The following is a 230686-nucleotide window of genomic DNA, read 5'->3' on the forward strand; positions in this document are numbered from 1 at the left end:
GGGAAGAGATTTCGAGGGCCAATTGGGCGAGAATGGGGATGGGGATAACTTGACTGAGAATATTCCGGTGCTCATTGACACATCAAACCTGAGCGCGGGTTCAAGCTTTATCTCTCTTGTGGCAGGAAGCTTCCACACCTGCGGGCTCGCCAGCGACGGAAAGGCCTATTGTTGGGGAAGGGATTTCGAGGGCCAATTGGGCGAGAATGGGGATGGGGATAACTTGACTGAGAATATTCCGGTGCTCATTGACACATCAAACCTGAGCGCGGGCTCAAGCTTTATCTCTCTTGTGGCAGGAAATTTCCACACCTGCGGGCTCGCCAGCGACGGAAAGGCCTATTGCTGGGGAAGGGATTTCGAAGGCCAATTGGGCGAGAATGGGGGATGGGGATAATTTAGACGAGAATATTCCGGTGCTCGTTGACACATCAAACCTGAGCGCGGGCTCAAGCTATCTCTCTTGTGGCAGGAGTGGACCACACCTGCGGGCTCGCCAGCGACGGAAAGGCCTATTGTTGGGGGGCGGATACCTACGGTAAATTGGGCGAGAATGGGGATGGGGATAATTTAGACGAGAATATTCCGGTGCTCGTTGACACATCAAACCTGAGCGCGGGCTCAAGCTTTATCTCCCTGACGGCAGGAATGGGCCACACCTGCGGGCTCGCCAGCGACGGAAAGGCCTATTGTTGGGGGTGGGATTCCGATGGCCAATTGGGCGAGAATGGGGATGGGGATAATTTAGACGAGAATATTCCGGTGCTCGTTGACACATCAAACCTGAGCGCGGGCTCAAGCTTTATCTCCCTGACGGCAGGAATGGGCCACACCTGCGGGCTCGCCAGCGACGGAAAGGCCTATTGTTGGGGAAGGGATTTCGAGGGCCAATTGGGCGAGAATGGGGATGGGGATAATTTAGATGAGAATACTCCGGCCCTCGTTGACACATCAATCCTGAGCGCAGGCTCAAGCTTTATCTCTCTTGTGGCAGGAAATTACCACACCTGCGGGCTCGCCAGCGACGGAAAGGCCTATTGTTGGGGGTGGGATTCCGATGGCCAATTGGGCGAGGATGGGGATGGGGATAATTTAGACGAGAATATTCCGGTACTCGTTGACACATCAAACCTGAGCGCGGGCTCAAGCTTTATCTCTCTTGTGGCAGGAGTGGACCACACCTGCGGGCTCGCCAGCGATGGAAAGGCTTATTGTTGGGGATCAGATTCCTTTGGCCAATTGGGCGAGAACGGGGATGGGGATAATTTAGACGAGAATATTCCGGTGCTCGTTGACACATCAAACCTGAGCGCAGGCTCAAGCTTTATCTCTCTTGTGGCAGGAAATTACCACACCTGCGGGCTCGCCAGCGACGGAAAGGCTTATTGTTGGGGATCAGATTCCTTTGGCCAATTGGGCGAGAACGGGGATGGGGATAATTTAGACGAGAATACTCCGGCCCTCGTTGACACATCAATCCTGAGCGCGGGTTCAAGCTTTATCTCTCTTGTGACAGGAAGCTACCACACCTGCGGGCTCGCCAGCGACGGCAAGGCCTATTGTTGGGGAAGGGATTCCGAGGGCCAATTGGGCGAGAATGGGGATGGGGATAACTTGACTGAGAATATTCCGGTGCTCGTTGACACATCAAACCTGAGCGCGGGCTCAAGCTTTATCTCCCTGACGGCAGGAAGCTACCACACCGGCGGGCTCGCCAGCGACAGAAAGGCCTATTGTTGGGGAAGGGATTTCGAGGGCCAATTGGGCGAGAATGGGGATGGGGATAATTTAGACGAGAATATTCCGGTACTCGTTGACACATCAAACCTGAGCGCGGGCTCAAGCTTTATCTCTCTTGTGGCAGGAAATTACCACACCTGCGGGCTCGCCAGCGACGGAAAGGCTTATTGTTGGGGGTGGGATTTCGATGGCCAATTGGGGGAGAATGGGGATGGGGATAATTTAGACGAGAATATTCCGGTGCTCGTTGACACATCAATCCTGAGCGCAGGCTCAAGCTTTATCTCTCTTGTGGCAGGAAATTACCACACCTGCGGGCTCGCCAGCGACGGAAAGGCCTATTGTTGGGGAAGGGATTTCGGGGGCCAATTGGGCGAGGATGGGGATGGGGATAATTTAGACGAGAATATTCCGGTACTCGTTGACACATCAAACCTGAGCGCGGGCTCAAGCTTTATCTCTCTTATGGCAGGAGTGGACCACACCTGCGGGCTCGCCAGCGACGGCAAAGCCTATTGTTGGGGACGGGATTCCGAGGGCCAATTGGGCGAGAATGGGGATGGGGATAATTTAGACGAGAATATTCCTGTCGAAGTTGATAGCTCAGTACTTACATCCAATTAAATCATTGTTAGGTCCCGAAGACCTCCGGAAAATTTTCGCTCGCAAGGTAAAGAAGGAAAGACAAAAATCACTCAAGAAAGATGGGCTCCATAATAGTCTGATGGTTATGATAATCCACATATAGGTCAATATGGTTTCCTTAAGCCTTTTGGGATCTTTCGTTGTAGGCCAGGTTTTACGGATGAGGCGATTGAGGATTCTCGTCAGAGCAAGGGGCTTGAGCTTATCAAAATTCTTCTGATTTTTGATCCTCGACCAATGGGAAAGAAAACGAAACTTTCGAACGACCTGAGAAAGGATCCGAAGTTCAGATCCTTTCTCAGGTCGCTCGAAAATTTTTTAATTTAATACTGCGGTTGGCCCGCAAAGCCATTGGTGAATCTGTTGTATCCAAGACACAAGGAACTGGCTGAAATAAGTCTCAGGATTTCAGGATCGAGTTCGGCTTGGTGCAGTGCTCACAACGGGAGCGCTGCTGCCGGACGCATGTTTGAAGATCCTGGACTCCTGAGATTCAGTTCAGCCAGGCACCCTTGGAGTTTGGAACAACAAACAAGATAGCCAGTTGATGTCTAACAAGAGGGTCGCTCTAAGCTGCCCGGCTTGAGAATACGCAGAAAAAATGAGTAGCACCAAGTCAATATAGCTCCCATCCAAAAGAATACTGCCAAATGCAAAGATGATTACCCGCGCCTTCTCGGCCATACAAACCAAATGAAACGCGAAAAACCAAGGACAGTCCCATCAGTAAGACCAAGCCCCAAAGAACTGGGGTTTTTAGTTCCAATTCAATGGGATAGGCCCCGTGGGCCAAAGTCACCCGAGTTGCAACCGAAAAAGTGAGAAGAGAAAAACAACCAATAAATAGGAAATGAAGCCAAGTGATCTGCAGGTCCGGGCGCAGCCAACAAAGAAAAAATGAGAGAGGAATGGATGTCGCTACAATTCGCACCCCATATTTAAGGGGTGAGGGGCGCTCTGATCGACGATAAATCCTCCAGATAAATATCAGATAAGATAGAGAAAGAATAAAAAGCCCCAGATAAGCCCATTCGAATCCTAATCCAGCCAAAAACAGAAACAAGACCATCAGAATTCCAGATAAATGAAACAAAGGAGTCTTGAAGGGATTCTTTGAATTCTCAAACTCAGATGGCAGACCCGACAAAAAGGAAAAAAAACGCGTTCCTATTCCCAATATAAGAAGGAGAATAGGGCCCACGTAATAACAGAGAATCCCTAGAGAAGAATCACCAAATGCATAAGAATAACACCCCACCAGCGCCACTAAAAAAGCCAAGCCAATGTGAGAAAAAAAAATGGGCGGCCTCACTCGGCTTTTATAAAGCCTGCGGCCCCCATAAAAAGCCAGGAATAAGACCAACAGAGCACCAGTCATGAAAAACCACTTTGGATCAATAAACCAAGCTAGAAAAATCTGGACTAAAATAAGTCCCACCGAAAGAAGGATTTCCCACCATGATGCGGATTCAGTCCCGGACATTCGAGGAACTGCAGTCATGAGAAACCCAACTATAAAACTCCAAAGAAAGCCCCCCGCCAAAGTTCGAGAATGAATCAAAACAATTGGGGCCGAAAACAAGATATCTTGAAAAAGCCAAACACCAGCCCCAAATAAAGCGCACAAGACTCCCAGTGGAAAAAAAATTTGGTAGGGGGCTTGGTATTTCATTTCCAACTCCTCTTTTTTTTGCCAGGCTCAAACTACCTGACTTTCATACCTCAATCGAACCGTGCGCACAAGCCTCCGATGTCCAACGGCTGCGACCTTCGCAGGATGGGTAGGCAAAATAGTCCTCATACTAAGGTGACGAAGGAAAAAGTTTCCGACCGACTTACGAATTGAGTTGCCCAACTCTTGATAAAGAGTCTTCATAAAATAACTCAGCGTAGATACAATTGAGGTCATGTGGCTTAGTAAAGGAATGGAACATATTCACCCAGCAACCTACAAAAAGCGGGGAACGTTTTTTATTGATCGTGAGTTCCAACTGAAGTACGTGCTCATCGTATTGGCCTCAGGAGTTCTCGGGGCAACCGTTAACTTAATTCCCATCTATTTCTTTCTGGAACAGAACTATCGAATTTTTTATGACCTGGCCTTTCTTAGCGCTCCAGAACTCATTGATCAAATGGGTCGAGAGCGAATTTGGCTTCAACTTTTTTGTCTGAGTTCTTTCCTTTCAACGGCGGTATTTTTTAGTTTCGTCGCGTTCAGTTTAACGTCAAGAGTGCTCGGTCCCCTTAAAGTGATGCGAAACCATTTGAAACAGATCACTCGAGGGAATTGGCGTCTAAATCCTATCAAGGTTCGGGAAACCGACGAATTTCAGGATCTCATAGAAGCCTACAACTACTTCTATTCAAGCTATCGTACCATGCTACAAAAAGATCTAGATCGCCTCAAAAGGTTCAACATCGAGGCCAGCAATCGCGATGCCTATATGGCGTGGAGCCAAATGGTTGAAGAAAAATCCAGCCAGCTTCACCAACCCCACGACTACCCTCTTCCAAAACCAATCACCTTGACCGGCGCAAAGAGCGCTGAACCTCGCGATTCGCGTCGCGCGTCTTAAGCGATTCGCGTTTGTCGTGCCTCTTTTTTCCACGGGCCAAGGCCAATTCAACTTTTGCCTTGCCCTGCTTAAAATAGATCTTCAGGGGTATACATGTCAGACCTTTTTCCTGAATGGCTGCCGCGACTCTGTCTAACTCAGACCTATTCAGAAGCAATTTCCGCAATCTCTCAGGATGATGATTGTTATAACTGCTGGGTTTGTAAACAGGAATATGTGCGTTCTGCAAAAAGGCCTCACTCCCCTGAAATGACACGTAGGAGTCCTTCAAGGTGCATTTTCCTCCTCGCAAAGACTTCACTTCACTCCCCATGAGCACAAGACCTGCCTCCATCGTTTCGAGAACTTCATAATCAAAGCGAGCCTTTCGGTTATCGGCTACAAGCTTTATTCCGTTCACTTTCTGCATTTCACTTTTCCCATCTCGATATACAAATTCCAAAACTGCAAAGGACTCAATTCTTCCGCCCGAGCCAATCGACCGACTCCCAACCTCTCGCCCAGCAAAACCGCATCCTCTGATTTCATACCATACTTCTGATATTCGATATTTAAGTTCTTCCAAATCACTTTGCGTCGATAAGAAAATGCCGTCTTCACAAAATTCAGAAAGGACTGACTATTCGCTACCTCAGACGGATTACCAAAAGCATCCTTGCGATTGAACTTCAGCACCTGACTGGCTATTTTAGGAGACGGAAAAAAACACCTTGGCCCCGCATTGCACACGGAAGTAATCTCCCAGAACGTCTGAGACATAACTGAAAGCATTCCATAATTTTTATTCCGAGGAGAGGCTGTGATACGTTGAGCGACTTCTTTCTGAAACATCAAAATCATTGTTTTTAACTCTGGCGGGCCAAGACACCTGTCAATAACCAAGGAAGAAGAAATTTGATAGGGCAGATTGCTCACCAAAATTGTCCTTGGAGAAAGAGTCAGCGAGTCCCACTCAATTTGCAAGGCATCTCCTTCAATCATTTTTTGGCCACGCTCGCGCCAAAAATCCGCGAATTGACGATCAAGCTCTATCAATACCAATGGCCTATCCATTTTGCAGAGCGATTCAGTCAAGGATCCCAAGCCAGGACCGACCTCGATGATCAGCTCCCCTGGAGATGCTTTGACCGCAGCAATTATCTTAGCGACAACTTGTTCGTCGATAAGAAAATTCTGACCCAGAGACCTTTTTGGAGTCGCAGCATTTGACTCCAAGCGAGACAATATCAAGGATTTTAGATTCATCATGTATCAACCGAATGGATAAAATCATCGGGGAGCGACCTTGGGCAGGGCCCTATGTCATCACTTGCCCGCTCCCCCCTGTTAAGACGCAGTATTCCCGGATAACCAATCATTGCGGCATTGTCGGTACAATAACGGAGAGGAGGTACAACAACAAAAATTTTTCGTTTGCAACCCCATTCTTGGGCCGCCTGTCGTAACCGGGAATTCGCGCTGACCCCTCCCGAAATAAGAACACGATCAACGCCTGTTTTCTGAACTGCTCTTTCTAGTTTGGCCAACAAGACATCCACAATAGCTTCCTGATAGGATGCGCAGATCGAATGAATATTCGCCTTGCGGTCAGAGGCATCCATCTTTAGCCACTGATTTTGTGCAGATGTCTTTAATCCTGAGAAGCTAAAATTAAGGTGAGATTCATTTATCATTGCTCGAGGAAATGCAAACACAGAGGAATCCCCCAACTTTGCAAGTCGATCGACCTGAACTCCACCCGGAAAGCCCAGCCCTGCCATCTTTGCAAACTTATCAAATGCCTCCCCCGCTGCGTCATCTAAGGTTTGCCCGAGTACGTGGTATTCTCCAAGACCCTTAACTAAAATCAAATGGGTATGCCCTCCCGAAATGATTAGTCCAATGAAAGGAAAAACAAGTCCTCCGGGGGCCGGCGTCTGAGAGTCACTTAAGAGTCCGGCCCAGAGGTGTCCCTCCAAATGGTTCACCGTCACCAAAGGCAAGTTCCGAGCTAGGGCTAAAGACTTTGCTGTCACAAGTCCTACCAACAAGGATCCTACAAGACCCGGCCGCGAGGTCACGGCCAAACCATCGATATCCGTCCAACTTCGTCCCGCTTTTGCGAGTGTTGCGTCTACGAGGGGAAGAATACTAAGAGTGTGATTTCTAGAAGCAATCTCAGGAACAACCCCTCCAAAGGGCTCGTGGGCCAAATCTTGATTGGCAGAGCATACGGCTTCAACCCAACCATTCTGCATGACAATTGCAACCGATGTGTCATCGCAGCTAGTTTCAAGAGCCAACACCCGCTCGAACTGAGCTTTCATCATACAAATCAATTAGCACACAGACAACGGAAAGGCGAGAGATTCAGGGACTCGCTCGCAGTCCCCCACCGGCCCCACAAATAGGCCTCAAAGAACTATTTGATCGACTTGAGAAGAGACTTGGCCTGAACGGCTTCCTTCGCCTTGGGAAATTTTTCAACAACCTCTTCAAAGAATGGCTTGGCGTCACTGTTCATTCCAAGTTCTTTAAAACACACACCAATCTTAAAGGTCGCCGAAGCATAGTTCTTTCCCTTGGGATTTCCCTCCCGATATTTTTGAAAACTCACAATAGCAGTTTTCCATTCCTTCTTGGTAAAGGCCTCATCAGCAGCTTTGTAAGTCCCCTTTTCAACAGCCTTAAGATTTGAAGCTGCTGAAGAGGATGCGACCTCTCGCTCTCGTCTCATTTGTTCGAGGTCTTGACTGAACTGCTGAGATCGTGCTTCCAAAGAACGCAGAGCTTCTTCGAATATTTTAAAGCGCTCCTCGGTCTTTAATCTCTCAACATCGCGAGCTTTCATCACTTCCTGATGCTGAGTATTTGCCTCATTCAGCTGGTGTTCTAAATTCTCAACCTTGCCATTGATCACACGAAACTGCGTCTCGTAATCCTGAAATCGCAATTCATCGCGAGCCGCAGTCTGCTGCAAAGTAGAAAGTTGGGTTTTCATTTCCTTTTTTTGATCAGCCTCTTGCATTAAATCCGATCGAGTTCTCAGACAACCAAAAAGGAACACGAGCAACGCAGAAAATGTAACAAGAAGTTTCCCGTGCCTCATGGACCTCCATCTCCTGTTTGAAACAACCTCAACCGAGTCGCATTTTCAGCTTTTTCAGCAAAGATTCTCGCCTTTTCAAAATTCTCCCTGGCATCAACATAATCAGACTCTTGGAAGGACTTCTCTCCCTTGCGGTAGAACTCCTCAGCCTTGTGCCAAAATCCAGAAGCATAGCGAGCCGCTTCTTTGTCACGAGCGGCCTCCATGGCCGCCCTCGCGATCGTGTATTCGGAAATTGGTGGCCGAGAGGCACAACTCCAGCCACAAAAAAGGAGTGGAGAAAATATAAAAAACTTAAGTAACTTCATCACCTATCCCCGCCGTAGGGATTCTCCGACTTCAATTATTCTGGGAGAGGAACAAAGTTAGCGCGGCGATTCTTGGCGTGATCCTCTTCAGTATCGCCCATTGCCAATAATTTTTCCTTACCATAACTAATAATTGTCATCCGCTTGGCATCAATCCCCAAGCTCACCAAATAATTCTTAACTGCCTTGGCTCTTCTTTCACCCAAAGACAAGTTGTACTCGATAGAGCCCCTTGAGTCACAATGACCCTCGATTTGAATTGATAATTTCGGACTATTCTTAATCCACTGAACGTTAGAAGAAAGAGATTTTCGCGCCACAGTGGTCAAGGTCGCCTGGTCGTAATCAAAATGAACGCTGTTAAGACCTGCAATTTTACCACTGTCACTTCCCGTAGGATCAAAGGACATCCCTTCTGAAGAAACATTTGGATCGGCAGCCACATCACCTACTTGAGATGTATCTTCTTTTTTCTTAGAGCTTCCACATGACATCGTGAATATCATGGCTGTGGATACGAATAATAGCGCGAGAAACCTAGACATATGAACACTCCTTATTTTTGGAAGCCCCCATTCTAGGAATTGTGCTCAGAAAGTCAATTTAAACGAGAATCCACAGTCAATTACACTTGACGCCATTCAATAAGATTTTTCCGGCGGGCAAACGGAATCAGACTTTTTTTGCAAATTCTACTTTGTCTGAAGATCGGACCCAATCGGGCTTCTATGAGAATTTAAGCACTCAATTCGGCGACACGAGAATTGCTCTGCCAAGGAAAGCATCGAACTGGCTCAGCTGAGTCTCACCGAACTTCACCCATGGAGGATTTTAATATGAACAGTATCAATAGCGTCATTCTGACCGGCTACCTTGGCACCGACCCAGAAGTCAGAGAAAGCCAGAGCGGCTACTCTTACATTCACCTCAATCTAGCAACTCATCAGTCGCGTCGCAAAGGGGCCGACAAGGAATGGGAAACGCAAACACATTGGCACCGAATACTGGTCTTCGGCAATCTAGCAGATCGCTGTCGACTCCAACTTCGGCGTGGCTCCCCCGTTGCAGTCGAGGGAAGCCTGAGTTCGATGGAAATGAAAAACTCATCAGGCCAAAGTTACCGACAGGTCACAATTCTTGCTAATAAACTGAGTTTTATGTTTTCAAAGCAAAATCAAGATAATAATTGCACCGAGGAAGACCTAGAGTTCAGCGCAAGTCCACCTGAATTGGCAGGAGATCCGACACCTCTTTCTTGACTTTTCTCCCCCCACAGGAAATGATTATGATGTGCTGCATCTATTATGGCAGAGTGATGACTTCCTCCGGGGGAAAGATGGACAAGTTACAGTGGATTCGGGATCTAATTTCAGCTGAGCGGCAAATGGAAGAGTCTGGGATTGTTGACTTTTCGGCTGGATTTGATCCCGCGCAGGACGTCTCATTAACAACAATTGAATTTATGAATGATCTCAAGGCCTCGTTTGTTGAAAGTGCCTCAGCTTTCAATCAGCTCAAAGGATCCTCTATTGGACTCGTGAAAATCTATGGGATTTCAAAAACACAGGCCGACTTTATGCTCTTCCGAAATGGGTATAAACTCATTTTTTCAATTCGAAAACCTGGTCTCATTGGTGTTCGCTTCAATCAGATCGGTGCTAGTTTTTTACCCGGCCAAAATCCTGATGAAAATTTAGGGAAAGAAGATCTATTAAAAGGAGCATGGGGAGCTTTCGGAGAACTCAAATGGACTTACAACGACCAGGTAATTAATCTCGATTTCTTGGTCAGATACTATTTGAGCCGATTTATCCGAGAGAGCTCTAAATAGATTTAGATCGAAACGTCAATGTGTTGCCCTTGATTCTCAGCGAGACGAAAAGCATAAGGGCTGACGGCTGTTACGATCAAGTCTATAACACTGCCGCATTCTAAAATTTTTTGAGTTTGATTGCAAACACGAATCAAGTCACCTTGGAAACTAACAACCATAAAGCCATCGTCTTGAATTTCTAAAATGCGTCCTTTGACATAATCTCCTGCTTTCAAATGAGAAAGAGTCAGTTTCACAGAAATTATCTCGACGGATCGTTCGAATCTATGCGGGGAAATTCCACTCTTCTGATCACTTTTTCCTCCTTTTTTAACACAAAAGGGATGGGCTTATGGCCTGCAGGTGACCCTTGTACTGATTCGGGCATTATGATCTCCAATTCGGAATCAATCGCCGGAGAATCAACCGCTCCAGATTTCTTTGCATCCTGACAATCATCTGTGGCAGGAAGGAAGACTGGATCCAGCTTCTGCTCCTGGTCTCTAGCGCTCTCTTTAAACGCAATTCCACGGTCGTGCAGCATTTCGGTGGCCTTGCCAATGATTTTCTCAGTCAAACTGCGAGCAGACTCCACCACGGGATGGGGCTCAGTTCGAGACTGCGCCACCTGCTGCTCCTCATAGTCTCGACAGGCTTGCCGAAATTCATCTCCCAACTTTTTTAAAGAAGAATAATCTCCCTCGGGAATATCGAAGGCACGCCCCAGATCTTTCTCTCGAAATTCAAAATCCTCAGCCGACTCTTTGAATACAAATGCATCACGGCTATCAGTACCTGTGAATTGGCCTCCAACAGCTTCATCATTGGCACCCGACTGCTTGGCCCACTCCGGTAGAGCGCTAGAATCAAACATTAAAGTGTCTCTATTGACCTTTGCAATAAATTCTATCTCACCGATAGGCAAATCCACCATTTGAGAAATCTCAGCAACTGTCCTTCCTTCGTGAGCAAGCTGAGCCGCCTTGATATACTTAATCGTATTTTGCCTTTCAATAATTTCCTCATGCGGGATTTTGTCTTGGAATATCTCCGCAACTTCTCGGCTTCTCTGCATTGATTGGTCTATCATCTGAAGCTGCTTTTGAAATTCCTCAATTTTCGTCTGAACTTGCCGAACCTTCTGTTCCAAAAGAGCAGTCAATTGCCCAACCTGCAACTCTGTGCGATCCGAAAGATCTTCAAGGACCGCGATTTTGCTCTGCAGCAATTGAAGCCCGCGGCTGAGTCGAGGATCATCTTGCGGTGGCTGCTTAAGTTTTACCCAAAGAACATAAACTCCCACGGCCAAAACCAGATCGACCAAACCTTGAAGCCAGTCCATCCCATCCATCAGTCACCCTCCCCTCAAAATGACTCTAGAACCAGAACTTAGCAGCAAACATAAAATTAAGGGCACTGAATCCCTTTAATGTATTCCCGGAATAGGACGAGGATTCAATAGAAATCCAACTTCCCTCGACTCCAAGAGATACACTCTCGTTCAGAAATTTATCATAACCAAAGACTACCCCATAATGAGTGGGGCTCGTATTGAAAGTGGGTCCCACTTTCAACTTTGTGGTCCCTACTCGAACCCCAACGAAGGCCCCATCGGCAACACCTTCAAAATGAAAAGACCCCTCGATACCAAAAAGACCATAATTGATATCGGTCTGAAGCCCACCCACATCTTCCGACTTAGCAGAATTAAGATAATAAGCGCCGACGCCAAGTTCCCCATCAAGTCTCGTGCCTCCTACCAATCCAAAAGCAACACGGGAACTGGTGTTCTCATAACTTGGAACACTAATGCCGCCAATGGCGCCAAGATAACCTCTGGCCTGCGCAAATGCAGACATTCCAGGCCCTGAAACAAAAAACAAAGCACCCATCGACACAAAACAAGAAATTAAGCTTCTCAACACACACCCCCTGTTGCCGTCTTCTTTTCTTATCATTCAAGTCTATCCAAAAAGGACTCTATTCTCATGAGAGCCTTGCCCAGTCTGTCCTCATTGAGCGCAAAACTCAACCTCAAGAATCCGGGGGCCCCAAATTCAACACCAGGCACAACCGCTACTAACTCTTCCTCCAAAAGGACTTTTGCAATGTCCGAACAGCCCGCAAGGCATTTGCCTTTAAATCCCCTTCCGCAAATCTTACCAAAATCGGGCCAAATATAAAAGGCCCCTTGAGGCCTTTCAACTACGATGTCCTTCATTTTTGACAATCTGTCGAAAACAAAATCTCGACGAGCATGAAGCTTTTTGAGAAACGGCTTTAAACTTTCGCTTCCAGAACGCAAAGCCTCAAGGGCAGCAATCTGGGTAAAAGGACTTGCGCAACTGACCGATTGGCTCTGAAGATTTGTCATCGCCTTTATAATCTCATGTGGGCCCAAGGCCCAGCCCAATCGCCACCCCGTCATGGCATATGTTTTAGAAACTCCATTGACCACCAGAATTCTATCCACAAGGTCTGGGGCCACATGCAAGAGATGAGGAGCGACGGATTCACCTGTAAAAACAAGTCGATTGTAAATGTCATCGCTGAGAACGACGACCTCTCTGTGGGCCCTCAGCACCTCGGCAATGGCCCGCAACTCGTCGCGAGTATAAATCACTCCCGTCGGGTTGCTTGGAGAATTGAGAATCAACATTTTTGTCCGAGAACTCAAACTTCGAGCTAAAATCTCAGGCGTGAGTTTAAACCCTTCCTTTGCTCCACAATTTGCAATGACCGGGAGACCTCCTGCCAATTCTACCATCGTGGGATAGCTCACCCAGTACGGTGAGGGGATGACAACTTCATCACCCGGGTTAATCAGACACTGGAGCGCACTATAGATCACAAATTTTGCTCCGGCTGTAACAGTCACTTGCTTCGGGTCATAGTGAACCCCTAAATCTAAGACGGTCTGTTGGCAAATAGCCGCACGTAACTCGGGCGTCCCTTCAGCAGGACCGTACTTTGTTTGCCCTGCCTGAATTGCCTCTATTCCTGCCTTTTTTATGAGATCAAAGGTGTCCCAGTCCGGCTCACCCACGGTGAGAGAATAGACATCAAGACCTTGATTTTTTAACTCCTTCGCTTTGGCAGCGAGAGCGAGTGTGGGTGACGATTTTAGATTTTCAACACGTTTTGAGAGCATTTAACAACCCTTTATTTAAATTTATAAATTACGAAATTATTTATTCCTAATGCAAGTTCTTAGCGCCTCAACAACTGGCTCAGGCACCAAATCCTGGAGAGAACCCCCGTTAATGGCAACCTCTTTCACCATGCGTGAGGACACATAATTGTATTCAGGGCGCGTGAACACAATCATCGTTTCAATTTCAGGGGCCAATTTATGATTCATATTTGCCATTGCCAATTCATACTCATAATCAGAAACCGCCCGGAGACCACGAACAATAACCTGAGCTCCAATCTGACGAACAAAGTCAATTGTCAGACCCGAATAACATTCAATTTTTAACTTCGGAGAGGGCGCCAAACAATCCGCTATCATATTGACCCGCTGAGTTCCGCTGAAAAAATATTGCTTCTGCTCGGCCTGAGCAACAAGGACAATGACCTCATCATAAAGGGGCAATATACGCTGAATAATGTCCAAATGGCCAAACGTAATCGGGTCGAAACTTCCAGGATATACGGCGCGAATCATCAATCACCTCGCCCACCATCAGAGTCGCTCTCCGACAGGACAAAGAACGACAACAACTTATCACCAAAACTACGCCTGTCCAAGAGAATATAGGGGGGATAGCTATCTTCAATTTGTTCATGCTGACCAGATTCAATGACGACTGTCCCACCCTCCCTCAACAGGGACGACCCCGAGATCGCCTCCATTACCTCATGGGCGATCTGCTCCGTAAACGGTGGGTCTGCGAGAATAAGATCAAAAGGGGTGCCCCGCCAGCGCTTGATAAATCGAGATACATCCTCCTTGACGACCTGGACTTGAGAACTTCCAGTGAGTCCCAAAAGATCTAGATTTTTTTTCAAAATACTCAGACTTTTGGCACTCAATTCCACAAAAGTCACAGATGCCGCACCGCGCGAGAGCGCCTCAATTCCCAAATTCCCGGTTCCAGCAAATAGATCTAGGACCTGAGCTTCAGAAACCTCATGAATCAACTTATTAAATAAGCTCTCCTTGACTCTGTCTGTCGTCGGCCGAATATGAGGGGCATGAAAGGAAACCAAATTCCTTCCCTTAAATTTTCCAGAGATAACTCTCATCGTCGATTTACCTATTTCATCGACACAAGCCCTCGGCTGCAGAAAATATCGCAAAGATATCTTCAAATGGCTTGGCTACAAACATGTCCGCACCGAGGGATTTGGCCGTTTCCAGGTTATAATCCCCAGAGTAGGCAGAAATCAAGACAACCTTGGCTCCGTGGCCCGTTCCCATTTCCTTGAGTAGCTGAGGACCACTTATTCCCGGCATCAGCACATCCACAAACACCAAGTCTGGGTGCTCGGACTGCCATACTTTGCGCCCCTCGGCCCCGTTGGAGGCCTCAAAAACGGTGTGTCCCCTCAATTGCCCCACTCGCCCGAGGGCCCTGCGCAACAAAGGCTCATCATCAATGACAAGGATTCTCATTGAGAATCACCCGCAAATGGCAGGCGAATAACAAATTCGGTGCCCTCCTTCGAATTACTTTTATTCAAAAAAATCTTGCCCCCAAATCCTTCGACCACTCTCTGGCTAATACTCAATCCAAGTCCCGTTCCCTTACCTGCTTCCTTGGTAGTAAAGAAGGGATCAAAAATGGAATGCTGAATATCGACCGGGATTCCTTTTCCTGAGTCCCGTACAAGAAGGTCGATGTAATCCTGACCATTGACCGAGGAGTGATGGGTCGAAATAGTTAGAGTCCCCCCGTCTCCCATGGCCTGACAAGCATTGTTAACGATATTAAATATGACCTGTTGCAAAAGCTGAGGTTCCGCTCTCACATTTGTACTTTCTGTCGTCAGGTCAACCTCTCTGAAAAATGGAATCATTGCCGTTTTGAGCAAAGGCAAAGTTTTCTCAATCATCTCATTCAGACTGATCAAATAATTCGAAGAATCTCTCCTATCGCTCGAGAATTCAAGAAGGTTGAAAATTATCGCCTGGCACCGTGAGGCGGCCTTTTCAACCTCAACCAAATCATTGTAGAGACTGCCTCTCTCCTTGCGATCATGAAGCAATATCTGTGCAGTTGCACGAATGCCTGCAAGTGGATTATTTAATTCGTGAGCAATGTGGCCCGCCAGGTATCCTATCGCATCCATTTTCTCAACTTGGGCCACACGTGATTGAAGTGCCTGAGATTTTGTTACGTCTAAATAGTAATTCACAAAGGTGGGAGGACTTTCTCTTTCCATCAGGCGAATCGGATAAGAGTGGACTTCGAACAATCGATCTTGCCTCCTGACCTGAGAAATAACTGGTTGAGATTTTTCTAGCGCTTCTGGGAGCGGACACCCCGCGCATTTGCCCTCTGAACCATTGAAACCCATGTGGCACTTTCCAGCTCTTTCTTGTCTAAAAAATGTTTTGTTTGCACGCAAAACATTGAAATTTGCGTCCATAATTGCAATTGGCTCTTCAATGCAATCAAATGATTCCTCCCACAAGCGGCTCGTCTTTCGTAGATCTTGCTCAAGAACGATTCTATCCAAAGCAATGCTAACTGCCGGCATTCTTTGCGATATAAATTTCAAAAAAGTTTCAAGATCTGGGCCCGCAAGTGAATTCTCAAAGAAAACCACCGCCTTTGTTCGGGGCTCATTTGATTCTACCCCTTTTTTAACCGAAGGTATCGGTATTGCCAATACAGGACCAAACGGTCTGGAACAGAGATTTGCGAGGTAAAGACTGTCAGATTTTTCATTTATGCGCGGCTTCAAATCATCAGCCCAGAAATTCTGAATAGATCGGATTTTAATTTTACCACCTTGAATAAAGAACAGAGTGCATAAGCCGTCAGGGAAGGAACACACCAAGACCGGATCCTGGACTTGGTGAAATTGCTTGGTTTCTTGCTTGAGAACTTCAATGAGTTCCTCAATTGCAACTAGGCCGGCTAAATTCTTTACAAAACGAATAAGTCTCCTCATTTCAGTTTTTTGCAGATCGGATTTTGATTTTGATTTCTTCCACTCATCATCTCTATTTGCCAGAGAGCAGAGCAGGTCGGTGTTAATTCTTTCAAGCTTCTGGTTCTGAATTTTCAAATCGCTCAGATAATGTGATGTGGATCGAGCTCTTCTCCGAGAGTTGCATGCTACCGCCAGCTCCGCGCTGATATCTTGAACGCCGCTTGCCCCGTCAAAAGCTGCAAAAATACCAATTTCGTTAACTGCAGTTAAAAGCCCCGTCTCGGCCTTCTCATCGAATAAAACAATAAAAGGGAGATCAAGGTTACGAAGACGCAACTGACTCAACTGAGTTTGCCATCCAGGATGAGTCGTATCTCTCAAATCAAACAGGACGACGCCAAACTTATCCAAATTTAGAGGGCCACAGGATTCAAAACTGGCGACCATTTCGATCATTATTGGTTTTGGGTAAAAACTCAATTTTGACATCACAGCTGATGCTAACTCTGAGCCGGGCCCAACCCAAAGAACCAAGTCAAAGTGCAAGGCCAATTCTTCTGACAAATTCATCATAGCTATTCACTAACTACTTCAATTTCAAGGCTGGATCCGCCAAGCTGCTCTTGTCAGAGCCTCGAACAGGATTGCCGAGGTATTCGGAATTGGACGCCTTTGAACTAAAACTCACGTCCAATAGACCAACCAGCTCCAGCCATTGCCCAAGGGAATTGCTCAACTCATATTCCAAAATATCGGCCAATGCGACAAAATCCTTGTTCTCATAAGCCGAACAAAGATCTCTTAACACATTGGTAAAGGCCAATTCTGCACGCCTCCAAAGATCCTCAGAAACCTTCACATGAGCCCAATTTCCACAACTCTTCTTAACCAAAAATAGCCAATCACTCAGCCACCTGCACGAGTCTAAAACTTTCAAACACAGGCGATGGGCCTCGTCGTTGTTTCCCTGCTGAAATCGTTCTGCCACAAGAATAGCCGACTCTCTCACCCGAGGAAGATACTCAGAAACCGAGCGTAGGGTTTCGGCTAGAAGGTCTTGGGGGCGTTGTGATTTTATTTCTATCGATTCCAAATTTTCAACCCTCTCAGAAGCAAAGCGAATTTCGTCCTTTCCATCCATAAACATCCCGTTCACTCGGATCTCACAAATGACCTCTCCCCTGTGCCAGAAATACCCTTCGATAACCTTGATCACGTCAGATAGAGAACCCAAATCTCCAAATTCCGCGTCGATCTGCTCAGCTGTCCAAGTTGTCTTCTGCATGAGCCCCCTCCCGACCGTGGTATGTAGTTCCTTCTCCAGCCGTATATAAGCTTGCCACTAATTTTAAAGATTCAAAGACCTGACGCGTCCGCAAAGCGAGGAACTCTATATTTCCAGGACCAATCCGAAGTTTTTCGGTCTCAAACCAAGAAATAAGTGGGTCTAGCTCGGGAACCATTCTCCTGATGCCCGCTATCAAAATATCGGTTTGATTCAATATCTCAGCAGCAGCCACACGCACGCCCTCGTTCCTGAGAGTCAGAGTTTGGGAAATGGCAAGATCTGCTAATTCAGAAAGGCGGTATAGGCCGTGCAGAACCAACTCATTTGGCACTGGAGGAAAGTTTTCTTTCATATACAGGGCGCGAATAAATTCCCACTCGAATTCGTTAGGAGGGACATAATTCTCAGTTGCATAGTGAACAGGGCTCTCCTCGGTGGCTATCGCTATTTCACTTTTTGCAACATGCCCTCTGAGATGGGCCAATATTTCCTCAATGACAAGCCGAACATTATCTACTTGAGGACGATTGACAATCATTACCCTCGAACCGGATTTCAGAGGACCTGTTTCCCAAAAATTTACGATTGGAAAGCTAAGGTTAAAACATGCCACATCAGCGAGCCCTGACATCTGAATGACGACACTATCACCCCCAATCACAAGACTCGAATAGTGAAGACAAGGAAACAACTCAATCAACTGCGTTCTTCCGACCAGGCTGTGAATACGAGAGGAATTACATTTATCTAACACACGATTCGAAACCAAATAATCCTCTGCACCTCCAACGAGAATCAAATGGCCGAACCAATTGTCCAGCAAACCGCTCGCGACTTTCGCCCACTGGGACCAACTGAGCGTCTTTCTCGGATCACTGGCTGAAATGTGAAGAATGACATAATCAACTTCCGTTGGAATCCCATAGCAATCAAATATTCGATTCTTTTCTTCCAGGCTCTTCTGGTCGGGTTTAAGGGCCCAATCTTGCTCAATCAACTCAACTTCGGCGACGGACGCAAATATTTCGCTGAGGTGGGCGCGGTTGCTCTTGCCAACACCTACCTGAGCGTAAAAATAGGCACTGGGGTCATCGGGTATTGCCAAATATCCGTCCGCAGTTCGCGTATACCCTCTCACCTCAGTGTTGACCTGAGAAATTGTGCTCACGAGGTAGCTCGAAAATGGAGAAAAACTCAAATTGATGATTCGATCAAAATGATAATCTCTAAGAGAATCTGTCCATTGCGAGATGCGCTCAAATGCCTTCTGATGATCATTATTCAAACCAAATATTGGTTCAAGAATATCTGCAGAATTCATTTGATGGATTTTGCAATCAACTCCGATCCCCTCGATGGCTAACGCAAATCGCTTGCGAACCAATAAATGAATCTCCGCTCCGGGAATTTGCCTCCGAATTGCCCTTACGATAGGCCAACACTGATAGATATCACCGAGCCGTGCTAGCTGAACGACGAGTATTTTCATGTTTTAACTGCTCCTTGATCAGCTCCTCTAGCAATCGAATCTTTTTCATTTCACTCGTATAACCTTGCGTTTCAACAATTTTGCAGGCTGATTCCTCTAATTTTTTGAGAGCTTGCCTCAGATCCTTGACCCCTTCGTTCATATCATGGCTCCTTGTTCAGTTTGCATGCTGCGAACTATTCTTAAACGAATCTCCGACCTCACCTTTAGGTCCTCAACTAAGCTACAAATACGGCGCAAAACGCTCAGATTCACCAACCCCGCTTCTTGAAAGCCATTCATCGATCGAAGATAGGACAGCAACAAACCAGCGCCCCCATCCACATCAGCCTTTTTAGCTAACTCCTCGATTAAGTCGCTAAATGCGTTATTTTTGTCGCCACACCTACTGAGCATTTGAGCTTTTTCAAATACACACCGACTCCATGTCTCGAATGAAAGCGCGTCCTTTTCAATCTTAGAAAGAATGAAATTCAACTGCTCTTTATCAAAGAACGATGGATCTTTAGCCATCGAAAGCAATAGCCTTCGACCTTCGCTGCCAAACTCTCCGATCTTCTTTTGATGCTCTCTCTCCAGCATGAGTTTCCAGGTAGATTTCTCCAGGACTTTTCGCACCATCAACTCTTGTGCATGAGAACACAGAGGGGTCGCTACCCAATAGCCCGTTTCAACAAATCCTGTCTTATAAATCCGGACATCCTCGCGATATTCGTGTGCGAGCAAGCGAAGGGAGCCTTCGGATCCCTCTATGATTTGGTTAGCCACTGAAGCAACTAAAACCGGAGTCAGCCTGTCCCCGCAGCGATGGCTAGAGTGAAGGCACGGACCTCTTTGTGGACAGGGAGCACAGGGCTCAAGGGATTGTAAAATCACATTTCCGGCTCGGTACACTCCCGTCCTTCTGAAATCACTACTCCCAACGCTTAACTCAAGAGTTGGACAGCCCGCCAATCCAGCCAAATGCTTTATACTCGTATCTCCAGTTAAGAGCAATTCTGCCCTCTTAAGTAGACTAAATGCTCCAGAAATCGAACACAGGGCGAGGCGACTATTTAGTTTCCTTATTTCACATTCTGCGCTCAGCTGCAGAAGCAAATCTCGTTCAAAAGGTGCCCCCAATATTAAGATGCGTGAATGCGGCTGTAGTAATTTGAGCGAACACAATGTCTCTATCCAATATTTCTCGCTCCAATTTTTTTTTGCATCGCTAGTCAAAGTTTGAACAAGAACGAGAGGCCCATTGCCCCTGGGAATCAGATTTTCCGCTTCTCGCAGGCCATCCTCGGTTTCACGCAAAGTTAATTCATTTATTGGTCTCACCCCAGCACCGTAGGAAAACATGTCACTGTAATGAAACGGTTCCAGGTCTTCCTCTCCAGCACAATCATTGAGATGGCTGAACCAGGAGGAGCCATATAGCCCCATGCCATTTCGATCAATCCTTAGACCAATCTTATCTCGGGCATGAATGGCTGAGCACAACCATCCGCTCAATCGGTTTTGTGTCACGTTGATCAGGAGATCAAAGAATTCCTTATTGAGATTGTCCACCATAGCGCCAAGTTTATGAAATGAGTCAAAAAGTGAATGATCATAGTCGCCAAGTCCCAATTGAAGGCTGGACCGGTCAAAATAGTGCCAACGAACAAAATCAACCAGTGGCACCAAAGATGAAACCTCAGAGTTTACCAATAAATGAATATCAGCCCCTGGGTGAGCCTGACGCAGGCCATGCAGCATTGGAAGAGCCATCAGGACATCGCCAATTCTAAGAAGACTAACCACAAGTATTTTCATTTGATTAACTCTCGCAATGCTCGCATCAGAAAAAAATCGAGATCCGGAACAAGTCCCAATTCATTGCCACTAAGTCGATCGAATACCTTCCAGTCGATCGAATCCTCCTGTGATCGCAAAGAAAATTTTGGACTCAATTTTGAAAAGCCAGGCACCAATCCTATTTGATATCTCAATCCCTCACTTGTTCGGCCAAGAAGAATTCCTCTCATTCGCTCGTACCAGAGAGGATTGATCGCAACGCTCGGAAGATGAGTCAAAATTCTAAACTGACCCCCTACTATCTTGCGCAGATCAATATTCTTGAATATCGATGTCGTCTCCTCCGATTTCAAAATCGGCACTTCAAAGAGTTCAATGGGAAACTGCTGCTGAGCAAATTGAATACAACGCGGATGAGCCTCAAATACGGCTAGTCTAAGGTTAGGATGTTTTCTGCGGATAGCGGCAATGTGATAACCCGCGCCCAATCCGAGTACGATCACTCCAATTCCAGCAGTCAAGATCTGGTGATGCCCCTCTATCCATCTATTGCCCTCTTTTACCGGATCAATCTGTGAACAGAGCAATCTTTCGCAAACTCTCAGAATGGGGTCTCCCGATTTGGAATAGGTTTCATCCATGGGATGGATCAACCCCCCTCAGATGCAAACTTAAGCCCTGTTCAATTTGTTTCTTGAGCTTCAGGCCATCACTAGAATGCGGATCTAAAGTGAGAAACCTCTCAATTTCAAGATCTGCCTGATTCAATCTTCCCAACCAATAGAGAAACTGCGCTAAAACAAGGCTCTTCTTTGCGTCTCGATCGTTCAATTGAAGATAGGATTCTAAACGCGGGACAGCTCTCGCGATTTGATTGTCCTTTGTCGCCCAATCGGCAATGAGTTCCAAAGCAATTTCGTTTCTTGGATTTAGGTCCAAAGCTCTCTCGACATTTCCCCAGGATAAATTGAGATCGCCGAACTGCCGATGAACCAAGGCCAAGCCAAGCCAGGCGCGATCATTTTCGGAGTTCTCGTGAACCGCCGCTCGAAACCTCACGGCCGCCCGATCCAACTGACCTCTCTGAATTTCTAGGGATCCATAATTCACCAAGAGTACATCGGAATTAGGATTGAGGGCAAAAGCACGATTGTAATACTCTTCGGCTCCATCACGATCTCCATTCCGAAGAGCCAAGTTGCCAAGGCTCTTGAAGGCTTCAAAAAGCTCCAGTTCTGTGTGGGTGTGCCATTCCAAACCCAAGAGAAAATGGTTTGTGGCCTCATCATCCTGACATATTTTATAGTAAGCGGCTGCCAATCTAAAATGCACATCTCCTGACTCGCAAATTCTGAGCAATTCTGAATAACAACGGATAGCGTCGTCTATCTGTCCTTCGGCTACTAGGCTATCTCCCATCAAACGAATCGCGAGTGGGTGTCGTGAATTTTGCCCTAGCACTCTGCGAAGAAGCGATCTCCCCAAGGAGTGCTCTCCTGCCTCGATCAATACAATTGCATTTTGTAGAATCTCAGCATGGGTTGCGGAGGCCGGTGATTTCATCGCCTCACTCCCGAACTTTTCGCTCCCCAAGCTGGCCTGAGTACGAGTGGAACACAAAGAAGGACCCACATTCTTTAAATTCAACAAGGATTCAAGGGATTCTGAACGTACTTCAACAGTGTCAATGATAGGCATAATCCACCCTCTCAAAAGGAGAAAGCAACTACAATGCCAGCCTCAAAAGGGAATGAAGAGGGAGCCGATAAAAATATAAGACAGAATTTTGACGGGCAAAATGCATGAGTCGGAATTTTGACATGCCCTGCTTCACTTGAGCTGGATCTGGATCTGGATCTGGAGCTGGAGCTGGAGCTGGAGCTGGAGCTAAAGTCCAGCCGCAATGGGGCTCACCGCAATTTCATAATTCTAGATCTTTTCATCCAAATGAATATCACTGATTCCTGAATGATAGCCCTTCATGGCCTTTCGGGCAGATTTCACCGAACAAAGTTCCTTGATAATCATCGACTTTGTTGCCTCTATAACAGATAGAATGTGCAAATCTTGGGCTAGAATTTTCGCCACCAGGTCATTCTTGAGTGTCAAACATTCAAGGACTGATTTTCGGTTCGCGTTAGTAATCTCTTCGTAATTCAAAACATTGCTATTTGAATCTTCGATTTTCTTATCGATTTTTTGAATCATATTCAGAATTGACTCGCGTCCCTGATAAAAATTGTCAAGATTATCAAAATTACCTCCATCGAAATTGACAATTTCTGCCGCATTTAGATCGAAGAATAATTGAAGGCAGTTGTTCTTATTCTCCAGCAAACCGACTATATCCGTCATATCCACCCTCCTGGTCGACTTTTATCTCACTTGCTCTTCTTTTTTAATTTTTTCAATTGCCTGCGTCCAACCTTCATACAAAGTAGTTAATACTCTCAATGCATTCTCAAGGTGCTCGACCTTGCCGTGCACGTTCGCTTGAGTCAGCTGATCCGTAATAAACATATAGAGTTGTTCCAAATTTGCAGCCAAATCCCCACCTACCTCATGATTTAGGGTGGAGTTGAGCTCGATCACAATATCGAAGGCCCTGCCAATATTTTCCCCTCGTCCAGCAATATCTTTTCTCTCCATCGCAAGTTGGGCGCGCTTGATATATTTTATCGCTCCTTCGTACATCATCAGGAGAAGTTTTTCTCTACTTGCGCTCTCTACAGAAGTTTTCTTGTACTGCTGATATCCGCTTTTCATAACTTTTATTACCCTCTGACCTTTTATTGGTCTGACCTTTCCTTCAGGATATTCTCACTGCTCTTTCAACGTATCGGTGTTTCAAAATGAATGTTAACGTCTCTTCGCTATCCCGGACCTACTTTTCCTCCACCACCAATGGCCGCTAACTGTCCTCCCTGAGACTTCAGTCGTGACATTGTCTCTTCCAAGGCAGAAAATTTCCTTCGCAGGCTGGCTTCCTTTCTTTCCATCATTTTTTCTTTATTTGAAATGTTGTCATCTATTCGCCGAATATTACCTTGTAGCGAACTCTTACGAAGGGCGAGAGGACCAAAGGCTGAATTATTTATTGTGGCCAGCGTGCTTTTCAAGCTAGGAATAAAGCCCACGTTGAACCCATCCCCAGCGAAAAACATCTGTACTCCGCCCGGATCCTTTGCAAGGACGGCGTTGAACTTCTCCTGATCAAAATCGACCGTGCCGTTGCGATTAAATGCAATTCCAAGCTGATTAAGTCGCGTGATCGAAGAAGGTATTCCGTACTGAGGATCCTGCAAGAGTCGGCGAAGCCGAGTCTCTATTCCCCTCAACATCCCGTCTCCGCCCAAGGTTTGGGTCGTATCCGTTTTCTCGTCCATTCGATTTTGTCCCTGAATAAAACTGAGAACTTCATTGATAGATTTGACAAACTGGTCGACTTTTCCTGCAACTACCTGCTGGTCTTCCTTGACTGTAACGTTCACCTGGCGACCGGGCGCTGCTTGCTTAATATCCAAGGTCACTCCGGGAATGATATCGGTGACCGTATTGCTGTTGATTGCAAATTCAAATCCATCGACTTTGATGAGTCCGTTGCGTGCTTCTCTTTGGCTATCGAAATAGAGATCTAAATCTCCATCTAAAAAATACAAAGTGGGATATTGGATTTGATTATCTCCTCCAACTGAATCACCAGAAATCATCAGCTTAAACGGACGGTCCGGATCATTTCGATCATTGACAACGGTCGCCCTCACTCCAACTCCAGAGGAATTAATTGCCGCGGCCGCTCCTTCAAGAGTGTTGTTAGTCCCATTTATATAGACTTCCTTGCTCCCATCTGGAGTTTCGAACTTGAAATAGCCAATACCTAACTCTGTGTGATTTTTATCGGGAAATCCATTTGTGACGGCTGAAGCTTTCTGAGCGAGTTCCACCACTTCAATATTCCAACTCCCCGAAACACTTGCGCTTGGGTCAACGGCTCCTTGTACGATATTTGGATCGCCTGATTGAACTTTAATATCATTGAAGCCCTTTGTGGAAGCCAGCGTTCCGATTGAATCTCTCACTTTGCCCAGGCGTGATTCTAAGTCCGCAACAAGTTTAAGACGTGTTTCTTCTTTTGTCTTTTTACCTTGAAGAACCTTTATAGGTTGCCTCTCCACTTCGATCAGTTGATCAACCAGATTTGGGGGCAATCCACTTGCCATTCCACCAAAAGTAATTGCGGGCACCCGAGTCCTCCTGACAATGGTGAGATGATGTCTTTTTTGATTATGACCCAAAATTGGAGTTTCTTATGAGTCAATAAAATGGCTTGGACCAATATTCTTAAAATTGATCAACCTAATGTCACATTGCCTTGTCAAGAATATGACCGGTCTTCTTCTCTTGATTTTTCAGGACATGCCAAAGATCCAATTCGGTCAAACGTCGTACAACCTCGCCGGTTGGCCCCTCGACTAAAACAATCGAACAGGCCTCTTTCGTTACAATTCTAAGATTCAGGGAACTTGCCTTTACGCCAGATAATTCCTTTAGAATCTCAACCGCTTTGGCCACCTCTTCTGGAGTCAATGGCCTTTGCGGATGACCATCGTTTCGTTCTTGTTTTCCATTTGGCTCGCGATCACCCGCTTCGTGAGAAGCCACCTCTTGTTTGGCTCCTAACTTCGCCCGTGATGCTAGCCCCGGAATGAGCGGAAGAATGGACTTAATGTTCATGCTTCCTTAATCGGGCAAATCACGAAAAAACATTATTTTGAACTGCGATTCTAGCCCTCAGTTCTAGGTCAAAAGTACCCCAGGGGGATCCCCCTGGGTAGGTTTGGCACCGAAGGAACAAAAGGAGTCTAAGTTCCTTCTAGTCTCACAAATTCCTATTGATTTATCAAACGCAATGCCGCCGCTGGTGTTTGATTGGCCTGTGCGAGTACCCCTATTGAGGCGCTCAACAAAATATTGTTTCTGGCCAACTCCGCTGATGATTGAGCTACGTCAGTATCTCTAATTCGAGAATTCGCGGCAGAAAAATTCTCGATTGCAACTCCCAGATTTTCGGCTGTGGAGATCAAGCGGTTTTGTATAGCTCCCAATGTGGCCCGATATCCGTTGACCTGGCGCTGAGATCCTTCCAGTATGTCAAGTGCCTCGCGTGCTCCATCTTTGGACGAAAAATCAAATCCATCTACGCCCAATTCAGGAGTGGTTGCGACTTGAGCACTGGAGTCAAAATTTATTCGATCCTGAAAATCATTATTTCCAATATCTACTTGAAACGAAAATTCCTGTCCCGATCCATCTAACAAACGAGTCTGTCCAAATCTTGTCGATTCAGCAATTCGTTGCATCTCAGACTTTAACTGCTGAACTTCCTTATCAATAAAGCCCCTTTCAGTATCCCCACAGTGTCCGACGAAGCCTGGACCCCTAGTTCTCTCATGCGAGTGAGAATATTGCTGACCTCCGCCAGTCCCCCTTCAGCGACCTGCACCATTGAGATTCCATCATTGGCATTGCGCTGAGATTGAGTGTATCCCCGAATGGTTGATTTCAGAGTTTCACTGATAGACAAACCGGCGGCATCATCTGCAGCTTTGGTGATCCTGCTGCCGCTCGCCAGCTGAGTGAAGCTTTTCTCCAGACTTCGTTGGCTACGAGCCAAAGTGTTTTGCGCCGCAATGGACGATATATTGGTACTTACTGTTAAGGACATAATGCCCTCCTTTTGTTAAGTAAAAATCCTTCTCTCCGTTGGGACGGCCTCACCTACAAGGCACTATCTCAAGCGTGGCCATCCTTTGGCCTGGGTTGAACACATTGGAGCAGAGAACCTTTTCTCACCCGTCCTTCAAACGAAAATGGTGTCCGCAGTCACTCAGACAACATCTCCTCAAACGGGTTCGACTTTGGTACTGCTGCTTGCTTACTCAACCTTTCGGCTAGGTCTAGCTGCACTTGAGTCGAGTCTAGTCAAACTGGACCTTTGTCCACAGAAAACTAGACTTTTGTCATGGTCAAGCTCGACTATTGTCAGATGAAAATCAATTTTTCATCGACCAAGCCTAGACCTTCGTCAAGAAATACCGAGGCTCTTGCTTGGGCGATACGGACTTTGGAACAGAACGCGAGAACAATTTGAATGCCAGCGAAATTCCGCTAGATCTTCACAAGAACAGAGGTAAGGCTGACACAAATTTGACAGGTCTGAAGTTAATTTGAATGCGAGCTGATCCAATTTAATGTAAGAAGAGCCAGGCGGAGGGAGCAGTGATCAAAAATCCATCCTGGGGGGGCCACCATTGATTGAGCCAGACATACCAGGAGGCAAAATGTATTGTCCTCATTCAGTTAATATTGGGGGACCCGTTTTGGGATTAATTCGGTATGTATATTACTTTTCTCTCTTCTAGAGCCAATCAAGCATGCTGTGAACTCGTTAGGTTAATATCTTTATCCATTCTTTTTTCTTTGTCGTTTTTTTTCCCTCTTAAACACGCAACTGGTATGCCCAATTTTTCAAGCGCAGAACCAATTGGCGATAAACTGGTGGTCACTTGCAACATAACGAAATCCATTTTCTATGAAGCCGGAGGCTCAACGGTTTCCGCGATTCGAAAATCGATAGAAATTCATTTCGAAGATGACAACAGATTTATCCTCGATGACGAAATCACCAATGACGGTGAAACGAAGGAGACCATCTCAAGGAGTTTGATCCAAATGGAATATAAGGCGATAGACAAAGCTCCTTCAGCCAGAAAAGGTATTCTTATTGCCTATCTTAATGGAGGATATCTGGGTGAATTTGAGGTTTCCCGATCACGTTTTCATACGGGAATGATTGAACGAGATACCTCCTATCAGTCTCCTCATTCAATTTTTAGCCGAATGGCCACAAGCTTGTACGGTCCGAAGGTGCAGGCAAATCTCAAATTGCATTGCTTCTAGAAACATCAAAATAGGTTTTGCGATGATTTTGTGTTCAGCAGGGTAAAAATGACAGCCCGAGAAGTCGATCGCACTCTCTTTCCCATCCATATGAGATACCTGAGACAGCCTTGCGAATGGCACTCTAAGTGCATCTTACCCGTGCGTCCTTCACACCAAGGACAAGTTGGCAGGACATTGAAATCCAGAAGGAGCCTTGAATCGCATGAGCGAAATCCATTTTGTGCTGAAAAATAATCTGAAAAAATTGAAGATAGTAATAGGTCGCCATATGGCACATGGTCTTGCCATCGTCATTACCACACATCAGGTGTTCGCTTTTGCGGATCCCCGGTCGAGCGCAACGGAGCAATTAAGATACCGATTGAATATCGCTTGTCGCGTGACGAAATCCATATGGCATGAATCGGGGGGAATGACTGTTTCGTTCCTACAAAAATCATTTGAAATTGATCCTGATACTCCTGAACGATTCACTCTTGATGACGAGGAGTTAAGAGATGAAAGCAACAGCAAGACGATCCTCAATTACCTTTTTGAATTGGAATACCTGCCATCTCAAGGCGATACTAGGACAAAGGACGGAGTTCTTATTTTGTATTTGAATGCCGAATATTTCGGAGAATTTAAATTTGCCCGCTCCCGGTTTGAAAAAGGAAGCTTTGAGCAAGATGTTTCCGCCCATTTTCCTGGATCAATTCTGAGACGGGTCGCCTCGGGGATTCTTGGACCGAAGGTAAAGATAAAATTCAAAGTGGAATGTGATTCAGCATATGCAAGCTGGAAAAAGAAAGTCATGTGAGAACTGGTGACCCACCATTAAAAATACCCCGGGGCTTGTGGGAGGGCCCCAGGGCGGGCTTAAGAGTAGCTTCGTCTGTGGGCTACTACTCCGTAAACCTTGGAATCTCTTTTCAAAACTCTATTTTCAATTGAGCAACTTAAGTGCAGATGCTCCATTTTGATTAGCAGCCGCGAGAACAGAAACAGAGGCGGCTTGAAGAACCTGTGCCGAGGCCAACTCAGCAGATTCAAATGCCACATCGGCATCCCTAATTCGTGATTTTGCTGCGGATAAGTTCTCATTTTGAATATCCAAATTGGAAGTTGTAATCTGCAAGCGGCTTTGGACCGCGCCAAAATCAGCTCTCAAATTTCCGAGTTTGACTATTGCTTGGTCAACAGCTTCCAATGTAGATCGAGCCGAATCCTTGTCCTCGACTGAAATTCCATCGATTCCCAATGTCGAAGCCGTCGCATCCGCAGAGATTTTGTATCGAATAATATTTTCCTCACCGGAGAATGGGCCCACGTGATATTCCAATTCTTCGCCGGACCCATCCAGCAAGGTCTTATTTCCAAATCGAGTTGATTTTGCAATCCTGTCGGATTCATCAACCATTTGTTGAGCCTCTTGATTGAGAAAACTTCTCTCTACTTCTGAGACAGTGTCAGAAGCTGCCTGTACGCCTAATTCACGTAAACGAATGAGAATATTGTTAATCTCATTGAGACCGCCCTCACTGACTTGAATCAATGAGCCGGCATTGTAGGCGTTGTTGCGAGCCATCTTTATGCCCGCGAGCTGACCACGAATATTTTCCGAAATTGCCAAACCGGCCGCATCGTCAGCGGCGGTGACGATGCGACTGCCTGAGGCCAATGCTTGCTCAGCGTGCTCCATTCGATTTTGCTGCTTCGTCAGCTGCCTCTGTGCGCTGATTGAAGCGATGTTTGTATGAATCCTTAAGCCCATTTTGTACCTCCCAAAAACCTTGTGGCACCATCCTGTTTAGGCCCCACTTCGCACACAGATTCTCCGGGTTATAAAGAATCCCCTGGCCCCACGGCCAGACGCGTAAAGGTGGCAATCATTGCCTTGGTTGTTAATATTCAGTTTTTAAATTTGGAGGTTTGCAGAAAGGTCAGGACCGATGGCCCCTTCCTTTCTGACTCTCGATAAGCCTTCTACTCAGTGACTGCTGAAACAGAAGTCCATCAAGCGTGCTCCAACGTGTTCAGGAAGCTTCTCGGCTTTGGTCTAGGAAGCTTTAGGCCTTTGGTCTAGGTTTTCTATGTCTTGCTGCGTCTTGTGCTTGAAATCAGAGGAGCGAATCTTCGAAAAAAAATTTGAAAGATTTTCTATTCGGCTATTTTTATCTGACGACTCACTGCATTAGGCGCTGTCCCGCCTTCCGATGTCCTTGCTTCCATCACTGCTCGATGAGGTACAACGCAGAGCACATCCGACTCGAAGAGGGGGGAGAACTGGCGAAATGTCTTTAAATCCAATGCCTCGATTGGTTGATCAGTTAAGGCACAATGCATTACAATTTTGCCAACCACCTCATGAGCCTGACGAAAGGGTAAGCCCTTCTTCGCAAGGTAATCGGCAAGGTCGGTCGCATTGGAGGTATCACCCAATAAACTCTTTGCCATTTTCTCTGGATGAAATTTTGCGTTTTCGAGCATCAAAACAAACATGCGCGTCGATCCCCGAAGGATATCCAGAGATTTGAAAACGAGTTCCTTATCCTCTTGAAAATCACGGTTATAACTCAGGGGCACTGCCTTCATTAATGTGAGGGCCGCCATCAACTGACCAAAAACAACCCCCGTTCGCCCTCGAATGAGCTCTGCCACATCTGGATTCTTTTTGTTAGGCATGATGGAACTGCCCGTGGTCACGCTGTCGTCAAGAGTCAAAAATCCAAACTCTGGTGTCGACCATAAAATGAATTCTTCGGCCAAACGAGAGAAATGAGTCATGGTGATAGAAGCGATGGACAATAACTCCAAAACGAAATCTCTGTCTCCGACGGTATCAAGACTATTTTCGGTGACCCCATCAAATTGCAATTCTTTGGCTACCATCCGCCTATCAATTGAAAATCCTGTTCCAGCCAGAGCGGCAACTCCAAGGGGACATTTATTGAGCCGCTTCTTAAAATCGATGAGCCTCTCTCCATCTCTATGGAACATCCAAAAATAGGCCATCAGATGATGAGCCAAACTGACTGGCTGCGCATGCTGGGTGTGAGTCAAACCGGGGAGCAAGGTATTGAGATGATTTTTTGCATTATTTTTCAAGACCTCGCGCAGGGCCCGCAATTCATCTAACCATTCAGTGACCGCTACCCGCAGATAAAGCTTGGTACTCAGTAAAACCTGATCGTTTCGACTGCGTGCTGTATGAAGCTTACCTGCCACCTCTCCGATTTCTTCGGCAAGAAGTCTTTCTACTTCCGAATGGACATCCTCAGCCTCAGACTGAAACTTGCACTCGCCTGAGGAAAGCTTGGCTGCAACCGAATCAAGACCACGCACAATCAGCTCAGAATCGGGCAGGCTAATGATTCCACATTTTCCCAACATTCGAGCATGGGCCTGACTCCCCTGAATATCGTATGGCCAAAGACGTTGATCTATGGCGATGGAACTCGTAAAGGCCAGAACTTCTTGATGCATCTCCTTACCAAACCTTCCGCCCCACAACTTCGCCATTACGTGTTCGCCCTCTTAAGTTGATAATACATGCGTGATTGCATGCCAAAATTCTTGACCTGCCCCGTACTCTCATTCTGATCAAAAGTCGAAGAATCAAAACTCGCTAGATCTTCATTGTAAAGCGCCCATTTGGATTCACGACCAATGACCTGAGCCACCCCTTTGAATAACTTCAATTGCACAAGCCCATTCACTCTCAGCTGTGTCTGATCAATGAATGCTTCGAGATTTTCCTTTAATGGGTCCCACCAAAGACCTTCATAGGCCATTCGACTCCATTCTTGGTCAACCAAGGACTTAAATCGAATTTCCTCTCTTGTAAGAACTAGATTTTCTAATGCCCTATGAGCTTTGAGAAGAATGGTTGCCGCAGGACACTCGTAATTTTCCCTTACCTTCAAGCCTAACATACGATCTTCCATAATATCGATGCGGCCAATCCCATGAGCACCAGCAAGCCGATTCAACTGAACAACCATTTGTGCTGGACTCAGACTCTTACCATTGAATTCTACTGGAACTCCCTTTTCAAATTTGAGAGTGATCGATTCCGGCACAGATAGAGCTTTCTCTGGACTCAACGTCCACTGATAGATCTCCTCAGGAGGAACAAAATTCGGTTCCTCCAGGCGTCCGCCCTCGATTGATCTTCCCCAGAGATTCTCGTCAATTGACCAGATCTTGTCTAAACTCTGTTGAATTGGAATATTTCGCTTTTTCGCATAATCGATTTCCCAACTCCGAGTCATATTCCTTTCTCGAATAGGCGCGTGAATGACGGCCTCAGGAATCATCGCCCGTATTGCAAATTCAATACGGAACTGATCGTTCCCTTTGCCAGTACATCCATGAGCAAAGGAGGTCGCATTTAACTGGCGTGCAATCTCAGCAGCTTTTGCCCCAATCACAGGACGAGCAATTGAAGTGCTCATCGGATATCCCTGATAATCCCCATTGGCTTGGAGCGCCTTAAAACAGTAATCTTTGGCAAATTCCTCTTTTGCATCAACGGTGTAATGCTCAGTTCCCAAGGCTTTTGCCTTGTCCTGCGCCTGATCCAGGTCAGACTGTGGTTGTCCCACATCAACAGTCACTGTCACAATTCGCTCGTAACCATATTCTTCCCGCATTAACGGAATACAAATAGATGTGTCCAATCCCCCAGAATATACCAACACAACAGTCTTTGACATAAGTCGCCTTTCTCGCATTCTCATCGAATTCTCATTGCATTTGTTGTCTGCCCCACCGAAGGAACTGACACAAAACCCACACTCAGCTGACAGGACATAAAAGATAAACCCGAATGCCGTCAACTTGAAGTGCATAAATTTCCATTTTTTTATTTTTTTTGAAATTTAGCTGGATATTTTAGCATAATTATGCAACTAATTGCATAATTATGCGTATGCCGGTTTGTGGACATTTGCAATAAGCCAGTTGAAAGGGAATCTAACCAGGTGACAAATCTACTTCGTAAGGACAGGTCCCTCTCGCGAGTCGCAATCCTTGGCGCCCGCGGATACTCCGGGCTGGAGGTTACGCGAATTTGCATGCGCCATCCATCAATGAAGCTTGAATTCGTGAGTGCCAGCTCCCATTTTGAATTGAGTAGCTATCTGAAGCCTCCTCCTGGACGCGCTCTCCCTCCCTGTTTAGAAAATCCTCATTTCGAAGATATCGATGTTGTATTTATGGCCACTCCCCACCAAGCTTCTTGGAGTCTGGCTGCTTCGGCACTCGAACAGGGAGCCCATGTCATAGACCTCTCTGGAGCCTTTCGGCTCAAGGACTTACCAAATAAATCAAATAGGGACATCTACCGTCATTGGTACGGAGAGGCTCCTGATTCGGTTCAAATGGCCAATCAGGCCACCTATGGTTTGGTGCCATTTAATGAAATAAAAAGCACAGGTCTCGTCGCTAATCCCGGATGCTATGCGACCTCCATTCTCATGGCGCTCATCCCTCTCCTGAGGGATGAACTCATCGAACCTGGTCAGATTGTCATAGATGCGAAGTCGGGAACTACAGGCGCTGGACGTAAAATTGAAGAATTGCTTTCCTTTTCAGAAGTTTCGGAGGAATGCCTTCCATATAAAGTCGGTATCCACCAGCACCAGCCTGAAATTATCCAGGCCATCAAGTCTCTTTCAGGAGCAGAAGTTGATCTGACAATGAATACCCATTTGCTCAATGTCCGCCGTGGAATTATCTCGAGCCTCTATTTGAGGCCCACACTTCGATGTAAGGACCAAATCCTGTGCCAAAAAATCGATGGGGCCTATGCAAAGCATTTTGGGAATTATCCACTTGTCCGCTGGGGTCACATCAAGTCTCAACCTCATCTTCTCCGCTTGAAGTCGGTTGTAGGCTCTGCCTTTACCCACCTCGGATATGAAGTCATCGATGGAAAAATATTTTTATTCTCGCTCTTGGATAACTTACTCAAGGGAGCAGCTAGCCAGGCCGTAGAGAATTTTAATTTCCTTTATGATCTCCCGCTCGACAGTGGTTTAGATCATCTGGAGGCTCTCACATGACCTTAGGTGCAGGAATCTATCGCACGTCGCTCCCAAAAGGCTTTTTCTCAAGCGGTATCAACAGTGGGGTGCGACGATATCGACCCGACATTGGATTAATTTACTCTGAATTGCCTTGTCAAACCAGTGGAGTTTTTACGCTCAATGAATGCAAAGCAGCCCCCGTTCTCTATTCTCAAGCTTTGCTACCCTCCCAGACAATTCGGGCTATCTTTACGAATAGTGGCCAAGCCAACGCCGCGACGGGCGAAGTCGGAGAAAAGAATAATTTAATGATGGTCCAGGAAGTGGCAAAGGCCCTAAAGATTTCAACTCAAGACGTGCTGGTCGCCTCAACTGGTGTGATCGGCCAACAGGTCGATATCGATAAAATTTTACCCGCCATTCCAGAATTGGTACATCGATTGGGAGAAGCGGCAGAGCCTTTTGCCTTGGCAATTCTCACTACAGATCTTGTTCCCAAAACGGCTTCGTTAAAAATTGAACTCAGCGGAGGAACAGTAGAAATTGCTGGAATCAGCAAGGGATCCGGTATGATTCATCCCAATATGGCCACTATGTTGGGGTACTTGCTCACGGATGCCAAGTTGAGCCAAGAGCAAGTAACGCGGTTTTTAAAAGAGTCCGCTGATGAAAGCTTTAATATGATATCGGTGGATGGCGACAGTTCGACCAATGATTGCGTATTCATGATGGCAAATGGATCGAGCGGAGTGACGATCAGTTCCCTGATTGATGAGGAACGATTCTTTAGCGGTCTCAAACGAGTGGCAACAACCCTGGCCCAGGCCATCGCGACAGATGGAGAGGGAGCCACAAAGTTAATAGAAGTTCAGATAACCGGTGCTTCGAATCTAGCTCTGTGTCGCAAGGCAGCTCGTGGCGTGGTCGTAAGCCCCTTGGTAAAAACGGCAATTCATGGGGAAGATCCAAACTGGGGAAGAATTTTAGCACGACTCGGCGCTGAAGGCATTCCTGGCCCTCTCCTCAATAAAATGGATCTTTACATTCAGGATGTAAAACTGTTTGCGGGCGGTGCCCCCGCAATCTTTGAAAAATCTGAGGTAAAGGCACTGATGAAGGCCTCAAAAATCAGAATATCAATATCTTTGCATGGCGGCGAATTTGAGGCAACGGCCTGGGGTTGTGATCTTTCTAAACGTTATGTTGATATCAACACGGAGTATTCATGAGTGAGGTGAGTTCGGTTATTGATACGCTAAAATATGTAAAGAAATTTACTGGAAAAACCTTGCTCATCAAAATCGGAGGATCGGCTTTGGAAAAGCCGGAACTCGTTCGATCCGTTTGTCGTGATTTGATTGCAATAAAATCGGTTGGAGTATCTGTCATTCTTGTTCACGGCGGAGGACCGTCAATCAATGAAGAGCTGACCCGACGGGGAATCAAGTGGGAGTTCATTGAGGGTCTCAGAGTTACCACTCCAGAGATGATGGATATCATTGAAACAGTATTGGTCGGAAAAATGAATCGTCGAATCGTGCGCCAGTTGAGTGCCAATGGTCTCGCCGCCGTTGGCTTTTCTGGGGCCGACCACAACACTCTCCTTTGTCGCCAATTGAATCCACAACTTGGTCGCGTGGGAAAAATTGAGAAGGTAAATACAGAGCTGATTCAGTCCGTCCTTAAAAATCCCGTACTCAAAACTATTCCTGTTATCGCTCCCATTGGCATCGGCCGAAAGGGAGAGGCCTTTAATGTGAACGCCGATTGGGCCGCCAGCTATTTGGCTTCGGCCTTGGGAGTTTCGAAACTCATCTTTCTCACTGATCAAAATGGTATTTTGGACACAGATGGCAAGCTTCTACCTGAACTTGATGCGGGAGAATTGGAAATTCTTATCGAGAAAAAAGTGGTCACAGGCGGGATGCTGGCCAAAACTCAAACAATTATTCATTCCCTCAATCAGAAGGTTTCAGCGGTTCATATTCTCAATGCTCAGAGGCCACATGCGCTGATTGAAGAACTTTTTACCGAGAGGGGTGTGGGAACCATCTGTCGACTGCGGAGTCGCACCACTCGATTGAAAGAAGAGGTTTCTCATGTCTAAGGTTCGCTATTTTTTAACCGGTGAGGAATATTCTCCTCAGCAGCTGAATGAACTTGTTCAACATGCCATTCGTCTCAAACGAACTCGAAACACAGAGAGAACGACCACTCTTGCCAATAAAAGCGTCGCACTTATCTTTGATAAGCCGAGCCTTCGGACTCGGGTGAGTTTTTCAGTTGCCGTCAGCGAGCTTGGCGGCAATCCGATAGAAATTGTTTCCACCTCTCGAAAAAGTGAAGAACCTGAAGATACAATTCGCGTTTTGGGCGGCTTCGTGCATGCCGTTATGTTGAGAACTTTCGAACACCGAACTTTGGAAAGAATGGTTCAACACTCAACGATTCCTGTCATTAATGGGCTTTCTGACACCCACCATCCCTGTCAGGGACTGGCCGATGTTATGACTCTCATCGAAAGATATGGAGATCTGAGGGGGCGAAAGATCGCGTGGCTGGGAGATGGAAATAATGTTCTCAACAGTTTGTTACTGATTGCGCCGGCCTTTGGCGCAGATGTTTTTTATGCTTGCCCAGACGGGTACGGACCTAATTCCTTTATCGTGAAAAGCGCCCTTGAGCTGGCAAAAAATAACAATTGTCATGTCTATGGCGACATCGACCCCTTGCCCGCAATGCAAGATGCCGATGCGGTTTACACAGATGTCTGGACAAGTATGGGATTTGAGGGAGAAGAACTAGAAAGAGAACGAATTTTCTCTCCCTTTCAATTGAACAGCGAGCTTTACGGTTACGCAAAGAATACGGCCGCTATCATGCACTGTATGCCCATGGTCAGAGGAAAGGAAATCACGGACGAAATGATCACACACCCAAATTCTGTCATTTTCCAGCAGAGCCAAAACCGTTTGCACGTACAGAAAGCTCTCCTCATGGATCTCTGCCGAGACCTTAGTGAATACCCTGAGAATCCCTCTCACTTTAAATCAGATGTTTCTGAGGATTTGAATCATGGGAAAAACTAAGTCTCGATCCAAATCTGATTCCCGATTGTTAGCGCTGCGAAAAATTCTCTTCAAGGGCGTACTGACAACCCAGGAGGATTTGAGAAACCAGCTTGAAAGCGAAGGCTTCTTGACGACCCAAGCCACGGTTTCCAGAGATCTCAGGCGATTAGGCGCTGTGAAAATGCTGGATGATCAGGGCCATACAGTCTACCGACTGATCTCTTCCGAATCTCCACCAGCCCTTGCTGAAACCGTCAAGAGCGCCTTGCAAGGTCTTGTCGTTGAAATGAAACACAATGGTTCCTTGATCGTTATTCGCACAGAGCCTGGGTCGGCTTCACTGATTGCTCGTGAACTCGACATCCACCGGCCTGCTGACATTTTAGGAACGATTGCCGGTGACGACACCGTTTTTGTGGCTCCACCACACATCAAGAATTTGGATCGAGTTTTCTCGGCGCTAAAAAAATTTTTGGCCGGTGAATGAAAAGGGCCGCCTTGATTGTCCCACTGACCTCAAGACGGCCGCCGCTAATTGGCTGCGCGAACTGCCCGCCCTCGATTGTCTTTTTTTAAATTACTTATACAGTCTTTTATTTTCTAGGTGGGTATCAACCTCAACACACGCTGAGAATCGGAATTCGCCTGTGCCAGCACGGAAGTGCCCATGTCTTGCAGAATTTGGGAACTCGCCAATTTGGTGACTTCGTCAGCGACGTCTACGTCCATTATCAAGGATCGCGCCTGTTCCATGTTTTCTGTTTGGGCTGCTAGGGCATCAATCGTGTATTGAAATCGACTCTGAGCTGCTCCAAATGAACTCCGGGCCCCCGCAATACTGAGCAATGCCGAATCCAAGGTACTCAGTGTGTCAACCGCCTCACTTTGTGATTCTATTGAAGACCCTTTGATACCCACGCTGTCCGCCGTGGTATCAGCGTCTAAAGAAAATTCCACTCTATTTTCAGGCCCGCTAAAGGGCCCAACTTGAAATTCAAATTGCTGTCCGGTACCAGTTAAGAGCTGCTTGTTTCCAAAGCGTGCGGACTGAGCAATGCGGTCAAACTCCGCTGTGAGCTGCTGAAATTCTTTGTTCAAAAAGCCACGTTCTGCCTCTCCCACTGTGTCGCTGGCCGAATACACAGAGAGTTCGCGAAGCCTGATCAAAATATTATTTTGTTCATTGAGACTACCCTCAGCCGTTTGAATCATGGCAACGGCGCTTTCAGCATTGAACTTGGCCTGTCGAAGGCCGCTGATCTGTCCACGCAGATTTTCACCGATAGCGAACCCAGCGGCGTCGTCACCAGCTTGGACAATGCGTCTGCCAGATGCCAGCGAGCGCAAAGATTTTTCTGTTTGAAGCTGATTCTTATGTAAATATCTCTGAGCAGTTAACGAGGCCACGGCCGACCCAATTCGAAACGACATAAAAGCACCCTCCCCGCGATGACCTCCTCCCACAAAGGTCCCGAGCGGTGCCCACAGACGGTTCTATTTCAGCAGTCACTCTTTTTATCGGCGCTATGCGTTATAACTTAAAGTTTTTTTATGTTATGCGTTAAATAGTTATTTTTAAGCAGCTTTATCAAAATGGAAGCCCTTCAACTGAAGATCCTCTTCCACTGTTTTTGATTTCTCATAAAGAAAAATCATACAATTTCTTGCTGTCTTGATAGATGGCGGACGCGATTTTTTTCCGGCATTTGTGCGGCCGCTTTCTTCCAAACCCTCCCCCAACCCTGCGAATTCCGTGGGAATCTCTGTTTCCTCTCCGACTGAAAAATCATCAACTTCCAGGCCCTTTTCCTTTTCCTTTTCCTTTTCCTTTTCCTTTTTGAGAAATTTGAGAAAGCGCTCCAAGCCCTCACGGGTATCACTATCATCTGGCGCCTCACCCACTTCCTGATCCATTCCGCTCGGGTGGGCTCCTCCGGCCTTGGCCTTCTCCAGCCGAATGCGTCGCGACTCAAGCTCATGATCAAGCTTGTCATCATCTGACACAATCACCATGGGACCCAGACTCGCAATTTGCACAATACCATCCTCACTTAGTCCATATTACTCGGCGCGTTACATTGAATGAATTAGCACAATGCATTAAATCGCTTAAAAATGAGAAAGAAAGGCTGGCATGGGAAGAAAGGCATGTTTTAACATGAGAAGATTTTTTCCACGATGCCTTGAAATCAATCAATTTATTGGGAGGTACTGCGATGAAGAAAAAACATTTGCTTGGCCTTTGTACTTGTTTACTGGCGAGTCTTAATTTAGCGACGCTCATTGGTTGCGCGGATGCGGGCAAAAACACGGGAGTTGGAGCCGCAGTTGGAGCCGCTGCAGGTGCGGCAGTCGGAGCTGTGATTGGCCATCAGTCTGGGAATAGAAACAAAGGAGCCTTGGTCGGGGCCGCTTTGGGCGGTGCGATCGGTGGTGCCCATGGACACAAGCTCGACAAGCAGGCCAAGGAATTAGAAAAGGTCGCTGAGACAAAGCGAACTGAGCAAGGAATTCTGACCAAATTAAAGGGCGATATTTTATTTCCTTCTGGATCGGCAGAGTTAAAGGCGGGAGCCTTAGAGAATGTAGCCAAGATTTCAGATATTCTGAGAAAGTACCCAGAAAACCGAATCACGGTCGTTGGCCACACCGATAGCACAGGCAGAAAACAAACCAATGCCATCCTCTCCGAACAGAGGGCCCAAGCAGTAAAAATCCAAATGGCAAAAAGTGGAGTGCCCGATAACTCGATAACTGTTTCTGGGATGGGAGACTCCCAACCAGTCGCTCCGAACACCAGCGATGTTGGCAGAGCTCAAAATCGAAGGGTTGAACTCATTATCACCATGCCCGAAGAGCCGGCTCAAAAGTAGCTTACAGAAGGACGTGATCATAAATCAATGCGATAAAGGCCACTTTACTGGTGGCCTTTATCGCATTGCTCGATACAGATCGATATCTCAATCTCTGCCAACTCATTTTTTTGGTCGTCAAATTCCCTTTCTAGTGTTTAGCCAAAATTGTCGCCAGGCCCAATTTTCAAAATAAAAACTTCTTTTGTTGAGTCATAACTATTCAAGTAGACTTGCTTTTTTTATTTTCGGTCATGGCTTCAATTTTGCTCAAGGACAAAGACAAGTTCTCTTGAAAGCTTATGCTTTGAGAGATTCAAATAGTCTGAGTAGATGAAAGGAAAATATATATGAAACAGTTCCTAGCAATCTTATTGGTAGCCTCCTCTTCCGTTCAATCCTATGCTTGCCTGTCAACACCAGTACAACTGGGGTGGTCAGAAATTTTTAGAGAAACAAGCTTTGCCCTTGACACAAACAAGGTCACATTGAAGACGGGGAGCGCTAGAGATCAATTTGCATTTGATGAAGAGAGAAGAACTTGGACATATAGATCGGGCGGAGAATCCATAGATCTCCCAGCTGGTTATGAGGGAGATGTGAGCGTTAGGGGGCGCACGATCTCGCGTGTAAACATCGGACACAACGGAAGACTCGTGTTTAAACCGGCATCAGGAAATCCGGGAAATGCGCTCACGAATAGGTGTTGCGACGTGGTCGTGGTACCTCTTGAAGGCAGGAGGTCATTGCAAATGACATTCAACAAAAATGGAACTCAACTCACTCAAGTTAGGGGACCATCAGGTATGGTTAAGGGTTTGGAACTATCAACTCAGGGCGACGGATCCTCTCAAATCTTGGAAGTTAGCAATCCGGCCAACCAGGGCACATATCAGGCTTCGTGCGGCAAAGTAGAGCGAATTGAAACTTCGACGGGTTATCATCAGCCCAATAGAAAACAGATGTCAGTGTCTGGCGGCGGCTTCCAATAAAAAGAAAGCAACCCGCTTAAAAAGAGAAAAAAGGCATCTGTTGCAAATACTTTATTCGGATGACCAGTATGTGTACGTTTTCATTGGCCATATAAAAAGCTAGACTCGTTTTATTTGCCCGTTCTTTGCACTCCCCTTGTTCAAACAGAGGGGAGTCACATGGCTTATTTTCAATACAACATTTTTGTCACAATTGCGGGTTTCTCATCTTATTTGGCCTTTTCAGTTTGTGGTCCCTACCATTTTGCGCAGGCACAAAGCGCATCCAACACGCAATGTGTGAATGCTCTCAATGAAGCAAAGGAAACCTGCGAGCATAGCCCTGAGGTACAAATAACGTATCCGAGTCCCAGTGATGGACTGGCTGTGATGTCTGAGAGTCAAATTAGCAATGCCATTATCAATGAAGCGAGGTTCGCTGCAAAGGCCAAGGAATGCGATAAAGCCATAAACATTTGCGAATCTCAATGCCCTCAAGCAAGTAACCTGGTGGAGGGTTTGGAGACCGCGACAACGGCCCCTCTTCCGGCACAGAATCTATTTGTCGAGAAACTCTCAGTAGCTACTACGAAGCTTATTTGGCAGAATCTGAACGTTACAGATCGGAAATACAACGATTCCAGGCGATAAAAGACGCAGCTTCCGCGCCCCCCCCAACTCCCACTCCGTCTCCCGATCGATCTCCAACAAGTGATACGAATGAAACACAAAATCCCCCCCAGAGAATTTGGGGATTTGGAAATTTCTAATCAGGCCCAAGCAGGACCATTTAAAAAACCGCAAGTAGGGACGACACCGTTCCTCTTAAATTTATAGAACTAGAGATGTTTTTCAATAAATTGAGCACATCTCCCCCGAAGTTGGGATGGAGCAAGGCTTCGCTTTCCTGGAAGTTCTAAGACCTCAAGCTTTTGAGCAATAATTTCAACCGACTCTTTGAGTGCTTCGCGATAGGCCTCCCGACTTGAAAAATCAACATCCAGGCCTTTCTCGGCAAACTCGCGGTGAAGAAAGTCTGCCCAAACAAATTCCTGGAAGGAAACGCCCGTCTTTTTAAATGCTTTCAATTTTTTCAACATCCAGGCCAAACTTCTAAAAGGATCATCATTTAGGTCGCCAATAAATCGAGGAATTTCATGGGGATGAATAGAATTACGGTCTCTATCACGGAGGTGGATCCAGCCGTTCTGCTTAAATAAATTCCAGATTTCATCTTCTGAGAGTTCAAGAAAAGCCTCGTCAAAATAAACAATCACTTTTGCCTCTTGTTTACCCAACAGATAGAGAATTCGGGCCATGTGATGACCATCAATCACACGTAAATCCTCATCAGAAACCGCTATCACTCGAAGTGGTTTGGATTCTATCCATTCAGAAAGTTCCCGTGAGTCGAGGACTTTCCTCACGGCTGGATCCGTAGGCAACAGTTCCCTATATGTTTCATAGTCAAGACCAAATGGACCCAAAAACTCGTTGAGACGTATTTCTATCTCCTTCGATCCGATGACTTGCTGACAAGCACGAAGATTTGACAAGGCCTCTGCTCGGCAGTCCACAATGGCAGGCTGAGCAAGGACCCTCGTCCCAAATAACGTCAAAACAACCCAATAAATCACTAGTCGCAAACAACAATCCCTTAACAATGGACGATTCAATGGCGTTGGATGAATTAGCTCGATAAGATCCCGGTTTCAATGCCCCATGAAAAAAACTGACAATAAAATAACAAAAAGATTTGATCTTCGACGAAAACAGCTGCATCCCAAAAATGCCAACCAAACCATCTCATTTTGATCCAAAAACAAGCTTTCTCCCCGACATAAGTCTTTAAGGTTTCTTCCTATTCCACCGATAGGACATGTGTCACCTCGGCTCGCTCAGAAAGGAGCAAATGGCTCGTCTCAAAAAAAGTGCCTTCATAATGATTATGCTTATGGGCGTTTCAATTGGTGCTAACAATATGACTCGCTACGAGCGTGGCCAAAAACCTCTCGCCGATCGCGGCGAGTATTGCGAATGGATCGGCCTCGGCGAGCGCGCAAATTCAGAATCACCAAAATACGTCCCTCACACAAGCGAAAGTGTTTTTTATCCTACCTTGGCAGACCAGACCTATGACCGCCTTTGGTCACTCAGCCAAAAACTAAAGGCCTATCGCTCACGACAGGTAAAGTTTGATTACCTACCACGCCCCGTGCTGAATGTCGTGCAGGAGATTCAGGCTCAAAAGACGGCCAAACTCAATCAAGTGAATAAGCTTCTCGAGTTCGTCAACAGCGAGAAATCAAACATTAAAAGTTCTCTCCGTCGCGACGACGGCGAACGAGACTACCAGATTTGGAAATTGGACCATGAATTGCCTGACCAGTTCGCACGTCTTGAAGCTGAAAAAATCGGCCTTGAGACTCTCCTTCAAAACTACGACCAACTGCGCTTTAACGATGAGGAGGCATTTCAACTCTTTCTTCAAACTTATTCGGCAGATCCAGAAGCGCTCGAATCAAGTACTCCGTACCTGGCTGTAGAGATCAACTTGAAAAGAGGTTTTTTTTCCCAACAATTGGATGTCTATCCTATCTGGATTGAGGGGCAAAAACGCACAAGGGCCTCCAGCGAACCCTACTTTTCTTTGAGCCAGTCAATGGTCCCTGAGGATTTTGCGACCAGCTTGGCCGCAGGCAAACTACCTGCTATTTACCAGAGCTACATTCACCTCATCGCGCAACCACCAACAGATACTCCGAACTCGCCCATCCTATTGCGCCATCCAGCATCGCTGAGAGGAGATCCTATCGCCAGATTTGAAATTTTGGATAAAAATCGTTTGATCGTTAAAGGAACCCCTTATTCAAATCGCCTTCCCATGAGGTCCGAACCTAACGCAGATTGGCTGAATCAAAGGTTTACTAGCGCCTCAAACTTTGCAATTGACGGTGTTCTAGATCTGGGATGCATCCAAAATTCGCATTGGGCGAAGCGCCTTGTAAACGAGACCGACCAACTGCTAAATAATCCTCAGTTAACTTCTGAATTTCAATTTCAGAAAGTGGACGAACGTAATTTGCGCACTCTCGCAATTCTAAAAGGTTTAAACTCTGAGCAAGATTTGCGCCTCACCAAAAACCTTGGTCCTTTTTGGGAAAGCTTTTTTCACTAGATAAAATCAGACTCTGCATTTCTTCGGGAGTTTCAATTTCCCCTATAGCCACTCGAAAAGATCTCTCCCAGCTCCCACGCAAGAGCGCAAGAGCTTCGTGGCGGAGGCGTTGTGGGTTAAGCCGAGAATTATGAGTATTTCTTCCTTTTCCTAAAAGCTGGAGTCCCTCTGCCAATTCAAAAGTACCTCTTCTTTCGGTGGCAACCGTCTTGTACAGACGTTGACCCTCTTTTTTGCCCCCTTTTTCATCAAAATAAAACTGAATTTCTTGAGCGAGATTGTCAGCTCCAGGGCGATCGGCCTTGTTTATGACAAAAACGTCTGCAATCTCCATCAAGCCAGCCTTCATCGCCTGTACCGAATCTCCTGATTCTGGCACCAGAACAAGACTCACTATATCCGCCACATGAAGAATATCAAATTCAGTTTGCCCCACTCCAACCGTCTCAACGAGCACAACATCAAAACCCCACAAATCATAAGCCCGCAACATGAGATAAGAAGAGGCGCAAAGCCCACCTAGACTTCCACGAGTGCCCAATGACCGAATAAACACTCCCTCATCATTGAAGTGTTCTGAATATCTGATCCTGTCACCCAGAATGGCCCCACCAGAAAAAGGACTCGAAGGATCCACGGCCAAAACCCCAACTGTGCTTCCTAGCCTTCTCCACTCTCGAATCAGCTCTGCCACAAGAGTGGATTTTCCTGCACCCGGTGGACCAGTTATTCCGACTCTCAATGCCGTAGTTGGAGGCCTCAATAGTTGAGGATTAGAGAGAGACCGGGAGCCTGTCTGCTCAAGAATTGTCAAAAGCCTCGCCAAGTCGCGAAACTTACGGTTTTTTGCCATGCCCACCAGGGAACGAATTTGGTCACACATTGAGATCCTTCTTCGGCGTTGATAACTCTACGGAAAGCTTAAGGTTTCTGGATCCTTAAGTAAAGCCGTCTCATTTCTACACACTCCGATTCTAAGGAGCCTTGATGTGATACAAAAAACTTCATTTATTTCAATATGTTACAACAGTCACCTGATTGGCACTCTTTCTGCGTTATCAAAATCAGGAGAAGTTGAATTATGCGCAATTTTCTAAATCCCTACCTCATCATCAGTTTGTTAGTTGCAGGTACATTTTTTGAGCTTCTCAAGTCGGCAAAATTGAAAAATAGACCAGATACGGCAGAAATCCAGGGGCTGACCGATTTGGATTTGCAACCTTACAGTCGTCAGAGGTTTCCTGAAGACAATCTAAAGCGACAAAAGCCCCTCCAATTGACACAATTTCAGGGTGATGGAGTTCAAAAGAACAATCGATTCGAAGGCCAGCCTGACTTGAATGAAAAGCCTGTCCAGACCGCAGAGGGGAATAATTCTCAAGGCACCACCAACGAACAAAAAAACATCGCCAAGCTCAATGAACTGGCCAAAAAGGCAACGGCCGACATCGAAAAGAAGAAAAAAGCCGCTGATGCGATCAAGGCAAAAAACAAGAAAAACAAAGAGGCCGCTGACAAAGAAAATAAGGAAAAGGCCTTGAAACAAATAGAGACCGGCCATGATTCAGATCGCAACGATCACACTGACGAAACTGATCCAAACGAGTCAACCGGAGGGCTTGATGCAAACACACAAAAAAATCAGCCCATTCTCCCTGAGTCACCTGAAAAGGAAAAGGCAGAAGTTCCAGGGGTCGAGGAATGGATTCGACGTGTGCTGAATCAACCAAGCCTCGAAGAAACAACCAACCTAATTAATTACCGAAATAGCAACCTCATTAGTCCTGAGGTGTTCTATACCGTCGTCAACCTCATGCTGGAAGATTCTCGGTTGCGTATGCGTGAACTGGGTGTTCACGCTGTCAATGCCACCCCTGGTTATCGCAGCTTTGTTATCCTGGCTCAGTTTTTACAGGATGAATCTCACGGCTCAAGCGTGCGTAGCTCAGCCAACCAAGCCTTTGATCGCTATGCCCAGTTTCCTTACCTTCCGGTCATAGAATCTGTTGTGCGCTCACAAGAAGCCACTCCCGTGCGCGAAAAAGCGATCAATCTGGTCGTCAATTCCGCCAATCTCAATTTGAACAAAAAAAGCACGCCCTCCCCCGCTGAACTATCCGAACAGAAAAACAAGAATCCGATGGTAAAGCGATATTCCGATCTTCTGGCGGGCCTTGAACTCCTATTGACCAAATCAGCAGAGCCCCCCCAGATCAGAGCTGCGTTGCAAAATGCAGTGGATGAACTAAAAAAGCTACTCGCACCAGTCGGAACATGATTATTGTCACACGGAACTTGGACTTTTTCCTTCATTAGCCCATAATGGGCCCAATGTATAAGAAAGAAATTTTACTGATTCCGCTCAGCTTTTTTTTTGGCCTCAAAGCGATGGCTTTGGATCTGCCCACAGGACTGAACCACGAAAACAGAGTTGAAGTTATTCGTTTGGTTGGACTGGGTACAAGCAGTAAAATTCTATCTAACCCTTTCCCTCTTGGAGGCTATCCGGGACTTGAAATAGGGCTCAGTTTAGAACTTGTCAATGTGGCAGATCTTTCACGCCTTGGCGACGGCACAAATAAGGATGAAAGAGAGTTTCGTGTTCCAAGCATCTCCATTGGAAAAGGCCTTTACAAAAGTGTCGACATCTTCTTTCATTTCGTGCCTTTCAGCGAAGATAGCAAAATGAGCGAATATGGCGGATTAGCGAGGTGGTCCTTCTACCAAGCTCGCTTTCTTCCTATCAACCTTTCACTCCTCCTGCACGGAAACATTTTTAATATGAGCGATTCCCTCGTCACAGAAACAATTGGATCTGAATTAATTGCTGGAATCAGCGTCAACAGTTTTTCTCTCTATTTTGGAGGCGGATTTCTCTCGAGTTCAGCCCAATTCACGGCTCAGGGTCCCGACGGTGTCGTGGTCTCAACCGATCCTGCAACTTCTCGAGGAACAGTCGAAGAACTCGTTAGAGAGGGTCACAGCGTTGTTGGAATAACTCTTCATCTCTTTGATCTTTTTCTTGCTGCACAAATCGATCGCTACCGTGAGCCTGTGTACAGCCTTAAACTGGGCCTTCGCTTGTAAAAGTTCAGAGTTCCTCTCAACCCAGCTGTAAAATTTTTTCCATTATAGAGCTGGTCGATCGCCCCGAAACAAATTGCAGAGTACGCACCTCGCCTCCTCGCTTCAAGACGGTCTCGGCTCCCACGATTCTTTCAATGGGCCAATCACCACCTTTGACCAAAATATCAGGACGCACGGCCTCAATCAGGCGCAAAGGTGTTTCTTCTGAAAAAATAATCACGTAATCAACGCAGGCTAGGGCCGCGAGAATTTCACCCCGGTCCAGCTCATTTTGTATGGGTCGCGATTCCCCCTTCAAGTTTCTTACGCTCATATCCGAATTGAGACCCAAAACCAATATATCTCCGAGGGACTTGGCCTCCTGCAAATAACGGATATGGCCGACATGGAGGAGATCAAAACAACCGTTTGTAAATCCCACCTTCTTTTTGTTTCTCAACTGAGAGAGTTCGCGTAATAAGGCCGCTTCCTCTAATATCTTTCCCATGACAGATCACTTCCCAATTAGTGGCGGTGATAAAGTTGCAGCCCTGAGAGTCGTGCCGTCAAATCACGATGAAAAAGCAGGGATAGCAGCGGAAGCACAACCAATCCTGAAATTACAATCAAAAAACTGCGCCAAGCAACAAGCAAGGGATAAAGACCCGAACGGTGTTGTCGATCATCACCCATCTGAAAATCAAAAGTCCATTCACCTAGGGTTCGTCCGAAGAAACTTCGCGACACAACGACGTACATTTGCATGATCGCGACAAACAAGACACTCAGACTCATCTGCGTCGCTCCGTCGCTGCGCATGTTAAAAGCCACAGATAGAACCTCAACCTGCGTGACTGATAACAAGCTCACTAAAAATACCAAACTCAAGGCGACAACCACAGTGAAATCAAGAATTATTGAAGGAAGAGAGATGGCCGCCGGCCGCAAAACCCCGCCCTTCGCATCGTGCGCGCCTCTTCGCACTCCCGTCTGAACCTGCTCCGTAACTCTGACACTTGGAGAGATTGGTAAATTACCCGTGACCACCGGTCGACTGGGCGCTTTTCTCGATGCGGGATTGGGGGTGGTAGGAGACGGTGCGGGCGATTGAGGCTCAATGTCCGGCTTCGTAGAAAAAATATCGTGCGCGGGATAACGCGGAAGGGTAGATGATATTTCTACCTTATTTCGCGTTACAAGGGGCCCTAGGCCGGCAGTTTGAGCCGCTTTATTCATGTACTCGTCACCAAGATTGAGGCTGGACACCAATTGATCCATCGCTTCGCGCGCCTTAGCTGGACGCGCGAGCTCCTCTCTTTGACCCTGGCTGTTACCCTGGTCAAAAAATGATTCAGGAGGAACTGATGGCATTGATTTCTTTAAATTGTCCTGAGAAATACCAGTCTTCAAGACCTTCTCTCCCAAACGAACAGCCTTCTTATGAAAACCCAAGCCTTCGGTTAGCGGCTTGATCTGAAAATCATCTATTTCTTCGGACATTCCATTATTCCCTTCCAACTCACTTCATCAAATCCCATTCATACTTTAAAATGCTGATCAAAGCCAAGCAAGCCGTTTCCACTCGGAGAACTTGACTACCCAAAGTTGTTGGGTACATCCCGTAGGATTGAAACAATTCGATCTCGGCAAGTGAATACCCTCCCTCGCTGCCAACAAAGATCCAAATTTCATCTGTGACTTGAGTTCTCAGAGGCACAAGAACCTGACGCACATGCTGTGGAGCCGTTCCCTCAAAAGGGAATAATCCTAGGGCTCCGCCTCTTTTGCTATAATCGCACAATAATTCTTTGAGTGAGACGGGAGCATCCACGGCCATCAAATCCCCGCGCCCGCTCTGCTGGGTCGCCCCTAGAACAATCTTCTCCCATCGCTTCGACCTGCTCCTGATGCGATCATCAACATTCCTTACAAAACTATATTCAGAAACGAAAGGATGAATTTCGTAGACTCCCAACTCCACCGCCTTTTCTACGATCGCATCCATAACCTGAAATCTAGGAATCGAAATGGCGAGATGAATGTGAGGCCTTGCGAGAGGAGCTATGGCGCGCTCTTGAAGAATTTTCGCCCAGGCCGATTTTCCTTTCACTTTTGTGACCTCTACCAGATAAGCCGCACCTCCTGAGGTCAGCATTTCAAACTTAGATCCGACCCCCTGACGGCAAACGACTATCACATGATGAAAGACCTCTCCATGCAGATGGATCTCATGATCTATGAGGTCTTTTAAATCAAACCAGTAGCGTCTCACTGCAAAACCCGAGAGAGGTGAAACCCCACCCACTCATCCCTTTCCAATCGGGCCCTCTGAATAAAATGATACTCTTCCCATTCAAATTCACGAACAAATTCATGTTCGCGTTCCAAAAGAATCCCACTCAAAATAAGATCTCCTCCGATGGCCACGCGATCCATGAGTGCCCCGCGAAGATCGACCAGGACTCCATCGATAATGTTGGCTACGAGAACATCGAAGCTTCCAGGTACGTCCTCGATTTGTTCATCGTATATTTTGATTGTATCAATCTTGTTTAGTTTGATATTTTCGCTGGCCACAGAGCGCGCCTGAACGTCGATTTCGGTTGCTCCAACACGCTTTGCTCCCCACAACGCCGATGCCATCGCCAAAATGCCAGTCCCTGTGCCCACGTCCAGTACAGTTTTTCCATCAAGGTTGATGTTTGCTAAAAAACAGGCAGCCAACTGGGTGGTCGCGTGGGTACCAGTTCCGAAGGCCATGCCTGGATCGAGTAATATTTTTTTTATAGCCTCTGGAGGGGGTTGACTCCAGCTTGGCACAATCCAAATATCTCCGGCCAAGCAAAAAGGCTCAAAACCTTTCTTCCACTCTTCTAGCCAATCCTTTTCCACTTCCTCTCGAATTTTCAAGGTCAGGTTTGGAAACCGCCGAGTTATTTCCGATAAAAGATTCTTGTCCGGTGCCAAAGGAAAATAAACCTCAAGATCATGATAAGCCGTTGATACTGTTTCGGGTTCAAAGCGAAGAGATTCTTGCCGAAATTGCAGATTTTCACTGACGCCACTGGCGCCAGATGAAAAGCACAAATCCGTAAGAACATCTTCTTCACTGGTCAAAACCCCTTTAAGCTCTAAAATGAAATAGGAGATCACACCGTAGTCCTCACCAAATTTTTCTGGCGAAGAGTACCAAAAACTTGGGGCTCTGAAAACACAAAGAACGCCTAATTAGGGCAGTTGCGCCTCTTCCGAAACGCTTGGAGCCGCTGGCTCAGCAGGCTGGGCCGCTGCGGGCACTTTGTTCACTGCCATTCTGGGTTCTTTGACAGGATTGACTTGCGGCTCCCTCGCCGAAACCTTGTCCGTTTCTGATGTCGGTGCGCGAATCCCCTTTTCCGCTCGCGCAGAGGTCAAATCGACCTCATCACCAACCATAAGATAGTTTTCATCTAAAATGGGAAGATTCTTACGATCAAACAGGGCATGCTCGCGAGCCACACTCACTCCCTTTTGCACGAACAAAACTTTGACTTCTCCCACGGGGATAACCAGTTCACCCGGACTCTTGTTTTGGTAAGCATCATAAAGGCCAATCTGGCGCATGACGGTCACGATCATTCCTGGCTTTAAGCCCTTTTCGGTTCCACCATTTAAGTAAAAATCCTTCTCCGTGACTTCACCATTGGTCATTGCCAATCGTCGGCGCACCTCAAAGATTGAGAGGGCCATCGAAGTGGCCGGATAAACCGCCGTAAAGAGGAGAACTATGGCTAAGAAAAATTTCAATTTTTTCAAAGATCCAATGAATGGATCTCGACCATCCTTGATAGCTGAACTCATAGGCGACTCCCTCCTTGGGAATTGCGCCGCCCTCCTAGCAGAATGTTATTACCGTCCTGGTTACCCAATTGTTCGGGGACTGTGCTCGAAAACTTAAAGGCCCCGGATACATTCAGGACAAAAAGCCCGCTCGCTACTTCTCAGGCTTCCGGCTGAAGGACAGACTTCGGATCAGGCAAGCGCACGGCCACGCCCCAATCAAGTGCCTGGCTCTTTATTGAAAGCGAAGGATTCTGATAGACTCGCTGCTGGAGCTTCGCAAAAATTGGCTCTTTAATTGCCAAAGTACTGTCTTGCATGACCGATTGACGTCCAATCCGCGCGGCCACATTTATAATCAGAGGTGCCTTCAGGTTAGCTGTCATTTGAGTAGGATCCTCTGGTATTGTTATAATCGCAAAACTTCTCGTCCCTTCCGTCGACTTGAGCTGTAAAACTTCCAAATCGTACTTAGACAGTCTGTAAACATAATTACTGACAAAAAGCTCTGGCTCCAGAACTGGAAAAGCCAGACCTGGCTCTTCACAACTTTGCAGCCAAGCAAATATTTCATCATTAGGGTCGTCCAAAAGGACAAATTTACGGTAATCATTAAAGCCCAAAAGGCCTTCAGGAAAATCAATGACGTCTTGTTCGGTTATTTCAACGATACCAAACCTAGAGGTTTGAATCCTCATAATCAGCCCCCCTGATATTGTTGAGGATGCCCACAAAAATAAGACACGGCAAGACAAAAGCCGACCGAAAAAGAGCAAAGTCTTTTTGTTGATCATTATCCTAATCAAAAATTAAACAATGCGTTATTTCTGTGGAGTAAGATCTAGGGTTTTAGAAGTTTTGCAACGGCACGCGTACTGTCCGATGTCGCAGTCGATGACTCCTGATTTTGATCTTGTATGGCTTGATAGACTTCTTCTCTGTGAATTTTTGTGTCTTTGGGTGCTTCGATCCCAAGTCGCACTTGCTTGCCTTTGATCTGAACGACGCGGATTTTGATATGATCATCTATCGCAATGCATTCGCCTAATTTTCGAGTCAGAACCAACATGGGTCAGTCTCCTTCAACATCCTGGTCAAAGCTTCGAGGGTTTTCGGTAATCCTTCACCCATCAATGACCTCTACGGTAGAAATCAATCGAAACCTTAGCTATTATTTCTAGGGATGAAAGTCAAGATAGGCCGGTTCCCTCAGATTCTCACTTGAAAGAATAACAGCCCATTTGAAATATAATGGGGTAATTCCTCCTTATATCAACAGGAAATTCGCTGCTAACTTGGATCATCTGTTCCGATTCAAAAATTAATGAATTCTTATTATTGGCCTTCGCCCATGGATTCGGCCAATGAACTTATCTCAGAAAATCCAATAAGGACGGTTGAATCAACTTTCCGCTTGTGGCGAGGGTCGCCTTGAGGGTGCTCTCCGCTTTGTTGATATCGCTCACAACTTCAAAGGTGTCGGCATCTTCCATTTGGGAGATGAACGCATTGCTATCAACCTTGGATTTCTGCAAAGTCTCCATTGCAGAATTCAAAGTCATCACACGCGAGCCAACCTGCGATCGAGCCATCACAACTTGAGAAGTCGCTGCGTCCAAATATTCAAGGGCGTCCTGAACTGCCCCCTTGTCATTTGCTCTCAGGGCCGTAGTGAGACCAGATACGACAGCAAAAAGATTCACCCCTGAGATTGATTTAACGGGTTCCTTTTGCTTATCGCTTTGATAGGTCCCACCACGACCAGAAGATGGTTCACGTTGGTACAGTGCGGATTCAGAATCTGTCTTCTTCGGCTCCGATTTTATTTCCTGAGATTGACCCTGCTCAACAAATTCTTCGATCGTTCGAGCCTGTTGAGTCGTTCCATGAGTGATCCCATCTTTTGACAATCCCTCTCCTAAGAAAACTTTTGCCCCGGGAATATTCATGGCCAAAAATGAACCCTTATCCACATGAATCATCATTTCGCCGCTGTCGCCGCTATAGAATCCATTGATATCAAAGGGAGAGGTTGTCGTCTTAAAACCAGAGAAAATAAAACGATCACCGTGTTGGCGATTGCCGATTTGAACAATTTGATTGTAAATCTGCTCAATCTCCGTGGCAACGACATCACGAGAAAGCTCGTTTGACCCGGCATCACCCGCCTGGCTCAATGCCAATTCTTTGGCGCGTATCAATTGATCGGTCAATTCACCCAATGATTGATCTGTTATTTCAAGAAATGATCGAGCGAAATCGAGGTTTTTTATATATTGTTTCGTACCGGAAAGTTCGACTCGAGAACCCAACACTCGTGCTGCCGCCACTGGGTCGTCACTTGGTTTAGTCACCCGCTTTTGGGTGGCTGCTTGATTCTGAAGTTGGGACATCTCCGATCGGTTTTTTGCGAGATTACTGTTCACCTGTTCAAAACTCATCTTGTCAGCAATTCGCATGACTCATTATCCACTCGCTTTAAAGGCGTTTTAGGTTTAGAACCGTGTCCATCATTTCGTCCGCAGTTCGGATCAGCCGAGCCGAGGCATCGAATGATTTCTGAAATTCAATCATCTTTGCAGTTTCTTCATCGAGACTCACTCCGCTGATACTCTCCCTGATGTTCTTGAGCTGCTTGACAATATCTTTCTGAGACTCGTGCTCAGAATTCGCTCGAGCCATCTGCACTCCCAGTTCACCTACCACCGAGCTATAAAAATTATCAAGACTGTCAACCCCTCCGAAAACTGGCTTGTATTGTAGCGAAGAGAGCACATTTGCAATTCGATTGTCTCCAGGCGCATCAGGTTGCGCACCCGCTGCAATCCTCCCCACATCTTGCAAGACCGATTCAGATACTCGGATATTTTTTGCAGCCTCTTGCTCAGAGTTTGGCAGTTCAAAAAATATCTGTCCCTTTTCGTTGTAACGGTCATATCCCTGAAGGTGAGCTTTGTTCACTTCCTCAGCCAAGGTGTAAGCCATGTGATCCATGTTCTTTAGCAATCCGTTGGCGACTTTATCCCGAACATCAAGCAATCCACCTATCTTTCCACCAATCAATTGTTTGGTCACATTGACTGGGGTTCCCGTTTCTGTTGGCCGATAAAAAATATCGATATTGCCTTCCCTCTTGCCCTCACGACCAGGTGTTGAGGCGACAAAAAATTCACGATAACTATTTCCAGACACGAGAACAGCGCTATTTCCCGCCGTGATAGCCATTTGTCCATCTTCACCCTCAGCATATCGAATATTAACGAGCCCACTTAACTTCTTAATTAAGAGATCGCGTCGATCTCTCTCATCATTTGCGGACACCTCATTTAATTCCACCATTTGAATCTTATCGCTAAGATCGGCAATTTCCTTGGTGAGGCCATTTATTTCAACAACGTGAGAAGCTATCTGAAAATCGATGTCCTTTTGGATGTTTGTGATTTGATCATGAACTCGCGAAAAATCCTTTGTTAAAAAATCAGCCGATTCTTTCACCAAGGTGCGTGCTGCCAATCCCTCAGGATTATTTGAAAGCTCACGAAAGGAATTAAAAAACTCCGCCATGAACTTATTTAATCCTTTGTTGACTTGTTCATTATACACCTGCTCTACACGTGCCAAGGACTCCATTCGGCCCTCGGCAAACCCTAAAGTGTTTCCTTGCTTCTCGACCTGTCGCTCGAGATAGGGGTTGTTTGTCCTGGTGACGGACGTGGCTCTCGCCCCCATTCCGATTCTGAGCTTTCCATTCCCAATGGGAACATTGGACTGCACCTCAACCCGCTGGCGAGAGTAGCCTTCTGTGGATTTATTTGCGACGTTATGGGAGACTGTTTGCAACGCCGTCTGACTGTTCATCAGAGAGCGCTTGCCCACATCCATCATCCCCCAGATTCGTGACATCCTGTCCTGCCTCTCCGGAGCTGCCCATCCTAAGCAGCTGAATCATTCATGATCAATAATCAATCACTCAAAAAACGTCACTAGGCCTCACGACTGACCAACTGGCCTGATTGAGCCGGCTGATCCAGTATCTGACCCTTTGCTTGGTAAACAGGCTTCTCTGTCAGAGTATCTCGAATCGCTTTCATGGCCCCAGTGATCTTCTCCAAAGCTGAATTAACCAGCGCTTCGTTTTGCTTATTGTATTCCTGAACACGCTTTAACAAAAGCTCCAGAACCGAGTGCAAATTTCTCAAGCGATCTTCGACTTCTCCTCCGAAATGAACGGCCAACTCGTTCAGACGAGGATTCTCAACCAAGAGTCCTGCGGCTGCTGCCAATTCGGCAACATATCTCACCCGCAAACTCTCCAAAGCCCTGAGCTTGAGCAAAATGGCCTCTTTTGTTTTGTTGTTCTCATTTAAATCATCCAGATTGGCAGAAACCAATATTTCCTTTTCACGACGAACCGTATCCAAAAGGGAGCGATAGATTTTGACTTGATCTTCTAAATTGAAGATCAATTTATCATAGGACTGTTTCGTGCCCAAATTCACAAATCCCCCACCCCTTCAATCGAAGCTTAGTCCGGAAAATTTAAATGTTCATCAACCAAGCGATCTGCAATAGCCGCGGAATCCGTCTTGTATTTGCCTTCGTCGATGAGTTGTTGCAATTTTGCCACTCTCGCCTCGTCGACTGTTTGACGACCTGCAATCTCTTTGGCCTTTTGAAATGCTTGGGCCCGATCCGACACATTCACTCTGACTGAATCCGACAGCTCACTCACACCTGCCCGATCTTTGCCTTTCTCAGTCCCATCTGTGCCCTTCTCCTTGGCCGTCCCTATATTCTGAATGTTTGGACCCGTGGAACTATTGGTGACTTTCATTTTGCCTCCAACGCAAGACTATTCCGTTCATTGTACCACAATGAGACGAAATGCCGCAACGGAAAGGCCCTTCGACTCTTTCCATAGTAATAATAACTTGTTTGCATTTTTCCAATTTACGCTCCATTAATTACATTTTTGGTCACTGTCCAGGCCATGGCCTCGCTGCCAGCCTCCATGAGACCGACCTTTTGCCCTGCCTCAAGCTCTTTGCCCACCAATGAGGGGCTATTGTAACCAATGAAGTTCAAAATTGATTCCACTCCCTCGCCATGATCTATTCTGCTCACGCATCTCCCCCCAGGAGACCGAAAGGATTGCAACAGTCTCCCAGACCAAGGGCTAGTCACGTCCCTCTCTCTTCCAATTGGCTGATTTGGCGAATACTGCAGAATGAGAGAAGCACTCTTTTCCCCTTTGGATATAGCCCTCGTCGACTCCTGATCTGGCACGCCAATCGGTTTGGCAGAGCTCGGAAGTGACAAAGGCCCTCGGGGCGCAGGTAAATTTGAATCTCTTCCAAGCACCTGTTCTTTTAGCTGATTAAATATCATGTCTGTCAGACCGATCCCACCCTTCTCTTTCCAGGCATCAACGTACTGTTCGTCAAGTTGGTCTCGATAGACTCTTTGAGCAAAACTGCCTGGCAGTATTCCTTCTCCTTCAGGAACGGTTTTCCGCATCGCCTTGAATATCTCGTTCAGAAAGTGGCGCTCATACATCTGAGCCGCCTCTCGCAACTTGGCCTCTTGCTCTGCTTTCGGCCTTATATCTTGAACTGGATGCATTTGATGCAAGCCAATTGGTGCGGTCATGATTTCACCCGCTTCCCAAGCTTTTCAAAAAAATGCTTGAAGAAAAAATGAAAAAGGGAAGATGAGTCAGAAAAGGTCGTGCATCCTGCACTCTTCGTAGCAAACTCGGTACATGGCCAATCTTTGGCTGGTACTGAATCTCTGTTCCTGCTTCCTGCGCGAAACTGGAGTCTCTTGAACCTTCCTTGGCTTACGCTCTCTAACTCACCCACCCCCTGAGACCAACAACACATCCATGTGTTGATTGCCTCACGTATGATTTTAGCTTTAATGTTCGATTCCTTAAAATCTTTTTTCATAGAATTTCCAAATCGCCCTGTAAGGCACCAGCCGATTTGATGCTCTGGAGAATCGTGATCAGGTCTTTAGGAGAGATACCCATGCGATTTAAAATTTTCGCCAAGTCTCCAACACTTGGAGCCTCTTCCAGGATCATGATTCGGTCTGCTTCTTTCCCTTTTTGACTATCGTTCCCGACCTTAATCGATAGATCTCCATGGCTAATTGCAATTTTTGAAATCCGGACCTCATGACCAATCACGACCGTTCCTGTCTTCTCGTTGACCACGACCTTAGCTCGGGTATCTGGCGAAATATCAAGAGTTTCTATCATCGCGAGAAGCTCCACTCCACGTCCCTCGTAGGTGGAAGGCGAAATAACATCAATCGTGCCGGCATCCAAAGCTGACGAATATTTTCCTGCAAGTTCCATATTTATCTTCTGAGAAACGCGTGCTGCAGTGGTAAAATCCGGGTTGTGCAGAGTCAAACGAAACAGTTTTCGACCCGAAAATTGCTCACCCACATCTCTCTCGATTATCGCACCGTTTGGAATTCTTCCTACGGTCTCATGAACTCCCCCCTGAGCACTTCCTATTAAAACAGCTCCCTGCGCGACAGCATATATTTGTTGATCAGCAGCTCTCAAAGGCGATTGAACCAAAGTACCACCGCGCAAGCTGGAGGCATCTCCGACCGCACTGACCGTGATATCGAGTTGATTTCCAGCGCGCGAAAATGGAGGAAGATTCGCTGTCATAATGACTGCGGCCACATTCTTTGATCCTCCCTCTTTTCCTGTCAATTTCATTCCCAGATGATCCAACATCCGTTGTAAGCTCTTGTCAGTGTACTCGGATTTACTATCGCCAGTTCCATTCAGGCCGACGACCAACCCATACCCAACAAGCTGATTGCTGCGAACACCCCGAATATTCGCAATGTCTTTCAAACGTGCCGCCTGAGCACTCAAGGCGCAAGCAATGATGACGATCAGCAGTTGGACGAAAAAAAAGATTTTCATTCGTCCTTCCTTTTTACGCTCATAATATCGTATTTTGAATCAAGTAACTTGGTGGAGCTTATTCCCTCATCAGAGAAATCTTCGGCTCGCACCACCCCCGTGACAATTACCTTGTATTCTCTTTGGCCAATCATAAACGGCTGGGTTCCTCGCACCCGATAGTTGCCATCTATCAGGCGCTCGGTGATTCGAGTTGGAACTGTTTGGACGGGAAAAGCTTCATTGCTCGGACTCGGCTCTGGTTTGCTCGCCTCGGCACCTTTCGCTGCAGATTCTTGATCTCCTGCTTTAGAGGCCACCGGTGGCGCAGCCGCTCCTCCTGGGGCGCTTCCGGACGGAGCGCGCGGAGAAGTCGGTGGTGGAGTATTTTTTTGCTCCATCTTTGCAAGTAGTTTACGTATCACGTTCACTTTTGTTTGCAATTGGTCGCGCGGCTCACCATCAACTTTCACAGGCAAGGAATCTCCAATCATTCGAATGATATTCTGCGAAAAAAGATACGACCCCTGCCCCTCCATAACCCAGAGAGAACCGGCCCGATTATCCAACTGAGCTTCTTCAGATAGAGATTGTTTTGTGGTTCGACGATATTGTCGGCGGGTCGGATTGGCCATCGTCGAGTTGTCGGAAAATTTTGTATAGCTTGGTTTCTGCATCTCGTCTTGCTCCAGCAAGTCGCGTCCATTGAGAAAGCTCTTTAGTTTTTTTCCAAAGCCAGCGCATCCCGTAAGGATCAGACACAAACAAAAAAGAGACGCCACCTGGAGAGATCTCATTTTAGGAGGACCTCGCCCTTCGCCTTTGCTATCCCAGACATTGGCTGTTTATTTGCGCCCATCCGCAAAAGAATAACATCACCAATAAAGCCCTCATTTTCAGCGCGGGCCATCGTTGTGACTTCCATTTTTCCCTCTTGGGCCGTCACCTTGACCCAGTCCCCTCGAGCCACGGCCTTATCTCTGAGTAAGTCATGTTCAAAAAGAACTTGCCCTATGGACTTTGTCAGGCGAACTTTTCGCCCCAGAACACTCTCTTCGCTCAAAACAAAATCTCGCGCGAAGGTGACATCACGATACTCAGTTTTAATGTGGTCTGCCGTGATCGTCTCTCCGAAGGACAATCCTCTTGTAACAATTTGCACCTGTTTGAATAGACGTGCGACTCCGTTAACCCAATATCGAACTCTTTCGGGCACAATTCCGCTCTTGTTTTCAAATTGGATCGCTGCGCTGAATGAACCCTTAGGCAAGTCAGGAACTCCGACAAATTGCCATCCAGCAGCCAAATTTACCAAATCAGACAATCGGGGCAGATTCAATTCATGGATTTCAATTCGACAATTTGGACATTGACTCTTCCATTGATTGAGAAGGGCCTCACGAACCTCAAAATCAGTGAGCGTCCGTCCAGGATTGAGAACTTCAATTTCAGAGGGAATAACGAAATTGTATTTCTCGGACAAATGAGGGTTCTGTCTGTGCACCTGCCGAATAAGAGAGGAAATAAGAAGGTTAGAAAGCTGACGGGTCTCTTTTTCTTTGGGAGAATTGCCAATGGCATATTTCTTAAAAACTGAGGCAAGGCTTCGACCTCCATCGTCATTTGGCAACAGATGGGCTAGGGTAAGCTGAGAATCGTCTCGGCGAACAATCTTTGATCTGATGCGAATCGATTCTTTGGCTTCGGCCGAAATTCTCACGAGAGCCATTGTAAATAATAAGAGCCAAATCACGTAACCCAAACATCACCTCAGGTTATTCATATATTGAAGCATTTGATCCGAGGCTTGAACGACCTTCGAACTTGTTTCGTAAGCTCTTTGAGCAGTTATCATATTGACCATTTCATCAACTATATTCACGTTACTGGTCTCAACCTGTCCCTGCGCTAAAACGCCTAGACCGTTTTGTCCAGGAGAGCCTTGCTGAGGTAAACCACTTGCATTACTCGGGAAGAAGAGATTGCGCCCAATGCTCTTGAGGCCCGCAGGATTGACAAAATTGACCAACTGAATCTGACCAATATTCTGGGGTACTGTGTTGGTTCCCAGTATAATCTGCACAGTTCCATCCGGATTGATTTCAACACCAGAAGCATCAGGAGGAATCGTAATTTCTGGCTGCAGGGCATTTCCGTTCTGATCCATCAAACGGCCATCAGGACCCTTTTTGAAAGCACCATTGCGAGTGTATCCAATTTGTCCATCCGGCATCTGGAGGGGAAAAAATCCCGAACCTTGGATTTCTACGTCAAAGGGAGCTCGCGTCACTTTTGTGGATCCCTGTTCAAAGTCTTTCTGAATGGCTGCCGTTTTCACTCCCAAACCTACTTGAACTCCCGTTGGCGTGACTGAATTGGCCCCCGTCTGAGCCCCTGGCTCTCGAATGGTTTGGTACATTAAATCTTCAAATTCAGCGCGCGCCTTTTTAAATCCCGTCGTCGAAACGTTTGCCAGATTATTCGCGATAGTATCCATATTCGTTTGCTGAGCTTGCATTCCGGTCGCCGCGGTATTCAGAGCCTTTAGCATACAATCAACCTACCGAGTTAAGAAGTACGAGGAATTTCATTCACTAACTTTGAATCCATTTGATCAAAAGCCTTGATGGCCTGCTGAGTACTTTCAAATGCCCGTGACGTCGCAACCATATCTGTCATTTCTTCCACGATGTTCACATTGCTGCTCTCAACAAAGCCCTGATGTATTTTTGGACTTAAGGTTCTCTGGAGTTGTTGGTTAAAGTTTGGCTTAAGCCCGTAAAAGGAACTCCCTGTCTTGACCAGTCCATCTCGATTTGCAACGTCCACGAGCGAGAGTTCTCCTACCAGCTGCCCATTCGCGAATACCTGGCCCTCGTAAGAAACGGTGATGTTTCTCCGTCCTTCGACATTGATGGCACGCTGAGACGGATCTTGAGTCCCCGCCGCAAGTACGGGAAACCCCTCCTTTGTGACCATGCGTCCCTCGCCGTCAACAGTGAAAGATCCATTGCGGGTCAATTTCACCCCTTCTGGAGTGAGAACTTCAAAAAATCCCTGTCCCTCAAGTGCCAAATCAAGAATGTTTCCCGTTTGTTTCAAAGATCCCTGAGCAAAATCAGTATAAGATCCCGCAGCGTTCACATAACCGCGATCACCGCCTTGCATGTCATAAAAGCTTTGAATGGAAGCGGGAATCTTTGGAACCTGAATCACTTCCGGAAGCTTTTCATAAGCACTCAGATATTCATTAAATACCTGGCGATCCTTTTTGAAAGAAGTTGTGTTGGAGTTAGCAATATTATTAGCGAGAGTGTCCAATCGAGATGATTGGGCCATTGCTCCGCTCAATGCCGTGTAAATACCCTTACTACTCATATCGCTGCGCCCCCTCCCTCAACCTTGAGCAAGTCTCATGCCACGGTGTGCCCTCTGTGACCTAAGCCCAGAGAATCTTTAATTGAACTGGCTCCATTTTTCTTCGTTCTCGATTGAGTTATGAAATGATTGGGTTGATAGTTAACAGCAGGTGTCGGATTTGTGTTTTTAAATTGTCATTCTTTTGACGGTGAGGGCGATTGTCTGACACACAACTTCGGTCTGGATCAGAAGTTGTGTGTTTTCAACGCACCCGATACAATGGAGGAAGAAATAACCACTTCTAAATTGAATAGGATCTTTTCTCTGAAGTATATAATCTTGTCTTTTATTGCGATTGGAATGAAATCGGCGTCTTTCGTCCATGCTATGCCATCGAAGAGTCAAACAGCGATTTCTCCGTTAAAACTACTCGAGCCTGGCGTTTCTAAAACGATCAGTCCAAAAATCGACATACCCAAATATGATATCCCGATTACCTACAACAGCAAAGTTCGCTATTGGGTCAATTACTTTCAAGGCGAGGGGCGCAATTGGTTTAAGCTGCGAATGGAGAGATCGTATCGGTATCTCCCCTTGATGCAGGCACATATGGCTGATCGAGGCATTCCCGAAGATCTTGCGTTTGTTTGCATGATCGAAAGTGGATTTTCACCACATGCAACGAGTGAAGCCGATGCCGTGGGCTACTGGCAATTTATCAAACCGACCGCCAGTCGATATGGTCTCAGGATCAACTGGTGGATTGATGAACGCCGTGATTTCACAAAGAGCTCGCGTGCAGCTGCTGCTTATCTGAGTGATCTCTATAAAATGTTTAACTCTTGGTATCTGACAGCAGCAGCTTACAACATGGGAGAAGGAAGGCTGAAGCGACTTATTGCTCAATACAGGACCGACAATTTTTGGGTCCTTTCGAAGAAGCGAAATTTCCCCGATGAAACTCGGGATTACATACCCAAGTTAATTGCAGCTATGTTGATAGCTAAAAATCCACAGCTCTATGGTTTTCGTGAGATTCAGCCCATGTCTCCGTATTCCTATGAGTACTTCTCCGTGCCGGGGGGGACCGATCTGTTCCAGCTGGCAAAGTTTATTGGAGTAAAGAAGGAAGACCTGAGAATAATTAATCCGGAACTCGTTCATGGTTTTATTCCAAGTTTTGTTAGCAATCACCGAATCCGCATACCTAAAGGAACTACCACCCACGTATCTGAATATGTGCGAGGGCAACTTCAAAAAAATCTCTAATCCTTCTCTTTGCTAAGCCTATGAGTAGTGATAAATTCAGCAATCTTCATCGAAACTTGGACTATTCATGAGCCTCATTGTACAAAAATATGGCGGAAGCAGTTTAAAAACACCCGAGGCCATTCGGAATGTAGCCAAGCGAATCGCTCAGTTACGCCAGTCAGGAAAGAAAGTTATTGTGGTAGTGAGTGCTATGGGATCAGCCACTGATGACTTATTGGATTTCGCATATCTCGTCAGCTCCAGACCCAACCGCCGCGAGCTCGACATGCTGCTCACCACAGGAGAGAGGGTGAGCATGGCACTGATGAGCATGGCCCTTCATGATCTCGGATGTAGTTCCATCAGCCTGACGGGCAGTCAGGCCGGCGTGTTCACTGATTCTTCTCACAGCAATGCTCGAATATGCGACGTCAAACCCATTCGAGTCGCCGAAAATCTGGCTCAAGGCAAAGTGGTCGTCTTGGCTGGTTTTCAGGGAGTAAACCCAATAAACAAAGAAATCACAACACTTGGTCGCGGCGGTTCAGACACAACAGCCGTAGCAATGGCAGCTCATTTTCAGGCCCAAAGATGTGAGATGCTAAAGGATGTCGAAGGAATATATTCGGCAGATCCAAAAATTATTAGTGGAGCGATTCGCTATTCTAAATTTCCAATTTTAGCTCTCGAAGAATCTTGTTTTTGGGGATCTAAGATCCTTCACTACCGAAGCGTTGAACTGGCCCGCATCTTGAACGTGCCTCTTTACGTAGGAAGTTCTGTTAACCCTGACAAAGGAACTATTGTCCTCAACAAAGACAAGGACTCTGCGATGTACGAAGAATCCAAACCCCTCGCCGTTAATGTTCTCAATGAAGTTCACCATTTGGCTGTCAACTGCGGTCATCCCGACGAAGGACTTGCTTATCTCGAGAAAATTCTCACAGACAATCAGTTGGCTTGGCCGCAGATTTTGGCCAGCGTCTATGAGCACGGCGAGTGGCGGGCAATGATTGCATCAAGCGAAGAACAAATAAAGGCCTTGAAAAGCGCCCTCCAGGGCACAGAGATTCGATGTATAAAGGAAACTCTCTGCGGAGTCACGCTGACCTGCCAAGGAAGTTATTCGTCTGACTTGCCAAAAAAGATCATGGCCTGCCTCAAAAAAGCCGAGATTTTTCCGCATAAGTCACTTCACACGGGAAATAGTATTTCGGTTTTTGTCTCTCCTGAATTTCGTGACAGCACAGTTCAGGCCCTTCACCAACTCATTTAGAATGCTCAGTTACTTAGGGCCAGGTTTTGTCAAAAATCATATCTCGGAATATTCAAACGAAGTACGATAAGAAAGTGCAATATATTTTCATTCAAATGAGAACTGTTTTACGAATTCTCTCGAAGACCGCTAGAATTCTGTTTTTTGTTGGATCAATAGCCTTTAGTCCAGTGGGACGAGCTCAATTCAATGATCAAGAAAATTCTGAGGAAACAGTTCGGCAGCCTCCCACTCCGAGTGAAACGACGAGCACTGAAACTCAGCAATGTGAGAATTGCGACAAACCGGGCCTTCCTCCGATAAACTTATATGCTCAACCGCTCCCAGAAATAAAGCCGATCATTAACAGCCCCCAACTTGATCAGCGTTGTTTTTCTCAGGATGGCAACTCTCTCCGCCAACAAAGCGGATTTAACGCAATTTTGGCCCGCGCGAGGGGACGTGGACATGGCAAGCCCTGCATCAGAGAAATGAAAAGCATTGCCTGCAACGAGTCCCCTTGGAAAGATCTCGACCTAAATCAGCGGTTCAATCGGTTGATTTCGCTGGGGAAAGTCCACGCCGAAAAATATGGACTCGATGTCAGGGCCATGCCCTGTATCGCTGCAGCTGAAACTCTCACACTAGAGCCGCTGATTAAAGTTTACGGTGCTTGCTACAATGACCTCTCCACTGCCCAAGGTTTGGGGCAAATGACTCGTTCCACTTTAAAATCTTATGTTCTAAGTGGGGGAGTCGGGCTTAGACCATTCAAGAGTACAATACCCCCGTTCAACGCCCCTCCATATTCAAGTCGAACCGTAGGGTCAGCGGAGAAACTTTTTGACGCGATGGCGACCAGCGTTGATTTACAAATGGAGATCATGGCTTACACCCTGCGGGAGAAAAAGCGAAAATCCTCAGATTACAAAATGTTTTATCGCTACCATGGAGTTTCATCCGCCTATGCAACAGCAAACAACAAGTGTATGATTTGCCTCAGGGATCGCCTGACTAAAGACGGGCAGTCAGTGGGGAAAGGCGATCCTGTCGAATGTTTAAGCCATGTTGCTCGGGGGAATCGTGGATTCTACGGCAGGGCCAATAAGCAAATTTTCCGGGCATCTAAAATGGATAGAGAAACCTGCAACAAAATGAGATCAAAGGGCTACAAGCCAATGTGTGGGGCAAGATAAATCAGAGATGGAGTTTTTTATGGAAATTCAACTAAAACGGTCCTTTGAGTCATCACTATCTGTTTTTATTTCCATCTCTTGTTTTGTTTTTTTAAGCTGTTCCTCCCCTTCTGCTGAAAAAGATCATCCTCAGCCTGGTGAACCTCACTTTAAAGAAGCCGGGGCAGACAACAATTCAAAATCAGATTTTTCTGGAGCGCAGCCCTCTTCTCTCCAAGCATCGGAGGAAGTTCAGCGCTCACCGAGTGCGGTAGAGAGCGCAACCGACATTGAGAAAATCGGTGAAATTCAATTTAATGGGGGACATTGGATCGCCGAATCTCGCTACTTTTCCGAGCGAGGTGAGAGTACGATAACGGTCAAGAACCTCGAAAATCAGAAGGAAATGAGCATTCTTGATTACGTTCAAAAGGAAGACCGACTTGTAGATGGCAAGGGAGAACTCGTCTTGATCTCCGATACTCGCTTTACAAGTCCCATCCTTATCACTCTCTGGATCAGGGGAATTGGTCTGGGGGTTCTACGTATTTTTGATCCAGGCGCATCCTCCCAACCTATCTTTGAATGCGCATCAGGAGCCGAAATAATAGTTTATGAAAATAAAAAAGATCACATCTTTTTTTCATTTCAAGACCCAGATGCAAAGATCATTGCTTTTTCTGAAGAAGAACCACCAACGATCTCCTTTGATTGGCCACTCAAGAAGGGGAGTAAATCTCCTAAAGGATGCAAGTCAATTCCACCTATTAAAAATAATATAGGATCAGAAAAATAGGTTCTAAAATTAATCCTCCTGAGACTTCCTTTTACGTGGCTTCGATTTCTCTTCATCAGTCTCACGATTAACATCAATAGTTTTCTCTCCGACAGGGGACTGGCTGGATGAATTTGTTCGGGTGATTCCATAGGCTTCAAGCAACTGATGGCGAAGATCTTTCATGAGGGGCTGATTCTCTTTCAAATAAACCTTGGCTGCATCACGTCCCTGACCCAAGCGATCGCCTTTATAACTGTACCAGGCACCAGCTTTATCAATTAGTTCCTTCTTCACAGCCAAATCCAAAAGATCTCCCTCTTCAGATATCCCCTCACCATACATCAAATCAAACTCAACCTTAGCAAAGGGTGGGGCCATTTTATTCTTAACAACTTTGACGGCCGTGCGGTTACCGATCACATCCTCACCGTTCTTAATCGAACCAATACGACGAACATCAAGACGAACAGAAGCATAAAACTTCAGAGCATTCCCACCAGTTGTTGTCTCCGGATTACCAAACATAACTCCTATCTTCATGCGAATTTGATTAATGAAAATCACCAGAGTCTGACTGCGACTGATCGCCCCCGTCAACTTACGCAGAGCCTGAGACATGAGACGTGCCTGTAGACCCATGTGACTGTCGCCCATTTCGCCCTCAATTTCAGCACGAGGCGTCAAAGCCGCTACCGAGTCTATCACGAGAACATCAACAGCCCCTGAACGCACCAATGTTTCGACAATTTCAAGAGCCTGTTCGCCCGTATCGGGTTGAGAAATCAGCATATCCTCAACCTTCACTCCCAATTTTCGAGCATAGGAAACATCCAGAGCATGCTCAGCATCAACAAAGGCCACTGTTCCCCCAGCCTTCTGGGCCTGAGCGATGGTTGAAAGGGCTAAAGTTGTTTTGCCAGAAGATTCTGGTCCATAAATTTCAATGATGCGTCCTCGGGGTAACCCGCCAATACCTAAAGCAATATCAAGACTCAAAGAGCCCGTGCTAAATACAGGAACGTCAGCATATAGACTGCGATCACCACCAAGTTTCATGATGGAGCCCTTGCCAAATTGTTTTTCAATCGAACTGATCGCCAGCTCAAGAGCCTTAGATTTGTCACTACCTGTTTGCAAACTAGACATGGGGAGAACTCCTATCTCATATTTTTGTTGGGGCTAATTATTCAAACTCGTCAGCAAGAGTTCCAATCCGTAAGAAGCCGATTGAAACTGAATTTCCGTTCTATCTTTTCCGTCAAAATGTCTTTGCTCCACCCTTTCAATCCCCGGACCACACAAGGCGAAGCAAACAAATCCCAGCGGCTTTTCTTTCGTGCCGCCTGTCGGACCAGCCACACCTGTAATACTCAAAGCCCAATCTACTTCCAACACCTTTCGAGCCCCTTTTGCCATGCACAACGCAACAGGAAGATTCACCTCACCTAAACACTGAAGAATATGACGCGGAACGCCCAACACTTTCTCCTTAATTCTGCCCGAATAGCTAATAATGGATCCCCTAAAAAAAGAAGACACGCCAGCTTGAGAGGTGACCCAAGACGAAAGTAGGCCCCCCGTACAGCTCTCAGCGAAGCCCAGAGTTCTTCCCTGGCTTTCAAACCAAGATTTCAGTTCTCTTACCTGAATTTCAATTTCTAAAAAATCAGACGCAAAGCGCCAGTTGTTCTCTTTTTTATTCATAAGACTAACTGCACACCCAACCAACTTGTTTTGACGTAGATAATCTGAAGGACAACATTGGCCATTATTCCTGCTAGTAAATCATCTGCCACCACTCCTAAACCACCTTTTACTCTCTGATCCAAGACCGAAATCGGAAATGGCTTAATGGCATCAAGTGCACGAAACAGAACAAACCCAATCACAAAACTTTGCCACGTCAAGGGCAACCAGGTCATCGCCACGGCAAACCCCACCACTTCATCGATGACAATTTCCTGAGGATCAGAAGTTCCGAATAAATTCTCATACACCTGAGCAACGATGACAGCGATCAGGGCCAAAATACCAACGCTGGCCATATAAAAATATTCACCACCCAAAGCCAAGAGCGGAACTAAGGGCACAGCTGCTAAGGTTCCCACTGTTCCCGGAGCCACTGGTGCTCTTCCCAAACCTCCAACCGTGGCAACCCAGACGACCCAATGCTTCGAATTTGGAACTGATTCTTGGTCCTGCATAAGTGGCACATCATTGAAGCGATTTAATGTCGTGTCAAACAAGAAAGTTCGGTCCTTTTTACAGACGAAGGTGGGAAGACTTACATATTTGGCAGCACCAGACTTCGATTTCCATCAGCTTCACTCTATACTCAAAGAAAAGGCCATTTGAACGTGCAATTGCCGAAATTCTCAAATAATTGAAGGGTAAGGATACATCATGGCGAACATTGGACTCGATGAAATTTTACGAATGGCAATGAAAAAAGGAGCCAGCGACGTCCATCTGAAGGCCGGACTGATGCCGGTTATTCGTCGCCATGGGATTCTCCGCCCACTTGCGGGCGATCTAGGCCAGCTCAGCGGAGAAGAAATTGACGCTATGGCAAACAAGATCATGGATGCCAGAACCCAAGAAACCTTCGAAAAAATGCACGAAGTCGACTTCGGTTACGGGATTTCAGGTCTTGGACGTTTTCGTATAAACGCCTTCAAGCAGCGTGGGACCACTCGAATGGTGATCCGAAATATTCCTCACAACATCCCTTCATTTCAGGAATTAAATCTTCCTCCGGTCGTCGAAGAGATTGCCAGCTATGAAAGAGGACTCGTTCTCGTAACGGGTGTGACGGGATCTGGTAAATCATCGACCTTGGCGGCCATGATAGACCACATCAATCGGACAAAAAACAAACATATTCTGACAATCGAAGACCCGATCGAATTCCTCATCCGAGATCGAAAGTCCATCATTACCCAACGCGAATTGGGTATTGACGCTATTGGATATTCTAATGCACTCAGAGCAGCACTCCGTCAGGATCCTGACGTGATTCTTATTGGCGAAATGCGCGACAAGGAGTCCATCGAAATCGCTCTGTTAGCTGCGGAAACAGGTCATCTTGTGCTGTCTAGTCTTCATACCTTGGATGGAAGAGAGACCGTGAACCGCATTATCGGAGCTTTTGAAGCCAATCATCAACACCAAGTGAGGCTTCAGCTCGCAGGAGTCCTCAAGGCCGTCATCAGCCAACGCCTGGCGCGTAAAAAAGATAAATCTGGTTTTGTTCCGGCTGTCGAGATCATGATCAACAACGCTCGCGTTCGAGAAATGATTGAAGATCGAGATAAAACCAAAAACATCATCGTCGCCATCGAGGAAGGAATGGTTCCCTGGGGAATGCAATCCTATGATCAAAGCCTCTTGAGGTTATTGGGATCTGACATTATAACGTTTGAGGAGGCTCTTGCGTTGTCATCAAACCCAGAGGATTTTCGCATGCGCTGCAGTGGTGTCGACGCCTTGGACGGAAAGAAGTGGACATCAGGCGCCGTCGATCAAAAAGTCACAGATGACTGGCATGGACTTTCTGAAGTGGAGATAGAAACCCCACCGGAATTTAAAAAACGGCAGAAACAAAAAAGGAAAGGTGATTCCGAAAGTGACGACGAGGACAAGGAATAAAAAAATTGACTCTTCGGACAACCTTGCCCTTGCGGTGGCCAAACTCGCTCAGCTCTTGAGCCAACGTGATCACAGCGAAAAAGAACTCAAACAAAAGCTAGCTGTTCATTTTCAAATTGAAACTATTGAGAAGGCCATCGAACGTGCAAAAAGCAATCGTTGGCTTGCGAAAGAAAATGAACTTGCTGAGAAAGTGGCCCAAAACCTTGGCCGTAAGAAGAAAGGTCAACTGTACATCCAGAATTACCTGCGACGAAAAGGACTTCCTCAGGTAGTCTTCGATAAGGATCAGGAAGTGACCAACGCCCGGAATCTTCTTGTGCGCAAGTTTGGCAGCGAAATAGATTTTGAAACAAAACAACGTGCCTATCGCTTCTTGGCCCATCGAGGCTTTGAAGATTACATTATTAGGGAAGTGCTCTATGAAAAGTCGTGATGTCCGCTCTACCTTTATCAATTATTTTAAGAAGCAGCACCACCAACCAGTCAACTCGTCGCGTTTGATTCCAGAAAATGATCCCACGCTTCTGTTCACTAATGCCGGGATGAACCAATTCAAGAATGTTTTTCTAGGTCTTGAATCCCGCGAATATAAGCGCGCTGTCTCCTCACAAAAATGTGTTCGCGCTGGAGGAAAGCACAATGACTTAGAAAATGTCGGCCAAACCGCTCGTCACCACACTTTTTTTGAAATGTTAGGTAATTTCTCTTTCGGAGACTATTTCAAAAAGGAAGCGATCCATTACGCGTGGGATTTGGTCACTCAAGAATTTGGTCTCCCCAAGGATAGGCTCTATATTTCTGTCTTTGAAAAGGACGAAGAGGCCGCCCAGATTTGGCATCAACAAGAGGGAGTGCCAAAAGATCGAATTTATCGATTTTCTGAAAAGGACAATTTCTGGAGAATGGGCAATAGCGGGCCTTGTGGCCCCTGTTCTGAAATCTTCTATGACTTGGGTCCTGAAGTTGGTGGAGATCCTCTTCAAAATGTGATGGGAGGAGACGGCGACAGATTCGTAGAATTTTGGAATCTCGTATTCATGCAATTCAACGAAAGCGAAAATGGCGTTCAGACACCTTTACCCAACCCCTCAATTGATACGGGAGCCGGCCTCGAAAGGCTGGCAATGATTCTCCAAGGTGAAATCAGCAACTACCATACTGACGCCTTTCAGGATCTCATCGCTGTGGCCATGAAAATTTCAGGGCACGAATATTTAAAATCGATGAAAAACATCAGAGACAAAGACAAACCTGGCTTAGAAGCGATCAATGTCGCCTTTCGGGTCGTTGCTGACCACGCTCGAGCTGCCGCATTTTTGATTGCTGACGGTGTTTTGCCATCTAACGAAGGACGAGGTTACGTTTTGAGAAGAATTCTTCGTCGAGGTATTCGATTTGCGCAAAAGTTAACTGAAAAGGATAGTCTCATGGTCCCCGTGGTCGAGCAGGTGATCAGTCAAATGGTCGACATCTACCCTGACCTTTCTGCTCAGAAAAAATTGATTTTAACAACCATGAATGACGAGGAATCCCGATTTCTCAATACTCTGTCTCAAGGGACCCACTTACTTGATCAGGCGATTCAGAATCTTATCAGCCGAGGCCAAAAGGTTATCGATGGCGATCTCGTTTTTAAACTTTATGATACCTTTGGCTTTCCTTCCGATCTCACTCGCCTTATTGCCTCTGAACGTGGCATTCAAGTTGACGAAGTAGAATTTGAGCGAAGGATGGAAGCCGCCCGGCAAACAGCCAGAGCCTCGTGGAAGGGCCATAGCTTGAGTGGAGACCAGGCCCATCGTATCAAGGAGACCCAAGCCTTGCTTCGTGACATGGGACCAACAAATTTTGTCGGCTACCAGGGGGTTACTCAGGCATCTGGGACTGTCCTTCTGGTCTCGGATGGCAAAGATTCCAAGAACCATCTCAGAGTCAATGATTTGGGAATGATCGCTTGTGATTCCACCTGTTTTTACGCTGAGAGCGGCGGTCAGGCTGGAGACGTGGGTCGGATTGTCGGGCCTGGCGGCCAGGCCGAAGTTCTCGATACAACCAAACTAAACGACATCCACCTTCATCACATTAGAGTTGTGGACGGCGTTATCAACAAAGGAGATCTTGTCCATCAAATTGTTCTGAGCGCTGAACGCCTGAGCACCGCTTCCAATCACTCAGCGACACACCTCTTGCATGCGGCTTTGAAGCGGATTTTAGGAAGTCACGTAAACCAAGCCGGGTCACATGTTCAACCAGGACGGCTCCGTTTTGATTTCACGCACAACAGACCATTGAGTGAAGCAGAGCTCCTCAATATCGAAAATCTTGTTAATGATGAAATCGGCTCTGCCAGAAATATTACGACAACAGTCATGACGGCGGACGAAGCCAAAAATTCAGGTGCCGTCGCTCTGTTTGGTGAGAAATACGGCGACAAGGTGAGAGTTGTGAAGATGGGAGACTTTTCGATGGAACTGTGCGGAGGAACCCATGTTGAAAATACAGCTATCATTCGGCTCTTCAAGATTGTTTCGGAAGGAAGTGTCAGTTCGGGTGTTCGTCGAATCGAGGCAATAACTGGAGAAATGGCCAGTCGCTTCCTCCTGAAACACACGCGTGAAAACGTAAAAGCACGTCAACTGGCAGGGTTAAGCGAAAATTGGACCCAATACCTGGAAGAGGAGATCTCAACACAACAAAAATTAGACGATTGGATCGAGAAACAAAAGTTGGAAATCAAATCTCTTCAGAGACAGATTGCCCATTTAAGGGGAAATCAAATCAACATAGACGATTTCGTGTCAGCCGCAGTTCCATTTGAATTTCACGGCAAATCAGGAAGACTTATTTTGGCAGACATCCCACTGGATGATCGAAAAATTCTCAGCGACATCGGAGATAAATTGCGTGACCAAATTCAATCAGGAGTCATTGTCATCGTGGGTCAGGGAGAGCAGAACCACCCCATCTTGGTATCGGTAACCAAAGACCTGGTAGGTCCCATCAATGCCGGTGCTATTTTAAAGGAAATTTCGCAGGAAATGGCTGGCAAAGGAGGAGGACGGGCTGACTTTGCTCAAGGTGCTGGGACTGATCGGAGTGGTCTCCCGAACGCATTTGATAAAGCCCGAAGCCTTGTGGGTCTCCGTCAAACAATATAAATATCAAAAAAAACCGAATCAGTTTTTAACTGATTCGGTTTTAAAATCTCAATTCAAATAAAAGGACTCCGGGTTAAAACCTGCTAGAAACTACCCGAAACTGTCTGCTTAAGACCGCAATTGTATTCGAAAGTAAAGAATATAGTCCCATGACGACCTCCGAAAACACTCGAATCTCCATTGAACGTCGCGGAGTGATCGCTCTCGTTGTAAGACCATCCATTATTAATGATAGAAGTATTTCCTCTCCCACCACAAGACCCAGGAATGTTTGCGCCAATTAATTCATTGTACTCAAAACATCCTTTCAAGACGCCGACCGAAGGAGGTGGCACATTATTCACTCTCAAACCAGCGTTCGAGACAGAAGTATTTGGGTATCCAATCGTGAAAGAAGCCGTAAGTTTTGTCTCTCCTGGGGCCTGGACAACCGCTGTGAAAGTACCAGGGCACCATCCCACTTGGTAGGGCCTAATCTCATACTTCCAATTGAATCTGTTATTGCCTGTTGAACCTGTCGAAACCCAGTCTTGCATGCGCGAAAGATTTGGAGTGCAGGAGCCAGACCCTGGGGTTAAACACCACATTGTCGTATCTGGAAGATTTGAGGCCGATCCGGTAACGCCCGCACTGTAACTTCCACTGAAAAAAGAAAGACCCGTGACAGTCGGAGTTCCACTACCCAGAGAAAACGGCTTTGATCCAAGCTCAGGATTTGTCTGACCCTGAAGATCGATTCCGTAGGCTCTGATCGTGTGCTGCTGATTGTTTCGATAACTGTCAGGCACTCTGAATTCAAAGCCATGATTGCCGGCAATTCCAAAGGCCGAGTTCACATCACTTCGAGGTTTGTCAGCCTTGCTGGCTCCTGCGAAAACACCGTCAATATAATAGTGGACGTCAATACTTGTGGCAGGGCTATTCGGATCATAGCTCCAACCCATCAGCACACCATTCACATTCAAGACATCGACATTTCCTCGAGGCGCTTCGTTATTGCTTCCAGATTGAACGCAAGCCGCTCTCGCTGAATCAGGTTGAAAACCCGTGTTGCATGTCTTCACTCGACAAACCCCACCCACCCACTGCTGAGTGGAGGCATTGCAAGTTTGATCCTCGATTTGCCCGGTGCCATTGGCGATACCACAGCTCGCACCCTTTGCAGCTGGATCACACTGACTGCCACTGCTACTCAATTCAGACTTGTAAAGTTCCTTCACCCCAGCGGCATCCAAACCGCTCATGGGAACAGTTCGTTCAATTTTTTGGCCATTGCGACTGCGAATTGTGTCATTGCCGTTTTTAGAGAAAAACTTTACACCGTAATGCATAACAGATGTGAAGTCATAGGCTCCGAGAATAACTCCAGGAAGAATGTCAAACTGGCTCTTGTACTCTTCAGTGATGTTATCATACAAAATCTCGACATAGGTGTCACGATCGGTTCTCGATTGCTCGTGCCATAAGCCAATGGCGTGGAGAAGTTCGTGAACGGTCGCTGCCAACCCGCAGCCTCCCGCTCCCGCTTGCACAAATACCGATTGAGCGCCTCCCTGCCGTCCAACATAGGATCCGCAAGTATTCGCCTGATCTGATTTTACAAATTCAAGGTAATCGGTCTCGTTTGTTCTTTCGACAAACCTAATTCCAGTATTGCTCGTAATAGCTTGCATGGCAGATTTAAGACCATCAGTTGCTGCTGAAACAGCAGACGTTATCACATAAGGCACAATCCCCGTCGTCCAGAGTCTTCCTCCTTCGACGGCAAAGGCAAATGACTGCGATCCGCTAAATTCAGAAAAATCAAGAACGCCGGTTGTGGCAGAAGGAAGCACAAAATTAAGGGGTTTCACGCCCAGTTTGTCTATTCTTCCCAAGATAATATCATCTTCAAAAAGAGCGTAGCCATTGAGATTTCTAAAGGGCAATTCCTTTTCATAGATATTCTGGTCTTGAAAAAATCTTGCCAAAACAGTGCCGCGAGTGCCGTTCTCCGATAGTTTCAAGGACGTTGTATCGAGTTTTCCGCAGCCGGAGATTATAGATATAAAAGCTAAGCTCACTGTCAGACTTAATCTTCTAAAAGACCTGATAAGGCTTAATTTATTCAAAAGGAATCCCTCCCTGATTTTGTCACTATACTAATGCAACTGAGTGTCCAAATTGAAAAACTTTGATTTCAGCAACTTAGCTGTTCACGGTTGACTCGATTTTAAACACCTGTCAGAAAAACTTGGACAGTTGTCTCATAATGAGTCTCAAAAAATCGACTGTTCTTGCCGACACATTAAATATGACAAATACGATCACGATAAAGTTTGTCCGACTTCTCCTGCGGCGGTTAGACTTCGAAACCAAGATCAGCGCAATGATCGCCGTTTGCCTTGTCTTATTTTGGAATTCCTCAACCAGCGCCCAACTCAAAACATCTGACCTGGGCAACCAGCCTGTTTCTGAAGTGAACGTGTCTCCAACCCAGCAGTCCGGAATACAAGAAGCGCAGATCAGCCCCGAAGAATACAAGCGCCTCATGAAAGAGCTTGAAGCAGCTAAGAAACTCATAGAAGAGCGAAATATTGCACTTGATAAATTGATGAAGGAATAAGAAATTCCCCGTGAAATTAACACGCGCTCTGCTCTTCTTTATCTTTATATTCACTGCTGAACTCGGTAGCTCATTTGAAATTCCAGATTTGAAAGTCGGCTCAGGATCACTCTTTGAACTGAAACTGTCGTCAGGAGTTGCCCAAATTGCAATAACTGTGGCCAGTCGTAGTTCGTCAGATGTTGCCCTTGAATTCTATTTCAAAGATCAGTCCTTTACTGGAGTTGAGATGTGGCAACGTTTTCACGTGCAGCCAAACGGGAAGAAACTCACTTTGTCACAAGGCTATGTTCTCATGCCCCAACTTGGGGAAGACCCATTCATTTTGACTGACGAGTACCTAAAAGGCTTTGACGGCGCTCAAATCTCGACATTCATGTTTGAATCAGCCGATGAATTGCGCCAGTCAAAAGTGGGAATAGAGAAAATAACTGTGCCTGCCGGAACTGTCGAGGCCACTCACTATCGAATCATCGATCGCGATCAAACAGTTGATTTCTGGACCCATGAAAGTGCAAAGCCAATTGGCATCGTAAAAATGATATCAAAGGGAAAGTCGCTCAAACACAACTATTCAATAGAGCTCAAAACCCTAATGACAAATTCTGCACCAAAAATAGACACCAAAAAGGCCCGCCCGCTAACCAAAGAAGCCAAAGAATTTTTGCCCAAACCCGGAACCAGCCTGATGATGGATTGATCATGAAAAATCAAATCGGTCAGTCTAAAAAACAAACTTAGTTCTGTTCAGCCATCAAACAAAGACACTCGAAGAGTACGTCCACCCCAGCCAGGCAGGTGATTTCGGAACTATCGTATTGCGGAGACACTTCAACTAAATCCGCCCCAACAAGCCGCTTTATTTTTAGCGCCCGAAGTATGCGCTGAGTTTCATAAGAAGTAAGACCACCGACAACTGGGGTCCCCGTTCCCGGAGCATAAGCAGGATCCAAACAGTCAATATCGAAACTGATATAAGTCGGAGATGAGTCAAAAACCGGAAGCCGATTCAAAAAAGTGTCTAGAGACTCTTTCCTGATATCGTCCACGGTGACAATATTCATCTTATGCTTTGTCACAAAGCTGAGATCACTTTCGTTGGCCAGCGGACCTCGAATTCCTAAATGCAAAGACCTGCTCACATCAATAAGACCCTCTTCGATAGCGTGACGAACAAAAGAGCCATGGTGGTACTCGCAATCCCAGGCAGCCGGATAGGTATCCAAGTGAGCATCGAAATGAATCAAAGCTATTTTTTCACCTGCGTTCCTTCTCACAACTCTGAGAAGAGGCAAAGTGATTGAGTGATCTCCTCCAACAGCTATAAATCGCTTTTTTCCTCCGACCAACGAACTGAAATAGTCTTCAATTTTATGATAGGTCTGCTTTTGGTCGATGGGGACTGTTGGGCAATCGCCGACATCAGCGACACGCAATCGATCAAACACATTCAAGGATCGAGACCAATTAAATCCCCTTCCCAGTGAGGACGCCTCCCGAATGCGCGATGGCGCGAATCGACTTCCTGGCCTATATGACACGCCGCCATCGTATGGAACTCCCACCATCGCCACATCAAAATCTTCGGAAGGAGAAACAACTGGCAGCCTAAAAAACGTCTTAATTCCAGAGAATCGTGGTTGTTCTCGTCCGCTCATCGGTTTAAAATCCATAGCTAAAATACTCCCCTTTGGCGACCTACCCACCACTCAATAGAACCATCTTTTGTTTTTCCGAGTCCAAACTTTTCCCTGTTATCATTTTGCATATCATGCTTTGTCAATTTTGGCCTTCGTTTTTGCACCACCTCACGAACCCTTCCGGTCCATTCGACTCCATTTAACTCATAGACAAGCCAAACCAAATCCTGAATCTCAGCTTCACCTTTGGAAGAAGTCAAAAATTCAAATTCAATTAGCCAATGCCCCCCCAGCTCACGAAGTTCAACCCTCTCCCAACGAGTTCCTGGCTCCCTGATAGGAAGATCTTGGACACTTTTCCAAACCCCATTAGAAATCGTAATGCGATCAAATGTGAGTGAGATTTTATAGGATCCCTTCGAGAGGTCACAATTGAGGCGTGACAAGGCCCGCAAGCCACATTTCGCCCCGTGTTTATCAAACTCCTTTGCCGCCAGACCCCGGGTCAATAACACGAAAGCAAGAAAAATCAAAATTCTCTCAAGAAAATGCATTCTTTCATTTTCCCACAATTAAGTTCATTTGCCAAATCGCGGAGACCTTTGAATTATTTCAAAAGCTATCGTATGACAGCTATGACACTTGCACAACAGATTGAAACATAGGGCAGTATTACATTGGATAAAAAAAATCGTAACTCACTTTGGACTTGGTATCAAAAGAACCATCGTCCTCTCCCCTGGCGGAAAACGTCTGATCCTTATCTTATTTGGCTCAGCGAGACCATGCTGCAGCAAACGACCGTTGAGGCCGTGCTACCTTACTATGAGAAATTTCTGAAATTGTTTCCCAGCATAGAACTCCTGGCCAAAGCCACACAAAATGAGGTGCTCGCTGCTTGGGCCGGCCTAGGCTACTACTCGCGCGCGCGGAACTTGCACAATGCTGCCCAGACTCTCGTCGAGCTCGGGTATTTTCCAAAAACTCATCAAGAATTGCTCAAACTTCCCGGGTTTGGACCTTATACTGCGCGGGCTGTGAGCAGCATCGCCTTTGGCGAACCTGTGGGAGTCGTAGATGGCAATGTCATTCGGGTCCTGAGCAGATTTCATGCGGCCGACCTCGAGTGGTGGAAGCCGCAAGATCGAAAGCAATACCAGACCTGGGCTGATAAGGTCGTTTTGGACCATCCCCCAGGAGACATGAACCAGGCACTCATGGACCTCGGATCTGCAATCTGCACCCCGAGCCAGACCTTTTGCCGTGTTTGTCCTCTGATTTCTGGGTGCAAGTCATTTAAGTCCGAGACTCAACTCAAGTTTCCGCGAAAAAGACCTCAGCGCTCACGCGAGATATGGTACTGGCAACCGAAAATCTGGGTTGCCAACGAGAAGGTACAAATGGTCATCAACCAAGGGCAACTCCCCTTTTTGAAAAATCAATGGATCTTTCCCGGACCAGCAAAAAAACGAAAAAGCAGACCAGTGCGTTTCTTGTTCCGACACAGCATCACCCACCACGATATCTTTGTCTTGCCTCGATTGATAAAGGGGAAAGCAAGACCTTCAGATGGAGAATGGGCCTCGATTAAAAAGCTAGCCGAATGGAATCCGTCTTCTTTGATTAAAAAGACGCTCGATGCGTCCGATAAAGATTGGTAAATGAAAACGTGAGATTCAGGGATAAAATTTTGCGCTTATATCAACAAACTGGAATTTGGTTTTTATTTTCTACTTTCTTCATTTTATTTTCCTGCCAAAACTTGCAAAAGAAAAATTCACAGCAAAGCATTCCTCAGAATTCTGGTCCTTTGCCCCCTTCGGGAGCAAACCAAAGCCAACCGCGGCCGCCTTCGAACTACCAGCCCTCGACCGCGCAGCAATTGACAACGGAAGGAGAGAATTGGAATGGATCTTTTTCACCCGATGGAAGAAAGATCATTTTTCTCAGTGAAAAGCGAATTGGTCATTCGCAGAGCCAGGTCTATGAATTAAACTTATCTCTCTCTCGTCAACGACGTGTTACTTTTCATGATGGAGATGACGCCAGCCCTCATTTTGATTCATCAGGCAGATATATTCTTTACTCCAGCACAACGGATGAAATCAAAGAAGATCCTGTGTTTATTCAAAAATCTTTGTCTGAACTGAGCTCTCCTCCCCCACCAAGACCGTGGCGTCGAATTCGGCTTCTCGCTCCCTTGTTCCTCTGTTTGATGCTCCCCTTGAAATCTATCGAAGTACAAATTTTGGAAATCAGATCGAGCGTCTGACGACTTCAAAAAACTATGATTCTGAGGGCAGCTATCACCCCTCTCACCCAAGCATATTATTCACATCTCTGCGCAGTGGTCAGGCCAGGCTCCACCTTATGAATACAGATGGAAAATCGGTGCGAACCCTTTCCAGGCTGAATTTCATTGAAACAGAAGGGCAATTTCACCCCTCAGGTCATCAGATTGTCTTTGTCAGATATGCCCCCGACATGAAGTCTTCTCAACTCATCAGCTTAGATATAAAGAAGGGAGAAGAATTCGCTTTGACAGATGGAGCTGGAGTCCATTTGTCCCCTAGGTGGCATCCTGATGGGCAAAGAATTGTATTTTCCTCCAACGGAGACGATGAAAATAATTTTGAACTGTATTCAATCAACAGGGACGGCTCTTGCCGACAGCGCTTGACCTACTCCCTTGGAGACGATTCTCTCCCCGCATTTGGTCCTGACGGCAAATCAATTGTCTTCTCAAGCACCAGGACAGGAACAAAACAGCTTTATCTCATGGATTTTCGTCCACCATCGACTTGCCCAACTTCAGGTCAGTGAGTTATCCTACCTGAGATGATTCAATGGCTATGCAAGCATCTTTTTTTAATTTGCTTCTTGATGGGTCGTTCCGCTCTAGCGGCACCCATCCCAGTCACTTCCAGTTCCTTTGTTATTTCGAATCAGATAGGAAAATATATTTCTGAGCGTGGATTCTCAATCCATGCCGAAAAAACAGATTGGATTCATTCTGCTTCCCCTCCTGATAATCCTAACATTGCCGCTCTCTACCGTTCAAAAACGACTCATAAGGGAGTTCAAGCAGGTCTTACCATTCGCGTCGACGATCTCCAAATCAAGCAGTCACTAAAAAATTATGTCAAACAATGGCTGAAAGACTACCCACGCTTTGGCTTTGATATACTCAATTCAAAGCCAATCCGAATCAACAACCAACGCGCCTTTTTGCTCGACATGATCAATCGCCAGACTTCCAGACAACTGAGACAAGTTGTTTTTTTGAAAAACAAGACTGCAGTGATTCTCACCTGTCGAGACCACCGCGAATCATTCAAGAGCGCACTCTCAACCTGCAACGAAATAATTTCCAACTTTCGCTGGGACAGTTAGGAACATTTCCCTGTTAACCCTTCAATATTTAAGGCGATTCTAAGAAAGAATGCCCGAGTTTCCTGATGGAGTTGATTTCTCACTAGTGATGGGATAGGGGTAGCCCACCTTTACTGTATCCCAGGAGATAACATTTCCCGTGTTGGGATTATTAATTCCGTATGCCTTGAGCATATCGATCAAAAGATCCGAAATTGGACGAAGGGAATTCACGCTTCCCACTTCCTGTCCCCACTTAAACCCAGTCCCTCTACCGGCAATCAAAATGGGAGTATTGACGTTGACGTGTCCCAAAGCACAGTCACTCCCCGCATAAATGATCGTTTCATCGAGAAGACCTGCATCTTTGAATTTTCGAATAGCATAGCCAATCGTATCGACGTGGCCTTGTATAATACTGTGATATCTATTATCGCATTCTGCACCAGTGTGAACATGATAGGAATCGGCATCTCCTCTTCCAATATTACTGACTGATGTGTCCATTGTAATCGTACTGGTTCGAACCAAATCACATTGATGCGCGATAACATGTAGATCAATGGATTTTCGTAAAAACATATTGCAACTATTTATATCGGCTAAGTTGGCCGTGACAGACCCAAAACTGCCAAGTGCGCTACAGGTTTTTGCAACGTTGCTATCAATATACTTTTCAATTTCACGAATCTGCGTAAGGTATTCATCCAGTTTTATAGAGTCACCTGAATTTACGGATGCTTTTATCGTACTTAAATCACTTTTTACAAAATCTAACACGCTTTTCTTACGAGCGACTTCTTTCTGACTATTAGCCGCGGCTTCGCTACTGATGATAAAGATCTTATCAAACATAGCCCTCATATTCACTATGGGAAGAATAGGTTTCGTAGAACTTGCCCAGCTAATGGTCTTTCCGCTGTCGCCATGCACAAAGCCCAGCCCACCGTCTTCGAGAGTGACTCCAGTAACCAAAGAATGTAGCGGAACACCAGAATTATCTGCTTTGACTTTATCAGCTATCAATTGATCTATTGACTTGGCGTTTTGTGGTGCGCTGAGAAGAAGTTGCTTATTTTGGATAGAATAGCCAGTGGTCAACATAGAATATCCATTTCCATGTGTTGTATCTGAACCATCGTATCCTCCGGCAACATCTCCGCCACCGAAACCTCGAGGAATGATCAGATTAGAACGAATATCAGAAAGAGTTCTCAGGTAGCCACCCACATCAAAGTGCCAATTACCCTTACTTCCCTTATCTCCTGCAGCTCCTTGGGGCCAAGCCATAGCAACAAATCTCTTTCTCATTCCAAGGGATTGACCATATGCGAGTGTTGAACCGAGGACTGAAATCGACTCCAAATAAGGAAGCCACAGCATCGCACCAACACCCCTCATGAAAGTTCTTCTTGCTATTTTAGTCATCAGGTCCACTCCCCCAATATCAATTACTGCCTTTTCATTGTAAACTGTGGAGACGATACAAGCGACTCGATGAGATCTCTCAAAGGCATCTCTTCGCTCGCTCCAGCCACCACATCAGCGACCAAACAATTACTGCTCTTATAAAAATCCATCTGACTAGCGAAAGAATTAATTTGTCTAACGAAGCAACTTTTGAACTCAAGTGAATTTCGCAATATTTGCATCATCCCACGGTGATCAACATAAGTTTGCCCAAGGAGTTCACCGCTCGCATCAACAGCATTGCCGTCTGAATAATACTCGCGAAACCCCCCAAAGCCATTGTATTTCTCCAACGCAATCCCAAATCCATCTATATACTGGTGGCAGCTCAAGCAAGCAGGATTTGATCGGTGATACTCAATCATACCCCGGACTGATCCAATACCCTTGTCTTTCAGCTCCTGCTCGATTTTCTCGATCTCTTCGATCGTGGACTGAGATATGTTTGGAAGTTTTTGACATATAAATCGCTGCTGAATTAAAGATCCACGACCAACGTAAAGCTTTTTTTCACTCTCTTTGAATGTCTTCATAAAAATAAGAGGATGGGTCAACAGCCCTGTGTATTCGTTTGACTGAACAGGCACAAGAGTCTGACCTTTCGTCCCTGATAGATTAAATTTGTTGGCGATAGAATCATTGGCAAATACGACTCCTGACTCTATCAGAGCTCCAATTGGCAGATTATTAGAAAGGACATATTCAAAAAATAATATTTCTGAATCATAGATTTCTCTTTTTGTTATATCATTGAATTTGCTTTCGTTTGACGACTGATAAGTTCCTTTGAATCCCAAAAACTGCGAGAGAAATTGAAAACTAAATCGCCTGAGATAATTGGGATTAGACAGTATTCTTCTCACATGCTGAATTCGAACCCCGGAATCTTGAATACGCCCGGACTGAATGTCTTTGGCCAATAAATCATCTGGAAGCGAAGACAAGAGAAAATAGCTAAATTTCTTTCCCAATTCTAGAGAGGTCATGAGGTTCTGAGAATCATTATTGAGAAACTTAATATGAAAACTCAAGCCTGAAAAAAGAGCCCATAGCGCGTCTTCAGTAGACTGATTGAAATCGGCATCGCGCAGAATTGAGCCCGAGAATACACTGAGCAATTTTACTTTAATTGAAGCAATCTCCGATTCAGGATAAATTTTATTAAGAGCTCTTTCAAGAAATTTATCCAACTTTGCTTTTGCACAAATCTCATCAACGCAATCACGGTTTATTTGCAAGGTCAGGATTCTTGAAAAAATTTTTGCGATTTCCATTTTAGATTCAACGAAATCAGGGGAGATGGATATTTTGGTATGGCTATCAAAACCATTTTCAGCTGTAGGAAGAGGTGCCTTTGACGTTGTTTGAAATATTTCATTCAACTCAGTCTCAGAAAGAGATCGTGATAAAAGATCCTCAAGAGTATATGCATATTGATAGGGTGTCAGTGACGACATTTCGTACAGGGAAACTTCAGCCTTTCGATCTTCACATTGAATTTTGCGGTCATTTTTAGTTTTTTCGCCAAATATCTTTGAGTTGAATCCTGAGCCACAACCATTTCCAACGAGGACACTAATGAATGCAATGCCTACCCCTAATGCAGAAAATCGAACCCATTTTGACTGAAATCCAAAATGTTCCATATTGACCCATTAAAGTTGCAAAAAAAGGACCAGCTTTACAATATTTTATATGAAGTGGCGCTCTGTGTGGATGCGGGATCTTGGACATTTAGCTCTGCATATCTTGTGGTCGTATGATGTATCAGTCATCGAAAAGAACGAACAGACTCTATCCACTTGAGCATGGGATAGTCGGTATGTCACAAATAGAGACTCCCACGAGATCAGGAACCGCCAAATATCTTTTTGAAAAAACCAGAAACCTTTTTCCCAAGAGAATCTTTTGCCACCACTTGCTGATTTGTGGCCCGACGCGCAGGTGCACTTGCTCCTCGTCCCTGCTGCCCATGAACCTTGCGGGGACCGCTGCCGCCCTGAGTTCCCCTACCTTGTTGAGCGCGCTGATTCGACCTTTGATCTTGAGCTTGCCCCTGATTATTTTGGTGGCGGCGCTTGTCAGCACCAGGACCATGTCGACGTGAACCGTCATTTCTGTTTCTACCGGCTGCATCTCCTGCCTGGTCTCCCGCCTGCTGAACACGCTCTCTGTCGCCTGAAGCATGACGCCCCCTCGACCGATCACGATGGGACTCAGTTCCTCCCGATGCAGCAAGAGAGGACGACGCTGTCGCAGACGATGACTCCGCCTCATTTCGAGGCCTATAAGCTGCGCTTGCCCCTGCAGACCTTGCGGGTCGACGTTGCTGGCCACTGCTGCCACCACGGGACCCGTGCTTATTTTCTCCCCTTGGGGACCGCGCTTCATTGCCCGTCCTTCCGCGGCCTTGCGGCGAAGCCCCTTCCTGTCGATCGCTTCCCTCATCATTCCTATTTTGGTTGTCGTCAAATTTTCGCTTGGACCCGCCTCGATCCGGGCGTCGAGGTCCTCGACTCTCCCGCGGACCGCCTCCCGGTGCCTTCCTATCAAACGGCTTCATTCTTGGCGGATAAGGAGACAGCTCTCTCTCCAAAGGAAAAGGTGAAAATTCAGAAACTAGAAATTGATCGTCAAGCCAGGACATCTCAACTTTGTGACCCAAATAATCCTCTATCCGGCGAAGGGCATCCAAGTCTCGATCGCCAACAAAGCTAAACGCCAATCCCTTCGCTCCGGCCCGGCCCGTTCGGCCAATCCGGTGAACATAGTTTTCAGGATCATCTGGAAGGTCGAAATTTACGACAATATCGACTCCGAGGACGTCCAAACCACGCGCCGCAAGGTCGGTGGCAACCAAAATATTTCTTTCGTTATCGCTTTTAAATTGAGCCATCACCCGATTTCGCTGAGCTTGAGTCATCAAGCTTGAAATCCCAACTGCCGGAATACCATTCCGATTTAAAAACTGAGTGATCCTCTCTACGTTGCGCTTAAAATTGCTAAACACAATTGCCTGACGAGGGACTTCCTTCTTTAGAATAGACAAAAGAAATCGGGGTTTGTCTTCCAAGCCAACGTGAAAAATAACATCATCAACATTCTCGGCCTTTGGTTGATCTTTGCTGACATTAATCTCCACTGGCTCTGAACCAAACTCATAACACACATTGAGAACATCAAAATTAAGAGTCGCACTAAAGACCAGCAACTGGCGGTCTCTGGGGATACGATTTAAGACATATTTCATGTCTTCCTTGAAACCCATATCAAACATGCGATCGGCTTCATCAAAAACCACAGCTCGAACCTGGCGCAAATCAACGACGTGTTCTTTATAGAGGTCAATCAGTCGTCCAGGTGTTGCCACCACAAATTCAACGCCGTGACTGATCGCCTTCTTTTGCTTGTCGTAGGCCATACCACCATAGATGGCCGTACCTCGCAGACCCGATTCAGAACCGAATAATTGCACAGTCTCGTAAACTTGCTCGGCCAATTCACGGGTCGGCACCAGGACCAACACGTAATTCGTTTTTTGCCAATCAACAAAGGCCCTCTTTTCGATTGGCAATAAAGGTGAATCACCGTTGTTTTCGGTCTCACTTTTATTTGGTTCCGATGGCTTTCCTGCCGCACCCAATTCGGAGCGGATCTGTGCTTCAACGGCCTCGTCCCCATGAAGAGCCTTGCCGGCATTTTCAATATCACGCGCGCGCAGAATTCGCTCCATCAATGGTAAAACGAAAGCAGCGGTCTTGCCGGTGCCGGTCTGAGCCAGACCCGCAACGTCCTTGCCTTCAATGATAACCGGGATTGCCAATTCCTGAACAGGAGTACATTCAATGTAATTTTGCTTTTGAATCGCCGCCACAAGGGTCGGATGAAGATCTAATTCTGAGAATTTCACTAACAGGACTTCCTCGTCTCTGACTCATATCGTCAATGTTTATGTGGCACTAGTATACGAAGGTCGTGGTATTTGTCAAAGCACATGGCATATTCAAGCGGATTTATCTTGAATAAAAAAATCCTTGAGAGCCTGAATAAACAGAGTTGGCTGGTCAAAATGCACCCAATGCCCCGCCCCGTCTATTTCCACACCACTGATGAGAGGACTGCTTTCTAAGACTCGCCGGAAGGTCTCTCTGGAAAGGTCCTCGCTCTGACTCCCTCGAATCCAGAGAGTCGGAGTTCGCAAGGCTCGAACCTGATCCCACCTCTCATAGGCTCTCCCTTCCCTGATACTCCCTAGAATCGCTTTTCTCGAAAAACGCCAGTCAGCCGTCCCGTCCTGTTTTGCTTCGATGTTTGTGTAAAAGTACTGAGAAAGCACCTCTCCCCTTTTTCCCTCCCCAATGATCTGAGGAAACTCTTGATCAAAAAAAACCTTGGCCGCTTTCTTATCCCGAAATGGGGTGGGAATCGAATTCAAGTAAAATTCAATCTTTTCAACTGCTTCTGGAGGCGAATCGGGGCCAATGTCCTCGATAACTAGCTTTTTAACGCGACTCGCAAAAGAGTGGGCAAATTGGAGAGCATTCCTCCCGCCCAAAGAATGGCCCACCAGATAAATTCCTTCTTTCCATCCCAGTTCATCAAGGATCAATTGCAAATCTCGGGCATAGGCCTCAGGAGAAAATCCAAAATCAGGATGAAAGGATTTCCCATGGCCTCTTTGGTCAAAAACTAAAACATTGTATTGAGTCTCAAAAGCCGGAACGATTTTTCTCCAATTGGCGGCAGATCCCATTAAACCGTGCAAAAAAATGAGTTTGGGTGCGGAATCGGGCCCCGAAATTCGATAATGGAAATTTGCTAAATGACCCATGTCCTTCCCTTCCTGTTTGACCCATCGTGCAAGTCGCGTCATTATGGCCACCGATGGAAGTTACTCAAAAGCCTTGTTTGCATCAAGAGTGGATTGATCGTGATGCCCTAGATATTGTCAGGTTACTCCAAGACCGGGGGTTTACCACCTACCTGGTGGGCGGTTGCGTCCGAGATTTGCTTCTCAATAAGCAACCGAAGGATTATGACATTGCCACAGATGCGCGACCTGGCGATGTTAAGCGCCAGATTCGCAATGCCTTTATCATTGGCAAACGCTTTCGGTTGGTCCTTGTCAAGAGAGGGGAACAACAATTTGAAGTGGCCACATTCCGCCGAGATTTAAAAACAGATGAAGTCCTTCCCGATCATATTGAAAGTGGCGACAATCTTTTTGGATCCCCCGAAGAAGATGCCAATCGTCGGGACTTCACGATCAATGGACTCATGTACGATCCGGTCAGCAATAAATTGCTGGATTTTTGTGGTGGCCTCGGTGACCTTAAAAACCAGACAATTCGAACGATTGGGGAACCGAATCGAAGATTTAAAGAAGATCCAATAAGAATTCTCAGGGGCATCCGCCTCGCTCATCTCATTCGATTTAACATTGACCCTGAAGTGCGGGAAGCCATTCAATCCAATGCCGCCTCTTTGGTAGACACCGCTCTCCCTCGTCGTCGTGAAGAGATTCTAAAATATCTTCGTATCGCCGATCCAGCGCAGCCCTTCCTGGAATCTTACGACCTTGGAGTTCTCAAGCATATATCTCCACACTTACATGAGGTCTTTTCCCACAAAGAAAGTGCCGATCTTTTTTGTCATTACCTGAGTCACATACATGATAAGCCAATCGACCAATCTGATCCCGTTCAGTTATTTGGAGCCCTTGTCCAAGCTTATTACCGAGCCACAATAAACCCAGATCCAAATCGAACGATCAGTACCAACCAAATACTTGAAAACCCCGATATGATCAGTTTCATGCGTGGCGAGATCGGCATGTTTAAGCAAGAACAAGCCATGGTTGCAAAAGCCCTTCACATGCAGTCTATTCTTCGAAAAAGGGCGGATTTTGAACGTCGTGGCGAGCGACGCCAAATGGCCGTTCTGCAAACCGAGGCCTTCCACCTGGCGCTCCAGTTTTCTTCCCGAGAATACTCTCTATCAGGGGAGGATTGGCTTTACTGGGCCCAAAACTTCGAAAGATCACGGGATAAAATAGGAGAAGCACAAATTAAAAGTCGACGCAACAGATGGCGAAGCAACCGAAGGCGAACCGAGCGGAAGCCCCAGGAACTTTAAATCTATCTGCCTCGAAACAAATTTAAAGAAGGAAATTTTTTATGGGTTTTTCATTTCTGCACTTGCTCGTTATAGTTCTTATTCTCGTGGTTCTTTTTGGACCAAATAAGATTCCAAAAATTGGAAAATCCTTGGGCGAAGGTGTTCGCAGTTTTAAGAAAGCTCTTTCTGAGGAACCCGAAATTGATGTTACTGCATCCATAAAAAATCATCAAGTCGAAGAGAATCACGGCTCAGATTATTCTCAAGAACAAGATAGATCTGACTCTGCTCCTTCCAAGAAGGAAAAAACAACCTCAAATAAAAGCTAAGCCTGAGAGGGATCAACGAGCTGTTTTGCCAGATCTAACACCTCTTCGGCCCTGATCACATTCAGACATCTCCTGTCGAAGGGACAGCTGCGATTTTGATTACATGGCCGGCAAGAAAACTCGCGCTCAACTGACCTGACTCCAAAGCCCGTGCTCAAGCTCAAGGGCGCATATTCTCTCGGTAAGGTAGGTCCATAGACTCCCAAACATGGGACTCCCAAAGCGGCCGCCAAATGCATAGGACCGCTATCAGGGCCAATAAATAGCTCTGCCTTGGGCAATATTGCCTTCAATTCAAAAATGCTAAACGGCAGATAGGCGGTCTGGCCGTCTGCTTTTTTTTTGAGTGCCTCAAGAGCAGCAGAGGAAGTACCTAACAGTAACACCCACCTATTTTTCTTTGTTAGACCCGCAATAATTTGTAAGACGAGAGCTTCTGGCAAGGACCGAATCGGATTTGAAGCTTCGACATGAACGACCACCATTCCGCTTCGATCTCTCCCATGGTGACCAAACCATTCGCTCAATTCTGTATTCAAGGGAATTGCGGAGAGACCCGGATTTTTGTTTGGGTCGCAACCCAAATGTTGAGCGATGGGACGATAGTCTTTTACAATATGACCATAAGAATTTTTTGGGAACTGTCGTGTATAAATGTTTGAATATTTAAAGCGCCGAATCCAATTTTGATATCGACCAATTTTTTCTCTCGACTTTATTTTTTTTACCAAAGCTCGGCTCACCGATGAGGAATCAAGATCAATCACTCTTTCATATTGAGAATCCAAGCTTGTTTCGTCGACCTCTGTGATATTGTTCTCTCCAAAAAAAAGTCCACGAAAAGATTTTCTCAAGAAAATATCAACGGGGCCCTGGAGTGCCGCCCCAGTGACCACAGAAGCCGCAGAAACAACATCGCCCAGATTGGCCGTGTGGATAAATAATGTCCGGCCCTGTGACTTCATCAAATTTCCAAAGCCGCTTGCACGATCGCCTTGGCGTCCATTCCGTGCTTCTGATAAAGTTGGCCGGCTTGATAGGCACTCTGCCCGAAGCCGCCTCGAACTCCGATTGATTTGAGCTTCAATTCAATCCCTCGCAAAAGAAGAGCCTGAGCTAGAATAGCTCCCATGCCTCCCACCAATTGGTGATCTTCAACCGTAATCAAGCGTCCTTCACTCAAACGAAGACAATCCGCAAACAAAGCGAGATCCGGCTTATTCAAGCAAGAGGGATTAACCACCGAACTCCTGATTCCCAGTGCTTCGAGCTCTTTGGCCGCCTTCAGGGCCTGAGAAAGCAAAGAGCCGCCCGGACAAATTGGAACCAGCTTTTTTGACGCCGGTGATTTTTCGCTTTCATGAATGAATTGGCCCTGTCCCAAACGATAAGAAGTGGGCTCCAAGCCATAGTTCAACGGAAAGTTTTCGCGTCCCAAAAAGAAGAGAGTCGAAGGGGGAACCTCTCCCGCCTTTCTCATCCCAACAAAGCGATCAATGGCCTGAGCCACCAAGGCCTCCGCTTCGTCGCTGCAGGTGAGCGCATAGCACTCCACATCCGGAATTGACGCGGTCATCGAAAGCCAACTCAATGCCTGATGAGAAGCCCCATCAGCGGCATCCTGAAATCCCGTGTGAGAAAAAAAAGCTATCACGGGGGCCTGGGACAAAGAAGCCATCGTCAACGGCAAGGCTCCTTTCGTCACTCCAAACTGCGCAAAGGTGTCGACAACCGGAATAAAGCCCTCTTTCGAGAGACCCGCGGCCATACTGATCATATTGGACTCGGCAACTCCCACATCTTGAGTGCATTCTGGAAAGGCCTTCTGAAATTCACGAACCCCAGTTGAACCTGCGAGATCTGAAGAAATTGAAAAAAGAGGAAGCCCCTCTTTTCGCTTTTTGATGAGAGCTTGACTGACGCCCTTTTGAATCTTTTCGCTCGGGACAGCAGACGAATTGGAGACAGCAGACTTTTTATCTTTTTGTTGCTGAACCATTTCTTCGGCCCATTCTAAAAATTCCTCCGGAACTTTGGCTCCACTGTAAATCTCCTCAATGAAGGCCTTCAGATCCTTCGCCTCCGTCAAAGGAAACCCATGCCCTCCGCTCGAACTCTCCTCCACTTTTTTGACTCCATAGCCTTTGATTGTCTTTGCGATAATCGCAATCGGCTGCTGAGGATGGCTCTCGGCTGTTTGCATAGCTTCTTCGAGGAGACTCACACATTTCTGAAGATTGTGAGGATCTGCTAGGCGAAAGACCTTCCAACCCAATTCGTTCAGCGAATCAAAAGTCGGCTGCATGCTAAAAGAATCGGCATCGATTCGACCCGTCAGTTTCGTGTTGTTATCGCTGATCACCAAAACAAAGGGGGCCATTTTCCCAATTTTAGCTAGTCCCGGAATCGCAGCCAAAGCCTCTCGCGCCTCACCCTCCATGCAAGCGCCATCGGATATCGCAGCAAAAGTTAAGCGTCGCCTCCCTGCCAGGCAATCCGCATAGGCCAAGCCTTGCGCCTGAGGCAGACTGGACCCCAAAGGTCCATTGGAAAGATAAACTCCCTCCGGAAAGAGATGAGACTCTCCATGGCCCGTCAACTGACTCTCGATCGAGCGAAATCCCTTGAGCTTGTCAAGACTGAGGCCCGCAAAACTGTAATTGGCCTTGAGGGCATAGATCCCATTCTCACAGTGTCCTGCATCATTGATGATGTGGGCTACTTCATGCCAGGGAACCCCGGTCTTCCGAGAGCGATGAAAGACAAGACCGTAAACGGCCCCCATCAATTCAGCGAAGGCCGAAGGTCCTCCAAAATGGCTGGCGGCCCCTCCCAACACAGCCTGCATGTCCATCAGTGAAACCAGGGCACGGGTCGAACGCGGATCCACCATTTCGACTTTTTCGCCACTCTTGAGACTGATTTCAATTGGCCATTGAGGGGTTCGCTGTGGAGTTGGAGCCAGAAGGTTCTTGAGAGGAATAGGGATCAACTTCGCTTGAGACATGAATTCGCCTTTGGTTTTAAATTAAAATAAGTATCAATGAAACAGGGACACACCACCGGATCATTCAGAATTGCAGATTTTTAATAGACAATTCTCAGGTAAGAATCCAGCTATTTACCAATTATAGCTTTCTGGGATACCGTTTAACACGTAATGTTATTATTTCTCCCTTGAGCCTTGAGATCGCGGCCTCTAATCTGATCCAGATGAATATACAAAAAATGCCGAAAGTTGATCTTCACCGTCACCTCGAGTTGAGCATTCGTCACTCGACTCTCCGAGAGCTTGCCCCGCACAGCGGAATCAAGATCCCCAGTGATCAAGTTTTTGCCGAGCGCTTTTTGATCACGGAACCCATGACCAATCTGGGTGCCGTTCTAAATAAATTTTTGGATACGCAGGTCCTATTAAAATCTCCTGAGGTTCTTGAGAGAATCACCTATGAATGTTGCTTCGACGCTTTTCATGTCGAAGGAATCCGTATTCTTGAGTTGCGCTACTCCCCCACCTTTGTTCGCCAGGGCCACGAAGACATGTCGTTTCAGGACATTCACGATGCCATTGTAAAGGGAATGAATCGGGCCACGAAGGAACTCCCCATGGCCGTTGGGTTGATTTGTATTATCCAAAGAATTTTGCCAGTCAAAGAAGCTGAACTTGTCACTCAATTTGCCATCGAAAACAAAGACAGCTTTGTCGGACTCGATCTGGCTGACAATGAAGAAGGTTTTGATTCAAAACCTTTCTCTCCCTTTTTTCGTTTGGCCGCAAGGGCGGGCCTCGGTATCACGGTTCACAGTGGTGAGGCCAATCTTCCAAAGGCCCCCCGTTATGTGAAGGAAGCCATCGAGCACCTGGGCGCGAAACGAATTGGCCATGGAGTTCAGGTTTATCGCGACCCAGAAATAATGGAATATCTCTCTCGAAATCGAATTCCCCTCGAACTTTGTCCAACCTCGAATTGGCTCACTCAAGCCGTTCCTTCTCTGGCTGAACATCCCATCCGAAAAATAATGGAAGCTGGAGTTTTAACGACAATCAATACCGATGACCCAGGGATTTTTAATATTGACCTCGTTCACGAATATCAAACTCTTCTCACTCATCACCTCTTTACAAAGGCGGAGTTTGACCGATGCAATGATATTGCCGCACAGGCGAGCTTTATCACTCAAGAAAAAAAGCAAAAGGTCTGGCCTCGTCCAATTGCCAAAAATTAATTTAACAGGTGGACAATCTGTCACATGACTGTGACTTTTTTGCCTAATTAGGCCCCCTCATAGCTAGACCTTTGTTTGACGCCTCTTTTCTTTGTACGAAATCAGTTGATGACTGACAAAAGATGAATAACCCTGATCCGGCGATCCAGATATTAAAAACGGGTTTTTACCCTTACGTTATAAAAAGGAGACTTTGGTATGAAATCTCTCACAGCAACACTTGCGGCTTTGGGTTTGACCCTTGCTGCTCATGCAACAACCGACATCAAATCCGAGTACTTTTATCAAGCCGCTCCCGACGCGAATATTCTGACTCCTGGACTGAATTACAACAGCAATTCTATTAAAGTAAGCGGCACCAAGACCGACACAACGGGCCAAAATCTCAACTTGGCTTACGAACGTGGGCTCACTGAAATGTACGCCGTCGGCGCCAATCTCGGCTACACGACCAGCAAAACCGAACAGGGGACTTCTGAGACCGACACCAAGGGACTCCAAGACATTCAGATCTTTGCAAAGGGCCGCTATTCCTTCGTCGAGGGAAGCAGCATGAACTACGGAGCAGAACTCTATTTCAGTCCAAGTGAAAAACAAAAAGATACTGCAAATAAAGAGAACGACGCCATGTCTGGCGGAAACTCTCTTCGCCCTTGGGTTGGTTATCAGTGGCTGATGGGCTCTCATGTGCTTGGAACCAAACTGTCCACTGATTTTCTGCTAGGCGAAAGATCAGTGAAAAACAAAACAGCAACAACAACAACAACAACTAAATCCAAAGGCGGCGAAGAGACAAAATTGGCCATCTTCTATGAAATCCCTCACGAAATGGGAGCTGTCGGTTTTGAGGCTTTTTACTCGGCGACTGCTGAGACAAAAACTGGCTCTACAGAAGGAAATGACGGCGCCAACATGATGGGTCTCGGAGTTTACAGCCCCTATCATTTCTCTGAAGCTGCCACTGTCATTGGCGTTCTCAAATGGTCACAATTGGCCAGCAGCAGTATTGGTGGTGTAGACATTGATTCAAGTTCTATTCTTTCACTCAATGTTGCCGGTCGATTCATGTTCTAGTGAGATCTTTTTCGCTTTAAAGCGAAAACAAAAAAGGCGGCTCAAAAGGCCGCCTTTTTTTTGCCTTTAATACAGCTTTTTGTCTTTAATAAATCTCCAGCTTGCAAGCCTTCGGTGAATTTGTTGTTTCAAACTCTAAGGCCGCCTTGCTGAACCAAACAAGCCACAAACCCCCTCAAACCAACCTCCCCTTCTCAACCCTCACAACCACCGCATCCATCGCTTGAATGTCCTCTTTATCATGGGTAATCAATAAACTTGGAACTTTGAATTCACCGATCACTCTCTTCACAAGCTCGCGGGCTTCTGCCCTGAGGTCTGTATCTAAGGCCGAAAAGGGTTCATCTAAAAATAAAAATCGAGGGCGCCCCGCCAAGGCCCGGGCAATGGCAACTCGCTGTTGCTCACCTCCCGAAAGAAGCTGAGCCTTTCGCCGCCAACAGCTTTCGAGACTCAAAGAATTTTTCAAGTGCTCCAGATCTTGAGCCCTCTCTGCTTTTGGAATTTTTCTCGCCTCTTGCGAGAATTGGACATTTTGTTCTGCTGTCATATGAGGAAAGAGATCATAGGACTGAAAGACCACTCCCAGTCTCTTGGCCGACATAGAAAGTTGGGCCAAATCAAGGTCTCCAAATATCCAACGCAATCCAGGACAGGGTTCAAGACCGATCATCAGTCGAAAGATCGAAGTTTTGCCGGCCCCTGAGGGCCCCCAAAGAGCGGTGATTCCTTGATCAGAAATCTTCCATTCAGGAATATCAACTTGAAAATTTCCGTAATCACGAAAAAGATTCTGTACGACAGACACGGCCCAAGCCTCCAAACCCCAATAAACAGCTCATTCCGACAACAAGTAAAATTGAATTGAGAGCTGTAGCCAAATCCAAATGATAGGAAGTCATATAGCCCTTAATGGCAAGAGCCAAAGTCGTATTATTTTCGACGACCAAGGAGGAGAGTGCATAATCACCACAGGCCCAAAGCGAACTCATTCCAGCCAGCCACCAAAACTGCCGACAAATCTGAGGAAAAACAATTTTGTCAAAAATGGCCCACCACCCAGATCCTCCCAATCGAGCCACAATCACTTGGTTTTGAATGGCAACGAGAAGTCCTCTTGCCAGCATTCGATATAAAGAAGGCACCACAAGGATCGCCAAACCACAGATCAGAGAAAGATGAACACCAGGCCAGCTATCGACACCCAAAAGCAAGAAGGCAAACCCTGTCAGCACTGTACTTGGCGCCGTGTAGCCAACCAAAAAACGATCCAAGCCAGGGTGGGGACCCAAACCCGCGACCAATATGAGAAGAAGAAACACCACGAGTCCTGTTCCAATTCCGACGATCAAGGTTCCGCTCAAGAGACTGGGCAACTCCGTTAAGAGTACTGGCGAATTCAAGAGATAACCCCAGCCACGGACGAATCCAAAAAACTGACCCACAACTAAAAAGAAGCTCACAAAAAAAGGGATTCCAAAAAGAAAAGGAACACGCAAGCCTGTCAGATTGGGCTGACGACTGATTGTTCCTGTTAAATTTTGCCTCACCCCAAACGAGAAAAGAAATAAAATAAATATCTGTAAAAGTCCTAACAAGACGGACTGAGACCAGTTTCCACTCAAACGAATTTTTTCGTAAATCAATACTTCAAGCGTAACCCCCTCTGAACTGCCGAGAATCAGAGGAATCGAGAAGCTCGCAAAATAAAGTGTGAACAGATAAAACGAGAAAGAGACAAGATCGGCTCGCAAATAAGAGAAAACTCCGCTCTGAACCATCTTCCACCGCGAGGCCCCCTCAATCCAACTCAACTCGATCATAGGGCCTAGCTTCGATTCAATCACTCGAGCTAAGACAACTGAAGTCAGGCCGAGATTCATCAAAATATTGACGCTCACAATTCCCCACAACCCAAATGGTTCAAAGTGAAAAAATGAAGCCATATTCAAGTATGGCAAAATCACAAATAGAGGAGGAAGAAGGCTGGGAAGAAGAGCGAATACTTCCGAAGCAGAGCGCAACTTCCCTTGGGAGAAAGAGATAAGCCCCAATGCCCCACCCGCTCCTAAGATCATTGTAAACAAAGAACTGAGAAATGCTTGAATCGTCGTAAATGAAAGAGACTCCAGCAATTCGGTGTGATCAGGCCAATCCCAAGATTTTGAAAATCCAGTGATGACAAGAACCGGAAAAACGAGAAAAAGTCCCAGTGCCGCGCGCAAAAGAGATCGAAGGTCACAAAAGCCTGAGAGCCTAGCGTTCACTCCAGGTCCTCATTTCTTGACCCTCGCTTTTAAAGTGTCCACAAACTTTTTTGCCCAATTGGTCTCGCTCTTGTCGTAGGCCTCGTAGGAGTCCCACGAAATCAGTGGGTACTGAGCCATCTCAGCAAATGGGCTAGAATCTTTCACTCCAGTCACAACCGGCAGCATAAAGTTCTTTTCCATCAAGATTCGCTGCGATGCGGGTTCAAGTAGGAATTGAATAAATTGCTTTGCTTCCCCGCAGGTCACACAGTGAATGGGAATTCCCGCCAACTCCACTTCGAAGGGGTGGGGCTCATTGAAGACAGCCGCCTTATAGCTCTCATCCTTTTCAACTAAACGATGATAAAAAGGCGAGGTCGCGTAAGTAAAAGTCAGCTTCGCATTCTTACTTCGAAAGAGACCGTAGGAAACGCTCCAACTCGGACTCAAAGGAAGCAAGGCGTGTTTGAGCCAATCTATGCGCGAGTTTGAAAATTGCCCCGCCTCCTTGTCCCAAGCCCAAAACGATAAATAATTGCCCGGCGTGCTAAAACGAGGGTCTTGCCCTGAAATTGATCGCTTGAATTCAGGACGCGGCAAGTCCTCCCAGGATCTCGGAGGAGTGACCTCGCCCTCGCGATACACAAAGGTCATTGGAGCCCAATTGTACGGAACAAATTTATAACGATTGGCCGCAGCTACACCGCCAAAAAAATTCAACTCCGGAACCATAGAAACTTTTGGTGGATAAGCCCAATCCTGCCAATTGAGTTCTCGTTGTGCTTTGCCATGGTGAAGCAGGCTAATTCCCAAAACCAAATCTATTTGCTTCTCAGACACTGATTTTAGGCGCTCTACCATAAGGGCCGAATCACCCCCATCGACGAATTCAACATCACAAGGAAATCTCTTTTCGTACTCAGCCTTCAAGAGAGGCCCAGGCCCAGTTGGTACAAAAAAAGAAGAATACGTCATCACTCTCAGAACAGTGCGATGGACCACAGGGTCTTCGGCTCGGCGAGCGACCCCATAGAGAACCCAGCCCAAGAGGCCCAATCCGACAACGACAATACTTATTGAAAGAAAAAAAGATGATATTCGTTTCACTGAAACAAGACCTCGACAAAGTTCATAGACTTACCACCAAATACCGCGCTGACGCTTATAGAAAAAATAATCCATTCCCATACAGCGCCCCGCACCCACCCACCACATCATCATGAATATCGCCAAAAAAAGACGGTGCAGATCGCTAACAAAAGGACCTGTCTGATAAAAGAGATTGGCCGTGAGAAAAATTCCCAGAAGGGCTGTGGGCCTGACAAAAAAGCCAATAATAAAACAAATCCCTATTGCAAATTCGCAGTAGGTCACCAAATAAGCAAAAATCTTCCAATTGGGCACAACAATCGATTCCAAAACATCCTTATACCACTCAGGGGCCTGGCTCACTGGCAGCCATTCATCGATGGATCGACTGAGTATGGGTTGCACGAGAAAATCCCCATCGAAATGCTCCATGGCACGATTAAAAAAATAATAACCCGTATAGACTCTTAAAAAAGCCACGGGCAACATATGCCCTACGTACTTCATGCTCTCAAAAAATGAAACTATCATAGCGGTCATCTTCCCCCATCGGAGTGAGACGTGTCAATTGCGCCTTCATAACCGACGCGGGCAAAGTTCAAACAGGAGACATTTTTCACAATTTGGCTTTCGGGCTCGACAAACCCTCCGCCCATGCCAAATCAACCAATGGGGCAGCAAAATCCAATATTCTTGAGGAACAAGTTTCATTAGTTCCCGTTCAATTTTTTCCGCCTCCTGAGCTGAAACCAATCCCAATCGGTTTGCAAGGCGAGTCACATGGGTATCAACCACAATTCCCGAAGTAATTCCGAACGCATTGCCCAGAACAACATTTGCCGTCTTTCTTCCAACTCCTGGAAGTCTGACCAATTTTTCCATGTCCCGAGGGGCCTTTCCTCCAAAATCCTGAATCAAAAGCTGACAGCAATTCTGAATATTTCGGGCCTTATTTCGAAAAAAACCCGTGGGTCGAATATCTTGCTCAAGCTCCGTCAGTTCTGCAACAGCAAAATCCTGTGGAAAAGGATATTTAACAAATAACTTTTTCGTCACCTGATTGACTCGCTCATCTGTGCATTGAGCACTGAGAATGGTTGCTATCAACAGTTGCTCTGGATTCTCATGATCGAGAGCACAATGAGCATCAGGATAATATCGCATGAACAATTGGATGATATCGTTCATACGCAGACGCCTTTTCTCTTGAGACTCAAGTCTTGATCCTCTCCTGACACTGCCTTTCGATTTGAGCTTCCTCTTCATTTTCTTGTCTCCAGTTGAGATGGGTTAATTGTCGCCTCGTCCGAAGTCAAGGTTTGCCTCTCTCCCCAAGTCCGGATTTCAACTGATTTGTACAGTCGCCAACGGGTCACAGCTACAATGGAATGGGAGGAAAGAATCATGGAAGGACCACGGCCCCCACAGTCTACCGAGTTCAATGAAATTCTTGACTTCCTTAACTACAATCTTCGACCCAAAGCCACTTGGTCTATCAGTCAAGAATATCCAACCGCCTTGAACTCAGAAAATATGAACAACATTAGAATTATCAAGGCGGAGGGAAAGATTGCGGCCCATGCCGTTGTCCAATACAGCATCACAAAAACTGTCGCAGGGCTTTTCAAAGTCGGTGCCATTGGAAGCGTCGTCACAGATCCCGAATTTCGAAACCAAGGATTAAGCAAACAAGTAATCAATGAATGTGCAGAATCTGCCCGCCAAAATGGTTGCGACTTTGCTGTCCTATGGACAAATCTCTACGAACTTTACCGAAAGCTGGGTTTTGAACTCGGTGGGACAGAACTTGCTCTCATCATTGAAAAGAACTTCGAACCACCCCAAAACAATTTGCGATTCATGGACACTCTTCGAGTCGCACCTGAGGCTCTTCTCAGATTGTACGCCCAGCACACCATGGGAGCCGTTCGAGTCGCCGATGATTTTCGCCGCTATCTCAACATCCCCAATACCCATCTCTACACTGCATGGGATGAGAACAACACTCTAAAAGCCTATGCCGTTGAGGGAAAGGGAGCGGACCTTATTGGATACATTCACGAATGGGGTGGGGGTGTTTCAAGCCTTCTCCCCTGTTGGCTCACATTAGAAAAGTAAAATCCTCAAGTATCACTCTCATATGCTCTCAAACAGCCGAGAATCTCTGCCGACAGCTGCAAGCATATGGGGCCCTCTGCAATCGGGGTTTTCTTGGGATGTTCCGGATTCTCAATGCCAAAAATATGAGTTTCAAATTGCGCCGATATGCCCGTCAGCTCGGTCATGACGATTGGATCTTTGACTTCAAAGAGGGAGCCTACTACCTCGGCACAAGCAATAAACTTTTTAGGACTGAAAGCGAACAAGACATTATCAAACTTCTCTTTGGCCCCCTCAAAGCCTCTGAGCTTGAGGGATTTGACAAGTCCACAGCCGAAATGATCGAGGAAGTATTGCCTCTTCCGTTCTGGATTTGGGGATGGGACTCCGTTTGATTTTTCATGAAACAACCACAAAAAGTTTTCGCGGATATGCCATGATTCAGATGATTTCAGCGCTCATGATGATAGGTCTGATCATCTGGCTGACCTCCTGCACGAAAGATCCTGAGGAAAAGAAGTCCGAACTGGGCCCCGCCGCAAGCGTCGAACAAGTGAATAAAGCCTTAACAGATGCTATGGGCGGACGCTTCCCACTGGAGACAAGGGTGGGAGATCAAGCCCTTTATGAAATCAATCAAAGAATAGAAACTAACGACGTGGTTAAGCTGAAAGATATTCTCACCGAAGTCAAAGCACGCGAAGAAAGTGAACATTTTATTTTGTACCGACTCGATGAAATTTCCTTGACCTATGAAGGAGATCAAACGAGCACCCTGCGAAAAGAAATCGAATGGAGAATCGCAAAGCTTCATCTCCCCGAAATGCCCTCTGCAGGAATATCTCCCGTCCCTCATTTTCCTCGGCTGTTGTCTCTTGTAAATTCAAATGCTGACAAGGCTCCTCCAGTCACTTTTCACAATCTCAAGATCTCTTCCGATGTTCGCCCTGTGCCGTCGGCTGTGGCAGCGGATTCCCAGTGTCGCGGTCTGAATCCCTGCCAACTCAAGGTGACCGAGGTTTCATTTGATTTTGTGGAGTGGCCCTCTCCAACCGACTGGAGGACAACCCAATATCGTTACATCTATTCTTCTGATACGCCTTACCCAGCCCACTTGATTTTACTTTGTGTCAAACAATTGGTGGACACAGCCTCCCGGGACTATTTTGTCTCGCAGTGCCAAATACTAAAAGATTTTCTAGCGGGACCGAAAACTCCCTAAACTGGCCAACTTGATTGTTGGCCAGTTTAAAGAAAGCTTGCTCCTCCTCCCAATTTGGATCAGATTATGTCCAGAATCAGAACCCTTTACCGGAGTGATTTCTCGTGAAAAAAATTGCTGTGATACTCGCTGGTTGTGGATCAAAAGATGGAGCTGAAATCACTGAGGCTGTGAGCACACTGATCACCCTCAGTGAACTCAAAGTAAAATTTGACATCTTCGCCCCTAATGTCGAGATCAGTGCCACCAATCACCTCAATGGTGCCATCACAAAGGAAACCCGCAATGTCCTCGTTGAAGCGGCCCGCATCGCTCGCGGACAAATCAAAGACCTCGTTCACTTGAAGGCTGATGAATACGATGGAGTGGTTTTTCCCGGAGGCTTTGGAGTCGCTCGCAGCCTCTGCACTTGGGGCAAAGATGGAGCTAACTGTGAAGTACTTCCCGATGTCAAAAGAGTGATCGAAGAATTCTACTCTCAGGCAAAACCGATCTGCGCTATTTGTATTGCTCCAGCTCTCATTGCAAGGGTCTTAGGGCATTACGGAATTAACCTGACTCTCGGACAAGATTCCGAGGCCTCTCTTGAAGTCACTAAGACAGGCGCCATCCATGTCAAATGTGCAGCAAATGACTACGTGAGTGATCGCGAATCAAAAATTATCACGACGCCGGCCTATATGTGCGATACCAATCCCTTCGAGGTTTACACTGGAATCCGAAAAGCTCTGCATGAAATGGTAGAAATGGCTTAGACCTAATTCAAGATCCCGATTGCGAGGGCCATACCAAATCAAAAAGTAAACGCAGCGCCCACCTGTCTGCTTCTGGAATTGAGGAGAAGGCTTGTTCCGATTCATATACCAGCTTGAGCGATTTTGTAAAAGCAGCCTCCACTTGTATCAGTTTCTCATTTCTCGCAGAGCGGAGTCGATGGGCGTTTGAAATTCTCACTTCTTGATCAGTTCGCGCCCACCGGTATCCAATTTTAATCCGATCAAACTGCAAATAGGGAAAAACCATCCATGCATTGATTTCATTTTCTGGACCACTCGCTTGTCGCTGACTCATTCTCCAAGCTTCGCTCAGAATACCAAATCTCAGTTTGTAGGCTTGGAAGTACTCGGAACTCTGAAATTCAAAACCAAAGCCATCTGCTTCGAGAGCATCATGAAGGGCCAAATCATGACCAAAGTGGGTCAAAAACAACTCGACGCCATCTGACTTCTCACGGACCGAGATTTCACAGGGACGCCGCTTCGCCTCCATGTCTCGTTCATCATCACCAAGGCCCGCCCCCTGCCCACTGTAACAGCCCGCGGTCAAATAGGGATACGGATCACCGAAAGGCCTCCACTCAAAACTGACTCCCAAATCGAGTGGCTTTGAGCCAGGGTAGAGATGTTTATAGTAACTGGGTTTAGAAAAAAATAGGTCCTGTCTTTCATTTAGCCAACCCACGGGCATCATGAGCTGGCCGACTCTTCCCTCCACGGTTCCCTCTTCCTGAAAAAGCTCAATAAAAACTTGCCCCAATAGGAGATCTGTGTCTGATCCGGTTTGTTGAATCGAAGCTTCCATGAAATAGCTGATCAAAGAACCCGAGTGCCCCTTTAAGGCCAGAGACACATTATCAAGTCTTGTCTCCCGAGAGGGCTCCGGACGCAGAAGGCGACTTTCGGTATTCCTCATTTCCAAATGAGAGAGAAGTGACATTTTGTCTTTCCCTCGTTGTGGCATGCCTCTGCCCCTTCTGATTTCGTCGCTGCCATCCCTTTCCTTGCCGAGTCTACCTTCACTTTCTATTTTTGGGTCCTGATGTTCGCGCGCAAGCTCATTGAGGTTTAAAGAGCTGGAGGAGGCCTCATCTCCAGCAGAACCTGCAGCTGACCCTCCAGCCGAATCCCAAAGGCTTAACCCGAAAAATACCACCAGTAGTCTAATCCACATAGGGAGCCTCTCTCCGAGCCGCAAGGATTTCAACCTGATAGAATCTCAACCCCCACAAAAGCCCCCGCCCATGCGAAAAAAAAGGAGGATCAAGATCAGCACTCGTCAAGATTGCGTTCTTTGCTTTGACTTGTGGCAAGTGGTTCCAAAAATATCCATCCTGTGTGACCCAATCAAGCCAAACATAAAACTCAACTCTGCCGGAAACTCCGTTGTGAATTTCCAGACGCAAGTGAATGATCCCTGAACGTTCCGGTTCAACCGAACCTTCATTTTTCTCCTTCCCTCTATGAATCTCGACAAAGCCCAAAGATCTCTCCAAGAAGCCTGGCGTAGACACCCAGAACTCTAAATTATTCTTATTCTTCAAAATCCTCAACTCGACTCCGTCTCCGCTTTTGATATCTGTTGTGTGAGAGACCAGCTTCAATTCTGAATTCGCCTCCAAAAGCCGAAAGGACAAGACATAGTGTTCAGAGGAGTTAATCCCAGAGAGAGTATTCAAAAACTGAATTTTACCAGTTCCTATCAAATTCAAACTCGATTGTTTGACTTGACCTGGATCAACGACTCGATAAGGCTCGATGGGGTTCGTTTCCTTTCCTCTCAGTCGACCACACGAACAAAGAAAGGCAGCTAGACTGAGAGAAAGACAAACGAAAGAATTTTTCATTGCGGGGGTGGAATAAAAATGCATGATGGGCTCACCTACTTGGATGATTTTCTCCGATTAAAAAGATCTATCGGCCTTTGCTCCTTCAAATCTCGGAGATAAATATCCCCAAATTGGCTCAATTTTTCATAAGACCATGGATCTAACATTTGGGCCGCCAAGTGAAGTGAAGAACGTCCCTCTTTGTTCTGATGGTTCACATAGTCAGAGGTGGTCACGAACCATTGGCGCATGCGAGTTTTTCTCTCTATGAAAAAAAGGAGAAACTCTTTGTCATTTTCGGACAATTGATTTTGCATGGAATCCATCGACAGAAATAGAGTCTGCATAGCAATATTACCTTGGTCGTCCTCCAGGTCGTAATCGATCCATTCACAACTTCCTATAGCTCTCAGAATCTCCAAGTCCTTCCTTTTGGCAGCGTAGTGAAGTACGGTTTGCCCCCTGCTGTCTCGTCGATTAAACACTTGATCTAGGCCCACTCCAAAACCACCCACGTAGGTTTGAATTCCGCGCCAAGTTCTGGAACCAAAATAGGAGATCATTCCTCCCAAATAAGACTCCGACTCACCTTTTCCAGAAGAATTGCAATATCTCTCCGCGGCCCAGAGCAAAACGTCCACGCGGCCGTCTCGTGCGGCTGTATGAAGAAAGCTCCGCCGTTCATTGTCTTCAAGAAGTGTAAATTGAAAAAATGGAACCTCCATCACTCCACGGTAATACTCATTTTCAAGAGCCTCTATCACACGACGATCAGTGGCCACATGAAGAGCTCTTTGACCGTCCTGGTTAATCAAATCTACGTCTGAAAATTCGTAGTCAGTAAAACGGCCCAAACTTTCATAATACCTCTGAGCGACCCTCTGAATTATCTCGGCATAGCCATTGGCCGCTGCCATAAATATATATCCCTCTTGGCGATCATTCACAGCCTTGATTTCTCCCAATGGAATGTTCTCAACCAAAAAATAGGCAATTGCTGACTCCCTCAGTTGAAGCGCAACCCCGAGAGGAAAGTTAGCTCCCCTGTTATTAGGTACTTCCAATAACCGAGGAGACTGATTGACAATCGCTTTGACCTGCTCCAAATCGCCTCGGTAGATAGCCCTGAAGAGTTCATTTGGTGCTAAATCCTGTTGATCAACAACGGCGAGTCTCTCCAAACGCTCAGTTCCCGTCATCTGAGTCCCATTTTCATTTCTCGACTGAGGACCACAATTGACGAGCAGTAAAAAAAGAGGAATCGTTTGCCAAAATTTCACTTCACACCCTCTTTTTTTGATTTTTGAGATTTTTCCTTTTACCATTTTTCCATGTTCCAATGCTCCCAGGTTCTTGTTCGGCTGCGAGCTCACCGATTATTATTCCCATTCCCATTCCCATTCCCATGCCCTAGCACGCTAAGAGACGGGCAGGCAAACATTGATCCTCAATGAAAACCAGCTGCACACGAAATGAATGGGAACTGAATGGGCAATAGATAGAAACTGAATCTGTTTCGACCTTAAGGCAAATTTTACCTGACTTTAAATCTTTCTTTAATCCTCTCATCAAACAACTTGCCCTAACTCACAAAATGGCGGTAAGTCGGTTCTTCGTCATTTGAGGACCTTCAAAACAATAGGGAAAGCTATAGAGAAGTGAAAGCATATCCGCACATCATGGGTCTGGGTCGTAGAATTTTGATCTCTTCTTTAATCTCTGCTTTTTTTAACTGTCTTCTATCAGTTCAAAGTTCACTTGCTCACGAGGAACACGAGACTTCAGATACATTTAATGTCCAGGCCATTGTCGAACTCTACCAGCTCAGCGCAAGTTTAAGTCCTAAGATTATGGATGAGACTTATAGCAATAACAAATCTGAGGCCTACTTGACCCTTGGAAGTGAGCGAATCCATCTCAACTCTCATTTCTGGCAACTTGTGCGTAAATGGGTCCGCATTTATCAGACTGAGCTCGCCCGCGATTGCGTGCAATGCGAATTTGCCAGTGAAGAAGAGCTCCTTCGGGAGGCCGAAGACATTGTTGCCAGAGGTTTTTTTCAAACAAAAATTGTTAATCCTTTGAGCCGCAGTCTCGGACAAGTCGCTAAATCAACAGCAGAAATTGGAGCTCAATTTGGAACGATAGCACTCCTTGCTAAGGTGACAAGCGAAGTCGCTGAAACCGTGGCCTCCAAACTCGTTGGGGGGGCTGGCGTCCATATTGTCTGCACAGCAATTGATGCTATTATACTTTTCTGGACCCGGCATTTGCAGGTGGCCTATAGAATCCCCTCCTGGTCAAATCGTTTGGGAACAGGCTCAGCTCAAACCGCTTGGAGATATTGGTTTGCGTCCCAAGCTGTAAAAAGAGCTCAGAAAAAAGTCTCCTTTGAGTTTGGTCCTTTTGAATTGGACGAAGAGGGAATAAGAATATTGGATGCCGAGGGCTCCAACCGCTGGTGGGGTTTTATTGGAAAAAGCAAACGTCGAATTTGGTTGGAATATCTTAAAAACAAAGCAGAGCCTCTCGCAAAAGAAATATCTGAGATCGATTCTCAACTCACCGAAGAGCCCGGAAACCAAAACTTGCTAAAGAGAAAGAGACTATTATCTCTCCGTCTGCAAAAAATGTCATCTCTTGACCGTCGAGTTTATCTTGGTCTGAGAAAAAAGAGGCTTCTGTTTCTTAGAGCAAGACAAAGAGGGCATTCCACCTTTTTGAGAAGTGAATCTGGCATAGATCCGGCATTGAATCATCAAATGCTGTGGATCATTGCCGTCCAAGAGGGACTCCTTCATCGAGGGATGATCAATCAAGAATCTTCTACTGCCCAAAGCGATACCTCTTTGACCCGATTATCTGTATCATCTGGATCAAGAGTCTCAAAAAATCAAGTCGTCGAGGGTCTCGCCGAAGAGTATTCAATGGGTTCTCGCCCCTCTGAGATCGGAGAGAGTACTCTAGAACGTGAAAACAGAAAGAATTTAATCCAGGGACTGCTGACTGACGTTGAAACAATCTTTGACCCCTCCCTTCCTGCTGCTCAGAGATATATGCATACTCTGATTATTGAGCAAACTCTGGTTGGATTTATGTATCAAATGGTCAAGTGGCAAATGGACCAACAAGAACCGGACAGAGAAAAGAATTGGCTGGGACAGGTTAGGGAAATGTCCAGTTTGCTGACTCGTGGAGGAAGATTGGTGAGATACATCTATGAGTACACCGATTTTTTAAGAGTTTCCTCCGCAACAAAAAATTCCCTCTTCCTTTCTCGGAATAAATACGAGGCAATGGAGACACTTTTGAGAATATTTCGCCATCTGGATAAGCTTGGCTCTGTTCTTCAGGAGAATTCTACTCTCGCTGACAAACTCTCAGAACTGAAAGTAGCTAATCATCAACTTTTTACTTACGCCCCCTGGGCCGAAAAAAAGACGGTCTATTCATGGATTCCATTTTTAAGGCCAAAGCTACGCTGCGAAGATCTTTGGAGGACTTCTCTATGACTTTCTGCTCAAAGCTGAGAATCTTGCCCTCTCTTGCATTCGCAAAGCTCGTCTGTTCTCTCCCGATTTATTTTCTGATTTCCTTGAGCGCCAGTGCCCATAACCATAGCCATGACCATCATGACCATCATGACCACGCCAAGCTTCAAAAGCATTTTCGGCCAGAGTCACAACATCACAACTGCCGAGGACATTTGACTCAAGTGCCGATGACACTTTCTCCCAAAGAAGCCTGGACAAAAAGTCGAGGTCACCTGCCGAAATATCTCAGCCTGCGTTGGGAGACTGTCATGGATAAACTGAAAATCGAATTGGACGGGCATGTTAAGTCAACCGCCAGAGATGAGGTTGATGCCCTCCATTCCCATACCGAGCAGGCTGGTCACCCACACGAACACACCGATTCTCAAAACACTGTGGCGGCCCTGATATTGGATCGATACCCCCAAGCAATTGTAAAAGTTGAATCAATGAGGAAAATTCTGTTTGAAAGTTCAGGCTCCCAACGAAATCAGATAGCTTCGGATCAGGCCTATTTAACGAAGATCTTCGCAACGGTATGGGCAAGCCTCACCGTCCACACTCATGAGATCCTGACGGCAAGCAAATCCAAAAAGACTGACTTTCCGAGATACTTTAAGATTCTTAAAACCATAACTGAATTTGACGAAACCGCCCCGGTCTTTTCATTTTATAAAATAAAGCGTGCTATTGAGGGAAGATTTTCAATTCAAGAATACATCGATTGCCTCTAATGGATTGCCGATTATCGATACCGCTGCAGGGCCATTTTATGGCTCGAGCTGTTCCAAAGATTTTCAAATATCTTTGTTTCTTTTGAAGGGGTCCACTGCCGCAGACCGAGCAGGGATTCTTCAGGCCACTGGATAACTGAGTTTAGCCATTTCATTCCCTGCTCACAAAGTCTCTCATCAAGAACAATCTGATGTATAAGACCTAGATTTTTTGCCTCCTCACTGCAAACAGATCTCGCCTCCAATGCCAGTTTTAAAGTAATTCCGCGATTAATTTTCTCACTCCAGCGAGTCCCTCCTCCCCAACCAAAGCTAAGACCTATCCTTCTCTGCCAAAATCCGAAATAGGCCTGTGGTGATGAAATCACATGATCAAATGTGCTCAATAGCTCTAAACCTCCGCCGAAGCAGTCTCCACTGACAAGCGCAACCTTTGGTTGATCAAGCTCAGAAAATATCTTCAATGCTCTTCGAATTCGCCGATTTGCTAAAATTCCCTCGCTTTTCTGCTCCTGGGCCGCATAGAAATGTAGGTTACCGCCCGCACAAAAGAATTTTTTATTCCCGGATTGAAAGAGCACTCCCCTAAACTTTCCTGAGTTGCGATCTAGAATTTTCAATAGCTCCTCAGCCTGGTCAACGCCAAAGGCGTTGGCCCTATTTGGGTGACTAAATGTAAGACAGAGAACCGAGGATCTTATTTCTGCTAGAATTGTTGATTTCAGATTGTGCTTCCATCTCTGGAGTTTATACCCCGGAAAAAAATAAATCAGACTTTTTCCATTAACTGCCGGTAAATATCATCATATTTTATGAACTTCACGCCGACACCAATTCCGCCAATTGATGACCCATTTCGAGTCAACCAAACAACCTTTGCGTTCATCACATAATCACGATTGACCTCTTGCAAGCGAATTTTTAACTTCACCAGATCTCCAACTGAAACCCCAATTTTGCCGAGAAATTCACAATAAGCTCCGCCAGCGCTCAGATTACATATCTGCGAGGGAAGCATTTCTCCAGACATAAATGTCTCAAGCACTGCCGATTGCAAGGTGGGAAACCTTTTGTGTTTCTGCTGGACCAAGGTTCGCGACACCATCAATTTTTTTGCAACACCGACAAAAGACTTCTCATCGAAGGGCTTTCCCAGGAAAAATAATTTCTGGTCCCCCGTATCAACCAATTTGTCGGAACCCACCTTTTCAGAAAGAACCAGAGTCGGAGCGTTGAATCCTGCTCGTTTGAGGTTCATCGTGAAGTCGAGATCCTTTTCGCTGAACTCTTTTGTCTCGTAGGCCAGGAGATGAATCGCCCTGTTCTGCACAATAGAGAGAGCCGTTTTCTCATCAAAGGATAAATGCACAGGATATGGAAGTCTTGTTTCTAAAGCCACACGGAGCGTTTCGGCCTCAGAGATAGAACTGCAATGAAGTAAAATTTTTTGCACTCAAGCCCCTTACTATTGTCCAATCTCACCATCTATTCGGATTGTTATTGGCAGGAACTTAGGGGATATCTCTACGAAAAGCCGTTTTGTTTACTTCAAAATGCTCAAATTCGGAAGTGCTGGTCCAGATCTCAATAAGAGCAACGGAAAAGTCAGCAATGTTGCAACATTGTTTGTCGTTAAAAATCCACGGACGGGTCACTCCGAGACATACAAACCCAATGAGGTGGTAAATGGATTGTAAAATGGCCTTGCAAAGCCCAGTTGAGACATTTCAACCTGAGAAATTTCCGCCAGCAAAAAAGATGTCTTTAAAAAACGGCCAATTGGCTATCGCTTGTTGAGAGGAACCCAGTGCAATCCTGTTTTGCCCGTCCATTGTCCGCGCGGACGATAAATACGGTTGTTGGCATACTGTTCGTAGATATGAGCCATCCAGCCACTCACCCGGGAAACGGCAAAAATAGGGGTATAAAGATCAATCGGTATCCCCATGCTGTAGTAGACTGTCGCGGAATAAAAATCGACGTTCGGCAGCAAACCCTTGTCACCTTCTACTGTTTCATGAATCAACTTGGACATTTCATAGAGATGAGGCTGGCCAGTTTTTAGAGTCAGGTTTCGACTCATTTGGCTCAGAATTTTCGCCCTTGGATCCCCATTTTTATAAACTCGATGTCCAAATCCCATTACCTTCTTCTTTTGAGACAGGGCCTCTTTGACCCAAGTTCTTGCTTTGTCGAGAGTGCCAATCTCAATAAGCATTTTCATAACTTGTTCATTGGCTCCACCATGGAGTGGGCCTTTGAGAGTTCCAATTGCTGAGGTGACGGCCGAATAGATATCGCTCAATGAGGAAGAAGTCACGCGAGCAGAGAATGCGGAACAATTAAGCTCGTGGTCTGCGTGAAGAATCAAACAAACATCCAACACCTTCACGAAGTCAGAATCGGGTTCCTCTCCTGTCATCATGTATAAAAAGTTCCAAGCAATACTCTTTCCTGAACGAGGCTCCACGTAACCTTTGCCCTGACGTGTGCGCTCAAAAAGAGCAACAAGAGTTCCCATTCTGGCCAAGAGTTTCATTCCGACGCGTTTTCTGGCCTCATCAGAATCACTTTGAGCTTCATTGTCCCAAAGTGCCAACATAGATGCAGCCGTCCTCAGCCAGGCCATAGGATGAACGCCCTTCGTTGGCAATGCCTGAAGCTGTTTAACTAAATCAGCCTCAAGTTTCATCCGCTGATTTATTTCTCTTGAAAAGGCCTCCAATTCCTTCGAATCAGGCAAACGACCATTCCATAAAAGATATGACACTTCCTCAAAATTAGAATTTTCGGCCAGATCCTCAATCGAATACCCACGAAAGCAGAGAGTCACATCAACTATGGATGAGACCGCCGTCGTACATGCCACAACTCCTTCGAGACCACGATCAACAGCACCTTCATAAGTTCCATCCGACATAGCTCATACCCTTTCGCTCACTGGTGTAAATAACCTGGCCTGACCAAAAAATCAGTCCACAGAACCTAGTTTAGCGAATCACCATTAACATTTAAAGAGCTACAGCCTCAAGGGCTAGTCGAAATCTTTCACGGGCGAACGATTGGCGCGATGACCCGCGTCGTATGATGGGACCAGTTGTGAAACTGATCAGGGACGAGCCAATTTAATGACTCGCTCTTTAACTTCAGTCACAATGATCGTCTGATCTCTCCTAGGCTCATTCAATCCAGAGTACTTCTGGACTTCATACAAAATTCGATTTCTAATTTCATGTACGCCCCGTTTTGGCCCAGCAATGATAGACTTCAAAACTCTTTCAGCCCCAAATGATTCACCAGCACCATTTGCGGCTTCTAAGACTCCTCGGGTGCATACAGCCAAACGATCTCCGGGACTAAGTGCCAGCTTATGGCTTTCGACCATGGGCAAAGAATCCCGCTCAATGGCTGGTCCGGATAAGGGCAAAGACTTGAGCTCTCCTGTTGCAAATTCCTGGACGACGGCCAACACATTGCCCAAGCGACAATAATGAAGGTCAAAACTGCGGCGATCGACAAGACCGTAAAAAATGTCAATTCTATCCTGGGGACCCAAGCTAGAAATGAGCTCCCCAGCGATGGCATTCACAATTTCATGAGGTGCCGAACCGCGACGGGCCTCCATGCGACCTGAGATCTTCAAAAGAACGGATAAAAACAAAGCCGAGGTCGCATATCCAGAGGAGCTTGCGGCAACGACTCCAAAATGCATGGGGTCATCATGTTCAAAAATATCAAAGTAGTCACCTCCTGAAACTAGGCTTGGTACAAACTTCGTACTAAACTCGAGGCCGGTGATGTTTGGGAACTCGGTCTTGACCAATATCCTCTGCAGAGATTCGACTGTCGCCAACTCTCCTTTTATTTGTCCAATCAAACTTTCCAAACGACGATTGGCAGTCACCAGTTCAGAACGAAACTGAGAGAGATCCTCTTCACGCGAGCGAATTTCTTGCTCAAGTTGGGCAATTCGCTCTTGCAGTTTCTTTTCGGGACTTTTTTTGGCCATCTCTTGATTCTCAAATCCTCGACCACGGATGTCAACTACGTGACGATCTTAAAATTCAATAGACCTTCCCTTCGCAGCGAATATTTCGCCCAACTAAAGAGACTCATAGAACTGCATTTCCGCGCATCCCCCACTAATGTTCTTGAAAGTTTTACTTGCCTCCGATAACGATTACTTATGCATCGTCATCAGCACATCACTTGGACCAAACTTTCTCTCGACCTTCAGCGCTTGAGTCCCGTAGAACCCTCCTCTTTGGCGTCAATTCTTGTTGGGATCAGTGCGATTCTCGATCCACAAGGAAGCCCAGAGAGCCTCAGTCGGGCATTGAATTTCATGGTTTATGAGCTGTCGGCAATGAGTACGGACTTAGGTGCGGAAAGCAGATTTCATCTTTTAAATGACTATTTCTTTAATCGCCGGGCGTTTCGAAATCGCTCCTTGGCCGACGCCGTCTGCCCTCTCATGTTCCAAGATCTCGTTTTTCTCCATGTTCTGTCACAAAAGATGGGACATCCATTGGTTCTCGCTGTTATCTACAATCACTTGGCAACTCAATTGGATTTGCCAATATTTATCGTGAACTCGGCCTTTTCCCATTTGCTAAAATGGGTCAGGGAAGGTCAAAATTGTTACGTGGATCTGACAGACCATGGCAGGGTTGTCCCAGAAAGAGAGCTGGCCTATCTTGTAAATCAGCACTGCAGCGGAAAAAATGGCGTTGAGGCGGACTCCCTCGAAATCTTGCCAGGCCGCCAAGTCGCTTTCCAATACCTCAATCTTCTCATTCAGCTGTTTGAGACGGGATTCTACCAGGAAAAGTTATTGTTCATTTATAATATGTTTTTAGAAATGGAACCCACCAATCTCTCAATTCTTTCCCGACGCGGTCTTTTGTACAGGAAAATGAGACTGAACCACGAGGCTCTGGCCGATTTAAGACGATATTTCTCATTCATTGAGCGCAGCCAGGCTTCACCAGAATTGCAGATCGCTTTCCTAGAACTTCAAAATCTCATCAATCCCACTCCGAAAGGGAACCTTCCAAGCCTCTATCTTCACTGATTGATGTTCTCGAATTAAAATTTGTCCCCTGGAAAATAAATGTCATACCTAACACTTTTTCCCTTCTGGCTATGCCTTGGACCAGCCAACAAAGGGTGGGCAAGCAGTGGCCGTTTCACAATCACTCGATCCCCCGCGGCTCGCAGGGCGGCAAGCAAAAGTTTCACGTCCTCCTGCGGGGTTGGATTCATGAGGACCTGAACTATCTGCATTTCTTTTCCACTCAGTGCAGACTTACTCTCACGTAAAAACATGGGGTCCATAAAGATGAGATCAGGTTTTTTTGAGTTCAGGACGCATCTTTCCAGGTATTCGGTAGAGTCGCCCGAAACTATATGAAGACGAGAAAAAAGGCTTCGAAAATCCTCCTGAGACATCGCTCGCTTGTGAGCAATTTTAAGAAGCTCGACCAACAAGGGGTGGCGTTCGATCGCAACAACTTGAAAACCAAGCGCCAAAAGATGAAGAGAATCCCTCCCCAGCCCTGCCGTCGAATCAATTGCAAAATTACCTGCTATCTTTTTAAGGGCCTTTGAAAGGATGTCCCCGGATTTTCCTGTTTCTTTGAGTCGTCGCTGCCAATCTTTTCCCGAAAAATTTATCACCAAGGGATTCATTTTGGAAAACTCTCGAGAAACAAGCCCCCATCCCTCTCCAGTCCACAGCAAACAAAGCGGATAGTCCTCAATTTTCTCAGCAACTGGCATTTGAAGCTTGTCGATAAAAATACTGATTTCATCGCAAGGCCCATTCTCATTGCCTGAATTTAAAAGAATTCCACATTTCATGGTGCTAAGATCGACTCAGATAGAGGAAATATAAAAGCAAATTGCTGGCGGCCAAAAGGCACAGATGCAGAACGAGACCTTGCCGCCAAAGTCCTCTCAATCGGGAAGACAAGGGAGACCCCACCGACCAAATACGTGAGCCCAAATGAACGGCAATACCAAAAACTGGCGTCAGCACCAACCAATAAATAGGGGAAGCTGCCTCCAAATACACAAACAGACTTATTAGGCACAAAACAAAAATGAGCTGAGCCGTCACAACAAGCTTTGATTTCTCCAGACCGAGACGACTCATCAAAGTTCTTGTCCTCATTTGCGAATCCGCCAGCATGGTCTCGAAATTGCGAAGCTGAATACAAAGCGAGGCTCCCAACCCAAAAACTGCGCCAAAAATAAAAACCCCGGGTCCAACCCGCGCAGACACCGCAAAAGAGGTCCCCGCAGTTAAAAGTGGACCCATTCCAAAGAAAACCATTAAATTATCCAAGCCCAAATACCTCTCACTACGACGCGTATAAGAAAAGCCGACGACAATCAGAGCCGCTGTCCCGCCAATAGATATCATTATGGGAAACGGACGAAGCCAGAGACAAGGTAGGCCAAACATCAAACCCGACACCCAACACATCCAGGACCATCTTTTTACCTGTTCGGCGGTAGCCCAGCCACGCTGAACAATGCGACTCCCTCCTAAATGTGAGAACCTGTCCGTCCCCGAAAGATGATCACAATAATCATTCAACAAGAAAGCCGCCGCATGTAAAAAGAAGACGGCCATTAATGTACATGCAGCAATGCCAATTTCTATTTCCCAACCAAAAGTGATTGAATAAAAAATCGAAGTTGCCGCCGGCCCCATGGTCAGAGGCAACAAAATCGGCCTGACTCCGGTCAAGAAAGTCATGAATTTACCGGGACAATCGATTTCATCAATTTGCACAATTCGAAAAGTAATTCGCTCTTCGTCTGTATCATGAAATAAAAGATCCACAGGCAAGGCCCTTTCCTCGTTTGAAAATGAGCCCAGCAAATAAGGCATAAAACGCGGATCCGTCCGAGGTATAGTCAGGAGACGGCCTCGCATCGGCGCCTTCTTCAAACTTTTCTCCAATAGAGAGGTTGGGGTAATTTAGCGAGATTATCCAGAAGACCATGATTCTCTTCATCCAAAAGATCACGAAGATTCTCAAGATGGTGAAGATACAAGTCGATCACTTGACTATTCATTCTATCAAAGCTGTCAATTTTTCGCTGATATTCTTCGGCACCTATTGTGCCAATCACTTCCTGCAAACAGGAAGATTTTTTGAACTCTTCACGCTGCTTTGTTGAGAGATCATGGGTCAAGTAGGCGCCAAATGAATTAAGGTACCCAGATTTCAAATCTCCGAGCACTTCCTTCTTTTCAAAATTTCTAATGTTGAAATCCAACAAATCGTCACTTCTCTGAAAAAGGAGCCCCAATAATTCACCGATCTTCTCTAACAACTCATGAAGCTGGCTGTCATAATTCTCCTTGGCAATAAACGGGGCACGAATGCACCACTTGAACAACGACGCCGTTTTTAAGCTATGAACCTGATCAAGCTGCCCAATATGAACATTCCAGTCATGAATCAATGAATCTTGAATCCACTCCCCCTCCAACAAATTGCCGATAATCTCAGCCGTATACTGAATAAGGCGTAGATTTCCATATCGAGAAAGATTCACCATCACACGAGCCAGAAGGTAGTCGCCCGCCAAAACAGCGTATTCGGGAGTGTACTTGAGCCAGGCAGCTGTTTTATTCCTTCTCAATGGGGATCGATCAATAAGATCGTCATGAAGCAAAGAAGCATTATGTATAAATTCAATCGTCTGAGCCAAGAGAGCGATTGATGCCTTATCCAAATCTATCGGCTCCGAAACAAGTGCGATCAACTTTGACCGAAAACCCTTTCCTGAAGAAAAGAGATCGCCATAAAGAGCGCTCAGTTTCGGTAGGTATGTGGGGAAATCGCTCTCGCTGTATATCTTGACCTCTCTCATTTGGACCTCATAAGCGAAAGGCTAGGCTCCGTTCTTTAGCAGAATGACTCTGTCTGTCAAGAAAAACCTCCCAAAACGAGTCTTCGATGTATCTCGATCTTCTGTCTATTTTTAAAAGCAGATAATGTTTCAAATCTCCAGCCTGTACTATATTGCCTTCACAAATGAGCAGTCTAGAACTACAAAACCTCATTGAAGAAAACCACAGATTCCTCCATGACTTTGCTTCGCCTTTGACCATTGCAATGATGGCCGTCGAACTATCGATCTGCTCGTATCAAGCCGCTGAGATATCTCTTTTGGGAACCAACCTGGAAAAAGCAAGGGCTGCCCTTGAAAAAATGTCTTCCCGACTCAAAGAGCACAGGCTAAAGTTGAAACTCGCAGGTCACCAATTCAAGATTGAAAATTGATTATTTTCTTGCCTTCGCTCACCGGGAGGACAAGAGTAAGCTATGAAATTTTCTCGGCAGCTCAGCTGCTCCTTTGATCAGTGTGACCCAGCGGGTATCATGTTTTATGGACATGTTTTTTTTATTTGCCACCAAACTATTGAAGAATTTATCCAACATATTGGCATTCCTTGGGATGAGTGGTTTAACAATCGTGACTTGTCCGTGCCCGTGCGTCACTCTGAAGCAGAATATCTCATCCCCATTCGAGCAGGAGATAAGTTTAAAGCGATCCTTCAGCTCAACAAGCTCGGAACATCTAGTCTTGGATTTGATGTTTGGCTGGTGAACAGTGAGGGGGCGACTTGTACCAAGGTTCGCAGCGTCCATGTTTTCATCAACCGCATGTCGGGAAAAAAAACAAATATCCCAGGTTCCTATGAAGATCGGCTGCGTCGCTACTTATCTAATTAGAAACAGTCGTGTCTAATTGAGGCCTTAAAATTTTCCCAAGTTCAGTGCGGGGAATCTTGGAAACTCCATGAGTTCGTTTCACCTGTTGGATGGGCAATAAGTCCCTATTGAAACTCTCCACCAATTGCTCTACTTGAGCGGCCGTGTAATCAGATTCCGAAAAAACGAGTACGATTTCAAAGCCTGAGCGAGGCTGGGGCGATGCAATCAGAACCACCTCTTGGCTCAACTGAAAAACTTGAACGAGAGAGTGCAGTCGTGCCTCCAAAACATTCAGGCTAACCAATTCTCCCAAAATTTTGATCAGATCATCACGCCGACCAAGAAACCGCAAGGTTCCGCGCCCGATTCTGACCCTGTCCTCGGTTGCAAACCAGCCATTGATTTTCGAATCAATCCAATTCCAGGCTCCTCCCTGAACGTCTTTTTGAATGTACCCTTCCAGAAGCGAACCAGATCGCAGTGCCAACAGTCCTTCACTATCTACTCGCGCCTCCACGTGAGATAACAAGAAAAGGTCCTCAGGAAATTCCGAGTTATCTAAGGATTCCAGACCTGCCGTTGCCACTTGTGAGGAACATTCTGTGAGCCCATAGCTAGGTAAAATTGGCCAACCCAGATTTCGCGCTTCAAAATAAACAGATTCGTGCAGACTCCCTCCACCAACTATCGCCGCTCTCAAGTCAGGTGGCGACTTTATTCGACTTTGAACCAGGTCATAAACTTGAGTGGGGACGAGCGAGATTAAGCTAGCTCCTGACCCATCAATCAAATCTTTCAAAGAACTCACATCCCATTTCCAATTTGAAGGTTTGAATACCCTTGCCCCCGAAACTGAAGCTCTCGCCCAAATGGCCAATCCACCCACGTGAAAATCTGGCAGCAAATGCAACCATGTATCCCTGTGATCAGATTCCAAATGCCTGTTCACAGAAGCCGCTGAATCCAGAAAGCCCTGTTTTGATAAGACTACGATCTTTGCTTCGCCACCAACTGAAGTGGTACCAGAGGATGCAATTCCAATTAAATCCTTCGCCAAACAAAATTCGGCAAACTTATCCATCAATACCACTCGCATTTTATCAGAAATACGTGGATTTAAAAAAAGCACGGGTGGCTCTGTTTTGTCCCAGGAGATGGGACTTGAAGGTTCCAAGGAGCCTATATATGCAGGGGGTTCCACTCCAGCTCCTCTAATTGAGCATCAAAGCCCACTCCCTTCCCCTCAGTTCCCAATTGCAAGGCCCCTTGCTGAAAAATCTGTCTATCAAATAATGACGACCCATAAATCGGTGAGCTTTCAAACCCACCCACATCCTCCTTCTCAGGATTTACCAGATAAAAATTCATTGCAAATGCAAGGGCCATCATTCTTCCAACGGGGTGATCCATTGCATGAGTAAAAACCCACCTTTTATCTCCCCACTTCTCCACACAGTGATCAATCACCTCACCTGAAGTGCGCCCTGGTTTCACAACCAAAACATCTGCCCCTCTCAGGTCCCTTTGAATCGAAAGCGATTGATCGATCGCCAAGCGGACTTGCCATTTCTCCTTAAAAGCCAGCCAAGTCTCGGCATCATATTTAAAGGGATCCTCAATAAAATCGAGACGGCCCAGGAACTCATGTCCTAAGCTACCCAGCCAAGGACCCAAAACCTCTGGCGTCATCATCGAATTAAAATCCAAACGAATTCGCAAACCCTCTGGGACTATTGGAAGCAACCGCCTTAAAAAACCAAAGTCTCTCTGCAAATCACTTCCCAATTTGAGTTTCAAAATATTAAAATCCTGGCCGACAATTTGCTCAAGAAGCGGCAAAGAAAATTGGGAATAATCAGCAAGGGTGTAATGACTCTTCAGCAAAGGTGCAGAGGGAAAAAGACTCTCTCCCCGATGGCGAAATGAGGCATCCCACTGAGCCAACTCCAATGATCGCGAAATCAAAGGCAGAGGACGATCCTCCTGCAAACTCTTGATCTGGTCTCTCCAATTTTCGTCCCCAAAAGTCATCCAAGGATGACAGTCGGCGTAGCCAACTCCCAGCTCATTTAATTCAATTTTAAGAAGAACTCCCTCTCTGATCTGTCCCGTATCGAGAGCATTGAGGACATTTAATGGCTGAAGCTGATATGGACTAAACCAAATTCTCATGAAATCAAAAACCCCAAACTTAATTGCAAGCCAAACAGCAAATGGATCAAACCGGCCCGAACCAACAACTTATTATAAACAGGACCCGGATCATGTACACATATTTGTTTGATCACGCCCCTCGCCCCTGGCCACAACATCAAAGGCAAAAGTGCCGCCCCCCAGCACCCTGAAATGAGCCAGTAAAACGAGAGCGCAAAACTCACAATATAAAGAAGCCGTATCTCCAGGCGGGCAAAACGAGGCCCCCACCTCACTGCAAGGGTGCGTTTATGAGCGGCCATGTCCTGATTTAGATCGCGAAAATTATTAATTGCAATCATGACGGTTGCCAAAAAACCGACTTGAAGCCCTGCAACGATCGCTTTCAAATTCCATTCCCCGGTGTGGATGAAATAAACTCCCCCAACGGCGACAAGACCAAAAAATAAAACAACAAAGATATCTCCCAGCCCCTTGTAAGCGAGGGGATAGGGCCCACCAGTGTAGGCATAGCCAAAAAATAGAGACAATATTCCTATACCGACGACCACGGGTCCCCCTTGAAAAACCAAAGGCATCCCGCATGCTGTCGCTAACAAAAAGAAAAACCCCTGCTCCAAATACCCAGGTAGGGGAAATTGCGCCCGACTGAGTCACGCGTTGGGGACCGAGCCTTTGATTTGTATCCGCACCTTTTCTGAAATCGATGACGTCGTTAAAAAGATTCGTTCCTATTTGAATAAACAAAGTTGAAAGCAAAGCCCAAGCACTCAGCCACCAACGGACTTGGTGGCCAAATCGATAAGCCAATAAGGTGCCAACAACAACTGGAACCACGGCAGCACCCAGCGTCTTTGGTCGTAAGGCCATCAGCCAAAAATTCAATCTCATCTTGTCCATTGCTAGGATTATGGCAAACGAGGAAACCGGTTAAAATCAGGTTTCCTCTTCTCTACAAATGCATTTCTTCCTTCTTTAGCCTCTTCACTCATGTAGTAAAGAAGGGTCGCATTTCCAGCCAAATCCATGAGACCCATCTGCCCATCGCAATCGGCGTTAAGAGATGATTTCAAACAACGAAGAGCCAATGGCGAGTGCTGCAAAATCTCCCTCGACCACTTAAGTGCCTCTGACTCCAGTTGGTCAACGGGCACAACCGTATTGACTAGCCCCATCGCCAGGGCTTCTTTCGCGTCATAACGGCGGCACAGAAACCATATTTCGCGGGCCTTCTTCTGGCCGACAATTCTCGCCAAATAGGAACTCCCCAATCCTCCGTCAAAAGACCCCACTTTAGGACCCGTTTGCCCAAAAACAGCATTGTCAGCCGCGATCGTCAAATCGCAAACAATATGAAGAACGTGCCCACCACCAATTGCAAACCCCGCTACCATGGCGATCACAGGTTTGGGGATGGACCGAATTTGCTTTTGCAAATCAAGGACATTCAATCTTGGAATTCCATCCTCTCCCACATATCCCGCATGCCCACGAACTTTCTGATCGCCTCCAGAGCAAAAGGCCTCATTTCCCTGACCGGTGAGAATCACAACTCCGATACGTGAATCCTCCCTTACCAATTCAAACGCATCTTTGAGCTCAGACACCGTCTGAGGACGAAATGCATTGCGCACTTCAGGTCGATTGATCGTGATTTTCGCAATTCCATCTTCCGTTGTTTCTAACAATATATCTTGGTAATTCTTGATACTTGTCCAAGATTCTCGAGTCATAATCAATTCTCCAGCAGATTATTCTTCGCATTCAAGATGGCTATAATACAAAAGCTCTAAACGAGCCACAGTTTTCCCTAGCCGAACCCCACTAACTTGTCCAGTTAGCTTATGCAAGGATCAATAAACAGCTCTATTTTAATCGAGCAGTGGCAAAACGTCCTTCAGGGTTCCCTTTACAGCAAACTTGAAACCCGCCACAAAAACCTTCACATGACCTTCGACTCGACTACTTGGGGGGGACTCTTCAAGAACTACCACGGCCTCTTTACGGACATATATAGTCGTATTGTCGGTCGTTTTCAATTCCACATACTTTGAAGCCACTGCACTCCCCCTTTTTTGTCAGGTTCGAGTTTACCCGCGAATGAGGCGACTGACAACCTGAGTGAATAAATCTGGCTGATCCAAATGAACGCGATGTCCGGCGTCTGAAATAAACTCAAACTCCCCGTGAATCCCCATCTGGCAGAATTCCGAATACATCTTGGCATATTTTCGATCCTTGTCTCCAGCCACCCACAAAAGGGGAACATCAATCTGACGAAAGTCTTGAACGGATACGAAATGACGGGATGGCGACCATTCTTTGAGAGCCTTTGCCAGATATTCGCGCGAGTGAGAAAACTCGACTGGCGCTGGTCTCAGCGAGCTGGATTTCAGAACTTCCATGTGATTCCAATCCCTCCACAATTCATTCCAAGGTCTCTCCTGAAATGCGAGGCCCCAATTCAATTCCCACAGCCTTCGTTTTCTCACCTCCTCAATGGTTTGAAGTTCTGGCTGTGATGAAACAATCACAGCTCCTTGAAACAATTCAGGATGTGACTTCAAAACGTGCAGCAGCAATCGTCCACCCATTGAATATCCGATGGCAACAATCTTAGATCCGGCTGCTCTCCTGCGCAGTTCGTTGGCAAAGGATTTCGTCCAATCAGAAAAACCAAAATCAGGGCCCAGCGAACCTGGTACGATCAAATCGGGACTCCAGGAGCGATCAACTAAGTTTGCTTGGCGAAGCGCTTCCGAAATGGGAGCTAGATCGCTCCCGTTTCCCCAAAAACCGTGTAGTGTAACTAAAAACACACCGACACCTCTTTCAACGCGAGATAGTTCTGCCAAAAGAAATCCGTCGCCCGCTGATCTGGACGAATCTCAATCACAACCACAGAAGAGAGCTCCGGCAAAACTTCAGGCACTCTGTGCCATCGGTAATAATCGATATTCCAAAGTTCAGCAAAGCCTTCAAAACTTAGATCGTGACGATTTTGAAACAGCGGATTTCCAAACATTCGATGGAATATCCTTCCACCAAAATTATTTATAACGACAAACCTCCAAATTTCCCCTTTCGAAACCGAGAGTGCCCACGGCGCATTCAGATCGTAAAGAGCAGACAAATCACCAACGATTGCCCAATTCTCTCTCCCTTCTCTGCTAGCACCCAAAAAGGTCGAGAACAAACCGTCAATCCCATTGGCTCCTCGATTAGACAATACTTCCAACCCACGATATTCAAAATTCGCTGCCAGATCCCATTCCCGAATGGGAAGACTGTTTCCCAAAAATACCAGACTGCCAAAAGGAATCATCGAAGATAATTCTGAGAATATGCCAGGTTCTGAATTCAAGCTGAGCGACAACAAACTTTTGAGGCGTTCACCGCGCTGCCGGTCGTATATAAAAAAATCCTGAAAACATTCGGTGCTATTTGGCGCTCGAAGCAAGGAAACAGAATCCAAGGACATGACTTGATTTTTCACTCGACTCAATCCGGAATGTCTCCCTGAAGAGAAATTTAACACGGGCCAATCGCTCAATTTGCTTTCTAAATCACGCCACAATCGTGTCGTTGGAACCCCCCCAATGCGAATCACGCCATCAAAGGTCTCTAAAAATCTGGAGCTCTCAAAAATTCCCTCGCCTGATTCAATTCGAAGTTCTTTCAGAACAGAGGATTCTCGCAGACCCGATGTGGCCTCCGCATAGATAGGCAAACCCCAGTCTTTCAGTGCGCACTCCACCATAGGACGAGAAAGGGAAGATAGCCGACTCACCAGCACCAATGGCCTTGAAGCCTCCTTAAAAAAATCCTCGACGCTCTTTGTTTCCGATGACGAAGCATCCATCGCTGAGCGGCCTTTGATCACTTCGCCACGCCAAGTTGGAGTTCCTACTGAACGAGCGAGATCCGGATTCCACTCGGTAACTTCGGCGTCCAAAAAAGGTTCATCAAAGCAAACATTGATGTGACTGGGTTGCGAAAGATCGATTTGTCCCTCCCAAAATTCCTGATCACCTAGATCCCAGGACTGGCTCACAAAGTGGGAAAAAATGCCTACCTGTTCAATGGCCTGAGGAGCTCCACTGCCTCGATACGACTGCGGGCGGTCTGCTGTCACGAGAACAAGGGGTAGCCCCGCATACCAAGCTTCTATTGTTGCCGGCAGCAGTTCAGCGACAGCAGTACCCGAAGTCGTGATGACCGCAACGGGACGTTGAGTCGTTTGAATTCGACCGATCGCAAAAAAGGCCGCTGATCTCTCGTCAAAAAACGGAAGCACATTGATCCCACGGGCCTGAGACAAAACTTCGACAAGCGAAGCATTTCGAGCGCCTGCGCACAAAACAAAATCCTCAACCCCTTGTTCTGCGAGCAATGCGATCAAATTTTTGGCACGACATATTTGATTCATAGACCAAGGTTTTCCAAAACAAAATCGCGCTTCAAAGCAAGTTCAGCCCACTCTCTCTCTGCCTGGCTCTCAATCGTCACCCCACAACCCGTGGCCAGCCAGGTTCTCCCGTCATGCCACTGAATATTCCGAATGGCTACTACAAAGAAAAAATCTCCCTCTGGAGAACGGACCCCAAAAGGAGCTCCGAATCGCCGGGCCTCCAACGGTCGATTTTTTCTCAACCATTCAAGGCCCTTAGCCTTCGGCCATGCACCCAAGGCCGGTGTTGGATGAATACGATCGACAAGTTCAACACACCGAAATCTGCGATTTTGGTCCGTGGCCAACTCCAAATCTGTTCGCAAATGTGTGAGATTCCCCAGATTCCACTCGTAGGTATCGCTCAATTCCAAAATTCCAAAATCCTTGAGAGAGGCAACCAAAGCATCCACCACAACCTGATGCTCAAACCTCTCCTTCGAGTCCAAGAGCAACTCTCCTTTTGCAAATCCAAAACCCCTTGTGCCTGCTAAGGCCATACTGGAAATATTTCCACTTCGTTGACTCACCAACAACTCGGGGGTGGCTCCGAGCATGCCCTCTTCTTTTAACCAGAATCCGTAGGGGAAAAGCTCCCCCCGGGGCCCGCGGAGAGAGACTATTTCCCAAAGGATATGGATCAGTTTGTCTTTCGTTATAACTCCCTCTTGATAAGCCGTGACAACAGGAACGGCCTTTTGCAGGTCTCCTTTTTTGAGGGCGGCCTTCAGTTCCTCAAAAACTGACATAAATGCTGTTTTATCAGATAGCTTCCAACTCTTATCAAATGCACAGGTTGTCCCCTCCGGTCTTTTCAACTGAACCCGCTCCAAGACCCGAACCGATTTAAAATTCCACCAGGGCCGAGCCCCCTCCAAAAAGAAGTCAGGCGCATAGAAATACCACGAGCCATCTTCTGGTCTCTCCTCTTGGCTTTGCAGATCGCAACCAACAATGATTTTACCGTCAAACCAGGGACAGAGTATTCCCGATTGAAATGTTCCTAATCCAAATAAATCAGGGTCCTCGCTCTCATCCCGTCCCAAGCCTCTGTGTGCTGTTGTCTTTGACATTTGCCCTTCCCACCGTTTAACTCAATCTTTAAAAAGACTGGTGATGCCGATCTGTTTCCTGTATGTTACTGGAGCCGAAAAGAGCAATTATTCTTCTAGGAATGGCTCCTCTCCGCAGGGGGTTGGATCGGCAAATAGAGGTGAGAATGAATGACAAGACATTGCCCGTCAAGCTGGGTCCCCATTTGATAGGCGGCCACAACCCATTTGTAGTTATTTCCGGTCCCTGTTCAATCGAATCTAGGGAACAGTTCCTAAAAATTGCTAGCCAAGTCAAAAAATCAGGTGCTATCGCCTTCAGAGGGGGAATGTTCAAGCTTCGCAGCAGTCCCGAAACCTTTCAGGGTATGGGAAAGGATGCTTTTTCTATTGTTCGAGAGGTGAAAGAATTAACTGGCTTACCTTTTTTTTCTGAAGTTACGGACCCACGTGAAATCAACGACATGATGGAATTGGTTGACGTGTTTCAAGTGGGGTCGCGCAATATGCACAACTATGCACTTTTAAAGGAACTTGGCCAGATTCGTAAGCCTATTCTCTTAAAACGCGGTTTTGCTGGATTAATCAAGGAATGGTTGTTGGCCGCTGACTACATTGTCAAGGGAGGCAATGATCAAGTCATTCTCTGCGAGAGAGGTATCCGCACTTTTGAAACGAGCACCCGCAATACCTTTGATCTCAATGCAATAGCCTACGTTAAGCAGTACACATCGTTCCCAGTTATTGCGGATCCATCTCATGCGACAGGAGACTCTCGATTAGTGATTCCCATGTCTCTCGCCGCCGCCGCCGCCGGGTCGGATGGACTTATCATCGAGACACATTATGCACCCGAGGAGGCACTGTCGGATGGTTTTCAAGCAATTGATTTCTCCCAATTTGATCAATTGATGGATCAACTTGAGAGACTTCTTTCCGCCCTCGGTCGGCGTCTAGCGAAGTCGGTCTAAGTATGGCGGTACATCCTGAAGGTCCCAATCCAGATTTTATTAAGAACCTTTTTAGCTCCATTTCTGAGGGCTACGATCGAGCCAATGATCTCATGACGTTCGGCGTGGCTCGAAAATGGAGAAAGACTCTGGTCCATCGGAGCAAAGCCAAATCTGGAGATCATGTTCTTGACTGTGCAACGGGAACAGGCGACTTGGCAATTGCCTTTAAGGAAGTTGTGGGATCGCAAGGAGTCGTCATTGGGACCGATTTTTGCCTAAAAATGTTGGATAGGGCTTCAGAAAAGGTGAGGAGGCTCAATCTCGATATTGAATTCTCAGAAGGCGATGTCATGGACTTGAGCTTTCAAGATAATTCTTTCGACATTACAAGCATCGCGTTTGGCATTCGCAACGTTCAAGATCCGATAAAAGCCCTGGGCGAAATGGCGCGTGTGACTCGGTCTGGAGGACGAGTGATGATCCTTGAAACGGGAAATAATCAAACACCCATAATCGGATTGATTGTTCGTATCTATTTTCAGTTCGCTGTTCCATTCATTGGTGGACTCGTCACAAAAAAACGCCAGGCTTATGAATATCTAAATCATTCATCAAACCATTTTCCTAGTAATGAAAATTTCTTGCAACTCATGAAAGAGAGCAAAGCCTTTTCAAAAATTGATTGCCAAGCCCTGCTGGGAGGCGCTAGCTATCTTTACACGGGAGTCGTAGAATAAATTTCTTAGCAGATTTTTTCTTCGTTAAACCGATGATTTTCTTTTTTGTTCTATTTTTTGATGTACAAAGTCCAGCACTCGACGAAATTCGGCACCGGTAAATGGTTTTTCGAGAGTTTCGTCAATGAGAGCAAGATCCTGACCCTCCGCTTCATTGAGTGAATCCAAAAACCCCGAAATAACAATGACAAGAACCTCATTCATTATGCTTCGGATATGACGAATTAATTCCAATCCAGCCATCGTCGGCATTCGCAAATCAGTGAAGAGAACCGCAATATCTGGATGATTCATAATCTCCTCCAGAGCCTCACTTCCATTTCTAGCGAGAACAACCTCAAACCCTTCGGATTGAAGCCTTTGAAAGAGCACATCACGGACGAAAACTTCATCATCTACAACAAGAACCTTCACTTTCATCTTTTCATCAAATCGTGAGCTCGTCGGGATCTTGAATTCAAAACATGTTCCCTGCTCATTTGAGTATTTCAGCTTCAACCCACCGTGATGAGCCTTCACGATTCCCATTGAAACTGAAAGACCCAGCCCAGGACCCTTCCCGATGTCCTTCGTAGAAAAAAATGGGCTCATCACATTTTGTTGAAACTCAATTGGAATAGGTGGGCCGTTGTTATAAATAGAAACGACCGCAAAACCATCCTCCACCTTCTCCTCGACTCGCAGCTTCAAGCCCGATTTGATTTGAAATTTTTCATCTTCCATCGAATCAAAGGCATTGTTAACGATATTTAAGATCACTTGCTCCATCTGATTTTGATTAGCCTCAATCAGAACAGGACCAGGTAAGTTTGAATCAATTTCAACACCCAAGAATTTAGCTCGTGGTTCAAGTAAAAAAAGGCCGTCGCGAATGACTTGTGTCAAATCAACTTTTTTCAAGTCAGTTCCCGCCGGAAGTGCGGCCGATCTCATTTGACCAATAATCTGAGTCATTCGCTCAATAGACCGATAGATGGGATAGAGAATGCCTTCTACGTCCTTGCTGGACAAAGGTCCCTTTGCAACTTTGAGTTCAAGAATCTCAGCCTGCCCTTGTATGACCATCAACGGATTATTCATTTCGTGTGCCACAGACGACGCAATTCTTCCAAGATCCGCAAGTTTAGACATTTGATAAATGGATTTTAAATCTTCAGCCAATCTCTGCTTTTCTGCCACGTCTTTTGACAAGTCAAAAAAAGACAATAGGAGCAGTTTCCTCCCCTCCATAATCAAGCCTGAGAATGAACATATCACTGGGACAGAACGTCCACTTCTTCGGAGAACACGCAGATTGTATTCGGTAGGCATAAAGGCATCGAAATCGATCTTGTATAGATCTCCTACCGACTTGAGTGTAGCCACAGCTTCAGAATCAAACACTGAAACCCAATTCAATCCGACAAGAGTATCCATTGGCTTTCCAATGAGCTCTTCACTTCGAGGATTAGCATAAATAATATTCAAACTTGAGAAATCAACCAATACAATAGGAAGGCTCAAACGCTCCCACCAGACGCGCGCCTGTGATAGAATTTTCAGGATTTCGGAGTCGGGCTTGATCACCAGTATTCCTCACTCGTCACTATTCAAATGTATTCGACCAGCTATCTTCCTTCTTTCGTTATCGGCAAATATCAAGTTTCCTCCAAACTGAATTGTTAACTTCAAGAAGGTGAAAAAAATCTCCATTTTAATGATCAAAATCTTTGCAACTTCAGCTCATTTCACCTCATGTGCAAAGGTCCAGTTCAGTGTAAATCGCATTACTTTGATACGACCCAATGAAGATTCTAGGCCGCTTTGCCACCCTGGGATAAGCTGGTTCAGTTCATCTGAGTTTGGGGTCCAGGGCGTCCCGTAAACCGTCTCCCAAAATATTAAAACATAAAACAACGGCAAGAATACAAAGACCTGGGGCCGTTACCAACCACCAAGAGCTTTCAATAAAGGAACGTGAATCAGCAAGCATCACGCCCCATTCTGGAGTTGGCGGCTGAGCCCCTAGCCCCAAAAAACCAAGAGCGGCCACATTGAGAATTCCATCGCTAAATCCAAGCGTGGCCTGAACAATTACGGGGGCCAAGCAATTGGGAAAAATATTTCGAAGAGCGATCCGGCCATGTCCCGCTCCAAAGCTAATGGTCGCATCTACGTACGGCTTAGCCTTTTCAGACAAAACGCTTGCTCGCACAATGCGAATAAAATTTGGTAAGGCAACGAGACTCACCGCAATCACCGCGTTCGTAAGATTCGATCCGAGCACAGCCACGACGACTATGGCCAACAGTATCGATGGGAGTGACATTAAAACGTCGACTCCCCTTAAAATGAGATTATCTATCCAACCTCCACAATACCCAGCAACTAAACCCAACAAACTCCCGATGGACAAAGTGACCACGACAACCATCAGACCAATACCAAGAGAAATTCGAGCCCCGAAAATAAGACGGCTCAAAACATCTCGTCCGATGTCGTCCGTTCCCAAATAAAATTGATGACTGCCACCGGGCATCCAAAAAGGAGGGTTCATAAAAGCTCCCTCAAAAACCCGATTCGGACTATGGGGTGCTACGAACGGAGCAAATACGGCAATAAGAATCAAGGACAAAAGAAACAACAAGCTAACAAGTGCTCCTTTATTTTTCTTAAATGAACACCAAAGATGTCTCCATTCCATTAGCCTTTGCCCCTGGTGAGAGGATTCGCTATTTGACAAAGAACATCGGCTACCATATTGACCAAAATAATAACCACCCCGATCAGAAAAACTCCTCCCTGAATAACAGGATAATCGCGGGCATTGACGCTGGTAACGAGCCAACCTCCAATTCCAGGCCATGAAAAAATTGTCTCTGTTAAGATTGCCCCAGTTAGCACGGAGCCCACCATCAAACCCACGATTGTAATAATAGGAATAAGGGCATTGCGAAGGGCATGAACAACGACAATTCGAAAAAGACTCAGTCCTTTTGCTTTGGCTGTCCGAATATAATCCTCACGTAAAACCTCCAGCAAACATGATCTCGTCATGCGCGCAATGGCGGCCAGTGGAATTGTTCCCAAAGCCAATCCTGGCAGAACAAGATGGGCCACGGCATCTCTGAATGCAGCTCCACCTCGTCCACCTTGAAGCCATGTATCAATGAGCATAAAACCAGTCACGGGATCAACATCAAATGAGGAACTCATTCTTCCCGAAACAGGCGTCCACCCCAAAGTCACAGAGAAAACCAAAATCAAAATCAGTCCCCACCAAAAAATTGGCATTGAATACCCAACCAAAGCTGATCCCATTAAGAGATAATCCATCGGAGAATTACGTTTGAGGGCAGCCAATAGACCCAACGGAATCCCCAATAAAACCGACCAAAGAATCCCAATCAAGCCCAATTCAACGGTTGCCGGAAAACGGTCGAAAAACTCCTCCAAAACAGGCTGATGGGAGGAAATGGAGACACCCAGATCTCCGCAAATCGCATTTGAAAAAAATTGCAAGTATTGTTGGAGAAACGATCGATCAAGCCCCATGCTTTTGCGCATTTCCTCATAGACCTGAGGAGATGATCCTCTCTCGCCCAGCAGCAACATCACTGGATCACCAGGAACCATGCGAATCAGCAAAAAAGCAACAATTGAAATACCAATCAAAGTTGGAATTGAAATCAAAAGACGGCGCAATATAAAGCGAATGATCACAATAGTTTCTCTTGCCAGTTTGGCGTCAAAAAATGCTCATACGAATCTGCTCGCGAGGCAGATTGGCTATTTTAAATCGACCTCAAAAAATGATTCCGTACCAAACGGATTTAGCCTGTAACCCTGAACTCGATCTGTCATCGCCCTAAATACCGTGGAGTGGGCAATTGTCACCCAAGGCGCCTCTCTTTTAAAGATTTGTTGTGCCTCCCGATAGAACCTTGTTCTCTTCGTGAAATCAGTTGTCAGCCTTGCCTTTTCTATGAGCTGAGCAAACTCCTTGTTGCACCATCGGGCGACGTTGCTACCCGCTTCAACCGCCGCACACCCCAGCAGAATGCCAAAGAAATTATCAGGATCACCATTGTCTCCGGTCCAGCCCAACTGAATCATTTGGTGTTCACCTTTTCTCGCCTTGGCTAAATAGGTTGGCCAATCGTAGCTGACTAATTTCACCTTGATCCCAATTTTAGCAAGATCAGCTTGAATGAGTTCCCCCATTTTTTTCCCATTAGGTAAATAAGGGCGCGACACGGGCAAAGTCCACAGCTCAACTTCAAAACCATTTGCCAAACCAGCCTTTTTAAGCAGCGTTCGCGCAGCGGCCAAATCATAGCCATAATCATTGACCTCTCCATTGTACGACCACATCGCAGGAGGAATTGGATTCACCGCAATCTTGGCATTCCCAAGATAGATGGCTTCGATATACGAACTTCGATTGAGTGCATGATGAACAGCTCGACGAACAAGTACATTATCAAAAGGTTTCTTTTCCACATTCATCGCCAGATATCCCACATTTAATCCAGGCTGCTGCACGACTTTAATTTTTGGATTCAACCCCATCGCCTTTAGATCTGTGGGTGATGGCTCGGCAATCAACTGACACTCACCCGTTTTTAGTTTTTGATATCTTACGCTCGGATCTTTGGTAATTGAAAAAACAACCTTGTCCAGTTTTGAACGGCCGAGAAAATACCCAGGGTGGGCCTCATATCTGATCAGAGTGTCTTTCACGTAACGCCTGAAAACAAAAGGTCCCGTGCCGACAGGCTCATTGTCAAGCTTTTCGGGAGTACCCTCTCTTAACAACTGAGTCCCATATTCAGCAGAGATGATAGAAGCAAAATCCATTCCGAGATCAGACAGAAATGGCGCTTCCGGATGGTGGAGTTTAAACTTCACCGTGTACTCGTCGACTTTGATGATATCTTTTATGATTTTGTCCATTTCCATCGAAGTGAAGTATTCATAATTACCCCCACCGACCTTGTTGAAAGGATGATTTTTGTCCCGCATGCGATTGAATGACCAAATGACATCATCCGCATTGAACTTTCTTTTCGGAGTGAACGTATCTGTTTTTTGAAAACTCACGCCTTGCCTGAGTTTAAAGATGAATTCCAAACCATCTTTCGAAACGACCCAAGATTCGGCGAGAGAAGGGACGACTTTGGTGCCACCACTTTCGAAATCGACGAGGCGATTGTAGATCATGCGAGAACTCGCGTTGAAGGTTGGACCATCAGCCGCCAATTGAGGATTGAAGGTGCTTGGGCTACCTTCCGAACAGTAAACAAATACTTTCTCCTGAGCAAAGGCTGCTGTTGGACCCACCGTCGATAGCCCAAATGCCAACAAAACCCAAAGGCAAAACTCCGATCCAAATTGAAAAAACAGATTCGTTCGAGTAACAGCCAAACAATTTTCGATATAACGAAGCATTCTCGGATTCCCCCAAAAAGCGAATTCAATTGAGACCAAGATTTTGGATCATCCCACAACATCTTAGAAGGTGCTAGATCCTATCATTATCACGGAAGCGACCAGTCAATCGGATCCTGCTTCGTTTTCACCAAATAGTCATTTATTTTTGAAAAAGGACGACTGCCAAAAAATCCTCGGTATGCAGAAAGAGGAGACGGATGGGGAGCCTCTAAAACCAAATGCCGCCGCCGATCAATAATTGAACCTTTTTTTTGCGCATATCCTCCCCAGAGCAAGAATGCTAAATTCTCTCGGTGGCTATTTAATGCTCGAACAGCCTCATCTGTAAACTGTTCCCACCCCTTGCCTTGATGACTTCCTGCCTTTCCAGCCTCAACAGTGAGAGTTGCATTTAACAGTAAAACCCCCTGATCAGCCCAAGGCTGTAAATTGCCGTCTCTAGGCATTTTACAGCCAACATCGCTGCATAATTCCTCGTAGATATTGCGCAATGAAGGAGGAAGGTCTAGGCCTGACCTCACGCTAAAACAAAGGCCATGCGCCTGTCCTGGTCCATGATAAGGATCCTGGCCCAATATCACCACTCTGACACGTTCAAATGGAGTCAGATTAAATGCTGCAAAATACTCAGGACCAGGCGGTAATACCCGCTTCCCTTGTCTCAGTTCTTTACGCAAAAAAACTCGAAGACTCTCCATGTATCCTTTTTCAAACTCAGCCCCAAGAACAGCTTTCCACCCAGGTTCAAGTTTGATCTCAGATTTTGCTTCTGAAGTAGACTCCAAGGCCATACCACACCCCAATAAATAATTTTGATCAAATCCGATGTGACCCATGGGTACCCAATCACTCGCCTGATGCCAAGCTCCAAATGAGATTGAAATTGACCTGCCCCCCAAGCAACCACTGGCATGTTGCCCATGTTCTTTGGATAAAAACTTGACAGCTCTGGCAGGATATTCAAATTGGGGTAGGAGTATGAGGAACGTGAAGAATCAAGAATCAAAAATAAAGCAATACGAGCCGAGCCCGGAAGTGAAGGCCTTTATTTTTCAGCAGATCCAGAGTCTGGAGCCAATGCTCGGTGAGGTTGGCTCGATGGGTGTGTTCGTGGAAAGAGTTGAGAAACCTCAGAAATCTGGAACTAGGGCTGAGGCCTATGCGATTCGTCTGGTCGTAGCGCCTGGGGGGGCTCGTATAGAGGCGCGTGGCGAGAGCGATAACATTTATGACGCTTGCATTAAGGCCAAAGACCTCATGGTACAGAGGCTGTCTCCTTTTGTTGATGCGGCCCGACAGTCAGCTGAACGGGATAGTTTGATTCGTTTTTATTCTGGGGGCGGCCGGTTTCAGTAGTTGTGTTGGGGCTGGTGGTGTTTTTGAGCCTCTGGTCTTATGCCGCTGTTTTTGTTTCGCTTAGACTTATTTCTTGAGCGGACGTTTATAAGCCGTAAAGGATAATGTCTTTTTCTTTAAAATCTATCAGGGGATTCGCCACAGAATTTCCCCATATTCCGCTGAGTACTTCTAACGGCTGCCAGCCCGCACTGGGAGAATGAGTGCTCGAATAGTTCAACTTTTGGGTGGAATCCCAAACAAAGGCGAGAATATCGGAGGCAGAGTAACGAAATGCATACGTTGGTTCAGGATGTGGATTATAATTGATCTCGAATCGAGGCCAGAGATGAGAAAATGTCCAGCAGCGGATAGAGCCATTTGATAGCTTTACTTCCAGTTGTAATACCGCGCGGCTATCGACTATCTCATGGAATGGGCTTTCGCATTCTTCGCGCAGTGCCCTAAGAATGCGGGAGTGAAACTCAACTTCAATGAGACGCTCGACCAAACGTTTTTCCTGTTCTGGCGTGTAGGAATATCTTTTACGGATATCTAATGGATTCCTTTCTGCTACCTTTTGTGGAGTGCTTGAAATTTTTTGGACAGATACACCACTCCTCGCAACGAAATTAGGGGGATGCAAATGTTCTTTTGTCGGTAGACTTTCATTCAGATACGATTCCGATTTTTCCTTTATTTGATAGATTTGAAGGCGGGAATCGAGATTTTTAAAATCGGAGATGACAAGCTGAATTTCTGTCGTTTCGCCGCTCAAGAAAATACTGTCAGTCCTTGCCCCCAAAACAGATTGAATCCATGAATTATAGGCCTCTTTGTCTCTCCGTATTGATTCGTCCGCAAGCTTTGTGTAAACGGCCGAAAACGGAAAAGAATTAAATACCCTTGCAAGGCGGGATACCTCTGGGTGCGAAGGACGAGGCCACTGAAACCAAATATGGGTATTGTCTGCCGCCATCGTCCAATTGACCGAGTCTCCCCCAATTTCTGCCGGAACCCCCATAAATTGAATATCATGAATGCGCAGAAACTGAAATGGACTCAGACAGTGAACCTTGTCCGCTCGGCGGCCGCAAAGAAAAAGTGAGCTCTCATACACCCCCTGTCCCAACACCAATATTTTTACTCCCGGCAGTTGGTTTAGGATAAAGTTCAAGAGGTCGCTGGGCTCCCCGTCCCCCCCTTGATCATCAGGCCTCTCACGAAAAATGAGAACGTCGGGAAGCAAACCTTTGCTTATAGATCCTCTTAAGTCCGATAGGCATGCTTTCTCTGAACCAAAAAGGCTTAGAATCGATCTTCCATTTGTCTTAATGGACAGATTATCTTCTCTCAATTTTGTAACAATCATCGCAATTTCCTCACCAAAATTTTGCCTCAGTCATGGAGTGGTATTTGGGGTTCACTGCTTTCGAACTGCTGATCGGAGCAATTATAGTTAGAAGGTATAAATGAGAACAACCTCAGGATTCCTCATATATCTCCGTTTAGGACCACATTCTGCTATGCATTATTTTGAGCCTCTGAAGATTATAGCGCTGTGCTCTAAAACTCAAAACTTACATATTCTATTTATTGACTTACACATTACTTATAGATAACTTACATACTTTGTGGAGGAATGGCTCATGGAAAAACTCGGTTCTGTCTCTTGTCCCCTCACTAAAAAGGAAAAGAGAGTTCTCGAGTTTATCGAAGGTTTCATACATGAGCAGGGGTTGTCTCCTTCCTTCCAAGAGATCCAAGAACACTTTGGATTCCGTTCGATTAACTCTGTGCAGTCCTATCTGCGACAACTACAAAGCAAGGGTTATATCCACAGTCCCGGCAGCAACCAAAAGCGTGCCATCTCCATTTTGCGATCGGCTCAAACTGTTTCGTCTCCCCTAGGACTAAACCATCGCCGTCCCCCTTTCCGGGGACGGCTTCTTTCTCTGCCTCAGAGAGTGGGGTCTCTGTCTCAAAGCTCCGAACCTCCGTTTGAGTCCCTATCCTTACCTCTCCTCGGCCGAGTTGCTGCGGGAAAACCCATTGAGGCTCTCCATAGCAACGAATTTATTGAAGTGCCTTCAAGTATGGTTCGAAATCCGGCCAAAACTTTTGCCTTACGAGTCGAGGGCCAATCAATGATCGAAGACGGTATTATGGACGGTGATTTTATCTTTGTGCAACAGCAGTCACACGCAAAAAATGGAGAGATCATTGTAGCCATTATTGATAATGAGGCCACAGTGAAGCATTTTTATCTGCATAACTCAAAAGAGCCAAAACTTATCCACCGTTTTCCACAGAGTTCTTCACAAAAAAACCAGACCCCTTCTCCTCAAATTGAACTGCGACCTGCTAACGCAAAAATGGATTCCATGTGGTTCCATCCTAAACAGGTAGAAATCCGAGGGATCGTTGTGGGTTTAATCAGACATTACTAGTTCAATGAGCACCTGCACACTTGAGCAACTAAAGAGTAAATTGGGCGGCAAGTTGGTTAATTCCAATTTGGTAAAACCACGGGAAGGCATTCCCACAGGCTTGGCAGAACTTGATCATTTTTTGTTATGGAAGGGGCTTCCTCGAGGAGCTGTCAGTTTATTGGTGAGTTCTTTAGGACGAGGCGCAACAAGTCTTTGGGGTCAAACCGCTGCACCACTGACCCAACAAACGAAGTGGGTCGCTTGGATCAACAGCACCAATGCAGAACTTTGCCCATGGAGCCTGCATCAGGCAGGTGCTAATTTCTCTCGCGTGCTTGTCGTTTCCCCCCCCGATGGTATCAAAAATATTTTATGGATTCTGCAAGAACTCCTCTCGCTTTCCTTATTTGAAATGATCGGCTGCGATCTTGGCAATTCTTGTCTCAGCGAGAAAGATCTTGCCCGCCTCAGTCGGCAGACACGAAAATTTGACACGGCCCTTATTTTATCAAGTACCAATCCATTTATTCGACGAAGTTCTTTGTACTCTCTAATTTTGAATTTTAATGCAGAGCAGATAGGAGTGGAACGAGCCCAACATCGCTCCACCCCCCATTTTATTGTGAGAGAAAATTCTTATGAGAACCTTATGCATCAACTTAGGCAGGACAGAAGATTTCTCAGTGGCTGAAAACTTTCTTCGACTGAGCCCTCTGGTACAGTTTCAAAAACCAGGGTTTATCTTTGTCGATATTACTGGCACCAGTCACTTATTCGGAGGAGAGCTTCAATTATTGAACGAGGCTTTGCGTCTGGCTAAGGGCTCTCACCCAGAGGCCACTGTGGCCATTTCCGACACTCCAGCACCAGCCCAGGTTCTTACAAGCTTACAGCCTTCTTTCCCATGTGTTCCACCAGGACAAGAGAGGGACTTTCTACTGAATCTCCCCCTAGAGGCCTTGATTCATCTCGAAGGCCTGGTCCCTTGGGAATCAGCGGATGCGATTCAGTCCATTGTCTCTTTCTTTCAAACACTGGGCCTTAAGGTCATTCGTGAACTTGATAAGTTGAGAATCGAATCTTTACGCGAGCGCTGGGGAATAATGGGAGAGATGTTATGGAAAAAGATTCACGCAGCCGAGAAACAAATTATATCTCCCCTTATCCCGAGCGAAACTCTGCGCGAATTCGTGCATTTGGATTGGCCGATATCCCTACTTTCTTCTTTGCTTCATTCTCTCAGAGTCATTCTCAGACGGCTCTGTCAGAGATTACAGGGAAGGGCCGAATACGCTCGCCTCATTTCTGTTTATCTCTATTGTGAATATTCTCAACGAACTCACTTCATCGAATTACGACCGGTTCAGCCCAGCAGAGATTTGGAATTACTTCTAAAATTATTGGAAAATAAACTCGCCTCCACCGACTTAGAAAATCCAATTCAGGATATGGAAATAAAAATTTTGCCATGCCCAGAAAAAGTCCTTCAATTGGATTTTTTCTCTCCACGCACTTATGAGCGAGACAAAATGGATCAACTCTTAAGTCTTTTTAGTCAGTGTTCACTCAAAGCCGGTTTTTTCAATCTCTCTCATTCATTGGTTCCTGAAAACTCATGGTCTCTTTCTCCTGATTTTATTGAGTTTACGCCCCTGACAGACCATATAGACACGAAGGAAGAGTCCTATCGAGTTAAACCCGCATACAGTAGACATCTCCCCTCTTCTCCAAGACCAACTCGATTGTTAAAAATTCCGGAAAAACTAAGTTCATTAAAAGTGAAGCAATTGCGCTTTCTCAGTTCATTCCCTATCGAGAGGATTGAGGACAAATGGTGGACGGAGTTACAAAAAAGAGATTACTTTTTTGCTCTTTCTCCTCTCAAGCAAGGTCTGTGGCTCTATCACGATCTGATTAAAAATGAGTATTATATTCATGGGTACTTTGACTAGATCTGTCGTTCAACCGACACCATCCAGCGCTCCAATTAATTTTGTTGAGCTGATTGGACGCAGTAATTTTTCTTTTCTACAAGGAGCCTCTCATCCAAACGAAATGGTCTTGCAGGCCAAATCTCTTGGCTACAGGGGACTTGCCATCTGTGATCTCAATGGTCTCTATGGAGTTGTCAAAGGCTACGAGGCCGCCGAACGGCCCTCTTCGTTCGCAATGGATGATGATGCGTTTCCGCTTGCCTCACAAAATCATAATTTTAAGTATCACATCGGCACAGAACTGACTTTCAGTGATTCCAATTTTGGATCTTTGGTTCTTTTGCCCATGAACAAGGAAGGCTACTCTCATTTGTGTCAAATCTTGACTCTGGCCCTCCGAAGGTCACCAAAAGGCTTCTCTTCTCTTAGTCTGAAGCAAATTCAGCCCCTGAGTGATGAACTTATCGCCTGCCCTCTGCCTCCATGGCATCCAAACACCATCAACCAACTGAGAGAAATTTTTCCACGTCGGCTTTATCTTCCTGTGTGGAAGGATTTTTCATGGTCCTCTGTTCAAATCTATCAGCAAGCTCTTCAACTGGAAGAGAAATTTGATCTTCCTCTTTTCGCAACTCAACGACCCTTCATGCACCATCCAGATCGTAAACCTCTCCACGATGTTCTTACCTGTATTCTCCATCAGACCACTCTCAACAAAGCCAATACTCTGCTTCTCGCAAATTCAGAGCGCCACTTGAAACCCCTACATGAATTGACCTACCTGTGGCGTGAAAGGCCTGATCTCCTTTTACGAACATTGGAGATTTCAAGTCGCCTTGAATTTTCTCTAACCGAGCTTCGCTATCAATATCCTCGATCTCAACTCCCTCCAAAGAGAACAGCAGCGCAACACCTCTCTCACCAAGTAGAGAGGGGATTGGCCTGGCGATTTCCGCAAGGCCAACCCCCTCATATTCGCCAACTGGTCGAACATGAAATCAGCATTATCACTGAAATGGGATACGAGGACTATTTTCTCACGATTTGGGACATATGTGAATTTGCTCGCCGCAAGGATATTCTTTTTCAAGGTCGTGGTTCTGCCGCTAACTCTGTCGTCTGTTTTGCTCTCGGGCTAACGGCAGTTGATCCTACCCAGATTCAATTCCTCTTTGAGAGATTTATTTCTAAAGAGAGAGGAGAGCCGCCCGATATCGATATCGATTTTGAAAGTGATCGTCGTGAGGAAGTTCTTCAATACGTTTACCAAAAGTATGGAGAACTGCACGCAGCCATGGTCTCTACTGTCATTTGTTATCGCACACGCATGGCGCTGAGAGAAACCGCCAAGGTATTGGAAATTCCTCAGACCCGGGTGGACCATCTTGTTAAGCTCGCGGGGCGGGAAGGACTGCGTGAGATTATGGCCTGTCCGAAGAAGGTTGAAAAGTTTGAAATCGATTCGGATAAATTTCAATTGCTCATGAAAATCAGCTATTCCTTGCAGGGCTTTCCCCGCCATTTGGGAATTCACACAGGCGGATTTTTAAATTTCTGAACGCCCTGTCACCGAATGTGTGCCCATTGAAAAGGCGAGCATGGACAAACGATTCGTCATTCAATGGAACAAGGATGATCTCACCACGCTCAAAATGATGAAGGTCGATATCTTAGGTCTCGGAATGCTGACAGCCCTTCGAAAGTGCTTTGCTCTACTAAAAATTCACAAGAATATCGACCTGAGTCTTTCGACAATTCCCGCTTACGATAAGCCCACTTATAAAATGATTCAAGAAGCGAAGACTGTAGGAACTTTTCAAATCGAATCACGAGCTCAAATGTCGCTCCTCCCACGCCTGAAGCCATCTCATTTTTATGATTTGGTGATACAAGTCGCCATCGTTCGACCAGGTCCCATCCAGGGGGGAATGATTCACCCATTTATTCGGCGACGCCATGGACGAGAGAGGGTTCACTATCCTCATCCAAAATTGGAGGCCATTTTAGGCAAGACCCTTGGTGTTCCGATTTTCCAAGAACAAATTATGCAGATAGCATCTACGGTTGGAGATTTTACTCCAGGTGAGGCAGACGAACTCCGAAGACTGATGTCCTCAAGTTGGAAGAATCCAGACGTGATGAGCGGTCTGAGACAACGGCTTCTTAATGGCATGCTCAAGAACGGAATTTCTCTTGGCGATGGAGAAAAGCTTTACCAAACAATTGAAGGTTTTGCCTCATATGGCTTTCCCGAAAGCCATGCTGCTAGCTTCGCCCTTCTTACCTATGCCAGTTGCTACCTCAAATGCCATCACCCAGAACTCTTTGTTTGCTCTCTCCTCAATAGTCAACCCATGGGATTCTACTCATCGCGCACTCTTATTGGAGAGGCCCAAAGAAATGGGGTTAATTTTCTCCCACTTTCAATTCAAAAATCTGAATATGACTACACAGTCGAGAACCCTTCTGTCAGTTCTGAAATGCCTGTTGCTCCATCGATACGAATGGGCTTTCGCGCCGTCTATGGCTTAAAAAGAAAACACATAGAATCCCTCATTGAGAATAGAAGCCTCATTGGCACCTTTGATGGTCTTGAAAGTCTGATTCGTCGAACTCAGTTGCCTCGACACATCTTGATTCGCCTCGCTTCAGCCGGAGCATTTGATGACTGGAGGATTTCTCCACGAGCGGCCATTTGGATTATTCAGTCTCTTTCTCTCGATCCGCAAAGTCTCTTGTTCGGTCGTCCCAAAGAAAATTTTGATCTTACATCAGACATTTCTTCCTTGCCGGGAATCGAAATAATTCCAAGCGAAAGCCTTTGGGAGCAATTAATGAGGGAGTATAAATTTACGGGCTTATCACTCAATTATCACCCCTTGAGTCTACTGCGTTCACATCTTACTCAAGCAAATCATTCCTTTCGCCAAAAAAATCTCATTCCCTACGTTTGCAGCGAGCAGCTTTCTACCTTAAACAATGGAAAGCCTGTTCGTGTGGCCGGACTTCTCAGTATTCAACAGCGTCCACCTACAGCGAAAGGTTTTGCTTTTCTGACTCTCGAAGATGAAACCGGATTCTTTAATATTGTCCTGACCCCTCAAGTTTATCAAACTTACCGTCTGACGCTGCTTAAATCACCTCTACTCGAGGTTCAAGGAATCTTAGAGAAATGTGAAGGAGTGATCAATGTCAAAGCTCTTAAGCTATTTCCCTTAAACTCATAGCTACTAACTTAGAAGTCTATCCCGAAGTTTGAGCGCGAACAACATCTCGATTTCTAAAAGACTTCCATTTTTAGTCTTGTTGAGATCGAAAATAATAAAGAGCTTCATTCGGCCGAAACAACTGATCCCATTCTCTCAAAAGACGCATGCGATCGGAGGCCATCAAATTCTGAATTAAATCTTTTGACAATTTTCCTGTTTCACCACGAACTTCATTCAGATGCAACAACCCATGAACTAATGAAAAAGATTTTATTGTTTTCTGTTTATCAATAAAAGACCCATAAACACTTCCTGCTGCCGCCAAGGTCAGATCAACACGGACGACTCTATTAGTGGGATGATCAGAAGGTTTAGATAGGATTTTATCTAAACCTCCACCGGCATTATTGATATCCCGATTCACTTGATAGCCTTTTGAAACGATATAGGTCGCCATCTGGGCAACGTCAGGTGAGTAACCTTTTTTAACAAGCCATCGAGAGAAATAGGCATTCAACCAAAAATGATATGGTTTTGGGGTCAAGCAACCTGAAGCCTGAGTGGGAAAGGCATAATGAGATTTTTGCGATAGCATTTGAGCAAACTCAAGATACGAGATGGCCGTGCTGATAACACTAAGACCGACTACCATATTTGAAGCTTCGTTAGGTAACTCAATGGCAGACAATCGATAGCCCGTGTTAGGACCACCATTCCCGTAAAGAGCAAGCAATTTCCAAGCGGCCTCAACTGCCTCAGGCTTGCTGAATGTAGCTCCTTGAAATCCAGAAACCAAATCTTCAAATAGAACACCCCGCTCTTTAGATTTAATTCGATTAATCAAAATCAATGCGCTTTGACGAATGCCCTCTCTCAACCGCGGGTCACCAATAAATTCCATCCATATCTTAGGAAGAATCATATTAGAATTGTAGCTTGCTTCAGATAGCAGATCAGATGTTGCACGTGTGCAGTTAATTGTCTGCAACACGGATATCTGTGCACAGGCTATAGAAATAGCGGCCGTGTACTTAGCCCAAGAGGAATAGCCCGCTTCCGTGCCTGTAGGATTCAATATTTCATCTATTTTTTTTTGTTTAGCTCCGAACGCTCTGGCAACAGTTTGAGTTAGGCCAACCAATTGAGTGGATTGTCCTGTTCTTAAATACTCATCAACGGCTTCTAATGTAAGAATATTCCCTTGTTCATCGTAGGTGATTTCTCTCAGCAAATTGCCCGTGGTGTCGACCACAAGAAGAGAATCCAGTATTGCATCTCTTTGGGCCTCAAAAATCGGCACAAGAGCCCGATCCCATGGACCATTAAAAATTGTATGGAAACCGCTTTTACTTTGTTCAAAGTAGAGCTTGCGGGCTACTTCATAACGTCTCGTTAAGGTTTTATTTTGCCAGTCCTCATCCTTGCCTCTTACCCAAATGTATCGATCAATCATTGAACCTAGACATTGATCGCCTGTGGAGAGAAAGGTGTCTAAACCATTTGAGGTGACGGCCTTCGCCGGAATCCATACTGTCGCCGTCAATAAAACCGAGAACATGAAGAGAATTCTTCTCATGGGCAATAGACCATGCAAATCTAGGGCCAGAGTTATTGATGCGTGAGTCAATACGAATCTTTACTTGCCCATTAGTCTCGGAATTTCAGAAGCAAAATAAATAAACAACCTTCGGACAATTCAACTTTTCAAAAAATATTGAATCCTGCGGATCGGTGATTTTTATTTAATTAACTTAAGCGAAGTGGGCTGACTTTTCTTTCCGGTGCTACCGTTCTTTGCAATCACTTTAAGATCGACAGTTTCAGTTGACAACTGCGTCGTCCCATTAGGACCGAATTTAGCCTCCCATCTTTGGTTTGCTACACTAAATTTCCAGTCGGAGTTTGGCAAAGCAACAAAGTTACTATCTGTGTTACAGAGTCCAGGATTGTGGGCCAAATTTTCCAAGCAACCCAAAGAGTTAGTTGGATCACCATTGATAACGTAGGCATAAAAAGTATCTGTTGTTTTAAAGGACGCAGTCGGAGGGCCAAATGCGGTCGCAGAAAATACCACAGTAGGTCCTGTATCAGCTGTTATCGTAAGGACCATGGGTGAACTCACCGCCCCCGTTGTCGAATTTTTCCAGAAAAATCGATAGGCTCCAATGGGCGCATCGCCAGATTTAACAAGAGCTTCCCAGCGCTGCAGAGTCGTTGAATAGGTCCAACCATTTCCTGGCATATTGACCCAATTCCCTCCTTGCAAGCAAGTTCCATCGCCGACTCCGACCTGCTCAGTACAGGACTGGGATCCCGACTGAGGGGCGTTCGCCGTTTGAAAGTAGATCGCCTCAAACTCATTGTAAGTCGTTTCAGGCTTATTGTAAGGATACTCTACAGCTAGCATTTGAGGTTTACCTGGCTCCAAAATTTGTATGGAGACATAGACAGATTTATTAGAACCTGCATTTTTCCAATACACTTTGTAAGTTCCTTCAGTAAAAAACTGAGCGGACAAAGTGGCTTTCCACTCAGACGATCCGCTATCATATTGCCATTCGGAATTTGGCATATCCGTGTAGTTTGTCGGCGTCTGACAAAAGCCATCATTTGAGCCAAATTTTTCCAAACAGCTGCTCGCACCGGGACCGCTATTTTGAATGCGCCCGTAAATAACTGATGAGGCATTGAATGAATTCTGGCCCGCACCACCCTGTGTGCTAGAAAAATAATGGTCGCGACAGATCCATCTGAGTTTGGCGTGTTAGAGCCGTTCTGCTGAGAAAAATCCTTGCCTGTTTTGCTACACCCAAGAGAAGCAAGGGCAGAAACCAAAAGAGCAGCCTTGAGAAGAAAGCCGCAGTTCATTGTCTTAAGCAAATTATTAAATATGAGAATCTCCATAAGAAGCACCTCTCCCTCATGAATTGCAATTATGGGTCCCAAAAAAAGCCGCTTCCCTGCCACCCAAAGCGCATTGAAAAGCCCACCCAGACGACACAATCGTCACCTGTCAGGGGTTACGACAGGCGTCTCATTTTGATAATGTTGAGGTAGGAAGGCGCAGAGGGCCACTTTCCTTCTGAATAAGCATGTCGACCCGATCCTTGAGAACAGAGATCGGCTCGAACATGGAAGAAACCGGATTCGAGCTCGTCGCTTCAGAAACATCATTTTCATCATCCCTCATGTTGGGATCCCGACTGGGATGAAAGAAGGAATCAGGAGGATCCTCGGGTAGGACTGATGGCAAGGTCGCCGAGTCCTCCTCCGTAATTTCGGCAGAGGGTTGAACTGAAGTTTGACTTCCGGCCCAAAGTGACAACGGAAAAATCATTCCAAAAATTAAAGTGCCAACCTGAATTCTGCCTTTCATCCTCTGATGGTACCTCAAGGGAACCTCCATGAAACAGATAGAACAAGAAACGGACCAACTTGATTTTATCTCTAACGTATGGGAATCAGATCAAAATTAAATTTGAGATTATTTCCTGTGTCCACTTCCACTGACCAAAAATCAGACACACTGTCAGACCTTTGATACAACCCAAGAGCGATCGCGGACTTAGACAGACCAACACTCTGACTTTGGTGAAAGACAAAATGCGCGATCAAAACTAAAGCCTAATTCTAAATTTTCTTGCGGTGTTTCTGCTGCCCTGATAGGACCAACCATGACTAATTCAATTCCGATTTTTGTTAAAATGAGCGGAACAGGAAATACTTTTTTGCTATTGGATCTGCGTGATAGGGGCGCCCTTGAGTCCTGGAAAAGATCCCAAGCTTATAAAAAACCTCGATCTGAGATCGCTCAAACGCTCTGCCTAAGTCAAAATGGTTTTTCTGCTGACGGACTCTTGTTTATTGAAAAATCGCCAGAGCCCGACGATTTTAAATGGGATTTTTTCAATGCGGATGGCTCGAGTGCCGAAATGTGCGGAAATGCGGCCCGCTGTGTGGCCCTCTTTTGCCACTCAAGAGGCGGAGTAAAAAGAGAAATGACTTTCAAAACTTTAGCAGGCTCAATTAGAGCGAAAGTTCTCGACAATGGAAGGGTCGAAGTCAATATGCCTAGCCCTTCAGAGATGCTGATAAACCAAGTTTTAACAGTGGGTCAGCAGTCAATTGAATTTGATGCTGTTAATACCGGAGTTCCTCATGCAGTGATTTTCTCTTCAGAGAGCGGAGGGGCAAAAGCAAATGAGACACTTAGCGACATCGCATCTCTGATACGGTCGCATCATCAATTTAAACCACAAGGAACTAACGTCACTTTTTTTTGTCCGCTGTCTGCATCCGCTATCGAGGCCATCACCTTTGAACGTGGAGTGGAAGGTTTTACCAAAGCCTGCGGAACAGGAGCAATCGCCGCGGCTTGGAGCTTTCGGAAGCTTCACCCTGAGGTTCGCTTCGTCGAAGTGAACATGCCGGGTGGCAAATTGGAAGTGGAATTCAGAAACATTTGCCCAATCTTGCGAGGCGATGTTAAGTTTTTGGCTGAAATCAAACTATCTGAAGACTTCTTTTGAGAAAAGGTAAATCCATGTCAATGAAAGAAAAGATTGCTTTCCCTTTAATGGTTGAAAAAATCATACACGAAACACCTGAAGCGAAATCAATCACTTTATCTATTCCAGATACACTAAAGGAAAAATTCAAATATCGACCAGGCCAATTCACTTCCATATTTATTGAAGTCGAAGGACAGGAACTTCTTCGTAGTTACAGTCTCAGCACGGACCCCTCTGTTGACAAGGAATTTCGAATCACCGTCAAGAAGGTCCCGTCAGGTAAGGCGAGCACGTTTCTCTTGGATGAGCTCAAAAGCGGACAAACACTCTGGTGCACCCCCCCCACCGGCCAATTTTTTCAATATGCAGAAGATAAAACTCATTATCTTTTAATTGCGGCAGGCAGCGGAATCACTCCTCTCCTGTCGATTCTCAAGCACGTTCTCGCAACTAAGCCACAGAGCAGAGTGAGCCTCATTTACTGTAATCGTTCTCAGAAAGACATCATTTTTGAGCAGGAATTATTAAACCTCGAAACCAGATACAGTGATCGATTGAAAGCCTCCTATATTCTCAGTCGACCACAACCGGGGTGGAAAGGCTTGAGCGGACGACTAGATGCAAACTCGCTCTCAAACATCTATACGGAAATTTTGAAACGAGATAGGAACCCTATCGTCTGTTACCTCTGCGGCCCTCAGCCTTTTATGAGTATGTGCCGCGAAGTATTAACCACTCTTGGTGTCTCGCCTGATCACATTCGTTCTGAAAGTTTTGGATCTCCAACAGAAGTCCTTTCTGCGAATTCAACTGCCAAATCCTCAATTCCTGCCGACAAGGATATTCAACCACAGGAAGGAATTCAACCGGATGGATCGCTTATCATTGGCAATGGCCTCAGCAGCCCCAGCGAGAAGCCCGAAAGCTTAGTCGCAATTATCGATGGAGCTGAAGTTATTATCTCTGCACGTCCCAATCTCAGTATTCTTGAATCTCTCTTAGATGAAGGTCACAATCCTCCCTATTCCTGCATGAGTGGTGCCTGCATGGCCTGCATGGCAACTCTTGAGGAGGGAAGAGTGATTCAAGAGGATCCCGGAATACTTTCCGAAGACAATATTAAAAACAGAGAAATTCTCACCTGTCAGGCCAAACCTCTTAGCAAGAAGATAAAAGTCCGCTTTCACGAATAGTTGTTTTTCTTGAATTATTGAAAAACTCTTCGGCATTTTTAATCTTGTCTTAAATTCGCTCTGTGTTTGACGTCAAATTTGAGGCCGTATCGGAGCAACAGATTGGTTTCAGCGGGAGTTTTTCACATAGCTTGCAGTATTTTCTATTTAGGTAGTGACCTCGCAATAGAGCCAAACTCCCCGCGAGACTCACCCCATACTCCCAGTTGCCATCCAAAACAAACGTGGCAATACCCACAATGACGAGACCAAAAACAAGCCAAGCCGAAGCGTTCCAACGACGATGACGCCGAAAGCTGGCCGCTACTGAAAGGCCAGCGACAAAAACCAAGCCGAAAAAGAACCAATTATGACCGTGACCCTCTGCTCTCAGCCAATTTGGAATCAAACTTGGTAAAATCAAAACAATGACAGGGGTCAACAAACAGTGGACAAGACAGAGGCTAGATAAAAACAGTCCCCACAAATCCCAGGGCGGCGACTCCAAATCTAACATTGGCTCAATTTCACTCTCCATTCTATCTTCATAGAACCAAGGACTCATCGAGTCAACATCCGCATAGATGGACTTGGAAATAAGATTCCAGACCGACTCCAAAGAGGCCCTTAGCGAGTCGTTTGTGACGAGGTTGAACTTCAAGTCCAATTCGGCTCATAATGCGGGGAACAGCTTCAACGGGGTGATGTGGTGATAAATAAAGGACGAAATTGCTTTTTTGCCGACCTGGTCGCGAGAGTCACGGGCCTTGGTTTTTTCTGCCTGTCTCTGATAGGCCTAGGATGCTCCAGCCAATCTGTTCTCCCTGAAAAATCTGAAATAAAGACATCAAGAACAGTACCCTCTTCTGAATGTTCACTGATCGGGAAAGTCACTGGAAATAGTCTTTCCGTAAAAGCAACTCCCGAAATGGTGCTCGATAACATGAAACAGGAGGCTGCCAACAAGGGAGCTAACTATTTGGTAGTTGAGCAGTACTCCGCCAGCGGAACATCGGTCACTGGCCAAGCTTACCGCTGTCCTTAATTCTGGCGAGTAGAAAGCTTTGAAGGTCGTTGGTTACCACGGAAGGAATCTCATGTCCTCCCTTGAAACTACGCAGATGCCCCTTCCAATTCGCTTTTCTCAATAGCTGCTCGAGCTTCTGAGCCCCGGCAAATCCCAAGACTGAATCTTGAGTCCCGTGGGATTGAAAAAAATGAATGGGCTGCCGGTGAGCGGCCTTTTGGCGCCAATTCTCTTCATCTGTCAAAGTACCGGACAATACGACTGCCGCTGAAACAGGTAAAGACGAGGACAGTATGGTCTCAATCGTCAGCATTGCCCCCTGGCTAAACCCTCCCACGATCAGATGTGAATGATCTTCAACTCGCAAAGCTTTAAAAAAACCGAGGCTCGCATCAAGCGCCCGATCCATTCCTGTTAAGCGCACGGAACTAAGATCACGGGGAACGCCAGAAGCAAGAGCGAGATTAAATGCTTCCGTATCTATCTCGGTCCATGCTCGCCCCATCCATCCCGGACCAATAGGAACTTCAAGAATTCCGTTTGGAAAAACCCAAGTTGCACCAGGCAAATCAAGAGACTCACTGATTGAGACCAAATCCCAACAGTCCGCACCATAGCCGTGAAAAAATACGACCAAAGGGCCAGCCTCTTCTCCCGGAAGATAGACGCAGTCAAGAGAACCTATTTTTTGCAGCTTCTTTTTCGCTAAGGACATGACCGATAGATAATCTTAGTTTTCGGAACAAACAAGACAAATGGCTCTTGCGAAGCACAACTGAGGCCGCAATTTGACGAAAAAACCTCCCAGTCTGAGACGTTGAGAATTTGACCCGCCGAGCCCCAAATCCACTGTAACCACCTTTGACCGTTAAAGCTCTTTTCATCTGACTATGAGATATTCAGCGAAATTCAAAAATCACGAATAATTTCAAAATATTATGGAATGTATCTAGAAAACTATTTAAAATGGGTCATGTCGTTCTGAGGCTGATGTCGGAACAAGTCCTTTTGAAACATTTTTCTGGGGGGTACGATATGGAAGTTGTAGAGAGATTATTTTATGAAATAAAGCCCTATCTGTGTATAGGCTTCGCCTTTTTGTTTTGAAGGCAACAGAAGTTCAGTCCGCTACTGGCAAGGTTTCTGCGATAACTTTGCTAGTCTGTGGTACCATTCTGGCCTACTCCCGTTTGCGTGGACGTGGCATAATTAAATGGTGAGGATGAGACAAAACTGAAGTTTATGATTTGGACCATCGCGAGGTCTAATCTGAGGTCAAAAAATCTTGGGCAATACCTCATCGTTGAAACAACCGAAAATTCCTGTTCCTCTTTCTGTGCAAAATTTCTGGCTAAAAAATGAAAAATTCTTAGCTGCAGAATTTTTTTTTACTGGATTCATCTTTGACATTCTCACTCTCCAACGCATCGATGATTGGTTGAATATTGCTCAACAGGGTCTTTTCATCGTAATCATTCTGTGTTTTCTCGTTCTCTATACTCGTCGATGGGCGCCCTCACAAGCCTGGCCTCCTTACCTACAAAAGATCTGGGGCTACAACCTGGAGGCTTTTCATTTCATGTTTGGAAGCCTCTTGAGCGGCTTTACCGTGTTTTACTTCAAAAGTAGTTCCATTTTCGTATCGTTTGGGTTTCTCCTCCTATTGATTGGTCTTCTCGTTGCAAATGAATTGAAAAGATTCAAGGAGCTGGCAATTCCATTCAAGTGGGCACTCTTTGCCTTGTGCCTGCTCTCTTACCTTTTGTATGTGGTTCCAATTGTTCTTGGATTTATCGGCCTTACGACCTTCATTATCTCCTGGGTTTTGACATTGGTAGCAATGGCGCTGATCGTGGCCTACCTTCGGAAACGAAATGATATCACAGCAAAGATTGAAAAGGTCGTTGTTCTCCCCTCATCTGCAATCCTGGCTCTCTTTGCAATCGCTTACTGGCTTCAGTTGGTTCCGCCAGTTCCCCTATCCATAAAGTATATGGGGATTTATCATCAGGTTCAGCGAACTGCGGAGGGAAAATACGAATTGCTCCACCAAAAGCCGTGGTGGAAGTTCTGGCATAATGGAGACCAGCTCTTCTTGGCCTCCCCAGGTGACAAAATTTTCTGCTATTTCCGACTCTATTCACCGGCGAAATTCAAGGATGAAATCCGCCTCCATTGGTTAAGAAAAAGATCCACACAGTGGCTGGGAAAGCCAGGACAAAGTCCCTTTAAGAGTCACTGGAGGTCGAGAAGAAGGCTTTCGAGGCTTTGGTACAAAAGCAAATTATGAGCCTGGCATTTGGCGCGTGCAAGTCGAGACAACGGAGGGACGAGAGATAGGGAGGATGTATTTCGAAATCAAAACCTCTCTTTCTTCAGATGAACGCCAATTTGAAATTGAAAGTCAGTAAACAGTGGAGGTCTCCTTGAAAGTGAGATTGTTGTTTGTATGCCTCGGAAATATCTGCCGAAGTCCGGCTGCTGAGGGCATTTTTCTATCCATGGCAAAAAGGGAAGGAATTGACCAGCAAATCAATGTCGATTCGGCGGGAACCTCAGCCTTCCACTCGGGTCAACCCGCTGATGCAAGAATGCGGCGCCACTCCCGGGAACGAGGCTATCATCTCCCCTCTCTGGCCCGGCAGTTTGATCCCCTTCGAGATTTTGATAATTTCGACTATATCCTGACCATGGATGAATCAAATTACAACGACGTTATTGAGTGGGCCCCTTCTGAGGCGGCGAAATCCAAAGTTTATCCCATGATTAGTTTCTGTCGAATCCACAAAGTACCTCGCGTGCCCGATCCCTACCGCGACGGTGAGGACGGTTTTCGCCTGGTCTTAGATATTCTCGAAGATAGTTGCAGCCAACTTTTGAAGCGAGTGATCCAGGACCTCAAACTTTAAAGAATAAGAGGTTCCTCTAGTCGCGGCTTTCCGGAACGATTTTAAGATTCACAACCCGATCCTTGCGCTTTATCAAGATGGGGGATTCTTTGCCGATTTCCAAACGATCCAAGGCATTTGTATAATCGTAGATATTTTCAACTCGATGTCCTGCCATTTCTACCACTCTATCGCCCGGCTGAAGCCCCGCCTTCTCTCCTGGCCCCCCTTTTTGCACCCCACTCAACAATAACCCTTTTCCGGCATCGTCAGCGTAGTTTGGGATTGTGCCAAGATATATTCTCAATTTGCGAGAACTCGTGGCCGGTTTAGCTGTGACCTCTGAATAGGCCAATGAATTCTTCCTCGTTATTAATCCCACTATGACTCTATTGACAATTCCGACGATTTCTATCGATTGATCATAACTAATTTTGTCAGCCTGATCCCGTGGTGTGTGATAGTCTTCATGAGCTCCGGTAAAAAAATTAACCACTGGAATTTTTGCCAAATAAAAGGCAGTTGAATCTGTTGGCAAATACGGATCCGCCTGCAGGACTACAGCGAGTGAAGACGGCGGCACAGCCCTCTCGATGATGCTTTCCCAGGCTGGGCTCGAACCAATCCCTTGAATAATTAATTGGCCATTAAACCGACCGATCATATCCATGTTCACGTAAGACTGGAGTTTAATTTTCTTGTTGCTCACAAACTCCGAAACAAACTGACTTGACCCCAAAGTGCCCAATTCCTCTCCAGACCAAAGAGCAAAAATAACGTCTCTCGGAGGTTTCTTGCCTTTAGAATACTGATTCGCCAATTGATCAGCAATCTCCAAAACACCTGCAACGCCGGAGGCATTGTCGTCTGCCCCAAAATGGATCAAGCCTTGCTCCTCAGTTTTTGCCAAAGAGTTCATGCGATGACCTCGACCCAAATGATCGTAGTGAGCCCCAACAACCACGGCCTCTCGGGAAAGACCAGGAAGGCGAGCCAAAACATTAAAACCCTCTGCCTTAACTTTGCTCAAAACAATTTTTCCATCCCAATCTATTTTTCCCATTTCAATTGAAGAAACTGATTTTCCGGTGTCCAGTTCCTCCTGATAAAGCTTCAAATCGCGCTGACTGTGGCTCAACAATTGAGAAGCAACTTCAACCGAAACCGAAATAACAGGAAAACTCATTGAACCCGAAATTTCTTCTGAACTAAAATCGACCAATTGCCTCTTTACCTTTGAATTGGGGCCACTCACCAAAACCAATCCTTTGGCACCAAGATCACGAGCGAGCATTGCCTTGTCCCGCAAAGTGGAGTAACGCGAAATCTGTTGTTTTTGAATTGCATCAGCTCGATCGGGGAAATATCGAAAAACCACAACCCATTTGCCTTTCACATCTAAATCACGATAGGAATCATAACCTGCAAAATCACCAAGAGGCGGAACTCTCAATCCGTACCCCGCAAATACACCTTCGGCGGGCGAAATTTCACCTGTTGCAGAAAAGGCCAATGGGATCCAATCCTTTTCTACCTCTAAAACACGCTCCTGATTTGCAAACCGCAACTTGAGCCCACTCTCCTTTCCCATCTCGACTTTTTGAGTAAATTCAAACGGATGCCGAAAGGTTTTCGAATCCCTCAAAGGTTTTAGACCCAAAGACTCAAACACTCGCTCAATGTATTCAGCGGCCAATCTTTCTCCTTCAGATCCAGTCAAGCGACCGGCCAGCTTCTGAGAACTCAAATGCCGGACGTGGGTTTCGAAACCCAGTCGATCAATGCCTGCCTGAGATTGAATGTAAGGAAGGCTCGTACCCTCCTTGGACAATCCTAAGGCCCTGCGGGCGGCCTGATCATTCCACTGGGCTCGAACAATTTGTGGCTTCCCCTGAAAGCCGCGTCCAGAAGTCCAGGCGAGCTCTCGTCCATCGGGGCTAAAAACGGCCAATCCATCAAATCCCTCATGATCACTCACTTGCACTACGGAACCTTCACCATCTGCTCTGACCAAAAATAGTTCGAAATTGTGGCCACCCCTTAAATTGGCAGAAAAGATCAGATAATCACCTGAGGGATGATAAAAAGGAGCCCAAGATACCTGACCAAACTGAGTCAACTGTTGAACATTGGAACCATCGAAGTTCATTGTGAATATCTCACTGCTTCGACCATCGGGCGAAAATCTGCGCCAAGTAATTTTCGATCCATCCGCATTAAAAAATGGTCCGCCGTCATAACCTTTCGTCGTTGTGAGCCGCTTCAAATCTGTCCCGTCAGAGCGCATCAAATAGAGGTCCATCTCATAGGAAGGATCGGACGCAAATTTTTTAGAATCCTCTTCAGAAAGTTTTTCGAGATATCCTGACCTATTCGAGGCGAAGACGACCCAGCCTCCATCCGGAGAAAAGGAAGCCTCCGCATCATACCCTTTTGTACTTGTCAGGCGCTTCGTGTTCTTACCGTCAAAATCAGAAGCAAATAAATCGTAGTTTTCATCATAATCCCAAGAATAGGGACGTTTCTTTCCCGAAGCTCGGATTTCTAGCTCTTCTTTCTGCTTTTGAAGAGCCCGCGGATCCAAGTGAGTGGAAGCAAAAATAACTTTGTCCTGTTTTGGATGAATCCAGGCACAGGTCGTTTTGCCAAGGCCTGGCGAGATCCGGCGAGTAGATCCATCGCTTAAATTCATTAAATAAATTTGGTAAAATGGATTGTCAGCATCTCTTTCACTTTGGAAGACGATGTGCTTTCCATCTCTTCGAAAGTAGGCTTCTCCGCTTCGAGCCCCGGCAAAGGTCAGTTGGCGTATGGGTCCAACAAAATCTGACTCTTGGAACTTTTCAATTTTTGTCGCCATTCCAAAAGAAGTTTGACCAATCAATGCCACAACAAAGGACAGTACCAGCCTCCAGCGACTCATTCACGTTTCTCCTTAAAAATCCTTTTGTAAAATCATTTTTGATAATTATGTCGTCTAATGCTTGCGATGTCTCTTGAGTTCTTGAAAACCACAAACCATGGCGAAGTGCATTAACGGGATTTGGAATTGATTAGGTCTTACCCAAGGTCGAAATCATTAATCATAAGAAATCATTTTACATCCAGGCCGGAGCTAGGGATTTGATGGTGCAACTGGATTGACTTCTGGCTCGGATATCTGAATCTAAGATCGGAAGATAGATTTTTTTGGGACATTTTAGGTCCATACAGAATTGACTGTAAAGTATCTATACGGTTCAAGAGTCATAGGCATGTTAAAGATGCTTGGCATAAATCGTGCGACCTTGTCTGGGTCACCCATATGGAGGAATTACAGTTTTATGAGTAGCCTTGATAAGTTCCTTCCCAGTGCTAGCAGGATCCCTAAAACCCGTTTTGGTTCTGAATTATTTTCAGCATTGATTGAGATATCTTACCAGATCAGACAGAAGAAAAGCTTCTTGGAAAAAAGCATATGAGCTCAAAAATCTTAAAATCTTCTTTTCTGCTTATCCTCTTGGCGTCAACTTTTTTGACATTTGTGGCTCCATGTTTAGCTGTCACTTCCACTAGACTCGATTCGTTAAGTTGTGGTCAAATGTTAGCTAGGGAGAAGTCAGTTTTAGTTGAGACAACTCCTTTCTCGCAGGGGCGCTCTACCAATCAAATTATGGGAAACTCAATATTCGATTTTTTTCCCTTTCTCTCGAAATCAGTTTTTGAGGAATCGCGTTTTAAAATTGACCTGGATCAAAGATACCAGCTGACAATTTCAAATTACTGGTCAATTTCGGATGGAAAAGATTCCGGAAGTTTTGCCGTTGCTTTAAATGACAAACAGTCTGGCTTCAATGCTGTGTGGTTGAGAGTCGACAGGCAGCGCCTTGTGCGGGAAATGGCAGTTGTTGGAGACCCCGCAAACGCCATTGTAGCAATGGCGTCTCTGAGTAATGTTCCTGGTTTTGGCCTCCTTAGAGACGAATTGCATATTCCGCCATGGAGTCCAGAGGCGTTCAGTCGTGTCGAAGAAATAACAAGAGAAGAACAAATAGCAAAAATTCGAAGGATCACTGTCACTCCTCTCTTGGAACTACGCCTGCATCCCATATTGGATTCTGACAAGGCAATCCTTGTTGCATTGGGCGAGTATGCCTTTTTGAGATTCGATTCCAATCACAAACAGAAAGCGCTAAAGACCTTTGGAGCTGGGCCGTGCGCAATTGTCATTTTGTATCAGCGCAAGGCCAAAGCCGGTATATTGATGCATGTGACTGCCCTTACGAATTTTGAACAATCGATGCAAGATATTGCTTCTCGAATGAATCAGTATGATCTGGATTTCGGCCAGTCTTGGGATCTGGCTATTATTGGCGGCGATGATACTTCCAGGGAACATATCTTTAAGATCCGAGAGACTCTTGATCGCTACCGATTTAATTTGATTGGCCAAAATGTACTTACGGGTGAAACAGAAAGTGCCTGGTTAGATTTGGAATCAGGAGGCCTCTATAGTTTCACCGTAAATCCAAAGTTACAATCAAATAAGAATTGGGTTATGCCTGGAATGTTCCAGCGGCGGCCCTTGAGCCGGTCTATTGGTTCAGAATAATATTCGAGATCGGCGTTTATCAGATTTAAAAATAATCAAGTTCCAGCGAATATTTCTCAATGTAAAGAAGAAGTTTGCCGAGGTGGACCCCAATCCAAGCATGATTCTAGGAATACTTGGATTTTTCTTGTCACATCCGCTTTCATTTAGTTTCCTTACTGTGACAAAAGACGATTAAATGAGGAGTAAACGAATGATTCCTGCCTCCTTTTCTTGCTACCGAATTTCCAGCCTCGGAGGAAAAATCCAGGGTCGCCTGGAGTCTTGCCAAATTGATGAGCTTTCTCCAGGAGAAGTCATCATCAAAGCCCACTACTCAAGTATCAATTACAAAGATGCTCTTGCGGCCACCGGAAAAGGAAAAATTCTGAGAAAATTTCCACTCATTGGAGGAATTGACGTGTCCGGCGAGGTCATCGCGTCGGAGGATCACCAATTTGGAATTGGACAACTTGTGCTAGTCACTGGATGTGGACTTGGTGAGGTTTCAGATGGAGGCTACAGTGAATACGTCCGAGTGCCTGGAGCTTGGGTCGTCCCGCTCTCTGTTGGCTTGACTCCCAAGGAGGCAATGATTTTAGGGACTGCTGGTTTTACAGCAGGACTTTGCCTGTCTCGACTCGAAGCGAATGGGCAAAAACCCGATATGGGCCCCATCCTGGTAACCGGAGCCAGCGGCGGAGTTGGTGTGACTGCAATCCAGATTCTCTCCCAGGTAGGCTATGAGGTTATTGCCGTGTCAGGCAAACAAGAGGCGACCGATTTACTCAAATCGTTAGGCGCCAAAGAGGTTATTTCGCCTTCCGAACTCAAGTTGGGAAATCGCCCTCTCGAAACGGCCCGCTGGGCCGGAGCTATTGATAACGTCGGAGGATCACTGCTGAGCCGTTTGCTTGGCCACATCAATCTTTGGGGCAATATCGCAAGTGTCGGAATGGCGGAGGATTTTCAACTCAATACAACTGTGTTTCCCATGATCCTACGTGGCGTTAGCCTTCTCGGCATCAGCTCCACCAACTGCCCCGCCAAATTAAGACTCGAATTGTGGAAGAAACTCAGCGCCGATTGGAAGCCAAAGCTTCTCTCTTTGATCCACTGCCAAACAATCAGACTTCAAGATCTTGAAGGCGGATTCGAGAAAATTCTTGAGCGCCGAAACATCGGCCGAATGATCGTCAGCTACAGACCAGAATGACAGGTCGTTTAATCTCTCATCTAAACATTGACCTATTGAGAAATCAGCGCAAGAAGAGATGAGTTTTTCTTCCAATCATTGCGAACAAGGAGCAGGCTTCTATGTCAGGCCCGATAAGCCAGTTTATTGACACCCACTATCGCCATTTTAACGCAAAAACTTTGCGGTGGGCGGCTGAAGCCTACGTCGACCACACAAAAAATGGAGGGAAAATCCTTGTTACTCTCGCGGGCGCAATGAGCACAGCAGAATTGGGAAAGTCCCTGGCCGAGATGATCCGCAAAGATCAGGTCCACGCCATTTCTTGCACAGGGGCTAATCTCGAAGAAGACGTCTTCAATTTAGTTGCCCATAACCACTACAAACAGATCAAAGATTTTCGAAGCTTGACCAAAGAGGATGAGCACAAGCTATTTCTCGAAGGTTATAATCGCGTGACCGACACCTGCATTCCAGAAGACAAGGCTTTCAAAGCCATTCATTCACACATCAAGAGAGTTATTCAGGAAGCTGAAGCCAAGAATCAGCGTTTTTTTCCTCATGAGATATTTTACCAATTGTTTGAAAGAAAAATGCTTGAGAACAGTTTCCATATTGATCCCAAAGAATCATGGTTGTATGCCGCATGGGAAAGAAAGCTTCCTATCTTTGTTCCGGGATGGGAGGACTCAACAATGGGGAACCACTTTGCGGCAAGTTGCCTGTCCGGAGATTTCAAAAGTCCCAATACGGTCAAGAATGGGATTGAGTATATGATGTATATCTCTGAGTGGTATCGATCAACGACGGCTAAATCTAGCCTTGGATTTTTTCAAATTGGCGGTGGTATCGCCGGCGACTTTCCAATCTGTGTTGTTCCTATGCTGGAAAAGGACTTAGAATTGGAAAATGTTCGAAAATGGGGATACTTCTGTCAGATCAGCGATTCGACGACAAGCTACGGCTCTTATTCAGGAGCCTTTCCAAACGAAAAAATCACTTGGGGTAAACTCACCAAAGATACTCCTAGCTTTATCGTTGAGAGCGATGCCACAATTGTCGCTCCCCTCATGTTCGCTTATATTCTTGGCTGGTAGGTTATATAATGGCCTATTTGACTTCGCTCCACTATCCACAGAAAGCCGCAAAGTGAAGGCCTTTCCAGCTTTCACCGGGTCAGATCAGTAAAAAAAATTCAATAAAGACATTTATTTCATATAATTTTACTTAGCTGAAGCTCTTCGCTACTCTCTTGGCTCAGACCGAGAAGTGTCTTTTTCGGAGGGGGAATTCATGTCAACTTTATCCATGGCATCCGTTACATTTCATGAACGATTGAGAACACTGCGAAAAGCCAAGGGCCTCACCATGCGAGAAATGGCCCGCCGAGTGGGCGTCCCAGAAACAACCTATCGAGAATGGGAAGTGGGAAGGGCCATTCAGGGAGAGCCATATGTCAGAATGGCCCAAGCTCTAGAGGTAAGTCTGACCGAATTGCTCACAGGCACCCGACCCGAGCAGGCACAGCTTCTTTCAGAAATTGAAGCCATGGAAGAGGGATTCAAACAGCTCAAAAACAAACTCAATGCAATGTTATAGGAAAGAACGGACAATCACGAAAAATAGTTTCCACCATCGGCAAGTTCTTAGGTTATTTCGGAGCTCTGTCCTAAGGGTGTTCTGTATCGCGTTATTCTTCCTAGGAACCCAAGGTTTTTCATTGGCTGCGGCCTACGTTGACAACCAGATTTATGATGGCTCTAGCCTAGAGCTCAAGAGCCTAGAAGAAGCTCTGAGTCAGGTCGGCCCTGGCAGCATCATTATTGTCTCTGAATTGCATGACAACCCATCTCACCATCGGCACCAGATGGAGGTTCTTCAACACCTAAAAAAGGGCCTCCACAAAGGACTCAGTCTTGGCATGGAGTTGTTTGACTATACAAAACAGGACATCGTGAATAATTTCCTGAGTGGAAAAATCCAAGACAGTGAGTTTTTGCCTTCTGTCGAATGGGGAAAAACTCCCTGGAGCTACTATCGCCCCTTGGTTCTTTTTCCCCCTGCTGCGGGAGGCACAACCTGGGCCTTGAATGCTCCGAAAGGCGTCACCTCAAAGGTGAAGAAAACGGGAGTGGAAAGCTTAACTGCTGACGAGATCAAACTTCTTCCCCCGAATTGGTCTCTTGGAAATAAAGGCTATCTGGAGCGATTTCGAGAAATTATAGTTGGCGGTGGACACAGCGTTCCGCAAGAGTCTATTGCCAGATATTTCGAGGCCCAGAGCATCTGGGATGAGACGATGGCCTGGCGAGCTGTGAGTTACATGGAAAAATTCCCTCAGCAAATTTTGGTCATCCTTGTGGGTGATTTTCACGCGGCCTACGGAGGAGGCCTACCTGACAAAATCCGAAATCGCGGATGGACCAAAATCCTCGTCATTTCACAAGTTGCAATCAGCGAAATGGAGGAATCCGAAATCGAACAAACCATGAGGCCTCACGCAAAGTATGGCCCAAGAGCAGAGTTTATTTGGATCGGAAGCAATTAATTAAGATCTTCTTTATGGCTTGAAAAATGCACGTATTGATTCCTATGTTTTCTTTATCATATCCGAAATGGCAGGAGCTCGCGTGCCCTTAACAGATTCTTCAAATAATATAGGCGCAGGAACGTCCTGCGAAAAAATTCAAGACCTGTATCATTACCTTCAATACATCCCAAGCATGGTTTTCGTCACCGACCTCGATGCCAATATAACCTTTATTAACAAAACCATCCCTCCCTACAAACCCGAGGAGGTGGTTGGAACCAACGTGTTCGACTATGCAAGGCCTGATGACGTAATGTTGATTAAGGAGGCGTTTCAGAGAGCTATCCATACTGGTCAAATTACGACCTACGAATCAGGAACCTCTGCTGGCTTGCCGTTTACTTGGTTTGCAGCTCAAGTAAAACCTCTATTTGGAAATGGTCGAGTCTCTCACCTACTCGTTTTATTGACTGAGATCACTGATCGCCGAAAGGCCGAATTGGCTTTACAAGAAAGTCAATCAAGGTACGAAGAGATAGCCTCCAACATACCCGGCATGGTTTATCAGTTTTTTCGTTCCAAGAAAGGAAGATATCGCCTGGTTTTTGCTAGTGCGCGCGTCTGGGACATCTTTCAAGTCACAAGAGCTGATGCATTAAGAAATATCTCAAAGATTTTTCGACGGATTCACCAAGATGATCTCAAAGATTTTTTTCAAAGCATTGAGACCTCATACCAACAAGTGTCTAGTTGGAAAGCTGAATTCAGGATCATCTTGCCTAATAATAATATTCGTTGGCTTCGTGGCTCATCAAGTCCACGCAAGTCGGCCGGCGGTCATACTTTATGGAATGGAGTCCTGATCGACATCACAACAGAAAAAAATAATGAAGAAAAAAGGCTGCTTTTGGAAAAGCAGCTACAGCAAAACCAAAAAATGGAGGCCTTGGGTACCCTGGCTCGTGGCATTGCTCATGATTTCAACAATTTTCTTCAAATCATTTCTATGTCTATTGAATTGGCTGAACAAGATAAAACCTTGGGTGAAAAATCCAAAGTCTATTTGGGAAAGGCACTTTCTGCCTGCGTGCGAGGACGCCAACTCATTCATCAAATCCTATCGTACAGCCGCAATGAAGAAATTGAAAAAACATCTTTTGATCTCAGTGCAATCACTTGTGATTTTGTCAGCATGATTCGCTCCAGTATTCCCTCCCATATTGTGTTTGATTCTTCCATTGAACCTTTCCTCACTGTCCACGGAAGTATCTCTCAAATTCAACAAGTTCTACTCAATTTAATGACAAATTCTCTGTATGCCCTGAAAGGAGGAGAAGGGCATTTAAGAATCAATTTAAGTCAAATTCAAATAGGCTCCGAGGATTCAAAGGATCTCAGGCTTCCTTCCGGACATTATGCCGAACTCCTTGTTGTTGATAACGGGCTCGGAATAAATCCAAACGAAGTAGAACGTATCTTTGACCCATTTTTTACGACCAAGCCAGAGGAAGAGGGATCTGGTCTCGGGCTTTTTGTCACCCTTGGCATCGTGAAATCTCATGGGGGGGACATTTATGTTAAAAGCCTTCCATACAAAGAAACTTGCTTCCGAGTCCTTTTACCGCTGCAGCCGACAGATATGCCTAATAGGGATTTCAATTTATCACAATTGAACCGCCAGAGCGCTGACACAGCGGACGACTCAAAGGCCAGGCTCCTGAAGGAAAACCTCGTCCTTCTGGTGGACGATGACAAAGACCTGCTTGACCTCCAGACAGTGGCACTCAAAGAAATGGGATATCAAGTGATGTCGTGTTTTACTGGAAATCAGGCCCTGGAGATTCTCAGACATAAACTCAGCCAAGTTAAATTGGTAATAACTGACTACTCTCTCAACGGAATGAGTGGAATCGAACTTCTCAAAGAAATTCAAAATTTATGTCCTGAAGTGCCAACAATTCTTACGTCTGGGCACAGTGCAGAGGAGCTAAAAAGCCAAGCCCGTTCCATCGGAATTCAGCTCCATTGTACTCTGCCAAAGCCATATACATCTAAAGAACTAAGGACCTCTATTTCCAGGTCTTTTAAGGTTTAATCAGGTGTCATATTTTTGATCACACAGATTATTTTTATCCAAACTGAGGGCGCCAGCTAAAAGGAATCGATGATCGGTTGGCCCGACCTTGGCATTTGTATCTAGTAAGGCTCCCTTCTCAAAGTGAGCCAGTTTGGAGAATTTCCTTGCTATGACTACTTATGAAAAAATTCACAAACATACCGTATCGACTTTGCTTCTCCTCCTGCTCATCTTATTGGTACATTTTACCTCTTGTTCCAATGTTCGTATTTTGCCGGTGAAACCCGTTACTGTCTATTCAACTAAAAACCAGCTCTGCCTGAAGCCACCTGAAATCCGTGATCGACTCAACAAGGTCCTGTTCGTTGTTGATAAGTCAGGATCAAATCAAGACGGAGACGGCGTCTCTGGAAACGACCCTGAAGACAAACGAAGGGCAGATAACATTCAAGCTTTTTTAGACAAGCATCGCACAGAGCCTTTCTACCGATGGGGCTACATTGCTTTCGGCGTCGAAGTTCACAAGGCGCACGCCTACATCAACGATGGAAGTGATTACAGTCCTATTTTTGGCAACGCCAATGACATGCAAGCTGCTATTGACAGACACCGCGCAACTCCCGATGAAGGCTGCACCCCCTATTTGGCCGGACTCGATCTGGCTCGACTTGCGATCGAAAAAGACCTTGCGGCCCATCCCGACGAAGATTCCGTCTACAATGTATTTTTTATGTCCGATGGAAAGCCAAACGATGCCTCTGGCCCCGCCGGAGATACTTGCGGGAATCTTTCCACTATTCAAGATGTCCCAACAGATCCTTACATTTCGGCAGTAAAAACTCTGGTTCGTACAGCCCCTGACCGCGTCTTTTTTAGCACAGCCTATTATACACTTCCTGAAAATGATCGAGCTCGGGTCTCTGCTAAGGGGCTTGAATACATGGCCAAAGCAGGCGGCGGAAAATTTGTCGACCTCGAGAACAATGATCAACTCGATTTTGAAGAACTGCTATTAGGCCCAAGACCCGAATCTTGGATTATGAAACGAATGGTCATCTATAATTTTAATGCGGCCAATTGCAATGATGGATCCAGAGGTGCCGATAGCGATGCAGATGGAATTTGTGATGGAGATGAAATTTACTACAACGATCTCTTTGCCAAGAACTTAACAGACGGAAAAAAGTTTGATCCCGTCAATCGAAACTCTATTGATCCCAATTATAGCGACCTATTTTCTTTGAAATTCAAAGTGATGCCGACCGCGGAAGGACTTAAAAGTTGCACCGATTTGGAGGTCGACAAGGATTACGATCTTTTGAATTCCTGTGAAGAAAAAATGCTCTCCGATAGTCAGTCAAACGGCCCCACAAATGAGTGGAGCGAAGCCCTGAGAACTCTAGGTGGCGGCAGCGCCGATGCGAGAAATCCCGACAGTGATGGAGATGGATTTTTAGATTCAATCGAATTTTTCACTTTTGGGATCAAATCGGCGGCTGTTAATTACACAAATATTTTTAATCGATACGATGGTGGGATTACAGGAGAAACGATCCTCGCAGAGCAACGCCATCCAAAATCTCCAGAAAGCTTTGGACCTGAAAATACGGATTTAAAGGTGACATTTTCTGGATTTAATGCGGAAGGTGAAAATTGCTACAATATCGATTTAAAAAGCATAGCTGTCTTTGACACAAAAGCGGTTCCCCTGGAAAATAGCAGCAACCTGCGCAAGTTAGCGCATGAAAAATCAGAAAACGTCATCCTCATGTATTACATTATGACTCAAGAACGAAATCCCAATGGCAAGGGCTATCTTTACTACAAATACCAAACTGTCACTTACCCTCAAGGATTTTCTCATACTTTGAGTTTTGATAATTTCATCGATTATAAAATTCCAGAGAATTACTAAGAGGAGCAACTGCGTCGTCACTCATACCAATCAACTCCCGTTAGCTAAAAGAAGTCTTAAAATTTCAAGGTCTTTAAAGTTGTGAGCATCTGCGATTTTTACATCTCGTGAGTAAGACTCAGGCAAAACAGGTTCGAGCAATGCTCCTGGGTTTAGATATTCATACAAATCCGAATAACTCTTTACTTCGGCCACGCCGACCCTCCTCATCAAATGCCATGGCCGGAGTTCCCGAGTCGACTCAATGCCCATGGACGCTAGAATCTCGGCAACACTTTGAACCGTGTGATCATGAAAGGCATGAACTCTCTTCCTTTTGCTCGGAACCCATAGGCCTGCTACGAGTGAAGGATCTTGAGTGGCCACCCCAGTTGGACAACTATTGTTATTGCATCGCAATGCCTGAATACAACCGAGGGCCAACATAAAAGCCCGCGCAGAATTAACAACATCGGCTCCCAAAGCAAGCCTTTTGATAACATCAAAGCCAGAAGTGACTTTTCCAGAAGCGATCACCTTTATTCGGTTCCGAAGATTGTAGCCAACTAGACAATTGTGAACGAAAATCAATCCTTCCGTCAGAGGTGTGCCGACATTATTTGAAAACTCTAAGGGCGCAGCTCCTGTTCCTCCCTCTCCTCCATCGACAGTGATAAAGTCAGGCGTGATACCAGTCTCTATCATGGCCTTACAGAGCGCTAAAAACTCATGTCTTTTCCCGAGACAAAGTTTGAAACCAACTGGCTTTCCTTCGGAGAGATCGCGCAACTGACTAACAAACTGAAGCAACTCAATGGGCGTTCTGAAGGCAGTATGGCCAGGAGGTGACATCACGTCTTGACCCATGGGTACGCCTCGAATTTCTGAAATTTCCTGTGTCACCTTGGCTGCGGGAAGTATACCCCCGTGACCGGGCTTTGCCCCTTGAGAGAGCTTGATCTCAATCATTTTTACCTGAGGGTGACGAGCCTTCTCCTTAAAAAGCTGAGGGTCAAATTTTCCGTCTGGGCTGCGACAACCGAAATAGCCAGTTCCAATCTGCCAGGTTATGTCCCCTCCGTTTTGGAGATGATAGGGACTCAGCCCTCCTTCACCCGTATTGTGAGCAAAATTACCATCCTTTGCTCCCCCATTGAGGGCCAAAACGGCGTTTTTACTTAAGGCTCCGTAACTCATCGCGGATATATTTATGATGCTGGAACTGTAAACTTGCTTACAATCAGGGCCACCGATGCTCACGCGCAAGCTCTTCGAATCAACATGAGATGGAATCAACGAATGATTGAGCCACTCATACCCCAATTGATAAACATCCTTTTGAGTCCCAAAAGGAAGAGTGTCCAGCATTCCTTTAGCTCGTTGATAAACCAGGCTGCGCTGTTCCCTACTGAACGGCACTCCGTCCGTATTCGACTCAACGAAGTACTGATTAATCTCAGGCCTGATTGCTTCAAACAGATATCTAAAGTTTCCGATGAGTGGAAAATTTCTGCGCACCGTATGAGACTTTTGCAACAAATCGTGATAACCAATGACTAACAGAGGGCCCACCACGACAAAGCACCAAAGTGCAGCCGAATTGATAATTGAAAAGGCCAAGATAAGGGCAGAAACAATAACAGATCCAATGACAAAAATTTTGCGCATGACGGATTCCTCCAATCTGATTAGTATCAATCATGGGATTAGGCGTGACAAGGTCCAGCCAATGACAGGTCTTTGGGGTGGATCTGGGCCAGTCGCACTCTTAATGCACAGATCATTGTCTAAAAAACCGTCCAGACGAATTAATTCTCCGAATTGTGAGGACGGCACATTCTCACCACATTCGAAGTGCTATGAATCCCTCCGCGCAAGTAATGAACGTAACTGCCGTCGATCGAATGAACATCCAGACCCAATGATTTTATTTTTTCCAAAACATAATCGTCGAAGGGAGGGTAGACCTGCTTCGCCAAAACAACCAAGTTTCCTAACGAAATGAGATTAATTGGGTTCGGATTAACGTTCATCGCATAATCTTCCTTCGTGCCGTATTGACCCTTGATTTTTTCTGGACCATAGAGAACCGGCATAGGAATGCTCTTTACGGATGAGCAGTTCGTACGCTTTTCAATGGATTCAATAATCTGAGCAAGACTTTCGTTGATAGACTTTGAGTAGGCGCTATTGGCCTTTAAAAGTTCCTCGCACTTTTGGCGAATTTTAGAACTTAAATTCTTGTAGGCCTCGTCTTTCAAAAGACCATAACACTCGCTAAAATCAACTCGCTCAATAACAGGAATGGATTCCTCCCCTTCGGGAATGGGCGGACTCAGACGGCTCCTCTTAGTTTCCAATCCATTTTCACGCAAAATCTTTAAGGCCAATTCAGGGGAAGAGTAGAGAATAGAAAATCCGCAATTCTCTTGGCCATTCTGACGGTCCGGCAAAATTGTGAACATCTCATCTATTTGACCTGGCTCTCCCCAACTTGTATTGACCCTCAATATATCCTGAGAAAGATTGACCTCGAGGAGATCTTGGGCCGAAGAACTTAAGTGGTCCCCAACAACCAAAAAATTACCTGGAAATGCTTCGATATTTCCACCAAAATCACTTTGGCCCCTGAGTTTTTTTTGATCAATCACATTTTCTGGGTGAACCAATCCCATCTGACAACTCAAAGCAAGAGACGCTGGAATGGACTCACTCTCCAATCCCTGAGAAGGGAGATCCACAATGGTTCCCCGACCAGACACTGTTGATATTCCGACTTCAAAATAATCTTGTGTCCAAAGTGAATCATCTGAAGGCATCGAAAGGAAAACGGACAAAACAGGAATACGGTGGTTCTAGATATTTTTTGAAGAGACGGTAGGCCTCATCATTGTCATGCCTCGGCACAGTGATTACAACCTGAGGCCGATGAGGATCTTCGACCAATTTATCCAAGAGATCTCTCAAAAATTGAATATGGGAAGGTTGGGGAACGTAGCCCAAAAATATCTCCGCAGGAGGAAACGTGGCCGGCAAGAGAACCAAACCTTCTGAAACGGGGCAAAAAGGCACAGTCTCTTTTCCGTTCTTCTCCTGAAAAAAATTATTCCGGCAAAAAGAAGGCTCGCTGCTAGAATCTTCAATCTCTTTTCCAATTGGTTGAAGATGAGCGCAAGCACCTAGGCTAAATAGGACTATCAACAAACAATAAGGCACCTGACGCTACCCCCAATATATGAAGGTCAAAATCTACATCGTACAGATCAAACTTTCAATCTGTTTCACCTAGGAGGACTTTCAACCGTAAACAGCAGAGTCTCCCTTGCTAAATCCAACGCCTTAGCCACTTGGTCATAAGATTCTCCCGAAAAGATAGCGTGGCCAATTTCAACTCCCGAGCCGATCCGCGGCAAAATATTCTGTCCACAATTGACTTTCAACCTGAGCTTATCCAATTCTGGCATTCGCAAAATGGCGTCCTTTCCCTCAATGCGAACCAATTTTCCAGCTCCCGGATGAATAATCCAAGCTCCAGAATATTTTCCTGACCACGGCGACAAATCTGGCTCCAGCCCCATAGCAATCTGTAAAACTGATTTCCACGGATCAAAACCATAGCTCTTTTCAATCAGACAAAGAATATGGCCACCAGGTGGGCGAACCGCAAGCTCTCCAAACACAGGTCCTTCATCAGTCAAAAAAAGCTCAAGATGTGTCATTCCTGATTGAATCCCAAAGGCGCTCAGAACTCTCTTATTAAAATCCAGCAAATCTTCTGATACTTCTTTTGAGAGTTTCGCTGGAACTAGGTTCATCTCAAACAGACGATGGTAAGCCGTAAAATTTGTGAAGCGCACCTCGCCACCGAAAAGTAAACTCTCAATACTCATCTCCCTCCCGCGGACTAAAGCCTCAACAAGTTTGCCAACATGCCAGGCTTCAACTAACTCCGATCTGTCCCAACAAAATTTCATCCCACGACTGCCCGATAGTCCGGCTTCCTTTATGATCAGTGGCCACCCCCACTTCTCAATAAGAAAATCCATATCTGTTTGGATATTGATAACGGTATGTTCCGCAACCCTAAATCTGTTTTTTCGAGCCACATCCTTCATTTGGTTCTTAAAATGGCACAGATTCGCTGAGGCCTCAGACATCCCAAAAACCCCCAATTGATCACGCAGCCTTCCTGCGAACGGAACTGATCTCTCCGTGAGAGCAAGGATTGCAGCATACCCTGGGTCTCCAGGTGCAAACGAATTCTTTATTTGTTCTGTCAGTTTTTCCTCAGATTCAGAATACCAAATATTGAGAGGATAACTGTGCACCGGAGAAGGTTCACCTCCGAGACAGGCAATGTCCACATCGAGCCCCAGACTCTTGGCCGCTTTTATCGCATTTTTTCTATAGCCGAGAAACAAAAGCCTCTGACGCAAGCAAAAACCCCACTTTCGTTCTTCCACAGCACAAGCTCTTCCCCTCCAAATAGAAAATAAATTCAGGCGGGATTCAAGTGTTTCTCGACCGACTGAGGCCCGTAACAACGCTTTTTACTGAATTCTTAACATTCATTTGGTAGAATTTGGCAAATGGCTTGGAAAACGTACAAAGAAAAATTGAAAAAGCTCTCTGACGCGATCGTGCAAGCTCAGCAACCCATTCGCATTCTCGAGGCCATTAAATGGCCGGTAGAAATCGATAAATTCATTGTTGAATCAGACTTTAAAGATCTTCCAAGAATCGGACGCGAGGAATATCTGGCTCGTCCGCTCGGTTACGATCCTGAAAAAAAAATTACCGAGTTCGAAGATATCATGAGAGCAATTCTGAACGATCTCGGACCTGAAGATCCTCTAGGTAACCACATGCAACTGGCCTGCAAAGAATATGTATTGGTCATTCAAATGCTGTTGGCCAGAGGAACAAAGCAATTCTATCATTGCTCACGCCAGCTTTACGGAAGTCCCAAGGAAACATTTATAGACGGCGAGACAACGATTCGCGAAGTCGCCACGCTGATGTATGAAATACTATCTGGAATTGACGACAAGCAGCTGGGTCGCCAATATGAAAAGAATATTTCAGCTGTCGACACAGTGGCTATTCTCAACGAAAGATTTCAGGCCTATTTTAAAGACGATCCCGTTCGCGCTCTTCTCTCCGACGGCATTTTGGCTGATGCGGCCGCCGGCAGTGACTATATCAAAATAAAAACAGATGCCTTTTTCTCCCTGAAGGACATTCAAGTTTTAGAGGTTCATGAAGGCTGGGTACACGTTGGAACAACTCTGAATGGTCTCAAGCAACACCTCTGCACGCACCTGGCTAAGGGTCCCCCTCGCACAACAGCAACGCAGGAGGGGCTTGCTGTGTTGCTTGAGTTGTTCACTTTCTCTAGTTATCCGACGAGGGCCCGCGCAATCAATGATCGAGTTTTGGCTATAGATAAGGCCGAAGATGGAGCAGATGCACTTGAACTTATCGAATTTTTTAGAACCGAAGGATACAGCGAATCGGAGGCCCTCAAGAACTGTCAGCGAACCCTGCGCGGCGGAGATCTAAAAGGTGGAGCGCCCTTCACAAAGGATATCTCGTACGTTCGCGGCTTTGTCGAAAATTATAACTTTATTCGCACTGCCATGAAAGCAGGGCGAGTTGAACTCATTCCCTACCTATTTACAGGAAAACTCAATGTCGTGGATGTTCCACTTCTTTATGCCAAACACAAAGAGGGATTGGTTGCCCCCGCAATTCTCTGATCTCAATGGAATTTCAGTGTGGATGAGCTTTTCGAACGCATTCAATAAGATCAATATGGAAAAAGTTCAAAATTATTTTTCTAAAATTCTCAATTGATTATTTTGATGACTAAACCGTCTCCTGGACGCACCTTCAGTTTCTTGGGCGTGCTTGGTCATCACAAAGAACCGTCACCTGGGGATGCAGTCGAAGCAATTGAGCTGCGGGAGTTGAATTTTCATCTCTGAGAATTGCTTCTAAAATCTCCCTTTTTTCCTCGCCTCGGACCATCAGAAGTACTCTTCTGCATCGAAGAAATGCTCCTAGACCATAGGTGAGCCCCCAAGAGTCATGTTCAAGACCCAAGTTCACGCAAGTGATCTGATCCAATGACACGCAAGCCAGGTAAACCGGATCTGGCAATCCAGGCTCATGAAAGCCCAGATGACCGTTCTTCCCCAATCCCAAAACTGCCGCATCTGCCTGAATAAATTCACTATTCGGAGGGACAACTGCATTGCTCAAGCTTGGAAGTTCAGTCTGAAAGAAGCGACTGAATATACCTCTCTTCTGCCCAGTAAGAATCTCGTCAATCTGCAAGAAATTGCAATCACCAAGAAATGACGGCTGCAATTTTTCCCAACTGCGATAAAGGGGCACAGGCGTATTTCCTGCTGGAAGGTAAAACGAACGACACTCATCTAAAGTATAGGCTCTCAGACACCAGCGATCTGCTCGCTCGACCCAATCTTGCAATCCCTTGCCGACAATTATTTCCATAGGCACAATTATTTCTTGAAGAGGAGCATATGAAAAGAAAAAAATCAGATCTTATCATTACAGCTCATCCCGATGACGAAACTCTATTTTTTTCGGGCCTCATCCAAAGTCGCCCTCGCCAAAGGCCCTGGGAAGTGATCTGCGTGACGGATGGCAATGCCGACGGAATGGGTCGCCGCCGTCATCGCCAATTTTTAAGAGCCTGCAAGGAACTGGGTGTTGCAAATGCCCATTGGTGGAAATATCCAGATCTCTATGAAAAGCGACTGGATGTTGTAAGTCTGATCCAAAAACTCAAGCAGGTTTTAACTCCCCACAGAGTTTTTACCCACAATATATTGGGTGAGTACGGACATCCTCACCATCAAGACGTCTCTCTTGCTGTTCACCGAGCATTTTTTTCGAAGGTCCCTGTATTCAGTTCCGCCTACAATGCGTTCCCCTCCTTGCGAATTCATCTCACCGAAGAATCCTACCAGAAAAAAGCTCGAATTCTTTCGACGATCTACGCATCTGAAACTCGCCGATTTGCCCACCTCCTGCCAGCGACAAGCTCAGAGGGATTCGTCCAAGTTGATCTCAAAGAAGTTGAAGCTCTCTACTCCTTTTTTTGTTTCGGAAAGAAACCCAATCTTTCTGATTTAAATGTCTTCAGGTGGTATTGGTCCTACATGAAGGACGGATCTCTGGGACAAATGCAACGCCCCTTTTAATGCTAAGGCACCCAATATTCAGCCAATTACCACCTTCCTGCCAATTATTTTAGGATTGATGATTGAGCTTTGCGCGGCTAGTATCACCACCATTCTACTAATCTTAGATGGATGGAACGACGATGTCCCCAATTTGGGAAATGGAGCGGGCTCAATTTCCCGCTGCGCAGAATCAAACTTATCTGCTGACTGCCGCCGCAGGACCCTTGTCACAAGCTGCGTGGAAGGCTTATCAGAGGCATTATTCTCAGCTACTCGAATATGGCGATATTCATTGGCTCAAAACACTGGAAGAAATCGAGGAGACTCGAAGGGAAATTGTTCCCTTTATCGATGCTCACAACGAATCTGAGATTGCCTTTACGAGCAATACAAGTCTTGCAATGAATTTACTGGCCATGACCTTTAAAGAACTTCTCCTGAGGCAAAAAAAACCGCTGTCAGTTCTCACCTGCAAAGAAGAGTTTCCTTCGACGACACTGGCTTGGATACATCACGGATTTCAGGTCAATCAGGTATCTGCTGCAGATCTAGAAAAGACCTTAACCTTGTCTCCCCCTTCGATCACCTTGACGAGCGCGGTTCAATACAGCACCGGCTTTCGACAGAACTTGGATGTTTTGGGTGATCTCTGCCGTCGTTCTCATTCCTATTTCGTTGTGAATGCCACTCAATCGCTCGGGGCCTTTCCCATGCGAACCGTGCATTCAGGCATCACCGCACTTGCCGCCAGTTGCCATAAATGGATGTGTTGCGGCTTTGGGCTCTCTCTGATGTTTCTGGATGAAAAACTACATCAAGAAGCCTGCTGGCCCCTGGCCGGATGGCTCGGAGTCAAAAAACCAATGAACATGGATAATTTTCACGTTGATCTTGCACAGACCGCCCGCGCCTTTGAACTGGGAGTTCCTCCCATTGCGACCATTGCGGCTCTTCGCACCCAAATTGGAGAACTGAACCGCATTGGGTCAGAATCCATTAGCCAGAGAGTTCTTGAACTCTCTGAATATCTCGTGGAAGAAATTCAAGACAAGTTGCCCTCCGTTGAAATCCTGAGTAAAAGGGCTCTTAAAGGCGAAGCGAACACAGTTAACAGCGGGATTGTTCTTTTGAGAGTTCCAAATACGGAGAAACTCCTCCACTACTTGGGAGAGAACAATATTCATGTGAGTTTTCGTCAAGGTGGCCTGAGGATTGCCACGCATTTTTTTAATAATCGCTCTGACATCGATCGCCTAATTGCTTTTATGGATCGTTTTCAAGCGCTCAATCCAGGAGTCTAAATTTGAACCTTCAGATAGATCCATCGATTCACAGCCTAATTTCGAAAACTCAGTTGCCTACCGAGTGGGGATTCGGAAAGTTCTTCTGTCCTTTTATGATCAAGGGGTCCTTTCAAGAAGGCTCTTGGCAATCTCTTGAGCTGCAGCCATACAAAGATCTCTCTCTCGATCCTGCTGCAATGGTGTTTCATTATGGTCAGACAATTTTCGAGGGACTCAAAGCTTATAGAGGGACCAATGGTCTCAATCTGTTTCGCCCATCGGACCATGCCCATAGATTCAATCGCTCTGCAGAGCGACTAGCAATACCTCCTTTCCCCGTCGAAAGCTTTCTAGAATCAGTCGTTCATTTTTCGAGCCTCGCGAACCCGCTTATTCCAGAGGGGGATAATTTCAATCTCTACCTACGTCCTTTCATGATCGCATCACAGGTTGGTCTCGGAGTCAGACCAGCTAACTCCTATCTTTTTCTTCTGATAGGTTCTCCATCGAGCAATTATTTCTCAGCCCCAGGGGGGGTGAAAGTTATGATTGAAAGGCAGTATCGACGAGCTGCCTCTCCCGGAGGAACTGGATCTGTGAAAACGGCCGGCAATTATGCTTCTAGTCTACTAAGTGACCGCAAAATCAAAGCACAGGGTTTTCACCAGTCGCTCTGGCTGGATTCAACCAGCGGAAAATACATTGAAGAAATGACGGGAATGAACTTTTTTGCAGTCATTGATAACTGTGTTGTTACTCCTCCTCTTAATGATTCGATATTGGCTGGAATTACTCGAGATTCAATCATCTATTTAGCAGGCGAGCTAGGCCTTCGAGTTGAAGAAAGGCCCATCCCTATCAATGAGCTGACCTCGCATATTAGATCAGGCCTGTGCTCTGAGTGCTTTATTTCTGGAACTGCTGCTGGCATTACTGCAGTGGAGCTCCTAGGAGAAGCTGATGGAGCAGTTTATCCGCTCAAAGCTCCTGACGGTCCCGTCACAACATTATTGAGGCAGAATCTCACAGACCTACAAAGAGCTCGTCGACCAGCCCCACCGGGCTGGATCGTTTCAGTATGAAAATAAAATATGTTTTATTCTTTTCATTGATCGCTGGAGTCTTAGGTTACCTTTGGTGGGTTCAAGTTAGACCTCTCAAAATTGAGAAACCAAAACTATCAGTCCCTCAAGAGAATCCTCGACATCAAGATTCTGTTCCCCCAGGTTCGACTCTCAGAAAGGAAAACAAGCACACAGATTTCGAGTATATCCCTCCTAAAGACAAACAGATACCCCTCAAACCCGATGCTCCTCAAAGGCAGCAAATTCCTGAATCAAATCCCTTTAAAGAAAAGTCATCTCTTGTTACATACGATATCTACGGCGATTGGGCAATTGCCTACGGTGACATACTCTTGGGCAAGGTTGAAGGAGCCGGAGAATTAAAAAGGGCTCAGCACCGTCCAGAAAAGCCCCTGCTCTGGGATTCCAATGTCATTCCCTACGCAATCCATAAAGATCTCAAGGATCCGGACCGAGTGATAAGAGCAATTAATTACTATAATGAAAATACAGTCATCCGCTTTGTTCCAATTCAAAGCAAAGACGAGGATGCAGTTGTTTTTATTCCTCATGATTCGCACTGCGCCTCTTATATTGGTCGCACGGGAGGCAAACAACCTATTATGGTTGCTGATAAATGCGGTCGCCAAGAGCTGATTCATGAGCTCATGCATGCACTCGGTTTTGTCCACGAGCACTCACGACCAGATCGCATTCATTATCTCGAGATCGTTTGGAACAACATAGATCCACTTTATTGGCCACAATTTGCCGAGGTGCCTGATTCACTTATTCATGAATATCGCGGCAGTGTTTTTGACTTTGATCCGCTCTCGGCCATGCTCTACCCTCCCACTGCCTTTGCTAAAGTTCCTGGGCAAACAACCCTGAAACCAATAGGCCAGGTTGAACTTGCTCCCACGCTCATTGGATTGAGTGCGGTGGACCGTGAGCGCCTTTTCTTTTTATATGGCAATTAAATTAATCGTTCGCTGGCCTCAGGCTTTTTTCTCTTGTCGTTTGACTCGCCAGGAGTCGTAAAAAAGAAGAGTGACTCCGACAACGATGGCCATATCTGCAACATTAAAGATTCCCGTTCTCAAATTACCGAGACCCATATTCATAAAATCAATAACTGAACCCTCTGCGCGAAAGAAACGATCCAACAAATTGCTCACTCCCCCTCCCATAACAAAAGAAATCCCAAAAACCACAAGCTTCGAGGGTGAACCCTTCAGCAATTGATAGGCATAGAGACTTAAAAAAACGAGAACAATAACCCCTAAAATCCAAAATCGAGATGGCCCTGATAAATTCGATCCCAAGCTCAAAAAAGCTCCCTTATTTTCAGCATATTGAAGTCGAAAAATATCCCCAAAAAAGGATTGCAGTGGCTGACCCCGAAGATAGAAAATCGCCACTTCTTTCATAACTTGATCAAAACAAATCAAAAATACGACAATCAGAGAAGTCACTGTCCATTTTCTAAACTTGATTTTTCCCATTCTAGCTGAAGAATTCCTACGTGCTTTCATGAGCTCTCACCCCCTGATCCATTTTTCCAATTGAAGGGCCCAAAATTATCCCACCTCAAAATTCACTTGCTATCCATAAGGGAGGTCATCACTATTTGCAATCAAATGAAGTTTTACTTTATGATAATCCATTTCTAAGTAGAATGGAAACTCCCCGGAAGCACATCAGATATTTGAAAATTCTTTGAAGGAGAACCTCGTGCAACGATTTCGCTATTCTACAATTTGTGGTACATTCTTTTCCTTTTTTTCCCTACTCGCTCTCCTCACTCCAACCGCCAATGCCGGTGATCTAGGCTTAGGCCTTGTGATTGGAGCTCCAATCGGAATCTCCGGGAACTACTTTACCAGCCAAAATCAGTCCATAGATGCTGTCCTGGCCTTCAATTTCGGAGGGCACCATACCTATTTTCATTCAACATTTCTGCGACACCATCACAAAACTCTCCTTATCGACGGAGTGGGAATCAATTCTTTTTGGGGCTTGGGAGCTCGCATACAAATCAAATCTCATCAGGACGACTTCAAGTTCGGCCCCCGACTGTCGGGTGGATTTCTTTATAAAGTCCGGTCAAGCTCAGTAGACATATTTTGCGAAGTGGCTCTCATTGTTGACCTGATAGAAAATACCGGCCTGTCTGCTAATTTGGGTCTGGGCGCAAGGTACTACTTTTAAAGCAAAACTGAAGATCAAGATCAAATCAAAAATCTGATGAGACCAAATGCAATTCAACCCCCAACGGGAGGAAGACCATCTCTAAAAATAAAATAAACTGCAGCCACCAAGCAGACTGATGCATAAAGATAATTTCGACTCAGAGGAGCCCCCATATAGAATATGGCAAAGCCAGAAAATACGCTCATTGTGACGATCTCTTGAATTACCTTCAGTTGTGGTAAGGTAAAATATTTGGATCCAATCCGATTCGCCGGCACCTGAAAACAATACTCAAAAAAGGCAACTCCCCAGCTCACAGCTATAACCAAGATGAGGGTCCTGCCCTTAAAATCCCTGAGGTGCCCATACCAAGCATATGTCATAAAAATATTCGATATACCCAAAAGCACAACTGTCTGCCACATGCACGCCCCCATGGTAGAAAAAACCTTGTGATATCATCACAAATTGAATCAATCCTAGCCTAAAATCGACCAGCCAGGAGCTCGGCAACCGGCTTTGTCGGCGAGAATCGATCCAAAATAATTTTCATTACAGCCGTAATTGGAACCGCCAAAAACATACCTGCAACCCCCCAAACTAAGCCCCAAAATATAAGGAAAACAAGGATAGTTACAGGATGAAGATCCATGCTTTCTCCCAAATACCTCGGCTCCAAGAAATTTCCCATTATCAACTGCACCATGAGCGAAAGAACGAGGACGGCTAAAAATCTCCCCCCAAATCCATACTCAATGAAAATGAGAGGCAAGGGCAAAATCGTTGAAAGAATAAATCCAACATTTGGAATAAAATTCAGCAAAAAAGTCAGAAGCCCGATGAGAACCGCCATTTCAACATCAAAGGCAATCAAAATCAGAGTAACTCCCAATCCGGTCACGAGAGAGAGCAAGGATTTCAAAACCAAATATCGGGAAATCTTGCTCAAAACTTCGTCTAAAACTGGATGAGGTTTTCGCTCGGCACTCTCTCCAGCCAGAAGAAACACCAAAAAAATCAAGATCAAAAAGAAATTGCTGAAGAGGACTGTTATTTCTGCAGTCAGTGTCCGCAAAAATGTAAAAACAGGGAGAGCCTTTAACTGTGCGATGATAGATTCCTTATCTGAAGCAAAACCATAGTCCCCTGCTTTCTCAAGTACAGTTGCAAAGAGCTCAAACAAACGATATTTATATGATTCAGCGCCGTTTACAAAGTTCCCGATTGAAGATGTAATGATTAAGATAAGGCCGACACTCACCAAACAAACACTCAAAAAAACAGAAGTGAGAGCAAGCCATCGAGGGAGCCGTGTTCGATTTTGTAGCCATTTGACAGTCGGAGAGGTCAAGGCAAAAAAGAAGATACTAAAGACGAACGGGATCATAACGGTGCGGGTATAAATCAGAGCCCCCGTCGCCGCCACTGCCGACAGAAACAAGAGGCAATACTGACTCAAATTGTTTTCGGACTTAATTTTATTTGTCATTTCGCCTCCCTTTTTCCTTCAAGTTTGATACCTGGTAAAGGACGATTCATCCGGTACCGCAAATTCAACAATTCGACGGCCAGAGAAAAAAACATGGCAAAGTAAATATATGCCTTACTCACGTGCCCGCCCATTCCCTCCACGACCAACATCACTCCTATCATCAATAGAAAAGACAATGCCAAAATCTTAACCGTTGGATGCCGATCCACAAAACCTGAAATAGCTCCCGCCGAAAGTAGCATCACGAGCATCGCCAAGGACATGGCCGTAATCATAATCGGCACTTGTTGTACCATCCCCACTGCCGTAATAACTGAATCGAATGAGAAAACAAGATCCAAAGCGATGATCTGGAAAAGAACTAAAAAAAATCCCCTCGCACTGGGACTGTGAACGCTCGGCACCTCCTCAGATCTCTCAACCTTATTATGAATCTCGATCGTTGACTTAAAAATCAAAAAAAGCCCGCCCCCAAGAAGAATCAAATCTCTTCCGGAAAAAGACTTTTCAAAAAGAGTAAAAAATGGATCCTTCAGCCCCATTATCCAGGTGATCGAAAACAAAAGGATAAGCCTCAAAAAAAGCGCCAAAAAAATACCCAGAGATCGGGCTTTCTTTTGTTGAACTGAGGGCAGTTGAGATACCAGAATAGAAATGAAAATAATATTATCTATACCCAATACTATTTCCATCACTGAAAGAGTTGCCAGAGCCGTAAGGCCCTCTACGGTAAAAATAAAGTCCATCATCGAACCCCTTCGTTCGCTATTGTCTTTTGTCCATTGGCCATTTTATGGGACGTTAGTCCCAAGACTCAAACATGTCAATTTTGACCTCACCAGCAAGATCAGAGGATTCATTGACCTCGTCAAAAACCTCCCCTACAGTCCCCTCGTGCGAAGCTTTATCTTGCTTACATTGTCCCTCGTGTGCCTGACTGCCGTGGCCCATCCCACAGGGCCGGACTTTGTCCATCCAGATGGAGAACCAGAACTACTATCAAGACTTCTTGACAGGGCTGATCAATCTCAAAAGGAACTAAGTTTCCGCCTTCATAGGTTTTCAAAGCAACTGGACACATTTTTCGGATCAAGTCGCATCGACGAGGAGGCTCTTTCTGACAGCCGAGTTCGGATCAACTTGATTTCTAATTTTAGAGACCATTCGGGCGACACCTATGCAGCCAATATTCGTACCCGAATTGCCTTACCGAACACCGAAAAGCGACTGAACCTTGTCATGCAAAACTTCTCACGAAGCTTTAAAGACGACAGAGAAGGGGATAAACAAACGGTGGGCGAATCCTTAGGAAAAGACATTTACACCGCCGGACTCCGTTATATCCCTGAGGTTCCCCAAGAGTGGAATCTCGGTGCAGACACAGGAATCAAACTGGTCATGCCTCCCGATCCTTATGTGCGATTGCGTGTCCGACGCACCTGGTGGCCCGAATTTTGGGAAATTCGAGCCACGGCCACAACATTCTGGTTTAATTCTCAGGGTTTTGGCCACACTGAATCCCTCGAGTTTGACAGAGAGATCTCGGATTCTTTGCTATTCCGCTCGGAAAATACCGCTTCCTGGCTCAGATCTGATGACAAATACGTATTTGATCAGTCCCTCAATCTCATTCAAAAGATAAATGACAACTGGGCATTTTTGTATTTTCTCAGAATGACCGGGAATAATGATCCAGATCCCCATGTCGAAGAATATTCTGCAGGAGCCAACTTTCGACGGCGAATTAAATCCAACTGGTTCTTCTTTAACATTCAGCCGGTTGGCAACTGGCCCCGAACAGAGAATTTTTCATTTATCGCTTCCATTAACTTTAAAGTTGAAATGATTGTGGGGGAATAGGACATTGAATTCAAAATGCTAAGTTCCAAGCTTGAAGCAAATGAGTTTGTAGCAACGGTGAGAGATATTTCAGGAAAGGGACTTGGAGTTCTGGATTTGCCTGATGGGAGAGTTCTCTTTGTACCCGGCGTCTGGCCTGGAGACCGCGGACGATTTGAACCGATCAAGATGCACAAAAGATATGGATTTGGTCGCCTTGTGGAACTCATCGAGAGGAGTCCACAACGAACCACGCCACCTTGTCCACATCAAGGCACTGAGGCTGGCAAGTGCGGAGGATGTCCTTGGATGATTGCCAGCTATGACTCCCAGCTCTTTCACAAACAAAGATTAGTTCAAAACTATCTGGAGCGAGCCAAAGTTATTTCCCCTACCACCCAGATCTTGAAAATAGCGAGCTGTTCCCAGCCATACGGCTACCGCAATCGAATTCAAGTGAAATCAGACGGAAAACGCATAGGATTTGTCTCGTCCGAGTCTAAGAATTTTGCGCCCATATCGGATTGCCTCACCATAAACAAAAAGATGCGCTCCATTCTCGCATCACTGATAAATCAACTTCCCAATAGACAATGGAATCCGAAAGAGGGCTTCCTCTGGTCTTTCTTGGAATTTGACGATGCCATGAATCCCGCGGATATTATCCCAAACCAAAAAATACCCTTCCGCCAGGCAAACGACGAACAAAATGAACTCATGAAATCTCTGACAAAGAAGTGGGCCAGCAGCTTAGACCCCCAACTCCCTCTGATTGAGTTCTTTTGTGGCTCAGGAAACTTCACGGAGATTTTCTCTGCCCTCTCCTTTTGTCACATTTTTGCCGCAGAGAATGGACAAGAGTCGATCGACCAGCTAGCTCAGAAGAAACTTCCAGGTGTCTCCTACGAAAAAATAGACCTTTATCGGATAAAAAATTGGAATTCACTCCATCGGTGGAACCATAACCCAAAATATCTGTTTCTGGATCCTCCTCGGGGAGGATTTCCACAAATAGACCAATTCTGTTCCAAATTTCCCTCTCTCCAAAACATGATGTATGTATCATGCGATCTTCATGCCTTTGCGGCTGACGCTAAGAAACTGACGAGCAGAGGTTGGAATCTCCAAAGTGTCCAGCCCGTTGATCAGTTTCCCCACACCCCCCATATCGAACTCGTCGCGCAATTTCAGCGGGAAAAATCTCAAACCTAGATTTTTTTTAAAACAGAAAAATAGAGTGGTCCAAACCCACAACGATCAGGCAAATGAATCCAGCCACACTTGGTCTTTTCGGCGAATGGGCTGGGTGTGTCCCTAAAGACAACTTCGACATCGCCTTGCTTGCGCGCTACCAATCGCTCTACAACGCCGTCGTTCTCTTCATGGCTCAGGGCGCAAGTCGAATAAACAATGAGCCCCCCCGGTTTGATAGCCAAAAGTGCAGAGGCCAGCAGACCGTACTGACGTTTTGCCAAAGATTTAATCCGACTCGGCTTCCAAGCTTTTAACTCTTTAGGAGACAACAACAAGTGTCTCTCCCCCGAACAGGGCGCATCAACCAGAATACGTGTATAACAATCCGGCTGGCTCATTCCGTACCTGAGTCCCTCTTTTCCCCTGACAAAAATCCTCGCCCGTCGATCCCGGGGAACGTACTGCTGAATAACTTTAATTAACCTCTTCCGTCGAGAAAAAGAAATTTCATTGGCATCAAGAAGACCTTCGCTCCCCAACCCCTGCGCGAGTACCAATGTTTTCCCTCCAGGAGCCGCGCACATGTCGAGTACATAATCCGAAATTCCCACCTCTAGAGCTCTTCCAACTAGCACCGAGGCTGGGTCCATAACATAGCACCTGAGCAAACCCTCCCTATCCCTCTGCTGAACCCAATCGCGACGGTCCTCGGTTAACCACAAACAAGATTTCAACCATTCAATTTCATCTGCCTCCAAATTTTCAGTAAAGGGACAGAAAAGAACTTGCCTTTCCTTCTGGAGAAGAGACTCATAAAGAAGTGGCCATCGATCGGCCCAAATCTCTTGAAAATATTGATAAAAATCCTCACCAAATTTTCTATCAGGTTTTATATCAATTTTTTTATCCATAGCTTGGCTCTTCCCAAATTTCATTTGTTCCCTTGTAAAGTAATAGACGGAATCTGATTTCCAACTTAATATTGTACGGGGTTCGCTTTTTTCTCATATAGGGTAAAAAATTCCTTTGGGGGACGTAAAAATGCCGGGTTCAGTTCTCAAAAACGCTTTAATCTATCTGAATTTTGTCCTTGTCCTGTTCAGCTTTTCAGCCGAGGCCTCAGATTTCAATTTTAACAACGTCAATGAGGCCGATCTAAAAAAGATTATCGGTGATTTCTCGGGAAATTTTGTCCACACATCGGTGAGCGGAGCCAGTTCTCTGGGAAGAGTCTTTGGATTCGAATTGGGCCTTGCTGGTGGAATATCCACAACTCCCGGCCTTAATTCCCTCATCAAGAAATCTGACCCTTTGGCAGAAGACGCCCATCTCATTCATGGAGGCATTATCGCCCAGGTCTCCATACCGTTTGGTCTTACCTTTGAAGGCAGCGCAATCCCTTCAATAGGAAATGACACAATGAAAATCACAACCACCAATTTTGGCCTCCGCTGGACAATGACAGATACAATTTTTAATCTTCCATTTAGCTTGGCCTTAAAAGCACACACGTCTCGGACCTCTCTTCGCTTTGCTACTGTTATCAATAACAGTAGCACTGCAAATCTACCTGTAGACTCAAAATTAGAACTGGCGAGTTCCTCAAATGGCCTCGCATTGGTCCTGAGCAAAGAATTGTTGATTTTTGAGCCCTATTTGGGAATCGGAGTGTTAAAATCCTCAGGCGAATTTCGCATCCTTGGTTCTGGAAATATCTTTGACAGCAGCCTGACCACAGAGCAGGCGGCAAACGCTTCCACAAGCGGAATTCATTTTTTTGGAGGAGCAGAAGTTAAGCTGTTTTTCTTAAAGGCCGGTTTAGAGTACAGCAAGACGATCGACGTCACTCGCGTGACTGGAAAGTTGGCCTTGTCATTTTAGGTTTCTGAGCAAACAAATTGACTTTTTATCATGCCAACTCTATTGGGCTGTATGAAACAAGCTCAGTTTTCCTGCGAAATCGCACCTCTCTGTTCTGGCTGCCCCACTCATCATCTGGATTTTGAAATCCAGACTTCTCTCAAAATAAACCAACTTTTGAGCAAGCTTGAAAAGCTTGGGTTGAGTCTAAAATTCAAGCCAAAGATCCATTCGATCGCCCTGGGTGGGCTTCGCGATCGTACTGATTTAGTCATTGAATCAACTGACAATGAAAATCACATTGGGCTCTATCATATCAACTCAAAAAATGTTCTTGATATGCCAGATTGCCCGCAACTTTCCCCTTCTCTTCGGAAATGGTTCAAAGAATTCAGAAAAGATCTGCCTCCCATCAAACGAGGCTCCGTTCGATTGCGAACATCTCCGGCCGAAAGATTCGGCGTGTGGCTTGATTTTTCAAATAAAGACGTAAAGGGTCTTTTAGACGAACAAAATTGGCTCTTGCGCCTGATGAAAAAAGCACAAGTTGAGATAGGCCAAAAGCGAAAAGCCCTCTACTTGGAGAATGGACGACTCTCGTTAGGTAAACCAAGGCATGACCCTTGGTTTGAAACTTATGATTTGTCGGGAAGAAGTATTCCGCTTTATTGTTCAATAGCTTCTTTCACTCAGCCGGGATTCAGAGCAAATCTTCGACTGGTCAACGAAGTCGTTAAGTCTGTCCTTGAGTGCGGAGGAAAACGTTGGATTGAGCTCTTTTGTGGCGTCGGAAATTTCACAATTCCGTTGGCTATGGAGAAAATTGAAATGACGGGCTTCGATGTGGATCGTTTCGCACTCGCTGGAGCTCAAAGGTCGATCTCAGAACTCAAGTCCCCCATTATGTGTGATTTTAAGTACGGAAACGCAAACAAAAAGCTAGCGATTCCTCGATTGGATTCCTATGACGGCCTATTGGTTGATCCACCTCGGTCCGGCCTCAAAAGCGTTCTCGATCATATCAAAGACCATGATCGAAAGTGTCGTCCTCGTCATTTGGTCTATGTTTCTTGTCACACTCCGAGCCTTTGCTCAGACTTAGCCATTTTATTTGATCTGGGATATCAGTTGGTGCGGGCTACCGGCATCGATCAGTTCCCCATGACTCCCCATTGCGAATGGATCGTTTCCCTCAGTCAACTTCCCACTTAAATCATGAAGAAGAGGTCACCACTCTCCTCTGGGGAATAGGAAGGTCTATGGCTTCCTTGTCGAGCCTCTTCTTCAAATTTATGATAAATTGCGTTTTAAATTCAAAATAAGTTTCGGTATTGGTCCAGACACAGAATTTGAGAGAAATGGAAGAATCCCCAAAATTTTGTATAAAAAACTGTGGTGAGGGCTCATCGAGACAATGAGGGTCCTTGTGAGCTAAATCCAGGAGAATATTTCTGACTCTTTCCAGGTCGTCATTAAGAGCAACGCCAAACTCAATATTCGTTCTACGAATTGGGAACCGAGTTAAATTGGTGATTCCGGATTTCATCAATGTTTCATTAGGGATCCTGACCATGAGGTTTTCATAGGTTCGTATTCGCGACGAAAGAAGGTCAATCGAAATGACAACTCCCTCCCATTCACTGACTCGAATCGTATCCCCGACGACAAATGGCTTTTCGACCAGCAAAAACATCCCACTGATGAGATTCGAAGCGGAAGTTTGAGAGGCAAATCCAATGGCCACCGAAAAGACACCAGCCGCACCTATCAAGAGCTTGAAATCGACACCCAACCGATGCAGGGACCAACCCAGGAATGCTCCGAAAAGAGAATAAAATAAGAGCTTTTTGAGGATCAGGTGCGCCTGTGGATCCAAAAATCGGACGCTTCGAACGATCAGGGCCGTGACTCCACGTGAAAGAACAAATCCCCCGATCAGGATCAACAGGGCCTCCCAAACTCTAGCCAGCCAGCTAAAACTGATTAAATGTAGATCTGGCATAAATGCTTCTCCTCCTTTTGTCTCTTATGATCTCAAAAAGGATCTGACCGTTCTGATCACCAAATTGCTCTCCAAAGGATCACGTGGTCCAGACGATTGGACCAAACGGTGACCAGGCAAATCCGGCTTTCCTCTGAGATTCATTTTAATTTCATCTTTCTCGCCCTCCCAGTCGTAGGATAGGTTGTCCGTGTAAAACGATCCGGCTTCTCCTCGATAAAGACTCAAATTTCTCATCGGAATCTTAATGCGATCGATCAGCAAAGGCTTACTATGTAGATTGTTAATGGCAACCATCGTTATGGCCCGATGATGCCTCGTTGGCAATTCTTCAATGCGTAAGCGCGCGGCTGTCCTTGTCGAATAGCACAGTTCCCCCTGGACAGGTGACTCGCCAAACCAAGTATCAGAGGGACGATGTGTTGGAATCTCGGTCAGAAAACACCCTCTGCCACCATCGTGAATTCTGAGCCACAAAGGAGTACTCAAAACAAAAGTGATCTTCTCACCACCCGGAACGAGCAAAGGATTATCAGGACGAACCACCATGGAACGATCGCTCAGCCTGGCCGAAATGATGAGAGAATCTGACTTATCAGTAAAACCAAAGCGATGAAGTCCGAGTCCCAATGAGTCAGGGGGGCTGTCTTCAATCACAAGATCTTGAATGGTCTCATGAATCGGGTCCTCTGAATGGTTCCAACTGATTCTCCATTCGTTGGGAAGATTTGCCATCCACAATGCAAGGGGTCCAATTTTTAAGTGACCAGTCGCTCGAAGTGGGATGTTGTAAGGCTTGAAAATGTCAATCAAAGGCTACCTCTTTGCCAAGTTCTGCGTTCTCGAAGCCAAACTAACAAACAGCCAATGCAAGGTCATCGGAATTAATCGTCGGTATTTTGGGTTCTCTTTGCAAAGAACCTTAGGTTGTGGCACATACAGAGTCTATGAATATTAGAAATATTGCTATTATTGCACACGTTGATCACGGAAAAACCACGCTTATTGACGGACTCTTTCAGCAGGCTGGAGTCTTTCAAAGCCACCAAGCGGTTGAGGAAAGAGTCATGGATTCGGGCGATCTTGAAAAAGAGCGCGGAATCACGATCAGAGCAAAAAATGCCTCCCTGATGTGGAACGGAACCCGAATCAACGTTGTTGATACCCCTGGCCATGCTGACTTCGGGGGCGAAGTTGAAAGGGCCCTCTTTATGGTTGACGGAGCACTTCTTCTCGTCGATGCAGCAGAAGGTCCCTTGCCACAAACCCGCTTTGTTCTCCGAAAGGCTCTCCAACGCGGAATCAAGATCATCGTGATCATCAATAAAGTTGACCGATCTGATGCCCGAGTGGACGAAATCGAAGAAAAAATCCTCGAACTCTTCTACGATCTGGCCGACGATGATTCGCAGGTTCAATATACAACCTTTTATGCCAGTGGCCGCAGTGGGTGGGCCACCCTGGAAAAGGGTACAATCGGCAAAGATTTTTCACCCCTATTCAATCGCATTGTCGAAGAAATCCCTCCGCCCAAAGTCAATGCAAATGGCCCCTTTCAGATGATCGTCGTGAATCGGACTTACAATTCCTTCTTGGGACAAATCGCAGTGGGCCGGATTGAGGCGGGGGTCGTAAAGGAAGGTCAGAGAGTCCAATTGATGGGGATCGAGAAAAATGTTCCATTTATGGTAACAGCTCTTGAAACCTTCTCAGGATTGGGCACGGAGCGATCCAAAGAACTACGTGCGGGGGACATTGCCCTCATCGCTGGGGCCGAGGCTCCTCTTATTGGTGATACCATTGCCGAAATTGGGGTCACACAGGCTTTGCCAAGGATACAAGTGGATCCGCCAACTGTGGCCATTCGGATTTCTGTGAATACCTCGCCATTTTCGAGTCGTGAAGGAGTCTACTTGACGAGCCGAAAGCTCGAAGAAGTTCTGGAGAAAGAGTGTTTGCAAAATGTCTCTCTTTCTCTTGAACCGACCGATTCCAACGAGGTTTTTCTTCTTAAGGCGCGTGGCGAACTTCAGGTGGTTATTGTTTTAGAAGAGATTCGCCGCAGGGGCTTTGAATTAATGGCCGGCCGACCGGAAATTATTCCCGTCCAAAAAGATGGCAAACTATGGGAACCCGAAGAATCATTCTTCATCGATATCCCCGAAAATAAGATGGGTACTGTTACTGAGATTCTTTCCACTCGTGGTGGCAGAATGCAAAATATCGAAAAGTTTGAAAATTCACATCGGGTCCGCTTGGAATTCGAAATTCCTTCCCGTGGTCTGATTGGCTTACGCTCACTTCTTTTGACCGAAACTCGCGGTGAAGCGATTTATTCAAGCACCTTCAAAAAATATATTCCTTATCTGGGTAAGCGCTTTAGTCGAGCCAACGGAGCCATCGTCACAGATCGTGACGGTGTTGCGACTGAGTACGCTCTGTTTGGCCTTGAGGATCGCGGCAGACTTTTCGTTCGGGCCGGAACTCCTGTTTACGAGGGAATGATTTTTGGAGAAAATAATCGCCAGAACGATTTGAATGCCAATCCAACCAAAGAAAAAAAGCTGACTAATATGCGAGCTTCCGGCTCTGATGATTCAACCAAATTAAGTCCTATCAAGGAGATGTCCTTGGACGAAGCATTGGATTGGATTGACGAAGATGAGTGGGTGGAGATTACACCTAAAAATATTCGAATTCGCAAAATTATTTTGAAGACAAATCAGAGACACGTCATCCGACGCTCGCCTGACGAGGACTCCCATTAAATTAGAATTGAAATAATTTTTTTCTTCAAGGGAGCTAGACGCGTCTGCGCTTTGTGTCAGTTTTCGTTTCAGTGACTTCGCCAATCTCTTCAGTCAAATCGTCATCGAATGGCTCTTCCTCCAGAGGAGCTGGCCCTTCGTCATAGGCCTTGTACCTATCATCATAGTAGTCCAGACTTTGCCGACTCGGTTCTTCCTTTGTCACTTGTTGGTCAGGCAACTTAACTGAGTCTCTTGAAGATCTCACCGAAGGTTTCAACGTTCCCTTTGGAATCGACCTGTGATCCTGCGGCTTTGCTAATTGTCGAAGGGGATTCTCCATAATCATAAAGCATCCGTCAAAACTGATATACCAAAAGACCATGAGAAAGGCTCCCATAGGTATGAGCGGAAGAATCCATTCCTGAGAGAGGTAGTAGCCCAATAAGCCTCCGCCCCAAGTGAAAGCAAAAACAAAAAAATTTTGCCTCACGGCACGAAAGGCAAGGGCAGTGGCTTGAATAATGTTGAGCGAAGAAAAAATCAATATGGGCGTGACTCCTAAGAGGAAAATTGTGTTCAGAGCGACGGAAGTGAAATAAATAGCCTGACCTGCCTGTATATTCAGATGATATGCAGATGCCTGGCGATTCATGAATTCGATCGCCCCTATTGCCGTCCAAAAAATGAGACTGACAAATGAGACGGGCATCAGGCGCAACGCGAGGCGCGTCTCATAAAATGCAAAAAAGAGATCATCATAGGTGGCTTGCTTGAATCGAATCACTCGGTGGACAAAAATAAAGGCGCCACCCACCAAAAGTGGCAGCAAAAATCCAGCGAATATCCGCCCAAACGGAGACATAAAAGAGGGAAAAATGGTGACAAGTGCAAAAAGTACGAAAGTAACCCACAAATAAAATGGCCTTTTCTTATAGACACGCCAGCTTTTCGCTAACCACAACCTAATATCCGCTGGACGGACGGCTCTCGTAACCATGCTCCTTCACCTACCTCTTTACGATTAGACCCCTGCACAAAGATCAATGTCAATATGCGCAAAAATCCACTCGCCTCTGACATCATAGAAACAGATTACTTATTCCCCGCACCTAACGCTTTGACCTAAAATTTTATTTTTTTGCGACGACTCTAGGCTTTCGTCTACAGACCGCCACTGGCTTTGATTACACAATATATTGTATTTTAGGATGTCTTGCATCACTAGATATAGTGGTTCTTTTAATTGACAGCCATTTTTCAGCGTGTTCTCTTTGAAGCACATGAAGAGGGGTTTCCCCTCAATTAAAGATGGCAAAATTTTAGAGTTCCAAGTGAATGAAAGGACATCCCTATGAATACTCTTCTCACGGAAGAAGGAAGTAATAAGAAATCTCCAAAAATGGCTCTTAAACAGGAAGCACGAGCCAAGAGGGAAGGAACAAAAGTAAATACGGGTGGCCAAACCTTTCAAGCCTACTATGTCCCCAACGACCAAAATCCATACAACATGGTTGAGTGGTCAAAACGATCGAGCAAAATTAAGGATGCACAGGGTGGCTCTGTCTTCTCTATGGAAAATATTGAGGTCCCTGAGTCTTGGTCGCAATTGGCTACCGATGTTGCCGTCAGTAAATATTTTCGCAAAGCGGGAGTACCAGGGACTGGACACGAGACTTCTATTCGTCAGGTGGTCCATCGTATCGTTCGCACAATTCGGTCTTCCGGTGAGGACTTCGGCGGTTATTTTGCGTCCAAGTCAGATGCAGAACAATTTGAAAAGGAATTGGCATTCATTCTTCTTAATCAGATAGGAGCCTTTAATAGCCCCGTATGGTTCAACTGCGGACTTCATCATGAATACGGCATCACTGGATCAGGTGGCAATTACGCTTACAATTTTAAATCAGAACGAATCAGTGAGATTGCCAATTCCTACGAGAGACCCCAATGTTCAGCTTGCTTCATTCAGAGTGTAGAAGACGACCTGATGGCTATTTTCAACTTAGCTAAACAAGAAGCGCGCATTTTCAAATATGGCTCCGGCACGGGAACAAATTTCTCTAAGATACGTGGCCGTCAGGAAACATTGTCCGGTGGAGGCTTAAGTTCAGGACTCATCAGCTTTCTTGAGGTGCTTGACCGTGGAGCTGGCGCAACAAAATCAGGTGGGACAACTCGAAGGGCCGCAAAGATGGTTTGCCTCGACATTGACCATCCCGAAATTGAGGACTTCATCAATTGGAAGGTCAACGAAGAAAGAAAAGTTCAGACTCTCGTCGATGGAGGATACAGTTCCGATTTTAATGGAGAAGCTTATAAAACTGTGGCCGGACAAAATTCTAACAACTCCATTCGAATCCCTGACCAATTTATTGAAAGTGTTCAAAAAGATGATACCTGGAAGACAACAGCTCGCACATCTGGTGAGACGATTAATACCTATCGCGCGCGTGAACTCTGGAGACAGATTGCTTATGCTGCTTGGAAGTGCGCTGACCCGGGAGTCCAATTTGATTCCACGATCCAAAAGTGGCACACATGCCCAGAAACAGATCGCATCAACGGCAGCAACCCTTGCTCGGAGTATATGTTTCTTGATGACTCCGCCTGCAATCTCGCTTCCTTAAATTTAGAAAAATTTCTATTGCCTGATGGCTCATTTAATCTGGAAGCTTATCGGCATGCCGTTCGAATTCTTTTTACGGCTCAAGAGATCCTCGTCGATTTATCAAGCTATCCAACAGAAAAAATCGCACTGAACAGTCATGACTATCGACCCCTGGGGCTCGGCTACGCCAATTTGGGAACACTTCTCATGATTAAAGGACTTCCCTATGACAGTCCAAAAGGGAGAGCCTGGGCGGGAGTTCTGACCGCTATTATGACAGGTGAAGCCTACAAAACTAGCGCTATCATTGCCGGTAGTAAGGGCGCCTTTAATGGGTATGAAAAAAATGAAGAATCCATGTTACGGGTCATCCGTCAACACGGAGAAAAAGTAGCCGAAATTGATTCGTCCTCACTTCCAAAGGGGCTTATACAGGCGGCACATGAAGCATGGAGCGATGCCGCTGAGTTGGGAAGACTTTACGGTTTTCGCAATGCTCAGGCGACTGTGTTGGCGCCAACCGGCACAATTGGTCTCTTGATGGACTGTGACACGACAGGGGTTGAACCCGATTTTTCTCTTGTGAAATTTAAAAAGCTTGCGGGAGGAGGGTACTTCAAAATTGTGAACCAATCGGTCCCTCGCGCGCTGTCTTCTCTGGGCTATGAACCCGACGAAATCAAAGCCATCATCGCTTATGCGGTTGGCCACATGACTCTCTATGGGTCTCCCCATATCAATGCTGAATCTCTGAAGGCAAAAGGCCTGACTGACGATGATCTTCATAAAATAACCAAGGCCTTACCAACTTGCTTTGACCTCCACGCGGCTATTTCGCCATGGGTGTTGGGAGAAGAGAGTGTAAAACGATTAGGTATCAAACCAGAACAGTTGAGTGAGGGGAAACAAACTATCCTTGAAGCACTCAAGTTCACTCCACAGCAGATAAGAGAAGCCAGCTCTTACATTTGTGGCCAGCAAACGCTTGAGGGAGCCCCTTTGCTAAAAGAGGAACATCTCGCTGTCTTTGATTGCGCCAACAAATGCGGACCAAGCGGAGAGCGTTTTATTGAGCCAATGGCTCACGTGCGAATGATGGCGGCCGTTCAACCTTTCATCAGTGGAGCCATCTCTAAAACCGTCAATCTCCCCCATGAATGTACGGTTGAAGAGATCGAAGATATTTATGAGCAGTCTTGGAAAATGGGATTAAAGGCCGTAGCGGTTTATCGGGATGGTTCAAAACTCAGTCAGCCATTACAAAGCAAACAGGAGGAGGCTTCCTCAGATAAAGCCATTTACACCGAAAAGGACCTCCAGGAAGCCGTTGCTACGGCCATCAGCATGGCCTCTCCGCGACGAAGGCGGCTTCCACAGAAGCGGCGAGGCGTAACTGTTGAAGGCCGAGTCGGCGGACACCAGATTTATATTCGCACGGGCGAGTATGATGATGGTGATTTGGGTGAGGTATTTTTTGATATGCACAAAGAGGGCGCCACATTCCGCAGTCTACTCAACTGTTTTGCCATATCCTGTTCGCTAGGCCTCCAGTATGGAGTGCCACTCGAAGAATATGTCGATAAATTTACTTTCACGCGATTTGAACCCCAGGGCATGGTCGACCATCCAAACATCAAGCAAGCCACAAGTATTTTGGACTATGTGTTCCGCGTGATCGGCATGGAGTATCTCGGAAAAACTGATTTCGTACATGTCAAACCTGCGGTAGAAGACTTAGTGATCAATCAAAACCAAATGGTCAATGCAAACGAACATGAAACAGGTCACTCGGGACAACAACTGTCTCTTTCGGCAGAAAAGGCTGTCGTGAGGAATTCAGAATCCCCAAGCCTCTCGACGATCATAAGCACAACGAGCGCACCAGATAACTTGGATTCTCATCTTTCACAAATGATGGGAGATGCTCCAATGTGTACGGATTGTGGACACGTAACAGTGAGAAATGGCAGCTGCTACAGATGCTTGAATTGCGGAAGCTCGATTGGGTGTTCATGACCCCGTCACAAAAAATACAACGGGACAATGAGAAGAAATGAGAAGAGGGGTGGACTATTTTTAGTGACATGATTTTAAGAATCAAGAAAAAACTCAAGCTACCTGATTTCTCAGAGTTGAGAGAGCTCTTACTTCACCTTGTCCAGAATCGTCCCTATCTACAAGGCGTCCCCTATTGGACGGGTGGTGCCATTGTCGGTGTCATTGCTGTTCTCTATTCTGGTGCCTTTGCATGGTGCATCCAAATTTCCAGAGTTATTTTTCAAACTCATCCCTTTTGGCTGTTTATTGTTTCTCCAGTTTGTTTTTTTCTTGCAACTTGGGTCGTTGAAAAATTTGGACCAGCCGCTGGAGGCACGGGAGTTCCGAGAGTTATTCATGTCCTTAATCTCAATCCAATTTCTCAGAAAATTGAGATTAACAAAAATTTGAATATGAAAATTGCCGGAGTCGTAGCCATCAGTTCTCTCCTAGGAGTACTGGGTGCTGGATCATTGGGCCGGGAGGGACCAATGATCCACATGTCCGCTTGTCTATTTTATTTTATAGGTCGGCAATTTCACCGTTTGTGGCCATATACTGAACACAGGTCCTGGATAGTTGCAGGAGGAGCCGCTGGTGTTGCGGCAGCATTTAACGCTCCTATGGCTGGAGTTGTTTTTGTTCTCGAAGAACTGGCCCATCAGCATTTTCACCAATTTAAGACCGTCGTCATTTCTTCAGCCATTGTCGGCGGCATGATGTCGCAGTGGTTATCTGGAAAATATCTTTATTTTGGTTATCCAAAAATTGACTATGTCCCCTTTAGCTCAGTACTTTGGGCCATGCTCTTGGGAATACTCTGCGGTCTCCTCGCCTTTCCTTTTCATAAAATGCTTCAAATAAACTGGCGAGAGAAATTTCCTAACTATCTTAATACTCGTTTGAAGTTCTCAATTGTAACTGGAATCTGTGTCGCTGCTATCGCTATCTTTATTGATTCTGGTTCGATCGGTGGAGGTATCTCAGTCATTGAAGATTTGCTGATAAAAGGAAAACACGCAACTTGGGAGCTAATTGTTGCCCGATTTTTTGGAACCGTGATTTCTCACTTAAGCGGATGTGCCGGAGGATTTTTGGCTCCATCATTAGGTCTTGGAGCCGCTATTGGATCTATGCTCGCAACAATTGCTTCCTATCCCAATCATGAACTGCTTGTCCTGGTAGGGATGTCCGCATTTCTAAGCGCAATCGTTCGAGCTCCCTTCACCGCTTGGGTCATCGTAATGGAAATGACAGATCGTCACCAAGCCATTTTTCCCCTCATGGTTGCCTCTCTAATCAGTCATGGAACATTGGTGTTCATCATGGATCAAAAAATACAAAAAAATAATAGCACTCCATCGTCAACCTAAATGAAATGGTCATGGACATGGGCTCAATCCAGCAATCATGGTGAATTGAGGGCGCTCAGGGCGCCAAAAGAGACGACTCCCAAACTCCATTCCGTTTTTCGTATTTTCTTCTCCGATGCAACCGTGCAAGACAGGCTTCCCAAAATTCAATTGACGAGGCTTTTAAGACAAAACCTCCCCAATGAGGAGGCCTAGGTACTGACTGACCTCGAAATTTTTCCTCAATCGCCTTCACTTTCAAGAGAAGTTCCGCACGGTCGGCGATCGCCTCACTCTGCTCTGAGGCCCAACCTCCAATCTGACTTCCGCGAGGGCGAGAAGCCCAATAATGATCTGACATTTCATTTGAGACCTTCTCGATAAAGCCTTCAAATCGGACCTGACGCTCCGGGAGTGCCCAATGAAATACCAAGGCTGCTCTCTGGTTCGCTGCGAGTTCTTTTGCTTTGCGGCTATTGTAATTCGTGTAAAAAACAACTCCCTCTTCCCATATCCCCTTGTAAAGCACAACACGAGCCGAAGGCTGACCATCTTTTGAGGCTGTCGAAAGCACCATCGCATCTCCTCCATGCAACAGAAAAGGAGGGTAGGCCTTTTTCATCAGCAGCCTGAACGGATACAGGATTCGATCTGAAAAACCGGTCACTGCATTTCCAGAAGCATTGTTGTACCAACGCTGAAACAATTTCCATGGATCCTTTTGATGAATATCTAACTCATGTTTCATATTGTGATTCCTGCGAACTCGTATTTTGATACATCACTAACTTAGAGCAAATCAGACAAGTCTGCCCGCTCTAAATAAAAAAAGAGAGCCCCGGGCTCCCTTTTTAAAACAAAAAACAAGAACGACTAGCTTTATTTCTTTAGACCCGCATAATACGTCGATAGCTCTTCCATATCGGCATCGGTTAGCATAGCAGCCATGGGTTGCATCTCGGGATTCTTACGCTCGCCCGCTTTGAAGGCTTTCAATTGAGTCACCATATAAACCTTCTGCTGACCTGCAAGATGGGGGTATTTTGGTTGAGTGCCCAATCCATTCTTGCCATGACAAGCTGCACACACAGCCAATTTTGCAGGTTCCTTTGCAAATGCCACAGAACCCACCATCAACAATGCTCCCACAAAAACCGACTTCATCATTATGACCTCCGTTGTATAAAATAACACTTAGAAAACTTCTACAGACTACCGGGTATAATAACCGATATCTTGCAGCGGATCAAAACAGACCTGAAACTCGATCATTTTCAACTGATTTTCAAATCACATTGCGTTAAACTGCCCCCGAATTTTCTGTCTCAGGACCAAGGGCTATGATGTCAGCTTTTTCAAATTGAGTGAACAAAGGTACCAAAGCAACACTCAGCAAAATCAAACCGGCTCCAACGAGCCCAATCACACTTAACTTTTCCTGATACAACCAAAATCCGAAAAAAGCTCCAAATACCGATTCAGTCAGAAAGATAAGACTCACGACATGAGCCCGAGTCGTCTGTTGTGCGTAAACCTGAATACTGAAAGCCCCGATACTTGAAAATAGACTTAAAAAAATGAGCCCGGCCATGGGGCCCGGTGGAACCAAGGCACTCCATTTCCACAAAGAGTCCATATCAGGAACTCCCGAGCTCAGAAACGAAAAAGGGAGACCCATGATACCGACGTACAGGATCTGTTGGAAATTAAACAAGACCGGATGCTCCTCTTGAGCCCATTTGTCTATTGCTAGAATGTGCAGGGCAAACAAGAGAGCACTTCCAAGTATAAATCCATCTCCCAAATTGAATCCATCCAAACTCAATTCACAAAGAAATCCAACGCCTACCAACGAACACAATAATAAAATCCAGTACCCTAATCTGAATTTCTGTTTATAGATCATTTTCATCAAGACAGGAGTAAAAATGGCATAGAACGCAGTAAAAAAACTACTCTTTGTCATCGTTGTAGAATTGATTCCCACTGTTTGCATTTGCAAACTCGCGAGCATCAGCAAAGCACACACTCCAACAGGCAAAGATAGCTTGAGTCTCTTCTTCCAAACAAGAACCGGCAAAACAATTCCCGCAGCCAGTACAAATCTCAATGAATTTGTCCAGGTTGGATCAAAAAAGAGCAAAGTCCACTTTGTCGCCACAAAGCCAAAACCCCAAATCAAAGTCGCTAGTATCAATAGCAAGATCCGCATGTTCCACTCAAGCCTTTCAAATACTCCTAAAAGAACAGTCTTAGGATGGACTCATCAACCTCCCTTAATTGATATTCCAGAAGTCGATATTTCAATTCATCATAATGTGATCTTTTTGAGAACGCGAAATTTTTCATTCTTAGAATATTTGGCAAATACGCCAAACTGGGAGATATTGTCGATGCAAAACCATAGATGACTCACACAATCCACCAAGGCGAGAAGGATCATGATGCCGAATTGTCTCACTGTCACGACATTGGTCCTATTTATCTCCTTATCGTGCTCATCGATGAGCCCTCCCCAAGAGCCAAAATCAAACGAATCCAGATTCTCCATCCTCCAGGGACTGACTTGGAATCAAGGCGCCATTCTCTCGGTGCTTCGGCAAAAATCACAAAAGCTGACTTACCATCAGACATCGGGCGTCGTCTCTCCATCACCCTCTGCCACCCTTCAGGCTACCACTTATGAACTCGAAAGTTCCCCCTGGGTTGTCGATCATATCGAGACAAGATTGGAAAAGAATCCGACCTATCTCGAAATTAAGGATTCCGAGGGCCAGACAATGGATCGCAGGCAAATAGGTCAAGTTGATCTTAATAAAAGCACCTTTAAATTGGCTATCACATCCTGCATGAATGATAGGTTCGATAAGGAACAAGAGCAAATCTGGAAGGATCTCGCTAAGGACAGGCCAGAATATCTATTCATGATTGGAGATAACGTTTATGCCACGACAATTTTAGGACCGCTTGAAAAATCAGTTGATAAATCCCGCCTTTGGGATCGATACGTTCAAACACGGAGATCGCTAGCCGTTTTCTACCTTGATGAACTCATCCCAACTCTCGCACAATGGGATGATCACGATTACGGGACGAATGACGGAGACAAAACAAATCCTTACCGTCGAGAGGCAATGGAAGTTTTCGAGGCCTTTTATCCGCAAAAAGCAGTAAAAGGCATTTTCACCAGAGGACCTGCCAATTCCTTTGTATTTGATGCTTTCCAAGCGCGTTTTTATTTTTTGGATAACCGATCGGAAAGGGAACCGAATGGCAGCGACCCCGGAAAATATGCCCATTTTGGAGAGAAACAAGAAACCTGGCTATTTCAGAGTCTTAAATCTCGCTCAATTCCCTCTTGGCTCTTCATGGGTGATCAATTTTTTGGGGGCTACCATCGGTTTGAATCCTTCGAGGGCAATCATGCAAAAAGTTTCAAACATTTCATGGGGATTCTCCAAGGGATTCGACAGCCCGTGGTCTTTGTATCGGGAGATCGACATTTGACGGAAATCAGCAAGATAGGACCGCCAGACCTCGGTTATGAAACCTATGAACTGACATCAAGCCCTGTTCATGCAAAAACACATCCCTCGGGATGGGAAGTCAGGCCTAACCGCAGACAATTGGTGGGCGCTGATTTAAAAATTAATTACATGATTGTAGAAGGGTCCCATTCCACCCGCAGTCTAGCAATGAAAGTGACTGCGAAATCAAAACTTCAAGAGATTCTCTTCAGCAAAGATCTCCTCATCAAAAGGAGCAATTAAAACTCATTTAAAACCAACAAACGATTAAGCTCTTCGCGACTTTCGCGAAGAACGCTTTTTGTCACCAACGAGGACCTGGCGAAGAATCTGCTCCTCGTGAAGAAGAATAACTTCGATCAACTCATCCGCGTCAATTTTGTAGAGCTGAACAATAACTGCCAATGCACTCAAGGGAGGAGAGCACAGTCCCCGCTCAAAATTTGAGACAAATTGAGGCGTCGTATATCCAAGTCGATGTGATACGTCATGTTGAGTCAACCCACAGCCAATGCGTTTGGCTTTCAAATAACTTCCTAATGGGCCATGCAGGGCGGATTTTAGTTCCATTATTTACCTCAGTAGTGAAGAAGATCTTAACAAATAGCCCAGACTGCGCCTAGAAGAAATCCAAATTTACGGGAAAATTCAAGGTAGTAGAAAATATTCGTCATAACAAATGTGAAAAAAAACTCATCTTTCACAGGGAAGAAACAACTCCACATATTACTCCGTCAGTACGGAGAAACAATGCGACGCATTACGAATTCTTGAATTAAGAGCCACTTCAGACAATAACATTCAAAACTTCATCCTTGGGGGCATTGTGCAATACATTATATCGGGAACGAACAGACCTCACTCCAATTCATTTCAAGTCTCTAAAATTATACAAAATATTCAATCTGAACTAAAAGAAAACTTTGAGATCCTTGATTTGAGTGCACTGGATATTTCGTCACTCAATGGCACTCAGTATGGCGGCAATATTCCGCCTCCGATCTCAGAATGGATAAATAAAGTTTCGACCGCCCGTTCTTTGATATTCGTCGTTCCTGAATACAATGGCTCCATGCCAGGAATCCTGAAGTATTTCGTAGATCATTGGAAATTTCCTGACTCCTTTGAATATCGACCTGTTGCCTTCGTTGGCCTGGGTGGAAGATTCGGGGGATTGAGAGCCGTCGAGCATCTGCAGCAGGTATTTGGTTATCGAAATTCCTATATTTTTCCTGAACGGGTTTTTCTCATTAACTGCCACCACATAATCAAGGAGGGAAACATCGCCGATCCAAGCATCATGGATCTTCTCAGGCACCAAGCTCTTCTATTTAATAGGTTTGTGAAGGCCCTTGAATCTCAAGAACTTGATGCACGATCAATGCATAGACAAAAAATCAAGACTTGAGTATTGAATACACCGAGGAGACCTTCATGCTCATCTTAGGATTGGACCTAGAAACAACAGGACTTAACCCCGACACAGACGAGATAATTGAACTCGGAGCGGTTATTTGGGATACTCAACGTCAGATGCCCATCAAAATGTATAGCGAGATGGTGATTGCAGAAAAACCGCTATCGGCTGAGATCACAAGTCTCACTGGCATCACAGATCAGGACCTGACAGAATGGGGAGTCAGCCCCCAAGAAGCTTTGATAAATCTAGAATCTATGGCAAGGAAATGTTCCTCAATCGTTGCGCATAACGGAAAAGAGTTCGACCAATTATTTATTGCTCGCTATCTAAAATTGTACCCCGAGGTCCAAATCGATCTGCCGTGGATCGACACTCTGACCGATTTGCCCTATTCTGGAGACTTGAAAACGAGAAAACTCTCTTACCTAGCCGCCGAACATGGATTTCTGAACCCTTTTGCTCACCGTTCTCTCTTTGATGTGCTCACTATGATGAAAATATTCTCGCAATATCCCATCGAAGAGATTATCAACATTTCCCGTTCTCCCATGGTTCGGGTGGTCGCTCATGTTTCGTTCGAAGAACGTGACAAAGCAAAGGCGATGGGATTTCGCTGGGATCCGACACGAAAGGAATGGTTCGCAGGCCTTCGTGAAGTTCAAGTAAAAAATACCGAATATCCCTTCCCAACCAGTTGTGAGCGAGCATGAGTCTGGAGATGGATTTGGGACTTTTGAGAACCTATCTAGCCGATCACAAATTGTTTGGGGCCAATGTTGGATCCCGAATGACAGTGATAAAACTCAAAAGCGGAGAACTCTTTGTTCACAACCCTATTCGGTTCACTCCCGAAATCCGACAGAACCTTGATGACTTCGGCCTCGTCAGCACTATTGTAGCACCGAACGATCTTCAACATCTGTTCATAAAGGATTTTATGGCGAGCTATTCGAGTGCTGAGTATATAGGATCTCCGGGACTCCGGATCAAGCGCCATGATTTAAAATTTTCCCGTTATTTCAATGATGAGTATTGTCCAGAATGGAAATCAGAGATTGATTTTGTCGTGTTCCAGGGGTCAAAATTATTTCATGAAATCGTGTTCTACCATTTAAATTCAAAGAGCCTTATTCTGACTGACCTTGCAATGAATCTGAAGGGAAAATATGGTCCACTTCATAGCCTTATCTTTTGGTTTTTAGGGATTTACCATTGTTTTGCTACGTCCGGTAAAGTGAAGAGTCTTGTAAAAAACCGAATCTTGGCTCGCGAGGCCCTAAATAAGATGCTTCATTGGCCGTTTGAGCGCATTATTATGTCCCATGGAGAAATCATACTTCAAGACGGTCCCGAGCAACTTCGCAAAGCACTCTCCTGGCTATAAATGAGGTTCAGGAAAATAGTTTTGTAAAGCTTCGACCGCGCTGAGCAAACTCTTTCTCTGCGCTTCAAACTCTGGGAGAGCCTCCGTTAGGATTTTTGATCCGTGAACAAACTTTGTAGAGGGAGTCGGTTCCTCCTTAACGATCTCTTTCAGAGGCTCCCAGCTTTCCGAGATAAGGTAAGCCGCGCGACCACGATATTCTAGACTCTTGAAAAGAATCCTATCCTCTCTCTTAACAAAAAATTGAAAACGAATCTCTTCCTGATGCCGCAGATAGATGCTCCCAGAAAACACGGTCGGCTGGTTCTCATGCAAGGGGACAATTTGCGGATGCCCATCCAAATTGATAACTTTCGCAAAGGCCTTTTCTCCGTCATACAGAATTAGTTTTCCTAGTTCAAACTGAGTTCTAATTCCGTCGCCGGCAAATTTCGTCGAATCGACGAAGAGTGGATTATTCCCTTCACTGCCAAATCTCCTTCGCTAATGACCCATAAGCCAATGAGGCCTTCGACTTGGGCGCATATTTAGTTACCGGTAAGTGAAGATGATGAGCCTCCTCGACAGCAATGTTGTCTGGCACAAAATTCATAAAAATCTTTAATCCATAGTGTCGACGGATTTCTTCAATCACTTCTCGAACAATTTTTCGATCACGAAAACGGGTGATGACCACCCCACGTACATCGACTCGATATCCTAAACCTGAACGTAGATTTCGAATCGTGTCCAGGATCAACTCAATGCCCTTTAGACTGAAGTACTCAGGACAAATAGGGATAATAATATCGCGAGACGCCATCAGTGCATTCACAGTTAACAAACCCAACGAGGGCGAGCAATCTATCAGAATTGCATCATAACGGCTCCGCAAGGACTCCAATCTCCGTTTCAATATGGATTCCCGCCCAAAATGTGCAGCCATTTGAATATCAACACCGCTGAGTAAAATGTCTGACGGAATCACGTCCACGCCAAAGTGAACAGAATGAACAATGGCTTTATCTGGGGACACGCTGCTGAGGAGCACGTCATAAATCGTGTGATTAAACTCCCTATCACCAAAAATGGCCTTGGTCGCTGAGGACTGTGGATCCAAGTCTATTAATAGGACCTTCCTTCCTTTCGCCCCCCATGCCGCAGCCACATTTAAAGAAGTGGTCGTTTTCGCCACCCCGCCCTTCTGGTTGATAACGGAAGTAATATTCATTCTGATCTCCCATATTGGACTCAATCAAATGCGACTTCTTCTGGCAACGAGTCTAACAAAGCACTAGGCCAAAGGCGAAGATGAAAAACTGGAATCCTCAAAAGCGCATTCTTATTATGTTACACCTTCTGCATCATGGACTTCGAACTGAAAGATCTCCTATTGGGATGCTCCGCAAGATGATTTAGGATGAGGCAGCCTATACAAGATGTCTTCTCTTATAAATGAGGTTTTTGTCTATGAAGAATTTTATCAAAAATGTTTTTGCGGGAGCTCTTGGGACTCTCATCGGTTTGTTCTTGTTCATATTTTTGGGCTTGATCGTTCTTCTTGCTCTATCGAGTGTCATCTCCACACATTTCAGTGAAACCAGAGTTGAAAAAAATAGCGTCCTTTTTATCCCCCTCAACGGTGAGCTAGTCGAAAGAAAGGGAACCATGTTCTTAGACTGGGAAGAGGATTCCCCATTTTTCAGAGGACCTCGCCACATCGGACTTTGGGAAGTGCAAATGGCCCTTGAAAAGGCAAAAGACGATAAGAACATTAAGGGAATTTATCTAAAACTCGGTTCGCTCTCGGCCGGCTGGGCCTCATTGGGATCGCTCGTCCATTCTTTGGCTGATTTTAAGACAAGTGGAAAATTCATCCATGCATATGGTGAAATCTTTGATGAAAAGACCTATTACGTTGCCGCTATTGCCGACAGGATTCATGGTTACCCAGAAGGTTCTTTTGAATTCAATGGTATCGCTACAGTGCCACTTTATATAAAGGGCACCCTCGATAAACTCGGCATTAAACCTCAGATTTTCAAGGTGGGGAAATTCAAATCAGCTGTAGAGATATTCAATGAAGACAAGATGAGTGAGGCGAGCCGCAAGCAAAATCAGGAGCTCATCGATGATCTTTGGTCCCACACTATCCGCGAAATTAGTAGCTTTCGCGGTCTTGCTCCCGAAACTCTCAACCAGATTGCCTCAGATTTATCTGTGACGAGGGCGAGCGAAGCGCTGGATAGAAAACTGCTTGATGATGCCTCTAGCGAAGAACAGGTCTTGGACTTGATGAAGGGTCTTACTGAAAGGGCAAAGGACAAAAAATTAAATCTGATTAGTTTTAGCCACTACCAAAGGCTGCCAGAAGTTGGCGATCTCATTGGCGAAAAAAATCGAATTGGAGTTATCTTCGCCAGTGGAGAAATCATTTCTGGTTCTAGCTCTGAAGGATACATAGGATCTGAAGATGTTGTCGCAATACTTCGACAAATTGCTCGAGAGAAGGAGATCAAAGCTGTCGTTTTGCGAATCAATAGCCCAGGGGGAAGTGCTCTCGCCGCGGACGTCATTTGGCGACAGATAGCTGAATTAAAAAAGACAAAACCCGTCGTGGCAAGCTTTGGCGACCTGGCGGCTTCCGGCGGATATTATATCGCCGCAGGTGCCGACTATATATTTTCAGATCCAAATTCAATAACTGGCTCCATTGGAGTTTTTGGAGTTATGTTCAATTCTCAGAATTTTTTTAATCAAAAATTAGGAATCACTTTTGACCGCGTGGTAACCCATCCACACGCTGATATAGGGGACAGTACCCGAGAGATGTCGGCGGGAGAGCGGCTGAAAATTCAATCTGAGGTCGAACAGACTTATCAACAGTTTCTCCGCGTCGTGCAACAGGGGCGAAATATCAAGTCAGCTGAAAAAATGGAAGAGCTCGCTCAAGGCAGGGTGTGGTCTGGAAAAAAAGCTCTTGCACTGGGCCTCGTGGATGAACATGGAGATCTCAATGACGCGATAGAAAAAGCCGCAGCTCTCGCGAAACTGGGAGCCAATTGGAGCATCGACGTCTTTCCAAGAGAGAAATCCCCGATCGAGCAGCTATTTCAGGTCGTGGGTCAGATGTCTTTTTTTCAATCCTGGCAGGAACGAATCACTTTGGCGAATGAAAAAGCCTGGTTCCTTCAGGTTCAGGAATTGAGAAACTTAGAAAAAATGGGGCGAATATGGGCACTTGACCCACAGTACCTCAGGTTCCCAAAATGATGGCAGTGCGGGCTCCCCTCATTAATTTAATGTCTGGTACCATTGAAATGAATCTGTGAACAGAGAGTGCCGGGCAGCATCAATACCCAGTCTTTCAGACTGATGCCCTGGCCCGAGAATGCCTCATCTCCTGGAGAACGGTTTCTCTATCAAGAAGGAGATTCAAGCGAGTTTCAAGATCGTCCATGAGTTCGTCAAAACATCTTCCCTGAGTAAAAGCCTCAGCACTGTTATTGCCCCGGCCTAAATCGCTCCCACTAACTAAATTCTTCAAATCATTTGCCACCTCAGCCGGCAGATGGGGTTCAGCAATAAGGCGAAAGTTCTTGTATACTTCTCTTAGCTGAGCGGTTAGCTCCCTCACCTCTACGCGGGAGCGAGCCACCTCATGTTCGATGAGTAACTGATCAATGGCCCCCATTAATACATCAGTCCGAATTGGCTTTTCAAAAACCTTAAATACTCCCAAATTCACTGCTTGAATGACCGTTTCTTTATCCAGATTTCCAGAAAGAAGAATCGAAGGAAAGGCCATTCCCTTTTCTATCGCCCTTGAAATCATCTCTGTACCCGTGAGCCCAGGCATCATCAGGTCGGAAATCAAAAGGTCTGGCTGAATAGCCGCTGGATCATCAATGTAAGAAAGAAATGCATCGGGACTATTGAATGAACGAGTATCGTAGTCGTCCCCCAAGACAGTAGAAAATGTATCGAGAAGCATTGGCTCATCATCGACAAGAATGATAAGGGGTCTGCTTTTAACTTTCATTTGTTCCATATAACTGTGCTCCACTTACGTCCCACTTTTCAAATTTGTGATCCGAAGAAATATTAAACATCCGTTTCGTAACCCAAATAGATTACCAACAAAGGAGATTGAGGAAGCCGTCTAAATGGATACACTTTATTCCCAATTTGATAAATATATCTAAATTCAAGTAGTTAGAAAACAAGACCCAAATCAATATGAAGATTTTTTAATTGATTGATCTCAAATTTAACCAAACCAGCTTGTTAAGCTGCGTTCTGAAAGATTTCATGAGGCCCAAACACCTCAAGAAGTTCAGAGAAAGGACTCGAGCATTCCAACAGGGCATGAAGTAAACTGTAATTTATTTTATTCTCTCTGATACTCAATTCACTGAATAGAATTTTCTTTGCCACCAAGAAGAACTCCTCGTCTGCCTCCAAAGAGAGGTTCTTGGACTTCTCCTGATGCATTCGAATCAGACTCTGATAAAGAACTTCTATGTCTTCTATTCCCACGCCTTCATTATAACCTGAAATTCTAAGAGCTGTAAGAATAAAGTTGGAGTTGAAATGTTCTGAATCACATCGACGAATAGCCATATTGGCTTCGAGAAAAGTTCGAATTATCGACGAAGATCTGGTCAACTCGTCAGAAAACCTACCAACTGGCCTTAGTTACTCCAGGAATTTTTCCGAGATGTGCCATCGCCCTAAAACTCAGACGAGACAAACCAAACTTTCGCAGATTGCCCCTGGGTCGGCCCGTCATAACACAACGATTACGAACTCTGATTGGCGAACCATTGCGTGGCAACTTCTGAAGCCGAACAAAGGCTTCTGTGCGCTCCTCTTCTGTGAGAGAGGTATCCAAAGACTTCTTACGAAGCGCTTGACGGATGGGACCGTATTTAACCGCCAGTTTCTTGCGACGATTGTTCTTAACAACAGCACCTAAAGTAGCCATACAAAAATACCCTCATAAAATCAGAGAAATCAAGACTCACCTTTTATTAGAATTGACAAGAAATGCAAGTGATTTGCGAAAATACCGTTCAAGGCCGATCTCCTATTCCTGTCCAAGTCCGAATCGCTTCTTCAATTCTCCTGTATTTTCAATATGTTCAATCACTTGTGTTTCATTCATCTCAATTTCATCTACGCTCTGACGCTGAGATCGACAGACTTCAAGAAGCTCTCGCACCAAAGCTTCCCATGGCCCAGGAAGAAATTTGATCAGGCTCTGAGGAGCTAGTTCGCCTATTTCCACTCTCACGCTCAGAACGCAAACCTCCTCGTCGTCAAAGAATATGCTGAGCGGAGAATCAGCGCTTGCGCTCTGCTGGCGCGTGAGTCGAAAGGCAAATTTATGACCGCGAAATTCAAAGCGGGACTCCTCTTCTAAAGTGCTCCTATTCTCAGATTCGGAATTGACGATTTCTGACGGCAACCGCTGGGGAGTCGATTGGGCCCAGGTCGAAAAATGAGAAATTTCATCCAAGTATAAATCACAGAGCAGGCGATCCATTTTTGACTCTCTAAAATCCTTTCTGATCGCCTCCACTTTGACCAAAATATTCTTTTTCTCTTCGTCCTGTTCCCCTTCATCAATTTTCCCTCCCATTTTGCGTAAATCCATCTGAGTTCGGTCTGCCTCTTCTGACTGCCCTGCTCCGAAGATCGCTTCAAATCTCTTGAATAAAGTGGAGGAGGAAGGAGGAACCAAAGGCGGGGGTGGGAGTACATGCGAGAGTTCATCAGCAGGACTCTCGCTTGTGGATTCTGCGCTTGAAATAGGACTTTCTATGACACGACTTTTCAGTTCGTTGTTCAAAAATGCATCAGATGCCGAAACCTGCCCAGCGCTTATCTCTCGACGAAGAACTCGGCTGAAACTACCAATATTCTTTATCAAGTCGATCTCCTCAATCAGGAGGAAATCAACCGGAATCCAAAGGCAATTAGAAAACAAACTGAAATATCTTCGAACGAAAATCGATCTCCGCGTGGCCCTCTGCCAAACTTCTGATTGTGGGCGAATTTGAATTACAATTAAACTCTGGAATGAATTCAAATTGAGACGAACGCCAACAATGTCACCCAAAGGCAACCGCCCAAATTTAAGAATGGATACCAGTTCGAAGGCACCACTGCTATCAAGGATGAGAACAGGACCTCTTTCAAGAATAACAGCAATGGCGTACACGAGGAGGCAACTCAAAAGGAGTGAACAGCCTCCAAACAGAAGTCCGCAAAGAAGTTTCACCGAAATGCCGAACCGCGAACCAATGACGATACAGCCCACACTCATCGTGACAATGTCGCAGAGCAGCAATGAGTAAATGAACCGAAGGAGGTACTCTTGATCTGAGTAGATCACAATTCTAGGCTGGTCCGGCGATTCAAATGTGGATTTCTCTGCCTTATTCAAGTTACTGAAAGATCCTCCGCTTTTTTTCAAACCTGACGTGCCAGCTGTACTTCTCTCCGTTTGACGGCCAATTTAGATTTAGCTGATCTTTGCTCTCCACCAAATAGAACATCCCTCCCTCTTCAGCTTGGGACAATCGCTTCGCAAGCCACATCTCAAATTGCTGAATGACACATTTCATTAGCTCCCCGCCATCTCCAGCTGATCCCTCTTTGTCAATTTTCCATCTCCCTCGATAGTTCCTCCAGCGCAACAAAATCGCAATCGATTGGTCATTGGGAATAAGGAAGCAAGGCTCAAAAATGTCCTGCGAAAGAAACATCTCTTTCATCCAGGGGTGGAACTTGCTCTCAGCAGTAATAAGCCCAACGTAAACGGTTTTCTCTTTTGCCGCCTCAAAACCCAATTTCCTTGGACCTTCAACGTCAGAGGTCTTGTCCATTTCTGCACAAGATTGAAGCGACCCCATCAAAATAAGGACCAGGCAAATAATATGATTGATCCGCAAGGTTGAACCCCTTTTGACAAACATTTAATTTCTCAATACTTTTTCGGATTTTGCGAGGCGCTCCTTGAGTCACTTCAAAGCAAAAAAAATAGCCCGCTTACCACAAAACAGGTTCACAGCGCCTCGACAGCGGTCGAGGCATCATTGCAAAGAACACCCAAAGTCACAGGCAAACCTCCGTTAAGAGTGGCGACCGATTTAATCCACCGACCTGGAAGTCGTGGGAGAACTCGACCTGGCCAAACGACTCCACATATGTCCGGCTCAATTTTGCGAAGCATTTTGGTGAAATCAGAAATTAATTTGTCCTGATTCTGCTTCAATCTCTCATTGTACGGAGGGTTGACAACCATAAGAAGAGGACGAGGGAGTTCACCAAAATCCCAGCATTCAAGCCAATCACCGAGGACAACCTTTGACGGTGGCAAATCCCTTCCAAGCAGGGCATTGAAATTGGCTCGAGTGGCTAAAATTGCTCCAGAATCAATATCACCAAAAAATGTCTCCATTACGTCTCTAGCGCTTTTCAAGCCTGCAGACACACTTGAGGGAATCAAAGATGGTGCTGAGGGAAAATTCTGATAAGAAAACGATCGATTCTTCAAAGGCTCCCAAAATATCAATGGCTCAAGTCCGAGAGTTCCGGACCCACACATGGGATCTAAAATGCAAACTGGACAATCCTTCACAGACGAACGCACTAGCCAGAAAAGGGCACTGGCGAGTGTTTCCCGAATGGGCGCCTTCGTTATAAAAGTTTTGTATCCACGGCGATAGAGCAATTCACCACTGGTGTCGATACTGAGAGTGGCCCTGTCCCCCTCAAGCCTCAAAAAAATGTTCTGCGGGGTTTCTAAGTGTATTTTACGAAATTTCTGTTTTGTTCGCGCCATATCAAGACCAGAATTCACAGCTCCGATGAGGCGTTTCTTCATGTTGAGCCTCGTCCGATGATAGGAGACATGAACTTTGACTTCCCCTTCCCGCAAATACTGGTGCCAAGCAAAACGACCCACTTTGTCCTGCAACCGTAAATATTCCCGACATCGAAAAGTATCCAACCTCTGCAATATTCGCGTCGGAATGCGCAGGTAGTGATTAAGTATCCAGCCCTCGGCCAAACTCACCTCTATTTCAACCCCGCCCGCGACAACTTGCCCAGACTCGCCACTCTCCCTTAATAGATGTAAAGGATAGGTCTCGGCCAGCAACTCCCTCTTGGTCTGCCACTCAGTACGAGCAAGTTCCTCCAAGCCAGGTGTGGTCACTAAAAAAAATTTCCCTCTCTGATTCATTTCTTCCAATTTGCCTAAATCCCCTTTTTCATTTAACGAGCCCGAAAGGTGCATGTATCCAACACCTCCCCATTTACTTGCCAACCTCAACCATTTCTATGATATATATGCAAGGGGTATGCTTGTATATCATAGGTTCGAAATGAAGATTTTCACTTCCTGGCTTCTCATTTTTCTTTCGATATACGCTTCTGCCGCCAATTTGAAGACTCTCGAAAAGGAGAGTCACTCTAGAATTGTCATCTTGGGTGACTCGATTGCCGCTGGAGATGGGGTTGACAAAGAAAATTCATATCCCGCCCAACTTGAATTGCAACTGAGAGCCCGCGGCCACCAAGTGAGCGTTGTCAACGCCGGGATTTCAGGGTCGACTTCGGCGAGCGCAGTTAGTCGATTAAAATGGCAGATGAGAAAAAAAATTGATGTTCTCTTGATTGAATTAGGGGGAAACGACGGCCTCCGAGGAGTTTCAGTTGAAGCAACTAAAGTAAATCTCAGCGAAACCATTTTGTTGGCAAAAAAGGAAGGGATCAAAGTCCTGCTTGCTGGGATGGAACTCCCGGTTAATTATGGAAGCGACTACCGAAAAAAATTTGCGGCCTTGTTTGCCGAACTTGCGAAGCAACACAAAGTTGCTTTCATGCCATTTCTTTTGGTCGACGTCGGAGGAAAAAGGGACTTAAATCTGAGTGATGGCATACACCCTAACGAAAGGGGACACCGCAAAATCGCCGAGAACCTCATTCCATTTATAGAAAGACTATTATGATTTTGTCGGTCAATCGACTCTGCAAGAGATACAATCAGGGCCAGGACATTATAGTGGCCCTCGACGAAATTTCCTTCAATATGACTAAGGGAGAAACCCTGGCCATCCTCGGTCCCTCGGGAAGCGGCAAGACGACCCTACTATCTCTGCTTGCTGGGCTTGAGGAAGTCAGTTCAGGGACAATTCAGATTTCTGATCACGACATTCATCAACTTTCTGAGGAAGATCTCACTCAATTTCGCTCTAAGAATGTGGGAATTATTTTTCAACAATTCCATTTGATGCCGCATCTGACTGCCCTTGAGAACGTCCGTTTGCCTCTTGACATTCAGAATGTACCTGATTCAAATAAAGCAGCAGCTCGGGCCCTTGCCGCCGTGGGATTGGAAGCCAGAAAAAATCATTTCCCGAGGGAATTGAGTGGAGGTGAGAGCCAAAGAGTAGCTATTGCAAGAGCCATTGTCACTCAGCCCACGCTCCTCCTCGCAGATGAACCCAGCGGAAATCTCGATGCGGAAACGGGAGAAATGGTAATGAATCTGATCTTTGATCTCGTTAGCACGAATCAGATGACCCTTATCCTCGTGACTCACAATCTCGACCTCGCACAGCGCTGCCAACGCCAGATTCATCTCAAGAGTGGCAGAATCGAATGAGAAAGCTTCTTTGGCTATCCTTGAGAGAACTCTTCAACCATCGGCAATTCACAATCTTATTTTCTCTGAATCTCAGTCTCGGCCTCAGCGGCTTTATTGCTTTGAACTCCTTTCGTTACTCAATTGAAAAATCCTTATCAACACGATCAAAAATCACCCTCGGGGCCGACCTTGGACTTTCGTCCCGCCACCCTCTTTCTAAAGAGGTTCTTGATTTGGCCTTGAGAAGCCTTCCGAGTGCTGCTGCACGCAGCGACATGATTGAGCTCTACTCAATGGTGGCAAGTACCGCTGGGTTATCAAAGCTTGTTCAACTTCGTGCCATCGATCCCAGTTTTCCGTTCTATGGCACAATTAAAATGTCTTCATCGCTGGGATCTCAAGAAACAATGCCATTGGTCGTTGATTCCTCACCAACGAACAGCAATGCTTGGGTCTATCCAGAAGTTTTGGCACAGTTAAACCTGAAAGTGGAGGATCCACTTCGTATCGGCGACATGGTATTTCGGATTGCCGGAGTTATTCTCGAAGATTCGGCTGCGGGAATCACGACGAGTATGGCTCCTCGCGTTTACATTCCCCTGTCACAAATTCCCAATACTAAACTGGTGACCTCGGAGAGCCTGGCCTGGTACACGTCTCTTTTTGCGATCCCCTCTGCTGCGGACGCTCAACTAAAGAAAATAGAACAATTGCTTCACTCCAGTCCCGTTATTCCTTCGGAGGTAGAAGTCTATTCTCATCAAACGGCCGGTGATCAAATGGGAAGGCTGGCCAATTAGCTGGGTGACTACCTCAGTCTAGTCGCTCTTGCAGCACTTTTTCTATGCTCAGTGGGGGCCATATTTCTATTCAAAGCCTATTTTTCCCGAAAAATTCGTTCTTTTGCGATATATCTGAGCCTTGGCCTCAGACCAAATCGCGTCTTAGTTCTCGTTCTCTTTCAAGTCGCGGCGCTCGGTTTTATTGGATCACTTCCTGCGATCTGTCTTTCGCTGATACTCGTACCCATGATTTCTCTCATCACGCAGCAATTACTTCCAATCCAACTGGATTCCGCAATGGATCCGATGTCTATCTTAATTGCAGTAACGACAGCCATCGGTGGAAGCCTATTGGTTTGTTTTCCAACGGCCCTTCGAGTGAAGCAAATAAAACCCTCATTTCTTTTTCGAATTGAAACTCTTCGAATTCTGCCCACGGCCCCTTCCGTCGTTTTGCTCTCCTATCTGCCTGCTGTTGTTGCGTTTTGGCTGATGTCCGTTTGGCAGGCTCATTCCTGGCAGGTAGGCTCGCTATTCACTGCTATTTTTGGTTGTTCCGGATTACTTTTTTGGTTTCTTGTTTTTCTCGTTTTAAAGCCACTTGAGAGAATCCCTAAAAGACTTCCCTCATTTGTCCAGATTGCGACAAGAGAGATGGTCCGTCACCAGTCTTCGACCATAACAAGCTTTTTGGCATTGAGCCTGGGCGTACTACTCATAAATATTGCACCCCAAATTGAAGCTAATCTTCGTGGAGAAATTGAACACCCCGAAAAATCGCGACTACCTAGCTTTTTTTTGTTTGATATTCAGGAAGATCAACTCTCCGAACTCAAAAAATTGACAGCTGAGTTCAAGATCCCATTGCAGCAAGTTTCCCCCCTCGTAAGAGCCCGTCTCGTTGCGGTCAACAAGCAAAAATTTGAAAAAGGTGAAAAGCAAGTTTTCTCTCGAGAAGAGGAACGCGAAGCGCGTTTTCGCAATCGTGGATTTAACTTAACCTACCGAAGCGATCTTTCCGAATCCGAAGAGCTCTCAGAAGGCCAAAGTTTTAGCGGTGTTTTTGATCAAACAAAGGGTGGCGTGCCAGAGATATCGGTTGAAAAGCGCTTCGCACAACGATTGGGATTGAAAATAAACGACATCCTTAGCTTTGATATTCAAGATGTCCCAATTGAGGGCAAAATTATCAATTTTAGAACTGTACGATGGGCCAGCTTCCAGCCAAATTTCTTTCTTCAGTTTCAACCCGGTGTTTTAGAATCAGCACCCAAAACTTACCTCGCCTCTCTTCCCGACCATGAGACCGCAATAAAGACTTCAATACAAAACGCCATTGTCAGCAAATTTCCAAATATCAGCCTCATCGACGTTTCTAGATTGGCGGGCCGAATTCTTGAAATAAGTCAGCAGATGACCTGGGCCATGCATTTGATGGCAGGCCTTAATATAGTCGTCGGACTTTTTGTCATGTTCTCCATCTGCAACCACCAAATATGGCAGCGCAAATGGGAAATGAGTTTACTGAAGGTTTTAGGCTATCGATCAGCACAAGTTCGCAACATGTTTTTATTTCAACATTTGGCGATTGGCCTGTCGGCTGGAATTGTTGGCGCAATAACCAGCCTAGTGGTTAGTTTTGGAATTTCCTTTGTCCTCTTTGATGGGCTTTGGGTTTGGCAATGGCAAGCGCCCACTTTCTCGGTTTTGTCGCTCATTGCACTCAGCTTTTGCGTCAGCTATATCTCCTCACGACAGATTTTTTTAACAAAGCCGAACATACTATTGCGGCAAGAAGTAGCATGAGAGAAGGGATTACGTGTGAGCAATGAGTCATCTGAATCAATTCTTAAATTAGAGGGCAAATATGTTTAAAAAAAATCAATACATCTTTCTAGGTGCTTCTCTTTTGTCTGTTGCGATAATGAGCGTTTTTTTCTTTTATAGATACAACCGCAAATACGACCTTATCAAACCGAAACGAGGATCTATCACTGAAGCTATTTACGGTTTAGGAAAAGTAAAATCATATAGCAAATATGATGTTAAACTAGGAATCATGAGTACTGTTCAGGAAGTGTATGTTCGCGAGGGAGACGTCGTAAAAAAGGGGGACCCACTTATTCGATTTACTGAGAATCTAAAGTTTTCATCACCCATAAACGGCACGGTTACCTTCATAGGAGTCGGAGAGTCAGAGGGTGTCGCTCCTCAAGTCGTGCTCTTATCTGTCCAGGATCTTAACGACAAGTACATCGAGGTTTCTCTTGAACAACAGGCCGCTCTGAGGGTGCGCGCAGGCCAAATGGCTGATGTTATTTTTGAAAGCCTTCGATCCGTAAAGCTGGAGGGAAAAGTTAAAGCGCTTTTTCCAAAAATGATGAATTCCTTGCCCATATTCAAGTGAATGGACTGATGGAGAATGTTCTTCCTGGGATGACCGCTGACGTCTCTATTCAAGTCGGCCAACATGAAAATGTCCTGTTGGTTCCTCTGTCCGCAGTTTCTAATGGACATTTAATTATTGAGAGAAATCAAAAGCGAGTGAAAATTCCCATAAAAATTGGAGGAATTGATGGTCAATGGGCGGAGGTCAAAGAAAGCGCCTTATCTGACATCGATCTTATTGTCGTAAAAACATCAATCTGATTTATTCAAAGGCAAGGGGAGGAGGGATCAATTTATGTGGTTTTTGGCCTTACGCCAAATGCTCGCTCGAAAAAAGCAAACACTCTTGATTTTTCTTGGTATCTCGCTGGGCACAACTATCTATGTGGTCATTGCGGGAATGCAGCTGGGAATGAGAAACTACATTTCAGAACAATTACTCAACAACACGGCTCATGTCATCATTAAAGGAAATGAACAAAAAATACAGCAAGAAGATTTGCGCGATCGCTTTTTTGAAGAAACCCAATTTGTTCAATGGATCGTCCCACCGGCAGGAAAGCGAGGCGAATCAAGACTTGAAAATCCGCAAGGATGGTTTTCTCGTCTTGAAAGGGACCCAAGAGTTTTGGCCTATTCTCCTCGATTGACAATAAATGCCATTGTGGCGCGCGGTCCCCTGAGAACAAGTATTGGTCTCACTGGAATAATTCCTGAAAAGCACACGCAAGTGACGAGTCATGCTGACTACACCGTGGCTGGAAATCTCTCCATGCTGACGGGTGGGGGGCGGAAAATTATTCTCGGCAAGGGGGTTATGGACAAATTGGGCGCATCGGTTGGAGATACGATTAGAATATCAAGCGGATTCAATGAAGCTTGGCCTTATCGCATCGTTGGAGTCGTTCAACTGGGAAATCACAATATTGACGACACCATGGGACTGGCTCACCTCTCCGATGTTCAATCTCTGAATCACTCTCCTGGACGAGTCAGCGAAATTTCTGTAGCCCTCGACGACATTCAGCTTTCTTCCTCAACCGCTTCTCTCTGGTCGCTCTATTCAAACGACAAAGTGGAGGGATGGGAAGAAGCAAATGCTTCATTTATGCAGATTATCAATATTCAGGATATCACCAGATACGTTATCACATTTGCCATACTGCTCGTGGCCGCCTTTGGTGTTTACAATGTGTTAAGCATCATGATCAGTCAGAAGCAAAAGGAAATCGCGATCCTCCGCTCTATCGGCTACGGTCCCGAAAAAATTCTTCAGCTGTTTATGATTCAGGGTTTCCTCTTGGGGTTTGTTGGTGGTCTCAGTGGCCTTGTCCTTGGCCTCGGCGCTAATCTTCTTATTGGAAATATTGATCTGGGATTTAAGATTGGAAAAGGGACACATCTTCCAATATCCTACGATGTAACTATTTTTGTTGCGGCATTTGTGGCAGCACAGGCTGCTGCGGCAGTGGCAAGTATCATTCCTGCCAGACATGCCGCTCAACTGACTCCATTAGATATTATACGTGCAAACATTTGACTTTAGGAGAGCCAAAAATTGGGAATTCAAGGGCACCAACTCATCAAGGAATTCGGAGTTCCACCAACTCGAATTCTACATCATGTTGAAGTGAATATCAAAGATGGTGAATTCGTTTCTATTTCTGGAAAGTCGGGATCAGGAAAGAGCTCGCTGCTCTATATTCTGAGCACTCTCGACAATCCAACCCAAGGTGAGGTCCTCGTTGATGGAGCGAATATTGCCAAGCTATCAAGCCGAGATCTTCATGATTTTAGAAACCGTCAAGTTGGTTTCATTTTTCAATTTCACTATCTTCTTCCTGAATTGACCGCTCTAGAAAACGTTCTCCTAGGACCTCGAAATCTAAAACGCCACGAAGAGCTAAAAAATCGAGCCATGACTCTTCTTGAAGAACTCGAAATATCCGAGCAAGCAAACAAGTTTCCAGCCCAAATGAGCGGAGGTCAGCAACAGAGAGTCGCAATTGCACGAGCCCTTATTTTGCAACCAAGATATCTTTTTGCAGATGAGCCCACCGGCAACCTGGATACCGCAAACGCCGAACGAGTGATGAATATCCTCACTCAGTTCAATCAAAAAATGAAAACAACTATTGTATTGGTCACTCATGACCCCGACTATTCTCGACTGGCTCACCGCGAAATCCTACTTGTTGACGGCCACCTGGCCGATGGAACTCATATTGGAGGAGCGGCCTCGCCTTGATTTGGAACAATATTCGAAATATCAGAAGACCCAAGTGAAAATTGTATCAGATCGGGACATGGATTTCTCCCGTGGGCGGACCCCTTGAGAATATTCGGCATTTCGACCGATAGTATATAATAGTAAATACAGGTGTCCTTGGTCACTTTGGAGAACATTAAACTTGGATGAGCCGGCATATAAACTTGAGAAAAAGCGGGGCAAACGTCTAGATATTCACGCAACGACCTCAGATGTGCCCGGTTTGCGAGGGCAACTTGAGACCTACTTGCGCACTTTTCGCAATATGGCATTTCTGGCCCTTCTGTCTCCCGTTTGTCTTTTAGTTGTACTGTGTGCAGGTGTTTCTGCAGCTCCTGGGCTCTACATATTTGACTTTCTTTCATCCACAACATCAACCTGGCATCCCATACTCCATTATATCGCCGCAGGCTCAGGAATAGCATTGGGTTATCTGACTTACGGGTTTACCCTCATATTTGTCGTTCCAACAGTTAATTTTATTCTCCCTCTGCGTTTAAAGGCTTGGCGGGGGATTTGGTTTTCTCTAGAGGCAATCCCCTGGTTTGTTCACAATGCTCTTACTTATCTTGTGAGGTATAGTTTTTTAGAACTCGTTACTCCAACTCCAATTAACGTGCTGTTCTATCGTATGATGGGAATGAAAATCGGTAGAGGCGTTGTCATCAACACGACAAATATTTCTGACCCTTGTATGATTAGCCTCGGAGATTATGTGACAATCGGAGGCTCTGCCCATTTATTTGCTCATTATGGCCAAAAAGGAATTCTCGTCATCGCTCCTGTCAAGATAGGGGACGGGACCACTATCGGATTAAAAGCCAGTATCATGGGTGATGTGACTGTTGGAAAAAATGCACTCATTAAGCCTCACGCCGTTCTCATTCCAAAAACTCGAATTGAGGATGGGGAGACTTTTTAATTCCCACCTCATTCGTTTCTATTTTATTAAAAATAATCTTCGATGCTCCTTTAGTATGCATTTGTCGGATATGACCACAATTCCAGCTTGGCGCGCCCTCTCCTCTGCCTCGAGATGAGTGACGCCCTCCTGTAACCAAAGCACCTGGGGTCGAAGGGGAATTAACTCATTCACCAGCTCCAAGACGTGTTCTGGTGCGCGAAACACGTCCACTATTTCGAGCTTATGCGGCACCTGCTTCAGCGACGCATAAATGGAGCAACCGAGAATAGATTTCTCCACTGGGTTAACGCCATCAACCTCAAATCCTTGGTTTAAGAGATACTCTGTGACTCCGTAACTTGCCCGGCTCGGCTTCGAGCTGATTCCCACAACGGTCACCTTTTTGTATTTCTCCAAAACTTCTTTAATCAAATTCTGATCTGTTGAGCTTCTACCCATGTCATCTCGCCTCCCTCAAATAATGATGAATTCTTCATGATAGTCAGAGGACAGATGTCCGTCCAAAGAAAACTGAAGTAAATTTATCAAAATTTGATTGATAAATCTGCTGCTTCAATCAGAATTTTTCTTGAGGCTAACGCGTCGGGATTTTGACAAAAATGTATGCCTGCGATTTCGTGTCGGGATTGCGAATCCTCAATCCATACTCCGCACCAGAAGGATAATCAGTCAAAGGTGCCGTTCGGAAATAGTCCGTCCCATTGGTGGACCATTTGGATGGGACCAAAAAGGCAGTCCAATCAAAAACATTATCAGTCATGGTCTCTCCTCTGGACCCAGCACCATAGGCAGCCAAACGAAATTGACCATTGGCTACGGAGTAAATGAAGGCCACTGACTCCCCACCAGACTTGTTCAAGTCAACATCAAACCAAACTTCATTACCCCGTTCTGGATTCCGGTACCCCAAGGTATAAACAGGGCCCTCTCCAGGAACAATCGCCCTGTCCAAAGAATAGTTGTTTCCATCAGTTGTCCATTTTCCTGGCACTATGAACCTCGTCCAATCCAAAGTGCCCGCACCCTTCGTCTCCCCCAGAGGGCCCGCATTGAATACATCAATTTTAAGGCGTCCGGCAACCACCTGGTATTTCACGTGAATGGTACCCTCTCGATCAAGTCTATCGGGAATTTGTATTTGCGCCGAGGCAGATTTGTTATTATCCGGATTTCTGATTTCCATTAGGAAATCAGATCCAGGAGTGTAATTTGTGATGGGCCTTGAAAGAAAATAATTGTTTCCGTCGGTCGTCCACTTATCTGGAACAATAAATTTGGCCCAGTTTCCAATCCCGTACGTTCGAACCTCACCGTTTGGACCCGCATTTCTTGCCGCAATATCTAATTTTCCGTTGGCGACCTGAACGTCCAAAGTAATCGCGTCCGCAGGGGGAGGGGTTGTTGAGTTTGGTATACTCAACGAAAGACTGCCTGATTCTGTTGTTGTCGGGTTCAGAACGTAAAGCCGATATTGAGATCCTGGAGTGAAATTGGTTAGGGGCTGATCCAAAAAATAGTCATCATTATTAGAAGTAGTCCAAACTCCAGAACTGGAGGCCAATGAAGTCCAGGCCGTTTGATCGTTCTCTCTTATCTTTCCTTCAGGACCCGCATGATGAATTTCTATTTTTAATCGAGCCGTCGAATTAGACAGTTCGTAGTTGATAATGATTTTTTCATGAGTTACTTGTTGGCTGGCACTCTGAATTTGCCCAGGATTCCCCTTCGTACAGCCAAATTGTGCAAAAAGACAAACAAGAAACGGGAATAACAAAAATCTAAATGCTGACATGTCACACCCTTCACTTACTCTTAGGTCCTCACAGATCAAAAGCAAGGATGCTTTCAATCTATTCTTCCTTCATTCACAAATCTCATATATGGAGTGCACTGATCATGCCGGCCAAAGATTGGCTATATTGATCCTTCACCAAATCAAACCGTACAATTACCTAGAATTTTGACAGATAGCATTGGAAGAACACTGACTCAGTTTGATACGTTTGTGACTGTCTCCACTTGAGTGAGGCTCAATAACTATTCCAACCGTCCTGCTTTTCATTTTTGCATACGATTTCCACAAGCATAATCAGATCAAACAACTCTTTGCCACTTGAAAAATAGCGTTCCACCGAATAGCGCTTCATGGTCGCCTTTTCCAATCCTTGCATGTCCTTTGAATCTCTACATAAATCTCTTCTCAACTTCTTCAAAGACTCATAGCGACCGCTGACGATTGATTCTTCAATGCGATGTCCCTCCTCAATCGCATGCGCTTCCCTTTCATATCCGGAAATGCGTATGGAATCCGTGCGAACAGAGTTGCTGCCTCCTCCCAGGCCTCCTTGATCAGCTACTGCGAGAGACGAAGAACAGACGAAAGAAGCGACCGTAATTAAAAAGAATGCCAAATTATTTCTTAGTACACACGATAGCGCTTGAACAAAAACTCGTTTCACTTTTTTTCCTTTTTCGAGATGCCGAGATTTCTTAATCAACTCCGCTACCCCGCGCATATATTCCTGGTGTAAATTAAATAAATCTTTGATGACGTCTTCACTCACATCATCAACTTGAAATTCAAATCGACCCTCATATGTCTTGGCGTTGTGTCTTTCCCTCTGCTCACGCAAAATGCTCTCCACAAACGAAAAGGATGATTTCTTAGATAATATTAATCTGACATCCTCCGCATAATACCTGTCATAACGACTCGACACGATCCCCTCGGAAATGAGCAACTGGACCAACTGAAGGCCTCGTTTTCCATAACGGTCTTGAAACTCGACGAAAGAAAGTCCTAATTCCTTTTCCTCAATGATATCCAGGGCAATGTGCATCAGTTCGACATTGTTTCCTATTTGATCTCCAACATTCTCAGGTAAATGAGTCTCCTTGATGCCGCTGGCCTCAAGTTGCTGAAGTTCCTCATACTCAGGAATTTCCTCGCGCATCGAGACATCCAACCACTCTCGCCGAGTCTCAAGAGTGGCACCACAACTCTTAAGAATTTTGAGACCCAAATCAATCCCAGCCCTTGCTTTGGCATTCTTAATATCGCTCAAATGTGATTTTGAAATATTTAAACTTGCTGCAAGAGAGGATAGACTCACCTCCGAGCGGTTCAAATAACTTCCTAAAATTTGGCAAAGCAATCCCTCGCGAACATGCATAGCCTACCCTTGGTTCCCACCTATTTGTATTAATATCTCAAGGCTAAGCTATGTAAAAGTGTTCCTGAATCAAGCTGGAGAAAATGAAAATAATCTTTTATTTGAAATGAAATTGAGCTTCAATTCTTGTAAAACCTTCTTGAAAACCACCCGGTAAAACTTCTTAAAACAACTCCAGCAAGTCTTTAGGAATTTGTTGGCAATTCATTTCAGGCCCGCGACACCTCTCTGATCGCTGACTTCCTTCATATACGTCATATATCTGAGTTCGAAGTCACGGTCGCCGCTGAATATCGAGATTCTAAATCCACGGGGAGAGTCTCTATTTCTACTCCCTCTCCCACTTCCTCTTCCTCGACATGAGTCAAACTTGAAGGAAGTGATTTGTGACTTTTTGCACCAAGTTTCTCAAGAAGCCTGGCTTGACCTAACACTCTTCTTTCCAAACGCATAAGTCCCGTTTCGTATTCTTGACGTGCCTTTTCTAAAAATTTTCCAATGTTGGAATAGGCTTCTATAAAATCGCAAAGGCGTTTGTGAAGCTCCTTGCCAACTTCAGAAATCTTTTGTGCATTGGCTGCCAACTTCTCCTCACTCCAACCAAACCGAATCACTTTAAGAAGTCCAACCAAAGTCGGTGGGGTTGAGATGAGTACTTTTCTCTGAAGGGCAAATTCGACGAGATCAGGTTCAGATTCAAGAGCCGCATAGAGAAAACTTTCATTAGGTAAAAACATAATTGTAAAATCGGCTGATTCTGCAATCGTCTCCCCATAGGCCCTCGCCGATAACTTTTTGACGTGGTCTTTCACATGACGCCCATGACGTACAAGTTCAGCTTTTTGAATTTCCGGATCAGCTGCTTCCAAAGAGCCAAGAAAGGCGTCGATTGGCGTCTTAGCATCTACAACAACAACCCTCCCACCTGGCATTCTCACTGTCATATCAGGAATCAAACGCTGACCGTCTTCTGAAGTTCTAACGTCTTGCAAATTAACATCGGAGTATTCCGACATTCCTGCCAATTCAATGCAATTCTTTAGCTGAATTTCTCCCCAACGACCGCGCACACTGGGCTTTTTCAGAGCGTCTTTGAGAGCGGCGGTTGTCCGTGAAAGCGCCGAGTTCGTGTCTGTCACTCTCCGCAACTCATTCTCAATCGACACAAATGATCTTTTGCGTTCAATCTCGATCTCTTGAGTAAATTCCTGATATTTTGTCAAAGTTTGGCGAATCGGCTCGAGAAGAAGCTGCAAATTCTGATCGCGTTCTCTTGATCAGACCTCTGAAACTGAGTTTCCTTACCAAGAACCTGCTGAGCCAGATCAATAAATACCCGATTGTTGCTTTCAAGAGCCTGAGAAGCAAGACCTCGAAACGCCTGTTGCAACTGCTCCCCCGATTGACTTAAAAACGACCTCTGTTCGCTGAGACTCTGAGCCAAACCTGATTTCTCAGATTCAAGTCGAGCGACATTCTGAAGCAAATCTTGATTTCTGCTTACGAGTGTTCTCAAATCCTCCTGGAGATTTTCAGTCTGAGATGTCTTTTGCCGGATCTCCTCTTGAATTCGGGAATGCTCGATTTGAAGATCGCTTTTAACCACTTCTAATTGAGTGAGGGCTGCTTGGGCCTTTGCTGTGAGCAGAGCCTTCCTTCGAACAAGTAGTCCAAGAATCAAATTACAAGCCAAGGAAATTCCGAATAAAATGAGGCAAACGGTTAACTCCACCATCGATTTCTCCCTCTTTCTTTTGATTGGAGCCGACCTGACCTCAGATGAAGTCGTCGGGCAAGAGTCTTTTTTTTACCGCATTGAGTCGTGATGCCCTGGTTTTCAGGCTGTGCAGTGAAACATGAGCGAGGTCGCCGGAAGAAACCAAAGATCTTCGGAATTCATGTTTTGCTGGCACGCCTGTTGAAATGAGTGGGACTGAGGAAGGAATGGATCGAATAACCAGTTCTTACGAGCAATAAACCTGATAGGAAGTGACAAAATTTGAAAAGTTGGGAAAAAATTTTACTCATCACGCTGCTACTTGAGGTCAACATTTTATTCACGATATGTGGATATGCGGCAAACTCGGCAAGCCGTCCGATTTCTCAAAAACCTCATCCGGGATCCAATTCAGCAGGCCTTTTACCTCCTCCGGCAACCACCATCGCTCGCTCCGAAAGGCCCTTGGCCTTTCGTGATTGGAAGCAGCAGCAAATTGAAGAAGCAAGGGCAACTCTTGAAAAGGCAACAAATCCCGGAAAATTGAGTGGAGACCCGACGACTGAGAGCCTTTCTCCTAGTGAAATCCCCACCTCAAATCGGGTTAAGTTTGCAGCTTCAAATTTGCCAGGTAACGAACGGCAGGCTCCGCGCAAAGGTGCCCTTCTGAGGGCCGCTTATGAGGGGTTGCAGTACGCTCACGATTTGGGGCTAGACGACTATGTTTCAGTCTATTTGCCTAATTTCAGAAATGATCTTTCCTCCTTAAGGGATTTGATGGGCCGTCTTTCTGACCAAGAGTCTGCCGAACTCACACAGGCTCTCATGAAAGAAAGAGAGAGGCAGTCGGCAGTCGGCTCCTACAGTAGCCCTCTTACCTCGATGGCTGATAGCCACCATGGCTTAGCCGAAGAAAGAAAATGATGCTTCACGTTATTTCACCAGATCTCTCTGTTTAGCGCCAGGTAGCTGCCAGTTCCATCTCCGCCTGGAACCTGGGGCTCTGCGCCTCACGAAAATCCCATAAAATTTCTCCAGCTCACCTTGACACTCCAATGGGTCATTCCATATTGGCCAGTGTCGTTAACAAACGTAATAACAGTGGCATTTTTTTATCATTAAACATGAAACATTGATTTCATAGGAGGGTCCTAGAATGGCTAATGCAAATTTTAACGTGCGCCCTTTGCACGATCGAGTTCTGGTTCGTCGTTTAGATGAAGCAGAGGTCACAGCCGGAGGAATCATTATTCCGGACACAGCTAAAGAAAAACCCCAGCGTGGAGAGATCGTTGCCACCGGCAATGGACGAGTCACCGAGGACGGTAAGGTGTTGCCCTTGGAAGTGAAAACTGGCGATAAGGTCCTTTTTAGTAAATACGCAGGAACTGAGCTTAAGCTGAATGGCAATGAGTTACTGATGATGCGCGAAGAAGATGTATTAGGAATTTTTAACTAAAAAAGAAAAAGAAGAGGTATGAAAATGAGTAAAGAATTGCGTTTCAGTGAAGATGCTCGTAACGCCATTTTGCGTGGAGTAAATGTTCTCGCAAATGCGGTGAAAGTAACCCTCGGACCAAAGGGTCGCAATGTGGTTATTGAAAAATCTTTTGGCGCCCCGCTGATCACTAAGGATGGCGTGACGGTTGCGAAAGAAATCGATCTTGAGAATAAATTTGAAAATATGGGCGCGCAGATGGTTAAGGAAGTTGCCAGCAAAACGAATGATGATGCTGGAGACGGAACCACCACTGCGACAGTACTTGCACAGGCTATTTTTCGTGAAGGAGCGAAGATTGTGAGTGCAGGCCACAACCCTATGGTTGTCAAAAAGGGTATTGATAAAGCCGTCGATTATATCAAGGCCGAGCTTGGCAAAATGGCAAAACCCGTAAAAGACAAAAAGGAAATTGCCCAGGTGGGAACTATTTCCGCCAATAACGATTCAGAGATTGGCAACATGATCTCTGAGGCCATGGATAAAGTTGGCAAAGAAGGTGTTATCACCGTTGAAGAAAGCAAAACAGCCTTGACTGAACTGAGCGTTGTTGAGGGGATGCAGTTTGACCGTGGCTATCTCTCTCCTTACTTCATTACCAACGCAGAAAGAATGGAAACCGTACTTGAAAATGCCTATGTGCTAATTTACGACAAAAAAATCGGCTCAATGAAGGACATGCTCAGTGTTCTTGAAGGAACAGCAAAGCAGGGGCGTCCTCTGGTTATCATTGCTGAAGACGTTGAAGGCGAGGCCCTGGCGACTCTTGTGGTGAATAAGCTCCGTGGTACAATCCAGGTTGCGGCTGTTAAGGCGCCTGGTTTTGGAGATCGTCGTAAAGCGATGTTGGAAGACATTGCAGTCGTGACTGGTGGAACTCTTATCAGCGAAGACACTGGGCGAAAATTGGAACAGGCGACTTTGGCTGATCTCGGACAGGCAAAGCGTGTCGTTATTGACAAAGATAACACAACGATCATTGATGGTTCCGGGGGCAAAAAGGAAATTCAAGGTCGCGTGGGCCAAATTCGAGCCCAGATTGAAGAGACAACCAGCGACTATGACAAGGAAAAACTCAAGGAACGCTTGGCTAAATTAGCCGGTGGTGTTGCCGTGATTCACGTTGGAGCTCCCTCAGAAGTTGAAATGAAGGAGAAGAAAGCTCGAGTCGAAGATGCTCTTAATGCAACTCGTGCAGCCGTTGAAGAGGGTATTGTCGCCGGCGGAGGAACTGCTCTTCTGCGTGCCTCTCGTGGTGTTGAAGATTTGGAGTTAAGTGAAGAGGAGCGTTTCGGTGCTCGTATCATTCGCCGTGCTTGTGAAGAGCCATTGCGCCAGATCGCTGCAAATGCGGGTATTGACGGCGCCATCGTTCTCGATCGAGTTCTTGGCAATAAGACGGGAGCTTACGGTTTCAACGCTCTCACCGAGCAGTACGAAGATCTCCTGAAGGCGGGCGTGATAGATCCAATGAAAGTCGTTCGTTGTGCTCTTGAAAACGCGGCTTCAGTTTCTTCTCTTATGCTGACAACCGAGACCATGATTGCTGAGGCCCCTAAAAAGGATGATGGCAGAGGTGCCGCTCCAGACATGGGCGGAGGCGGAATGGGCGGAATGGGCGGAATGCCAATGATGTAATTTGGTTTTGAGAACTTAACAAGTTCTCAGGGCTTCAACGAATCAATTCTTTGAGCTTCAAGCTTTAAGATCAGAGGCCTGGGAAGTAAAAATCCCGGGCCTCTTTAGTTTTGACGCTATAAAAGGATTTTTAAAAGAGGAAATGTACAGCGGCTGACAAGCCGGTGTGACGATGACTCAAGCTCTTCGCTGCCTCATCTCCACGCCCTCCCGGTCCGAAGAATTTTGCTGAATACGCAGCAAAGTCGAGAGAGGCTTCAATTTTTAGGTGCTCACCAAGACGACGGCTTCCTATGATACCAAACTGATTAATCGAGGCATCGTTATCATCCCCAGATGATACTGGACTTTCCTTTAAGGAAGGATTTAAAAAATAATTGATGTAACCGCCAACACTCCAATCCAGATCGTCAGTGACGGGAAAAGATCCCTTTGCACCAAACTTAAACCCACCAAAATCCGACGTGGTAAATCCTCTCAAATCAGAGTCGTCGACGTAGAGACGATAATTTGAATACCCAAAATTACTTTCGACTCTAGTATCCCAAATGCTGTAGCCAGTAATAAAAACATAGGCCAAGGAAAGGTCCGTTTCTGTCAGCGACTGAGACAAACTTACAGGATTAGAATTTGATCGAGGATTATCTATTGGAATGATTCCTTGATTGAGACGCGCCCTCACCGTCCATTCAGGAGTAATCCAAAGTTCTCCCTCGAGAGCAACCAGTGGATACAATGAATTGGTGGCACTTATTGGACCAACCGTATTTAAGGACATGTTTTCGTAAAACTGTCCAAATCCAAAGCGTGCCCCTACTTGCCCAAAAGTTGGGGGACGTTTTGGCACCCAAGAATTGGGGTTCTCGCCAAAGGATGTCTGAGCTTCAGAACCTACCCCCTTCGCCGCCCCTCCAGAATCAGGAGAACTCAAACCCGTGATGGGATATGACACTGAATCAAGCCCTGCTAACTTTGTACCCTTTCCGAGAGCATTCTTGTCTTTCTCAAGAACAACTTGACCAAAACTGAGGGTATCATCGATTTTAAGTAATTTGATTTTACCAATGATTTCCTTTTCCGTACCAACCATGAAATTAAACTTCGGATGCCTTTTCAACTGCAGAATTTGGATGGCGTTAATTACGGATTCCTCAGTAATTCCATCTCTCTTGCCGAGGTTGACTGTCACCCTTTGGCCCTGACGACTTAGAATCATACCCTGATAGGGCAGTTGGCCAATTAATCGCGACCACAGAATCGATGTCTGTTCCTGAAGAGAAGCAATATCAAATTGCTTCAAATCATTGGCTTCAGCCTGGATAAACAGTTTCCCGTCTCTCACCAAGAACAAGTCTAGTCGAATAGAAACACCGTTAGGACCTTTGGTTATCTTTGCCGCAATTATTCCATCCGCGCCTATTCCGACTCCCAACTCACGAACTTTATTTTCATCTTGTTCCAATTCAGGAGCCGTCATCAATGGACCAGAAAGACTGGCTTCAACGTAATTCCAGCGATGACCAGCTTTTACTTTATCAATAAGATCGCTCTCAATTGGACGCGAATAGATTCCCTCGAGGTTGTCAGACACCGGCAAAACTGAAATCCTTTGAATACTCACCAGGTCGTCGACCGCGCTGCTCAAACTGCGTCCTTGGTCCTGCCCCATACAAAGGCCGTGCAGCCCCATTGCGAATCCAGCAAGTAAAATGAAAAACGGAACCTTTTCCAAAACCAATGCCCTCATCGGCTATATCCCTCCACGATATTGTCCCCTCGGGAATATTCGCGGTCAATTTCCATTAAGGTGTTCTCGAAAAATTCCGATTTTTACCTAAGAGCGAGGGGCAATGCGAAACCTAACAATGATGATATTTTTTTTTTTCTTTCGCTAAAAGCTCTGCCCGCCCTCTCACAATTAGATCCTAGCAGTGCAACTTTGCTAAAATCTACCGAAACCGAAACAGATGGCGAGTCACTGGACGAAAGCCGCTATAATGTAAAAGCAAGCCAAAAGTCCTCAGTTAAATTACCAGAGGATACTCTTTCAAGGGATTCTGGTTTAAGCCCTAAATCAGTAAACCTCAGACCCAAAGCACCGAATGAAATGGCATCGCCGCTTGCAAACCAAGAGCAAAAACAAGGACAAGTTCTTCAAAGCCAAACGCCTCTCCCCCCCGAGAAGCTTGGCGTGGAAACCTTGAACTCCAGCAAGGGAGAGAGTTTAAAAACTGCAACCGAGAATGAATCGCCCCAAGAGAAGAACTCTGAATTGGGAGACCACGTGCGCGAACTCATCTTGGGAGGATCTCAGGAGAGTATCCAGGAATACAAAGCACTTCTTCATCCTTACGATTTACGCCAAAATCTCGTCGAAATCGGAGCTTCCGCCGGCATGTTCTATCAGAACTCCGGCAGCAACTATTGGTATCGTCGCTATTACTCATTTAGCCCCCTGATTACGGCCGAAACGGCTTTTTAGCTCACTCCATTTTTGGGATTTAAAGGCGAATTTTCCACCAGTCTGGCGAGTGAAATCAATGGAGATCCAGCAGGAACAAGAAAAATTCCAGCCGATCACCAATGGTGGTCTGGTGGTATTCGATTCCGCAAATCATTTGGACTCGATCGAAGATCTCCTCACCTTTTGATTGGTTTGGATTTCAATGAGAGCCGCATGACAGTGCCAGCCAACGATCCCGACCGCATTCGTGTTCGAACCTCGGGTCTGGCAATATCTGCCGGACTTCAAAGGCCGTCAAGTCAAACTCATATCTGGGATTTTGGGGTCCGTCTCCTCCCGCGGGCAGATCAACAAGAAGGCAAAACAGCCTCAACTGTTCGATCAGGACTAAAGCAACAGACCTATTCTGTGGGATTTTGGATCGGCTCGCGCCTTCTATTGGACAGAAAAAATCAATATTTTTGGCAGGTTTCCCATTGCCTTGATAAATCGCTCTATGACGGACAGGCAAATCAGGTAGATCCGATTTCGGGAATTCAGCCATCAGGGGTTCAAGTGACTCTGGGAACAACTCTGTTTCGCCTTGGATACACCTGGGGAGAATAAGCCGAGAGCAACTCAAAGTTCTCTCCTGCGCGAGGGAGACTGTTTGCTCACACTCCTCATTTCACTCCTTAAAGCTCTGCGCCTTTTCCCTTTCCACCATTTCACACCCAGGTAGCCTAGGATTGCCAGGCCTATCAAAGCAAAAAGGGACATTTGAATCTTCTTGGCGAAATTCATTGCTTCATCCAAATGGTTCGCAAACCACCACCCGCCAACCACCCAAACCGGAACGCTGATCAAAGCGGCGAAACCATCCAGACAAAAAAACACGACAGGTCTCACTCCCATTATGCCGGCCGTCAGAAAAATAGCTGACCTAAGCCCTGGCAAAAATCGTGCAGAGAAACAAATAAACTTCGAATTCTTGAGGACTCTCCTCTCTGCATGAGCCACCCGTTCCGGCGTGAAAAGGCGACTAAAAACAGGCAACTGAAATATCCTGCGTCCGTATTTTCTGCCTGCAAAAAAAAGAATCGCATCCCCGATCATAACTCCAACAAATCCGCAGAGCAGCGCCCCCGCCAACGAAATATTACCTAAACCTGCCAAAATGCCTGCAGCGATGAGTGTTATATCCTCGGGAATTGGAACTCCCAATCCGCAGATTGTAAGAATTCCCAAAATGACAATATAAGCCTTTAGTCCAGTAAAGGCGGTGATAAACGCAATCACTTTTACACCGAAAGATTCAGAGTCCATGAGAGAATATTCTATTTGGGATGAACAAGTTGCACCACTATAATAAATGATATGAAACTAAAACTAGTCATAGTTGATGACGCTCCGTTCATTAGAGAAATAATAAGAAATATCTTTTTGAAGACAGACATAAATGTCGTGGGAGAGGCCAGCAACGGTGCTGAAGCCTTTGATATCGTGTCTTCCTCAAACCCCGATGTCGTCCTAATGGATATCGTTATGCCCATAATGAGTGGTATAGATGCCACGCGAAAAATTCTCAACCAATTTCCTCAAATCAAAGTAATTGCCTGTACAACCATCGATCAGGAAGAGATGATTCTGAAGGCGCTGGATGCCGGATGTTGCAACTTTGTCTCAAAGCCCTTTGCGGCTCAAACCTTGATAAATTCTGTCTATGAGGCCTACGACAAAAAGGAGAAATCATGAAACAATTTATTTTCTTTTTCAAAACGATCCTTTTTACTTTTTTACTGGCCATCCTTCTTCAGACCCTCGTAGACAATCGGCCTCTCGAAGCCCACCTGATGCAATGGGTAGCCACAAGCCCCATTCTTGAGCCCATAAAATCCGTTTCCAATTCGGCCGTGAGTACTTTTCGGCGTGGATGGCAAGAGGTGAATTCAAGAATACAAGCGAGGCTTAACAACACGGGGGCGAAGGAAAAAAACCGCCTGCAACTCGAATTAAAACGAAGCAAAGAATTTTTACAGGAACAGGGAACTCACGCCAAAAATAAATTGGAGGAGTCATGGCAAAGTCTCTCCACAGATACAAGTCCGAGCGAAAAATCAAAAAATCCCAATTCTAAGTAAAATTTTCTCCTGCTCTACAGAGGTCAAGATGCGGAGCATGGAATCCATTTTTTCACTGAGCGGGCTTAGATTTATACTTGGCTGGAACACGGCGGTCTTCCACCTGTATGTCTGAACCCTGGCCTCCATTCAGCCACTTACCTACCACCACTTTTTCGTTCTGGGGCTCTCGACTACCTTCCCCATATACGTTTGCGTTCCGACAATTTGCTTCCTTCAACTCACCTATCTGAGGTTGATTGGCCTTTCCATGAGCCAGAAAACTCATAAATAGGGACGAACTTAATACTATCAATCGCAGGTTCTTCATATAGCTACTCCTCTTGAGAGCTCACCGACTTGGTCTCTCTCTCTAGAAATGAGGAAGAGCGAATACGGTGCCATCTGAGACCGTTTTATGATTTGATAATATCTAATATTTTCAATATGTTAGAGAATTTCATTTGGGCCACCTTGGCAATGCCCTCAAATCAGCGGCCATAGACCGGAAATTCGTCACTGGAGTGTCTCGTAATTGGACAGTTCGAAGCGGTGTGCCTTCAAAAGAACCGTCCCTCTCTACTCGGTGGCAGGAGTGTCTCCTTTTCCAGGAAGCTTGGTTCCTGAATCTCCTCGCGGGTCCAGAATGCGCGAAACTCTTTGCTCAATTTTTCCTGGATTTTCACGTTCGCCAGGAAAGTGCCTCTTGGCACACCCCCCAGGACACTCCGATGAGGTGGCGGCTCCATCATCCGGCGTCCCGCCAAACTGAGGCTCCTCTTGATACTCCACAGGCTCTTCGGCATGAGCAATTGCTGCCAGATTGTGCGAATAGAGAACCGCAGAAAGAACCAGAAGCCGAACCAGTACACATCTCGCTTTACCAAAATCACCCAAAACCATAAAAACCTGCCCCCTCTTAGAGCTAGAGATTCGCTTCTGCCGTGGCTGGAGCAATAAGTTCCAAAAAAGTATTAAATATGTTTCCAACCTGGACGGCCACGGTGAGGCCATCTGCACTTTGAACCTTATCCACCTCTCCACTTGGCTTGTAACTCACTTTGATTGTTCCAAGACCCGGTCTTTCCACAGATGACGGCAAGCCAAATCTCTCCTCATATCCAATTTTGACCAGCTTTTTTGATTGATCTTCAACAACCGCCATTCTGCCTCGAACATCGTACTGTATTTTAGCCAATTGACCTTCTGAATTCTTCGCAAAAATGAGATTGCACTTCGGACTGTCATATTTAAATGAAGTCTTTGTCTCTTTGGCCAGCTTCCGTTTGACACTTGATACCTTTCTTTTCCCGCCAGCCGAGACCGGATCCTCTGACATAAAATATTTCACATCAACTTCAGATACTTTCTGACATTTTGGTTCGTACTTAAATGCTAAACTCCTCAGTGCCTCATCCTTGGTTTTCACCATACCGTTGTCGTAGTAGGTGTAGGACACTTTGACCATATTTTTAATTATGGAAATAGGCTTACCAAACACTTCATGGTAGACAACATCGGAGATAGCGCCGTTGTTATCAGTTCGAACCCGATACAGATACTTTCCGAGGCCATCCTTTCTTTTTTCGTGAAAAAATTCATAGGAACTCTTATTTGCAACCTTCTCACCGCATTTCTTCTCAACTGTCGACCAATAATGATCTTTAGGGTTTTCCTTGTCGACATCGTATTTATAGCTCTCCACGCAGCCTCGACGATTTCTGAATTTTGTCACCCAGTCTTTGTCATTATTGTAGGAAATCTCCTTAAATGTTCCATCCGGATAGTCAATTTTGGTGAGATTGTGAACACCATCGTATTTGTACTTGAATGTATTTTTCCAGGCATTGGTCACCTCGCGCAGGTCCTCACCATCAAACTTATATTTAACGGCCATCCCATTCGGACCCGAAATTTCGGAAAGACGCTTTGCAGAGCCATAATTAAATGAAAGTTTACGACCATTGTTATCAACGACGCTGATCAGAGAATCTCCCTTCCAGGAGAGCTTCAAATGATTTCCGTTTCGATCATACATAGAATAAAGGAGCCCTTCACTGTCAAAAAGTTGAAAGGTTCCATCTTCGAGTGATCTCTTATACTTCCCATCCACAAACACCAGATTCTCGGCCTCACGGCCATTTGCGTAGTAAGTTCGACCAGAAACGATATCGCCCTTCAGCTTCAACTGTCTGGTGAATTCATCACGAAGACTAGAACTCTCCATCAGCTCCTTTTCTAAATCCTTAAAATATTGTGGTTTAAGATCTGCATTTCGCTTTTTGACTTCGGCCATGATCGAGCCAATTGTGTTGTTTACCTTTTCAGATTTGTAATCCTTTGGCATAAAAGATACTTCAAGCCCGCCTCCACATTCGGTGATTCGTATATTCCCTTCTGCCGTCACCTCAAGTTTAGTTTCAAAATCAGAGCACCAACCAAAACCGAACAAGCCATTAAAGAGTGAGCGACTATTGTAAGTGCGCTGAACCCGAAGATCATACCCAGATCCTGGGACCGTCAAATCTGTCCATGTATTGGCGTAATTCGCATTTTTCATGTCCACAACAGCAGATGCCTCACGAACAAAAAAAATAGCCATTATCACAAGAATAAAGTTCCTCATTCTCGAGTCACCCGTTTCTCCCTTTTTACACCCTGATTGTAACAATTTTTTTCATCATCACTCCACCGATTACTTGCAGACCGAGCATGATAGCTAGTGCAATCCAGCCCAAAGGCGTGGAAAAAAGTGGTTTGACATAGTTGGGATCAATAACGAGAAAAATGATCAGCAAGACAAACGGGACCAAGGTAATAATAACCGCTTGCATAAGACCTTGAGCCGTCATCGCTTGTATCTTCTTTTCTACCTTTTGTCGCTCTCGAATAGTCATCACAATTGTGGAGAAAGTTTCGGAGAGATTTCCTCCGGTTTCTTTGAGAATATTTACTGCTGTCACAAACATCTGCACATCTTGTCGAGGAACTCGGTCACCCATCTCATTCAAGGCCTCCTCAACAGACATGCCAAGACGAATTTTATTTAAAACAAGAGTGTACTCCTGGGCGATGGGTCCTGACATATTCATCACAACGCGTTCCATTGATTGCGTTATGCTCAGTCCACTCTTTATTCCATTGGACATAATCGTCAATCCATCAACCATTTGATCCGTAAAGCGAGTGCAACGCCTCTCCCAGAGAGATCGCATTAAATTTTTTGGAATGGACCAACCAATAAGAGTCACAATAAATCCGAAAATAATGCCAATAATCAAATTAGGCCAAAAAATCAAGAAAACCAGAGCTCCCATTCCAAAACTCAACAGAAACATCAATAAAGTCACCCTCGTGCGATTCGTCTCTACAAACATCATATCTAGCAAACGGAGAACCTCTTCTCTGTTTCCTAAACTTCGTTCATGGAGCTTGTGGAGAAGTTTATCGGACATGAGATAAGACAAAATAAATATTGAGATTCCAAACAACAAAATGACAATAAAGTCGTTTCCAAAGATGACACTCATGTTTCCTCTCCTCCCACTTTTTTTATAGGATTCGACCTCGTCATTCGCGAATTGAGTTGGGGAGACACCCGCGGCCGAGGACCTCCCTGTGAATTCGCAGCCTGACCAGCATTTGTTGGAGTATCTGTGGTGTTCGTGGTAAATAAATTCCGTGGTATCGTCACTCCCCGCGCTTCAAATTTCTCAATGAATGTGGGAATGAGTCCCATGGCCTGAAACGTCCCTATAATTTTTCTATTTTTATCGAAGCCCTCCTCCTTGAAACGGAAAATTTCTTGAAGAGTAACCACTTCACCCTGCATTCCGACGACTTCTGTAATACTTGCCAGTTTCCTGCTGCCATCACTCATTCTTGATATCTGCACGATAAGATCGACCGCTCCAGCAATTTGTTCCCGAATTGCTCTTACGGGAAGATCCATTCCAGCCATCAGGCAAAGAGTCTCCAGTCGGGATACAGCCTCCCTCGGATTGTTGGCGTGAACCGTCGTCATGGATCCATCATGGCCTGTGTTCATCGCCGCCAACATATCCAAGGCGGCTCCATCTCGACACTCTCCTACAATGATCCGATCTGGTCTCATTCTTAAAGAGTTCCGAACCAGATCTCGGATCGAAATCTCTCCTGAGCCCTCCATGTTGGCAGGCCGAGTTTCTAATCTTACAACATGCTCCTGTTTTAACTGCAATTCAGCAGCATCTTCAACTGTGATAATTCTCTCATTGGCCGGAATAAATCCCGACATCACATTGAGTAAAGTCGTTTTGCCGGACCCAGTACCTCCAGAAATAATTATATTGAGACCCTCTTCCACACAAATTCTGATGAAGTCCACCATAGACTGAGTCATCGATTTAAATCGATGAACATAGTCATCGGGAACAATGCGATCTTGAGGAAATTTTCGAATAGTAACTGCTGGACCGTCGATCGACAGTGGCTCAATCACCGCATTGACACGACTTCCATCTGCCAAGCGAGCGTCACAGTAGGGAGTTTTCTCGTCAATCCTTCGTCCCAATGGAGTCACTATTCTCTCAATCACATTTCGCAGCTGGAGGTTTGACGTAAAGGTCACGGTGCTCAATGTGAGTTTTCCGTTTTTCTCGATATAAATTTTATTGGATCCGTTAACCATTATCTCGGTGACAGTTGGGTCGGCAAGTAAGTCTTCTAATGGCCCCAAGCCAAGTGACTCATCAAGAACCTCTTTAATCACCCGGCTACGCTGATCGCGTGGCATTCCCTGGCCAAGCTTATCGGCCAACTGAGTAATCACTCGTTGCGTTTTTGAGTGAAGTTCTTTTTCCTTTGCTGTATCGCCCTTTGAGCTTGTCAAATCCTTTTTGAGATCCATCTCCTTGATTAGCTCACTGTGAATCTGTAGCTTCATTTGCGTAAGGAAATCCAACTCTCGATGAGGTTTCTCCATTGGAGAGGATGATTGTCCAGCCCTCAGTTGAGGGGCGGTACCGGAGGAGAGAGTCGTCGATAGGGCTTTCAAATTTTGCGGGCGAGACAAACCTTTCAGCTTTTGAATGATACCACCAGTGAGAACTCTTACGATGTCGTGATAGGCTGAGGTAATTGGAATATTCTGAGCAGTCAAAACAAACGGGGTTGAGCGCTGAAGAGCCGTGTAAGCTGTCTGATCGTCCTGAGGTATAGACCCAATGACTGGTCGCCTTAACCCCTGACTAATCACTCTCTGATCAATACTGGTACGCGAGACCATATTCAAGACTATCTGAAATAAATCCCCTGGCACAGTTGCTGCCATAAGGTCATTCATCACTCTACGAGTTTGATTGACTGCTAAGACTTCTGCTGTTGTTACGACGATGACAGAGCTCGAATCCTCAATCATACCCAGTTGGAGAGGCGTTATATCTGATCCTAGATCCACCACGATGAATTTATAATTTTGACTGAGAACAAATAGTTGCTTCCTAAATAGCTCGGGTGAGGCATCCAGGACCTGATCAGGAGTTTGCACCGCGCCTAAGAAATGAAGTCCAGATGCGTGCTGGGCAACGATTGTTCCAATGTTTTGGGCGTTAATAGAAACCTTCAAGTTGGCCAGATCTCCGGCGGTCTTCTGCGGACGCAGCCCGGTGATCACGTTCTGATCACCGCAACTTCTTGCATCTAAATCAATGAGAAGCGTTTTCGCTCTCATTTCAAGCATCAAAGTACAAGCCAGATTGGCCGCAAAAACGCTCTTCCCGACACCACCCTTGCCGCCCATGACGCAAATCAAATGGCAATTTTCATGAATAGCCAATTTAAGCTCCCTCTATCGTCCTATCGGAAAAAAGGGAGAAAGTCTGAGGCTTGATCACCCCGACTCGACCTA

233 protein-coding genes and 3 pseudogenes (1 of these 236 cut by a window edge) are annotated in these 230686 nt (G+C 45.7%); 100 read left to right on the plus strand and 136 right to left on the minus strand.

What is annotated here, in order from left to right:
- Positions 1-397: the end of a hypothetical protein gene (locus IPJ71_08515; GenBank protein ID MBK7843722.1), read on the plus strand. 602 nt of this gene lie to the left of the window's left edge; only the last 397 of its 999 coding nucleotides appear in the window; its start codon lies beyond the left edge, outside the window; it ends in the stop codon at positions 395-397.
- A 68-nt stretch (positions 398-465) separates the two neighbouring features.
- On the plus strand, positions 466-2364 hold the full coding sequence (locus IPJ71_08520; GenBank protein ID MBK7843723.1) for a hypothetical protein: 1899 nt from the start codon (positions 466-468) through the stop codon (positions 2362-2364).
- A gap of 637 nt (positions 2365-3001) precedes the next feature.
- Here IPJ71_08520 and IPJ71_08525 read toward each other — a convergent pair.
- The gene (locus IPJ71_08525) at positions 3002-4057 is read right to left on the minus strand and encodes an NnrS family protein (protein MBK7843724.1); all 1056 of its coding nucleotides are present in this window, start codon (positions 4055-4057) and stop codon (positions 3002-3004) included.
- A gap of 235 nt (positions 4058-4292) precedes the next feature.
- Between IPJ71_08525 and IPJ71_08530 the strand changes: the two genes are divergently transcribed.
- Positions 4293-4961: a hypothetical protein gene (locus IPJ71_08530; protein ID MBK7843725.1), complete on the plus strand. Its 669-nt coding sequence runs from the start codon at positions 4293-4295 to the stop codon at positions 4959-4961.
- On the opposite strand, the gene smpB is transcribed toward IPJ71_08530, so the two are convergent.
- The 6 genes from smpB to IPJ71_08560 all read right to left on the minus strand — a co-directional run bounded on the left by smpB (position 4906) and on the right by IPJ71_08560 (position 8902).
- The gene (smpB, locus tag IPJ71_08535; GenBank protein MBK7843726.1) at positions 4906-5370 is read right to left on the minus strand and encodes an SsrA-binding protein SmpB; all 465 of its coding nucleotides are present in this window, start codon (positions 5368-5370) and stop codon (positions 4906-4908) included. The two genes, IPJ71_08530 and smpB, sit on opposite strands and share 56 nt — an antisense overlap.
- The gene (gene rsmA / locus IPJ71_08540; GenBank protein ID MBK7843727.1) at positions 5358-6209 is read right to left on the minus strand and encodes a ribosomal RNA small subunit methyltransferase A; all 852 of its coding nucleotides are present in this window, start codon (positions 6207-6209) and stop codon (positions 5358-5360) included. Before rsmA ends, smpB begins: the two co-directional genes overlap by 13 nt.
- Positions 6206-7267 (minus strand): tRNA (adenosine(37)-N6)-threonylcarbamoyltransferase complex transferase subunit TsaD, encoded by a 1062-nt coding sequence (tsaD, locus tag IPJ71_08545; GenBank protein MBK7843728.1) that lies wholly within the window; start codon positions 7265-7267, stop codon positions 6206-6208. Before tsaD ends, rsmA begins: the two co-directional genes overlap by 4 nt.
- Before the next feature lie 95 nt (positions 7268-7362).
- Complete coding sequence (locus IPJ71_08550; GenBank protein MBK7843729.1) at positions 7363-8049, minus strand: hypothetical protein; 687 nt, start codon at positions 8047-8049, stop codon at positions 7363-7365.
- Positions 8046-8357: a DUF4398 domain-containing protein gene (locus tag IPJ71_08555; protein ID MBK7843730.1), complete on the minus strand. Its 312-nt coding sequence runs from the start codon at positions 8355-8357 to the stop codon at positions 8046-8048. The genes IPJ71_08550 and IPJ71_08555 overlap by 4 nt, the downstream gene beginning before the upstream one ends.
- Positions 8358-8392: 35 nt before the next feature.
- A complete protein-coding gene (locus IPJ71_08560) occupies positions 8393-8902 on the minus strand; it encodes an OmpA family protein (GenBank protein ID MBK7843731.1) in 510 nt (169 codons plus the stop codon).
- 291 nt (positions 8903-9193) lie between these two features.
- Here IPJ71_08560 and IPJ71_08565 point away from each other — a divergent pair, with 291 nt between their 5' ends.
- Together IPJ71_08565 and IPJ71_08570 are read left to right on the plus strand one after the other, a co-directional pair.
- Complete coding sequence (locus IPJ71_08565; GenBank protein ID MBK7843732.1) at positions 9194-9616, plus strand: single-stranded DNA-binding protein; 423 nt, start codon at positions 9194-9196, stop codon at positions 9614-9616.
- 77 nt (positions 9617-9693) lie between these two features.
- Entirely contained in the window at positions 9694-10188 is a 495-nt protein-coding gene (locus IPJ71_08570; GenBank protein MBK7843733.1) for a hypothetical protein, read from the plus strand.
- A 2-nt stretch (positions 10189-10190) separates the two neighbouring features.
- Here IPJ71_08570 and IPJ71_08575 read toward each other — a convergent pair whose 3' ends face one another.
- The 19 genes and pseudogenes from IPJ71_08575 to IPJ71_08665 form a co-directional block, all read right to left on the minus strand.
- Complete coding sequence (locus IPJ71_08575; protein MBK7843734.1) at positions 10191-10427, minus strand: hypothetical protein; 237 nt, start codon at positions 10425-10427, stop codon at positions 10191-10193.
- 5 nt (positions 10428-10432) lie between these two features.
- Positions 10433-11521, minus strand: coding sequence for a DUF2802 domain-containing protein (locus IPJ71_08580; protein MBK7843735.1), 1089 nt, complete (start codon positions 11519-11521; stop codon positions 10433-10435).
- Between the two features lie 25 nt (positions 11522-11546).
- Positions 11547-12092 (minus strand): hypothetical protein, encoded by a 546-nt coding sequence (locus IPJ71_08585; protein MBK7843736.1) that lies wholly within the window; start codon positions 12090-12092, stop codon positions 11547-11549.
- 32 nt (positions 12093-12124) lie between these two features.
- On the minus strand, positions 12125-13321 hold the full coding sequence (locus tag IPJ71_08590; protein MBK7843737.1) for a pyridoxal phosphate-dependent aminotransferase: 1197 nt from the start codon (positions 13319-13321) through the stop codon (positions 12125-12127).
- Positions 13322-13357: 36 nt separating this feature from the next.
- The gene (coaD, locus tag IPJ71_08595) at positions 13358-13840 is read right to left on the minus strand and encodes a pantetheine-phosphate adenylyltransferase (protein ID MBK7843738.1); all 483 of its coding nucleotides are present in this window, start codon (positions 13838-13840) and stop codon (positions 13358-13360) included.
- Entirely contained in the window at positions 13840-14421 is a 582-nt protein-coding gene (rsmD, locus tag IPJ71_08600; protein ID MBK7843739.1) for a 16S rRNA (guanine(966)-N(2))-methyltransferase RsmD, read from the minus strand. The genes coaD and rsmD overlap by 1 nt, the downstream gene beginning before the upstream one ends.
- 16 nt (positions 14422-14437) lie before the next feature.
- Complete coding sequence (locus IPJ71_08605; GenBank protein MBK7843740.1) at positions 14438-14791, minus strand: response regulator; 354 nt, start codon at positions 14789-14791, stop codon at positions 14438-14440.
- Positions 14788-16851 carry a hypothetical protein gene (locus IPJ71_08610; protein ID MBK7843741.1) on the minus strand — a complete coding sequence of 688 codons (2064 nt, stop codon included), beginning with the start codon at positions 16849-16851 and terminating at the stop codon, positions 14788-14790. Before IPJ71_08610 ends, IPJ71_08605 begins: the two co-directional genes overlap by 4 nt.
- A 13-nt stretch (positions 16852-16864) precedes the next feature.
- Positions 16865-17563, minus strand: coding sequence for a hypothetical protein (locus IPJ71_08615; GenBank protein ID MBK7843742.1), 699 nt, complete (start codon positions 17561-17563; stop codon positions 16865-16867).
- A complete protein-coding gene (locus IPJ71_08620; GenBank protein MBK7843743.1) occupies positions 17538-19055 on the minus strand; it encodes a glycosyltransferase family 9 protein in 1518 nt (505 codons plus the stop codon). Before IPJ71_08620 ends, IPJ71_08615 begins: the two co-directional genes overlap by 26 nt.
- On the minus strand, positions 19018-19197 hold the full coding sequence (locus IPJ71_08625) for a hypothetical protein (GenBank protein ID MBK7843744.1): 180 nt from the start codon (positions 19195-19197) through the stop codon (positions 19018-19020). Before IPJ71_08625 ends, IPJ71_08620 begins: the two co-directional genes overlap by 38 nt.
- The gene (locus tag IPJ71_08630) at positions 19194-20855 is read right to left on the minus strand and encodes a glycosyltransferase family 9 protein (GenBank protein ID MBK7843745.1); all 1662 of its coding nucleotides are present in this window, start codon (positions 20853-20855) and stop codon (positions 19194-19196) included. Before IPJ71_08630 ends, IPJ71_08625 begins: the two co-directional genes overlap by 4 nt.
- Positions 20852-21478, minus strand: coding sequence for a hypothetical protein (locus IPJ71_08635; protein MBK7843746.1), 627 nt, complete (start codon positions 21476-21478; stop codon positions 20852-20854). The genes IPJ71_08630 and IPJ71_08635 overlap by 4 nt, the downstream gene beginning before the upstream one ends.
- Positions 21471-22535, minus strand: a complete 1065-nt coding sequence (locus IPJ71_08640) for a tetratricopeptide repeat protein (GenBank protein MBK7843747.1) — start codon at positions 22533-22535, stop codon at positions 21471-21473. Before IPJ71_08640 ends, IPJ71_08635 begins: the two co-directional genes overlap by 8 nt.
- Before the next feature lie 231 nt (positions 22536-22766).
- Positions 22767-23192, minus strand: coding sequence for a hypothetical protein (locus IPJ71_08645; GenBank protein MBK7843748.1), 426 nt, complete (start codon positions 23190-23192; stop codon positions 22767-22769).
- A gap of 21 nt (positions 23193-23213) precedes the next feature.
- Complete coding sequence (fliS, locus tag IPJ71_08650; protein MBK7843749.1) at positions 23214-23603, minus strand: flagellar export chaperone FliS; 390 nt, start codon at positions 23601-23603, stop codon at positions 23214-23216.
- Positions 23604-23710: 107 nt separating this feature from the next.
- On the minus strand, positions 23711-25057 hold the full coding sequence (gene fliD, locus IPJ71_08655; GenBank protein MBK7843750.1) for a flagellar filament capping protein FliD: 1347 nt from the start codon (positions 25055-25057) through the stop codon (positions 23711-23713).
- 142 nt (positions 25058-25199) lie between these two features.
- Positions 25200-25571 carry a hypothetical protein gene (locus IPJ71_08660; GenBank protein MBK7843751.1) on the minus strand — a complete coding sequence of 124 codons (372 nt, stop codon included), beginning with the start codon at positions 25569-25571 and terminating at the stop codon, positions 25200-25202.
- 155 nt (positions 25572-25726) lie between these two features.
- Positions 25727-26562 (minus strand): annotated as a pseudogene (locus tag IPJ71_08665) (flagellin FliC).
- A 791-nt stretch (positions 26563-27353) separates the two neighbouring features.
- On the opposite strand from IPJ71_08665, the gene IPJ71_08670 reads away from it, so the two are divergent.
- Together IPJ71_08670 and IPJ71_08675 are read left to right on the plus strand one after the other, a co-directional pair.
- On the plus strand, positions 27354-27797 hold the full coding sequence (locus tag IPJ71_08670; protein ID MBK7843752.1) for a hypothetical protein: 444 nt from the start codon (positions 27354-27356) through the stop codon (positions 27795-27797).
- Between the two features lie 247 nt (positions 27798-28044).
- On the plus strand, positions 28045-28599 hold the full coding sequence (locus tag IPJ71_08675) for a hypothetical protein (GenBank protein ID MBK7843753.1): 555 nt from the start codon (positions 28045-28047) through the stop codon (positions 28597-28599).
- A gap of 126 nt (positions 28600-28725) precedes the next feature.
- Here IPJ71_08675 and IPJ71_08680 read toward each other — a convergent pair whose 3' ends face one another.
- The 3 genes from IPJ71_08680 to IPJ71_08690 form a co-directional block, all read right to left on the minus strand.
- On the minus strand, positions 28726-29553 hold the full coding sequence (locus IPJ71_08680) for a flagellin FliC (GenBank protein ID MBK7843754.1): 828 nt from the start codon (positions 29551-29553) through the stop codon (positions 28726-28728).
- A gap of 386 nt (positions 29554-29939) precedes the next feature.
- Positions 29940-31301: an argininosuccinate lyase gene (gene argH / locus IPJ71_08685; GenBank protein MBK7843755.1), complete on the minus strand. Its 1362-nt coding sequence runs from the start codon at positions 31299-31301 to the stop codon at positions 29940-29942.
- Entirely contained in the window at positions 31301-32497 is a 1197-nt protein-coding gene (locus tag IPJ71_08690; protein MBK7843756.1) for an argininosuccinate synthase, read from the minus strand. Before IPJ71_08690 ends, argH begins: the two co-directional genes overlap by 1 nt.
- 267 nt (positions 32498-32764) lie before the next feature.
- On the opposite strand from IPJ71_08690, the gene IPJ71_08695 reads away from it, so the two are divergent.
- From IPJ71_08695 to argR, 5 genes are read left to right on the plus strand one after another with little or no spacing between them, the layout of a single operon-like run.
- Entirely contained in the window at positions 32765-33847 is a 1083-nt protein-coding gene (locus IPJ71_08695) for an N-acetyl-gamma-glutamyl-phosphate reductase (GenBank protein ID MBK7843757.1), read from the plus strand.
- The gene (argJ, locus tag IPJ71_08700) at positions 33844-35040 is read left to right on the plus strand and encodes a bifunctional glutamate N-acetyltransferase/amino-acid acetyltransferase ArgJ (GenBank protein ID MBK7843758.1); all 1197 of its coding nucleotides are present in this window, start codon (positions 33844-33846) and stop codon (positions 35038-35040) included. Before IPJ71_08695 ends, argJ begins: the two co-directional genes overlap by 4 nt.
- Entirely contained in the window at positions 35037-35918 is an 882-nt protein-coding gene (argB, locus tag IPJ71_08705) for an acetylglutamate kinase (protein ID MBK7843759.1), read from the plus strand. Before argJ ends, argB begins: the two co-directional genes overlap by 4 nt.
- A complete protein-coding gene (argF, locus tag IPJ71_08710; GenBank protein MBK7843760.1) occupies positions 35911-36900 on the plus strand; it encodes an ornithine carbamoyltransferase in 990 nt (329 codons plus the stop codon). The genes argB and argF overlap by 8 nt, the downstream gene beginning before the upstream one ends.
- The gene (gene argR / locus IPJ71_08715) at positions 36887-37369 is read left to right on the plus strand and encodes an arginine repressor (GenBank protein ID MBK7843761.1); all 483 of its coding nucleotides are present in this window, start codon (positions 36887-36889) and stop codon (positions 37367-37369) included. The genes argF and argR overlap by 14 nt, the downstream gene beginning before the upstream one ends.
- A 113-nt stretch (positions 37370-37482) precedes the next feature.
- Here the strand turns inward: argR and IPJ71_08720 are convergent, their stop codons facing one another.
- Entirely contained in the window at positions 37483-38313 is an 831-nt protein-coding gene (locus IPJ71_08720; protein ID MBK7843762.1) for a flagellin FliC, read from the minus strand.
- A 144-nt stretch (positions 38314-38457) separates the two neighbouring features.
- Positions 38458-38919, minus strand: coding sequence for a hypothetical protein (locus tag IPJ71_08725; protein ID MBK7843763.1), 462 nt, complete (start codon positions 38917-38919; stop codon positions 38458-38460).
- A gap of 179 nt (positions 38920-39098) precedes the next feature.
- Between IPJ71_08725 and IPJ71_08730 the strand changes: the two genes are divergently transcribed.
- From IPJ71_08730 to IPJ71_08740, 3 genes are all read left to right on the plus strand, one after another.
- Positions 39099-39755, plus strand: a complete 657-nt coding sequence (locus IPJ71_08730) for an OmpA family protein (GenBank protein ID MBK7843764.1) — start codon at positions 39099-39101, stop codon at positions 39753-39755.
- A gap of 329 nt (positions 39756-40084) precedes the next feature.
- On the plus strand, positions 40085-40726 hold the full coding sequence (locus IPJ71_08735; GenBank protein ID MBK7843765.1) for a hypothetical protein: 642 nt from the start codon (positions 40085-40087) through the stop codon (positions 40724-40726).
- 159 nt (positions 40727-40885) lie between these two features.
- Positions 40886-41356, plus strand: coding sequence for a hypothetical protein (locus IPJ71_08740; protein MBK7843766.1), 471 nt, complete (start codon positions 40886-40888; stop codon positions 41354-41356).
- 188 nt (positions 41357-41544) lie between these two features.
- Here IPJ71_08740 and IPJ71_08745 read toward each other — a convergent pair whose 3' ends face one another.
- Complete coding sequence (locus IPJ71_08745) at positions 41545-42351, minus strand: hypothetical protein (GenBank protein MBK7843767.1); 807 nt, start codon at positions 42349-42351, stop codon at positions 41545-41547.
- A gap of 266 nt (positions 42352-42617) precedes the next feature.
- Here IPJ71_08745 and IPJ71_08750 point away from each other — a divergent pair, with 266 nt between their 5' ends.
- Positions 42618-43883 carry a hypothetical protein gene (locus tag IPJ71_08750; GenBank protein MBK7843768.1) on the plus strand — a complete coding sequence of 422 codons (1266 nt, stop codon included), beginning with the start codon at positions 42618-42620 and terminating at the stop codon, positions 43881-43883.
- Here IPJ71_08750 and meaB read toward each other — a convergent pair.
- Positions 43840-44736 carry a methylmalonyl Co-A mutase-associated GTPase MeaB gene (gene meaB, locus IPJ71_08755; protein ID MBK7843769.1) on the minus strand — a complete coding sequence of 299 codons (897 nt, stop codon included), beginning with the start codon at positions 44734-44736 and terminating at the stop codon, positions 43840-43842. The two genes, IPJ71_08750 and meaB, sit on opposite strands and share 44 nt — an antisense overlap.
- A gap of 228 nt (positions 44737-44964) precedes the next feature.
- On the opposite strand from meaB, the gene IPJ71_08760 reads away from it, so the two are divergent.
- Together IPJ71_08760 and IPJ71_08765 are read left to right on the plus strand one after the other, a co-directional pair.
- A complete protein-coding gene (locus tag IPJ71_08760) occupies positions 44965-46161 on the plus strand; it encodes a hypothetical protein (protein MBK7843770.1) in 1197 nt (398 codons plus the stop codon).
- Positions 46162-46214: 53 nt separating this feature from the next.
- A complete protein-coding gene (locus tag IPJ71_08765) occupies positions 46215-46970 on the plus strand; it encodes a hypothetical protein (GenBank protein ID MBK7843771.1) in 756 nt (251 codons plus the stop codon).
- 16 nt (positions 46971-46986) lie between these two features.
- On the opposite strand, the gene rfaE2 is transcribed toward IPJ71_08765, so the two are convergent.
- From rfaE2 to flgF, 17 genes are all read right to left on the minus strand, one after another.
- Positions 46987-47457 (minus strand): D-glycero-beta-D-manno-heptose 1-phosphate adenylyltransferase, encoded by a 471-nt coding sequence (gene rfaE2, locus IPJ71_08770; protein ID MBK7843772.1) that lies wholly within the window; start codon positions 47455-47457, stop codon positions 46987-46989.
- 17 nt (positions 47458-47474) lie between these two features.
- The gene (locus IPJ71_08775; protein MBK7843773.1) at positions 47475-48449 is read right to left on the minus strand and encodes an RDD family protein; all 975 of its coding nucleotides are present in this window, start codon (positions 48447-48449) and stop codon (positions 47475-47477) included.
- Positions 48450-48468: 19 nt separating this feature from the next.
- Positions 48469-49221: a 16S rRNA (uracil(1498)-N(3))-methyltransferase gene (locus IPJ71_08780; protein ID MBK7843774.1), complete on the minus strand. Its 753-nt coding sequence runs from the start codon at positions 49219-49221 to the stop codon at positions 48469-48471.
- Positions 49218-50102 (minus strand): 50S ribosomal protein L11 methyltransferase, encoded by an 885-nt coding sequence (locus IPJ71_08785; GenBank protein MBK7843775.1) that lies wholly within the window; start codon positions 50100-50102, stop codon positions 49218-49220. Before IPJ71_08785 ends, IPJ71_08780 begins: the two co-directional genes overlap by 4 nt.
- A gap of 75 nt (positions 50103-50177) precedes the next feature.
- On the minus strand, positions 50178-50789 hold the full coding sequence (locus tag IPJ71_08790) for a hypothetical protein (GenBank protein MBK7843776.1): 612 nt from the start codon (positions 50787-50789) through the stop codon (positions 50178-50180).
- A gap of 140 nt (positions 50790-50929) precedes the next feature.
- Positions 50930-51466 (minus strand): flagellar assembly protein FliW, encoded by a 537-nt coding sequence (locus tag IPJ71_08795; protein MBK7843777.1) that lies wholly within the window; start codon positions 51464-51466, stop codon positions 50930-50932.
- 143 nt (positions 51467-51609) lie between these two features.
- Complete coding sequence (csrA, locus tag IPJ71_08800; GenBank protein MBK7843778.1) at positions 51610-51837, minus strand: carbon storage regulator CsrA; 228 nt, start codon at positions 51835-51837, stop codon at positions 51610-51612.
- Between the two features lie 301 nt (positions 51838-52138).
- On the minus strand, positions 52139-53227 hold the full coding sequence (flgL, locus tag IPJ71_08805) for a flagellar hook-associated protein FlgL (GenBank protein ID MBK7843779.1): 1089 nt from the start codon (positions 53225-53227) through the stop codon (positions 52139-52141).
- A gap of 19 nt (positions 53228-53246) precedes the next feature.
- Entirely contained in the window at positions 53247-54671 is a 1425-nt protein-coding gene (gene flgK / locus IPJ71_08810) for a flagellar hook-associated protein FlgK (protein MBK7843780.1), read from the minus strand.
- Between the two features lie 80 nt (positions 54672-54751).
- A complete protein-coding gene (locus IPJ71_08815) occupies positions 54752-55267 on the minus strand; it encodes a flagellar protein FlgN (GenBank protein ID MBK7843781.1) in 516 nt (171 codons plus the stop codon).
- A gap of 26 nt (positions 55268-55293) precedes the next feature.
- Complete coding sequence (gene flgM, locus IPJ71_08820; GenBank protein MBK7843782.1) at positions 55294-55602, minus strand: flagellar biosynthesis anti-sigma factor FlgM; 309 nt, start codon at positions 55600-55602, stop codon at positions 55294-55296.
- A gap of 116 nt (positions 55603-55718) precedes the next feature.
- Entirely contained in the window at positions 55719-56417 is a 699-nt protein-coding gene (locus IPJ71_08825; protein ID MBK7843783.1) for a rod-binding protein, read from the minus strand.
- A gap of 295 nt (positions 56418-56712) precedes the next feature.
- The gene (locus tag IPJ71_08830; protein MBK7843784.1) at positions 56713-57720 is read right to left on the minus strand and encodes a flagellar basal body P-ring protein FlgI; all 1008 of its coding nucleotides are present in this window, start codon (positions 57718-57720) and stop codon (positions 56713-56715) included.
- Positions 57717-58481, minus strand: coding sequence for a flagellar basal body L-ring protein FlgH (locus IPJ71_08835; protein MBK7843785.1), 765 nt, complete (start codon positions 58479-58481; stop codon positions 57717-57719). Before IPJ71_08835 ends, IPJ71_08830 begins: the two co-directional genes overlap by 4 nt.
- 11 nt (positions 58482-58492) lie before the next feature.
- Positions 58493-59461 carry a flagellar basal body P-ring formation protein FlgA gene (gene flgA, locus IPJ71_08840; protein MBK7843786.1) on the minus strand — a complete coding sequence of 323 codons (969 nt, stop codon included), beginning with the start codon at positions 59459-59461 and terminating at the stop codon, positions 58493-58495.
- 3 nt (positions 59462-59464) lie between these two features.
- Positions 59465-60250 (minus strand): flagellar basal-body rod protein FlgG, encoded by a 786-nt coding sequence (gene flgG / locus IPJ71_08845; GenBank protein MBK7843787.1) that lies wholly within the window; start codon positions 60248-60250, stop codon positions 59465-59467.
- Positions 60251-60267: 17 nt separating this feature from the next.
- The gene (gene flgF, locus IPJ71_08850; protein ID MBK7843788.1) at positions 60268-61077 is read right to left on the minus strand and encodes a flagellar basal-body rod protein FlgF; all 810 of its coding nucleotides are present in this window, start codon (positions 61075-61077) and stop codon (positions 60268-60270) included.
- A 321-nt stretch (positions 61078-61398) separates the two neighbouring features.
- On the opposite strand from flgF, the gene IPJ71_08855 reads away from it, so the two are divergent.
- The 4 genes from IPJ71_08855 (at position 61399) to IPJ71_08870 (ending at position 65536) form a co-directional block, all read left to right on the plus strand.
- Positions 61399-62328: a lytic transglycosylase domain-containing protein gene (locus tag IPJ71_08855; protein MBK7843789.1), complete on the plus strand. Its 930-nt coding sequence runs from the start codon at positions 61399-61401 to the stop codon at positions 62326-62328.
- Positions 62329-62395: 67 nt separating this feature from the next.
- Complete coding sequence (locus tag IPJ71_08860) at positions 62396-63586, plus strand: aspartate kinase (protein MBK7843790.1); 1191 nt, start codon at positions 62396-62398, stop codon at positions 63584-63586.
- Between the two features lie 95 nt (positions 63587-63681).
- Positions 63682-64761: a hypothetical protein gene (locus tag IPJ71_08865; protein MBK7843791.1), complete on the plus strand. Its 1080-nt coding sequence runs from the start codon at positions 63682-63684 to the stop codon at positions 64759-64761.
- A gap of 19 nt (positions 64762-64780) precedes the next feature.
- The gene (locus tag IPJ71_08870; GenBank protein MBK7843792.1) at positions 64781-65536 is read left to right on the plus strand and encodes a hypothetical protein; all 756 of its coding nucleotides are present in this window, start codon (positions 64781-64783) and stop codon (positions 65534-65536) included.
- Between the two features lie 9 nt (positions 65537-65545).
- Here IPJ71_08870 and recA read toward each other — a convergent pair whose 3' ends face one another.
- From recA to IPJ71_08885, 3 genes are read right to left on the minus strand one after another with little or no spacing between them, the layout of a single operon-like run.
- Positions 65546-66664 (minus strand): recombinase RecA, encoded by a 1119-nt coding sequence (recA, locus tag IPJ71_08875; GenBank protein MBK7843793.1) that lies wholly within the window; start codon positions 66662-66664, stop codon positions 65546-65548.
- A gap of 33 nt (positions 66665-66697) precedes the next feature.
- Complete coding sequence (locus IPJ71_08880; protein ID MBK7843794.1) at positions 66698-67222, minus strand: CinA family protein; 525 nt, start codon at positions 67220-67222, stop codon at positions 66698-66700.
- On the minus strand, positions 67219-67722 hold the full coding sequence (locus tag IPJ71_08885; GenBank protein ID MBK7843795.1) for a phosphatidylglycerophosphatase A: 504 nt from the start codon (positions 67720-67722) through the stop codon (positions 67219-67221). The genes IPJ71_08880 and IPJ71_08885 overlap by 4 nt, the downstream gene beginning before the upstream one ends.
- 208 nt (positions 67723-67930) lie before the next feature.
- Between IPJ71_08885 and IPJ71_08890 the strand changes: the two genes are divergently transcribed.
- Genes IPJ71_08890 through alaS form a run of 3 tightly spaced genes read left to right on the plus strand, consistent with a single transcriptional unit; the run spans position 67931 to position 72327 of the window.
- The gene (locus IPJ71_08890; GenBank protein MBK7843796.1) at positions 67931-69166 is read left to right on the plus strand and encodes a type IV pilus twitching motility protein PilT; all 1236 of its coding nucleotides are present in this window, start codon (positions 67931-67933) and stop codon (positions 69164-69166) included.
- Complete coding sequence (locus IPJ71_08895) at positions 69144-69602, plus strand: regulatory protein RecX (GenBank protein ID MBK7843797.1); 459 nt, start codon at positions 69144-69146, stop codon at positions 69600-69602. Before IPJ71_08890 ends, IPJ71_08895 begins: the two co-directional genes overlap by 23 nt.
- On the plus strand, positions 69589-72327 hold the full coding sequence (gene alaS, locus IPJ71_08900) for an alanine--tRNA ligase (protein ID MBK7843798.1): 2739 nt from the start codon (positions 69589-69591) through the stop codon (positions 72325-72327). Before IPJ71_08895 ends, alaS begins: the two co-directional genes overlap by 14 nt.
- 83 nt (positions 72328-72410) lie before the next feature.
- On the opposite strand, the gene IPJ71_08905 is transcribed toward alaS, so the two are convergent.
- Positions 72411-74438, minus strand: a complete 2028-nt coding sequence (locus IPJ71_08905) for a M12 family metallopeptidase (GenBank protein MBK7843799.1) — start codon at positions 74436-74438, stop codon at positions 72411-72413.
- Between the two features lie 140 nt (positions 74439-74578).
- Here IPJ71_08905 and IPJ71_08910 point away from each other — a divergent pair, with 140 nt between their 5' ends.
- Both IPJ71_08910 and IPJ71_08915 read left to right on the plus strand, forming a co-directional pair.
- A complete protein-coding gene (locus IPJ71_08910) occupies positions 74579-74932 on the plus strand; it encodes a hypothetical protein (protein ID MBK7843800.1) in 354 nt (117 codons plus the stop codon).
- 10 nt (positions 74933-74942) lie between these two features.
- Complete coding sequence (locus IPJ71_08915; GenBank protein ID MBK7843801.1) at positions 74943-75632, plus strand: hypothetical protein; 690 nt, start codon at positions 74943-74945, stop codon at positions 75630-75632.
- A gap of 37 nt (positions 75633-75669) precedes the next feature.
- Here the strand turns inward: IPJ71_08915 and speB are convergent, their stop codons facing one another.
- On the minus strand, positions 75670-76605 hold the full coding sequence (speB, locus tag IPJ71_08920; protein MBK7843802.1) for an agmatinase: 936 nt from the start codon (positions 76603-76605) through the stop codon (positions 75670-75672).
- Positions 76606-76607: 2 nt separating this feature from the next.
- A complete protein-coding gene (locus IPJ71_08925; protein MBK7843803.1) occupies positions 76608-77126 on the minus strand; it encodes a hypothetical protein in 519 nt (172 codons plus the stop codon).
- Positions 77127-77357: 231 nt separating this feature from the next.
- Here IPJ71_08925 and IPJ71_08930 point away from each other — a divergent pair, with 231 nt between their 5' ends.
- The 4 genes from IPJ71_08930 to IPJ71_08945 all read left to right on the plus strand — a co-directional run bounded on the left by IPJ71_08930 (position 77358) and on the right by IPJ71_08945 (position 79965).
- Positions 77358-78233 (plus strand): A/G-specific adenine glycosylase, encoded by an 876-nt coding sequence (locus IPJ71_08930; protein MBK7843804.1) that lies wholly within the window; start codon positions 77358-77360, stop codon positions 78231-78233.
- A gap of 101 nt (positions 78234-78334) precedes the next feature.
- A complete protein-coding gene (locus IPJ71_08935; protein ID MBK7843805.1) occupies positions 78335-78844 on the plus strand; it encodes a PD40 domain-containing protein in 510 nt (169 codons plus the stop codon).
- Positions 78745-79395: a PD40 domain-containing protein gene (locus IPJ71_08940; protein MBK7843806.1), complete on the plus strand. Its 651-nt coding sequence runs from the start codon at positions 78745-78747 to the stop codon at positions 79393-79395. The genes IPJ71_08935 and IPJ71_08940 overlap by 100 nt, the downstream gene beginning before the upstream one ends.
- A 60-nt stretch (positions 79396-79455) precedes the next feature.
- On the plus strand, positions 79456-79965 hold the full coding sequence (locus IPJ71_08945) for a hypothetical protein (protein ID MBK7843807.1): 510 nt from the start codon (positions 79456-79458) through the stop codon (positions 79963-79965).
- 39 nt (positions 79966-80004) lie between these two features.
- Here the strand turns inward: IPJ71_08945 and IPJ71_08950 are convergent, their stop codons facing one another.
- The 4 genes from IPJ71_08950 to IPJ71_08965 all read right to left on the minus strand — a co-directional run bounded on the left by IPJ71_08950 (position 80005) and on the right by IPJ71_08965 (position 86287).
- Positions 80005-81372, minus strand: a complete 1368-nt coding sequence (locus tag IPJ71_08950) for a DUF1552 domain-containing protein (protein ID MBK7843808.1) — start codon at positions 81370-81372, stop codon at positions 80005-80007.
- A gap of 23 nt (positions 81373-81395) precedes the next feature.
- The gene (locus IPJ71_08955) at positions 81396-82871 is read right to left on the minus strand and encodes a DUF1588 domain-containing protein (protein ID MBK7843809.1); all 1476 of its coding nucleotides are present in this window, start codon (positions 82869-82871) and stop codon (positions 81396-81398) included.
- A gap of 392 nt (positions 82872-83263) precedes the next feature.
- Entirely contained in the window at positions 83264-85324 is a 2061-nt protein-coding gene (locus IPJ71_08960) for a DEAD/DEAH box helicase (GenBank protein ID MBK7843810.1), read from the minus strand.
- A gap of 93 nt (positions 85325-85417) precedes the next feature.
- Positions 85418-86287 carry an alpha/beta hydrolase gene (locus IPJ71_08965; GenBank protein MBK7843811.1) on the minus strand — a complete coding sequence of 290 codons (870 nt, stop codon included), beginning with the start codon at positions 86285-86287 and terminating at the stop codon, positions 85418-85420.
- 35 nt (positions 86288-86322) lie between these two features.
- On the opposite strand from IPJ71_08965, the gene IPJ71_08970 reads away from it, so the two are divergent.
- Both IPJ71_08970 and tatA read left to right on the plus strand, forming a co-directional pair.
- Positions 86323-87549, plus strand: coding sequence for a poly(A) polymerase (locus IPJ71_08970; GenBank protein ID MBK7843812.1), 1227 nt, complete (start codon positions 86323-86325; stop codon positions 87547-87549).
- A gap of 41 nt (positions 87550-87590) precedes the next feature.
- Positions 87591-87860: a twin-arginine translocase TatA/TatE family subunit gene (gene tatA / locus IPJ71_08975; GenBank protein ID MBK7843813.1), complete on the plus strand. Its 270-nt coding sequence runs from the start codon at positions 87591-87593 to the stop codon at positions 87858-87860.
- Here the strand turns inward: tatA and IPJ71_08980 are convergent.
- Positions 87857-88825, minus strand: a complete 969-nt coding sequence (locus IPJ71_08980; protein ID MBK7843814.1) for a glycosyltransferase family 9 protein — start codon at positions 88823-88825, stop codon at positions 87857-87859. The two genes, tatA and IPJ71_08980, sit on opposite strands and share 4 nt — an antisense overlap.
- Positions 88825-90867, minus strand: a complete 2043-nt coding sequence (locus IPJ71_08985; protein MBK7843815.1) for a transketolase — start codon at positions 90865-90867, stop codon at positions 88825-88827. The genes IPJ71_08980 and IPJ71_08985 overlap by 1 nt, the downstream gene beginning before the upstream one ends.
- A 206-nt stretch (positions 90868-91073) precedes the next feature.
- Here IPJ71_08985 and add point away from each other — a divergent pair, with 206 nt between their 5' ends.
- Complete coding sequence (add, locus tag IPJ71_08990; protein MBK7843816.1) at positions 91074-92087, plus strand: adenosine deaminase; 1014 nt, start codon at positions 91074-91076, stop codon at positions 92085-92087.
- A gap of 198 nt (positions 92088-92285) precedes the next feature.
- Positions 92286-93161 (plus strand): hypothetical protein, encoded by an 876-nt coding sequence (locus IPJ71_08995; GenBank protein ID MBK7843817.1) that lies wholly within the window; start codon positions 92286-92288, stop codon positions 93159-93161.
- Positions 93162-93336: 175 nt separating this feature from the next.
- On the opposite strand, the gene IPJ71_09000 is transcribed toward IPJ71_08995, so the two are convergent.
- Genes IPJ71_09000 through nth form a run of 5 tightly spaced genes read right to left on the minus strand, consistent with a single transcriptional unit; the run spans position 93337 to position 97765 of the window.
- Complete coding sequence (locus tag IPJ71_09000) at positions 93337-93969, minus strand: ATP-binding cassette domain-containing protein (protein ID MBK7843818.1); 633 nt, start codon at positions 93967-93969, stop codon at positions 93337-93339.
- On the minus strand, positions 93941-95428 hold the full coding sequence (locus tag IPJ71_09005) for a hypothetical protein (GenBank protein MBK7843819.1): 1488 nt from the start codon (positions 95426-95428) through the stop codon (positions 93941-93943). The genes IPJ71_09000 and IPJ71_09005 overlap by 29 nt, the downstream gene beginning before the upstream one ends.
- Positions 95429-95437: 9 nt before the next feature.
- On the minus strand, positions 95438-96517 hold the full coding sequence (locus IPJ71_09010) for a thiamine ABC transporter substrate-binding protein (GenBank protein MBK7843820.1): 1080 nt from the start codon (positions 96515-96517) through the stop codon (positions 95438-95440).
- Between the two features lie 30 nt (positions 96518-96547).
- Positions 96548-97039 (minus strand): DoxX family membrane protein, encoded by a 492-nt coding sequence (locus IPJ71_09015; protein ID MBK7843821.1) that lies wholly within the window; start codon positions 97037-97039, stop codon positions 96548-96550.
- A 36-nt stretch (positions 97040-97075) separates the two neighbouring features.
- Positions 97076-97765, minus strand: a complete 690-nt coding sequence (gene nth / locus IPJ71_09020) for an endonuclease III (protein MBK7843822.1) — start codon at positions 97763-97765, stop codon at positions 97076-97078.
- 138 nt (positions 97766-97903) lie between these two features.
- Here nth and IPJ71_09025 point away from each other — a divergent pair, with 138 nt between their 5' ends.
- The 4 genes from IPJ71_09025 to elbB all read left to right on the plus strand — a co-directional run bounded on the left by IPJ71_09025 (position 97904) and on the right by elbB (position 100576).
- Positions 97904-98617 (plus strand): GNAT family N-acetyltransferase, encoded by a 714-nt coding sequence (locus tag IPJ71_09025; protein MBK7843823.1) that lies wholly within the window; start codon positions 97904-97906, stop codon positions 98615-98617.
- A gap of 125 nt (positions 98618-98742) precedes the next feature.
- A complete protein-coding gene (locus IPJ71_09030) occupies positions 98743-98994 on the plus strand; it encodes a hypothetical protein (protein ID MBK7843824.1) in 252 nt (83 codons plus the stop codon).
- Positions 98979-99821, plus strand: a complete 843-nt coding sequence (locus IPJ71_09035; GenBank protein ID MBK7843825.1) for a hypothetical protein — start codon at positions 98979-98981, stop codon at positions 99819-99821. Before IPJ71_09030 ends, IPJ71_09035 begins: the two co-directional genes overlap by 16 nt.
- 104 nt (positions 99822-99925) lie before the next feature.
- The gene (gene elbB, locus IPJ71_09040; protein MBK7843826.1) at positions 99926-100576 is read left to right on the plus strand and encodes an isoprenoid biosynthesis glyoxalase ElbB; all 651 of its coding nucleotides are present in this window, start codon (positions 99926-99928) and stop codon (positions 100574-100576) included.
- Between the two features lie 7 nt (positions 100577-100583).
- Here elbB and IPJ71_09045 read toward each other — a convergent pair whose 3' ends face one another.
- From IPJ71_09045 to IPJ71_09055, 3 genes are read right to left on the minus strand one after another with little or no spacing between them, the layout of a single operon-like run.
- Positions 100584-101771 (minus strand): hypothetical protein, encoded by a 1188-nt coding sequence (locus tag IPJ71_09045; GenBank protein ID MBK7843827.1) that lies wholly within the window; start codon positions 101769-101771, stop codon positions 100584-100586.
- Positions 101761-102444, minus strand: coding sequence for a hypothetical protein (locus tag IPJ71_09050; GenBank protein MBK7843828.1), 684 nt, complete (start codon positions 102442-102444; stop codon positions 101761-101763). The genes IPJ71_09045 and IPJ71_09050 overlap by 11 nt, the downstream gene beginning before the upstream one ends.
- A 35-nt stretch (positions 102445-102479) precedes the next feature.
- Complete coding sequence (locus IPJ71_09055) at positions 102480-103706, minus strand: hypothetical protein (GenBank protein ID MBK7843829.1); 1227 nt, start codon at positions 103704-103706, stop codon at positions 102480-102482.
- Positions 103707-104084: 378 nt separating this feature from the next.
- On the opposite strand from IPJ71_09055, the gene IPJ71_09060 reads away from it, so the two are divergent.
- Positions 104085-105938 carry a hypothetical protein gene (locus IPJ71_09060; GenBank protein MBK7843830.1) on the plus strand — a complete coding sequence of 618 codons (1854 nt, stop codon included), beginning with the start codon at positions 104085-104087 and terminating at the stop codon, positions 105936-105938.
- Here the strand turns inward: IPJ71_09060 and IPJ71_09065 are convergent.
- Positions 105933-106154, minus strand: a complete 222-nt coding sequence (locus IPJ71_09065) for a hypothetical protein (GenBank protein MBK7843831.1) — start codon at positions 106152-106154, stop codon at positions 105933-105935. The genes IPJ71_09060 and IPJ71_09065 overlap by 6 nt on opposite strands.
- A 74-nt stretch (positions 106155-106228) precedes the next feature.
- Between IPJ71_09065 and IPJ71_09070 the strand changes: the two genes are divergently transcribed.
- Entirely contained in the window at positions 106229-106693 is a 465-nt protein-coding gene (locus tag IPJ71_09070; protein ID MBK7843832.1) for a hypothetical protein, read from the plus strand.
- Between the two features lie 11 nt (positions 106694-106704).
- On the opposite strand, the gene IPJ71_09075 is transcribed toward IPJ71_09070, so the two are convergent.
- Positions 106705-107466 (minus strand): enoyl-CoA hydratase/isomerase family protein, encoded by a 762-nt coding sequence (locus IPJ71_09075; protein ID MBK7843833.1) that lies wholly within the window; start codon positions 107464-107466, stop codon positions 106705-106707.
- Positions 107463-108146, minus strand: a complete 684-nt coding sequence (locus IPJ71_09080; GenBank protein MBK7843834.1) for a PilZ domain-containing protein — start codon at positions 108144-108146, stop codon at positions 107463-107465. The genes IPJ71_09075 and IPJ71_09080 overlap by 4 nt, the downstream gene beginning before the upstream one ends.
- A gap of 100 nt (positions 108147-108246) precedes the next feature.
- Here IPJ71_09080 and IPJ71_09085 point away from each other — a divergent pair, with 100 nt between their 5' ends.
- Positions 108247-108390, plus strand: coding sequence for a hypothetical protein (locus IPJ71_09085; GenBank protein MBK7843835.1), 144 nt, complete (start codon positions 108247-108249; stop codon positions 108388-108390).
- Positions 108391-108476: 86 nt separating this feature from the next.
- On the opposite strand, the gene IPJ71_09090 is transcribed toward IPJ71_09085, so the two are convergent.
- Both IPJ71_09090 and IPJ71_09095 read right to left on the minus strand, forming a co-directional pair.
- Positions 108477-109613: a citrate synthase gene (locus IPJ71_09090; GenBank protein MBK7843836.1), complete on the minus strand. Its 1137-nt coding sequence runs from the start codon at positions 109611-109613 to the stop codon at positions 108477-108479.
- A gap of 189 nt (positions 109614-109802) precedes the next feature.
- Positions 109803-110702 carry a SpoIIE family protein phosphatase gene (locus tag IPJ71_09095; GenBank protein ID MBK7843837.1) on the minus strand — a complete coding sequence of 300 codons (900 nt, stop codon included), beginning with the start codon at positions 110700-110702 and terminating at the stop codon, positions 109803-109805.
- A gap of 177 nt (positions 110703-110879) precedes the next feature.
- On the opposite strand from IPJ71_09095, the gene IPJ71_09100 reads away from it, so the two are divergent.
- A complete protein-coding gene (locus IPJ71_09100; GenBank protein MBK7843838.1) occupies positions 110880-111767 on the plus strand; it encodes a hypothetical protein in 888 nt (295 codons plus the stop codon).
- A 14-nt stretch (positions 111768-111781) separates the two neighbouring features.
- Here the strand turns inward: IPJ71_09100 and IPJ71_09105 are convergent, their stop codons facing one another.
- From IPJ71_09105 to IPJ71_09115, 3 genes are read right to left on the minus strand one after another with little or no spacing between them, the layout of a single operon-like run.
- Positions 111782-112555, minus strand: coding sequence for a class I SAM-dependent methyltransferase (locus IPJ71_09105; protein ID MBK7843839.1), 774 nt, complete (start codon positions 112553-112555; stop codon positions 111782-111784).
- Between the two features lie 4 nt (positions 112556-112559).
- Positions 112560-113654, minus strand: a complete 1095-nt coding sequence (locus IPJ71_09110) for a prenyltransferase (protein ID MBK7843840.1) — start codon at positions 113652-113654, stop codon at positions 112560-112562.
- The gene (locus IPJ71_09115; GenBank protein ID MBK7843841.1) at positions 113651-114586 is read right to left on the minus strand and encodes a polyprenyl synthetase family protein; all 936 of its coding nucleotides are present in this window, start codon (positions 114584-114586) and stop codon (positions 113651-113653) included. Before IPJ71_09115 ends, IPJ71_09110 begins: the two co-directional genes overlap by 4 nt.
- Before the next feature lie 164 nt (positions 114587-114750).
- Between IPJ71_09115 and IPJ71_09120 the strand changes: the two genes are divergently transcribed.
- Positions 114751-114999 (plus strand): hypothetical protein, encoded by a 249-nt coding sequence (locus IPJ71_09120; GenBank protein ID MBK7843842.1) that lies wholly within the window; start codon positions 114751-114753, stop codon positions 114997-114999.
- Between the two features lie 42 nt (positions 115000-115041).
- On the plus strand, positions 115042-115452 hold the full coding sequence (locus IPJ71_09125; protein MBK7843843.1) for an acyl-CoA thioesterase: 411 nt from the start codon (positions 115042-115044) through the stop codon (positions 115450-115452).
- Here the strand turns inward: IPJ71_09125 and IPJ71_09130 are convergent.
- The 8 genes and pseudogenes from IPJ71_09130 to IPJ71_09165 all read right to left on the minus strand — a co-directional run bounded on the left by IPJ71_09130 (position 115445) and on the right by IPJ71_09165 (position 123111).
- The gene (locus tag IPJ71_09130) at positions 115445-116635 is read right to left on the minus strand and encodes an acyl--CoA ligase (protein MBK7843844.1); all 1191 of its coding nucleotides are present in this window, start codon (positions 116633-116635) and stop codon (positions 115445-115447) included. The two genes, IPJ71_09125 and IPJ71_09130, sit on opposite strands and share 8 nt — an antisense overlap.
- A complete protein-coding gene (locus IPJ71_09135; GenBank protein ID MBK7843845.1) occupies positions 116614-117606 on the minus strand; it encodes a hypothetical protein in 993 nt (330 codons plus the stop codon). Before IPJ71_09135 ends, IPJ71_09130 begins: the two co-directional genes overlap by 22 nt.
- Positions 117603-118488: pseudogene (gene menA / locus IPJ71_09140) on the minus strand (1,4-dihydroxy-2-naphthoate octaprenyltransferase). Before menA ends, IPJ71_09135 begins: the two are co-directional and overlap by 4 nt.
- A gap of 8 nt (positions 118489-118496) precedes the next feature.
- Positions 118497-119321 (minus strand): 1,4-dihydroxy-2-naphthoyl-CoA synthase, encoded by an 825-nt coding sequence (gene menB, locus IPJ71_09145; GenBank protein ID MBK7843846.1) that lies wholly within the window; start codon positions 119319-119321, stop codon positions 118497-118499.
- A gap of 138 nt (positions 119322-119459) precedes the next feature.
- Positions 119460-119648: a hypothetical protein gene (locus IPJ71_09150; protein ID MBK7843847.1), complete on the minus strand. Its 189-nt coding sequence runs from the start codon at positions 119646-119648 to the stop codon at positions 119460-119462.
- A 30-nt stretch (positions 119649-119678) separates the two neighbouring features.
- Positions 119679-120407 carry an alpha/beta fold hydrolase gene (locus IPJ71_09155; protein ID MBK7843848.1) on the minus strand — a complete coding sequence of 243 codons (729 nt, stop codon included), beginning with the start codon at positions 120405-120407 and terminating at the stop codon, positions 119679-119681.
- Complete coding sequence (gene menD / locus IPJ71_09160) at positions 120398-122017, minus strand: 2-succinyl-5-enolpyruvyl-6-hydroxy-3-cyclohexene-1-carboxylic-acid synthase (GenBank protein ID MBK7843849.1); 1620 nt, start codon at positions 122015-122017, stop codon at positions 120398-120400. Before menD ends, IPJ71_09155 begins: the two co-directional genes overlap by 10 nt.
- Positions 122014-123111, minus strand: coding sequence for a chorismate-binding protein (locus IPJ71_09165; protein ID MBK7843850.1), 1098 nt, complete (start codon positions 123109-123111; stop codon positions 122014-122016). Before IPJ71_09165 ends, menD begins: the two co-directional genes overlap by 4 nt.
- A 101-nt stretch (positions 123112-123212) precedes the next feature.
- On the opposite strand from IPJ71_09165, the gene aroF reads away from it, so the two are divergent.
- Positions 123213-124061: a 3-deoxy-7-phosphoheptulonate synthase gene (gene aroF, locus IPJ71_09170; protein MBK7843851.1), complete on the plus strand. Its 849-nt coding sequence runs from the start codon at positions 123213-123215 to the stop codon at positions 124059-124061.
- Positions 124062-124063: 2 nt separating this feature from the next.
- Positions 124064-124780, plus strand: a complete 717-nt coding sequence (ubiE, locus tag IPJ71_09175) for a bifunctional demethylmenaquinone methyltransferase/2-methoxy-6-polyprenyl-1,4-benzoquinol methylase UbiE (GenBank protein MBK7843852.1) — start codon at positions 124064-124066, stop codon at positions 124778-124780.
- 24 nt (positions 124781-124804) lie between these two features.
- Here the strand turns inward: ubiE and IPJ71_09180 are convergent, their stop codons facing one another.
- The 5 genes from IPJ71_09180 to ung form a co-directional block, all read right to left on the minus strand.
- Positions 124805-126346 carry a response regulator gene (locus IPJ71_09180; protein MBK7843853.1) on the minus strand — a complete coding sequence of 514 codons (1542 nt, stop codon included), beginning with the start codon at positions 126344-126346 and terminating at the stop codon, positions 124805-124807.
- A 265-nt stretch (positions 126347-126611) separates the two neighbouring features.
- Positions 126612-127463 carry an ABC transporter permease subunit gene (locus IPJ71_09185; protein ID MBK7843854.1) on the minus strand — a complete coding sequence of 284 codons (852 nt, stop codon included), beginning with the start codon at positions 127461-127463 and terminating at the stop codon, positions 126612-126614.
- Positions 127463-128479 (minus strand): ABC transporter permease subunit, encoded by a 1017-nt coding sequence (locus tag IPJ71_09190; protein MBK7843855.1) that lies wholly within the window; start codon positions 128477-128479, stop codon positions 127463-127465. Before IPJ71_09190 ends, IPJ71_09185 begins: the two co-directional genes overlap by 1 nt.
- Positions 128480-128548: 69 nt before the next feature.
- On the minus strand, positions 128549-130210 hold the full coding sequence (locus IPJ71_09195; GenBank protein MBK7843856.1) for an ABC transporter substrate-binding protein: 1662 nt from the start codon (positions 130208-130210) through the stop codon (positions 128549-128551).
- Between the two features lie 89 nt (positions 130211-130299).
- Positions 130300-131004, minus strand: a complete 705-nt coding sequence (gene ung, locus IPJ71_09200; GenBank protein ID MBK7843857.1) for a uracil-DNA glycosylase — start codon at positions 131002-131004, stop codon at positions 130300-130302.
- 187 nt (positions 131005-131191) lie between these two features.
- Here ung and IPJ71_09205 point away from each other — a divergent pair, with 187 nt between their 5' ends.
- A complete protein-coding gene (locus tag IPJ71_09205) occupies positions 131192-131569 on the plus strand; it encodes a hypothetical protein (protein ID MBK7843858.1) in 378 nt (125 codons plus the stop codon).
- 85 nt (positions 131570-131654) lie between these two features.
- Here IPJ71_09205 and IPJ71_09210 read toward each other — a convergent pair whose 3' ends face one another.
- A complete protein-coding gene (locus tag IPJ71_09210) occupies positions 131655-132920 on the minus strand; it encodes a hypothetical protein (protein ID MBK7843859.1) in 1266 nt (421 codons plus the stop codon).
- Between the two features lie 277 nt (positions 132921-133197).
- Here IPJ71_09210 and lexA point away from each other — a divergent pair, with 277 nt between their 5' ends.
- The 5 genes from lexA to IPJ71_09235 are packed head-to-tail and all read left to right on the plus strand — an operon-like array spanning position 133198 to position 139141.
- Positions 133198-133998 carry a transcriptional repressor LexA gene (gene lexA / locus IPJ71_09215; GenBank protein MBK7843860.1) on the plus strand — a complete coding sequence of 267 codons (801 nt, stop codon included), beginning with the start codon at positions 133198-133200 and terminating at the stop codon, positions 133996-133998.
- Between the two features lie 4 nt (positions 133999-134002).
- Complete coding sequence (locus IPJ71_09220; protein MBK7843861.1) at positions 134003-134671, plus strand: hypothetical protein; 669 nt, start codon at positions 134003-134005, stop codon at positions 134669-134671.
- A complete protein-coding gene (locus IPJ71_09225) occupies positions 134664-135932 on the plus strand; it encodes a hypothetical protein (protein ID MBK7843862.1) in 1269 nt (422 codons plus the stop codon). Before IPJ71_09220 ends, IPJ71_09225 begins: the two co-directional genes overlap by 8 nt.
- On the plus strand, positions 135916-137472 hold the full coding sequence (locus tag IPJ71_09230) for a PHP domain-containing protein (GenBank protein ID MBK7843863.1): 1557 nt from the start codon (positions 135916-135918) through the stop codon (positions 137470-137472). Before IPJ71_09225 ends, IPJ71_09230 begins: the two co-directional genes overlap by 17 nt.
- A 19-nt stretch (positions 137473-137491) precedes the next feature.
- A complete protein-coding gene (locus IPJ71_09235) occupies positions 137492-139141 on the plus strand; it encodes an error-prone DNA polymerase (protein ID MBK7843864.1) in 1650 nt (549 codons plus the stop codon).
- Between the two features lie 70 nt (positions 139142-139211).
- Here the strand turns inward: IPJ71_09235 and IPJ71_09240 are convergent, their stop codons facing one another.
- The 3 genes from IPJ71_09240 to IPJ71_09250 all read right to left on the minus strand — a co-directional run bounded on the left by IPJ71_09240 (position 139212) and on the right by IPJ71_09250 (position 142499).
- On the minus strand, positions 139212-140681 hold the full coding sequence (locus IPJ71_09240) for a hypothetical protein (GenBank protein ID MBK7843865.1): 1470 nt from the start codon (positions 140679-140681) through the stop codon (positions 139212-139214).
- Positions 140682-140861: 180 nt separating this feature from the next.
- The gene (locus IPJ71_09245; protein ID MBK7843866.1) at positions 140862-141752 is read right to left on the minus strand and encodes a hypothetical protein; all 891 of its coding nucleotides are present in this window, start codon (positions 141750-141752) and stop codon (positions 140862-140864) included.
- Between the two features lie 405 nt (positions 141753-142157).
- Entirely contained in the window at positions 142158-142499 is a 342-nt protein-coding gene (locus tag IPJ71_09250; protein MBK7843867.1) for a hypothetical protein, read from the minus strand.
- A gap of 298 nt (positions 142500-142797) precedes the next feature.
- Between IPJ71_09250 and IPJ71_09255 the strand changes: the two genes are divergently transcribed.
- Positions 142798-143652, plus strand: a complete 855-nt coding sequence (locus tag IPJ71_09255; GenBank protein MBK7843868.1) for a diaminopimelate epimerase — start codon at positions 142798-142800, stop codon at positions 143650-143652.
- 20 nt (positions 143653-143672) lie between these two features.
- Positions 143673-144827 carry a ferredoxin--NADP reductase gene (locus IPJ71_09260; protein MBK7843869.1) on the plus strand — a complete coding sequence of 385 codons (1155 nt, stop codon included), beginning with the start codon at positions 143673-143675 and terminating at the stop codon, positions 144825-144827.
- Positions 144828-144876: 49 nt separating this feature from the next.
- On the opposite strand, the gene IPJ71_09265 is transcribed toward IPJ71_09260, so the two are convergent.
- Positions 144877-145473: a MerC domain-containing protein gene (locus tag IPJ71_09265; GenBank protein MBK7843870.1), complete on the minus strand. Its 597-nt coding sequence runs from the start codon at positions 145471-145473 to the stop codon at positions 144877-144879.
- 42 nt (positions 145474-145515) lie between these two features.
- On the opposite strand from IPJ71_09265, the gene IPJ71_09270 reads away from it, so the two are divergent.
- On the plus strand, positions 145516-145851 hold the full coding sequence (locus IPJ71_09270; GenBank protein ID MBK7843871.1) for a DUF4156 domain-containing protein: 336 nt from the start codon (positions 145516-145518) through the stop codon (positions 145849-145851).
- Here the strand turns inward: IPJ71_09270 and IPJ71_09275 are convergent.
- Positions 145823-146548, minus strand: a complete 726-nt coding sequence (locus IPJ71_09275; GenBank protein ID MBK7843872.1) for a dienelactone hydrolase family protein — start codon at positions 146546-146548, stop codon at positions 145823-145825. The two genes, IPJ71_09270 and IPJ71_09275, sit on opposite strands and share 29 nt — an antisense overlap.
- Before the next feature lie 588 nt (positions 146549-147136).
- Here IPJ71_09275 and IPJ71_09280 point away from each other — a divergent pair.
- From IPJ71_09280 to IPJ71_09290, 3 genes and pseudogenes are all read left to right on the plus strand, one after another.
- On the plus strand, positions 147137-148123 hold the full coding sequence (locus tag IPJ71_09280) for a DUF2914 domain-containing protein (protein MBK7843873.1): 987 nt from the start codon (positions 147137-147139) through the stop codon (positions 148121-148123).
- A pseudogene (locus tag IPJ71_09285) lies at positions 148044-148244 on the plus strand (DUF2914 domain-containing protein). Before IPJ71_09280 ends, IPJ71_09285 begins: the two are co-directional and overlap by 80 nt.
- Positions 148245-148259: 15 nt before the next feature.
- Positions 148260-148742 carry a low molecular weight phosphotyrosine protein phosphatase gene (locus IPJ71_09290; GenBank protein MBK7843874.1) on the plus strand — a complete coding sequence of 161 codons (483 nt, stop codon included), beginning with the start codon at positions 148260-148262 and terminating at the stop codon, positions 148740-148742.
- Between the two features lie 16 nt (positions 148743-148758).
- Here IPJ71_09290 and IPJ71_09295 read toward each other — a convergent pair whose 3' ends face one another.
- Entirely contained in the window at positions 148759-151644 is a 2886-nt protein-coding gene (locus IPJ71_09295) for a M20/M25/M40 family metallo-hydrolase (GenBank protein MBK7843875.1), read from the minus strand.
- 729 nt (positions 151645-152373) lie between these two features.
- Between IPJ71_09295 and IPJ71_09300 the strand changes: the two genes are divergently transcribed.
- The 7 genes from IPJ71_09300 (at position 152374) to IPJ71_09330 (ending at position 161008) form a co-directional block, all read left to right on the plus strand.
- On the plus strand, positions 152374-153312 hold the full coding sequence (locus IPJ71_09300) for a hypothetical protein (protein ID MBK7843876.1): 939 nt from the start codon (positions 152374-152376) through the stop codon (positions 153310-153312).
- Between the two features lie 193 nt (positions 153313-153505).
- Positions 153506-154507: a YhdH/YhfP family quinone oxidoreductase gene (locus IPJ71_09305; protein MBK7843877.1), complete on the plus strand. Its 1002-nt coding sequence runs from the start codon at positions 153506-153508 to the stop codon at positions 154505-154507.
- Between the two features lie 101 nt (positions 154508-154608).
- A complete protein-coding gene (locus tag IPJ71_09310) occupies positions 154609-155583 on the plus strand; it encodes a deoxyhypusine synthase family protein (protein ID MBK7843878.1) in 975 nt (324 codons plus the stop codon).
- 196 nt (positions 155584-155779) lie between these two features.
- Complete coding sequence (locus tag IPJ71_09315; protein MBK7843879.1) at positions 155780-156085, plus strand: helix-turn-helix transcriptional regulator; 306 nt, start codon at positions 155780-155782, stop codon at positions 156083-156085.
- Complete coding sequence (locus IPJ71_09320) at positions 156072-157034, plus strand: ChaN family lipoprotein (GenBank protein MBK7843880.1); 963 nt, start codon at positions 156072-156074, stop codon at positions 157032-157034. The genes IPJ71_09315 and IPJ71_09320 overlap by 14 nt, the downstream gene beginning before the upstream one ends.
- Before the next feature lie 19 nt (positions 157035-157053).
- Entirely contained in the window at positions 157054-159111 is a 2058-nt protein-coding gene (locus IPJ71_09325; protein ID MBK7843881.1) for a response regulator, read from the plus strand.
- A 151-nt stretch (positions 159112-159262) separates the two neighbouring features.
- Positions 159263-161008 carry a VWA domain-containing protein gene (locus IPJ71_09330; GenBank protein MBK7843882.1) on the plus strand — a complete coding sequence of 582 codons (1746 nt, stop codon included), beginning with the start codon at positions 159263-159265 and terminating at the stop codon, positions 161006-161008.
- Positions 161009-161038: 30 nt separating this feature from the next.
- On the opposite strand, the gene IPJ71_09335 is transcribed toward IPJ71_09330, so the two are convergent.
- From IPJ71_09335 to IPJ71_09350, 4 genes are all read right to left on the minus strand, one after another.
- A complete protein-coding gene (locus tag IPJ71_09335; GenBank protein MBK7843883.1) occupies positions 161039-162655 on the minus strand; it encodes an FMN-binding glutamate synthase family protein in 1617 nt (538 codons plus the stop codon).
- 140 nt (positions 162656-162795) lie between these two features.
- The gene (locus tag IPJ71_09340; GenBank protein ID MBK7843884.1) at positions 162796-163824 is read right to left on the minus strand and encodes a hypothetical protein; all 1029 of its coding nucleotides are present in this window, start codon (positions 163822-163824) and stop codon (positions 162796-162798) included.
- On the minus strand, positions 163793-164203 hold the full coding sequence (locus IPJ71_09345; protein MBK7843885.1) for a hypothetical protein: 411 nt from the start codon (positions 164201-164203) through the stop codon (positions 163793-163795). Before IPJ71_09345 ends, IPJ71_09340 begins: the two co-directional genes overlap by 32 nt.
- Before the next feature lie 65 nt (positions 164204-164268).
- Positions 164269-165450: an ATP-grasp domain-containing protein gene (locus IPJ71_09350; GenBank protein ID MBK7843886.1), complete on the minus strand. Its 1182-nt coding sequence runs from the start codon at positions 165448-165450 to the stop codon at positions 164269-164271.
- A 126-nt stretch (positions 165451-165576) separates the two neighbouring features.
- Between IPJ71_09350 and IPJ71_09355 the strand changes: the two genes are divergently transcribed.
- The gene (locus IPJ71_09355; GenBank protein ID MBK7843887.1) at positions 165577-166746 is read left to right on the plus strand and encodes a DUF1704 domain-containing protein; all 1170 of its coding nucleotides are present in this window, start codon (positions 165577-165579) and stop codon (positions 166744-166746) included.
- Between the two features lie 133 nt (positions 166747-166879).
- On the opposite strand, the gene IPJ71_09360 is transcribed toward IPJ71_09355, so the two are convergent.
- Complete coding sequence (locus tag IPJ71_09360; GenBank protein MBK7843888.1) at positions 166880-167506, minus strand: 6-phosphogluconolactonase; 627 nt, start codon at positions 167504-167506, stop codon at positions 166880-166882.
- Positions 167507-167535: 29 nt separating this feature from the next.
- On the opposite strand from IPJ71_09360, the gene IPJ71_09365 reads away from it, so the two are divergent.
- From IPJ71_09365 to IPJ71_09380, 4 genes are all read left to right on the plus strand, one after another.
- Entirely contained in the window at positions 167536-168219 is a 684-nt protein-coding gene (locus tag IPJ71_09365; GenBank protein MBK7843889.1) for a PIG-L family deacetylase, read from the plus strand.
- A gap of 122 nt (positions 168220-168341) precedes the next feature.
- On the plus strand, positions 168342-169502 hold the full coding sequence (locus tag IPJ71_09370) for an aminotransferase class V-fold PLP-dependent enzyme (GenBank protein ID MBK7843890.1): 1161 nt from the start codon (positions 168342-168344) through the stop codon (positions 169500-169502).
- A gap of 2 nt (positions 169503-169504) precedes the next feature.
- The gene (locus IPJ71_09375) at positions 169505-170566 is read left to right on the plus strand and encodes a branched-chain amino acid aminotransferase (GenBank protein MBK7843891.1); all 1062 of its coding nucleotides are present in this window, start codon (positions 169505-169507) and stop codon (positions 170564-170566) included.
- On the plus strand, positions 170563-171528 hold the full coding sequence (locus IPJ71_09380; protein ID MBK7843892.1) for a hypothetical protein: 966 nt from the start codon (positions 170563-170565) through the stop codon (positions 171526-171528). The genes IPJ71_09375 and IPJ71_09380 overlap by 4 nt, the downstream gene beginning before the upstream one ends.
- Positions 171529-171546: 18 nt before the next feature.
- Here IPJ71_09380 and lspA read toward each other — a convergent pair whose 3' ends face one another.
- Positions 171547-172083, minus strand: a complete 537-nt coding sequence (lspA, locus tag IPJ71_09385) for a signal peptidase II (protein MBK7843893.1) — start codon at positions 172081-172083, stop codon at positions 171547-171549.
- A gap of 199 nt (positions 172084-172282) precedes the next feature.
- On the opposite strand from lspA, the gene IPJ71_09390 reads away from it, so the two are divergent.
- A complete protein-coding gene (locus IPJ71_09390) occupies positions 172283-172759 on the plus strand; it encodes a hypothetical protein (protein MBK7843894.1) in 477 nt (158 codons plus the stop codon).
- Between the two features lie 53 nt (positions 172760-172812).
- Here IPJ71_09390 and IPJ71_09395 read toward each other — a convergent pair whose 3' ends face one another.
- Genes IPJ71_09395 through IPJ71_09405 form a run of 3 tightly spaced genes read right to left on the minus strand, consistent with a single transcriptional unit; the run spans position 172813 to position 174982 of the window.
- Positions 172813-173166: a DMT family protein gene (locus IPJ71_09395; GenBank protein MBK7843895.1), complete on the minus strand. Its 354-nt coding sequence runs from the start codon at positions 173164-173166 to the stop codon at positions 172813-172815.
- Positions 173167-173225: 59 nt separating this feature from the next.
- The gene (locus tag IPJ71_09400; protein MBK7843896.1) at positions 173226-174230 is read right to left on the minus strand and encodes an AI-2E family transporter; all 1005 of its coding nucleotides are present in this window, start codon (positions 174228-174230) and stop codon (positions 173226-173228) included.
- Positions 174227-174982: a TerC family protein gene (locus tag IPJ71_09405; protein MBK7843897.1), complete on the minus strand. Its 756-nt coding sequence runs from the start codon at positions 174980-174982 to the stop codon at positions 174227-174229. The genes IPJ71_09400 and IPJ71_09405 overlap by 4 nt, the downstream gene beginning before the upstream one ends.
- A gap of 145 nt (positions 174983-175127) precedes the next feature.
- Here IPJ71_09405 and IPJ71_09410 point away from each other — a divergent pair, with 145 nt between their 5' ends.
- Both IPJ71_09410 and IPJ71_09415 read left to right on the plus strand, forming a co-directional pair.
- A complete protein-coding gene (locus tag IPJ71_09410) occupies positions 175128-176093 on the plus strand; it encodes a hypothetical protein (protein MBK7843898.1) in 966 nt (321 codons plus the stop codon).
- Positions 176094-176108: 15 nt separating this feature from the next.
- On the plus strand, positions 176109-177284 hold the full coding sequence (locus tag IPJ71_09415; protein MBK7843899.1) for a class I SAM-dependent RNA methyltransferase: 1176 nt from the start codon (positions 176109-176111) through the stop codon (positions 177282-177284).
- Here IPJ71_09415 and IPJ71_09420 read toward each other — a convergent pair.
- Positions 177281-178177, minus strand: a complete 897-nt coding sequence (locus IPJ71_09420) for an RsmB/NOP family class I SAM-dependent RNA methyltransferase (protein ID MBK7843900.1) — start codon at positions 178175-178177, stop codon at positions 177281-177283. The two genes, IPJ71_09415 and IPJ71_09420, sit on opposite strands and share 4 nt — an antisense overlap.
- 130 nt (positions 178178-178307) lie before the next feature.
- Between IPJ71_09420 and IPJ71_09425 the strand changes: the two genes are divergently transcribed.
- The gene (locus IPJ71_09425; GenBank protein MBK7843901.1) at positions 178308-179147 is read left to right on the plus strand and encodes a hypothetical protein; all 840 of its coding nucleotides are present in this window, start codon (positions 178308-178310) and stop codon (positions 179145-179147) included.
- Between the two features lie 30 nt (positions 179148-179177).
- The gene (locus IPJ71_09430; GenBank protein MBK7843902.1) at positions 179178-180338 is read left to right on the plus strand and encodes a class I SAM-dependent RNA methyltransferase; all 1161 of its coding nucleotides are present in this window, start codon (positions 179178-179180) and stop codon (positions 180336-180338) included.
- Between the two features lies 1 nt (position 180339).
- On the opposite strand, the gene IPJ71_09435 is transcribed toward IPJ71_09430, so the two are convergent.
- Positions 180340-181128 (minus strand): mechanosensitive ion channel family protein, encoded by a 789-nt coding sequence (locus IPJ71_09435; GenBank protein MBK7843903.1) that lies wholly within the window; start codon positions 181126-181128, stop codon positions 180340-180342.
- Between the two features lie 24 nt (positions 181129-181152).
- Positions 181153-181941, minus strand: coding sequence for a hypothetical protein (locus IPJ71_09440; GenBank protein MBK7843904.1), 789 nt, complete (start codon positions 181939-181941; stop codon positions 181153-181155).
- 134 nt (positions 181942-182075) lie between these two features.
- Between IPJ71_09440 and typA the strand changes: the two genes are divergently transcribed.
- The gene (typA, locus tag IPJ71_09445; protein ID MBK7843905.1) at positions 182076-183896 is read left to right on the plus strand and encodes a translational GTPase TypA; all 1821 of its coding nucleotides are present in this window, start codon (positions 182076-182078) and stop codon (positions 183894-183896) included.
- A 34-nt stretch (positions 183897-183930) separates the two neighbouring features.
- On the opposite strand, the gene IPJ71_09450 is transcribed toward typA, so the two are convergent.
- The gene (locus IPJ71_09450) at positions 183931-184875 is read right to left on the minus strand and encodes a hypothetical protein (protein MBK7843906.1); all 945 of its coding nucleotides are present in this window, start codon (positions 184873-184875) and stop codon (positions 183931-183933) included.
- Positions 184876-185277: 402 nt separating this feature from the next.
- On the opposite strand from IPJ71_09450, the gene IPJ71_09455 reads away from it, so the two are divergent.
- The gene (locus IPJ71_09455) at positions 185278-188502 is read left to right on the plus strand and encodes a vitamin B12-dependent ribonucleotide reductase (GenBank protein ID MBK7843907.1); all 3225 of its coding nucleotides are present in this window, start codon (positions 185278-185280) and stop codon (positions 188500-188502) included.
- Positions 188503-188570: 68 nt separating this feature from the next.
- Entirely contained in the window at positions 188571-189896 is a 1326-nt protein-coding gene (locus IPJ71_09460) for a chloride channel protein (GenBank protein ID MBK7843908.1), read from the plus strand.
- A 55-nt stretch (positions 189897-189951) separates the two neighbouring features.
- Here the strand turns inward: IPJ71_09460 and pdxH are convergent, their stop codons facing one another.
- The 4 genes from pdxH to IPJ71_09480 all read right to left on the minus strand — a co-directional run bounded on the left by pdxH (position 189952) and on the right by IPJ71_09480 (position 192426).
- Complete coding sequence (gene pdxH, locus IPJ71_09465; GenBank protein ID MBK7843909.1) at positions 189952-190623, minus strand: pyridoxamine 5'-phosphate oxidase; 672 nt, start codon at positions 190621-190623, stop codon at positions 189952-189954.
- 131 nt (positions 190624-190754) lie between these two features.
- Complete coding sequence (locus IPJ71_09470) at positions 190755-191039, minus strand: cytochrome c (GenBank protein ID MBK7843910.1); 285 nt, start codon at positions 191037-191039, stop codon at positions 190755-190757.
- Between the two features lie 136 nt (positions 191040-191175).
- Positions 191176-192087, minus strand: a complete 912-nt coding sequence (locus IPJ71_09475) for a DMT family transporter (protein MBK7843911.1) — start codon at positions 192085-192087, stop codon at positions 191176-191178.
- A 99-nt stretch (positions 192088-192186) separates the two neighbouring features.
- On the minus strand, positions 192187-192426 hold the full coding sequence (locus tag IPJ71_09480) for a hypothetical protein (GenBank protein MBK7843912.1): 240 nt from the start codon (positions 192424-192426) through the stop codon (positions 192187-192189).
- Positions 192427-192466: 40 nt separating this feature from the next.
- On the opposite strand from IPJ71_09480, the gene IPJ71_09485 reads away from it, so the two are divergent.
- A complete protein-coding gene (locus IPJ71_09485) occupies positions 192467-193645 on the plus strand; it encodes an alkaline phosphatase D family protein (protein ID MBK7843913.1) in 1179 nt (392 codons plus the stop codon).
- 24 nt (positions 193646-193669) lie between these two features.
- Here the strand turns inward: IPJ71_09485 and IPJ71_09490 are convergent, their stop codons facing one another.
- On the minus strand, positions 193670-193972 hold the full coding sequence (locus IPJ71_09490; protein MBK7843914.1) for a helix-turn-helix transcriptional regulator: 303 nt from the start codon (positions 193970-193972) through the stop codon (positions 193670-193672).
- A gap of 256 nt (positions 193973-194228) precedes the next feature.
- Here IPJ71_09490 and IPJ71_09495 point away from each other — a divergent pair, with 256 nt between their 5' ends.
- From IPJ71_09495 to IPJ71_09505, 3 genes are read left to right on the plus strand one after another with little or no spacing between them, the layout of a single operon-like run.
- Positions 194229-194810 carry an NAD(P)H-dependent oxidoreductase gene (locus IPJ71_09495; protein ID MBK7843915.1) on the plus strand — a complete coding sequence of 194 codons (582 nt, stop codon included), beginning with the start codon at positions 194229-194231 and terminating at the stop codon, positions 194808-194810.
- A gap of 26 nt (positions 194811-194836) precedes the next feature.
- The gene (locus IPJ71_09500) at positions 194837-195532 is read left to right on the plus strand and encodes a ribonuclease H-like domain-containing protein (protein ID MBK7843916.1); all 696 of its coding nucleotides are present in this window, start codon (positions 194837-194839) and stop codon (positions 195530-195532) included.
- A complete protein-coding gene (locus tag IPJ71_09505; GenBank protein ID MBK7843917.1) occupies positions 195529-196206 on the plus strand; it encodes a DUF4336 domain-containing protein in 678 nt (225 codons plus the stop codon). Before IPJ71_09500 ends, IPJ71_09505 begins: the two co-directional genes overlap by 4 nt.
- Here IPJ71_09505 and IPJ71_09510 read toward each other — a convergent pair.
- A complete protein-coding gene (locus tag IPJ71_09510; GenBank protein MBK7843918.1) occupies positions 196201-196521 on the minus strand; it encodes a hypothetical protein in 321 nt (106 codons plus the stop codon). The two genes, IPJ71_09505 and IPJ71_09510, sit on opposite strands and share 6 nt — an antisense overlap.
- A gap of 148 nt (positions 196522-196669) precedes the next feature.
- Positions 196670-197416, minus strand: coding sequence for a ParA family protein (locus IPJ71_09515; protein ID MBK7843919.1), 747 nt, complete (start codon positions 197414-197416; stop codon positions 196670-196672).
- Positions 197417-197655: 239 nt separating this feature from the next.
- Between IPJ71_09515 and sppA the strand changes: the two genes are divergently transcribed.
- Positions 197656-199458 (plus strand): signal peptide peptidase SppA, encoded by a 1803-nt coding sequence (gene sppA / locus IPJ71_09520; protein MBK7843920.1) that lies wholly within the window; start codon positions 197656-197658, stop codon positions 199456-199458.
- 94 nt (positions 199459-199552) lie between these two features.
- On the opposite strand, the gene IPJ71_09525 is transcribed toward sppA, so the two are convergent.
- The 6 genes from IPJ71_09525 to IPJ71_09550 all read right to left on the minus strand — a co-directional run bounded on the left by IPJ71_09525 (position 199553) and on the right by IPJ71_09550 (position 204523).
- Positions 199553-200236 carry a response regulator gene (locus IPJ71_09525; GenBank protein ID MBK7843921.1) on the minus strand — a complete coding sequence of 228 codons (684 nt, stop codon included), beginning with the start codon at positions 200234-200236 and terminating at the stop codon, positions 199553-199555.
- 236 nt (positions 200237-200472) lie between these two features.
- Positions 200473-200808, minus strand: a complete 336-nt coding sequence (locus tag IPJ71_09530) for a hypothetical protein (GenBank protein ID MBK7843922.1) — start codon at positions 200806-200808, stop codon at positions 200473-200475.
- A gap of 58 nt (positions 200809-200866) precedes the next feature.
- Positions 200867-201172 carry a 30S ribosomal protein S14 gene (gene rpsN / locus IPJ71_09535; protein ID MBK7843923.1) on the minus strand — a complete coding sequence of 102 codons (306 nt, stop codon included), beginning with the start codon at positions 201170-201172 and terminating at the stop codon, positions 200867-200869.
- A 102-nt stretch (positions 201173-201274) separates the two neighbouring features.
- A complete protein-coding gene (locus tag IPJ71_09540) occupies positions 201275-202636 on the minus strand; it encodes a hypothetical protein (GenBank protein ID MBK7843924.1) in 1362 nt (453 codons plus the stop codon).
- A 1-nt stretch (position 202637) separates the two neighbouring features.
- Positions 202638-203168, minus strand: a complete 531-nt coding sequence (locus tag IPJ71_09545) for a hypothetical protein (protein MBK7843925.1) — start codon at positions 203166-203168, stop codon at positions 202638-202640.
- Positions 203169-203257: 89 nt separating this feature from the next.
- On the minus strand, positions 203258-204523 hold the full coding sequence (locus tag IPJ71_09550; GenBank protein ID MBK7843926.1) for a hypothetical protein: 1266 nt from the start codon (positions 204521-204523) through the stop codon (positions 203258-203260).
- A gap of 58 nt (positions 204524-204581) precedes the next feature.
- Here IPJ71_09550 and IPJ71_09555 point away from each other — a divergent pair, with 58 nt between their 5' ends.
- From IPJ71_09555 to IPJ71_09595, 9 genes are all read left to right on the plus strand, one after another.
- A complete protein-coding gene (locus IPJ71_09555; protein MBK7843927.1) occupies positions 204582-205208 on the plus strand; it encodes an arylesterase in 627 nt (208 codons plus the stop codon).
- Positions 205205-205864: an ABC transporter ATP-binding protein gene (locus IPJ71_09560; protein MBK7843928.1), complete on the plus strand. Its 660-nt coding sequence runs from the start codon at positions 205205-205207 to the stop codon at positions 205862-205864. The genes IPJ71_09555 and IPJ71_09560 overlap by 4 nt, the downstream gene beginning before the upstream one ends.
- Positions 205861-206646, plus strand: coding sequence for a hypothetical protein (locus IPJ71_09565; GenBank protein ID MBK7843929.1), 786 nt, complete (start codon positions 205861-205863; stop codon positions 206644-206646). The genes IPJ71_09560 and IPJ71_09565 overlap by 4 nt, the downstream gene beginning before the upstream one ends.
- 51 nt (positions 206647-206697) lie before the next feature.
- A complete protein-coding gene (locus IPJ71_09570) occupies positions 206698-208434 on the plus strand; it encodes an FtsX-like permease family protein (protein ID MBK7843930.1) in 1737 nt (578 codons plus the stop codon).
- Positions 208435-208495: 61 nt separating this feature from the next.
- Entirely contained in the window at positions 208496-209035 is a 540-nt protein-coding gene (locus IPJ71_09575) for an efflux RND transporter periplasmic adaptor subunit (protein MBK7843931.1), read from the plus strand.
- The gene (locus IPJ71_09580; protein MBK7843932.1) at positions 209032-209277 is read left to right on the plus strand and encodes a hypothetical protein; all 246 of its coding nucleotides are present in this window, start codon (positions 209032-209034) and stop codon (positions 209275-209277) included. The genes IPJ71_09575 and IPJ71_09580 overlap by 4 nt, the downstream gene beginning before the upstream one ends.
- Positions 209278-209311: 34 nt before the next feature.
- Positions 209312-210556: an ABC transporter permease gene (locus IPJ71_09585; protein MBK7843933.1), complete on the plus strand. Its 1245-nt coding sequence runs from the start codon at positions 209312-209314 to the stop codon at positions 210554-210556.
- An 18-nt stretch (positions 210557-210574) separates the two neighbouring features.
- Positions 210575-211264, plus strand: coding sequence for an ABC transporter ATP-binding protein (locus IPJ71_09590; GenBank protein MBK7843934.1), 690 nt, complete (start codon positions 210575-210577; stop codon positions 211262-211264).
- A gap of 163 nt (positions 211265-211427) precedes the next feature.
- On the plus strand, positions 211428-212207 hold the full coding sequence (locus IPJ71_09595) for a hypothetical protein (protein MBK7843935.1): 780 nt from the start codon (positions 211428-211430) through the stop codon (positions 212205-212207).
- A gap of 18 nt (positions 212208-212225) precedes the next feature.
- Here IPJ71_09595 and IPJ71_09600 read toward each other — a convergent pair whose 3' ends face one another.
- The 5 genes from IPJ71_09600 to IPJ71_09620 form a co-directional block, all read right to left on the minus strand.
- Entirely contained in the window at positions 212226-212648 is a 423-nt protein-coding gene (locus IPJ71_09600; protein ID MBK7843936.1) for a CoA-binding protein, read from the minus strand.
- A gap of 136 nt (positions 212649-212784) precedes the next feature.
- Positions 212785-214002 (minus strand): hypothetical protein, encoded by a 1218-nt coding sequence (locus IPJ71_09605; protein ID MBK7843937.1) that lies wholly within the window; start codon positions 214000-214002, stop codon positions 212785-212787.
- 238 nt (positions 214003-214240) lie between these two features.
- Entirely contained in the window at positions 214241-215383 is a 1143-nt protein-coding gene (locus IPJ71_09610) for a hypothetical protein (protein ID MBK7843938.1), read from the minus strand.
- A gap of 254 nt (positions 215384-215637) precedes the next feature.
- On the minus strand, positions 215638-216606 hold the full coding sequence (locus IPJ71_09615; protein ID MBK7843939.1) for a DNA recombination protein RmuC: 969 nt from the start codon (positions 216604-216606) through the stop codon (positions 215638-215640).
- Positions 216603-217118 (minus strand): hypothetical protein, encoded by a 516-nt coding sequence (locus IPJ71_09620; GenBank protein MBK7843940.1) that lies wholly within the window; start codon positions 217116-217118, stop codon positions 216603-216605. The genes IPJ71_09615 and IPJ71_09620 overlap by 4 nt, the downstream gene beginning before the upstream one ends.
- Positions 217119-217382: 264 nt before the next feature.
- Here IPJ71_09620 and IPJ71_09625 point away from each other — a divergent pair, with 264 nt between their 5' ends.
- The 3 genes from IPJ71_09625 to groL all read left to right on the plus strand — a co-directional run bounded on the left by IPJ71_09625 (position 217383) and on the right by groL (position 220236).
- Positions 217383-218024 (plus strand): hypothetical protein, encoded by a 642-nt coding sequence (locus IPJ71_09625; GenBank protein MBK7843941.1) that lies wholly within the window; start codon positions 217383-217385, stop codon positions 218022-218024.
- Between the two features lie 232 nt (positions 218025-218256).
- Positions 218257-218559: a co-chaperone GroES gene (groES, locus tag IPJ71_09630; GenBank protein ID MBK7843942.1), complete on the plus strand. Its 303-nt coding sequence runs from the start codon at positions 218257-218259 to the stop codon at positions 218557-218559.
- Positions 218560-218583: 24 nt separating this feature from the next.
- Positions 218584-220236, plus strand: a complete 1653-nt coding sequence (groL, locus tag IPJ71_09635; protein MBK7843943.1) for a chaperonin GroEL — start codon at positions 218584-218586, stop codon at positions 220234-220236.
- A gap of 130 nt (positions 220237-220366) precedes the next feature.
- On the opposite strand, the gene IPJ71_09640 is transcribed toward groL, so the two are convergent.
- Entirely contained in the window at positions 220367-221983 is a 1617-nt protein-coding gene (locus IPJ71_09640) for a hypothetical protein (protein MBK7843944.1), read from the minus strand.
- 60 nt (positions 221984-222043) lie between these two features.
- Between IPJ71_09640 and IPJ71_09645 the strand changes: the two genes are divergently transcribed.
- Positions 222044-222718, plus strand: coding sequence for a hypothetical protein (locus IPJ71_09645; GenBank protein ID MBK7843945.1), 675 nt, complete (start codon positions 222044-222046; stop codon positions 222716-222718).
- Positions 222719-222730: 12 nt separating this feature from the next.
- Positions 222731-223306, plus strand: coding sequence for a hypothetical protein (locus IPJ71_09650; GenBank protein MBK7843946.1), 576 nt, complete (start codon positions 222731-222733; stop codon positions 223304-223306).
- A gap of 12 nt (positions 223307-223318) precedes the next feature.
- On the opposite strand, the gene IPJ71_09655 is transcribed toward IPJ71_09650, so the two are convergent.
- Positions 223319-224005: a DedA family protein gene (locus tag IPJ71_09655; GenBank protein ID MBK7843947.1), complete on the minus strand. Its 687-nt coding sequence runs from the start codon at positions 224003-224005 to the stop codon at positions 223319-223321.
- A 51-nt stretch (positions 224006-224056) separates the two neighbouring features.
- On the opposite strand from IPJ71_09655, the gene IPJ71_09660 reads away from it, so the two are divergent.
- Positions 224057-224434, plus strand: a complete 378-nt coding sequence (locus tag IPJ71_09660; protein ID MBK7843948.1) for a response regulator — start codon at positions 224057-224059, stop codon at positions 224432-224434.
- The gene (locus IPJ71_09665) at positions 224431-224820 is read left to right on the plus strand and encodes a hypothetical protein (protein MBK7843949.1); all 390 of its coding nucleotides are present in this window, start codon (positions 224431-224433) and stop codon (positions 224818-224820) included. The genes IPJ71_09660 and IPJ71_09665 overlap by 4 nt, the downstream gene beginning before the upstream one ends.
- Positions 224821-224872: 52 nt before the next feature.
- Here IPJ71_09665 and IPJ71_09670 read toward each other — a convergent pair whose 3' ends face one another.
- The 5 genes from IPJ71_09670 to tadA all read right to left on the minus strand — a co-directional run bounded on the left by IPJ71_09670 (position 224873) and on the right by tadA (position 230578).
- Positions 224873-225130, minus strand: a complete 258-nt coding sequence (locus tag IPJ71_09670; protein MBK7843950.1) for a hypothetical protein — start codon at positions 225128-225130, stop codon at positions 224873-224875.
- A 248-nt stretch (positions 225131-225378) separates the two neighbouring features.
- The gene (locus tag IPJ71_09675) at positions 225379-225702 is read right to left on the minus strand and encodes a hypothetical protein (protein MBK7843951.1); all 324 of its coding nucleotides are present in this window, start codon (positions 225700-225702) and stop codon (positions 225379-225381) included.
- A 22-nt stretch (positions 225703-225724) separates the two neighbouring features.
- Positions 225725-227401 carry an RHS repeat protein gene (locus IPJ71_09680; GenBank protein ID MBK7843952.1) on the minus strand — a complete coding sequence of 559 codons (1677 nt, stop codon included), beginning with the start codon at positions 227399-227401 and terminating at the stop codon, positions 225725-225727.
- Positions 227402-227450: 49 nt separating this feature from the next.
- On the minus strand, positions 227451-228329 hold the full coding sequence (locus IPJ71_09685) for a type II secretion system F family protein (protein MBK7843953.1): 879 nt from the start codon (positions 228327-228329) through the stop codon (positions 227451-227453).
- Positions 228326-230578, minus strand: coding sequence for a Flp pilus assembly complex ATPase component TadA (gene tadA, locus IPJ71_09690; protein MBK7843954.1), 2253 nt, complete (start codon positions 230576-230578; stop codon positions 228326-228328). The genes IPJ71_09685 and tadA overlap by 4 nt, the downstream gene beginning before the upstream one ends.
- Positions 230579-230686: the final 108 nt, after the last annotated feature.

It is taken from the genome of Bdellovibrionales bacterium (assembly GCA_016714165.1).
Taxonomy (GTDB): domain Bacteria; phylum Bdellovibrionota; class Bdellovibrionia; order Bdellovibrionales; family UBA1609; genus JADJVA01.

What these genes read in the sequence shown, in the direction of transcription:
- IPJ71_08525 (MBK7843724.1), bottom strand. Translation starts at nt 4,057, where the DNA reads ATGAAATACCAAGCCCCCTACCAAATTTTTTTTCCACTGGGAGTCTTG.
- IPJ71_08530 (MBK7843725.1), top strand. Translation starts at nt 4,293, where the DNA reads ATGTGGCTTAGTAAAGGAATGGAACATATTCACCCAGCAACCTACAAA.
- smpB (MBK7843726.1), bottom strand. Translation starts at nt 5,370, where the DNA reads ATGCAGAAAGTGAACGGAATAAAGCTTGTAGCCGATAACCGAAAGGCT.
- rsmA (MBK7843727.1), bottom strand. Translation starts at nt 6,209, where the DNA reads ATGATGAATCTAAAATCCTTGATATTGTCTCGCTTGGAGTCAAATGCT.
- tsaD (MBK7843728.1), bottom strand. Translation starts at nt 7,267, where the DNA reads ATGAAAGCTCAGTTCGAGCGGGTGTTGGCTCTTGAAACTAGCTGCGAT.
- IPJ71_08550 (MBK7843729.1), bottom strand. Translation starts at nt 8,049, where the DNA reads ATGAGGCACGGGAAACTTCTTGTTACATTTTCTGCGTTGCTCGTGTTC.
- IPJ71_08555 (MBK7843730.1), bottom strand. Translation starts at nt 8,357, where the DNA reads ATGAAGTTACTTAAGTTTTTTATATTTTCTCCACTCCTTTTTTGTGGC.
- IPJ71_08560 (MBK7843731.1), bottom strand. Translation starts at nt 8,902, where the DNA reads ATGTCTAGGTTTCTCGCGCTATTATTCGTATCCACAGCCATGATATTC.
- IPJ71_08565 (MBK7843732.1), top strand. Translation starts at nt 9,194, where the DNA reads ATGAACAGTATCAATAGCGTCATTCTGACCGGCTACCTTGGCACCGAC.
- IPJ71_08570 (MBK7843733.1), top strand. Translation starts at nt 9,694, where the DNA reads ATGGACAAGTTACAGTGGATTCGGGATCTAATTTCAGCTGAGCGGCAA.
- IPJ71_08580 (MBK7843735.1), bottom strand. Translation starts at nt 11,521, where the DNA reads ATGGATGGGATGGACTGGCTTCAAGGTTTGGTCGATCTGGTTTTGGCC.
- IPJ71_08590 (MBK7843737.1), bottom strand. Translation starts at nt 13,321, where the DNA reads ATGCTCTCAAAACGTGTTGAAAATCTAAAATCGTCACCCACACTCGCT.
- coaD (MBK7843738.1), bottom strand. Translation starts at nt 13,840, where the DNA reads ATGATTCGCGCCGTATATCCTGGAAGTTTCGACCCGATTACGTTTGGC.
- rsmD (MBK7843739.1), bottom strand. Translation starts at nt 14,421, where the DNA reads ATGAGAGTTATCTCTGGAAAATTTAAGGGAAGGAATTTGGTTTCCTTT.
- IPJ71_08605 (MBK7843740.1), bottom strand. Translation starts at nt 14,791, where the DNA reads ATGAGAATCCTTGTCATTGATGATGAGCCTTTGTTGCGCAGGGCCCTC.
- IPJ71_08610 (MBK7843741.1), bottom strand. Translation starts at nt 16,851, where the DNA reads ATGATGAATTTGTCAGAAGAATTGGCCTTGCACTTTGACTTGGTTCTT.
- IPJ71_08615 (MBK7843742.1), bottom strand. Translation starts at nt 17,563, where the DNA reads ATGCAGAAGACAACTTGGACAGCTGAGCAGATCGACGCGGAATTTGGA.
- IPJ71_08620 (MBK7843743.1), bottom strand. Translation starts at nt 19,055, where the DNA reads ATGAAAATACTCGTCGTTCAGCTAGCACGGCTCGGTGATATCTATCAG.
- IPJ71_08625 (MBK7843744.1), bottom strand. Translation starts at nt 19,197, where the DNA reads ATGAACGAAGGGGTCAAGGATCTGAGGCAAGCTCTCAAAAAATTAGAG.
- IPJ71_08630 (MBK7843745.1), bottom strand. Translation starts at nt 20,855, where the DNA reads ATGAAAATACTTGTGGTTAGTCTTCTTAGAATTGGCGATGTCCTGATG.
- IPJ71_08635 (MBK7843746.1), bottom strand. Translation starts at nt 21,478, where the DNA reads ATGGATGAAACCTATTCCAAATCGGGAGACCCCATTCTGAGAGTTTGC.
- IPJ71_08640 (MBK7843747.1), bottom strand. Translation starts at nt 22,535, where the DNA reads ATGCCTATCATTGACACTGTTGAAGTACGTTCAGAATCCCTTGAATCC.
- IPJ71_08645 (MBK7843748.1), bottom strand. Translation starts at nt 23,192, where the DNA reads ATGACGGATATAGTCGGTTTGCTGGAGAATAAGAACAACTGCCTTCAA.
- fliS (MBK7843749.1), bottom strand. Translation starts at nt 23,603, where the DNA reads ATGAAAAGCGGATATCAGCAGTACAAGAAAACTTCTGTAGAGAGCGCA.
- fliD (MBK7843750.1), bottom strand. Translation starts at nt 25,057, where the DNA reads ATGGCAAGTGGATTGCCCCCAAATCTGGTTGATCAACTGATCGAAGTG.
- IPJ71_08660 (MBK7843751.1), bottom strand. Translation starts at nt 25,571, where the DNA reads ATGAACATTAAGTCCATTCTTCCGCTCATTCCGGGGCTAGCATCACGG.
- IPJ71_08670 (MBK7843752.1), top strand. Translation starts at nt 27,354, where the DNA reads ATGCCCAATTTTTCAAGCGCAGAACCAATTGGCGATAAACTGGTGGTC.
- IPJ71_08680 (MBK7843754.1), bottom strand. Translation starts at nt 29,553, where the DNA reads ATGGGCTTAAGGATTCATACAAACATCGCTTCAATCAGCGCACAGAGG.
- argH (MBK7843755.1), bottom strand. Translation starts at nt 31,301, where the DNA reads ATGGCGAAGTTGTGGGGCGGAAGGTTTGGTAAGGAGATGCATCAAGAA.
- IPJ71_08690 (MBK7843756.1), bottom strand. Translation starts at nt 32,497, where the DNA reads ATGTCAAAGACTGTTGTGTTGGTATATTCTGGGGGATTGGACACATCT.
- argJ (MBK7843758.1), top strand. Translation starts at nt 33,844, where the DNA reads ATGACCTTAGGTGCAGGAATCTATCGCACGTCGCTCCCAAAAGGCTTT.
- argB (MBK7843759.1), top strand. Translation starts at nt 35,037, where the DNA reads ATGAGTGAGGTGAGTTCGGTTATTGATACGCTAAAATATGTAAAGAAA.
- argF (MBK7843760.1), top strand. Translation starts at nt 35,911, where the DNA reads ATGTCTAAGGTTCGCTATTTTTTAACCGGTGAGGAATATTCTCCTCAG.
- argR (MBK7843761.1), top strand. Translation starts at nt 36,887, where the DNA reads ATGGGAAAAACTAAGTCTCGATCCAAATCTGATTCCCGATTGTTAGCG.
- IPJ71_08720 (MBK7843762.1), bottom strand. Translation starts at nt 38,313, where the DNA reads ATGTCGTTTCGAATTGGGTCGGCCGTGGCCTCGTTAACTGCTCAGAGA.
- IPJ71_08730 (MBK7843764.1), top strand. Translation starts at nt 39,099, where the DNA reads ATGAAGAAAAAACATTTGCTTGGCCTTTGTACTTGTTTACTGGCGAGT.
- IPJ71_08735 (MBK7843765.1), top strand. Translation starts at nt 40,085, where the DNA reads ATGAAACAGTTCCTAGCAATCTTATTGGTAGCCTCCTCTTCCGTTCAA.
- IPJ71_08740 (MBK7843766.1), top strand. Translation starts at nt 40,886, where the DNA reads ATGGCTTATTTTCAATACAACATTTTTGTCACAATTGCGGGTTTCTCA.
- IPJ71_08750 (MBK7843768.1), top strand. Translation starts at nt 42,618, where the DNA reads ATGGCTCGTCTCAAAAAAAGTGCCTTCATAATGATTATGCTTATGGGC.
- meaB (MBK7843769.1), bottom strand. Translation starts at nt 44,736, where the DNA reads ATGGCAAAAAACCGTAAGTTTCGCGACTTGGCGAGGCTTTTGACAATT.
- IPJ71_08760 (MBK7843770.1), top strand. Translation starts at nt 44,965, where the DNA reads ATGCGCAATTTTCTAAATCCCTACCTCATCATCAGTTTGTTAGTTGCA.
- IPJ71_08765 (MBK7843771.1), top strand. Translation starts at nt 46,215, where the DNA reads ATGTATAAGAAAGAAATTTTACTGATTCCGCTCAGCTTTTTTTTTGGC.
- rfaE2 (MBK7843772.1), bottom strand. Translation starts at nt 47,457, where the DNA reads ATGGGAAAGATATTAGAGGAAGCGGCCTTATTACGCGAACTCTCTCAG.
- IPJ71_08775 (MBK7843773.1), bottom strand. Translation starts at nt 48,449, where the DNA reads ATGTCCGAAGAAATAGATGATTTTCAGATCAAGCCGCTAACCGAAGGC.
- IPJ71_08790 (MBK7843776.1), bottom strand. Translation starts at nt 50,789, where the DNA reads ATGAGTTCAGCTATCAAGGATGGTCGAGATCCATTCATTGGATCTTTG.
- IPJ71_08795 (MBK7843777.1), bottom strand. Translation starts at nt 51,466, where the DNA reads ATGAGGATTCAAACCTCTAGGTTTGGTATCGTTGAAATAACCGAACAA.
- csrA (MBK7843778.1), bottom strand. Translation starts at nt 51,837, where the DNA reads ATGTTGGTTCTGACTCGAAAATTAGGCGAATGCATTGCGATAGATGAT.
- flgL (MBK7843779.1), bottom strand. Translation starts at nt 53,227, where the DNA reads ATGCGAATTGCTGACAAGATGAGTTTTGAACAGGTGAACAGTAATCTC.
- flgK (MBK7843780.1), bottom strand. Translation starts at nt 54,671, where the DNA reads ATGTCACGAATCTGGGGGATGATGGATGTGGGCAAGCGCTCTCTGATG.
- flgM (MBK7843782.1), bottom strand. Translation starts at nt 55,602, where the DNA reads ATGAAAGTCACCAATAGTTCCACGGGTCCAAACATTCAGAATATAGGG.
- IPJ71_08825 (MBK7843783.1), bottom strand. Translation starts at nt 56,417, where the DNA reads ATGACCGCACCAATTGGCTTGCATCAAATGCATCCAGTTCAAGATATA.
- IPJ71_08830 (MBK7843784.1), bottom strand. Translation starts at nt 57,720, where the DNA reads ATGAAAATCTTTTTTTTCGTCCAACTGCTGATCGTCATCATTGCTTGC.
- flgG (MBK7843787.1), bottom strand. Translation starts at nt 60,250, where the DNA reads ATGCTAAAGGCTCTGAATACCGCGGCGACCGGAATGCAAGCTCAGCAA.
- flgF (MBK7843788.1), bottom strand. Translation starts at nt 61,077, where the DNA reads ATGAGTAGTAAGGGTATTTACACGGCATTGAGCGGAGCAATGGCCCAA.
- IPJ71_08860 (MBK7843790.1), top strand. Translation starts at nt 62,396, where the DNA reads ATGAGCCTCATTGTACAAAAATATGGCGGAAGCAGTTTAAAAACACCC.
- IPJ71_08865 (MBK7843791.1), top strand. Translation starts at nt 63,682, where the DNA reads ATGAGAACTGTTTTACGAATTCTCTCGAAGACCGCTAGAATTCTGTTT.
- IPJ71_08870 (MBK7843792.1), top strand. Translation starts at nt 64,781, where the DNA reads ATGGAAATTCAACTAAAACGGTCCTTTGAGTCATCACTATCTGTTTTT.
- recA (MBK7843793.1), bottom strand. Translation starts at nt 66,664, where the DNA reads ATGTCTAGTTTGCAAACAGGTAGTGACAAATCTAAGGCTCTTGAGCTG.
- IPJ71_08880 (MBK7843794.1), bottom strand. Translation starts at nt 67,222, where the DNA reads ATGAATAAAAAAGAGAACAACTGGCGCTTTGCGTCTGATTTTTTAGAA.
- IPJ71_08885 (MBK7843795.1), bottom strand. Translation starts at nt 67,722, where the DNA reads ATGCAGGACCAAGAATCAGTTCCAAATTCGAAGCATTGGGTCGTCTGG.
- alaS (MBK7843798.1), top strand. Translation starts at nt 69,589, where the DNA reads ATGAAAAGTCGTGATGTCCGCTCTACCTTTATCAATTATTTTAAGAAG.
- IPJ71_08910 (MBK7843800.1), top strand. Translation starts at nt 74,579, where the DNA reads ATGAGTCTCAAAAAATCGACTGTTCTTGCCGACACATTAAATATGACA.
- speB (MBK7843802.1), bottom strand. Translation starts at nt 76,605, where the DNA reads ATGGATTTTAAACCGATGAGCGGACGAGAACAACCACGATTCTCTGGA.
- IPJ71_08925 (MBK7843803.1), bottom strand. Translation starts at nt 77,126, where the DNA reads ATGCATTTTCTTGAGAGAATTTTGATTTTTCTTGCTTTCGTGTTATTG.
- IPJ71_08930 (MBK7843804.1), top strand. Translation starts at nt 77,358, where the DNA reads ATGCTGCAGCAAACGACCGTTGAGGCCGTGCTACCTTACTATGAGAAA.
- IPJ71_08945 (MBK7843807.1), top strand. Translation starts at nt 79,456, where the DNA reads ATGGGTCGTTCCGCTCTAGCGGCACCCATCCCAGTCACTTCCAGTTCC.
- IPJ71_08950 (MBK7843808.1), bottom strand. Translation starts at nt 81,372, where the DNA reads ATGACTAAAATAGCAAGAAGAACTTTCATGAGGGGTGTTGGTGCGATG.
- IPJ71_08955 (MBK7843809.1), bottom strand. Translation starts at nt 82,871, where the DNA reads ATGTCGTCACTGACACCCTATCAATATGCATATACTCTTGAGGATCTT.
- IPJ71_08965 (MBK7843811.1), bottom strand. Translation starts at nt 86,287, where the DNA reads ATGACGCGACTTGCACGATGGGTCAAACAGGAAGGGAAGGACATGGGT.
- tatA (MBK7843813.1), top strand. Translation starts at nt 87,591, where the DNA reads ATGGGTTTTTCATTTCTGCACTTGCTCGTTATAGTTCTTATTCTCGTG.
- IPJ71_08980 (MBK7843814.1), bottom strand. Translation starts at nt 88,825, where the DNA reads ATGAAGTCACAGGGCCGGACATTATTTATCCACACGGCCAATCTGGGC.
- IPJ71_08985 (MBK7843815.1), bottom strand. Translation starts at nt 90,867, where the DNA reads ATGTCTCAAGCGAAGTTGATCCCTATTCCTCTCAAGAACCTTCTGGCT.
- add (MBK7843816.1), top strand. Translation starts at nt 91,074, where the DNA reads ATGAATATACAAAAAATGCCGAAAGTTGATCTTCACCGTCACCTCGAG.
- IPJ71_08995 (MBK7843817.1), top strand. Translation starts at nt 92,286, where the DNA reads ATGAAATCTCTCACAGCAACACTTGCGGCTTTGGGTTTGACCCTTGCT.
- IPJ71_09015 (MBK7843821.1), bottom strand. Translation starts at nt 97,039, where the DNA reads ATGACCGCTATGATAGTTTCATTTTTTGAGAGCATGAAGTACGTAGGG.
- nth (MBK7843822.1), bottom strand. Translation starts at nt 97,765, where the DNA reads ATGAAGAGGAAGCTCAAATCGAAAGGCAGTGTCAGGAGAGGATCAAGA.
- IPJ71_09025 (MBK7843823.1), top strand. Translation starts at nt 97,904, where the DNA reads ATGGAAGGACCACGGCCCCCACAGTCTACCGAGTTCAATGAAATTCTT.
- IPJ71_09030 (MBK7843824.1), top strand. Translation starts at nt 98,743, where the DNA reads ATGAGTTTCAAATTGCGCCGATATGCCCGTCAGCTCGGTCATGACGAT.
- IPJ71_09035 (MBK7843825.1), top strand. Translation starts at nt 98,979, where the DNA reads ATGGGACTCCGTTTGATTTTTCATGAAACAACCACAAAAAGTTTTCGC.
- IPJ71_09045 (MBK7843827.1), bottom strand. Translation starts at nt 101,771, where the DNA reads ATGTGGATTAGACTACTGGTGGTATTTTTCGGGTTAAGCCTTTGGGAT.
- IPJ71_09050 (MBK7843828.1), bottom strand. Translation starts at nt 102,444, where the DNA reads ATGAAAAATTCTTTCGTTTGTCTTTCTCTCAGTCTAGCTGCCTTTCTT.
- IPJ71_09070 (MBK7843832.1), top strand. Translation starts at nt 106,229, where the DNA reads ATGGATAAACTGAAAATCGAATTGGACGGGCATGTTAAGTCAACCGCC.
- IPJ71_09085 (MBK7843835.1), top strand. Translation starts at nt 108,247, where the DNA reads ATGCTCAAATTCGGAAGTGCTGGTCCAGATCTCAATAAGAGCAACGGA.
- IPJ71_09090 (MBK7843836.1), bottom strand. Translation starts at nt 109,613, where the DNA reads ATGTCGGATGGAACTTATGAAGGTGCTGTTGATCGTGGTCTCGAAGGA.
- IPJ71_09095 (MBK7843837.1), bottom strand. Translation starts at nt 110,702, where the DNA reads ATGGCCAAAAAAAGTCCCGAAAAGAAACTGCAAGAGCGAATTGCCCAA.
- IPJ71_09100 (MBK7843838.1), top strand. Translation starts at nt 110,880, where the DNA reads ATGCATCGTCATCAGCACATCACTTGGACCAAACTTTCTCTCGACCTT.
- IPJ71_09105 (MBK7843839.1), bottom strand. Translation starts at nt 112,555, where the DNA reads ATGAAATGTGGAATTCTTTTAAATTCAGGCAATGAGAATGGGCCTTGC.
- IPJ71_09115 (MBK7843841.1), bottom strand. Translation starts at nt 114,586, where the DNA reads ATGAGAGAGGTCAAGATATACAGCGAGAGCGATTTCCCCACATACCTA.
- IPJ71_09120 (MBK7843842.1), top strand. Translation starts at nt 114,751, where the DNA reads ATGAGCAGTCTAGAACTACAAAACCTCATTGAAGAAAACCACAGATTC.
- IPJ71_09125 (MBK7843843.1), top strand. Translation starts at nt 115,042, where the DNA reads ATGAAATTTTCTCGGCAGCTCAGCTGCTCCTTTGATCAGTGTGACCCA.
- IPJ71_09135 (MBK7843845.1), bottom strand. Translation starts at nt 117,606, where the DNA reads ATGAGAATTTGGTTTAGTCCATATCAGCTTCAGCCATTAAATGTCCTC.
- menB (MBK7843846.1), bottom strand. Translation starts at nt 119,321, where the DNA reads ATGACTCGAGAATCTTGGACAAGTATCAAGAATTACCAAGATATATTG.
- menD (MBK7843849.1), bottom strand. Translation starts at nt 122,017, where the DNA reads ATGAATCAAATATGTCGTGCCAAAAATTTGATCGCATTGCTCGCAGAA.
- IPJ71_09165 (MBK7843850.1), bottom strand. Translation starts at nt 123,111, where the DNA reads ATGTCAAAGACAACAGCACACAGAGGCTTGGGACGGGATGAGAGCGAG.
- aroF (MBK7843851.1), top strand. Translation starts at nt 123,213, where the DNA reads ATGGCTCCTCTCCGCAGGGGGTTGGATCGGCAAATAGAGGTGAGAATG.
- ubiE (MBK7843852.1), top strand. Translation starts at nt 124,064, where the DNA reads ATGGCGGTACATCCTGAAGGTCCCAATCCAGATTTTATTAAGAACCTT.
- IPJ71_09185 (MBK7843854.1), bottom strand. Translation starts at nt 127,463, where the DNA reads ATGGAATGGAGACATCTTTGGTGTTCATTTAAGAAAAATAAAGGAGCA.
- IPJ71_09195 (MBK7843856.1), bottom strand. Translation starts at nt 130,210, where the DNA reads ATGCTTCGTTATATCGAAAATTGTTTGGCTGTTACTCGAACGAATCTG.
- ung (MBK7843857.1), bottom strand. Translation starts at nt 131,004, where the DNA reads ATGGCCTTGGAGTCTACTTCAGAAGCAAAATCTGAGATCAAACTTGAA.
- IPJ71_09205 (MBK7843858.1), top strand. Translation starts at nt 131,192, where the DNA reads ATGAGGAACGTGAAGAATCAAGAATCAAAAATAAAGCAATACGAGCCG.
- IPJ71_09210 (MBK7843859.1), bottom strand. Translation starts at nt 132,920, where the DNA reads ATGATTGTTACAAAATTGAGAGAAGATAATCTGTCCATTAAGACAAAT.
- lexA (MBK7843860.1), top strand. Translation starts at nt 133,198, where the DNA reads ATGGAAAAACTCGGTTCTGTCTCTTGTCCCCTCACTAAAAAGGAAAAG.
- IPJ71_09220 (MBK7843861.1), top strand. Translation starts at nt 134,003, where the DNA reads ATGAGCACCTGCACACTTGAGCAACTAAAGAGTAAATTGGGCGGCAAG.
- IPJ71_09230 (MBK7843863.1), top strand. Translation starts at nt 135,916, where the DNA reads ATGGGTACTTTGACTAGATCTGTCGTTCAACCGACACCATCCAGCGCT.
- IPJ71_09240 (MBK7843865.1), bottom strand. Translation starts at nt 140,681, where the DNA reads ATGTTCTCGGTTTTATTGACGGCGACAGTATGGATTCCGGCGAAGGCC.
- IPJ71_09250 (MBK7843867.1), bottom strand. Translation starts at nt 142,499, where the DNA reads ATGAAAGGCAGAATTCAGGTTGGCACTTTAATTTTTGGAATGATTTTT.
- IPJ71_09255 (MBK7843868.1), top strand. Translation starts at nt 142,798, where the DNA reads ATGACTAATTCAATTCCGATTTTTGTTAAAATGAGCGGAACAGGAAAT.
- IPJ71_09260 (MBK7843869.1), top strand. Translation starts at nt 143,673, where the DNA reads ATGAAAGAAAAGATTGCTTTCCCTTTAATGGTTGAAAAAATCATACAC.
- IPJ71_09275 (MBK7843872.1), bottom strand. Translation starts at nt 146,548, where the DNA reads ATGTCCTTAGCGAAAAAGAAGCTGCAAAAAATAGGTTCTCTTGACTGC.
- IPJ71_09295 (MBK7843875.1), bottom strand. Translation starts at nt 151,644, where the DNA reads ATGAGTCGCTGGAGGCTGGTACTGTCCTTTGTTGTGGCATTGATTGGT.
- IPJ71_09300 (MBK7843876.1), top strand. Translation starts at nt 152,374, where the DNA reads ATGGGAAACTCAATATTCGATTTTTTTCCCTTTCTCTCGAAATCAGTT.
- IPJ71_09305 (MBK7843877.1), top strand. Translation starts at nt 153,506, where the DNA reads ATGATTCCTGCCTCCTTTTCTTGCTACCGAATTTCCAGCCTCGGAGGA.
- IPJ71_09310 (MBK7843878.1), top strand. Translation starts at nt 154,609, where the DNA reads ATGTCAGGCCCGATAAGCCAGTTTATTGACACCCACTATCGCCATTTT.
- IPJ71_09315 (MBK7843879.1), top strand. Translation starts at nt 155,780, where the DNA reads ATGTCAACTTTATCCATGGCATCCGTTACATTTCATGAACGATTGAGA.
- IPJ71_09320 (MBK7843880.1), top strand. Translation starts at nt 156,072, where the DNA reads ATGCAATGTTATAGGAAAGAACGGACAATCACGAAAAATAGTTTCCAC.
- IPJ71_09330 (MBK7843882.1), top strand. Translation starts at nt 159,263, where the DNA reads ATGACTACTTATGAAAAAATTCACAAACATACCGTATCGACTTTGCTT.
- IPJ71_09335 (MBK7843883.1), bottom strand. Translation starts at nt 162,655, where the DNA reads ATGCGCAAAATTTTTGTCATTGGATCTGTTATTGTTTCTGCCCTTATC.
- IPJ71_09355 (MBK7843887.1), top strand. Translation starts at nt 165,577, where the DNA reads ATGGCTTGGAAAACGTACAAAGAAAAATTGAAAAAGCTCTCTGACGCG.
- IPJ71_09360 (MBK7843888.1), bottom strand. Translation starts at nt 167,506, where the DNA reads ATGGAAATAATTGTCGGCAAGGGATTGCAAGATTGGGTCGAGCGAGCA.
- IPJ71_09365 (MBK7843889.1), top strand. Translation starts at nt 167,536, where the DNA reads ATGAAAAGAAAAAAATCAGATCTTATCATTACAGCTCATCCCGATGAC.
- IPJ71_09370 (MBK7843890.1), top strand. Translation starts at nt 168,342, where the DNA reads ATGTCCCCAATTTGGGAAATGGAGCGGGCTCAATTTCCCGCTGCGCAG.
- IPJ71_09380 (MBK7843892.1), top strand. Translation starts at nt 170,563, where the DNA reads ATGAAAATAAAATATGTTTTATTCTTTTCATTGATCGCTGGAGTCTTA.
- lspA (MBK7843893.1), bottom strand. Translation starts at nt 172,083, where the DNA reads ATGAAAGCACGTAGGAATTCTTCAGCTAGAATGGGAAAAATCAAGTTT.
- IPJ71_09395 (MBK7843895.1), bottom strand. Translation starts at nt 173,166, where the DNA reads ATGTGGCAGACAGTTGTGCTTTTGGGTATATCGAATATTTTTATGACA.
- IPJ71_09400 (MBK7843896.1), bottom strand. Translation starts at nt 174,230, where the DNA reads ATGACAAATAAAATTAAGTCCGAAAACAATTTGAGTCAGTATTGCCTC.
- IPJ71_09405 (MBK7843897.1), bottom strand. Translation starts at nt 174,982, where the DNA reads ATGATGGACTTTATTTTTACCGTAGAGGGCCTTACGGCTCTGGCAACT.
- IPJ71_09415 (MBK7843899.1), top strand. Translation starts at nt 176,109, where the DNA reads ATGCTAAGTTCCAAGCTTGAAGCAAATGAGTTTGTAGCAACGGTGAGA.
- IPJ71_09420 (MBK7843900.1), bottom strand. Translation starts at nt 178,177, where the DNA reads ATGGATAAAAAAATTGATATAAAACCTGATAGAAAATTTGGTGAGGAT.
- IPJ71_09425 (MBK7843901.1), top strand. Translation starts at nt 178,308, where the DNA reads ATGCCGGGTTCAGTTCTCAAAAACGCTTTAATCTATCTGAATTTTGTC.
- IPJ71_09430 (MBK7843902.1), top strand. Translation starts at nt 179,178, where the DNA reads ATGCCAACTCTATTGGGCTGTATGAAACAAGCTCAGTTTTCCTGCGAA.
- IPJ71_09435 (MBK7843903.1), bottom strand. Translation starts at nt 181,128, where the DNA reads ATGCCAGATCTACATTTAATCAGTTTTAGCTGGCTGGCTAGAGTTTGG.
- typA (MBK7843905.1), top strand. Translation starts at nt 182,076, where the DNA reads ATGAATATTAGAAATATTGCTATTATTGCACACGTTGATCACGGAAAA.
- IPJ71_09450 (MBK7843906.1), bottom strand. Translation starts at nt 184,875, where the DNA reads ATGGTTACGAGAGCCGTCCGTCCAGCGGATATTAGGTTGTGGTTAGCG.
- IPJ71_09455 (MBK7843907.1), top strand. Translation starts at nt 185,278, where the DNA reads ATGGCTCTTAAACAGGAAGCACGAGCCAAGAGGGAAGGAACAAAAGTA.
- IPJ71_09460 (MBK7843908.1), top strand. Translation starts at nt 188,571, where the DNA reads ATGATTTTAAGAATCAAGAAAAAACTCAAGCTACCTGATTTCTCAGAG.
- pdxH (MBK7843909.1), bottom strand. Translation starts at nt 190,623, where the DNA reads ATGAAACATGAGTTAGATATTCATCAAAAGGATCCATGGAAATTGTTT.
- IPJ71_09470 (MBK7843910.1), bottom strand. Translation starts at nt 191,039, where the DNA reads ATGAAGTCGGTTTTTGTGGGAGCATTGTTGATGGTGGGTTCTGTGGCA.
- IPJ71_09475 (MBK7843911.1), bottom strand. Translation starts at nt 192,087, where the DNA reads ATGCGGATCTTGCTATTGATACTAGCGACTTTGATTTGGGGTTTTGGC.
- IPJ71_09480 (MBK7843912.1), bottom strand. Translation starts at nt 192,426, where the DNA reads ATGGAGAATCTGGATTCGTTTGATTTTGGCTCTTGGGGAGGGCTCATC.
- IPJ71_09490 (MBK7843914.1), bottom strand. Translation starts at nt 193,972, where the DNA reads ATGGAACTAAAATCCGCCCTGCATGGCCCATTAGGAAGTTATTTGAAA.
- IPJ71_09500 (MBK7843916.1), top strand. Translation starts at nt 194,837, where the DNA reads ATGCTCATCTTAGGATTGGACCTAGAAACAACAGGACTTAACCCCGAC.
- IPJ71_09505 (MBK7843917.1), top strand. Translation starts at nt 195,529, where the DNA reads ATGAGTCTGGAGATGGATTTGGGACTTTTGAGAACCTATCTAGCCGAT.
- IPJ71_09515 (MBK7843919.1), bottom strand. Translation starts at nt 197,416, where the DNA reads ATGAATATTACTTCCGTTATCAACCAGAAGGGCGGGGTGGCGAAAACG.
- sppA (MBK7843920.1), top strand. Translation starts at nt 197,656, where the DNA reads ATGAAGAATTTTATCAAAAATGTTTTTGCGGGAGCTCTTGGGACTCTC.
- IPJ71_09525 (MBK7843921.1), bottom strand. Translation starts at nt 200,236, where the DNA reads ATGGAACAAATGAAAGTTAAAAGCAGACCCCTTATCATTCTTGTCGAT.
- IPJ71_09530 (MBK7843922.1), bottom strand. Translation starts at nt 200,808, where the DNA reads ATGGCTATTCGTCGATGTGATTCAGAACATTTCAACTCCAACTTTATT.
- rpsN (MBK7843923.1), bottom strand. Translation starts at nt 201,172, where the DNA reads ATGGCTACTTTAGGTGCTGTTGTTAAGAACAATCGTCGCAAGAAACTG.
- IPJ71_09545 (MBK7843925.1), bottom strand. Translation starts at nt 203,168, where the DNA reads ATGTTTGTCAAAAGGGGTTCAACCTTGCGGATCAATCATATTATTTGC.
- IPJ71_09555 (MBK7843927.1), top strand. Translation starts at nt 204,582, where the DNA reads ATGAAGATTTTCACTTCCTGGCTTCTCATTTTTCTTTCGATATACGCT.
- IPJ71_09560 (MBK7843928.1), top strand. Translation starts at nt 205,205, where the DNA reads ATGATTTTGTCGGTCAATCGACTCTGCAAGAGATACAATCAGGGCCAG.
- IPJ71_09565 (MBK7843929.1), top strand. Translation starts at nt 205,861, where the DNA reads ATGAGAAAGCTTCTTTGGCTATCCTTGAGAGAACTCTTCAACCATCGG.
- IPJ71_09575 (MBK7843931.1), top strand. Translation starts at nt 208,496, where the DNA reads ATGTTTAAAAAAAATCAATACATCTTTCTAGGTGCTTCTCTTTTGTCT.
- IPJ71_09585 (MBK7843933.1), top strand. Translation starts at nt 209,312, where the DNA reads ATGTGGTTTTTGGCCTTACGCCAAATGCTCGCTCGAAAAAAGCAAACA.
- IPJ71_09600 (MBK7843936.1), bottom strand. Translation starts at nt 212,648, where the DNA reads ATGGGTAGAAGCTCAACAGATCAGAATTTGATTAAAGAAGTTTTGGAG.
- IPJ71_09605 (MBK7843937.1), bottom strand. Translation starts at nt 214,002, where the DNA reads ATGTCAGCATTTAGATTTTTGTTATTCCCGTTTCTTGTTTGTCTTTTT.
- IPJ71_09610 (MBK7843938.1), bottom strand. Translation starts at nt 215,383, where the DNA reads ATGCATGTTCGCGAGGGATTGCTTTGCCAAATTTTAGGAAGTTATTTG.
- IPJ71_09620 (MBK7843940.1), bottom strand. Translation starts at nt 217,118, where the DNA reads ATGGTGGAGTTAACCGTTTGCCTCATTTTATTCGGAATTTCCTTGGCT.
- groES (MBK7843942.1), top strand. Translation starts at nt 218,257, where the DNA reads ATGGCTAATGCAAATTTTAACGTGCGCCCTTTGCACGATCGAGTTCTG.
- groL (MBK7843943.1), top strand. Translation starts at nt 218,584, where the DNA reads ATGAGTAAAGAATTGCGTTTCAGTGAAGATGCTCGTAACGCCATTTTG.
- IPJ71_09640 (MBK7843944.1), bottom strand. Translation starts at nt 221,983, where the DNA reads ATGAGGGCATTGGTTTTGGAAAAGGTTCCGTTTTTCATTTTACTTGCT.
- IPJ71_09655 (MBK7843947.1), bottom strand. Translation starts at nt 224,005, where the DNA reads ATGGACTCTGAATCTTTCGGTGTAAAAGTGATTGCGTTTATCACCGCC.
- IPJ71_09660 (MBK7843948.1), top strand. Translation starts at nt 224,057, where the DNA reads ATGAAACTAAAACTAGTCATAGTTGATGACGCTCCGTTCATTAGAGAA.
- IPJ71_09665 (MBK7843949.1), top strand. Translation starts at nt 224,431, where the DNA reads ATGAAACAATTTATTTTCTTTTTCAAAACGATCCTTTTTACTTTTTTA.
- IPJ71_09670 (MBK7843950.1), bottom strand. Translation starts at nt 225,130, where the DNA reads ATGAAGAACCTGCGATTGATAGTATTAAGTTCGTCCCTATTTATGAGT.
- IPJ71_09675 (MBK7843951.1), bottom strand. Translation starts at nt 225,702, where the DNA reads ATGGTTTTGGGTGATTTTGGTAAAGCGAGATGTGTACTGGTTCGGCTT.
- IPJ71_09680 (MBK7843952.1), bottom strand. Translation starts at nt 227,401, where the DNA reads ATGGCTATTTTTTTTGTTCGTGAGGCATCTGCTGTTGTGGACATGAAA.
- IPJ71_09685 (MBK7843953.1), bottom strand. Translation starts at nt 228,329, where the DNA reads ATGAGTGTCATCTTTGGAAACGACTTTATTGTCATTTTGTTGTTTGGA.
- tadA (MBK7843954.1), bottom strand. Translation starts at nt 230,578, where the DNA reads ATGGGCGGCAAGGGTGGTGTCGGGAAGAGCGTTTTTGCGGCCAATCTG.